This is a genomic window from Burkholderia semiarida (assembly GCF_029268935.1).
Taxonomy (GTDB): domain Bacteria; phylum Pseudomonadota; class Gammaproteobacteria; order Burkholderiales; family Burkholderiaceae; genus Burkholderia; species Burkholderia semiarida.
The window spans coordinates 1645259-1871295 of record NZ_JAHLCL010000007.1; the positions used below are offsets into that span (position 1 = coordinate 1645259).

At 67.8% G+C, this 226037-nt stretch carries 209 protein-coding genes, 1 tRNA gene, 1 other RNA gene, 4 pseudogenes and 1 riboswitch (1 of these 216 cut by a window edge); of the genes and pseudogenes, 105 read left to right on the plus strand and 110 right to left on the minus strand.

Features of this window, described 5'->3' with window-relative positions:
* The 6 genes from KPB06_RS20600 to KPB06_RS20625 form a co-directional block, all read right to left on the minus strand.
* A protein-coding gene (locus KPB06_RS20600) for an anti-sigma factor family protein (protein ID WP_275906272.1) crosses the window boundary here: on the minus strand, nt 1–612 show its 5' portion. Its footprint begins 171 nt before the window's first position; the window shows 612 of its 783 coding nt (coding positions 1–612); its start codon is at nt 610–612; the stop codon falls past the left edge of the window.
* Nucleotides 609–1124, minus strand: coding sequence for a sigma-70 family RNA polymerase sigma factor (locus KPB06_RS20605; protein ID WP_059574216.1), 516 nt, complete (start codon nt 1122–1124; stop codon nt 609–611). The genes KPB06_RS20600 and KPB06_RS20605 overlap by 4 nt, the downstream gene beginning before the upstream one ends.
* A 27-nt stretch (nt 1125–1151) precedes the next feature.
* A complete protein-coding gene (locus KPB06_RS20610; protein ID WP_275906273.1) occupies nt 1152–1511 on the minus strand; it encodes a COG4315 family predicted lipoprotein in 360 nt (119 codons plus the stop codon).
* 328 nt (nt 1512–1839) lie between these two features.
* On the minus strand, nt 1840–4089 hold the full coding sequence (locus KPB06_RS20615) for a beta strand repeat-containing protein (protein ID WP_275906274.1): 2250 nt from the start codon (nt 4087–4089) through the stop codon (nt 1840–1842).
* A 509-nt stretch (nt 4090–4598) separates the two neighbouring features.
* Nucleotides 4599–5843, minus strand: a complete 1245-nt coding sequence (locus KPB06_RS20620; protein WP_275920507.1) for an NAD(P)/FAD-dependent oxidoreductase — start codon at nt 5841–5843, stop codon at nt 4599–4601.
* Between the two features lie 67 nt (nt 5844–5910).
* Nucleotides 5911–6690 (minus strand): ABC transporter substrate-binding protein, encoded by a 780-nt coding sequence (locus KPB06_RS20625; protein ID WP_275906276.1) that lies wholly within the window; start codon nt 6688–6690, stop codon nt 5911–5913.
* Between the two features lie 377 nt (nt 6691–7067).
* Here KPB06_RS20625 and KPB06_RS20630 point away from each other — a divergent pair, with 377 nt between their 5' ends.
* The 5 genes from KPB06_RS20630 (at nt 7068) to KPB06_RS20650 (ending at nt 12420) form a co-directional block, all read left to right on the plus strand.
* A complete protein-coding gene (locus KPB06_RS20630; protein WP_275906277.1) occupies nt 7068–8030 on the plus strand; it encodes an ornithine cyclodeaminase family protein in 963 nt (320 codons plus the stop codon).
* On the plus strand, nt 8027–8818 hold the full coding sequence (locus KPB06_RS20635) for a helix-turn-helix transcriptional regulator (RefSeq protein WP_275906278.1): 792 nt from the start codon (nt 8027–8029) through the stop codon (nt 8816–8818). Before KPB06_RS20630 ends, KPB06_RS20635 begins: the two co-directional genes overlap by 4 nt.
* Before the next feature lie 204 nt (nt 8819–9022).
* On the plus strand, nt 9023–9754 hold the full coding sequence (locus tag KPB06_RS20640) for a DsbA family oxidoreductase (protein WP_275906279.1): 732 nt from the start codon (nt 9023–9025) through the stop codon (nt 9752–9754).
* A 135-nt stretch (nt 9755–9889) separates the two neighbouring features.
* Nucleotides 9890–11329 carry a DHA2 family efflux MFS transporter permease subunit gene (locus KPB06_RS20645; protein ID WP_275906280.1) on the plus strand — a complete coding sequence of 480 codons (1440 nt, stop codon included), beginning with the start codon at nt 9890–9892 and terminating at the stop codon, nt 11327–11329.
* 302 nt (nt 11330–11631) lie between these two features.
* Entirely contained in the window at nt 11632–12420 is a 789-nt protein-coding gene (locus KPB06_RS20650; protein WP_059574336.1) for a sulfite exporter TauE/SafE family protein, read from the plus strand.
* A 287-nt stretch (nt 12421–12707) separates the two neighbouring features.
* On the opposite strand, the gene KPB06_RS20655 is transcribed toward KPB06_RS20650, so the two are convergent.
* The gene (locus tag KPB06_RS20655; RefSeq protein ID WP_060312791.1) at nt 12708–14795 is read right to left on the minus strand and encodes a D-(-)-3-hydroxybutyrate oligomer hydrolase; all 2088 of its coding nucleotides are present in this window, start codon (nt 14793–14795) and stop codon (nt 12708–12710) included.
* Nucleotides 14796–14933: 138 nt separating this feature from the next.
* Complete coding sequence (locus KPB06_RS20660; RefSeq protein WP_059574226.1) at nt 14934–15299, minus strand: BON domain-containing protein; 366 nt, start codon at nt 15297–15299, stop codon at nt 14934–14936.
* Nucleotides 15300–15731: 432 nt separating this feature from the next.
* Here KPB06_RS20660 and KPB06_RS20665 point away from each other — a divergent pair, with 432 nt between their 5' ends.
* From KPB06_RS20665 to KPB06_RS20675, 3 genes are all read left to right on the plus strand, one after another.
* Nucleotides 15732–17174 carry a TAXI family TRAP transporter solute-binding subunit gene (locus tag KPB06_RS20665; RefSeq protein WP_275906281.1) on the plus strand — a complete coding sequence of 481 codons (1443 nt, stop codon included), beginning with the start codon at nt 15732–15734 and terminating at the stop codon, nt 17172–17174.
* A gap of 94 nt (nt 17175–17268) precedes the next feature.
* Nucleotides 17269–17907, plus strand: a complete 639-nt coding sequence (locus tag KPB06_RS20670; RefSeq protein WP_059574337.1) for a 2-hydroxychromene-2-carboxylate isomerase — start codon at nt 17269–17271, stop codon at nt 17905–17907.
* Between the two features lie 108 nt (nt 17908–18015).
* Nucleotides 18016–18963 (plus strand): LysR family transcriptional regulator, encoded by a 948-nt coding sequence (locus KPB06_RS20675; protein ID WP_275906282.1) that lies wholly within the window; start codon nt 18016–18018, stop codon nt 18961–18963.
* 44 nt (nt 18964–19007) lie between these two features.
* Here KPB06_RS20675 and KPB06_RS20680 read toward each other — a convergent pair whose 3' ends face one another.
* The 4 genes from KPB06_RS20680 to xdhA all read right to left on the minus strand — a co-directional run bounded on the left by KPB06_RS20680 (nt 19008) and on the right by xdhA (nt 24260).
* The gene (locus KPB06_RS20680; RefSeq protein ID WP_226290029.1) at nt 19008–19409 is read right to left on the minus strand and encodes a polyketide cyclase; all 402 of its coding nucleotides are present in this window, start codon (nt 19407–19409) and stop codon (nt 19008–19010) included.
* A 123-nt stretch (nt 19410–19532) separates the two neighbouring features.
* A complete protein-coding gene (gene xdhC / locus KPB06_RS20685; protein ID WP_099316105.1) occupies nt 19533–20192 on the minus strand; it encodes a xanthine dehydrogenase accessory protein XdhC in 660 nt (219 codons plus the stop codon).
* 84 nt (nt 20193–20276) lie between these two features.
* Nucleotides 20277–22640, minus strand: coding sequence for a xanthine dehydrogenase molybdopterin binding subunit (gene xdhB / locus KPB06_RS20690; protein WP_275906283.1), 2364 nt, complete (start codon nt 22638–22640; stop codon nt 20277–20279).
* Between the two features lie 18 nt (nt 22641–22658).
* Nucleotides 22659–24260: a xanthine dehydrogenase small subunit gene (xdhA, locus tag KPB06_RS20695; RefSeq protein WP_059574232.1), complete on the minus strand. Its 1602-nt coding sequence runs from the start codon at nt 24258–24260 to the stop codon at nt 22659–22661.
* Nucleotides 24261–24592: 332 nt separating this feature from the next.
* Here xdhA and KPB06_RS20700 point away from each other — a divergent pair, with 332 nt between their 5' ends.
* The gene (locus KPB06_RS20700; RefSeq protein ID WP_099316102.1) at nt 24593–25807 is read left to right on the plus strand and encodes an MFS transporter; all 1215 of its coding nucleotides are present in this window, start codon (nt 24593–24595) and stop codon (nt 25805–25807) included.
* Here the strand turns inward: KPB06_RS20700 and KPB06_RS20705 are convergent.
* The 3 genes from KPB06_RS20705 to KPB06_RS20715 form a co-directional block, all read right to left on the minus strand.
* Entirely contained in the window at nt 25696–26433 is a 738-nt protein-coding gene (locus KPB06_RS20705) for an RES family NAD+ phosphorylase (RefSeq protein ID WP_275906284.1), read from the minus strand. The genes KPB06_RS20700 and KPB06_RS20705 overlap by 112 nt on opposite strands.
* A 9-nt stretch (nt 26434–26442) precedes the next feature.
* Nucleotides 26443–27093, minus strand: coding sequence for a hypothetical protein (locus KPB06_RS20710; protein ID WP_089464960.1), 651 nt, complete (start codon nt 27091–27093; stop codon nt 26443–26445).
* A 125-nt stretch (nt 27094–27218) separates the two neighbouring features.
* Nucleotides 27219–28109 carry a DMT family transporter gene (locus tag KPB06_RS20715; RefSeq protein WP_060312770.1) on the minus strand — a complete coding sequence of 297 codons (891 nt, stop codon included), beginning with the start codon at nt 28107–28109 and terminating at the stop codon, nt 27219–27221.
* A 134-nt stretch (nt 28110–28243) separates the two neighbouring features.
* Here KPB06_RS20715 and KPB06_RS20720 point away from each other — a divergent pair, with 134 nt between their 5' ends.
* Nucleotides 28244–29179, plus strand: coding sequence for an AraC family transcriptional regulator (locus tag KPB06_RS20720; protein WP_060965628.1), 936 nt, complete (start codon nt 28244–28246; stop codon nt 29177–29179).
* 27 nt (nt 29180–29206) lie between these two features.
* Here KPB06_RS20720 and KPB06_RS20725 read toward each other — a convergent pair whose 3' ends face one another.
* Nucleotides 29207–30418 carry a pyridoxal-phosphate-dependent aminotransferase family protein gene (locus KPB06_RS20725; protein WP_059574237.1) on the minus strand — a complete coding sequence of 404 codons (1212 nt, stop codon included), beginning with the start codon at nt 30416–30418 and terminating at the stop codon, nt 29207–29209.
* Between the two features lie 774 nt (nt 30419–31192).
* Here KPB06_RS20725 and KPB06_RS20730 point away from each other — a divergent pair.
* The 5 genes from KPB06_RS20730 (at nt 31193) to KPB06_RS20750 (ending at nt 36774) form a co-directional block, all read left to right on the plus strand.
* Nucleotides 31193–32176 (plus strand): LysR family transcriptional regulator, encoded by a 984-nt coding sequence (locus KPB06_RS20730; RefSeq protein WP_104012405.1) that lies wholly within the window; start codon nt 31193–31195, stop codon nt 32174–32176.
* Nucleotides 32177–32206: 30 nt separating this feature from the next.
* Nucleotides 32207–33205, plus strand: coding sequence for a 2-hydroxyacid dehydrogenase (locus KPB06_RS20735; protein WP_104012406.1), 999 nt, complete (start codon nt 32207–32209; stop codon nt 33203–33205).
* 183 nt (nt 33206–33388) lie between these two features.
* On the plus strand, nt 33389–34126 hold the full coding sequence (bluB, locus tag KPB06_RS20740) for a 5,6-dimethylbenzimidazole synthase (protein WP_275906285.1): 738 nt from the start codon (nt 33389–33391) through the stop codon (nt 34124–34126).
* A 224-nt stretch (nt 34127–34350) separates the two neighbouring features.
* On the plus strand, nt 34351–35520 hold the full coding sequence (locus KPB06_RS20745) for an MFS transporter (RefSeq protein ID WP_275906286.1): 1170 nt from the start codon (nt 34351–34353) through the stop codon (nt 35518–35520).
* Nucleotides 35521–35613: 93 nt separating this feature from the next.
* Complete coding sequence (locus tag KPB06_RS20750) at nt 35614–36774, plus strand: MFS transporter (RefSeq protein ID WP_099316098.1); 1161 nt, start codon at nt 35614–35616, stop codon at nt 36772–36774.
* A gap of 208 nt (nt 36775–36982) precedes the next feature.
* Here KPB06_RS20750 and fahA read toward each other — a convergent pair whose 3' ends face one another.
* The 5 genes from fahA to KPB06_RS20775 are packed head-to-tail and all read right to left on the minus strand — an operon-like array spanning nt 36983 to nt 42939.
* On the minus strand, nt 36983–38314 hold the full coding sequence (fahA, locus tag KPB06_RS20755) for a fumarylacetoacetase (protein WP_099316097.1): 1332 nt from the start codon (nt 38312–38314) through the stop codon (nt 36983–36985).
* Nucleotides 38311–39645 (minus strand): homogentisate 1,2-dioxygenase, encoded by a 1335-nt coding sequence (hmgA, locus tag KPB06_RS20760; RefSeq protein ID WP_059574244.1) that lies wholly within the window; start codon nt 39643–39645, stop codon nt 38311–38313. The genes fahA and hmgA overlap by 4 nt, the downstream gene beginning before the upstream one ends.
* Before the next feature lie 15 nt (nt 39646–39660).
* Nucleotides 39661–41022: an MFS transporter gene (locus KPB06_RS20765; protein ID WP_099316096.1), complete on the minus strand. Its 1362-nt coding sequence runs from the start codon at nt 41020–41022 to the stop codon at nt 39661–39663.
* Nucleotides 41019–41249, minus strand: a complete 231-nt coding sequence (locus tag KPB06_RS20770) for a DUF2783 domain-containing protein (RefSeq protein ID WP_059574246.1) — start codon at nt 41247–41249, stop codon at nt 41019–41021. The genes KPB06_RS20765 and KPB06_RS20770 overlap by 4 nt, the downstream gene beginning before the upstream one ends.
* Before the next feature lie 28 nt (nt 41250–41277).
* Entirely contained in the window at nt 41278–42939 is a 1662-nt protein-coding gene (locus tag KPB06_RS20775) for an FAD-dependent oxidoreductase (protein WP_275906287.1), read from the minus strand.
* Nucleotides 42940–43293: 354 nt separating this feature from the next.
* On the opposite strand from KPB06_RS20775, the gene KPB06_RS20780 reads away from it, so the two are divergent.
* Nucleotides 43294–44097: an EAL domain-containing protein gene (locus tag KPB06_RS20780; protein ID WP_059574247.1), complete on the plus strand. Its 804-nt coding sequence runs from the start codon at nt 43294–43296 to the stop codon at nt 44095–44097.
* A gap of 218 nt (nt 44098–44315) precedes the next feature.
* Here KPB06_RS20780 and KPB06_RS20785 read toward each other — a convergent pair whose 3' ends face one another.
* Nucleotides 44316–44726, minus strand: a complete 411-nt coding sequence (locus tag KPB06_RS20785) for a GFA family protein (RefSeq protein WP_059574248.1) — start codon at nt 44724–44726, stop codon at nt 44316–44318.
* A 152-nt stretch (nt 44727–44878) separates the two neighbouring features.
* On the minus strand, nt 44879–45670 hold the full coding sequence (locus KPB06_RS20790) for an IclR family transcriptional regulator (protein WP_099316095.1): 792 nt from the start codon (nt 45668–45670) through the stop codon (nt 44879–44881).
* Between the two features lie 113 nt (nt 45671–45783).
* Between KPB06_RS20790 and KPB06_RS20795 the strand changes: the two genes are divergently transcribed.
* Nucleotides 45784–46971, plus strand: a complete 1188-nt coding sequence (locus KPB06_RS20795; RefSeq protein ID WP_060011435.1) for an acyl-CoA dehydrogenase — start codon at nt 45784–45786, stop codon at nt 46969–46971.
* 137 nt (nt 46972–47108) lie between these two features.
* Here KPB06_RS20795 and KPB06_RS20800 read toward each other — a convergent pair whose 3' ends face one another.
* Nucleotides 47109–47747, minus strand: coding sequence for a peroxiredoxin (locus KPB06_RS20800; protein WP_006476788.1), 639 nt, complete (start codon nt 47745–47747; stop codon nt 47109–47111).
* Between the two features lie 317 nt (nt 47748–48064).
* Between KPB06_RS20800 and KPB06_RS20805 the strand changes: the two genes are divergently transcribed.
* The 3 genes from KPB06_RS20805 to KPB06_RS20815 all read left to right on the plus strand — a co-directional run bounded on the left by KPB06_RS20805 (nt 48065) and on the right by KPB06_RS20815 (nt 49366).
* A complete protein-coding gene (locus tag KPB06_RS20805; RefSeq protein ID WP_006494044.1) occupies nt 48065–48367 on the plus strand; it encodes an ElaB/YgaM/YqjD family protein in 303 nt (100 codons plus the stop codon).
* 122 nt (nt 48368–48489) lie between these two features.
* Entirely contained in the window at nt 48490–48879 is a 390-nt protein-coding gene (locus KPB06_RS20810) for a phage holin family protein (RefSeq protein WP_059574251.1), read from the plus strand.
* Between the two features lie 43 nt (nt 48880–48922).
* The gene (locus tag KPB06_RS20815) at nt 48923–49366 is read left to right on the plus strand and encodes a DUF3318 domain-containing protein (RefSeq protein WP_059574252.1); all 444 of its coding nucleotides are present in this window, start codon (nt 48923–48925) and stop codon (nt 49364–49366) included.
* Between the two features lie 67 nt (nt 49367–49433).
* On the opposite strand, the gene KPB06_RS20820 is transcribed toward KPB06_RS20815, so the two are convergent.
* The 7 genes from KPB06_RS20820 to glyA all read right to left on the minus strand — a co-directional run bounded on the left by KPB06_RS20820 (nt 49434) and on the right by glyA (nt 54231).
* Nucleotides 49434–49880 (minus strand): type IV pilin protein, encoded by a 447-nt coding sequence (locus KPB06_RS20820; RefSeq protein ID WP_059574253.1) that lies wholly within the window; start codon nt 49878–49880, stop codon nt 49434–49436.
* The gene (locus KPB06_RS20825; protein ID WP_179231713.1) at nt 49877–50404 is read right to left on the minus strand and encodes a hypothetical protein; all 528 of its coding nucleotides are present in this window, start codon (nt 50402–50404) and stop codon (nt 49877–49879) included. Before KPB06_RS20825 ends, KPB06_RS20820 begins: the two co-directional genes overlap by 4 nt.
* 143 nt (nt 50405–50547) lie before the next feature.
* The gene (locus tag KPB06_RS20830) at nt 50548–51381 is read right to left on the minus strand and encodes a type IV pilus assembly protein (protein ID WP_059574254.1); all 834 of its coding nucleotides are present in this window, start codon (nt 51379–51381) and stop codon (nt 50548–50550) included.
* Nucleotides 51371–51784 (minus strand): type IV pilus modification PilV family protein, encoded by a 414-nt coding sequence (locus tag KPB06_RS20835; RefSeq protein ID WP_059574340.1) that lies wholly within the window; start codon nt 51782–51784, stop codon nt 51371–51373. The genes KPB06_RS20830 and KPB06_RS20835 overlap by 11 nt, the downstream gene beginning before the upstream one ends.
* A complete protein-coding gene (locus tag KPB06_RS20840) occupies nt 51781–52344 on the minus strand; it encodes a GspH/FimT family pseudopilin (protein WP_059574255.1) in 564 nt (187 codons plus the stop codon). Before KPB06_RS20840 ends, KPB06_RS20835 begins: the two co-directional genes overlap by 4 nt.
* Before the next feature lie 153 nt (nt 52345–52497).
* Entirely contained in the window at nt 52498–52977 is a 480-nt protein-coding gene (gene nrdR, locus KPB06_RS20845) for a transcriptional regulator NrdR (protein ID WP_050011738.1), read from the minus strand.
* A 6-nt stretch (nt 52978–52983) separates the two neighbouring features.
* Nucleotides 52984–54231, minus strand: coding sequence for a serine hydroxymethyltransferase (glyA, locus tag KPB06_RS20850; RefSeq protein WP_059574256.1), 1248 nt, complete (start codon nt 54229–54231; stop codon nt 52984–52986).
* Nucleotides 54232–54368: 137 nt separating this feature from the next.
* A riboswitch (ZMP/ZTP riboswitch) is annotated at nt 54369–54469 on the minus strand.
* A gap of 180 nt (nt 54470–54649) precedes the next feature.
* On the opposite strand from glyA, the gene KPB06_RS20855 reads away from it, so the two are divergent.
* The 9 genes from KPB06_RS20855 (at nt 54650) to KPB06_RS20895 (ending at nt 61227) form a co-directional block, all read left to right on the plus strand.
* Nucleotides 54650–55396: an SDR family NAD(P)-dependent oxidoreductase gene (locus KPB06_RS20855; RefSeq protein ID WP_059574257.1), complete on the plus strand. Its 747-nt coding sequence runs from the start codon at nt 54650–54652 to the stop codon at nt 55394–55396.
* Nucleotides 55397–55517: 121 nt separating this feature from the next.
* The gene (gene ybgC, locus KPB06_RS20860; protein ID WP_059574258.1) at nt 55518–56003 is read left to right on the plus strand and encodes a tol-pal system-associated acyl-CoA thioesterase; all 486 of its coding nucleotides are present in this window, start codon (nt 55518–55520) and stop codon (nt 56001–56003) included.
* Between the two features lie 144 nt (nt 56004–56147).
* The gene (tolQ, locus tag KPB06_RS20865) at nt 56148–56825 is read left to right on the plus strand and encodes a protein TolQ (protein ID WP_059574259.1); all 678 of its coding nucleotides are present in this window, start codon (nt 56148–56150) and stop codon (nt 56823–56825) included.
* Between the two features lie 10 nt (nt 56826–56835).
* Nucleotides 56836–57285 carry a protein TolR gene (tolR, locus tag KPB06_RS20870; protein WP_006484943.1) on the plus strand — a complete coding sequence of 150 codons (450 nt, stop codon included), beginning with the start codon at nt 56836–56838 and terminating at the stop codon, nt 57283–57285.
* Nucleotides 57282–58337 (plus strand): cell envelope integrity protein TolA, encoded by a 1056-nt coding sequence (gene tolA / locus KPB06_RS20875; protein ID WP_059574260.1) that lies wholly within the window; start codon nt 57282–57284, stop codon nt 58335–58337. The genes tolR and tolA overlap by 4 nt, the downstream gene beginning before the upstream one ends.
* A 109-nt stretch (nt 58338–58446) precedes the next feature.
* On the plus strand, nt 58447–59742 hold the full coding sequence (tolB, locus tag KPB06_RS20880; protein WP_059574261.1) for a Tol-Pal system beta propeller repeat protein TolB: 1296 nt from the start codon (nt 58447–58449) through the stop codon (nt 59740–59742).
* A 17-nt stretch (nt 59743–59759) separates the two neighbouring features.
* Nucleotides 59760–60272, plus strand: coding sequence for a peptidoglycan-associated lipoprotein Pal (gene pal / locus KPB06_RS20885; RefSeq protein WP_006484980.1), 513 nt, complete (start codon nt 59760–59762; stop codon nt 60270–60272).
* A gap of 19 nt (nt 60273–60291) precedes the next feature.
* The gene (gene ybgF, locus KPB06_RS20890) at nt 60292–61041 is read left to right on the plus strand and encodes a tol-pal system protein YbgF (protein ID WP_006484965.1); all 750 of its coding nucleotides are present in this window, start codon (nt 60292–60294) and stop codon (nt 61039–61041) included.
* Between the two features lie 109 nt (nt 61042–61150).
* A tRNA-Lys gene (locus tag KPB06_RS20895) sits at nt 61151–61227 on the plus strand.
* Between the two features lie 128 nt (nt 61228–61355).
* On the opposite strand, the gene KPB06_RS20900 is transcribed toward KPB06_RS20895, so the two are convergent.
* The 8 genes and pseudogenes from KPB06_RS20900 to KPB06_RS20935 all read right to left on the minus strand — a co-directional run.
* Nucleotides 61356–62303 (minus strand): fatty acid desaturase family protein, encoded by a 948-nt coding sequence (locus tag KPB06_RS20900; protein WP_196485200.1) that lies wholly within the window; start codon nt 62301–62303, stop codon nt 61356–61358.
* Nucleotides 62300–62917, minus strand: a complete 618-nt coding sequence (locus KPB06_RS20905) for a phosphatase PAP2 family protein (RefSeq protein WP_059574342.1) — start codon at nt 62915–62917, stop codon at nt 62300–62302. Before KPB06_RS20905 ends, KPB06_RS20900 begins: the two co-directional genes overlap by 4 nt.
* The gene (locus tag KPB06_RS20910; RefSeq protein ID WP_059574263.1) at nt 62914–64071 is read right to left on the minus strand and encodes a glycosyltransferase family protein; all 1158 of its coding nucleotides are present in this window, start codon (nt 64069–64071) and stop codon (nt 62914–62916) included. The genes KPB06_RS20905 and KPB06_RS20910 overlap by 4 nt, the downstream gene beginning before the upstream one ends.
* Entirely contained in the window at nt 64068–64817 is a 750-nt protein-coding gene (locus KPB06_RS20915) for a hypothetical protein (RefSeq protein ID WP_059574264.1), read from the minus strand. The genes KPB06_RS20910 and KPB06_RS20915 overlap by 4 nt, the downstream gene beginning before the upstream one ends.
* Nucleotides 64814–65830 carry a hypothetical protein gene (locus tag KPB06_RS20920; protein WP_059574265.1) on the minus strand — a complete coding sequence of 339 codons (1017 nt, stop codon included), beginning with the start codon at nt 65828–65830 and terminating at the stop codon, nt 64814–64816. The genes KPB06_RS20915 and KPB06_RS20920 overlap by 4 nt, the downstream gene beginning before the upstream one ends.
* A 70-nt stretch (nt 65831–65900) precedes the next feature.
* Nucleotides 65901–66965 (minus strand): glycosyltransferase family 2 protein, encoded by a 1065-nt coding sequence (locus KPB06_RS20925; RefSeq protein ID WP_059574343.1) that lies wholly within the window; start codon nt 66963–66965, stop codon nt 65901–65903.
* Between the two features lie 140 nt (nt 66966–67105).
* Nucleotides 67106–67549 (minus strand): inner membrane protein YiaA, encoded by a 444-nt coding sequence (gene yiaA, locus KPB06_RS20930; protein ID WP_059574344.1) that lies wholly within the window; start codon nt 67547–67549, stop codon nt 67106–67108.
* Nucleotides 67550–67738: 189 nt separating this feature from the next.
* A pseudogene (locus tag KPB06_RS20935) lies at nt 67739–67962 on the minus strand (cupin domain-containing protein); the annotation flags it as partial.
* Nucleotides 67963–68092: 130 nt separating this feature from the next.
* On the opposite strand from KPB06_RS20935, the gene KPB06_RS20940 reads away from it, so the two are divergent.
* Both KPB06_RS20940 and KPB06_RS20945 read left to right on the plus strand, forming a co-directional pair.
* The gene (locus KPB06_RS20940; RefSeq protein WP_059574266.1) at nt 68093–68422 is read left to right on the plus strand and encodes a carboxymuconolactone decarboxylase family protein; all 330 of its coding nucleotides are present in this window, start codon (nt 68093–68095) and stop codon (nt 68420–68422) included.
* A gap of 201 nt (nt 68423–68623) precedes the next feature.
* Nucleotides 68624–69457, plus strand: a complete 834-nt coding sequence (locus tag KPB06_RS20945) for a class II glutamine amidotransferase (RefSeq protein WP_059574267.1) — start codon at nt 68624–68626, stop codon at nt 69455–69457.
* Nucleotides 69458–69565: 108 nt separating this feature from the next.
* Here the strand turns inward: KPB06_RS20945 and KPB06_RS20950 are convergent, their stop codons facing one another.
* On the minus strand, nt 69566–69790 hold the full coding sequence (locus KPB06_RS20950) for a hypothetical protein (RefSeq protein WP_155634603.1): 225 nt from the start codon (nt 69788–69790) through the stop codon (nt 69566–69568).
* Between the two features lie 268 nt (nt 69791–70058).
* Here KPB06_RS20950 and cysC point away from each other — a divergent pair, with 268 nt between their 5' ends.
* From cysC to KPB06_RS20965, 3 genes and pseudogenes are all read left to right on the plus strand, one after another.
* Nucleotides 70059–70589, plus strand: a complete 531-nt coding sequence (gene cysC / locus KPB06_RS20955) for an adenylyl-sulfate kinase (RefSeq protein ID WP_059574268.1) — start codon at nt 70059–70061, stop codon at nt 70587–70589.
* Between the two features lie 85 nt (nt 70590–70674).
* Nucleotides 70675–70830 (plus strand): annotated as a pseudogene (locus tag KPB06_RS20960) (mannose-1-phosphate guanylyltransferase/mannose-6-phosphate isomerase); the annotation flags it as partial.
* Between the two features lie 200 nt (nt 70831–71030).
* Nucleotides 71031–71843: a mechanosensitive ion channel family protein gene (locus tag KPB06_RS20965; protein WP_059574269.1), complete on the plus strand. Its 813-nt coding sequence runs from the start codon at nt 71031–71033 to the stop codon at nt 71841–71843.
* Between the two features lie 89 nt (nt 71844–71932).
* Here the strand turns inward: KPB06_RS20965 and KPB06_RS20970 are convergent, their stop codons facing one another.
* On the minus strand, nt 71933–72616 hold the full coding sequence (locus KPB06_RS20970) for a DedA family protein (protein ID WP_059574270.1): 684 nt from the start codon (nt 72614–72616) through the stop codon (nt 71933–71935).
* Between the two features lie 183 nt (nt 72617–72799).
* On the opposite strand from KPB06_RS20970, the gene mutL reads away from it, so the two are divergent.
* Together mutL and miaA are read left to right on the plus strand one after the other, a co-directional pair.
* Nucleotides 72800–74785 (plus strand): DNA mismatch repair endonuclease MutL, encoded by a 1986-nt coding sequence (mutL, locus tag KPB06_RS20975; RefSeq protein WP_059574271.1) that lies wholly within the window; start codon nt 72800–72802, stop codon nt 74783–74785.
* The gene (gene miaA / locus KPB06_RS20980) at nt 74782–75756 is read left to right on the plus strand and encodes a tRNA (adenosine(37)-N6)-dimethylallyltransferase MiaA (protein WP_059574272.1); all 975 of its coding nucleotides are present in this window, start codon (nt 74782–74784) and stop codon (nt 75754–75756) included. Before mutL ends, miaA begins: the two co-directional genes overlap by 4 nt.
* Before the next feature lie 4 nt (nt 75757–75760).
* Here the strand turns inward: miaA and tetR are convergent, their stop codons facing one another.
* Entirely contained in the window at nt 75761–76393 is a 633-nt protein-coding gene (tetR, locus tag KPB06_RS20985) for a tetracycline resistance transcriptional repressor TetR (protein WP_059574273.1), read from the minus strand.
* 56 nt (nt 76394–76449) lie between these two features.
* Here tetR and tet point away from each other — a divergent pair, with 56 nt between their 5' ends.
* Nucleotides 76450–77649 carry a Tet(A)/Tet(B)/Tet(C) family tetracycline efflux MFS transporter gene (gene tet / locus KPB06_RS20990; protein WP_059574274.1) on the plus strand — a complete coding sequence of 400 codons (1200 nt, stop codon included), beginning with the start codon at nt 76450–76452 and terminating at the stop codon, nt 77647–77649.
* Nucleotides 77650–77753: 104 nt separating this feature from the next.
* Here tet and purM read toward each other — a convergent pair whose 3' ends face one another.
* Nucleotides 77754–78809 (minus strand): phosphoribosylformylglycinamidine cyclo-ligase, encoded by a 1056-nt coding sequence (gene purM / locus KPB06_RS20995; protein WP_059574275.1) that lies wholly within the window; start codon nt 78807–78809, stop codon nt 77754–77756.
* A gap of 253 nt (nt 78810–79062) precedes the next feature.
* Between purM and hda the strand changes: the two genes are divergently transcribed.
* From hda to KPB06_RS21045, 10 genes are all read left to right on the plus strand, one after another.
* Nucleotides 79063–79797: a DnaA regulatory inactivator Hda gene (hda, locus tag KPB06_RS21000; RefSeq protein WP_059574276.1), complete on the plus strand. Its 735-nt coding sequence runs from the start codon at nt 79063–79065 to the stop codon at nt 79795–79797.
* An 11-nt stretch (nt 79798–79808) separates the two neighbouring features.
* Entirely contained in the window at nt 79809–80486 is a 678-nt protein-coding gene (locus KPB06_RS21005) for a histidinol-phosphatase (RefSeq protein WP_059574277.1), read from the plus strand.
* Nucleotides 80487–80491: 5 nt separating this feature from the next.
* Entirely contained in the window at nt 80492–82033 is a 1542-nt protein-coding gene (gene pcnB / locus KPB06_RS21010) for a polynucleotide adenylyltransferase PcnB (RefSeq protein ID WP_059574278.1), read from the plus strand.
* Nucleotides 82034–82068: 35 nt separating this feature from the next.
* On the plus strand, nt 82069–82611 hold the full coding sequence (gene folK / locus KPB06_RS21015; RefSeq protein ID WP_060312718.1) for a 2-amino-4-hydroxy-6-hydroxymethyldihydropteridine diphosphokinase: 543 nt from the start codon (nt 82069–82071) through the stop codon (nt 82609–82611).
* Nucleotides 82608–83294, plus strand: coding sequence for a deoxynucleoside kinase (locus KPB06_RS21020; protein ID WP_059642128.1), 687 nt, complete (start codon nt 82608–82610; stop codon nt 83292–83294). The genes folK and KPB06_RS21020 overlap by 4 nt, the downstream gene beginning before the upstream one ends.
* A 43-nt stretch (nt 83295–83337) precedes the next feature.
* Nucleotides 83338–84153 (plus strand): 3-methyl-2-oxobutanoate hydroxymethyltransferase, encoded by an 816-nt coding sequence (panB, locus tag KPB06_RS21025; RefSeq protein WP_059574281.1) that lies wholly within the window; start codon nt 83338–83340, stop codon nt 84151–84153.
* Nucleotides 84154–84311: 158 nt separating this feature from the next.
* The gene (locus KPB06_RS21030) at nt 84312–84692 is read left to right on the plus strand and encodes a BPSL0067 family protein (RefSeq protein ID WP_059642133.1); all 381 of its coding nucleotides are present in this window, start codon (nt 84312–84314) and stop codon (nt 84690–84692) included.
* Nucleotides 84689–85135, plus strand: a complete 447-nt coding sequence (locus KPB06_RS21035) for an STY0301 family protein (RefSeq protein ID WP_155754840.1) — start codon at nt 84689–84691, stop codon at nt 85133–85135. Before KPB06_RS21030 ends, KPB06_RS21035 begins: the two co-directional genes overlap by 4 nt.
* A 23-nt stretch (nt 85136–85158) precedes the next feature.
* Entirely contained in the window at nt 85159–85332 is a 174-nt protein-coding gene (locus tag KPB06_RS21040; protein WP_275906288.1) for a BPSL0067 family protein, read from the plus strand.
* Complete coding sequence (locus KPB06_RS21045) at nt 85329–85778, plus strand: STY0301 family protein (RefSeq protein WP_275906289.1); 450 nt, start codon at nt 85329–85331, stop codon at nt 85776–85778. The genes KPB06_RS21040 and KPB06_RS21045 overlap by 4 nt, the downstream gene beginning before the upstream one ends.
* A gap of 5 nt (nt 85779–85783) precedes the next feature.
* On the opposite strand, the gene KPB06_RS21050 is transcribed toward KPB06_RS21045, so the two are convergent.
* From KPB06_RS21050 to grpE, 5 genes are all read right to left on the minus strand, one after another.
* On the minus strand, nt 85784–87766 hold the full coding sequence (locus tag KPB06_RS21050; protein ID WP_275906290.1) for a bifunctional anthranilate synthase component I family protein/class IV aminotransferase: 1983 nt from the start codon (nt 87764–87766) through the stop codon (nt 85784–85786).
* A 5-nt stretch (nt 87767–87771) separates the two neighbouring features.
* Complete coding sequence (dnaJ, locus tag KPB06_RS21055; protein ID WP_006476837.1) at nt 87772–88908, minus strand: molecular chaperone DnaJ; 1137 nt, start codon at nt 88906–88908, stop codon at nt 87772–87774.
* Between the two features lie 267 nt (nt 88909–89175).
* Nucleotides 89176–91128 (minus strand): molecular chaperone DnaK, encoded by a 1953-nt coding sequence (gene dnaK, locus KPB06_RS21060; RefSeq protein ID WP_059574284.1) that lies wholly within the window; start codon nt 91126–91128, stop codon nt 89176–89178.
* 148 nt (nt 91129–91276) lie between these two features.
* The gene (locus KPB06_RS21065; RefSeq protein WP_275920508.1) at nt 91277–91747 is read right to left on the minus strand and encodes a thioredoxin family protein; all 471 of its coding nucleotides are present in this window, start codon (nt 91745–91747) and stop codon (nt 91277–91279) included.
* 10 nt (nt 91748–91757) lie between these two features.
* Nucleotides 91758–92303, minus strand: a complete 546-nt coding sequence (grpE, locus tag KPB06_RS21070) for a nucleotide exchange factor GrpE (protein ID WP_059574286.1) — start codon at nt 92301–92303, stop codon at nt 91758–91760.
* A 353-nt stretch (nt 92304–92656) separates the two neighbouring features.
* Here grpE and KPB06_RS21075 point away from each other — a divergent pair, with 353 nt between their 5' ends.
* The gene (locus KPB06_RS21075) at nt 92657–92818 is read left to right on the plus strand and encodes a hypothetical protein (RefSeq protein ID WP_006476841.1); all 162 of its coding nucleotides are present in this window, start codon (nt 92657–92659) and stop codon (nt 92816–92818) included.
* Here KPB06_RS21075 and KPB06_RS21080 read toward each other — a convergent pair.
* From KPB06_RS21080 to hrcA, 3 genes and pseudogenes are all read right to left on the minus strand, one after another.
* Nucleotides 92790–93197 carry an RNA-binding S4 domain-containing protein gene (locus KPB06_RS21080; protein ID WP_275906291.1) on the minus strand — a complete coding sequence of 136 codons (408 nt, stop codon included), beginning with the start codon at nt 93195–93197 and terminating at the stop codon, nt 92790–92792. The two genes, KPB06_RS21075 and KPB06_RS21080, sit on opposite strands and share 29 nt — an antisense overlap.
* 84 nt (nt 93198–93281) lie before the next feature.
* The gene (gene hemH / locus KPB06_RS21085; protein WP_060312709.1) at nt 93282–94346 is read right to left on the minus strand and encodes a ferrochelatase; all 1065 of its coding nucleotides are present in this window, start codon (nt 94344–94346) and stop codon (nt 93282–93284) included.
* 141 nt (nt 94347–94487) lie between these two features.
* Nucleotides 94488–95507: pseudogene (gene hrcA / locus KPB06_RS21090) on the minus strand (heat-inducible transcriptional repressor HrcA); the annotation flags it as partial.
* Nucleotides 95508–95818: 311 nt separating this feature from the next.
* Between hrcA and KPB06_RS21095 the strand changes: the two are divergent.
* Both KPB06_RS21095 and recN read left to right on the plus strand, forming a co-directional pair.
* On the plus strand, nt 95819–96721 hold the full coding sequence (locus tag KPB06_RS21095; protein ID WP_006492558.1) for an NAD kinase: 903 nt from the start codon (nt 95819–95821) through the stop codon (nt 96719–96721).
* Between the two features lie 19 nt (nt 96722–96740).
* Nucleotides 96741–98390: a DNA repair protein RecN gene (recN, locus tag KPB06_RS21100; protein ID WP_059574289.1), complete on the plus strand. Its 1650-nt coding sequence runs from the start codon at nt 96741–96743 to the stop codon at nt 98388–98390.
* Nucleotides 98391–98517: 127 nt separating this feature from the next.
* On the opposite strand, the gene glnE is transcribed toward recN, so the two are convergent.
* On the minus strand, nt 98518–101322 hold the full coding sequence (gene glnE, locus KPB06_RS21105) for a bifunctional [glutamate--ammonia ligase]-adenylyl-L-tyrosine phosphorylase/[glutamate--ammonia-ligase] adenylyltransferase (RefSeq protein WP_089464558.1): 2805 nt from the start codon (nt 101320–101322) through the stop codon (nt 98518–98520).
* A 233-nt stretch (nt 101323–101555) separates the two neighbouring features.
* Here glnE and KPB06_RS21110 point away from each other — a divergent pair, with 233 nt between their 5' ends.
* From KPB06_RS21110 to KPB06_RS21135, 6 genes and pseudogenes are all read left to right on the plus strand, one after another.
* A complete protein-coding gene (locus KPB06_RS21110) occupies nt 101556–105755 on the plus strand; it encodes a YhdP family protein (protein WP_099316087.1) in 4200 nt (1399 codons plus the stop codon).
* A 60-nt stretch (nt 105756–105815) separates the two neighbouring features.
* Nucleotides 105816–106643 carry a carbon-nitrogen hydrolase family protein gene (locus KPB06_RS21115; RefSeq protein WP_099316086.1) on the plus strand — a complete coding sequence of 276 codons (828 nt, stop codon included), beginning with the start codon at nt 105816–105818 and terminating at the stop codon, nt 106641–106643.
* 86 nt (nt 106644–106729) lie between these two features.
* Nucleotides 106730–108186 (plus strand): annotated as a pseudogene (gene tldD / locus KPB06_RS21120) (metalloprotease TldD).
* 395 nt (nt 108187–108581) lie between these two features.
* Nucleotides 108582–109655: a 3-deoxy-7-phosphoheptulonate synthase AroG gene (gene aroG, locus KPB06_RS21125; RefSeq protein WP_059574294.1), complete on the plus strand. Its 1074-nt coding sequence runs from the start codon at nt 108582–108584 to the stop codon at nt 109653–109655.
* Between the two features lie 124 nt (nt 109656–109779).
* A complete protein-coding gene (locus KPB06_RS21130; protein WP_059574295.1) occupies nt 109780–110049 on the plus strand; it encodes a type II toxin-antitoxin system Phd/YefM family antitoxin in 270 nt (89 codons plus the stop codon).
* Complete coding sequence (locus tag KPB06_RS21135) at nt 110046–110435, plus strand: type II toxin-antitoxin system VapC family toxin (RefSeq protein ID WP_059574296.1); 390 nt, start codon at nt 110046–110048, stop codon at nt 110433–110435. The genes KPB06_RS21130 and KPB06_RS21135 overlap by 4 nt, the downstream gene beginning before the upstream one ends.
* A 90-nt stretch (nt 110436–110525) precedes the next feature.
* On the opposite strand, the gene hmpA is transcribed toward KPB06_RS21135, so the two are convergent.
* A complete protein-coding gene (hmpA, locus tag KPB06_RS21140) occupies nt 110526–111734 on the minus strand; it encodes an NO-inducible flavohemoprotein (RefSeq protein WP_059574297.1) in 1209 nt (402 codons plus the stop codon).
* Nucleotides 111735–111829: 95 nt separating this feature from the next.
* Nucleotides 111830–112381, minus strand: a complete 552-nt coding sequence (locus KPB06_RS21145; RefSeq protein ID WP_059574298.1) for a cob(I)yrinic acid a,c-diamide adenosyltransferase — start codon at nt 112379–112381, stop codon at nt 111830–111832.
* Nucleotides 112382–112517: 136 nt separating this feature from the next.
* Here KPB06_RS21145 and KPB06_RS21150 point away from each other — a divergent pair, with 136 nt between their 5' ends.
* The 6 genes from KPB06_RS21150 to proC all read left to right on the plus strand — a co-directional run bounded on the left by KPB06_RS21150 (nt 112518) and on the right by proC (nt 119660).
* Entirely contained in the window at nt 112518–113927 is a 1410-nt protein-coding gene (locus KPB06_RS21150) for an FAD-binding oxidoreductase (protein WP_059574299.1), read from the plus strand.
* Nucleotides 113928–113965: 38 nt separating this feature from the next.
* Nucleotides 113966–115459 (plus strand): FAD-linked oxidase C-terminal domain-containing protein, encoded by a 1494-nt coding sequence (locus KPB06_RS21155; protein WP_059574300.1) that lies wholly within the window; start codon nt 113966–113968, stop codon nt 115457–115459.
* A gap of 183 nt (nt 115460–115642) precedes the next feature.
* On the plus strand, nt 115643–116731 hold the full coding sequence (glcE, locus tag KPB06_RS21160) for a glycolate oxidase subunit GlcE (protein ID WP_059574301.1): 1089 nt from the start codon (nt 115643–115645) through the stop codon (nt 116729–116731).
* Nucleotides 116732–116738: 7 nt separating this feature from the next.
* Nucleotides 116739–117965, plus strand: coding sequence for a glycolate oxidase subunit GlcF (gene glcF, locus KPB06_RS21165; RefSeq protein ID WP_059574302.1), 1227 nt, complete (start codon nt 116739–116741; stop codon nt 117963–117965).
* Nucleotides 117966–118095: 130 nt separating this feature from the next.
* Nucleotides 118096–118794, plus strand: coding sequence for a YggS family pyridoxal phosphate-dependent enzyme (locus KPB06_RS21170; RefSeq protein WP_059574303.1), 699 nt, complete (start codon nt 118096–118098; stop codon nt 118792–118794).
* Between the two features lie 53 nt (nt 118795–118847).
* Nucleotides 118848–119660 (plus strand): pyrroline-5-carboxylate reductase, encoded by an 813-nt coding sequence (gene proC, locus KPB06_RS21175; RefSeq protein WP_059574304.1) that lies wholly within the window; start codon nt 118848–118850, stop codon nt 119658–119660.
* Between the two features lie 104 nt (nt 119661–119764).
* Here proC and ubiA read toward each other — a convergent pair whose 3' ends face one another.
* The 6 genes from ubiA to recG all read right to left on the minus strand — a co-directional run bounded on the left by ubiA (nt 119765) and on the right by recG (nt 127938).
* Nucleotides 119765–120628 (minus strand): 4-hydroxybenzoate octaprenyltransferase, encoded by an 864-nt coding sequence (gene ubiA, locus KPB06_RS21180; RefSeq protein WP_059574305.1) that lies wholly within the window; start codon nt 120626–120628, stop codon nt 119765–119767.
* 207 nt (nt 120629–120835) lie between these two features.
* Complete coding sequence (dpsA, locus tag KPB06_RS21185; RefSeq protein ID WP_059574306.1) at nt 120836–121324, minus strand: non-specific DNA-binding protein DpsA; 489 nt, start codon at nt 121322–121324, stop codon at nt 120836–120838.
* Nucleotides 121325–121444: 120 nt separating this feature from the next.
* On the minus strand, nt 121445–121615 hold the full coding sequence (locus KPB06_RS21190) for a hypothetical protein (protein ID WP_185716491.1): 171 nt from the start codon (nt 121613–121615) through the stop codon (nt 121445–121447).
* 110 nt (nt 121616–121725) lie between these two features.
* Nucleotides 121726–123912, minus strand: coding sequence for a catalase/peroxidase HPI (katG, locus tag KPB06_RS21195; RefSeq protein WP_275906292.1), 2187 nt, complete (start codon nt 123910–123912; stop codon nt 121726–121728).
* A gap of 624 nt (nt 123913–124536) precedes the next feature.
* Nucleotides 124537–125496: a LysR substrate-binding domain-containing protein gene (locus KPB06_RS21200; protein ID WP_006754461.1), complete on the minus strand. Its 960-nt coding sequence runs from the start codon at nt 125494–125496 to the stop codon at nt 124537–124539.
* 126 nt (nt 125497–125622) lie between these two features.
* Entirely contained in the window at nt 125623–127938 is a 2316-nt protein-coding gene (gene recG, locus KPB06_RS21205; protein WP_275906293.1) for an ATP-dependent DNA helicase RecG, read from the minus strand.
* A 167-nt stretch (nt 127939–128105) separates the two neighbouring features.
* Here recG and queA point away from each other — a divergent pair, with 167 nt between their 5' ends.
* Entirely contained in the window at nt 128106–129173 is a 1068-nt protein-coding gene (gene queA, locus KPB06_RS21210; RefSeq protein ID WP_059581187.1) for a tRNA preQ1(34) S-adenosylmethionine ribosyltransferase-isomerase QueA, read from the plus strand.
* Nucleotides 129174–129370: 197 nt separating this feature from the next.
* Entirely contained in the window at nt 129371–130570 is a 1200-nt protein-coding gene (gene tgt / locus KPB06_RS21215; protein ID WP_059581185.1) for a tRNA guanosine(34) transglycosylase Tgt, read from the plus strand.
* 292 nt (nt 130571–130862) lie between these two features.
* Here the strand turns inward: tgt and KPB06_RS21220 are convergent, their stop codons facing one another.
* Nucleotides 130863–131201, minus strand: coding sequence for a hypothetical protein (locus KPB06_RS21220; RefSeq protein WP_124658309.1), 339 nt, complete (start codon nt 131199–131201; stop codon nt 130863–130865).
* Nucleotides 131191–131751, minus strand: a complete 561-nt coding sequence (locus KPB06_RS21225; protein WP_275906294.1) for a hypothetical protein — start codon at nt 131749–131751, stop codon at nt 131191–131193. The genes KPB06_RS21220 and KPB06_RS21225 overlap by 11 nt, the downstream gene beginning before the upstream one ends.
* A 593-nt stretch (nt 131752–132344) precedes the next feature.
* On the opposite strand from KPB06_RS21225, the gene yajC reads away from it, so the two are divergent.
* From yajC to secF, 3 genes are all read left to right on the plus strand, one after another.
* Complete coding sequence (gene yajC / locus KPB06_RS21230; protein WP_006476868.1) at nt 132345–132668, plus strand: preprotein translocase subunit YajC; 324 nt, start codon at nt 132345–132347, stop codon at nt 132666–132668.
* A 106-nt stretch (nt 132669–132774) separates the two neighbouring features.
* Entirely contained in the window at nt 132775–134793 is a 2019-nt protein-coding gene (gene secD / locus KPB06_RS21235; RefSeq protein WP_059581177.1) for a protein translocase subunit SecD, read from the plus strand.
* Between the two features lie 18 nt (nt 134794–134811).
* Complete coding sequence (gene secF / locus KPB06_RS21240) at nt 134812–135762, plus strand: protein translocase subunit SecF (protein ID WP_059581175.1); 951 nt, start codon at nt 134812–134814, stop codon at nt 135760–135762.
* Nucleotides 135763–135927: 165 nt separating this feature from the next.
* Here the strand turns inward: secF and KPB06_RS21245 are convergent, their stop codons facing one another.
* Nucleotides 135928–136233, minus strand: a complete 306-nt coding sequence (locus KPB06_RS21245; protein WP_089464549.1) for a hypothetical protein — start codon at nt 136231–136233, stop codon at nt 135928–135930.
* Between the two features lie 2 nt (nt 136234–136235).
* Here KPB06_RS21245 and KPB06_RS21250 point away from each other — a divergent pair, with 2 nt between their 5' ends.
* A complete protein-coding gene (locus tag KPB06_RS21250; RefSeq protein ID WP_059581171.1) occupies nt 136236–136478 on the plus strand; it encodes a hypothetical protein in 243 nt (80 codons plus the stop codon).
* 14 nt (nt 136479–136492) lie between these two features.
* On the opposite strand, the gene KPB06_RS21255 is transcribed toward KPB06_RS21250, so the two are convergent.
* The 7 genes from KPB06_RS21255 to KPB06_RS21285 all read right to left on the minus strand — a co-directional run bounded on the left by KPB06_RS21255 (nt 136493) and on the right by KPB06_RS21285 (nt 141558).
* Nucleotides 136493–136924 carry a hypothetical protein gene (locus KPB06_RS21255; protein WP_226094209.1) on the minus strand — a complete coding sequence of 144 codons (432 nt, stop codon included), beginning with the start codon at nt 136922–136924 and terminating at the stop codon, nt 136493–136495.
* Between the two features lie 5 nt (nt 136925–136929).
* Complete coding sequence (locus tag KPB06_RS21260; RefSeq protein WP_059581169.1) at nt 136930–137364, minus strand: lysozyme inhibitor LprI family protein; 435 nt, start codon at nt 137362–137364, stop codon at nt 136930–136932.
* Nucleotides 137352–138092 carry a LysM peptidoglycan-binding domain-containing protein gene (locus tag KPB06_RS21265; protein WP_104012429.1) on the minus strand — a complete coding sequence of 247 codons (741 nt, stop codon included), beginning with the start codon at nt 138090–138092 and terminating at the stop codon, nt 137352–137354. Before KPB06_RS21265 ends, KPB06_RS21260 begins: the two co-directional genes overlap by 13 nt.
* A gap of 211 nt (nt 138093–138303) precedes the next feature.
* Nucleotides 138304–139581, minus strand: coding sequence for an MFS transporter (locus KPB06_RS21270; RefSeq protein ID WP_275906295.1), 1278 nt, complete (start codon nt 139579–139581; stop codon nt 138304–138306).
* Nucleotides 139582–139781: 200 nt separating this feature from the next.
* Nucleotides 139782–140363, minus strand: coding sequence for a YceI family protein (locus tag KPB06_RS21275; RefSeq protein WP_034187441.1), 582 nt, complete (start codon nt 140361–140363; stop codon nt 139782–139784).
* 65 nt (nt 140364–140428) lie between these two features.
* A complete protein-coding gene (locus tag KPB06_RS21280) occupies nt 140429–140989 on the minus strand; it encodes a YceI family protein (protein WP_006482463.1) in 561 nt (186 codons plus the stop codon).
* A gap of 8 nt (nt 140990–140997) precedes the next feature.
* Nucleotides 140998–141558, minus strand: a complete 561-nt coding sequence (locus KPB06_RS21285; RefSeq protein ID WP_104012430.1) for a cytochrome b — start codon at nt 141556–141558, stop codon at nt 140998–141000.
* 258 nt (nt 141559–141816) lie between these two features.
* Between KPB06_RS21285 and KPB06_RS21290 the strand changes: the two genes are divergently transcribed.
* The 9 genes from KPB06_RS21290 to KPB06_RS21330 all read left to right on the plus strand — a co-directional run bounded on the left by KPB06_RS21290 (nt 141817) and on the right by KPB06_RS21330 (nt 151791).
* Nucleotides 141817–142482 (plus strand): paraquat-inducible protein A, encoded by a 666-nt coding sequence (locus KPB06_RS21290; RefSeq protein ID WP_059581157.1) that lies wholly within the window; start codon nt 141817–141819, stop codon nt 142480–142482.
* Nucleotides 142479–143114 carry a paraquat-inducible protein A gene (locus KPB06_RS21295; RefSeq protein WP_006476876.1) on the plus strand — a complete coding sequence of 212 codons (636 nt, stop codon included), beginning with the start codon at nt 142479–142481 and terminating at the stop codon, nt 143112–143114. The genes KPB06_RS21290 and KPB06_RS21295 overlap by 4 nt, the downstream gene beginning before the upstream one ends.
* Nucleotides 143107–144726 (plus strand): PqiB family protein, encoded by a 1620-nt coding sequence (locus KPB06_RS21300; protein WP_275906296.1) that lies wholly within the window; start codon nt 143107–143109, stop codon nt 144724–144726. Before KPB06_RS21295 ends, KPB06_RS21300 begins: the two co-directional genes overlap by 8 nt.
* Nucleotides 144723–145445, plus strand: coding sequence for a PqiC family protein (locus tag KPB06_RS21305; RefSeq protein WP_275906297.1), 723 nt, complete (start codon nt 144723–144725; stop codon nt 145443–145445). The genes KPB06_RS21300 and KPB06_RS21305 overlap by 4 nt, the downstream gene beginning before the upstream one ends.
* Nucleotides 145446–145925: 480 nt before the next feature.
* Nucleotides 145926–148040, plus strand: a complete 2115-nt coding sequence (locus tag KPB06_RS21310; RefSeq protein WP_059638158.1) for a site-specific recombinase — start codon at nt 145926–145928, stop codon at nt 148038–148040.
* A 157-nt stretch (nt 148041–148197) separates the two neighbouring features.
* Complete coding sequence (locus KPB06_RS21315) at nt 148198–149499, plus strand: THUMP domain-containing class I SAM-dependent RNA methyltransferase (RefSeq protein WP_059581144.1); 1302 nt, start codon at nt 148198–148200, stop codon at nt 149497–149499.
* A 314-nt stretch (nt 149500–149813) separates the two neighbouring features.
* Entirely contained in the window at nt 149814–150218 is a 405-nt protein-coding gene (locus tag KPB06_RS21320; protein ID WP_104012433.1) for a VOC family protein, read from the plus strand.
* A gap of 73 nt (nt 150219–150291) precedes the next feature.
* On the plus strand, nt 150292–150978 hold the full coding sequence (locus tag KPB06_RS21325; RefSeq protein WP_059581139.1) for a helix-turn-helix transcriptional regulator: 687 nt from the start codon (nt 150292–150294) through the stop codon (nt 150976–150978).
* Nucleotides 150979–151383: 405 nt separating this feature from the next.
* Nucleotides 151384–151791 (plus strand): T6SS amidase immunity protein Tai4 family protein, encoded by a 408-nt coding sequence (locus KPB06_RS21330; protein ID WP_275906298.1) that lies wholly within the window; start codon nt 151384–151386, stop codon nt 151789–151791.
* Between the two features lie 103 nt (nt 151792–151894).
* On the opposite strand, the gene KPB06_RS21335 is transcribed toward KPB06_RS21330, so the two are convergent.
* From KPB06_RS21335 to KPB06_RS21345, 3 genes are read right to left on the minus strand one after another with little or no spacing between them, the layout of a single operon-like run.
* The gene (locus tag KPB06_RS21335) at nt 151895–153349 is read right to left on the minus strand and encodes an NAD(P)(+) transhydrogenase (Re/Si-specific) subunit beta (protein WP_059581136.1); all 1455 of its coding nucleotides are present in this window, start codon (nt 153347–153349) and stop codon (nt 151895–151897) included.
* Nucleotides 153346–153672: an NAD(P) transhydrogenase subunit alpha part 2 gene (locus KPB06_RS21340; protein ID WP_006476884.1), complete on the minus strand. Its 327-nt coding sequence runs from the start codon at nt 153670–153672 to the stop codon at nt 153346–153348. Before KPB06_RS21340 ends, KPB06_RS21335 begins: the two co-directional genes overlap by 4 nt.
* 11 nt (nt 153673–153683) lie before the next feature.
* Nucleotides 153684–154823 (minus strand): Re/Si-specific NAD(P)(+) transhydrogenase subunit alpha, encoded by a 1140-nt coding sequence (locus tag KPB06_RS21345; protein WP_059581130.1) that lies wholly within the window; start codon nt 154821–154823, stop codon nt 153684–153686.
* A 282-nt stretch (nt 154824–155105) separates the two neighbouring features.
* On the opposite strand from KPB06_RS21345, the gene KPB06_RS21350 reads away from it, so the two are divergent.
* From KPB06_RS21350 to KPB06_RS21360, 3 genes are all read left to right on the plus strand, one after another.
* Nucleotides 155106–155615, plus strand: coding sequence for an NUDIX hydrolase (locus KPB06_RS21350; RefSeq protein WP_059501004.1), 510 nt, complete (start codon nt 155106–155108; stop codon nt 155613–155615).
* Nucleotides 155612–156817 carry a tRNA 2-thiouridine(34) synthase MnmA gene (gene mnmA / locus KPB06_RS21355; protein ID WP_059581128.1) on the plus strand — a complete coding sequence of 402 codons (1206 nt, stop codon included), beginning with the start codon at nt 155612–155614 and terminating at the stop codon, nt 156815–156817. The genes KPB06_RS21350 and mnmA overlap by 4 nt, the downstream gene beginning before the upstream one ends.
* A gap of 120 nt (nt 156818–156937) precedes the next feature.
* The gene (locus KPB06_RS21360) at nt 156938–158557 is read left to right on the plus strand and encodes an FMN-binding glutamate synthase family protein (protein ID WP_059581124.1); all 1620 of its coding nucleotides are present in this window, start codon (nt 156938–156940) and stop codon (nt 158555–158557) included.
* 116 nt (nt 158558–158673) lie between these two features.
* On the opposite strand, the gene KPB06_RS21365 is transcribed toward KPB06_RS21360, so the two are convergent.
* Nucleotides 158674–159285 (minus strand): glutathione S-transferase family protein, encoded by a 612-nt coding sequence (locus KPB06_RS21365; RefSeq protein WP_059581211.1) that lies wholly within the window; start codon nt 159283–159285, stop codon nt 158674–158676.
* A gap of 188 nt (nt 159286–159473) precedes the next feature.
* Between KPB06_RS21365 and KPB06_RS21370 the strand changes: the two genes are divergently transcribed.
* The 10 genes from KPB06_RS21370 to KPB06_RS21415 all read left to right on the plus strand — a co-directional run bounded on the left by KPB06_RS21370 (nt 159474) and on the right by KPB06_RS21415 (nt 170028).
* The gene (locus KPB06_RS21370; protein ID WP_059581122.1) at nt 159474–160859 is read left to right on the plus strand and encodes an aminopeptidase P N-terminal domain-containing protein; all 1386 of its coding nucleotides are present in this window, start codon (nt 159474–159476) and stop codon (nt 160857–160859) included.
* Between the two features lie 37 nt (nt 160860–160896).
* On the plus strand, nt 160897–162084 hold the full coding sequence (locus KPB06_RS21375) for a UbiH/UbiF/VisC/COQ6 family ubiquinone biosynthesis hydroxylase (protein WP_059581120.1): 1188 nt from the start codon (nt 160897–160899) through the stop codon (nt 162082–162084).
* A 137-nt stretch (nt 162085–162221) separates the two neighbouring features.
* A complete protein-coding gene (dusB, locus tag KPB06_RS21380) occupies nt 162222–163289 on the plus strand; it encodes a tRNA dihydrouridine synthase DusB (protein WP_059581116.1) in 1068 nt (355 codons plus the stop codon).
* Nucleotides 163286–163519, plus strand: a complete 234-nt coding sequence (locus KPB06_RS21385) for a Fis family transcriptional regulator (RefSeq protein WP_006476892.1) — start codon at nt 163286–163288, stop codon at nt 163517–163519. The genes dusB and KPB06_RS21385 overlap by 4 nt, the downstream gene beginning before the upstream one ends.
* 44 nt (nt 163520–163563) lie before the next feature.
* A complete protein-coding gene (purH, locus tag KPB06_RS21390) occupies nt 163564–165129 on the plus strand; it encodes a bifunctional phosphoribosylaminoimidazolecarboxamide formyltransferase/IMP cyclohydrolase (protein ID WP_059581113.1) in 1566 nt (521 codons plus the stop codon).
* 156 nt (nt 165130–165285) lie between these two features.
* On the plus strand, nt 165286–165828 hold the full coding sequence (ruvC, locus tag KPB06_RS21395) for a crossover junction endodeoxyribonuclease RuvC (protein ID WP_104012434.1): 543 nt from the start codon (nt 165286–165288) through the stop codon (nt 165826–165828).
* Nucleotides 165829–166011: 183 nt separating this feature from the next.
* Nucleotides 166012–166593: a Holliday junction branch migration protein RuvA gene (gene ruvA, locus KPB06_RS21400; protein ID WP_031402135.1), complete on the plus strand. Its 582-nt coding sequence runs from the start codon at nt 166012–166014 to the stop codon at nt 166591–166593.
* Between the two features lie 108 nt (nt 166594–166701).
* Nucleotides 166702–167772, plus strand: a complete 1071-nt coding sequence (ruvB, locus tag KPB06_RS21405; RefSeq protein ID WP_059581103.1) for a Holliday junction branch migration DNA helicase RuvB — start codon at nt 166702–166704, stop codon at nt 167770–167772.
* Nucleotides 167773–167796: 24 nt separating this feature from the next.
* Complete coding sequence (locus KPB06_RS21410; protein WP_104012435.1) at nt 167797–168750, plus strand: oxygenase MpaB family protein; 954 nt, start codon at nt 167797–167799, stop codon at nt 168748–168750.
* A 144-nt stretch (nt 168751–168894) separates the two neighbouring features.
* The gene (locus tag KPB06_RS21415; RefSeq protein ID WP_407641351.1) at nt 168895–170028 is read left to right on the plus strand and encodes a ParB/Srx family N-terminal domain-containing protein; all 1134 of its coding nucleotides are present in this window, start codon (nt 168895–168897) and stop codon (nt 170026–170028) included.
* Between the two features lie 61 nt (nt 170029–170089).
* Here the strand turns inward: KPB06_RS21415 and KPB06_RS21420 are convergent, their stop codons facing one another.
* The 3 genes from KPB06_RS21420 to tyrS are packed head-to-tail and all read right to left on the minus strand — an operon-like array spanning nt 170090 to nt 172475.
* On the minus strand, nt 170090–170755 hold the full coding sequence (locus KPB06_RS21420) for a histidine phosphatase family protein (protein WP_104012436.1): 666 nt from the start codon (nt 170753–170755) through the stop codon (nt 170090–170092).
* Nucleotides 170756–170778: 23 nt separating this feature from the next.
* A complete protein-coding gene (gene dtd, locus KPB06_RS21425) occupies nt 170779–171237 on the minus strand; it encodes a D-aminoacyl-tRNA deacylase (protein ID WP_006483442.1) in 459 nt (152 codons plus the stop codon).
* Nucleotides 171234–172475: a tyrosine--tRNA ligase gene (gene tyrS / locus KPB06_RS21430; RefSeq protein ID WP_059581097.1), complete on the minus strand. Its 1242-nt coding sequence runs from the start codon at nt 172473–172475 to the stop codon at nt 171234–171236. The genes dtd and tyrS overlap by 4 nt, the downstream gene beginning before the upstream one ends.
* A 142-nt stretch (nt 172476–172617) precedes the next feature.
* On the opposite strand from tyrS, the gene KPB06_RS21435 reads away from it, so the two are divergent.
* Entirely contained in the window at nt 172618–173766 is a 1149-nt protein-coding gene (locus KPB06_RS21435; RefSeq protein WP_089464541.1) for an anhydro-N-acetylmuramic acid kinase, read from the plus strand.
* A gap of 107 nt (nt 173767–173873) precedes the next feature.
* On the opposite strand, the gene erpA is transcribed toward KPB06_RS21435, so the two are convergent.
* From erpA to rplM, 3 genes are all read right to left on the minus strand, one after another.
* Nucleotides 173874–174245: an iron-sulfur cluster insertion protein ErpA gene (gene erpA, locus KPB06_RS21440; RefSeq protein WP_034187117.1), complete on the minus strand. Its 372-nt coding sequence runs from the start codon at nt 174243–174245 to the stop codon at nt 173874–173876.
* Between the two features lie 229 nt (nt 174246–174474).
* Nucleotides 174475–174867: a 30S ribosomal protein S9 gene (gene rpsI, locus KPB06_RS21445; RefSeq protein WP_011883283.1), complete on the minus strand. Its 393-nt coding sequence runs from the start codon at nt 174865–174867 to the stop codon at nt 174475–174477.
* 11 nt (nt 174868–174878) lie between these two features.
* Nucleotides 174879–175307, minus strand: coding sequence for a 50S ribosomal protein L13 (rplM, locus tag KPB06_RS21450; protein WP_009687896.1), 429 nt, complete (start codon nt 175305–175307; stop codon nt 174879–174881).
* 311 nt (nt 175308–175618) lie between these two features.
* On the opposite strand from rplM, the gene KPB06_RS21455 reads away from it, so the two are divergent.
* Complete coding sequence (locus KPB06_RS21455; RefSeq protein WP_059581090.1) at nt 175619–175924, plus strand: DUF1090 family protein; 306 nt, start codon at nt 175619–175621, stop codon at nt 175922–175924.
* Between the two features lie 410 nt (nt 175925–176334).
* The gene (locus KPB06_RS21460; protein ID WP_012492957.1) at nt 176335–176799 is read left to right on the plus strand and encodes an OsmC family protein; all 465 of its coding nucleotides are present in this window, start codon (nt 176335–176337) and stop codon (nt 176797–176799) included.
* Nucleotides 176800–176865: 66 nt separating this feature from the next.
* On the opposite strand, the gene rnpB is transcribed toward KPB06_RS21460, so the two are convergent.
* The 3 genes from rnpB to pyrC form a co-directional block, all read right to left on the minus strand.
* Nucleotides 176866–177277: RNase P RNA component class A (gene rnpB, locus KPB06_RS21465), an RNA gene on the minus strand.
* 12 nt (nt 177278–177289) lie between these two features.
* The gene (locus KPB06_RS21470) at nt 177290–178180 is read right to left on the minus strand and encodes a DUF3025 domain-containing protein (RefSeq protein ID WP_059581087.1); all 891 of its coding nucleotides are present in this window, start codon (nt 178178–178180) and stop codon (nt 177290–177292) included.
* Nucleotides 178177–179241 carry a dihydroorotase gene (gene pyrC, locus KPB06_RS21475; protein WP_059581085.1) on the minus strand — a complete coding sequence of 355 codons (1065 nt, stop codon included), beginning with the start codon at nt 179239–179241 and terminating at the stop codon, nt 178177–178179. The genes KPB06_RS21470 and pyrC overlap by 4 nt, the downstream gene beginning before the upstream one ends.
* A gap of 204 nt (nt 179242–179445) precedes the next feature.
* On the opposite strand from pyrC, the gene KPB06_RS21480 reads away from it, so the two are divergent.
* Both KPB06_RS21480 and KPB06_RS21485 read left to right on the plus strand, forming a co-directional pair.
* Nucleotides 179446–180360: a class II glutamine amidotransferase gene (locus KPB06_RS21480; protein ID WP_180278186.1), complete on the plus strand. Its 915-nt coding sequence runs from the start codon at nt 179446–179448 to the stop codon at nt 180358–180360.
* Between the two features lie 616 nt (nt 180361–180976).
* Nucleotides 180977–186208, plus strand: coding sequence for an autotransporter outer membrane beta-barrel domain-containing protein (locus KPB06_RS21485; protein WP_275906299.1), 5232 nt, complete (start codon nt 180977–180979; stop codon nt 186206–186208).
* 82 nt (nt 186209–186290) lie between these two features.
* Here the strand turns inward: KPB06_RS21485 and KPB06_RS21490 are convergent, their stop codons facing one another.
* The 6 genes from KPB06_RS21490 to KPB06_RS21515 all read right to left on the minus strand — a co-directional run bounded on the left by KPB06_RS21490 (nt 186291) and on the right by KPB06_RS21515 (nt 192212).
* Nucleotides 186291–187016, minus strand: a complete 726-nt coding sequence (locus KPB06_RS21490; protein WP_059581077.1) for an amino acid ABC transporter ATP-binding protein — start codon at nt 187014–187016, stop codon at nt 186291–186293.
* A complete protein-coding gene (gltK, locus tag KPB06_RS21495) occupies nt 187013–187690 on the minus strand; it encodes a glutamate/aspartate ABC transporter permease GltK (protein ID WP_059581074.1) in 678 nt (225 codons plus the stop codon). The genes KPB06_RS21490 and gltK overlap by 4 nt, the downstream gene beginning before the upstream one ends.
* On the minus strand, nt 187690–188430 hold the full coding sequence (locus tag KPB06_RS21500; protein WP_275906300.1) for an amino acid ABC transporter permease: 741 nt from the start codon (nt 188428–188430) through the stop codon (nt 187690–187692). Before KPB06_RS21500 ends, gltK begins: the two co-directional genes overlap by 1 nt.
* Before the next feature lie 84 nt (nt 188431–188514).
* On the minus strand, nt 188515–189408 hold the full coding sequence (locus KPB06_RS21505; protein ID WP_275906301.1) for a glutamate/aspartate ABC transporter substrate-binding protein: 894 nt from the start codon (nt 189406–189408) through the stop codon (nt 188515–188517).
* Nucleotides 189409–189669: 261 nt separating this feature from the next.
* A complete protein-coding gene (locus tag KPB06_RS21510; RefSeq protein ID WP_059581070.1) occupies nt 189670–190956 on the minus strand; it encodes a Glu/Leu/Phe/Val family dehydrogenase in 1287 nt (428 codons plus the stop codon).
* 290 nt (nt 190957–191246) lie between these two features.
* Entirely contained in the window at nt 191247–192212 is a 966-nt protein-coding gene (locus KPB06_RS21515) for a LysR substrate-binding domain-containing protein (protein WP_059581067.1), read from the minus strand.
* Nucleotides 192213–192466: 254 nt separating this feature from the next.
* On the opposite strand from KPB06_RS21515, the gene purB reads away from it, so the two are divergent.
* Nucleotides 192467–193855, plus strand: coding sequence for an adenylosuccinate lyase (gene purB, locus KPB06_RS21520; protein ID WP_089464535.1), 1389 nt, complete (start codon nt 192467–192469; stop codon nt 193853–193855).
* A gap of 76 nt (nt 193856–193931) precedes the next feature.
* Here the strand turns inward: purB and KPB06_RS21525 are convergent, their stop codons facing one another.
* Nucleotides 193932–195353 carry an NAD(P)/FAD-dependent oxidoreductase gene (locus KPB06_RS21525; RefSeq protein ID WP_060965572.1) on the minus strand — a complete coding sequence of 474 codons (1422 nt, stop codon included), beginning with the start codon at nt 195351–195353 and terminating at the stop codon, nt 193932–193934.
* A 284-nt stretch (nt 195354–195637) separates the two neighbouring features.
* On the opposite strand from KPB06_RS21525, the gene KPB06_RS21530 reads away from it, so the two are divergent.
* Entirely contained in the window at nt 195638–196285 is a 648-nt protein-coding gene (locus tag KPB06_RS21530) for a TetR/AcrR family transcriptional regulator (RefSeq protein ID WP_059581060.1), read from the plus strand.
* 76 nt (nt 196286–196361) lie between these two features.
* Here KPB06_RS21530 and KPB06_RS21535 read toward each other — a convergent pair whose 3' ends face one another.
* From KPB06_RS21535 to edd, 4 genes are all read right to left on the minus strand, one after another.
* Nucleotides 196362–196865, minus strand: a complete 504-nt coding sequence (locus KPB06_RS21535; protein ID WP_050013821.1) for a gluconokinase — start codon at nt 196863–196865, stop codon at nt 196362–196364.
* A gap of 13 nt (nt 196866–196878) precedes the next feature.
* Entirely contained in the window at nt 196879–198240 is a 1362-nt protein-coding gene (locus KPB06_RS21540; protein ID WP_059581055.1) for a GntP family permease, read from the minus strand.
* A gap of 214 nt (nt 198241–198454) precedes the next feature.
* Nucleotides 198455–199081 (minus strand): bifunctional 4-hydroxy-2-oxoglutarate aldolase/2-dehydro-3-deoxy-phosphogluconate aldolase, encoded by a 627-nt coding sequence (gene eda, locus KPB06_RS21545; RefSeq protein WP_059581053.1) that lies wholly within the window; start codon nt 199079–199081, stop codon nt 198455–198457.
* Nucleotides 199082–199100: 19 nt separating this feature from the next.
* Complete coding sequence (gene edd / locus KPB06_RS21550) at nt 199101–200957, minus strand: phosphogluconate dehydratase (RefSeq protein WP_059638116.1); 1857 nt, start codon at nt 200955–200957, stop codon at nt 199101–199103.
* Nucleotides 200958–201251: 294 nt separating this feature from the next.
* Here edd and KPB06_RS21555 point away from each other — a divergent pair, with 294 nt between their 5' ends.
* Nucleotides 201252–202100 carry a MurR/RpiR family transcriptional regulator gene (locus KPB06_RS21555; RefSeq protein WP_059581048.1) on the plus strand — a complete coding sequence of 283 codons (849 nt, stop codon included), beginning with the start codon at nt 201252–201254 and terminating at the stop codon, nt 202098–202100.
* A gap of 88 nt (nt 202101–202188) precedes the next feature.
* On the opposite strand, the gene KPB06_RS21560 is transcribed toward KPB06_RS21555, so the two are convergent.
* The 9 genes from KPB06_RS21560 to KPB06_RS21600 all read right to left on the minus strand — a co-directional run bounded on the left by KPB06_RS21560 (nt 202189) and on the right by KPB06_RS21600 (nt 211381).
* A complete protein-coding gene (locus KPB06_RS21560; protein WP_089464534.1) occupies nt 202189–202611 on the minus strand; it encodes a CopD family protein in 423 nt (140 codons plus the stop codon).
* A gap of 23 nt (nt 202612–202634) precedes the next feature.
* On the minus strand, nt 202635–203906 hold the full coding sequence (locus KPB06_RS21565) for a glutamate-5-semialdehyde dehydrogenase (RefSeq protein WP_059581045.1): 1272 nt from the start codon (nt 203904–203906) through the stop codon (nt 202635–202637).
* Between the two features lie 166 nt (nt 203907–204072).
* Nucleotides 204073–205167 carry a DNA polymerase III subunit delta gene (gene holA, locus KPB06_RS21570; RefSeq protein ID WP_059581043.1) on the minus strand — a complete coding sequence of 365 codons (1095 nt, stop codon included), beginning with the start codon at nt 205165–205167 and terminating at the stop codon, nt 204073–204075.
* A gap of 18 nt (nt 205168–205185) precedes the next feature.
* Nucleotides 205186–205737 (minus strand): LPS-assembly lipoprotein LptE, encoded by a 552-nt coding sequence (locus tag KPB06_RS21575; protein ID WP_006483412.1) that lies wholly within the window; start codon nt 205735–205737, stop codon nt 205186–205188.
* Nucleotides 205738–205775: 38 nt separating this feature from the next.
* Nucleotides 205776–208370, minus strand: a complete 2595-nt coding sequence (leuS, locus tag KPB06_RS21580) for a leucine--tRNA ligase (RefSeq protein WP_059581040.1) — start codon at nt 208368–208370, stop codon at nt 205776–205778.
* Nucleotides 208371–208552: 182 nt separating this feature from the next.
* The gene (locus KPB06_RS21585; RefSeq protein ID WP_059581037.1) at nt 208553–209008 is read right to left on the minus strand and encodes an ExbD/TolR family protein; all 456 of its coding nucleotides are present in this window, start codon (nt 209006–209008) and stop codon (nt 208553–208555) included.
* Between the two features lie 24 nt (nt 209009–209032).
* Nucleotides 209033–209701, minus strand: a complete 669-nt coding sequence (locus tag KPB06_RS21590) for a MotA/TolQ/ExbB proton channel family protein (RefSeq protein WP_059581034.1) — start codon at nt 209699–209701, stop codon at nt 209033–209035.
* A gap of 19 nt (nt 209702–209720) precedes the next feature.
* Complete coding sequence (dapB, locus tag KPB06_RS21595; protein ID WP_059581032.1) at nt 209721–210518, minus strand: 4-hydroxy-tetrahydrodipicolinate reductase; 798 nt, start codon at nt 210516–210518, stop codon at nt 209721–209723.
* Nucleotides 210519–210583: 65 nt separating this feature from the next.
* Nucleotides 210584–211381, minus strand: a complete 798-nt coding sequence (locus KPB06_RS21600) for an outer membrane protein assembly factor BamE (protein WP_059581029.1) — start codon at nt 211379–211381, stop codon at nt 210584–210586.
* A gap of 141 nt (nt 211382–211522) precedes the next feature.
* Between KPB06_RS21600 and fur the strand changes: the two genes are divergently transcribed.
* Nucleotides 211523–211951, plus strand: a complete 429-nt coding sequence (gene fur / locus KPB06_RS21605; protein WP_006400349.1) for a ferric iron uptake transcriptional regulator — start codon at nt 211523–211525, stop codon at nt 211949–211951.
* 93 nt (nt 211952–212044) lie between these two features.
* Here fur and KPB06_RS21610 read toward each other — a convergent pair whose 3' ends face one another.
* The 3 genes from KPB06_RS21610 to KPB06_RS21620 form a co-directional block, all read right to left on the minus strand.
* Complete coding sequence (locus KPB06_RS21610; protein WP_059581027.1) at nt 212045–212578, minus strand: ureidoglycolate lyase; 534 nt, start codon at nt 212576–212578, stop codon at nt 212045–212047.
* 14 nt (nt 212579–212592) lie between these two features.
* On the minus strand, nt 212593–213600 hold the full coding sequence (alc, locus tag KPB06_RS21615) for an allantoicase (protein ID WP_059581025.1): 1008 nt from the start codon (nt 213598–213600) through the stop codon (nt 212593–212595).
* Nucleotides 213601–213730: 130 nt separating this feature from the next.
* Nucleotides 213731–215050: a C4-dicarboxylate transporter DctA gene (locus KPB06_RS21620; protein WP_059581022.1), complete on the minus strand. Its 1320-nt coding sequence runs from the start codon at nt 215048–215050 to the stop codon at nt 213731–213733.
* A gap of 210 nt (nt 215051–215260) precedes the next feature.
* Here KPB06_RS21620 and KPB06_RS21625 point away from each other — a divergent pair, with 210 nt between their 5' ends.
* Complete coding sequence (locus KPB06_RS21625) at nt 215261–215983, plus strand: FadR/GntR family transcriptional regulator (protein WP_179231710.1); 723 nt, start codon at nt 215261–215263, stop codon at nt 215981–215983.
* Nucleotides 215984–216223: 240 nt separating this feature from the next.
* Here KPB06_RS21625 and KPB06_RS21630 read toward each other — a convergent pair whose 3' ends face one another.
* Entirely contained in the window at nt 216224–217282 is a 1059-nt protein-coding gene (locus tag KPB06_RS21630) for an L-idonate 5-dehydrogenase (protein WP_059581017.1), read from the minus strand.
* A gap of 15 nt (nt 217283–217297) precedes the next feature.
* Nucleotides 217298–218071 (minus strand): SDR family NAD(P)-dependent oxidoreductase, encoded by a 774-nt coding sequence (locus KPB06_RS21635; protein WP_059581203.1) that lies wholly within the window; start codon nt 218069–218071, stop codon nt 217298–217300.
* A 152-nt stretch (nt 218072–218223) separates the two neighbouring features.
* Here KPB06_RS21635 and KPB06_RS21640 point away from each other — a divergent pair, with 152 nt between their 5' ends.
* Both KPB06_RS21640 and KPB06_RS21645 read left to right on the plus strand, forming a co-directional pair.
* The gene (locus tag KPB06_RS21640; RefSeq protein ID WP_059608822.1) at nt 218224–219090 is read left to right on the plus strand and encodes a LysR family transcriptional regulator; all 867 of its coding nucleotides are present in this window, start codon (nt 218224–218226) and stop codon (nt 219088–219090) included.
* Between the two features lie 181 nt (nt 219091–219271).
* The gene (locus tag KPB06_RS21645; RefSeq protein WP_143328687.1) at nt 219272–219961 is read left to right on the plus strand and encodes a hypothetical protein; all 690 of its coding nucleotides are present in this window, start codon (nt 219272–219274) and stop codon (nt 219959–219961) included.
* 245 nt (nt 219962–220206) lie between these two features.
* On the opposite strand, the gene gap is transcribed toward KPB06_RS21645, so the two are convergent.
* Together gap and tkt are read right to left on the minus strand one after the other, a co-directional pair.
* Nucleotides 220207–221217 carry a type I glyceraldehyde-3-phosphate dehydrogenase gene (gene gap / locus KPB06_RS21650; protein ID WP_059581011.1) on the minus strand — a complete coding sequence of 337 codons (1011 nt, stop codon included), beginning with the start codon at nt 221215–221217 and terminating at the stop codon, nt 220207–220209.
* An 87-nt stretch (nt 221218–221304) separates the two neighbouring features.
* A complete protein-coding gene (gene tkt, locus KPB06_RS21655) occupies nt 221305–223377 on the minus strand; it encodes a transketolase (protein WP_059581007.1) in 2073 nt (690 codons plus the stop codon).
* 217 nt (nt 223378–223594) lie between these two features.
* Here tkt and speE point away from each other — a divergent pair, with 217 nt between their 5' ends.
* The 3 genes from speE to KPB06_RS21670 all read left to right on the plus strand — a co-directional run bounded on the left by speE (nt 223595) and on the right by KPB06_RS21670 (nt 225742).
* Nucleotides 223595–224452 (plus strand): polyamine aminopropyltransferase, encoded by an 858-nt coding sequence (speE, locus tag KPB06_RS21660; RefSeq protein WP_059581005.1) that lies wholly within the window; start codon nt 223595–223597, stop codon nt 224450–224452.
* An 88-nt stretch (nt 224453–224540) separates the two neighbouring features.
* Nucleotides 224541–224957, plus strand: a complete 417-nt coding sequence (locus KPB06_RS21665) for a VOC family protein (RefSeq protein ID WP_059581002.1) — start codon at nt 224541–224543, stop codon at nt 224955–224957.
* 17 nt (nt 224958–224974) lie between these two features.
* Entirely contained in the window at nt 224975–225742 is a 768-nt protein-coding gene (locus KPB06_RS21670) for a 16S rRNA (uracil(1498)-N(3))-methyltransferase (protein ID WP_059581201.1), read from the plus strand.
* Nucleotides 225743–226037: the final 295 nt, after the last annotated feature.

Below are 226037 nucleotides of genomic sequence, written 5' to 3' on the forward strand. Positions count from 1 at the left end.
CGCATCGTAGGCGGTCATGTACAGCGTCACGCGCGCGCCGTCCGCGCGCTGGTACATCAGCTGTGCGGCCGGCCCCGCGTCGCCGGGCAGCAACCGGCCGCCCAGCAGCGCGTAACCATATTCGTCGAGCGACGGTGCGCGCACCGGCCGGCCGATGCGCGCCGACAGCCATGCGGCGAAACGCGCGGGATCGGCCGCACCGACTTCCACCGGATGCTCGCGGTCGGCCGCGTACACCGCATACGCGACATCGGCGCGCGCGGCGAACGCCGGCTCGCGGCCGAACGCCGCCCAGCCCGCATGCAGCGCGACACCGATCAGCAGCCCGGCCGCCAGCCCCGCGCACGCGTGCACGGCGGCGCGCCAGCGCGACGCGCGGCGCTGCACGAACAATGCGGGCGCGGCGCCCGGCAACGGAAACAACGCCTTCAGCGCATCGCGCTGGGCACGGTAATGCGCGAATCGTTCGGCTTCCTGCGGATCGGACTGCAGGCGCTCGAGCATCTCGCGCCGCTCGTGCCCGGACAGTTCGCCATCCAGCAACGCGGACAGCAGTTGCGCCGACGCGTCGTCGTCCTGCCGGTTCGAAGGCTTGCGCGGATCGTCCATCATGGCTTCCCGATCACCCGTAACGTGGCCGTACCGTGCGCCGCCGGCGCGTCGGTCAGCAACGCGCGCATCTGCGCGCGCGCCCGCGCGAGCCGCGACATCACCGTGCCCACCGGCACGCCGAGCACTTGCGCGGCATCGCGATAGCTGAGCTCCTCGAGCGCGACCAGCAGCAGCACCTCGCGCTGCTCGACCGGCAGCCGATACAGCGCGCGCTGCACGTCGCGCAGCTCCAGCCCGCCGACTTCGCCAGCGGGCGCCGCCATCGTCTGCCACGGCGCCGTCGCGTCGTCCACGGCGATCTCGTGCCGCGCGCGCAACTGGTCGATGAAGCGGTGCCGCAGCAGCGTCAGCAGCCACGCGCGCAGGTTGCCGCCGTCGCGCGGCGGCCGGTTCAGCGCACGCTCGAGCGTGTCCTGCACGAGATCGTCGGCCCACGCGCGCTCGCCCGTCAGCGCACGCGCATAGCGCGTGAGATGCGGAAGCCACACCAGCAGGTCCGATTCATAGCTCATCGGGGCGCCTCGCGCGTCGGCGCGCGGTCACGGCCGCGCGACGTGCCACATACCGCCGATCCCGTCGCCGCCGGCGTCGCCAGCCTCGCGGTCCATCTTCCAGCGATACAGCGGACGGCCGCGGTACGCCCATTGCTTAGTGCCGTCGTCGCGGGCGACGACGCTCAGCGCACCCGACGGCTTGTCGTATGCGTCGGCGAGCGCGGGCGGCCAGTTGGCCGCGCACGCGCCGTCGCACATGCTCTTGCCCGGCGCATCGCGGTCGAACACGTACAGCGTCATGTGCGCTTCGTCGACCAGTTTCCCGTCGCCGGCCTGGGGCGGTTCTGCGGCCGCCGGCCGCACGATCGCCGCCGTCAGCGCGGCAGCGAAGAGCATCCGTTTCATTCCCGTTCTCCTTGGCGTCGTGTCGCGACACGATGCGGCCAGACGGGACGATCGGCTTCGTCGCGATCATTATCCCGCCGGCCGGCGGTGCCGGAACTCGGTATGTAAACGGACGGCGACGGCCTGTTATTCCATGCGGCGCCGCGACCGGCAGCCGCGATCGTTCATGTGACGAAAGAACGCGGGAAGCCCGAAATGACAACGCGGCATGACATCGCTGTCATGCCGCGTTGGGCGGCCGGTACTGCATCGCCGGTATTGCACGGCCCGTATTGCGCGACCGTCTCGCCCGACGGCCGATGCGGCGCCGTCGGGCGGTTTCGGCCGGTTACCTCGGCAATGCGCCGGTCAACGACTGGAGCAGCGTCGTCACCGGTGCGAGCGGGTTGTTCGGCGAGCTGTTGCCCGAATGCGGCGTCACCGACAGACTCGGCGCGGAACCGAGCGCCGTACCCACCGACGTGCCGACCGCATTGACCACCGTCGCGGTCGAATTGGCCCCCACCGTCAGCAGCGAACCGACCGCGCCGGCTGTGCCGCCGGCCGCGTTCGCGCCCGAGCCGAGCAGGCTGCCGCCTGCCGCTGCCGTCGAACCGGCCGCGCCCGACAGCGCGCCGGCCGCCTGGCCGAGCGCCGCCGGACCGGACGCGAGTGCGCCCGTCACCGAACCGAGCGCACCGGTCAGGGCGCCCGCCGGGTTGCCGCCGCCCGTCAGGCCGCTCACGAGGCTCGTGATCGGCGCGATCGGGTTGTTGCCGGCAGCGCCGGACAGCGTGCCGACCACCTGGTTCACGACGCCTTGCACCGGCGCCAGCGGGTTGGCGCCGCCGAGGTTGCCGAGCGCGCCCGTCACCGAATTCAGCGCGCCCGTCAGTGCGCCGGCCGGATTGCCGCTGCCGAGCGCGCCCACGACCTGGTTCACGACACCCTGGACCGGCGCCAGCGGGTTCGTGCCGCCCAGCGCGCCGAGCGCGCCCGCTGCCGAGCCGACCGCGTTGCCGAGTGCGCCGGTGGCCGTCCCGACCGCGTTGCTCAGCGTGCCGGCCGGATTGCTGCCGCCGAGCGTGCCGACGACCTGGCTCACGACGCCTTGCACCGGAGCCAGCGGGTTCGCGCCGCCGAGGCTGCCGAGCGCGCCCGTCACCGAGCCGAGTGCGCCGGTCAGCGCGCCGGCCGGATTGCCGCCCGGCAATGCGTTCTGCAGACCGTTGACGAGGTTCGTGATCGGCGTGATCGGGCTGCCGCCGCCTGCGCCCGACAGCGTGCCGACGACCTGGTTCACGACGCCCTGCACCGGCGCCAGCGGGTTCGCACCGCTGAGCGCGCCCGTCACGGAGTTCAGCGCGTTCGTCAGCGCACCGGCAGGATCGCCGCTGCCGAGCGTGCCGGCGAGTTGCGTGACGGCGCCTTGCACCGGCGCGAGCGGGCTCCCTGCGCCGCCGACGTTGCCGAGCGTGCCGGTGATCGTGTTGACCGCGTTGCTCAATGCGCCGGCCGGGTTGCCGCTGCCTAGCGTGCCGGTGACCTGGTTCACGACGTTCTGGATCGGGGTGATCGGGTTCGCGCCGCCGCCGAGGTTGCCCAGTGTGCCGGTTACGGTGCCGAGGGCGCCGGTCAGCGCGCCGGCGGGATTGCCGCCGCCGATGCCGCCCAGTGCACCGGTTACCGTACCCAGGGCGCCGGTCAACGCGCCTGCAGGATTGCCGCCGCCAACGCCGCCCAGTGCGCCCGTCACCGTGCCCAGGGCACCGGTCAACGCGCCTGCAGGGTTGCCGCCGCCAACGCCGCCCAGTGCGCCCGTCACCGTGCCCAGGGCACCGGTCAACGCGCCGGCCGGATTGCCGCCGCCAACTCCGCCCAGTGCGCTCGTCACCGTGCCCAGGGCACCGGTCAATGCGCCGGCCGGGTTGCCGCCGCCAGCGCCGCCCAGTGCGCCCGTCACCGTGCCCAGGGCACCGGTCAACGCGCCGGCCGGGTTACCGCCACCGAGCGCGCCCGTTACCTGATTCACCACGCCCTGCACCGGCGCCAGCGGATTCGCGCCACCGCCGACACCGCCCAGCGCACCCGTTGCCGTGCCGAGCGCGTTGCTCAGCGTGCCGGTTGCCGTGTTCAGCGCGCCGGTCAGTGCGCCGGCCGGGTTGCCGCCACCGATGCCGCCGAGTGCGCCCGTCACCGTACCCACGGCACCGCTCAGCGCGCCTGCCGGGTTACCGCCACCGAGCGCGCCCGTCACCTGATTCACCACGCCCTGCACCGGCGCCAGCGGATTCGTGCCGCCGCCGACATTACCCAGTGCCCCCGTCACCGCCCCCACGGCGCCCGACAGCACTTGCCCCGGCTCGCCGAGCGACGTCTGGATCGCGCCCGACCCACCCGCCGTCACGGTGACCGAACCCAGCGGCGACGTCCCCGTCGCGCCCAACCCGACCGACACGCTGTTCGTCGGCCGATTGACGATCACTTGCGGGATCGGCAGCGCATCGAGCGCCGCGGCCATCGCGGACCCCGAAGCCAGCACCCCGAACACCGTCGCGACCGACAGCGCCACACCCGTCAATTTAAAATTCTGTCCCATCGTTATTTTCCCCATCTCGGTTGGCACTACGTTGACAAAGCATGGGGACGGATTGCACGAAGCGTGCCAATACAAAAACCGGATCGATTCGTCTGCTTATTGACCGGCAATAACGCTTTTTTAATTGATTTCTGACGAATTCACGCGTCGCGACGCCACAATAGTCTGATGAAAAGCGCGATCGGAGCGAGGATGTAACGTAACGTTTGCGAGCCTCGCGGTGACGTGTACCGGTACATTCCGCCAACGCCGGAACACGCGCCGGCAATGCAGCCCTATACCGTTACGACGGGCCGCCCATTACGCATTTCGGCAATATGAAAATGCATTGACCAATCACGAATTTGCTCATTTTCTTTTGTCGCGAAATTTTCTTTCTTGTCGATTACGCAGATCATTTCCAATTGCGCGGATTTCGACGAGCCGGACAGCAGAACGAAAAACTGTGAAGCAAGCGCACGGCCGCCGGCGCGTGCCGGCGACCGAAACCGCATCCGCGCGCCGCAGGTTCAGCCGAAGCGGGCGGGCCGATACGGATGAGGATCGATATAGGTCGGCGCGCCCGTCATCATCTCGGCGAGCAGGCGGCCGGTCGCGGGCCCCAGCGTGAGCCCGTGATGGCAATGGCCGAACGCGAACCACAAATGACGGTGGCGCGGCGCCGGCCCGATCACCGGACGCATGTCGGGCGTGCATGGCCGCATCCCGAGCCACGGTTGCGGATCGAGCCGCTCGCCGATGCCGAACGCGTCGCGCGCCAGCGGTTCGGCGCGCGCGAGTTGCACGCCGGTCGGCCGCGCATCGCGCGGCGCGATCTCGACGCCTGTGGTGAGCCGCAGGCGGCCACCCTCCATCGGCGCGACGACGAAACCGGCCTCGGTATCGCACACGGGCACGTTCAGCGGCGTGCGCGTCGGCCGGTAATGCATGTGATAGCCGCGCTTCGCGCGCAGCGGAATCCGGTAGCCGAGCGGCGCGAACACATGATCGGACCACGGCCCGAGCGCGACCACGGCCGAGCGTGCCGAGATCGGCCCGTGTTCGGACCGGACCTGCCAGCCGCCATCCATCTGCACGAGCGTCGTCGCGTCGCCGCGCACGAACGTGCCGCCGTCGCGCTCGAACAGCCGCGCATACGCCTTGGTCAGCCCGCCCGGGCTCGATACGGTCTTCGGGTCCTGCCAGTGGAACGCGCCGCAGAATGCATCGCCGATGCCGGGCTCGCGCGCCCGCAGCGCATGCGCATCGAGCACGGTCATCCGCAGCCCGTGCTCGGCCGCCACGCGCTGCTGCGCGCGCGCTTGCTCGTCGAACAGCGCGGGCGAACGGAACGCCTCGATCCACCCGCCGTCGTGCACGAGCGGCTGCGCGTCGGTACGCGCGAGGAGCGCATCGTGCTCGACGACGCTCGCCGCGACAAGCGGCAGCAGGTCGCGCGCGGCGGCCGCGAGCCGCCGCGGCGACGATTCGCGCCAGAAGCGCGCGAGCCAGCCCGCGTACGCCGGCAGCGCGCGGTAGTCCCAATAGAGATCGACCGAGCGGTTGCGCGCATAGCGCAGCAGCGTGCCGAGCTGGCGCGGAAACGCATACGGCACGACCGACGAGCGCTCGATCAGCCCCGCATTGCCGTGGCTGGTTTCCTCGCCGGGCGCGCGCCGGTCGACGAGCGCGACGCGCAGCCCGCGATCCTGCAGATGCAGCGCCGACGACACGCCGACGATGCCGGCCCCCAGAACGATGACGTCGAAATCCATGGTTCCCCGCACTGCGTCGAGATGGGATGCGCCGTGTGCCGACCACGCGGCCGGCGCGCGGCGGCGCTTACTTCGCGATGATGTCGCGCTTGAAGTACTTCTGCGACAGCGCGCTCAGCGTGCCGTCCTTCTTCAGCGCATCGAGCGCGCCGACGATCTTCGCCTGCAGCGCCTTGTCGTTCTTGCGCATCCCGAAGCCCGTGCCTTCGCCGAGCGTCGCCGGATCCTTCAGCGGCTCGCCGACGATCTGGTAGTCGCGGCCGGCCGGCTTGTCGAGGAACCCGTCCTGCGCGGTCTGCGCTTCCTGCACGGCCGCGTCGAGACGCCCCGCGACGAGATCGGCGTAGATCTGGTCCTGCTCCTGGTAGGACACGACGGCCACGCCCGCATTGGCCCAGTGCGCCTTCAGGAAATCCTCCTGCGACGAGCCCTGCAGCACGCCGACGTGCTTGCCGCGCAGGCTCGCGACGTCGGGCTTCAGCGGCGCACCGCGCTTCGCGACCATCACGATCGGCACCACGTAGATCGCCGGCGTGAAATCGATGCTTTGCTTGCGCTTCGCGGTGATGTTCATCGCCGAGTTGATCGCGTCGAACTTGCGCGCCTGCAGCGCCGGGATCAGCCCGTCGAACGCATTCTCGACCCACACGCACTTCATGTTCAGCTTCGCGCACACCGCGTTGCCGACGTCGACGTCGAAGCCCTGCAACTGACCGGCCGGCGTCTTGCTCTCGAACGGCGGATAGGCGGCTTCGATCCCGAAGCGCAACGTGGTTTGTTCCGCATGGGCCGCGACGGCCGCGCACGCGAGCGCCGCAGCGGCGCAGAGGGAAAGCTTCCAGTTCATGACGGTCTTCCGTTCCGGATTGAGGCGATGAAGATCGGTCGCCCGACGCCCTCGGTGGGCGCCGGTCGGCATTCGAGTGCAGGCCGACGCCGCATGGCGACGTGGCGGGTCCTGCATGCGAAATATAGACTCAAAGTCTACTATGGACTATAGGGGATACGAGGATGCGGCTTTGGTCCTCCATATCGAAATTTCTTTCTGCCGCCAGAAACACCATTGATTTCATGGAATTTTTCGTGACGCCGACTCCGACACAGCATCTCGAAAATAAAAACTCTCACGACTTTGTTTGTCTATATTAGACTTTTCGTCCATAACAAACTCCCCAGAACATCGTCTTTCGAGACTTTCTGTCCAGCCCGAACCGGAGATGCCCCATGACGCAAACCGTCCCCACCCTGCCGCTGACCGTCGACGAAGCCGCAGTGCGCGCGGCGCTGCCGTCGCTCGACGTGCTCGGCACGCTGCGCCGGATGTTCGCGTCGCTGGCCGCGGCGCGCGCGGTGCAGCCGCCGCAGACGCTCACGCTGTTTCCCGACCGGGCCGGCGACTTCATCACGTATCTCGGCGCGCTCGCCGACGAGCAGGTGTTCGGCGCGAAGCTGTCGCCGTATGTCGTGACAGGCGGCAAACCTGTCGTCACCGCATGGACCGCGCTGATGTCGATGCAGACCGGCCAGCCGCTGATGTGGTGCGACGCGGGGCTGCTGACCGTCGAACGCACGGCCGGCACGACGGCGCTCGCGGTCGACTGTCTCGCGCCGCGCGACGCGCGTCATCTGGCGATCGTCGGCGCGGGTGCGGTCGGCCTCGCGCACCTGCGGCACACGGCGGCGCTGCGCGACTGGGACACGATCCGCGTGTACTCGCCCGCGCTGGCCGGCGACGCGGCGCTGCAGGCGCGCCTGACCGCGCTCGACGCGCGCGCACGCGCGGCGGCGAGCGTCGAGGCCTGCGTGCGCGACGCGGACGTGGTGATGCTGTGCACGTCGTCGGGCACGCCCGTGCTCGGCGACGGCATGCTCACGCGTCCCGCGCTCGTCACGTCGATCAGCACGAACGTCGCGCGCGCGCACGAAATCCCGCCCGCGTGGCTGCCTGACATGGACGTCTACTGCGACTACCGGCACACGACGCCCGCAAGCGCGGGCGAGATGCAGATCGCCGCGGCCGAGCACGGCTGGGATGCCGGCCGGATCGTCGGCGACCTGCCCGCGCTCGTCGCCGGCACCTGCGCGGCGCCGTCGCGCACGCGTCACGCGCTGTTCCGCTCGATCGGCCTGGGCCTCGAGGACATCGCGATCGCGCACGCGCTGTACACGCATCTGACGCACGCATGAGCGGCACGCGCGCACGGGGCCGATACAATGGCACCGCCGCGGCGGCCGCGCGCGGGCGCACGGGCATGCCGGCCGGCGGTGGCCCGGCCCGCCGGCCCGACACGCTGCCCCGCTCCCGCCCACCCGAGATCGCGACACCGATGCGCAAGAAGAAATCTCCCGTCAAAGACCTGCTGCTCACCCGCTATGCGCCGATCGCCGACGGTATCGCCGCGCTGTTCTTCCCGTACGCGGAAGTCGTGATCCACGACCTGCACGACCAGACCGTGCTGTATCTCGCGAACAACCTGTCGAAGCGCGAGGTCGGCGACGATTCCGCGCTCGAGGAAATCGATCATTCGGCGCGCGAACGCGTGATCGGCCCGTACGAGAAGCTGAACTGGGACGGCCGGCGGATGCGCTGCGTGAGCAACGTGCTGTTCGACGACGAAGGCCGGCCGGCCGGGATGATGTGCATCAACTTCAACATCGCGGTGTTCGACGAGGTGCGCGCGACGCTCGACCTGTTCATCAAGGGCGCGGGCGTCGTCGCGCAGCCCGACGAACTGTTCCGCGACGACTGGCAGGAGCGCATCAACACGTTCCTGCACGGCTGGTTGCGCGAGCGGCAGGTCGGGCTGAACGGGCTCACGCGCGAGCACCGGCGCGAGCTCGTCGAGGCGCTGTACGCGGAAGGCGCGTTCCGCGGCAAGAGCGCGGCGAACTACGTCGCGAACGTGCTCGGGATGGGGCGCGCGACGGTCTACAAGCATCTGAAGCACCTGAAGGAAACGCAGGGCGACGCCTGAGCGGGATGCGGCGGGCGCGATGACGCGCAGGCTTCGCGCCATCGGCACCGGGCGTCCGGTTCCGCGTCCAAGCCTCGCGATGCGCGGGTGCAGCCCGGGCTCCGCGCGGGCCCGCCTCCGAAGCGCGGAAGCGCGGAAGCGCGGAAGCGCGGAAGCATAAAATGATATAGTCGCAGTTACATTTTTTGCCGCCCCGAACCGCCCATGACGACCGCTCCCGCCCTGACTGCCCGCCCGACCCTGACCGTCGAAATCTGGTCCGATCTGATCTGCCCGTGGTGCTGGATCGGCAAGCGCCGCTTCGACGAGGCGCTGGCCGCGTTCCCGCACGCCGACCGCGTCGACGTCGTGCCGCGCGCGTACCGGCTGATGCCCGGCCAGCCCGTCGAGCCGGTCGAGGCGATGCTGGCAGGCAAATACCGGATGGCGCCCGCGCAGGTCGACCAGATGCTGCGCCAGGTGACCGATGCGGCCGCGAGCGTCGGGCTGCGCTACGACCTGCCGGGCACGCTCGTCGGCGACACGCTCGACGGCCACCGGCTCGTGAAGCTCGCGCAGGCGTCGGGCCGCGCGCACGCGCTGACCGAGCGGCTCTATCGCGCGTATTTCTGCGAGCACGGCTCGCTGTTCGATCATGCCGCGCTGACCGAATTCGCGGTCGAAGCCGGGCTCGAGCGCCCGGCCGTCGAAGCGGTGCTGCGCAGCGACGCCTACCGCGACGAAGTCGAGGCCGACATCGCGCGCGCCGAACAGATCGGCGGGCGCGGCGTGCCGCTGTTCGTGTTCGGCGGCCGCTACGCGGTGTCCGGCGCGCAGCCGGCCGACGCGTTCGCGCAGGCGCTCGACCAGGCATGGCGCGACGGCGTCGTCGAACTCGGCGGCAGCGACGCGGCCGCCTGCGGCCCCGACGGCTGCGAACTGCCGGCCCGGTCGTAACGCGCAACCCGCGGCACGCGCGCCGCGCCGCGCGCCACTACGCTTCGCTGCTGCCACAAACCGGCAGGAAGCCCGCGCCGATGACGTCTACAATGCCTCCTTTCAAATAACTATCAGAGAGAAGGCTGAGCGCCCATGACCCACGGTATCCACGGCGAGAAGCGCTGGTATGCGCTGATCGTGCTCTGCCTCGGCGTGCTGATGATCGTGCTCGACAGCACGATCGTGAACGTTGCGCTGCCGTCGATCAGCACCGACCTCCACTTCACCGAAACGGCCCTCGTGTGGGTCGTCAACGCGTACCTGCTGACGTTCGGCGGCTGCCTGCTGCTCGGCGGCCGGCTCGGCGACCTGTACGGCCAGCGGCGCATGTTCCTCGCGGGCCTCGTCGTGTTCACGCTCGCGTCGCTCGCCTGCGGCCTCGCGCAATCGCAGGCGATGCTGATCGCCGCGCGCGCGGTGCAGGGGCTCGGCGGCGCGGTCGTGTCGGCCGTCTCGCTGTCGCTGATCATGAATCTCTTCACCGAGCCCGGCGAGCGCGCACGTGCGATGGGCGTCTACGGCTTCGTGTGCGCGGGCGGCGGCAGCATCGGCGTGCTGCTCGGCGGGCTGCTGACGAGCTCGCTGTCGTGGCACTGGATCTTCCTCGTCAACCTGCCGATCGGCGCCGCGGTCTATGCGATGTGCGTCGCGCTGCTGCCGCGCACGCGTGCGCCGGCCGGCACGGCCCGGCTCGACGTCGCCGGCGCGATCACGGTGACCGCGTCGCTGATGCTGGCCGTCTACGGGATCGTCGGCGGCAACGAGGCCGGCTGGCTATCGACGCAGACCGTCGCGCTGATCGGCGCTGCCGTCGTGCTGCTCGCGCTGTTCATCGCGATCGAGTCGCGCGCCGCGCATCCGCTGATGCCGCTCACGCTGTTCGCCGCGCGCAACGTCGCGCTCGCGAACGCGATCGCCGTGCTGTGGGCGGCCGCGATGTTCGCGTGGTTCTTCCTGTCCGCGCTGTACATGCAGCGCGTGCTCGGCTACGGGCCGCTGCAGGTCGGCCTCGCGTTCCTGCCGGCGAACCTGATCATGGCCGCGTTCTCGCTCGGGCTGTCGGCGCGCATCGTGATGCGCTTCGGGATCCGCGGCCCGATCGCCGCCGGCCTGCTGATCGCGGCATGCGGCCTCGCGCTGTTCTCGCGCGCGCCGGTCGACGGCGGATTCGTGTGGCACGTGCTGCCCGGCATGGCGCTGCTCGGCATCGGCGCGGGCGTCGCGTTCAATCCGGTGCTGCTCGCCGCGATGAACGACGTCGATCCGGCCGATTCCGGGCTCGCGTCGGGCATCGTCAACACCGCGTTCATGATGGGCGGCGCGCTCGGGCTCGCGGTCCTCGCGAGTCTCGCGGAGGCCCTCACCGGCGCACTGGCGGCGGCGCAAGCGGCGCCGCTCGACGCGCTGAACGGCGGCTACCATGCGGCCTTCGCGTTCGGCGCGGCGTTTGCGGCCGTGGCCGCGCTGACCGGCTTCGCGCTGCGCATCCGGCCGCCGCGCGCGGTCGAAGGCGCCGGGCCCGCGATGCACTGACCGTCGACGAACGGGCCGGGAACCGGCATCGGATCGGGGCGCGCATCGTCGCGCCTTTTTCGTGCGTGCCGGCCACGCGGCGTACGCGCCCGGTTCACCGCCGCTTTCGGGCCAGATCGTCGTCGGCCGCGCCCGCCCGAACGCGCGTTTCACGTTCCGCCGGCCGCCTGCCGGGTGGGCCTTCGTGGCCGATTTTTAACGCAGTCGTCCATTGACGCGTCACTTTTGCGACAATGGCGGACTTTGACGCGCGCGCCACGGCCGCGCGCCGCCGCCGAACGCCGCATAACCGCCTGCTTCCGATGTCGCTTCCCCATATCGATCTGCTGTACTCGCTGTCCGGCCTGTTCGTCGGCATTCTCGTCGGCCTGACGGGTGTCGGCGGCGGTTCGTTGATGACGCCGATTCTCGTGCTGCTGTTCGGCGTCCACCCTGCGACGGCGGTCGGCACCGACCTGCTGTACGCGGCCGCGACCAAGGCCACCGGCACGCTCGTCCACGGCCTGAAAGGCTCGGTCGACTGGCGCATCACGGGCCGGCTCGCGGCGGGCAGCGTGCCGGCCGCGGCGCTCACGCTGTGGTGGCTGCACACGCACGGGATGAACACGCCGGGTACCGCGCGGATGATCCAGCTCGTGCTCGGCGTGGCGCTGCTGCTGACGTCGCTCGCGCTGATCTTCCGCCCTCAGCTCACCGCATTCGCCGCGCGCAACCCGCTCGCGCCGAGCCCCGCGCGCACGCTGTGGTCGACCGTGCTGACGGGCGCCGTGCTCGGCGTGCTCGTGTCGATGACGTCGGTCGGCGCCGGCGCGATCGGCGTGACCGTGCTCCTGCTGCTGTATCCGCTGCTCGCGACGACCCGCATCGTCGGTTCCGACATCGCGCACGCGGTGCCGCTCACGCTCGTCGCGGGGATGGGCCACTGGCTGCTCGGCTCGGTCGACTGGTCGATGCTGCTGTCGCTGCTGCTCGGTTCGCTGCCCGGCATCGTGATCGGCAGCCTGCTGTCGGCACGCGCGCCCGAGCGGCTGCTGCGCAACCTGCTCGCGTCGACCCTGGTCGCGGTCGGCGTGCGGCTCGTGCTCGCGTAGGCGGGCACCGCTCCTGACGAACAACGCCGTCCCGGTGCTGCGTGCGCACCTGCAGCTTCAGCACGCGTTGCAGCGCAGTACGGTTCGCGAGGATGCCGTCGTAGAAGTTGGCGAGCTCGCCCTTCAGCGCGGTCCGTGACGCGTCGTTCAGGCAGATCATGTGGCCCGACGGGTCGTTCTCGATCGTCAGGTTCTGCGCGTTGAACGCGGTGCGACCGATTCCAGACGACGCGCAGAAAAAAGCCGGACGGCTGTCCGGCTTGCACGAGGCGGCGCGTCGGCCGCGGTCAGAGCGGCACGTCGATCGTGCCCACGCCGGTCGTGATCGCGTTCGCGCCCGGCGCGGTCGAGATCGGCGGCAGGTTCGCGCTCGACAGCGCGGGCGCGGCGCCCGGCGTGCCGCCGCGCGGTACCGTGCGCACCACCTGCGACGGCGGCAGCGGCGCGCCGTTCTTCAGATGCTTCCACATCAGGTTCAGCGCCTGCACGTTGTAGTAGTGAACCGGCACGAAACGCGTATCGAAGCCCGGAACCGACAGGAATGCGTCGAAGTGCTGGCCGTTCGTCACTTCGTAGAACACCAGCCGGCTGCGCCCGGCTTCGCTGATCCCGTTCTGCGCGACGTACGCGCGCGACGCGTGGTTCACCGGCACGAGCGCGTCACCGCGGCCCTGCACGATGATCGCCGGCTTGCCGTGCAGGTTCGCGTTCACGCGCACCGCGTCGACGTTCGCGGGCATCCCGAGCATTCCGTTCGTCCATAGCTGGCGCAGGCACAGCGCGCCCGCGAAGCTCGCATCGGGCGTCGCGAGCCGGTGGTCGACGCCCGCGCCGTCGTTGAACACGAGATTGATGCCGGCCGTCGGCGGCACGCCGTTGCCGGCGCCGAACACGGCCGGCATCGGCGATGCGGCGGGCGCCGCGACCGCGCCCGTCGCGTTCGTCGTCGCGAAGCTGAAGTTGCACAGGTTGTCGGTGACGCGCGAGCGCGTGTATGCGTTCGCATAGGTGACCGCGATCGCGGGAATCGCCTGCGAATCCCACATCGACGCCTGCAGCAGGTCGGAATCGGCCAGATAGCCGGCCGCGTGGAGCTGCGCGAGCGCGTCGGCCGCCTGGCTCTGCGTGTCGGCGCCCGACACGAGCCCGGCCGCGGCGAGCGTCGCGCAGCGCTGCGTGCGGATCGACTGCGTGGTCGCGGCCGGCAGCGCGCTCAGGTACGGCGCGCCGGCGAGCGACGCCGATGCGGCCGCGCACGGCTCCAGCAGGTTCGCGAGCGTCGCGTAATCGGCCAGCGGCCGGCCGAACGACGGCACCGGCTGGCCGCCCGCGCGGACCACCGCGTTCGGCGCCATCCGCACGTTGATCTGCGGCTCGCCGACCACGACCGCGGTGATCCAGCCGCGGTTGTCCTGCTCGGCCGCCGCGAGCGACGCGCCGCCGCCGTTGCTGACCGACGCGGCGATCGTCGTGATGTCGCCCGCGCGATAGCGCACGCCGCGACGCGAGCCGTCGATCAGCGGCCCGAACTGCTCGTTGAGCGCCCAGTACGCGAATTCGACCGACTGCAGCGTCACGCGCCCCCAGTCCTGCTCGGGATTCTGTTGCGAATGCGCGTGCTTGAACGCATAGCGGTTCGGGAAGCGGTTGTTGAACGCGGCGAGATCGCCGCTCGTCACGTTCGCGGTGAACAGGCTCGCGGTGCCGGCCAGCACCGCGTTGGCGAGCGTGCCGTCGATCAGCGTGACGGTGTCGGAGCCGAGCTCGTGCGCGCCGTTGCCGCCGCCCTTGTCGTTGTAGGCCACCGCGCAGCCGCGCTTGAGCGCCCACTCGCCGGCCGCGGAAATCGCGCCGTACACGCCGCGCGAGCCGGATGACGTCGCGGTGACGATGCACGGCTGCGCGGGATCGAAGCGGGCGGGCACCTGCACGAGCAGCGTGACGTTTTTGGTGCCGCTGCCGTCGTCGGCATACGCAAGGTATTCGGTGCCGGGAATCTTGCCTTCGCCGAGCGTATCGTTGCCGTCGAGGTCGACGTTCGGCCCCCAGAAGCGGCCGTAGCCGCCGTTCGCGCTCATGTCGACGAGCGCGCGGTAGTTCGACCAGATGGCGAGGCGCCGCAATTCGGCGCTCGTCGGCCGCGCCGGATTCGCGAAGCCGGGCGCGCTCGCCGCGGCGAGCCCCGTCTTGCCGAGGCCGGCCGTCAGCAGGTCGTCGCTCGCGCCGTCGTAGGCCGTCGTGCGCACGCTGCCGGACACGAAGCCGGGCAACCGGTTGCGCTCGGCCGACTCGTCGCCGTTGCAGGCGCCGAGCATCGCGACCGCGGCCAGCGCCGCTCCCCACACCACCCGCCTGCCCCACCCGAGCTTCGTCATCGCCGCCCCCTCGATATCGTTATCGGTCCGCCGCCGCGCCGCGCGCGGCTTTCGGCCCTCTGAAGCGCAAACGGGCCCCGGCATGCCGGGGCCCGCTGGAAACGGGCGCACGCGGCGCTCGCGCGCCGCCGCCCGGCGTTACTGCTGCTGAACCGTCAGCTTGTTCGAGACCGACGTCACACCCTTCACGCTCTTGGCTGCCTCTTCCGCCTTGTCGATCTGTGCCTGGTCGGGCACCGTGCCCTCCAGCGAGATCGCGCCGCCCTTCGAACGCACGACGATGTTCGCCACGTCGATGCCGCCCGCCTTCGTAATGGCCTTGCGCACCGCGTAGCCGAGCTTGCGGTTCGCCTTCTTCGCGGTTTTCGCGGCGGCCTTCGGCGCGCTCGCTGCGGCCGCCGGCGCTTCCGTCGCCGCTGCGTCGCTCGACTGCGCATACACGCTGCCCGACAGACAGGCCGCCACGGCGGCGACACCCAACGCTCTCAACACGATCGACTTCATGCTATCTCCTTATCACTTCGGAACGGCCGTGCACAGTACGGCCGGATACCCCCAAAAACAGCCGGCCCGCGCGCGAACGGGCGGGACAGCCGGTGTTTTCCACGGCGATACGAGAGAGGCGGCACGGGCCGGCGGCCGGCGCACGCGAAAAGCGGGCCAGCCGGGCCGGACAGCCGCCGGCCGGACGCGCCCGGTCTCATGACGTGCCGGGTCGCGCGCGATTCGGGCGCGGCTGCGTCGCACAATGTAATCCAGCGCCCGCCGAAGCGCAAAGCTTTTGACGCGACGGCCGCCGCCGCTGTCGCCGGACAGCCGCGCGAGCCCACCCGACTCGCGCATGCGCGGCGAAACCGGGTACCATCGCCGCGAGCATCCGTGTCGTCCGGTGACGACCGTCACCGATGCGTCACGCCAGCGTCATCCACCCACCCCATGAAGCCTGCCAGCCCTCGCCCGCCGCGCCGCATCCTCGCCCGCTTCGTCGCCGTCTCGTGGCGCGACCTCGCGCTGTCGATCGGCCCCACCGTGCTGCTCGCCGGCGCGGCCGTCTGGCTCGCGGTCAAGCTGATCCAGCCGGCGCCGCCGTCCACGCTCGTGATCTCGGCCGGGCCGCCCGGCAGCACGTACTGGAACGCCGCGCAGAAATACAAGACGATCCTCGCGAAAAACGGCGTCACGCTCGACGTCCAATCGTCCGAAGGTTCCGCGCAGAACCTCGCGCGGCTGTCGAACCCGAACGCGCCGGTCGACGTCGGTTTCGTGCAGAGCGGCATCGGCCCGAAGGAGCGCGACGAGCATCTCGTGTCGCTCGGCAGCATCGGCTACGTGCCGCTCGCGATCATGTACCGCGGCCCGGTCGTCGCGCGGCTGTCCGACTTCAAGGGCAAGCGGCTCGCGCTCGGCGCGGAAGGCAGCGGCGCGCGAGAGTTGAGCCTCGCGCTGCTGAAGATGAACGGCATCGTGCCGGGCGGCTCGACCGAGCTGCTGCCGACCGCCGGCGAGGACGCCGCGACTGCGCTGCTCGACGGCAAGATCGACGCGGCCTTCCTGTCCGGCGACTCGACGCAGATCCCGGTGATGGCGAAGCTGTTCCGTGCGCCGGGCGTGCACGTGTATTCGTTCACGCAGGCCGAGGCGTATGCGCGGCGGTTTCCGTACCTGACGGCGATCACGCTGCCGATGGGCGTCTACGATCTCGGCCGCAACCTGCCGCCCACCGACATCCACACCGTCGCGCCGACGATCGAACTCGTCGCGCGCGACTCGCTGCACCCCGCGCTGTCCGACCTGCTGATCGAGGCCGCGCGCGAAGTGCACGGGCACGCGACGATCCTGCAGCACGCAGGCGAATTCCCGTCGTCCGTCACGCGCGGCTTCCCGCTGTCCGACGACGCCGCCCGCTACTACAAGTCGGGCAAGAGCTTCCTGTACCGGCGGCTGCCGTTCTGGGTCGCGAGCCTCGTCGACCGGCTGCTGGTGGTGGTCGTGCCGCTGATCGTCGTGCTGATTCCCGGGCTGCGGCTCGTACCGTCGCTGTACGGCTGGCGCGTGCGCTCGCGCATCTACCGCTGGTACGGCGCGCTGATCGCGCTCGAGCGCCGCGCGCTCGGCGAACACACGGCCGAGGAGCGCGTCCAGCTGCTCGACGAGCTCGACGACATCGAGGAAGCCGTGAACCGGATGAAGATGCCGCTCGCGTACGCCGGGCAGTTCTACGTGCTGCGCGAGCACATCGGCTTCGTGCGCGAACGGCTCACCGCGCAGGAGCCGGACACGCCGGCGGGCCCGCCCGCCGCCGGCAGCCCGCCGGCACGCACGACAAGCGCGCCGCAGCCGGCGGGCGACGCCCCCCGGGCGACTCCCGGTTCCGCATGAGCGGACGATCCGCGATCATTGCTGCATGCGCGCGCCGCCGCGTAACATGGAGGCCGCCGTCAGGCGCCGCACGCCCCACCTTCTGGAGAACGACATGACAACCGGCCTCGATACCGCCCAACCCGCCTGGTTCTTCGACTTCGTGTCGCCGTTCTCGTACCTGCTGCTCGAGCAGCACGACAAATGGCCGGACGTGCCGTTCGACCCCGTGGCCGTGTCGCTCGCCGACCTGCAGCGCCACTGGGGCCAGCGTCCGAGCGCCGACGTGCCGGCCAAGCGCGTGTTCACGTACCGTCACGCGCTGTTTCGCGCGGAACAGCTCGGCATCCGCTTCAAGATGCCGCCCGCACACCCGTTCGATTCGGACAAGGTGCTGCGCCTCGCGATCGCGCTGCGCGCCGATATCGCGACGGTGCTGGAAATGTTCCGCTTCATCTGGCGCGAAGGCAACGATCCGTCGACGCCGGAAGGCTTCGCGGCGCTGTGCGAACGCGTCGGCGTCGGCCACGGCGACGAGCTGATCGAATTCGAGGAAACCGCCGCGCAACTGACCCGCAACACGGCCGACGCGATCGCGCTCGGCGTGTTCGGCGTGCCGACCTTCTGGATGAACCAGCAACTGTTCTGGGGCGAGGACGCGCTGCCGATGGTCCTGTACTGCGCGCGCACGCCGAACTGGCTCGAATCGGGCGAGGTCAAGCGGATCAGCACGCTGCCGAAGGGCCGCGCGTGATGGCGTGCGTGATGGCCGGTATCACGCACGGCAACGCGCGGCTGCGGTAAGGTAACGGGCTGTTTTCATATGAAAACGGCCCTTTGGCGTCCCCCGCATCCCCCACCAATGGAAGACGACGACCGTACCGCCTCGCTCGACATCTGGCTCGTGCGCGTGTTGCGCACGCTGCTGCTCGAGCGCAGCGTCACGCAGGCCGCGCTGCGGCTGAACCAGACCCAGCCCGCGATCAGCACCGCGCTGCGCAAGCTGCGCGAGACGCTGAACGATCCGATCCTCGTGCGCGGCAAATCCGGCATGGTGCCGACCGAATACGGCGCGTCGCTGCTCGAAGCCGCGTCGCGCGCGCTGCGCGAGGTCGATTTCATCGCGACGCCGCACGGCGAGTTCGATCCGTCGTCCGCGCGGCGCACGTTCCGCGTCGCCGCGCCCGACTACCTGAACGATTTCTTCATGCCGACGCTGATCGAGCGCTTTCGCGACGCGGCGCCGCATGCCCGTCTGGAAATCGATTCGCTGAACCCCGCGCTCGACCACGCGGCCGCGCTCGAGTCGGGCGCGCTCGATCTCGTGATCGGCAACTGGCCGAAGCCCGACCCGCAGTTCGCGCGCCAGGACCTGTTCTCCGACACGATCGTGTGCCTGATGCGCGACGCGCATCCGCTCGCCCGCGAGCCGCTCACGCGCGAAGCGTATGCGGCGGCCGCCCACGTCGCGCCCACCCCGTACACCGGCGACAAGCGCAATGCGATCGAGATCGGCCTGGCACGCGCGCGCCTCGCGCGGCGCGTCGTGACGACGCTGCCGTACTTCGGGATCGTGCCGCAGGTGCTGCTGCAGTCGGACCTGATCTTCACGACGACGCGCCGCTTCGCGACGCACTATGCGCAACTGCTGCCGCTCGTCGTCGTCGCGCCGCCCGTGCCGTTCCCGCGCATCAAGAGCTACCTGCTCACGCACCCGCAGCCCGACCGGCCGACCGACATCGCGTGGCTGTGCGCGCTGATGCAGAGCGTGTCCGACGAGCTGACGGTCGCCCGCACGCGCAAGCGCTGACGCGCGGCCGAAGCGCAGCGCGACGGGTCAGGCAGTGCGGCCGCTCAAGCCGTGCAGAAGGTTTCCTGCAGATGGGTCCAGCGTACGGCGCCCGCCGCGTCGCGCGCGAACACGGCGGTCGCGCGGCGCGCGGGCAACTCGCCCGCCGCCGCGTGCTGCGCTTCGCGATAGGTGAGCACCGCGTGCGACGCGTCCGCCGCGAGCACGCGGATCTCCGACAGCGCGATGCGCAGCCCCGGCTTCGCGCCGGCCAGCTTCGCGAACAGCGCGCGCATGCCGTCGTGGTCGACCATGCGGCCGTCGGTCAGGATCATCGTGAAGTCGGCGGAAAACGCGGCGAGCAGCGCATCGAGCGCCGCCGGCGCGGTATCGACGCCGGACAGCCAGCGCTCGATGGCGACGAGGCTCGCATCGAGCGCGTCGAGATAGACGGAATGATCGGACATGGGCGCGTGCACGGTAAAGTGAGCGCGGCCCGCTGCCGCGCGTTGCCGTGCAGTGTAGGCAAAAACGCGCGGCCGTGCGCCGACCGCGCGGCATGACCGTTTTACCGCTGTTTTACCGCTGTCTTACCGCGCGCAGGACACCTCGCCGCGTGCGCGCCCGGCCGCGGCTGCCTTCGCATCGGCCACCGGCATCCCCGAACGCACCTGCAGCAACTCCGCGCAGACGGCCACCGCGATCGCGCCCGGCGCCTTGTCGACGATGCCGGCGACGCCGATCGGGCACACCATCTCGACGAGCCGCGCCGGATCGACGCCGCGCGCGGCGAGCCGGCGCTCGAACCTCACGCGCTTGGTGCGCGAGCCGATCATCCCGAAGTATGCGTAGTCGCGCCGCCGCATGATCCGCGCGGCGAGCGAGAAGTCGAGCGCGTGGTTGTGCGTCATCACGAGGAAATACGCGCCGGGCGGCGCCGCGTCGACGACGGCCTCCGGCGTGTCGGTCGGCTCCGGCTGCACGTTGGGCGGACATTCGTCCGGGAACAGCTCGTCGCGCGTGTCGACCCACTGCACGACGCACGGCAATGCGCCGAGCAGCGTGACGAGCGCATGGCCGACGTGGCCCGCGCCGAACAGCACGACGTGCATCGGCGGCGGCGCACCGGTCGCGCGGTTGCGCTGGCCGGTGCCCGGCGCGAACGGCTGCAACGGCGAAGGCGCGCTGCCGCACGCGCCTTCGCACCCCGCGTCGGACGCGGCACGCGGCGAACGAGCGGGGCCGTTCACGCCGGCCTCCGACGGGTCGCCCCAACGAGGCCGATCGCCCCGTCGGAGCCGACGCACGAAGCGAGCGGGCAGAGGCCGTTCACGTCAGCCTGCCCGCGCGGCGTTCGCCGCCCGCACCGCCTGCACCGCGCGCAGGATCGACTCGCCGGTGGCCGGCGCGTCGAGCGGCGGGTTCACGCGATAGTCGCCGACCGCGGCAATCGCATCGCGCACCGCGAAGAACACCGAGAACGGCAGCAGCAGCGGCGGCTCGCCGACGGCCTTCGAGCGGTGGATGCTGTCCTCGACGTTGCGGTTCTGGAACAGCCGCACGTTGAACTCGGGCGGCGTGTCGTTCACGGTCGGGATCTTGTAGGTGGACGGCGCGTGCGTCATCAGCTTGCCGCCCTTGTTCCACCACAGCTCCTCGGTCGTCAGCCAGCCCATCCCCTGGATGAACGCGCCTTCGACCTGGCCGATGTCGAGCGCCGGGTTCAGCGACGCGCCCACGTCGTGCAGCGCATCGACGCGCAGCGTGCGCATCTCGCCCGTCAGCGTGTCGATCACGACTTCCGACACCGCCGCGCCGTACGAGTAGTAGTAGAACGGCCGGCCCTGCAGCTTCGATTGATCCCAGTGCAGCTTCGGCGTCGCGTAGAAGCCGTCGGACCACAGCTGCACGCGCGCGAGGTATGCCTTCGCGACCACTTCGCCGAACGGCACGCCATGGCCGCCGACCCACACGACGTCGTTGCCGAACGTCACGTCGGCCGCCTCGACCTTGCCGTCGCCGAACTGCTTCGCCGCGAATGCCGCGAGCCGCTCGCGCAACTGGCGCGCCGCGTCCTGCGCGGCCTTGCCGTTCAGGTCCGAGCCCGTCGACGCGGCCGTCGCGGACGTGTTCGCGACCTTGCTCGTGTCGGTCGCCGTCACGCGGACCCGGCCGAAGCGGATGCCGAGCTCGTGCGCGACCACCTGCGCGACCTTCGTGTTGAGCCCCTGCCCCATCTCCGTGCCGCCGTGGTTCACGAGCACCGAGCCGTCGGTGTAGATGTGCACGAGCGCGCCGGCCTGGTTGAAGTGCGTGACGTTGAACGCGATGCCGAACTTCACCGGCGTGAGCGCGATGCCTTTCTTCAGCACCGTGTTGCGTGCGTTGAATGCACGCACGCCCGCGCGCCGCGCGCGGTAGTCGCTCGTCGCCTCGAGTTCGCCGAGCAGCTCCTGCAGCACGTTGTCCTCGATCGTCTGCCCGTACGGCGTCACGTTGCGTTCGGTCTTGCCGTACAGGTTCGCGTAGCGCACGTCGAGCGGATCGCGGCCCAGCGAACGCGCGATGTCGTCGAGGATGTATTCGATCGCGAACGCGCCCTGCGGGCCGCCGAAGCCGCGGAACGCGGTGTTCGACTGCGTGTTGGTCCTGCCGCAGTAGCCGGCGATGTCGACGTCGCCGAGCCAGTACGCGTTGTCGAAATGGCACACGGCGCGCGTCATCACCGGGCCGGACAGGTCGGCCGAGAAGCCGCAGCGCGACGTCATGTCGAGCGCGACGCCGTCGATGCGGCCGGCGTCGTCGTAGCCGACGTCGAAGCGGTAATGGAAGTCGTGCCGCTTGCCGGTGATCATCATGTCGTCGTCGCGGTCCGGACGCAGCTTCACCGGGCACAGCAGCTTCCATGCGGCGAGCGCCGCGCAGCATGCGAACAGGCCCGACTGCGATTCCTTGCCGCCGAACCCGCCGCCCATCCGGCGGCATTCGACCAGCACGTTGTGCGACGCGACGCCGAGCACGTGCGCGACGAGGTGCTGCATCTCGCTCGGGTGCTGCGTCGAGCAGTACACGTGCATGCCGTCGTCGTCCTTCGGCACCGCGTATGCGATCTGTCCTTCGAGGTAGAACTGCTCCTGCCCGCCGAGCAGCATCTCGCCCGACTCGCGGTGCGGCGCCGCGGCGAGCCGCGCGGCCGCGTCGCCGCGCGCAAGCTTCAGCGGCGGGATCACGTAGGATTGGGCCGCGCGCGCTTCCTGCGCGGTCAGGATCGCGGGCAGCTCCTCGTACTCGACCTGCGCGCGGCGCGCGGCAAGCCGCGCGGTTTCATGCGACGTCGCGACGACGATGAACATCGGCTGGCCGACGAACTGCACGACGCCCTTCGCGAGCACCGGATCGTCGTGGATGATCGGGCCGCAATCGTTGACGCCCGGGATGTCGTCGGCCGTGAATACCGCGACCACGCCCGGCGTCGCACGCACCGCGTCGAAGTTCATCGACACGATCTTCGCGTGCGGCTTCGCCGACAACCCGAGCGCCGCGTGCAGCGTGCCCGCGACGACCGGAATGTCGTCGGTGTAGGTGGCGCGCCCGCTCACGTGCAGGTGGGCCGATTCGTGGGCGCGCGAGACGTGCACCTGCGCGGCGTCGGCCTGCGGGTCGAGGGTGCTCAGGAACGGTTCTGCTTGCTGGTTCATGTTCGGTGTTCTCCGTCGTCAGACGCGCGCCGCGTCGTCGGCCACTTCGGCGCCTACTTCGGCGGCCACTTCGCGCACGTTCAGCGCCTGCGGCGGCAGCGGGTCGTGCGCACGCGTCTCCAGCCAGAAGCGATAGATCAGGTTCTTCGCGGTATCGAGGCGATACGCGCTCGTCGCGCGCATGTCGGACAGCGGCTGGTAATCGCGCTCGAGCGCCTGCATCGCCGCCTGCGCGGTGGCTTCGTGCCACTGCGCGCCGTCGAGCACGGCTTCCGTGTGGGTCGCGCGCTTCGGCGTCGCGGCCATCCCGCCGAACGCGATGCGCGGCTCGCGGATCGTGTCGCCGTCCGCGATGAACGCGAACGCCGCGCACACGGCCGAGATGTCCGAGTCGAAGCGCTTCGACAGCTTGTACGTGCGGAACCGCAGCTTGTCGCGCGCGCCGGTGCGGGTCGGCACTTTCAGGCCGACGACGAATTCGTGCGGCGCCATGTCCTTCTGCTGGTAGCCCGTGTAGAGCGCCTCGAGCGGCAGCTCGCGCACCGTGTCGCCGCCGCGCAGCACGACGCGCGCGCCGAGCGCGATCAGGCCCGGCATCGAATCGCCGATCGGCGAGCCGTTCGCGACGTTGCCGCCCATCGTGCCCGCGTTGCGGATCGGCAGCGACGCGAAGCGCTTCCACATCTCGGTCAGCTCCGGATACGTGCCGGCCAGCGCCGCATAGGCCTTCTCGACCGTCACGCCCGCGCCGATCCCGATCCAGTCGTCGCCGTGAACGATCTGCTGCAGCTCGGCGATCTGGCCGACGTAGATCAGGTCGTCGAGGCGGCGCATCTGCTTGGTCACCCACAGGCCGATGTCGGTGCTGCCGGCGAGAATGCGCGCATCGGGACGCTCGGCCTTCAGCGCGGCCAGCGCGTCGAGCGTGCGCGGCGCCGCGAAGCGCGCACCGTCGATCGTCGTGTAGTCGAACGTGTCGTCGCGCTTCAGCGACGCAAGCGTGCGGGCAAGCGCGGCCGTGTCGACGGGCGCGGCGGGCGCCGGTGCACCTTCGCCGGTCGCACCTTCGCCGGTCGCACCTTCGCCGGCCGCGTCGAACATCCGCACGGCCGCATCGACGATCGGGCGATACCCGGTGCAGCGGCACAGGTTGCCGGTCAGCGCATCGGCGATCTCGGTGCGCGTCGGCACGTCCTTCGCCTTCGCGCATGCACTGCCGCAGCCTTCGTGGCCATGCTTCTCGTACAGCGCCCACATCGACATCACGAAGCCCGGCGTGCAGAACCCGCATTGCGAACCGTGGCAATCGACCATCGCCTGCTGCACCGGGTGCAGCGTGCCGTCCGGCCGGCGCAGGTCCTCGACCGTGAGCAGCGCCTTGCCGTCGAGCGTCGGCAGGAACTGGATGCATGCGTTGACGGCCTTGAACTCGACCGCGCCGGCGTCGGTCAGCTCGCCGACGACGACCGTGCACGCGCCGCAGTCGCCTTCCGCGCAGCCTTCCTTGGTACCGGTGCAATGCGCATCCTCGCGCAGATATTGCAGCACGGTGCGGGTCACGTCCGCGCCGCTGACTTCGCGGATCGCGTGACGATGGTAGAAGCGAATCGGCTCACTCATGTCTCGGCGTTTCTTCAAATTGGGGGCAAGGCGGCCTGCGCGGAGCGCTCGACCGACGTTTTTCCGACAGTTTGCACGCTATCACCGTCAAATTCCGCAACCCATAGCCCATCACGCATGCGGCTCATATAACTGCCGCGATATGCGCGCACGGGCGGCCGATGCCCTTGCCGCGCGGGGCCCTTCGCCCGCTCCCGGCCGCCGACCATCGCCCTCTTCCTGAATAGGGGCGCAGTTAACTAAACGGTACCTGCGGGAAAACCGGTTCCATGGGAAAATCCCGATTCCCTTTCCTGCCGTTTTCCGTTCGTTTCGCCATTCGTTCCGACCCCATGCCATCCGATTCCGCCACACCGCCGCGCAGCGGGTTCGCGCTCACGCTGCAAATCGTGTCCGTCGTCTGCTTCACGTTCATCTGCTATCTGACCATCGGCCTGCCGCTCGCGGTGCTGCCGGGCTTCGTCCACGACGAGCTCGGCTTTTCCGCGATCGTCGCGGGCGGCGCGATCAGCGTCCAGTACTTCGCGACGCTCGCGTCGCGGCCGCTCGCCGGGCGCCTCGCCGATACGCTCGGGCCGAAGCAGACGGTGCTGCGCGGGCTGGTCGGCTGCGGCGTGTCGGGCGTGCTGCTGCTCGTCGCGCTGCTGCTCGCGCACTGGCCGGTCGCGAGCCTCGTGCTGCTGGTCGCGAGCCGGCTCGTGCTCGGCGTCGGCGAAAGCCTGTGCGGCACCGGCGCGATCCTGTGGGGCATCGGGCGGGTCGGCGTCGCGCACAACGCGAAGGTGATCTCGTGGAACGGCATCGCGACCTACGGCGCGCTCGCGCTCGGCGCGCCGGTGGGCGTCGCGATCGCGCATACGCTGAATCCGGCGCTGATCGGCGTGATCGTGATCGCGCTCGCCGCACTCGGCTTCTACCTCGCCCGCCTGATCGCGCCGGTGCCGCTCGTGCACGGCGAACGGATGTCGTATGCGAGCGTGTTCACGCGCGTGCTGCCGCACGGCCTCGGCCTCGCGCTCGGCTCGGCCGGCTTCGGCTCGATCGCGACCTTCGTCACGCTGTACTACGCCGCGCGCCACTGGCCGAACGCCGCGCTGTCGCTGACCGTGTTCGGCACGCTGTTCATCGGCGCGCGCCTGCTGTTCGCGAACACGATCAAGACGTACGGCGGCTTCCGCGTCGCGATCGTGTCGTTTGCGTTCGAATGCGCGGGCCTCGTGCTGCTGTGGCTCGCGCCGGTGCCGCACGTCGCGCTGGTCGGCGCGGCGCTGACGGGCTTCGGCTTCGCGCTGATCTTCCCGGCGCTCGGCGTCGAGGCCGTCGCGCTCGTGCCGGCCGCGAGCCGCGGCGCGGCGCTGTCCGCGTATTCGGTGTTCCTCGACCTGTCGCTCGGCATCACCGGCCCGCTCGCCGGCTATGTCGCGGGCGCGTTCGGCTATCCGCAGGTGTTCCTGTTCGCGGCGGTGGCCGCCGCGGCAGGCGTCGCGCTGTCGATGATGCTGTACCAGCGGCAGGCGCGGGTGGCGGGGAGCGGTGCGGCGGCGTGAGCGTGTCGTGCGCGATGCGGTTCAACGCGGCTCAACGCAGCAACACGTTGAAGTCCCGCAATACGTGAACCGCGTGGGGATGGCGCCGAAACGGAACGGCGTTCTTGAGCGAGAGTTTTGGGTGCGGCACGATCGAAGAGCACGAGTGCCTCCGACGTATTGAGATGCCGGGACATGTATAGAAAGCCGTCGACCCGGCGGTGATGTCGGTGGACGGCAAGCGACCATTGCTGCGGAATGTCGTACGGCGCGATGGTCGACAACGCACCATCGCCGCCCAGGTTGTTTAACGGCAACCCATGCAGGACGGCCACGGTCAGCGGCGCGCCATCGAACGACAGGACATGGCGGTCAAGTTCGGTCGTCACGAGCGGAAAGCCGCCCAGCACGAGATCGGCGACTTCGTCATGCAGCACCGTTTCGGCGAACGCGCAATGCAGATCGAAATCGAAGTAGCTGGTGCCGTACCGCCGCCCCTTGCGCGGATCGTCGAAGCGGCTGCCGCCCGACTTGCCGAAATACGGCTCGCCCGTCGCGAATCGCGAGATGCGCACGAGCGCCGGCGGCGCCACCTCGCGCGTCACCAGTGTCGCGCTCGCGAAATGTTCCCCCGGCGCCGTCAGCAAACGGGCCGCCTAGCGCTCGGCGAACGCCGTGGCGGCGCGCTCGACTTCGTCCACCTTCCCGCGCGACAGCGCGACGAGCGGCGTAACGTTGCCCAGCGACGCCTTCGGCGTCGTGAAGAACTGCCATTTGCTCCATCCCGGCAAATCGCCCAGACATTGCGTCACCCTGCCCAACGTCTTCCGATCGATATCTCCCGTCAGGTAGAAGGCCGGATAGTACTGTGCGGCGCCGACATCGACCGTGAAGATTCGACCGGACGCCACGGCCTTGCTGAGCGCCTGCCGCGTCATGCCGAGGCCGGCCCATGTCTGCGCGGCAGGCAGCAGCTTGCCGTCGGCGACCAGCATGCGCCGTTCCGCCTGCACCTGCCGCTCCAGATCGGCGGCGACGCCCGCCGCCCGCTTCTTCCCGCCGGTCGGCTTCCTGTCGCGCGTCGCGGCAGCGGCGATGCCGAACGTGATCGTGCCGGCGAGATCGATGACCTGCGCGATGCCGGCCTTGAACAGGTGCCCCAATTGCTCGTCGGACAAGCTGAGCAGCGCCCGCGCGCGATCGGGGCCGAGCATGGTCGCGGCGCCGACAGCGCTGCGCAGCGCTTCCTCCGCCTCGACATCAAGAACGACGGCCGTCCCTTCCAGCGTATGCGCCCGCGCAATCATCATCACCTCCCGTCACGACCGGAATGATCGAGCGTAGCCCCGAATCGAAACCAAGTCAACCGTGTCAACCAAGTCGACCGTTCGCCGGTTTCCGTGAACGCGGGTTCACGCAGCGGCGAACTTCATCAGGCCGTCCGCAGAAACAACCGCCGCGTGAGGTCGAACGCGACGAGATTGCCGGCCACCACGAGCAGCAGCCCGATCACCGCGAGCAGCGACCACTGGTAGCCCTCGAACACCGTCGACACGGCCAGCGCGACGATCGGGAACAGCACCGTGCAGTACGCGGCCCGCTCCGGCCCGATGCGGCCGACGAGCGTGAGGTATGCGGTGAAGCCGATCACCGAGCCCGGCACGGCCAGGTACACGAGGGCGCCGAGATAGCGCGGGCTCATGTCGAGCGTGAACGGCATTCCGGCCGCGGCGCTGCCGACGGTCAGGATCGCCGCGCCGATCAGCATCGCCCAGCCGTTGGTCGCGAGCGGGTGCAGCCCCATCGACTGCATCCGGCTCGACAGCAGGTTGCCCGCCGAGAAGCACATCGTGCCGGCGAACGCGATCGCGAGCCCCGCCCAGGTCGCGTGGTCGTCGAGATGGCCGGCCATCTGCTGCCAGAACAGGCACGCGATGCCGGTCAGCCCGAGCAGGGCGCCGGCGATCGCCGACGGCCGCAGCGGGCGGCCCATGAACAGCCGGCCGTTGATCGAGTTCAGCAGCGGCGCGGTCGAGAAGATCACCGCGACGAGCCCGCTCGGCACGACCTGCTCCGCGTAGTAGAAGCACAGGAAATTCAGGCAGAACAGCGCGAAGCCTTGCGCGACGAGAAAGCGCCACGCTTCGCGCGGCGGCCGCACCGGGCGGCGCATCACGCGCAGCAGCGCGAACAGCACGGCGGCCGCGAGCCAGAAGCGCCACGCGATCGACACGGGCGGCGGCACCGAGCCGAGCTGCCATTTGATCGCGATCCAGGTGGTGCCCCAGATCAGCACGGTGACGAAATAAAGCGACAGGTTCATGGCGGCAATCCGGACATTCGGGTGAATCGGGATCCCGACTATGCCGCCGCACGACGCGTGCCAATTGTCCGGAATTGCGGTCTTTTTCGGCGCGCCGCACGCGGCGCCGCGCGCCCGCTTATACTCGGCGCATCATGAGTCTCTCCCTCTGCGCCCCGCCCATCGACCGCGCCGCCGCCCTGGCCGGCGGCGATCTGCCGTTCGGCCTGCAGTCGGTGTGCCGCACGCTCGCCGACGCGAACGCGACGCTCGAGCGCTTCGCGTGGCTCGGCGACCATCTCGCGATCGCCGAATGGACGCGAATCACCGACGAAAGCGAGACGGTCTACGAGCAGCCCGGCCACCACACGCTGTCGTGCTACCTCGACGGCGGCTACCGGACCGAGCGCCAGCGCGTGCCGCGCTACGGCGCGCCGAGCCTGCTGTGTGCGTTGCCGGGCGATCACGAATCACGCTGGTGGGTGCGCGGCGAAATGCATTTCATCCACTTGTATTTCCTGCCCGAGCACTTCACGCAGCGCGCGATCCGCGAGCTCGATCGCGAGCCGCGCGAGCTGAAGCTCGCCGATCGCACCTATTTCGAGGATGCGCGCGTCGCCGCGCTGCTGCGCTCGCTCGCGCTGGACGGCTGGGACGATGCCGACGAGCGGCTGCGCGTGAACGAGACCGCGCACGAAGTACTGAGCCTGCTGCTGCGCGGGCAGAGCACGATGCGCACCGACACGTCGTTCCGCGGCGGGCTCGCGCCGGCCGTGCGCCGCCGCGTGCGCGACTACATCGACACGTACCTGACGCAGCCGCTGACGCTCGGCGAACTCGCGGAGGTCGCCGCGCTGTCCGAATATCACTTCTCGCGGATGTTCCGGCTGTCGTTCGGCCGCGCGCCGCACGCGTGGGTGGCCGAGCAACGGCTCGCCCGGGCCCGCGAGCTGCTGCGCACGACCGCGCTGCCGCTCGCGCAGATCGCGGCCGACTGCGGCTACGCAAATGCCGGCCACTTCAGCCATCGCTTTCGCGACGCGCACGGCACGACGCCGAATACGTACCGGCGCGCGATGCAGCGCCGCTGAGCGCGGCCCCGTGCCGCGCCTCCCGGCTTACGCGCCGCGCCGCGACAGTTCCTGTTCGAGCGCCGCGACGCCGGCCGGCAGGTCGACCGGCACCTTCAGGTCGACCATCGTGCGGCCGAACGCATGCAGCGTGCGGAACAGGTTGTGTTCGCGGCACTGCTCGCCCATCTGGCCGATCCGCACGATCGGCAACCCGAACGAACCCGAGATCTCGACCTGGTACTGCTTCGAGATATGGCCGCACACCATCCCGGGCGTGAGCCCTTCCGGCGTCTCGATCCCGACCACCGAATTGAGCCGGCAGTCCTTCGGCGCATACAGCTTGAGCCCCATCGATTCGACGCCCGCCTGCAGCGCCAGCGAGCAGCGCAGGTGGCGCGCGAAGCGGCTCTCGAGCGTCTCCGCGCACACGAGCCGCAGCGCCTCGTGCAGCGCGAGCACGCCCGACACGGGCGCCGTGTAGTGATAGCCGGCGTTGTGCCAGAAGTTCTCCGCGAGCGCCATGTCGAGGCACCAGTGCGCATTCGGCTCGGGACGGTGCTTCATGCGTTCCCACGCGGCGTCGGAGAACGCGATCAGCGACACGCCCGGAATCGACGACAGCCCTTTCTGGCCGCCGGTGATCACCGCGTCGATGCCCCACGCGTCCATCTCGAGCGGCATCGTCGACAGCGTGCATACCGCATCGACGACGACCAGCGCGCCGGCCGCCTTCGCGAGCGCGGCGATGTCGCGCAGGTCGCGATTCCACACGGTGTTCGACGTCTCGCCCTGCACGATCGTGACGATCTCAGGCCGCTCGCGCGCGATCGCGTCGGCGATCTCGTCGAGGCTCGCGACCGCGCGGTCGGCCACTTCGAGCGTCGCGACGTCGGCGCCGACGCGCGTGGCCATCTCGGCCATCCGCGCGCTGAAGAACCCGTTGCGGATCGACAGCACGCGCGTGCCGCGCCACGCGAGGTTCGAGATCGCCATTTCCATCGCGGCCGAGCCGGGGCCCGCGACGCCGAGCACCCATTTCGTGCGGGTCTGGAACACGTAGCGCGCCATCTCCTTCACCTGCTCGATGATCTTCGCCATCGTCGCGCCGAGGTGATTGATCACGATCGTGTTCGCCTTGGCGACGGCGGCCGGGATCGGGACCGGGCCGGCCCCCATCATCAGCAGCGGTTCTTCGGGCAGGATCGCGTCGAGCGGCACGACGACGGGACAGGGAATCGGCGAATGATCGATGGACATGGCTGGAAAAAGTGAGGAAAGGAAGTGCGCGAACGCCCGCGGGACGGCGCCCGTTGCACGCGCCCGTTGCACGCGCAGCGAACTGAACGATCATTCCGTGTTCCGCCGCCTTGCGCAAGAGGCACCCCCGTTCGGACAGCACGACGGTGGCCCGGTCGCCGGACCGGGCCAGCCGGCCGCGCACCACGCGCGCGACGGCCGTCCGGATTGAAAAAGGGCGTGCGAGCCGGTCGTGAAACGGTTCCATTCGCGTTCCGCGGGCGCGATTTTCTCCGCCAATATCGAGACTATTCGTCGAAACTGACAGTTCAGCCGCCCCATTGGCGGACCGTACGAATACACCGGTTACCTGATACAAATCGCGGAGCGAATTCGATACACAAAATCCGAACGTGGAAAAAACATCCATTACGGTTGCATGTATTGGGGAACGACTCCGAAAGGCGCTGCTACGGCGTGCTCACATTTCACACAACCCGTTGATTGAATGGGAAATATTCTCCAAACCGACGAATCCACCAATACCGCACTGGTTTTACCCCGTACGCCCTTGCTGCACCGCAGCGTTAAACCATTACTCGCGATTTCGATTTTACGCAACCCGCCCGTTTTCGCAGGTTGACGGATATCGGTTCTTTATTGAACAATCGTCTGCGGAATCGAAATTCCATTTTCGATACGAGGGAGCGCTAGGGGCCGCGCGATGCGCTTTCGGCGTTGCGCGGCGATAAATCACAACCAAAATCAATCAACCGGGCCAGAAATACGCAAGCCATGAACCAGATTCAGACCATGCGTGTATTCGTCTGCGTCGCCGAGCAGCAAAGCTTCCGGCGCGCGGCGCACCATCTCGGCGTGTCCAATGCGCTCGTCACGCGTTCCATCGCGATGCTCGAGGGCCACCTGAACACCCGGCTGATCCATCGCACCACGCGCAACCTGTCGCTCACCGAGGCCGGCGTGCGCTACCTCGACGGTTGCCGCGCGCTGCTCGAGGAATTCGACCACCTCGAATCGTCCGTCGCGCATGCCGTGCGCGAACCGGCCGGCACGCTGCGCGTCGTCGCGTCGGGGCTGCTGTCGCCGCTCGCGCTGACGCCGCTCGTCAGCAGCTTCCGGCACCGCTATCCCGAACTCCGGGTGCAGCTGACCGTCGCCGAAGGGCCGCTCGACGTGCTCGATTCGGGCTACGACGTCGGCATCGTCACGGGCACCCGGCTCGACGGCAACCCGGCGCTGATCGGCCACACCCTTGCGCCGAACCCGTTCGTCGCGTGCGCGGCGCCCGCCTATCTCGACCGCCGCGGCGAGCCGCGCGTGCCCGACGACCTGCCGGGCCACGACTGGGTCACGCTCGCGCCGCACCAGCACGCGCCGACGTGGCAACTGGTCGGTCACGACGGCGTCGTCCATTCGGTCACGGTACGCCCGGCCTGCACGGTCAACCAGCTCGCGCTCGTCCAGGCGGCGGCGGTGGCCGGCGCCGGCATCGCGGTGCTGCCCGAGCCGTGCGTCGCCGACGCGCTCAACCACGGCACGCTCGTGCGGCTGATGGCCGGCTACCGGATCGACGATCCCGACGCGCAGTTGTCGCTCGTCTATCCGAACCGCCAGTACGTGCCGGCCCGCACGCGCAGCTTCGTCGAGCACGCGCTCGAGCACTTCGGCGCGCCGTCCGGCCGCGAGCGGACCGACTACGGCTTCCTGCGGCCGGTGCGCGGCCCCGACCGCTCCGACATCGTCACGGGCCTGCAGTAAACTGCGCGCGTCAGCCCTCGGAGGTGCAGCGTGCGCGTGATCCTGTTCAGCAGCCGGCAGTACGACGACGATTCGTTTACCGCCGCCAACCGGCAGTTCGGCTATCGGCTGCACTTCCAGCCGTCGCACCTCGACGCGGAAACCGCGATCCTCGCGCACGGCTATGACGTCGTCTGCCCGTTCGTCAACGACACCGTCGACGCGGCCGTGCTCGAACGGCTCGCCGACGGCGGCACGCGGCTGATCGCGCTGCGCTCGGCGGGCTTCAACCATGTCGACCTGGCCGCCGCCGAACGGTTCGGCGTCACGGTCGTGCGCGTGCCCGCGTATTCGCCGCACGCGGTCGCCGAGCACGCGGTCGCGCTGATCCTCGCGCTCAACCGCCGCCTGCCGCGCGCCGTCGCCCGCACCCGCGAAGGCGACTTCTCGCTGAACGGGCTGCTCGGCTTCGACCTGCACGGCAAGACCGTCGGCGTGATCGGCACCGGCATCATCGGCAGCGTGTTCGCGAAGATCATGATGGGCTTCGGGATGCATGTGCTCGCGCACTCGGTGCCGCCGTACAACGACGAACTGATCGCGTTCGGCGCGCGCTACGTCGAGCTCGACGAGTTGCTGCATCGCGCCGACGTCGTCAGCCTGCATTGCCCGCTGCTGCCGTCGACCCACCACCTGATCAACGAACGGACGCTCGCGCGGATGAAGCATGGCGCGATGCTGATCAACACCGGGCGCGGCGGGCTCGTCGATGCGCAGGCGCTGGTCGACGCGCTCAAGAGCGGCCAGCTCGGTCATCTCGGGCTCGACGTGTACGAGGAGGAAAGCGGGCTCTTCTTCGAGGATCACTCCGACCTGCCGCTGCAGGACGACGTGCTCGCGCGCCTGCTGACGTTCCCGAACGTGATCGTCACGTCGCACCAGGCGTTCTTCACGCGCGAGGCGCTGGCCGAGATCGCGCACACGACGCTGCTGAACATCGAGGCGTGGCATGCGGGCGCGCCGCGGAACGTCGTGACGGCAAACCGCTGAGAAACCACGAAAAACGGCACGTTTGACGGCCGGCAGCGCATTCGCAATCGTTTGCTTGTGCAGGTTGCCGCACACTGCACTCGCCATCACCCACAATTACGCGCATTGTTTCAGGTGACGTAACGATTCCCGCGCGCGCCGTCTGCTATCGTTGCGTCGACGTCATCCCTGCCTTTGCCGCTCATGCGTTTCGACGATTCCGACATCGCCGCCGTCTACCGTGCCATCTTCGAACGGCGCGACATGCGCCATTTCACGCCGGCGCCCGTCGATCCGGCCGTGCTCGCGCGCCTGCTGCGCGCGGCGCACCACGCACCGAGCGTCGGCTTCATGCAGCCGTGGCGCTTCATCCGCATCACCGATCCCGCATTGCGCACGTCGGTCCACGCACTGGTCGAGGCCGAGCGCCGCGCGACCGCCGACGCGCTCGGCGAACGCCAGGACGAATTCATGCGGCTGAAGGTCGAAGGCGTGCGCGAATGCGGCGAGTTGCTGGTCGTCGCGCTCGCCGACGGCCGCGAGCGCCACGTGTTCGGCCGCCGCACGCTGCCGGAGATGGACCTGGCGTCCGCCGCGTGCGCGATCCAGAACATGTGGCTCGCGGCGCGCGCGGAAGGGCTCGGGATGGGCTGGGTGTCGTTGTTCGACGTCGATGCGCTGCGCACGCTGCTGCGGATGCCCGACGGCGCGAAGCCGATCGCCGTGTTGTGCATCGGGCACGTCGATGCGTTCTATGCGAAGCCGATGCTGGAACAAGAACGCTGGGCCGCGCGGATGCCGATCGAAGCCTGCCTGTTCGAGAACGGCTGGGACGATCCGGCGGCGACCGACGGGGCCCGATCGGCTGCGTCGTCAATAGAGACTGAAATGAAAGAAACGTCGGCCACGATGCCCAATGGATCGTCCGAGCACATCGCCTGATCCAAGGTTCGGCAACCGCCATCGCCTCGCGACCGAATCGCCGAAAATCCCACAGTATGAACTTCCCGCTTGCCGCCCCGTCGCACGCCGGCAACACCCGTTTTGACCCCAAACATAAGGGTTTTCACTGAAGTAGAATCGCGGCTGACGTTCGCCTCACCGACCGCCCGCCCCGCGTCTCCCGCGCTTGGGCTCGAGCGGCCTCTTTTCCCGAGCCTACCGCGATGCCCCTGCCTCTTTTCGCCCTTGCCGTCGCCGCATTTGGAATCGGTACCACCGAATTCGTGATCATGGGCCTGCTGCCCAATGTCGCGCGCGATCTCGGCGTGTCGATCCCGGCCGCCGGGATGCTCGTGTCCGGCTACGCGCTCGGCGTGACGATCGGCGCGCCGATCCTCGCGATCGTCACCGCGAAGATGCCGCGCAAGCGCGCGCTGATGGGCCTGATCGGCCTGTTCATCGCCGGCAACCTGTTTTGTGCGATCGCGCCCGGCTATGCGGTGCTGATGGCCGCGCGCGTCGTCACCGCGTTCTGCCACGGTGCATTCTTCGGCATCGGCTCGGTGGTCGCGAGCAACCTCGTCGCGCCGAACCGCCGCGCGCAGGCGATCGCGCTGATGTTCACCGGCCTCACGCTCGCGAACGTGCTCGGCGTGCCGCTCGGCACCGCGCTCGGCCAGGCGTTCGGCTGGCGCGCGACGTTCTGGGCCGTCACCGGCATCGGCATCGCCGCGGCCGCCGCGCTCGCGGTGTGTCTGCCGAAGCACCTCGCGATGCCCGACACCAGCATCACGCGCGAATTCAGCGTGCTGAAGCATCCGCAGGTGCTGATGGTGCTCGGCATCAGCGTGCTCGCGTCCGCGAGCCTGTTCAGCGTGTTCACGTACATCACGCCGATCCTCGAGGACGTGACGGGCTTCTCGCCGCGTCAGGTCACGTACGTGCTGCTGCTGTTCGGCCTCGGCCTGACGGCGGGCGGCACGCTCGGCGGCAAGCTTGCCGACTGGCGCCGGATGCCGTCGCTGATCGCGACACTCGCGCTGATCGGCATCGTCCTCGCGCTGTTCGCGGGCACGATGCATCTGCCGTTCGCCGCGCTCGCGACGATTTTCGTGTGGGGCATCCTCGCGTTCGCGATCGTGCCGCCGCTGCAGATCATGATCGTCGATCGCGCGAGCGACGCGCCGAACCTCGCGTCGACGCTGAACCAGGGCGCGTTCAACCTCGGCAACGCGACCGGCGCGTGGCTCGGCGGGATGGCGATCGGCTCGGGCGTATCGCTCGTGAACCTGCCGTGGGTCGGCGTCGCGATGGCCGTCGCGGCGCTCGCGCTCACGCTGTGGTCGGCGTCGCTCGAACGCCGGCCCGTAGTCGTGCCGACCGAGTACGTATGACGCAACCCTGCGGTAATCGTTGCGTGCGCAACGCCATTCAAACGTGACGGCCTTCATGGACCTTTGAAGGGCCGCGGTGTAGCATCCCGGCCGATGAAAGCCATTCTCAATCGCGATTTCCTCGCGCTGATCCTGAGCGTCGCGGTCGTCGGCCTCGGCACCGGCGCCACGCTTCCCCTCACCGCGCTCGCGCTGACCGAAGCCGGACACGGCACCAACGTCGTCGGCATGCTGACGGCCGCGCAGGCCCTCGGCGGCCTCGCGATCGTGCCGTTCGTCACCGCGCTCGCGCGGCACATCGGTGCGCGCCGCGCGATCGTCGTGTCGGTCGTGCTGCTCGCGGCCGCCACCGCGCTGATGCAGTTCACGTCGAACCTGATCCTGTGGGGCGTGCTGCGCGTGCTGTGCGGCGCCGCGCTGATGCTGCTGTTCACGATCGGCGAAGCATGGGTCAACCAGCTCGCCGACGATTCGACACGCGGCCGCGTGGTCGCGATCTATGCGACCAATTTCACGCTGTTCCAGATGGCCGGCCCCGTGCTGGTCAGCCAGATCGCCGGCGCGACGCGCATTCGCTTCGCGCTGTGCGGCGCGCTGTTCCTGCTCGCGCTGCCGACGCTCGCGACGATCCGCCGCGCGCCGCTCGCCGGCGACGACGCGCATCACGAAGCGCACGGCCGCTGGCTCGACGTGCTGCCGCGCATGCCCGCGCTGATCATCGGCACCGGCTTCTTCGCGCTGTTCGACACGCTCGCGTTGTCGCTGCTGCCGCTCTACGCGATGGATCACGGCGTCGCGAGCGCGACCGCCGTGCTGCTCGCGTCGATCATGCTGTTCGGCGATACCGCGATGCAGTTCCCGATCGGCTGGCTCGCGGACAAGCTCGGCCGCGAACGCGTACACCTCGGCGCGGGCTGGATCGTGCTGGGCGGCCTGCCGCTGCTGCCGTTCGTCATCGCCAATCCGTGGCTGTGCTGGCCGCTGCTGTTCGTGCTCGGCGCGGCGGCCGGCAGCATCTATACGCTGTCGCTCGTCGCGTGCGGCGAACGTTTCCGCGGCGCCGCGCTCGTCACCGCGAGCTCGCTCGTGTCGGCGTCGTGGAGCGCCGCGAGCTTTGGCGGGCCGCTGGTTGCCGGCGCGTTGATGGAGCAGTTGGGCAGCCATGCGCTGGTCGGCGTGCTGGTCGCCTGTGTCGCCGCGTTCGTCGCGGCCGCGTTGTGGGAACGACGCGCCGCGGTGCAACGCGCGATCTGATGCAGATTGGCGTTGGCGTTGGCGTTGGCGTTGGCGTTGGCGTTGGCGTTGGCGTTGGCGCGCAGCATCATGCACCGGTACGCATCGGCCCGCTCGCGCCCACTCTCCGGTAAACGGAAACGGCCCGCGCAATGCGGGCCGCCCTGTCCTTCCAGACTACGCGTGATCTACACGTGACCTGCGCGTGACGTTCCGTCGCCGCGATCCGTCACGCGCTCCGCGCCGGCAAGATCTTGCCCGCACACGTGCCGAAGCCGACGCGATAGCCGTCGCCCTGGCACCAGCCGGCGAGCGTCAGCTCGTCGCCGTCCTCGATGAACGTACGGCTGCCGCCGCCGTTCAGCGCGAGCGGCTCCTTGCCGTTCCACGTCAGTTCGAGCAGGCTGCCGAACGAGTCCTTCGTCGGTCCGCTGATCGTGCCCGAACCCATCAGGTCGCCCACGCGCGTGTTGCAGCCCGCGACCGTGTGATGCGCGAGCTGCTGCGCCATCGTCCAGTACATGTGCTTGAAGTTCGTGCGGCAGATCGACGTGGCCTCGGCCGCACCTTCGGCGCGCAGCGTCACTTCCAGCGCGATGTCGAACGCATGCTTGCCCGCATGCCGCAGATACGCGAGCGGCGGCGGCGACTGCTCGGGCTGCGCGACGCGAAACGGTTCGAGCGCGTCGAGCGTGACGATCCACGGCGAGATCGTCGTCGCGAAGCCCTTCGAATTGAATGGCCCCAGCGGCACGTACTCCCACTGCTGGATATCGCGTGCGCTCCAGTCGTTCAGCAGCACCATCCCGAAGATATGCGCTTCCGCGTCCTCGCATGCGATCGGCTCGCCGAGCGCGTTGCCGCGGCCGACGATGAAGCCCGTTTCCAGTTCGATATCGAGCTTGCGGCACGCGCCGAACACCGGACGCTCCTGGTCGGGCAGCTTCAGCTGCCCGTTCGGGCGCCGCACCGGCGTGCCGCTCACGACCACCGACGACGCGCGGCCGTTGTAGCCGATCGGCATCTCCGACCAGTTCGGCAGCAGCGCATTCTTCGGATCGCGAAACATCGAGCCGACGTTGGTCGCGTGCTCCTTCGACGAATAGAAATCGGTGTAGCCGGGAATCTCGACCGGCAGATGCAGCGTCGCGTCGCGCTGCGGCACCAGCACCTTCGCGCGCAGCGCCGCGTCGTCGCGCAGCCGTGCGTTGTCGCGCGAGAACAGGTCGGACAGTTGCACGCGCACGCTGCGCCATGCATCGCGGCCAAGCGCGATGAAATCATTCAGCGTCGGCTGCTCGAACGCGCGATCGCGCATCTCGACAAAATCCTCGGGGCTCGACAGCGGCAACGTCAGCAGCCCGGCTCGCTTCAGTTCGGCCAGGTCGACGATCTGGTCGCCAAGCGCGACGCCCGCGCGGCGCGCCGTCTGCTTCGCATCGCTGAAGATTCCGAACGGCAGGTTCTGGATCGGGAAATCGCAGGCGGGATCGTTCGCGGTATCGACCCAGCTCCTGCGAGCCGGGTCGAGCGTCGCGCGCCAGTCTTGGGTATCGCTCACTTTTGCTCCGGATTGAAGTGTTTCTTGATGCCTTGCCAGCATTCGAAGTAATCGGCCTGCAGCTGTGCGGTATCGAGCGCGTAGCGCGTCGGCCGGATCAGCGTGCGGGTTTCGAACATGAACGCCATCGTCGCGTCGACCTTGTGCGGCTTCGTCGTGTCGCTCGCGGACGCCTTCTCGAACGTGTCCGCGTCGGGCCCGTGGCCCGACATGCAGTTGTGCAGGCTCGCGCCGCCCGGCACGAAGCCTTCGGCCTTCGCGTCGTACGCGCCGTGCACGAGCCCCATGAACTCGCTCGCGACGTTGCGGTGGAACCACGGCGGGCGGAACGTATCCTCGGCCGCGAGCCAGCGCGGCGGGAAGATCACGAAGTCGATCGTATCGACGCCCGGCGTGTCGCTCTGCGCCTGCAGCACGAGGAAGATCGACGGATCGGGATGGTCGAAGCTGATCGAGCCGATCGTGTTGAACAGGCGCAGATCGTATTTGTACGGCGCGTAGTTGCCGTGCCACGCGACGACGTCGAGCGGCGAATGGCCGATGTCCGCGCGCCACAGGCGCCCGTTCAGTTTCGCGATCAGCTCGAACGCGCCTTCGCGGTCTTCGTACGCGGCCTGCGGCGTCAGGAAGTCGCGCGGGTTCGCGAGCCCGTTCGAGCCGATCGGGCCGAGATCCGGCAGGCGCAGCAGCGCGCCGAAGTTTTCGCAGATGTAGCCGCGCGCGTCGCCGTCCGGCAGCGCGACCGAAAAACGCACGCCGCGCGGGATCACCGCGATCTCGAACGGCTCGACGTCGAGCCGGCCCAATTCCGTCGCGATGAACAGGCGCCCCTGCTGCGGCACGATCAGCAGTTCACCGTCCGCGCTGTAGAAGAAGCGGTCCTGCATCGACCGGTTCGCCGCATACAGATGGATCGCGCAGCCGTTCATCGCGGCGGCCGAACCGTTGCCGGCCATCGTCACGAGGCCGTCGACGAAATCGGTCGGCTCGACCGGCATCGGCAGCGGATCCCAGCGCAACTGGTTCGGCGGCGTCGGCGGCACGTCGGCCGAATCGCCGAACTCCGACACGAGCCGCTGCGCGCCCGCATACGGCTCGAACGGCCGGTGCACGGCGGCGGGGCGAATCCGGTACAGCCACGAGCGGCGGTTGTGGCCGCGCGGTGCGGTAAACGCGGTGCCCGACAACTGCTCCGCGTACAGCCCGTACGGCGCGCGCTGCGGCGAGTTGCGGCCGTGCGGCAGCGCGCCGGGCAGCGCCTCGGTCGCGAACTCGTTCGCGAAACCGCTGAGGTAGCCGGCGGTCGCCGGTGTCGACAGGTCAAGCGTCATCGTTTCCTTTCTCCATCAATTCAGGGCGGCGTTCGGCGCCTGCGCGCCGTTGCGCCGCGACACACCGGCCAGCCCGAGGACGAATAGCGCCGAGCACAGCACGGGCACCGCGGCCGCGTGGAACAGCGCGCCGTTCGACCAGTTGAGCGCAATCAGTTGCCCGCCGACGAGCGGCCCGAGCACCGAGCCGATCCGGCCGATGCCGAGGCTCCAGCCGATGCCCGTCGAGCGCAGCGACGTCGGGTAATACTGGCCCGCGAGCGCGTTCACGGCCGGCTGTCCGCCGACCACGCAGAACCCGCCCGCGAACACGACGACCAGCAGCCACGGCAGCGCATGCGCGACCGAGCCGATCAGTCCCACCGACACGGCCGCGCACGCGAAGCACGCGAACAGCACGCGCACGAAGCCGTAACGTTCGATGAACCAGCCGAGCGACAGCGTGCCGATCACGCCGCCCGTCTGCAGCACCGTGCCGACGATCACCGCCGTGCCCGGCGAATAACCGGCATCGCGCATCACGGTCGGCAGCCAGTTCGACAGGAAGTACAGGTCGATCAGGTTCATGAAGCTGATCGACCACAGCAGCAGCGTGACCGGCAGGCGGCCATGGCGGAACAGCTCGGCGACCGGCGCGCCGCTCGCCGCGCGTTCGCGCACGACGAGCCGCGTGTTCGCATCGATGCCGGCGGCCGGCGCGAAGCGCGCGAGCCAGTCGCGCGCCTGCGCGACACGCCCTTTCAGCACCAGGAACTGCAGCGACTCCGGCAGCCGCGCGACCATCGCGATCGTCAGCACGAGCGGCACCGCGCCGCCGACGAAGAACACCGAGCGCCAGCCGAGCGCCGGAATCAGCGCCGCGCTGATGAAGCCGCCGAGCGCCGCGCCGAGCGTGAAGCCGCACGACACGATCATCATCCGCTTCACGCGATGCGCGGCCGGGCTGAATTCGCCGACCAGCGCCATCGCGTTCGGCATGATGCAGCCGAGGCCGAGGCCCGTGACGAAGCGCAGCGCCATCAGCACGGGGATCGAGCTCGCGAACGGCGTCGCGAGCATCGTCACCGAGAAGAACAGCGTCGAGCCGATCAGCACCGGACGCCGGCCGATCCGGTCGGCCAGCACCGACAGCCCGAGCGCGCCGAGCAGCATCCCGAACAGGCTCGCGCTGAACACCGGCCCGAGCGCCTGCTTCGGCACGCCCCATTCGGCGATCACGCTCGGCGCGACGTAGCCCATCGCCTGCGCATCGAAACCGTCGATCACGAGGCACAGCCCGCACAGCGCGAGCAGCATCCAGTGAAAACCCGGGCGATGGGTCTCGTCGATCACGCGCTCGACTTCGAGCACGCGCGTATCGGCCGGCGCCCCGCTCATCGCGGCACCTCGGCGGACGGATGCACGGGCGGCGTCACGCCCTGGCGCGCGAGCGCCATCGCTTCGCGCAGTACGTCGGCGTCGCCGACCTGGTTCGCGAGCAGCAGGATCAGCTTCGCGTTGACGAGCTGGCTGTCGGCGTCCGACAGGTCGCGATGCATGTCGATCAGCGCTTCGTAGAACGCGTCCGGATCGGCCAGGCGCGGGCGGGTATCGAGTGAGGGCATGACGGTGTCTCCGGTGTCTTTATCGTAGTCAGCGTGCGCAGGTCGCGCGCGCCAGTGCGTCGGCGATCGCCTGACGGTCGAGCGTGCGCGTGCGTGCGCACACGTGCTGGTCGGGACGCAGCAGGTAGAACGTGCCGGGCTGCGCGTCGTAGCGCTGCGCCGCGAGGCCGTCGACGTCCTCCACGACGTCGACGCCGGCTGCCGGCCGCGCGTGCCCGGCCGGCACGACGAGCACCGGCCGCACCGTCGGCGCGAGACCACTGACGGCCTGCGCGAGCGCTGCCGCGTCGCCCGGCAATCCGAACAGCACGCCGGTGAAGCCGCCACGCAGATGCTGCAGCAGCCAGCCCGACGCACCATGCGCACGTACCGACGCATCGGCCGCCGCCGCGCCTGGGCGCATCGCGCATGCGAATGCGTCGCCGCCGCGGTCCGGCGTGTTCAGCGGCGAATCGGCCAGCACGGCCGGTACCGACAGGCGCCCGCTGTTCACCAGCCTGCGCGCGAATTCGCAGTCGCGCGCGAGCTTCAGCGTCGCATCGCGGAACACGCGCGACACCGCGCTCTTCGGCGTGATGAAATCGGTCGAGCGCGTCGAGTGGCGGATGTTCTCGTCCGCCGCGAACTCGCGCTCGCTCGCGTAGGTGTCGAGCAGGCGGTCGTGCGCGTGGCCGTCGAGCACCAGCTTCAGCTTCCACGCGAGATTGTCCGCGTCCTGCACGCCGCTGTTCGCGCCGCGCGCGCCGAACGGCGACACGCCGTGCGCGGAATCGCCGGCGAACAGCACGCGGCCGTGCCGGAACGTGTCCATCCGCTGGCAGCGGAACGTATAGACGCTCACCCACTCGAGCTCGAACTCGACGTCCGGCCCGAGCAGTGCGCGCACGCGCGGGATCACGCGCTCCGGCTGCTTCTCGGCGACGGGATCGGCATCCCAGCCGAGCTGGAAGTCGATGCGCCACACGTTGTCGGGCTGGCGGTGCAGCAGCACCGACTGGTTGCGATGAAACGGCGGATCGAACCAGAACCAGCGCTCGGTCGGAAACTCCGCCTTCATCTTCACGTCGGCGATCAGGAAGCGATCCTTGAACGTACGGCCGCGGCTCTCCAGGCCCATCATCGTGCGCATCGAGCTGCGCGAGCCGTCGGCCGCGATCACGTACTGCGCGTGCAGCGTCGCGACGCCGTCCGGCGTCTCGACCGTCAGCACCGCGTGTTCGGCCGACTGCGCGACGCCCGTCACCTTGTGCTTCCAGCGGATGTCGATGTTCGGCAGCTCGAACGCGCGATCGGCCAGATAGCCTTCGACGTAGTACTGCTGCAGGTTGATGAACGCGGGGCGCGCATGCCCTTCCTCGGGCAGCAGGTCGAACGCGTACAGTTGCTCGTCCTGCAGGAACACCTTGCCGACGTGCCAACTCACGCCCTTGTCGACGAAGCGCTCGCCGCAGCCGAGCCGGTCGAAGATCTCGAGCGTGCGCTTCGCGAAGCAGATCGCGCGCGAGCCCGTCGACAGCGTGTCGTCGTCGTCGAGCAGCACGATCGGCACGCCCTGCTGCGCGAGGTCGATCGCGGCCGCGAGGCCCACGGGCCCCGCGCCGACGACGATCACCGGGTGGACGGCCGCGTCGTGCGCGCGGGCGCGGTACTCGAACTTCAGCGTCTGGTAATCGATGCTCATGGTCGCCATCCGCTCCTCAATCCCGCCGCGCGCGCACCGCCGCGCCCGTCGTCGCGTCCGTCTCCTGCCGGCGCGTGTGCCCGCCTGTCCTGTCAACCGCCACGTCTCGCTCCTTGCTTCCTGTTGATTCGTGAACGGCGCCGTTTCGCGGCGCCTGCCTGCCGCATTTCTTGATCGGCGACAAATCTTTGGATTTACGAATAGTAAAACCAATTACGAATAGTGAAAACAACGTAAACCCTAATCGTTCGCTCGGAGACGGGATAACCATATGAGCGAAACGCCGAGCCGAGCGCGGCGCGCGCTGCTAATATCAAGACAACGAGGCGGCCCTATCGGCCGCCATTTTTCCTTTTCACGCCGATGATTCCGCCTACCATCCCCGAGCTGGTCGCCCGTGCCGGGCAACTGCCGTATCTGCGGGAACACCTCGCGCTTGCCGAAGGCGGCACCGCGTGCGCGAATCTGCCCGAGCGCACGCTCGCCAGTGCGTACGAGCCGATCTACGACGTGACGATGCCCGGCGCGCCGCAATCGACGTCGTTCGCCGACGCGATCGAGCGCTACGGCGACGAGCTCGGCTTCCAGGCCGTCACGCTGGTCACGGGCGCGCAGCACGATCCGGTCGACGCGGCCGTCGACGACCAGACGCTCGTCGCGATCGACCGCCTGTCGCGCGCGCTGCACGCGATCAATTTCTTCGGTGCGCAGCGTCACGGTCTGCTGTTCCTGCGCGTGCACGAGCGGCTGCTCAAGAGCGTGAAATACGACCACGGCAAGCATTTCTCGTCGGTGCTGCAGCGCTTCGGGCTGCCGCCCGAGCGGATCGTGATCGAGCTGCCGGCGGTCGCGGTCGCCCACAAGACGTTCCTCGGCTACCTGACGCGCAGCTACCAGCATCACGGCTTCAAGGTCGCGGACAAGCTGCCCGACCCGGGCCGCATCCTCGCGGTCGAATCGGACATGGCGCGCCCCGACTACATCAAGATGGATGCGGGCATCGCGCTGCGCGACGGGATGGTCAAGGCGCTCGTCGCCTATGCGCAGCGCGTGCGGATTCCGCTGATCTTCGACGGTGTGGTCGACGAGACGCAGTGCGAGCTGCTGCGCCAGCACGACGTGCGGTTCATGCAGGGGCCGGTGTTCGCGAAAGTCGTGACGGCCTGAGCGGCGCGGCGGAAGGTGCGCGCCGCGCGCGGGACGTGGCACGCTGGATGACGGCGTGTCGTGCCGCTTCGGGAGTCGGGTTGCAGGTTTCAGGTTTCAGGTTTCCGCACCCGGCGTCGCTCGACGCCGGCCGGTTTCTTGTTCTTTACGCGGAAAGGTCGGACCTGCTTGCGCGCGAGATCCACACCGGCGCGTCGGCGTGAACCAGCCGCCTATTCTTATTCTCTTCCACCGTCGTCGTACTTCGGCAGATCGTCGTCGATCTCGATGCCCGGGAAACGATCTCCGTACCAGACATGCCACGCCGGACGCAGCCGCGACGGCTCGTCGAGCGTCGCGTAATTGATCTCGACCGTCCGCGGCGCCACGGAGCGCCGGTATTCGAGCTGCGCGCCGCAGCGGCCGCAGAAACGCCGCTCGCCCCACGCGCTCGACGCATAGACGGTCGGTTCGCCCTGCAGGTATTCGAATGCGTCGATCGGCACCGATGCCGATGCGACGACCGCCGCGCCCGTCGTACGCTGGCAGAGCCGGCAGTGGCAGAAGCCGGCATCGGCCGGCAGGCCGGCGATCCGGTAGCGAATCGCGCCGCATGCGCATCCGCCTTCCATCGTTTCGGGGTGCGGCATCGCGAACCTCGTGATCGTCAGGACACAGGCGAACGATGATGAGCGCGGTTCGCCCGTCGCACAATACGCAACCGCGCCGCCCCTTCCGCTTCCGCCCCCGCGACCAACGAACCCGTTGCCGGGCGACGGCGACCTGCGCGCGCGCTCGTTGCTCAGACCGTCTGCCCGAGCCGTTGCGCGAGCGCCTTCAGCTTCGGCCCGACTTGCGTGCGGAACACGCCCTCGTCCATCGACGATGCGGGGCCGCTGCAGCTCAGGATCAACCAGCGCCCCTCGCGCGGCTCGCGAAACGGCACGGCTGCCGCATTCACGTCCGTGTGCCACGCGCGGAACGAATAGCAGCAACCGCTCGCCGAGAACTCGGCCACCGCGTGCTGCGCGGCGGCGACGAGCGCATCGGCATCGGCCGCGCCGCCGGCCGCGCGGTGCAGCTCGGCATAGAGCGCGCCGCGCACGTCCTCCGGCTGCACGGCCAGGTACGCGCGCCCCATCGAGCTCGTCAGCATCGACAGCCGCGAACCGGGCGCGAGCCCGAGCGTCAGCGCGGTCTCGCTGCGGATCGTCTCCAGATAGATCATGTCGAGCCCGTCGCGGCAGCCGAGCGATACGGCCGCGCCAATCTCGCGCGCGAGCGCCTGCATGTGCGGCCGCGCGAGATCGATCGTCCCCGAGCCCGACAGCAACGCGTAGCCGAGCGACAGCACGCCGGCGTCCAGCGCATACTTGCCGAGCGTCTCGTCGTAGCGCAGATAGCCGAGCACGGTCAGCGTATAGGCGAGCCGGTTCACCGTCGCCTTCGGCAGGCCGGTGCGTTCCGCGAAATCGCGATTGCCTAGCATCGTCTCGCCGGGCCGAAAGGCGCGCAGCAGGTCGAGCCCGCGTGCGAGCGCGACGACGAACTTGCGCTCGTCGATCGTGGTGTCGTCGGTGGTTGAAAGCGTCATCCGGTGCTACACTGAGTTCAATTTGCAAAACATTGTTCCGCACAGCGGAACCATAGTCAAGCGAACTTTGGCATGGGGCCGGCTGGAAGACCGGACCAACAGGAGATGAGACGATGAGTGCTGCAACTTTTCATTGGGACGATCCGCTGCTGCTCGACCAGCAACTGACCGAGGACGAGCGGATGGTGCGCGACGCCGCGCAGGCCTACGCACAGGACAAGCTCGCGCCGCGCGTCACCGAAGCGTTCCGCCACGAACGCACCGACGCGGCCATCTTTCGCGAGATGGGCGAACTCGGCCTGCTCGGCCCGACGATTCCCGAGGAATATGGCGGCCCCGGCCTCAACTACGTGAGCTACGGGCTGATCGCGCGCGAAGTCGAGCGCGTCGATTCGGGCTACCGGTCGATGATGTCCGTGCAGTCGTCGCTCGTGATGGTGCCGATCTTCGAATTCGGCTCCGACGCGCAGAAGCGGAAATACCTGCCGAAGCTCGCGACCGGCGAATGGATCGGCTGCTTCGGGCTGACCGAGCCGAACCACGGCTCCGACCCGGGCAGCATGGTCACGCGTGCGAAGAAGGTGCCGGGCGGCTACGCGCTGTCCGGCGCGAAGATGTGGATCACCAACTCGCCGATCGCCGACGTGTTCGTCGTGTGGGCGAAACTGGAAGAAAACGGCAAGGACGCGATCCGCGGCTTCATCCTCGAGAAGGGCTGGAAGGGCCTGTCGGCGCCGGCGATCCACGGCAAGGTCGGGCTGCGCGCGTCGATCACCGGCGAGATCGTGCTCGACGAGGTGTTCGTGCCCGAAGAGAACCTGATGCCGAACGTGAGCGGCCTGCGCGGCCCGTTCACCTGCCTGAACTCGGCGCGCTACGGGATCGCGTGGGGCGCGCTCGGCGCCGCCGAGTCGTGCTGGCACACCGCACGCCAGTACGTGCTCGACCGCCAGCAGTTCGGCCGGCCGCTCGCCGCGAACCAGTTGATCCAGAAGAAGCTCGCCGACATGCAGACCGAAATCACGCTCGGCCTGCAAGGCGTGCTGCGCCTCGGCCGGATGAAGGACGAAGGCACGGCCGCCGTCGAGATCACGTCGATCATGAAGCGCAACTCGTGCGGCAAGGCGCTCGACATCGCGCGGCTCGCACGCGACATGCTCGGCGGCAACGGCATCTCCGACGAATTCGGCGTCGCGCGCCATCTCGTGAACCTCGAAGTGGTCAACACGTACGAAGGCACGCACGACATCCACGCGCTGATCCTCGGCCGCGCGCAGACGGGCATCCAGGCGTTCTTCTAATGATTCGGCCATGACGCACGCGGCGGCGGCGATGCCGCGCCCGCGAGCGCCGCCACGTAAAAGGCCCGCCCGGCATCGCTGCCGGACGGGCCTTTGTCATCGCAGCCGCGGGCGGGGGGGGGGGGCTGCGTCGATGCTTACTTGTTCGGCTGCGGCGTCAGGCGCAGATACGGACGCACCGCGTTGAAGCCCTTCGGGAAGCGCTTTTTCAGTTCTTCCGGATCCTGCAGCGACGGCACGATCACGACGTCGTCGCCGTCCTTCCAGTTGCCGGGCGTCGCGACCTTGTAATTGTCGGTCAACTGCAGCGAATCGATCACGCGCAGCACTTCGTCGAAATTGCGCCCCGTGCTGGCCGGATAGGTGATCGTGAGCCGCACCTTCTTGTTCGGGTCGATCACGAACAGCGAACGCACCGTCAGCGTTTCGTTCGCATTCGGGTGAATCATGTCGTACAGCTGCGACACCTTGCGGTCCGCGTCGGCGATGATCGGGAAGCCCACGACCGTCGACTGCGTCTCGTTGATGTCGTTGATCCAGCCCTTGTGCGATTCGACGCCGTCGACCGACAGCGCGATCACCTTCACGTTGCGTTTCTCGAATTCGCCCTTCAGCTTCGAGGTCAGCCCGAGTTCGGTCGTGCACACCGGCGTGTAGTCGGCCGGGTGCGAGAACAGGACACCCCAGCTGTTGCCGAGCCACTCGTGAAACTTGATGGTGCCCAGGCTCGATTCCTGCTCGAAATCCGGTGCGATGTCGCCAAGACGCAGACTCATGATGTTCCCTCCTCGAACGATGCTGGTTGAAACCGCGCGCCGGACAGCGCGGGGCAGTCCATCAGCTTACGGGAAGCAATGGGCCGTGCGAACGATTATTCCGTTTGATATTCATACTTTTTTGTCATTTTTACCCGGCGTCGTGGGAGAACGGACGGCAGCGGGGAAACTTTTCAATCCCTTTGCCGCTCTGTTCATCATTACAAGTCGTTTACCATGCAGTCTTGCGCTGCCGCCGTGCGTCTTCCCGGCTCGCCAGCAGGCACGGGTTTCGCTACGATGTGAACCTGCAGCATGACAGCACGAAGGGAGTTGCAATGTCGGAAATCAACAAGGAGAAACTGATGTCGGATATCAAAACCGTTCTCTCGGACGCCGAAGACCTGCTCAAGCAAGCTGCGAGCAGCACGGGCGACCGTGCGGCCGAGCTGCGCGAGAAAGCCATGTCGCGCCTGAAGCAGGCCAAGGAAAAGGCAGCCGACGTCCAGGTCGTGGTGGTCGAGAAAGGCAAGAAGGCCGCGCGCGCGACCGACGACTACGTGCACGAGCATCCGTGGACGTCGATCGGCGTGGCTGCCGGCGTTGGCGTGCTGATCGGCCTGCTGATCAACCGCAAGTAACGCGCTTTGCGCCGTTTCGTCCCGCGGGCCGCATGATGACGCGGCGCGCGGGCGTCGAAGCCGGCCGGCCTGCGCCGGCGGCTTTGTCCTAGCTGCTCACTGTACGCGCAAGCACCGCATCCATGACGACAGACACCCCCTCGCAGCCGTCCGGTCAAGGACCGCTGCGCCGCCTCGTCGGTTCGGCCATCGGCCTCCTGCAAACGCGCCTCGAACTGGTGGGCATCGAGCTTGCCGAGGAGAAGGAGCGCCTGATGGGCGTGCTGTTCCTCGGCCTCGCCGCGATGATGCTCGCGACAATGGCACTCATCAGCCTGACCGTGCTGATCGCGATCGCGTTCTGGGATACCTACCGCTGGCAGTCGCTCGCCGCGATCACCGCGCTGTATGCCGTTGGCGGCATCGTATGCGGGCTGAAGGCGCGCTCGGGCCTGCGGGGCGCGCCAACCGTGTTCGAGGCGACGCTCGCCGAACTCGAGAAAGACCGCGACCTGTTCCGCGGCAAGCCGTGAACGCCCTCGCGCTCATCCCTTCCACCTACTTCGCCGACGCGCCATGAGCCAGAACATCACGGGCAATCCATCCCGCTCCCATTCGTCGCGATCGAACTGGAGCGCGTCGCAGCACCGCGCGCTGCGCAAGGAACTGCTGATCCTGCGATCCGAAGTCGAGCGGCTCGAACTCGCGGAAGCCGCCGCCGAAATGCGCCAGGCCGTCACGCGCTTCAGCTGGCTCAAGGTGTTCATCCCCGGGCTGTCGACCGGCAAGTTCGGCCAGTCGGCCAGGAACCTGAACGCAAGCCTCGGCCACCTCGTCAACCAGTATCCGATGCTGAGTTCGCTCGCGTCGCTCGTGCTCGCGAAACCCGTTCGCTCGCTGCTGCGCGCAAGCGCGGGCCCCGCGTTGAAGTGGGGCACGCTCGGCTTCGCCGCATGGGAGGTCTACCGGATCTGGAAGCAGTCCCGCGACGAGCGCGGGCTCGACGCACGCGACGACTGACCGCGGGCCTCCTGCGCGCACGGCCATGCGCGGCCGCGCGCGTTCGTTGCGCGCGTTCGTTGCGAACTCAGCGCACGCCCCAGCAGGCAGCGCCTGGTTCGTCGGCGCCCCCACTTCCCGCATTGCCTTTCGTCCCGTCCGAGCGCAGCGTGAACATGCCGCATGCATCGTCGCGCATCGGCCCCGTGTCGAGCGGCGTCGCTACCAGTTCATAGCTCACCGGCGACTCGTCGCCGTCCGGCCGCCCGAGCGTCAATCGATACACGGCCGGCCCGTCCGGCGGCGCCTGCGCGAGCGCGTCCGGCAATGCCGCCGGCGGTGCACCGTCGAGCGTTTCGAGATACTGGGCCGCACGGTACAGCGCGGACACCGCCGACGCGCGGTGAACCCGCACGACATGCTCGCGATACGACGGGATACCCCACCCGGCCAGCACCGCGACGATCGCGAGCACGATCATCAGTTCGATCAGCGTGAACCCCGCCGCTCGAACCCTGAACAGGCGGCCGTTCATCGAAGCACCGCCGCGACACGACGCCAGCGCAGCACGACGATATGGCCGTCCCGCATCGCAACCTGGTGCTGCAACCATACGGCACTCGACGCGTGCGCGCCGACACCGCGCGCGGTCACAAGATAAGCGCGGTCGCGTGCCTGCCCTGCCGGACGCCGCCACGCCTCGATCAGGCATCGCGGCGGCTGCTCGGCCATCGGCCATTCGGCGAATGGCGTGAACGCTTCGGCAGCCGCCAGCGGCGGCATGCGTCGCCATGCGTCGGGCTCCGCATGCGATTCGCTTTCGTACACATACGGCGCCGAGCCGCGCAGCAATCGCGCGGTACACGCGGCAAGCGCGGCATCGGCCGCGTGGAATGCAATCAGCCGATCGGACAATGCGCGTGTGCGGCGCGACTCCGTCAGCGCGGCGTCGAACCATGTACCGGTCAGTGCCGCGACCGCTGCGCCGATGGCGATCACCGCAGGCAACGCAAGGCCCGCATCGCGCCGCCACGCACGGCGACCGGGCCAGAAACGCATGTTCGGCTCGCGCGGAGTCGCCGCTGGAACGCGAGCACGTACGGCGTGCTGCCGATCGCCGCCGCTCGCGACGCCGCGCTCGTGCGCGTGGCCAGCCTCGCCGCGTCGCGAGATGCCATCCCGCGCGTATCGCGATGCTCCGCTCATCGCGCCACCTCGCTTGCTCGAATGGCATCATGCGACGCAGCGTCGGCGGCGAGCGCGACGTTGCGCAACGCGACGATGCGATCGAGCGTCAAACGGGCGCGGCCGTCCGACGCCACGGCAACGCGGCCGTGGCAGTCGACCTGACGCGCCGGTTCGCGTATCGGCTCGCCGCGCGCCCTGACGCAGACATGCACGGCCACGACCTCGCGCCAGTCGTCGGCACGCATCGCGTCGGCGTCGACGAACCGCATGGCGCCGCGACGCAAATAACGGATGCGCAACTGATCGATCCCCGCCACGACGGGCTGCGGCGTGCCCGGACGGCCGCTTCCTTCGCAATACAGTTCGGGCTCGCCCGTCGACGGGCTGACATGCGCATCGAAGCGATTCTCCACCGGCGCCGGCTCGCCCGGCTCGCCGACACCCTGCCCGAGGCAATCCGACGCCTGGCCGCTCACCGTCGTCCACGTGGACACGGCATCGCCGACATACCGGACCAGCAACGCGTCCGACGCCGAACGCGCGGGCTCGCAGCGCACCTGTGCGCCGCTACCGCGCACGCGTGCCGTCGAACAGCCGAACACCGGCGGCAACGGCGATGCCGCTTCGGCATCGAGCGGCCGGAAACCCGCCATCTGGATCTGCTGACCGATCAGCATCAGCGCGGCCGCCGCCGCGTCGCGCATCCTGAACCCGTCTTCCGCGCGACGCTGCGCAATGCGCTGCGCGTGGTACAGCGCACCGGCCGCCGCGAGCACGAGCAGCCCGACGGTCATCGCAATCAGCACTTCGAGCAGCGTATGGCCACACGTACGGCGATCAGCGCTCATCGCGTGCCCTCTCCCGAAACGGTATCCGGACACACGATCGCGGCTGCGCTGACGACGCCCCTGCCGCATCGCAGCGCGGCGACGCGCCCCCGTTGCCGCGCCGCCAGCCGACGACCGCGTAGCGGACGCCGCCCGGCCCGCCGTCGAGCGTCATCGCGCCACCGGGCAACGACGTCGCCGCCGACGCCGCGAGGCCGTCGTCGACCGCCGCCGCGGCATGCAGACGCTCGATACGTGCATCGGCCAGCCACAGCGCGCGCTCGCGCCAGATCGTCGCGCGCTGCGTACGCGCCATCGCGAGCTGGCTGCCGGCGACCGCCAACATCACGGTGGCGAGCAGCGCGATGGCGAGCGTCGCCTCGAGCAACGACGTACCGCGCATGGCATGGCGCATGGCGATCATGCCGCGTCGCAGCGGCCGGCGACCATCCGCGCGCGGCCGCCGGCCGCGATGCGCACGCAACGCGATGCGCGCGCGTCGTCGGCATCGGACACGCCGCGCCTCGGACGCAACTCGAAACGCCGGATCCCGCCGATCGACTGGCCGGCCGGCGGTGCGAACGCGAGCTCATGCGCGGCGCCCACGACGGCCACTTCCGCATCGCGCGGATAGCGTCGCAGCACACGCGAGTACCCGTCGACCTGCCCGCTGACGATCCAGTCGCACGACCATTCGGCCGGATCGCACCGCTCTCCGGCACGCAGGCAGGCGCCGTCGCGCCCGGCGCGGCACAGCGTGACGCGCGTACCGAGGCGCGTTGCCTCGGTACGCGCAAACGACAGCGCACCGAGCAGCGCGCGCGAGCGGGCATCCACGCGTTCACGCATGCGCCACTGGTCGAACGTGGGCACCGCATAGAGCGCCAGCCCCGCCGCCAGCGACAGGGCGACCATCAGCTCGACGAGCGTGAATCCGCCCGATCGTTGCACCACATTCTTCAAGGATTGAGCGCCCGGTTCCATCGCAATCGTCCTCCGCCACGGTGATGCGACGACTGTAGCGGCGCGTGCGGACGCACGCCATTGGCCGAACGGCCGACTGGCGACATGCGATCGCGACCGACACAATCGGCGCGAATCGAACCAACGGAGCAGACGATGAACGAACGCAGCGCGTCAGCGCTTACGCGGGGTCTTGGCGGGAGAGGCGCGACGGAACTCTTCGATCACGTCGGCAAATTCGGAGACATCCTCGAACTGGCGATACACCGATGCGAAGCGCACATAGGCAATCGTATCGAGGCCGCGCAACTCGTTCATCACGAGCTCGCCCAGCTTCTCGCTACGCACTTCACGCTCGCCAGTCGCGAGCAGTTGATATTCGATGCGGGCGACCGCCGCATCGATCGCGTCGGCGGCAACCGGCCGCTTGCGCAGCGCGAGTTGCATGCTGGCGACGATCTTGCGACGGTCGAATTCCGTGCGGCTGCCGTCCTTCTTCACGACGAACGGCAGCGACAACTCGACCCGCTCGTACGTCGTGAAGCGCTTGTCGCAAGCCGAGCAGCGACGGCGCCGCCGAATCGCGGCGCCATCTTCGGACACGCGCGAGTCGACGACCTGCGTGTCGTCATGCCGGCAGAACGGGCAGCGCATCGGCGATCAGCGATAGACCGGGAAACGCTTGGTCAGCTCGGCGACCTGCGCGCGCACGCGCTCGATCGTCGCCGCATCTTCCGGGTTCTCCAGCACGTCGGCGATCAGGTTGCCGACCTGCTCGGCTTCCGCCGGCCCGAAGCCGCGCGTCGTCATCGCCGGCGAGCCGAGACGGATGCCGCTCGTCACGAACGGCTTTTCCGGGTCGTTCGGGATCGCGTTCTTGTTCACCGTGATGTGCGCCGCGCCGAGTGCCGCTTCCGCTGCCTTGCCGGTGATGTTCTTGGCGCGCAGGTCGACCAGCATCACGTGGCTTTCCGTGCGGCCCGACACGATCCGCAGCCCGCGCTTGACCAGCGTTTCGGCCAGCACGCGTGCGTTCTCGACCACCTTCTGCTGATATGCCTTGAACTCCGGCGACAGCGCTTCCTTGAACGCCACGGCCTTCGCCGCGATCACGTGCATCAGCGGGCCGCCCTGGATACCCGGGAAGATCGCCGAGTTGATCGGCTTCTCGTACTCGGCCTTCATCAGGATCACGCCGCCGCGCGGGCCGCGCAGGCTCTTGTGCGTCGTGGTCGTGACGAAATCCGCGTGCGGCACCGGGTTCGGGTACACGCCCGCCGCGATCAGGCCCGCGTAGTGGGCCATGTCGACCATCAGGTACGCACCGACCGACTTCGCGATCTTCGCCAGACGCTCGAAATCGATCTTCAGCGCGAACGCCGACGCACCCGCGACGATCAGCTTCGGCTTGTGTTCGTTCGCCAGCTTCTCGGCCGCGTCGTAGTCGATGTCTTCGTTTTCGTTCAGGCCGTAGCTCACCACGTTGAACCACTTGCCCGACATGTTCACCGGCGAGCCGTGCGTCAGGTGGCCGCCATGCGCGAGGCTCATGCCCATGATCGTGTCGCCCGGCTTGAGCATCGCGAAGAACACGCCCTGGTTCGCCTGCGAACCCGAGTTAGGCTGCACGTTCGCGGCTTCCGCGCCGAACAGCTGCTTCACACGGTCGATCGCCAGCTGCTCGACCACGTCGACGTACTCGCAACCGCCGTAGTAGCGCTTGCCCGGGTACCCTTCCGCGTACTTGTTCGTGAGCTGCGAGCCCTGCGCGGCCATCACGGCCGGGCTCGTGTAGTTTTCCGACGCGATCAGCTCGATGTGATCTTCCTGGCGGCGGTTTTCCTGCTCGATCGCCGCGAAGATTTCGGGATCGACGTTCGCGATGGTGCTTTGGGCTCTGTCAAACATACGGTTTCCGTTAAGTGTGTACAGGTTGACCGGAGTGGCCGAGTACGGTGCGCTGCTGGCGAGACCAGCTCGACGTGGCGGAAGAATCCGTATGACGCGAGGCAGGACAGCCACCGGCGATGCACGCGACGGCGCACAACGGCTGCCCAGGCGAACGGCAAAAACGGCGCCCCGCGCTTCACGGTGGGATGCTCCACCTTGAACCCGAAGGGTTCTATCGCCAGTCACGCAGGGGTGATGAGCGCATTAGTGTATTGGATGCGTCATGAATAGGCAACCGCGCGGCAGGGCGCCCGAATCAATTGGGGCCGGACTCTACGCGCCCGTGCCGACACGCTTTGCCGCCTTGCCGCGGTGCGGCATTCTCAGTAGGCTTGCGGGATTCCACCCGCTATTCCGTTACCGACCAGGAGCAGCAATGATCGTGTTCGTCACAGGCGCGTCCGCCGGCTTCGGCGCCGCCATCTCCCGTGCCTTCGTCAAGGGCGGCCATCGCGTCGTCGCGACCGCACGCCGCAAGGACCGTCTCGACGCGCTCGCCGCCGAACTCGGCGACGCCCTGCTGCCGCTCGAGCTCGACGTGCGCGACCGCGCGGCCGTCGAGGCCGTGCCGGCCGCCCTCCCCGCCGAATTCGCGGCGCTCGACGTACTCGTCAACAATGCCGGCCTCGCACTCGGTGTCGAGCCGGCCCAGAAGGCGAGCCTCGACGAGTGGCAGACCATGATCGACACGAATTGCTCGGGCCTCGTGACCGTCACGCACGCATTGCTGCCCGGCATGATCGCGCGCGGTCGCGGCCATATCTTCAACCTGGGCTCGGTGGCCGGCACCTATCCGTATCCGGGCGGGAACGTGTACGGCGCGACCAAGGCGTTCGTCAGACAATTCAGCCTGAACCTGCGCACCGACCTGATCGGCACGCCGTTGCGCGTCACCGACATCGAGCCGGGCCTGTGCGGCGGCACGGAGTTCTCGAACGTCCGCTTCCGCGGCGACGATGCAAAGGCGGCGAACGTCTACCAGAACGTCCAGCCGCTCACCGCCGAGGACATCGCCGACACGATCTACTGGATTGCGACGCGCCCCGCTCACGTCAACATCAACACGATCGAAATGATGCCGGTCGCGCAAGCCCCGGCCGGCCTCACGGTCCATCGCGGCTGACACGTCGCCCGCAGCCGCGGGCCGGCCTCCGGCCGGCCCGCGGTGTGCCATGACGGTGTGCCACGACGCACTACATTCCGTTACGAATCGGTTACGAATCCGGTCTTTGCCTTCCGGTAGAATGCGCGCCATGACTCAGCCCACCCGCTCCCCGGAAGCGCCGTCCGGCTTTACCTGGCCGGTGCGCGTGTACTACGAGGATACCGACGCAGGCGGCATCGTCTTCTATGCCAACTACCTGAAGTTCTTCGAACGCGCCCGAACCGAGTGGCTCCGCGCCTGCGGCGTCGACCAGCGTCGGCTCGCCGACGATACCGGTGCGATCTTCATCGTGCGCAACACGTCGCTCGACTACCGCGCGCCGGCGCGACTCGACGACACGTTGACGATCACGAGCCGGCCTGGACGCATCGGCCGCGCGTCGGTGGAATTCACGCAGGAAGCCTGGTGTGGCGACACGCTGCTCGTGGTCGGGCACATCCGCCTCGGCTGCGTCGACCGTCACGGCATCCGGCCCGCGGCCATCCCGCCGGCCGTGCTCGACGCGCTGCAACGCGGGCCCGTCATCGACGCCGGGCAGACTGGTTTGTCAACGAAGCTCGCATGAGCGCCGTTTAGACACAGCCTATGAACTTGCCGTTCTGATTCGATACTAAGCAAGGTTCGGCGTCAGGCATGGCCGGCGCGCCGCGCCGCACGCACGCCGGACGCCCTTGCCGGGCACCCCCGAAGGGACGTTACTCAAACCTCTATGAATACTGTTCAAGACCTGTCGATCATTTCCCTCGTCCTCAACGCGAGCGTGCTGGCCCAGGCCGTGATGGGGCTGCTGCTGCTGCTGTCGCTGATGTCGTGGACCTTCATCTTCCGCAAATGGTTTGCCATCCGCCGCGCGCGCGCGCAGACCGAACGCTTCGAAAAGGACTTCTGGTCGGGCGGCGACCTGCAGGCGCTGTATCAGAGCGCAGCCAACAACCGCCATACGATCGGCGCACTCGAGCGGATCTTCGAATCGGGGATGCGCGAATTCCTGAAGGGAAAGGAAAAGCGCCTGAGCGACCCGGGCCTCGTGCTCGACGGTGCGCGCCGCGCGATGCGCGCGTCGTTCCAGCGTGAAATGGACGTGCTCGAGGCGAACCTCGCGTTCCTCGCGTCGGTCGGCTCGGTCAGCCCGTACATCGGTCTGTTCGGCACGGTCTGGGGGATCATGAACTCGTTCCGCGGCCTCGCGAACGTGCAGCAGGCCACGCTCGCGAACGTCGCGCCGGGCATCGCCGAGGCGCTCGTCGCCACCGCGATCGGCCTGTTCGCCGCAATTCCGGCGGTGGTCGCGTACAACCGCTACGCGCACGACATCGATCGCCTCGCGATCCGCTTCGAGACCTTCATCGAAGAGTTCTCGAACATCCTGCAGCGTCAGGCCCAGTAAGGAGCACGCCATGGCAGGAAGCCCCATCCGATCCAGCATGCGCGGCGGCCGCTCGCGCCGCGCAATGGCCGACATCAACGTCGTGCCGTACATCGACGTGATGCTGGTGCTGCTCGTGATCTTCATGGTCACCGCACCGCTCGTCGCCCCGTCGATCATCAACCTGCCCACCGTCGGCAATGCCGCGCCGCAAGAGCAGACGCCGCCCGTCGTCGTCAACATCAAGGCCGACCGCACGATGAGCGTCAAGTACAAGGGCGACTCGGGCGCGACCCAGGAAGACACGATGACGAAGGCCGAGCTCGACAGCTTCATCTCGGCCCGGCAGGCCGATCACCCTGACCAGCCGGTCGTGATCGCAGCCGACAAGACCGTGCAGTACGATGCCGTCATGACCGTGATGTCCGATCTGAAGGCGCGCGGCGTCAAGCGCGTCGGCCTCCTCGTCAAATCGCAATGAACCGGCAGCAATCCACGCGCAGATCCGCGTACCCGCTCCAGCCTCCCCGCGAGCGCGGGACGTGGCGCGCGTTCGCGCTCGCCGCGCTGATGCACGTGCTGCTCGCGCTGTTCCTCTATCACGGCGTGCAGTGGCAGAACAGCACGCCGGCCGGCGCCGAGGCCGAGCTGTGGACCGAAGTGCCCGACGTCCCCGCGCCGCGGCCGGTGGTCACGCCCGCGCCGCCCGCGAAGGTCGCGCCGCCCCCTGCCCCGGTGCGCGACGAACAGGCCGACATCGCGCTGCAGCAGAAGAAGCGTCAGCAGGAAGCAGCCGCGCGCGAAGCGCAACTCGAGCAGCAGCGCCGCGCCCAGCAACTGAAGGCCCAGCAGGAAGAGGAAGCCCGGCGTGCGCAGCTCGCCGCGCAGCAGGCCGCCGCCCTCGCCGCCCAGAAGGCCGCGGAACGCGACAAACAGAAGCAGGCCGAGAAGCTCAGGCAACAGCAGCTCGCCGAGCAGCAGAAACTCGAACAACAGAAGCTCCAGCAGCAAAAGCAGGCGCAACTCGAAGCACAGCAGGCGGCGAAGGCGAAGGCCGACGCGGCCGCGAAGGCCAAGGCGGAAGCCCAGGCCAAGGCGAAGGCCGAAGCCGCGGCGCGCGCGAAGGCCAATGCGGCGGCGAACGCGAAGCTCGACCGCGAGCGCAGCGCGCGACTCGCGCAACTACAAGGCCTGTCCGGCGCCGGCGAAGGCGGCGGCGACGGCCTGGCGAAAAGCGGCACCGGCACGGGCTCCGGCGGCAATGCCGCGACGCCCGGCTATGCCGACAAGGTGCGCCGCCGCGTCAAGCCGAACATCGTTTGGGGCGGCGAGCGGGCAGGCCTGACCACCGTCGTCAAGATTCGGTGCACGCCGTCCGGTGACGTATTGAGCGCATCGGTCTCCCGCTCGAGCGGGAATTCGGGGTGGGATCAAGCCGTGGTGAATGCGATCCACGCGTCGGTCCCGTTGCCGCCCGATTCTAACGGCCGTACCCCGTCCGACATTACGATTACCTTCAAGGCGGCGGAGTGAAACGAAATGCGCTTACACTCCGGGCGTCGCTGTCGGATGGGAACGAATCGGGTATTTTTACTGTCTCTGCGGTTGCGCAGCGATCCAAGCCATACGGGAAGCAAGAAGCATGAGTTTGATGACAAAGCTAGGTTTCAGGGCACTCGTGGCCTCGTGTCTGATTACGGCGGGCAGCGCCGCTAACGCCCAGGTCAACGTGCTGATCACCGGTGTCGGGTCGACCCAGTTCCCCATCGCCACCGCGAATTTCACGAACGAGGCGAACCTGCCGCAGCAGGTCACGTCGATCGTGCGAGCCGACCTCGCCCGCAGCGGCAAGTTCACCAACATCGACGCAGGCAGCACGCCCGTGCCCGAGACCGCCTCGGTCGATCTCGGCGCATGGAAGGCAAAGGGCGCGAACGCGTTCGTCGCCGGCAGCGTGAACCGCGACGCGAACGGCCAGTACAAGGTCAACTTCATCCTGTACGACACCGTGAAGCAGCAAAGCCTTGGCGGCCTGTCGCTGACGGCCACCGACACCACGCTGCGCACGGCCGGCCACAAGATCGCCGACTACATCTACCAGAAGCTGCTCGGCGTGCGCGGCGTGTTCGCCACGCGCCTGTCGTACGTGATCAAGACCGGTAATCGCTACCAGCTGCAGATTTCGGATTCGGACGGCCAGAACGCGCGCATCGCGCTGTCGAGCACCGAACCGATCATCTCGCCGGCGTGGTCGCCGAGCGGCACGAAGGTCGCGTACGTATCGTTCGAGCGCAAGAAGCCGATCGTCTACATCCACGACCTGCCGACCGGCCGCCGCTACATGGTGTCCGACCAGAAGGGCAACAACAGCGCGCCGGCGTGGTCGCCGGACAGCAACACGCTCGCCGTCGCGCTGTCGCTGACGGGCAATACGCAAATCTATACGGTCAACGCGAACGGGGGCGGCCTGCGCCGTCTCACGCAGAGCAGTTCGATCGATACCGAGCCGTTCTACTCGCCGGACGGCCGCTGGATCTACTTCACGAGCGATCGGGGCGGTGCGCCGCAGATCTACCGGATGCCCGCCCAGGGTGAAAGCGCCGGTGCCGCGCAGCGCGTGACCTTCACCGGCAGCTACAACACGAGCCCGCGCGTGAGCCCGGACGGCAAGCTGCTCGCTTACATCTCCCGCACGGGTGGGGGCTTCAAGCTGTACGTTCAGGATCTGCAGACTGGCGCGGCGAACGCCATCACGAATACCAATCGCGACGAATCGCCGAGCTTCGCGGCAAACGGCCAGTACCTTCTGTACGCTACCCAGTCGGGTGGCCGCAACGTTCTGGCCGCCGTGCCTTCCGACGGCAGCGCGCCGCCGCAGATCCTGTCCGTCCAGGGCGGCTCCGTTCGCGAGCCGTCGTGGGGGCCCTTCATGCAATGACCACAAGGAGAGTAACCATGATGTCGAATAAAGCTCGTCTGGCCCTGGCCGTGATGATGATCAGCGCGCTCGCCGCGTGCAAGTCGGGTGTGAAGCTCGACGACAAGGCAAACAACGCGGGCGCAGTCAGCACGCAGCCGAGCGCCGACAACGTCGCGCAAGTGAACGTCGACCCGCTGAACGATCCGAACAGCCCGCTCGCGAAGCGCAGCATCTACTTCGACTTCGACAGCTATTCGGTGAAGGACGAGTACCAGCCGCTGATGCAGCAGCACGCGCAGTACCTGAAGAGCCACCCGCAGCGTCACGTGCTGATCCAGGGCAACACCGACGAACGCGGCACGAGCGAGTACAACCTCGCGCTGGGCCAGAAGCGTGCGGAAGCCGTCCGCCGTGCGATGGCCCTGCTCGGCGTGAACGACTCGCAAATGGAAGCCGTGAGCCTCGGCAAGGAAAAGCCGCAGGCAACGGGTCACGACGAAGCATCGTGGGCGCAGAACCGTCGCGCCGACCTCGTCTACCAACAGTAAGTAACGGAAGAATCGCCGTATGACGCACCGTTCAACCTGGCTGCGCGTTGCCGCAGCATTCTGCGTCGCGGGCGCGGCGTGGTCGGCCGCGCCGGCGCACGCCGGCATGTTCGACGACAACGAGGCGCGCCGCGCCGTGCTCGATCTGCGCAGCAAGAGCGACAACCTGTCGAGCCAGTTGTCGGCCGCTCAGCGTACGATCCTCGATCAATCCGGCCGTATCGACCAGCTGAACCAGCAGGTCGCGACGCTGCGCGGCGAGAACGAGGATCTGACGAACCGGCTGACGACGCTCGAGCGGCAGCAGAAGGAGTACTACCAGGATCTCGACACGCGGCTCAAGAAGTTCGAGCCACAGCAGGCGACGATCGATGGTGTCGAAGGCACCGTGCAGCCGGGTGAAACGGATGCGCTCAGCGCGGCGCAGCAGCAGTTCCGCAACGGCAACTTCAAGGCGGCGGCGGCTTCGTTCCGCGCGTTCATCGCGAAGTATCCGCAGAGCCCCTATCAGCCGACCGCGCAGTACTGGTACGGCAACGCGCAATACGCGCTGCGCGACTACCGTGGTTCGACCGCGACGTGGCAAGGGATCGTCAGCAAGTTCCCGCAGCACCCGCGCGCGGCCGACGCCCTCGTGGCGATCGGCACGAACCAGCTCGAACAAGGCCAGAAGGCGGCCGCGAAGAAGACGTTCGAGCAGGTCGTGTCGCAGTACGCCGGCTCGAACGCGGCGCAGACGGCGCAGGGCAAGCTCGAAACGATCAAATAATTATCGTGGCGCGTTGTTGACAGCCCTGCAACCCGTCGCTATAATCTTTTGCTCTTTAGGTCGTTGCCCCAGGTTATTGAAGCAACGAACCGACAGGTTTCAAGAACGTGGGGTGGTAACTCAGTTGGTTAGAGTATCTGACTTTTAATCAGAGAGTCGAGGGTTCGAGTCCCTCCCACCCTACCAACTATCTTCGATAGTGCAAAAAAGCCTCCCTCGCGGAGGCTTTTTTGCGTCTGTCGCCTGGCCGTTCGAGCCTGAATGCTCGACGATGCTCGTCCACACTCAATCGCGCGCGACCTGATCCCGGCCGATCACCGCACGCTCACGTCGCGCAGCACCGCACCATATCCCGCATACAGATTGCCGTCGGGCAGCAACCGCAACTGCGCGAGTTGCCGATGCACGACCGGCAGGTTATGGAACGGCATCCGCGTGAACAGATGATGTTCGATATGGAAATGAATCGCATGCGGGCCGAACAGGAACGTCTGCCACGAACGCCGGACGATCGTGCGTGCGTTGCGGCTCTGGTCCGCGCCGGCCGGCAGCCCCGCATGCTCGAAGATCGCGCGCACCTGCCCGGCGAACGGCAACAGCGTGACGGACGGCACGATCCACAACGCGACGTACAGCAGCGGATGTCCGGCCAGCGCGAGCGCGCCGAACAGCGCGCCGTTGCCGACCAGCATCGACGCGATCTCCCACGCCGCATACGCCCGCGATTTTTCGACCTTCGGCAACGCATGCGCGAACGCGCCGCGCGCGAGCTTCACGACGCTCGTCACGTAGCCGATCCCGCATGCGTACGCGAGCAGGCGGACGATCAGCCGCGAGCGCGTCACCGGATAGTCGTGCACGCCGAACAGCAGCGCGACGGGGTCGTCCGCCTGCATCGGCGCGCGATGGTGCTTCAGATGGCCGGCCCGATACGTGCGCAGCGACAGCCATAGCGGGCCGGCCGCGAGCAGTTGCCCGAGCACGTCGTTGACGTGCCGGTTGCGCGCGAGCAGCCCGTGCGCCCCTTCGTGCATCATGACCGCGAGCGCGAGCTGGCTGCGCGCGATCACGATCGCCGCGCACGCGTAGGCAAGCGGATGCGCAAACGCGATCGCCGCGGCGAACGCGGCGGCGATCATCAGCCAGTCACCCGCCAGCGCCACGCCGACACGCGCCGTGCTTACGCGAAACAGCACTGGATCGGGCACGAACCGCGCGAGCCCGGCGTTCGATCCGACGCGGTGAACGTGCGTCTCCGTCACGCAAGCCTCCTGCGCAGCGAACGCCGCTCCACCCATCGCGCGCTGACCGCCGCGAGCACGACCCCACCCAGCACGTCGGCGACCGTATGCTGCTTGAGCGTCAGCGTCGACGCGCAGATCAGCAGCCCGATCGCCGTCGCGACGATCCGGCGCCGGTCCGCCAGCATCCGGCACGCCAGACACGTCACCGCGACATGCAGGCTCGGGAAGCCGTTGGCCGCAAGATCGAGCTGCCACATGCGCGCAAGACGCCGACGCACGAACGCATTGCCGATCTCCGCGATGTCGGGCCGCGGCACGGCTTCCGGAAACAGCAGGAAGCAGATCACACCGAGCACGAACGCGATCAGCACGGCCTCCCTGAACGCGGCGAATGCGGACGGCCGCGCATACGCGGCGAGCGCAACCACGAACGGAAAGAACGCGACATAGACGAACCACGACCACGCGATGAATGGAATCCGCGCATCGATCGCCGTGGCCAGCACGTAGCGCGGCGTGACGCCGCGCTCAAGCAGAAAGAAGATCGCGAGACCCGCGACCATGCCGAATGTCGCGGCCAGCATCTGACGGACATCGGGCCGGCGATCGTCATGCAGCATTCGCGTATTCATCGCGGCGTCGGCGCCTCGCATCGGGTTTGCGCATCGGCCGCTCGCGCATGCGGACACAGCGTGAGGAGGTGCGATGTCCACGCGTCGACACGCGCACGCGCATGCTCGCGGCCCGCGAGCGTCCCCGCCGGCGTACCGGGATCGCGCATCAGCGCGATCGACGCCTGCGCTACCTCGCGCCGGAATGCCGCCGCATCGCCACGCCATGTGACGACACGGTGCACGAGCCGCAGCCGTGCCGCGCGCGCGGCGTTGCTCGCCTGTTCGGGTTGATCGGTCTGTACGAGCAGGATCGGGCGGCGATACACATGCGCGATCGACAGCGCGGCCATGCCGGGCGCCGACACGATCAGCGGCGCATGCGCGGCGCGCGTCGGCCAGCCGGCGTCGACGCCGGTCCAGCCGTCGTGCCCGGCGTAGCCCTCGCCCACCCGGTGTGCGGCGAGCCCCGCGTCGCGCATGCCGGCCGACAGCGCATCGGCGAGCGCGACGTCGCGAAAGTGCGGATTCAGATAAACAGCCGCGGCAGCGGATTCCGGCGCCGGCAGGTCGGCGACGATCGGCACCGGCGTCGGCAGCCGGCGATGCCGGTGTGAGCGCTGCACATCGTCGGCGAAGCCGTACGCGAAATCGTGCTCGATGCGGCCCAGCGCCGAATCGATCTGCCAGTCGACGATTCGCGCGAACGCACGCGCCAGCACGCGCGGCAGCCGCGCATCGAAATTCGCGGTCAACGCGCGGCGCAGGCTGCCGCCATACACGTGGACGACGCGACGCCGCCAGCCCGGCACCGCGCCCATGAACAGCAGCGCCGGATGAAACGAGTCATTGATCACGAGATCCGCATCGCGCACGATCGCGCGCAGCCGCGCGATGTCGCGCAACATGCGGGTCGGCCTGAACACGTAGTGCGCGACATTGCGATCGGTCGCGTCGCGCAGCATGTTCTGCCGCTCGTCGAACTGCACCGCGTAGTGCCGCGACAGCACGTCCGCGTCGATGCCGAACGCGGCGAGAAACGCCCGCCCGGCGTCGGACGTCGTCAGCACGTCGACCTGCGCGCCGGCCGCGCGCAACGCATGCACGAGCAGTTGCGCACGCATCAGATGGCCGCGTGCGTCGGCCGTCGCGAGATAGACGATGCGCGGCATCATGCGCGCGGACGAAGCGACTGGATCCAGCCGGCTGCAACCATCGCCAGCGCGCCCGTCACGCCGAAACCGGCTTCGATCGCGCGGATCTCGTCCAGCAACGCGGCGAGCGACGCGGCCTCCGACGGCTCGACGAGGCGACGCAGCGTATCGGCGCAAAGCCGCACGTGCCGCGTCTCGTCGGCGAGCACGCGCGACAGCAGCGGATACAGCGGATGCGCGTCGCCGATCGTCGCGCAGTGGCGCGCGAGCACGCGCATCGCCATCTGTTCCGCGCACAGGCCGGTCGCATACGCGGGCACGAGTACGCCTTGCGCGAAATGCGGCGCGTAGCGCTGCGCGAGCCGGCGCCATCGCACGATCTTGCGCCGGCTCAGCCAGTCGGGTGCATGCGGCCCGGTCGACGTGTCGACGCCGCGCTCGCGCAGCGCATCGGCAAACGCGGCCGCGTGGCGGCGCTCGTCCGCGAGATGCTGGTCGATGCGCGGCGCGAGCCAGCCCGGCGGCTGTCCGGTCCAGTCCTCGTGCAACGCGCACTCGGTCGCTTCTTCGCCGATCAGGTACATGCGCAGCATCCAGCGCTCGCCATGCGTGCTGCGATGCAGCTGCCGGATCGCCGCCCGCTTGATGCGATCGACGAGATACGCACGCACCCGCGCCGGGCCACGCGGCACCGGCGTATCGAGACAATCGAAGCGCTCGCCGTACGCGGCCCGCGACGACGCGGGCAATTCGTTTGCCGCGGTCATGCCGGCTCGCTGCGTGCCGATGAAGATTTCGTCGCGGCAGCGGCTGAAGCAGCCGGATCGCGACGCCAGCCGAGGATCAGGCCGACGAAGCTTTCCTGCAGGAACGCATGCGCGGAGGCCGCCGCGCCCGCGAACGCTTCCTCGCGGCCATTCACGCGCAGATAGCCGTTGCCGTCGCGCGCGCCGAACTCGATGCGGTCGTTCTTCCGAAAGCCGCGTTCGCGCACGTCCTTCACGAGTGCGCTGCCGTCGAGGCCGAACAGGAACAGCTCGCGCTGCGCGACCCACACCGGAATGTGATTGCTCAGCGCATCGAAGCGGATCGACCACGTGCCGGACGCGAGCGCGCGATCGACGTCGGCATCGCCCGGTGCGTTCGACGTGAAGCTCGCGCGCGCGACCGCCTTCGTCAGGCCGCCGACACCGAGCGCGATCGTGATGTCGTCCGCGGACGGCTGCTTCGGATCGGTCGCACTCACCTTCACGAGATGACGCGCCAGCCGCGATGCGAGCGTCGGATGCGCGAACAGCGCAAGCGTTTCGTCCGGTGTGAGCACGTCGCGCTCGCGATCGCCCTCCTTCACGCGCACGCGATACGGATCGATCCGCACGTCGGTGAACTTGCCGCGCACGGGCACATGGACGTACACGTCACGATCCCATTTCCGGCCGTCGCGACGCAGCAGAACGTGCACGCTCAACGGCACACGCCGCCCGTCGGCATCGACGCCCGTGCCTTGCAGCAGCACGTCGCCGAGCACGTCCTTCGTGCGGCGGCTCGCCTCGCTCGAGAAAACGATCGTGTGCGCATCGGTATCGATGCTCGCGTGAACGTCGGGCGCATCGAGCGCGACGCGATTGCAGTCCGACGCGGCGGCATTCGTGAACGGGCAGCCGCTTTGCGACGTGAAGTGAAAAATCCCGCGCCCCGCCCGATCGACCGGTGCGGCATCGGCGCCGACGCTGGCGGCAAACAGGGCGAGACAGGCAACGCGGGTGGCGAGTGAGGGCATGGTCGTCGTCGGAAGGGAATCAGGATATCGAAGTGTCGTGGCCGCGCCGCGAGGCGTGGCGCCATTTCAATCAATGACGGTGATAAGACAGTGCGTCGAGATCGCGCCGGGCCGATGCGCGTCCCGTGAGCCCGAAACCGCGCGCGAGCGCGCCGAGCGTATCGACGGCGGATGCGGCGATCGTGACGCCGACGGCCGCCAGATAGCGAACCGCGCCCAGTCGCGGCAACTGCTGGCGATCGAGCGCGCGCAGGCTGTAGCCGAGCCGCATCGCCATCACGCAGAACGGGCCGAGCGGGCCGCTGCGGCCGAGCCACTGCCATTGACGCGGCAGGTACGCGTTCACGAGATGCGGCGTCAGCCCGACGCTGTCCTCGCCGCGCATCCAGCGCAGCTTCAGCGATTCGCGACGTGTGTCCGGCAGCCGATGCTCGGTATGCGCGGCCGGTGCGAATTCGACGGCCACGCCAGCCGCCTGCATCCGCAGCCCCATCACCTGGCAATGCGCGCGATAGACGCCGTCAAGCGGCTCGTAACGGAATTGCGCGAACACGTCGCGTCGGAACGCGACGTTGTTGGCGTAGAAATTGCGCGTCGCGCCATCGCGTAGCGGGCTCGGGAAATACATGAAATCGATCGACGTCAGCGCGATGCCGAGCACGTTGGGCGCGTAGCTGGTCCGCCCCGCCACCGCGACGGGCGCGTCGCCCGCGTCGCGTGCGAACGGTGCAAGCAGATGTTCGAGCCAGTCGTCGGCCGGCCGGCAGTCGGCATCGCCGAATACGACGATGTCGCAGCGATCGGCATCGACGCGATCGAAGCCGTCGTTCTTTGCATCGTAGTAGCCGGTGCTCGCACCGATCTCGACGAAGTCGATCGGGCGGCCGGCCAGCGCGGCGATTTCCGCGCACGCGTCGGCGGGCAGGCCGTCGTGCGTGATGATCCATTGCGCAAGGGCGGCCGGCGGCACGGTCTGTTTCGACAGCGCCGCCACGAGGCGTTTCAGGCTGTCGACGGCCTGCGCGAGGCCCGCGCCGCCGCGCAGGTTGTTCGTCTCCAGCACAAGCGCGGCGTGCGCGGCCACGGAACGGGCGGCCAAGCGCGCCCGCGCAGCGGTATCAGTGAAGTTCGGCATCCGGAATATCTCCATCGTCATGCGTGACGGCATGGACGAAACGAAAAGACAGCGGGGCCGCGGCGCGCCGGCGAATGCGGGCGCAGCGAGCGTCGTCGCGCAACGGGCGGCCTCGGCGGGCGCGCCCGCTGCGCCTGCCGTCACTCGTGGATCGACGGTGCGGAATCGGCGTCGGTATAGCGCGGCTTCGCGTTCTGCAAGTCGCGCGTGTTCTTCTGCACGGCCACCGAGCCGAACAGCGCGAGCACGAACGACATCGCGTAGAAGCCCTTCTCGCTCAGTTGCAGCGTCGCGTTGAAAAGGCCGACGATCAGCAGCGCGATCGACAGCAGCAGCGCGATCCAGCTGAGGCCGTAGTAGATGCCGGTGACGGGAATGCCTTCCGCGCGGTCGCGCACGCTCTTCTGCAGCGAGATCGCCGCATAGAGGCCGAACACCAGCACGGTGAAGTAGTAACCCTTCTCGTTGAGCTGCATGCCGGCGTTCCAGAGCCCGATCAGGAATGCCGCGAAACCGGCGAGCAGCGCGGCCCACGACGCGGCCACGAATGCGAACGACGGTTGCTGGATGGTGGTCTGGTTCATTGCTTTGCCCTCTCTTTCTTGTTGTTCGAAATCGTTGTCGTTGAACTGCGTTTTGCGCATGGTAGCAGCTTTGGCGCGCGGCATCGCGGCCGCGGCGCCGAGCGATTCGACCGTCCACGATTGCGCCGGCGGCTGCAGCACGGCCTGGCCCGGCGGGCCGAGCCGCGCACCGGCACGCGAGCATGAATACGTCGTACGCGCCGGGAAACAGCACGAAATCGCCGTCAGAGCGTTGCAGCGTGCGTGCGTCGGCGGCACGCAGCCGGCAGGTTCCGGCCGGCGCCAGATGGAACGCCGCCTCGCCGGGCGGCAGCGGGCCGTGCGGCATCGCGAACGGGGCCGTCGAGCAAGCAGTGCATGTCGAGCTCGACATGGCTGCGCCCCGGCGACAACAGCCGACCCCATGCATCCACGAAACGACTGCGCTGAAAATCCACACTCCCGCCTATCGAAACCCTCATCGAGAGCGATCAGAATAGCCTTGCATCGCCCGAGATCGCGGCAGCCGCCGCGCTCGTCACTCTTCTCGAAAAAGGACGCATCATGCTGAACTGGAACGAATACCGGAAGGAGCTCTCGACGCGTATCGGCGACATCGCCAAGCTGTCGCCCGACACGCTGGCCGGCTACCAGGCGCTGTCCGGCGCCGGGGCCAAAACCGGCCATCTCGACGCGAAAACGCGCGAGCTGATCGCGCTCGCGGTGGCCGTCACGACGCGCTGCGACGGCTGCATCGCCGTGCACACGGCCGAAGCGGCCAAGCATGGCGCGACCCGGGAGGAAGTGGCGGAAGCGCTCGGCGTCGCGATTGCGTTGAATGCCGGCGCGGCGCTCGTCTATTCGGCGCGTGTGATGGACGCGCTCGGCGACTGAGCCGACGCGGTGCGGCACTGCCGTCGTGCCGCACCGCAGCGTCGAACGGCTGCGTTGCGTCACGCCGGCAGTGCGGCCGCACGGTGGTCCATCGCGCGTATGCGGCCGCCATGTATGACGATTGCCGGTGACGCGCCTCGATGCGGCAACGCCGCTCAGTCGGCTACCATGCGCGAACGATACATCGTGAAGGAGCGCTCCATGTGCCGCTGGCTCGCCTATACGGGTAATCCGATCCATCTGGAAACCGTGTTGTTCCGCGCGAAGCATTCGCTGATCGACCAGAGCCTGCATTCGGAGCTGGGCGCCACGACCACCAACGGCGACGGCTTCGGCATCGGCTGGTACGGGCATCCCGACGAACTCCCGTTCCGCTATCGCTCCGTGCATCCCGCATGGAACGATCGCAACCTGCGCGAAGCCGCGCGTGCGATCCGCTCGCGGATGTTCATCGCGCACATTCGCGCGGCGACCGACACGCCCGTGCAGGAAACCAACTGCCATCCGTTCCGTCACGGCCGCTGGCTGTTCGCGCACAACGGGCTGATCCGCGACTTCCACAAGTTGCGCCGCGACCTGACGATGAAGGTCGATCCCGCGCTGTTCCCGACGCTCGAAGGCTCGACCGACTCCGAGCTGATGTTCCGCCTCGCGCTCACGTACGGTCTCGAGCAGGCGCCGCTGCCGGCGCTCGAACGGATGGTCGGCGTGGTCGAGGAAACCGCCGCGCGGCATCGCGTCACCGACCCGCTGAACATGACGATCTGCACGACCGACGGCGAACGGATCGTCGCGGTGCGCTATTCGAGCGAACGGCAATCGCGCTCGCTATTCCACAGCACGTCGTTCAAGCATCTGCACGAGCTGTATCCACATAACCCGCGCATCGCCGAAGCCGGCGACGACGCGTTCATGGTCGTGTCGGAACCGCTCGTCGACCTGCGCGGCGCGTGGGAGGAAGTGCCGGAGGGGATGGCGATCGTCGCGCACGGCGCCGACGTGCAGCAGCGGCCGTTCGGGCCGCGGCACAAGTGACATGCCGCAGTTCTGACGAATCGAGCGCGTCCAGGTGGCGAGTACTTCGGTGCGATACGGCCGTTTCGCCGATCCGGTTGCGCCGGGCCGACGCCCGGTACTGCCAGATCAATCGAAAGCGATACGAATCATCGCGCGACGAATACGATCGGGCAAACGCCTCGGATAATTCCCCAATTCGATAATGAGCGACGGAGTCGCATGGCGAAAGCGGATGCTGCGCACTAGCACAGTTTTCGCTGAATAAAAAAATCGATGCCCTTGCGATTCATCCCGACCGGGAACCACGGCAATAATCGACACACGGTCGAGAACCCTGTCGGCGACACGCATTCATTTCGAATTATTACGGCGGATCGGCAATCATTACCGTGCGGGCGATGCTCGCACGCCGTCACGCCGACTGAAGGCGAACGTTTATTCCTGATTAAAATATTCAAGTTACCAATTTTGAAAAGCACCGCTACAATTCGCCGACGAATGAATCCGCTTCACAATTAAAGTACGAGGCCGTTACCGGCACATCGAATCCGAGATGGCTCAAGATCTCCCCCGTTCTCCCCCTGTCACGCTCACGCGCGATCCATCCGTGCTTTCCAGCATGAAGCAGGACCATGCCTTCGTGGTATGGCTCACCGGTATCTCCGGCGCCGGCAAATCGACCCTCTCGAACCTGCTGAAGCAGCAACTCGATGCGCGCGGTCTGCGGACTTTTCTGCTGGACGGCGATCGGCTTCGCGAAGGATTGAATCAGGACCTCGGATTCAGCGACGCAGACCGCCACGAGAACATTCGTCGGACAGCCGAGGTCGCGCGCCTGATGGTGGATGCCGGGCTCGTCGTCATCGTTGCCCAGATCTCGCCGTTTCGCGAGGCACGCGCCAAAGCGCGCGCACGTTTTCCGCAGGGCATGTTCTTCGAAGTCTTCGTCGACATCGCGCTGGACGTGGCGGAAGCGCGCGACCCCAAAGGGCTCTACGCGCGGGCAAGGCAAGGGACCCTTCGGCAGTTCACCGGCATCGAATCGATCTACGAGCAGCCGGTATCGCCCGACGTGCATGTGCGCACGGGCGAGGCAGGTCCGCTGGAATGCGTGCACGCGATCATGCGGAAATTGCCGTTGAACGGCTGATGCCCATCGTCGAACGTCGTCCGCCGCCCGTCGTGCATCGCCCTCACCGCGAGCACCGTGCCATCGTCGGCCACCGCGGCGCGATCTGACTGAAAACCAGCCGACCGACATCCCGCTCGGCACGACGCACCGTCCGGCGAACCCCGGCAAGATTCCGCTCGAACCGATCGAAGTGCAGTCGGGCACGCATCTCGGCGAGGACGACACCGCCCGCCTCGACGGCACCTACGGCCGCGCGGCGCGACAAGCGACTCGACGCCCGCCGCGCGCCGCGCGCCACGACAGGCCGTCCTCAAACGGGCCGCACGCATCCACGTCCCGCCCGTTTTTCACTACGTCAAGCAATGTCAGCCCGGTTGCCGGCCGCTCGCCGGTCAGGTTATAAAAGCGCACCCATTCCGGTGCATGCGCCGCCCTTTTACCCTTGACTTCGGAGAACGCATGATCGATCTCGCCACCGCCCAGCAATTCCTGATGACCCGTGGCCTCGACTTCGGCCTCAACCTCCTCGCCGCGATCGTCTTATGGTTCGTCGGCCGCTGGGCCATCCGCATCGGCACGCGCCTGCTCGGCAAGGTCGTGCGCCGCAGCGGCAAGGTCGACCCGACACTCACCGACTACCTGACCTCCGTCGTCGGCGTGTTGCTGACGATCCTGCTGATCCTCGCGATCCTGCAGATCTTCGGCGTACAGACGACCTCGTTCGCCGCGCTGCTCGCCGGCCTCGGCCTCGCGATCGGCACGGCCTGGGGCGGCCTGCTCGCGCATTTCGCCGCCGGCGTGTTCATGCAGGTGCTGCGCCCGTTCAAGATCGGCGACGTGATCAGCGCGGGCGGCGTCACGGGCACGGTGAAGGAGCTCGGCCTGTTCGGCACGACGATCATCACCGCCGACAACATCGTGACGATCGTCGGCAACAACAAGATCTTCTCGGACAACATCGCGAACTACAGCGCGACGCCGCACCGCCGCGTCGACCTGACCGCGAAGATCGCGAACAGCGTCGATGCGGCCGATGCGATCAACCGCCTGAAGACGCAGATCCAGCTGGTGCCGAACGTGCTGAAAGTGCCGGCACCGGATGTCGGCGTGCTGCAGTTCACGCCGGAAGGCCCGCTGCTGTTCGTGCGCCCGTCGACTCAACCGGAGAACTACTGGCAGGTGTACTGCGACACCAACCGCGTGATCCTCGAGACGTTCCGCGAAGCGGGCTATCCGACGCCCGAAACGCCGGTCTCGCAACGCAACGCGTGACGGCAGCAGCCGAACCGCACGGCGAACCGCGCGGACGAAAAAAAGCGTGGCCGCCGCCACGCTTTTTTATTGCGTCGAAGCGCGTCGCGTCAGCGCCCGCCCGCCTTCGGCGCCCCGTTCGAGCGCCGCCCGCGCACGAGCTTCCACACCGCGCCGAGCGCGACCGGCACGATCGCCGCGCCGATCCCGACCAGCACGATCACGTTCAGGTACTGACGGACGAACGGGATGTTGCCGAAGAAATAGCCGAGCAGCACGAGCAGCAGCACCCACACCAGCGCGCCGATCACGTTGAACAACTGAAAGCGCGCGACGCTCATCGACGACGCGCCCGCGACGAACGGCGCGAACGTGCGCACGACCGGAATGAAGCGCGCGAGCACGATCGTCTTGCCGCCGTGCTTGTCGTAGAACGAGTGGGTCTTCTGCAGCGCGGCGCGATCGAGGAAGCGCTCGAGCACCGGGATATGCGTATTGAACACCTTCGGGCCGACCCAGCGGCCGATCAGGTAGTTCACGGTGTTGCCGGTAATCGCCGCGACGAGCAGCAGCACGATCAGCAGGCCGACGTTCATTTCACCCGTCGCCGCGAACGCGCCGCCGATGAACAGCAACGAATCGCCGGGCAGGAACGGGAAGACGACGAGCCCCGTCTCGCAGAACACGATCAGGAACAGGACGAGATAGACCCACGCGCCGTACTGCCGAATGAAATCGCCGAGGAAAGCGTCGATATGCAGGACAAGGTTGACGAAATGAAGCAGCGTATCCAAATGCGATTCCTCGAAGGCGATGGGGCCGGAACGGCCGGGACAGGCCAGAGATGGCCGACGCGCCTGCCGGCCAGGGCGGCGCGTGCAACGGGGTGATGATACCGAAACTCCCTTAAGGGTCCGTGAAAAAACGTAACGGCCGCTCGCGCCGGCACACGTTCGCCGCCTCGCTATAATTCGGCCATGTCCGATATCACCGAAACGGCCGCGGGCGCCGCGCCCACCCCCGCCGCGCGCCCGCTGCGCGCGATCCAGCCCCTGCCCGACCAGCTGATCAGCCAGATCGCCGCCGGCGAGGTCGTCGAACGCCCGGCGTCGGTCGTCAAGGAGCTGCTCGAGAACGCGATGGACGCCGGCGCGACGACGCTGCGCATCGTGCTGGAGGAAGGCGGCGTCAAGCGCATCTCGATCACCGACGACGGCTGCGGCATTCCGCCGGACGAACTGGCGCTCGCGTTGATGCGTCACGCGACCAGCAAGATCCGCTCGCTCGAGGAGCTCGAGGCGGTCGCGACGCTGGGTTTTCGCGGCGAAGCGCTCGCATCGATCGCATCGGTCGCCGAGATGTCGATCACGAGCCGCACGGCCGATGCCGCGCACGCGATGAAGATCGATGCGCAGACGGGCGTGCTGTCGCCCGCCGCCGGCTCGATCGGCACGACGATCGAGGTGCGCGAGCTGTACTTCAACACGCCCGCGCGGCGCAAGTTCCTGAAGAGCGAGCAGACCGAATTCGGCCACTGCCTCGAAATGATCCGCCGCGCGGCGCTCGCGCGGCCGGACGTCGCGATCTCGGTGCTGCACAACGGCAAGGCCGTCGAGCACTGGAATGCGACCGAGCCCGCGCAGCGCGTCGCGAAGATCCTCGGCGACGGCTTCGCGACCGCGCACCTGCCGCTCGACGAGCGGGCGGGCCCGCTCGCCGTGTACGGTTGCGCCGGCCTGCCGACCGCGAGCCGCGGGCGCGCCGACCAGCAGTATTTCTTCGTGAACGGCCGTTTCGTGCGCGACAAGCTGCTGACGCACGCGGTGCGGGCGGCCTACGAGGACGTGCTGCACGGCGACCGCTACCCGTCGTACGTGCTGTTCCTCGACCTGCCGCCCGAAGCCGTCGACGTGAACGTGCATCCGTCGAAGATCGAGGTGCGGTTCCGCGATTCGCGCTCGATCCACCAGTACGTGTTCCATGCGGTGCAGCGTGCGCTTGCCCGCCATGCGGGCGCGTCGCCGGAAACCACCGCGGGCGGCCATGCCGCGCAACTCTCCCCGGCGCCACGCGGGCCGGCGTCGTTCGTCGACACGCCGCTCGGCCAAAGCCAGGGCCACGCGGCAGGCGGCAGCGGCTTCTCGTCGCCGTCGTCTTCATCGTCGGCGGGCAATACCTGGATGCGCCAGGCGCGGATGACGCAGGGCACGCTGCCCGTCGCGCAGCCGCTCGCGCTCTACGATGCGCTGTTCGGCCGCAAGGACATTGGCGCGGGCACGCCGGACGGCACGACGCTCGTCGCCCGCGATACGGCCGACGCGCCGGTCGCGCCGCTGCCGGGCTTCGCCGCGGCGCCGCTCGCCGCCGGCGCGCACGACGAGCAGCCGCTCGGCTTCGCGCTCGGCCAGATCCACGGCATCTACGTGCTCGCGCAGAATGCGTACGGCCTCGTGATCGTCGACATGCACGCGGCGCACGAGCGAATCCTGTACGAGCAGTTCAAGAACGCGCTCGCCGATCGCTCGGTCGCCGTGCAGTCGCTGTTGCTGCCGATCTCGATGACGGCCACGCCGGTCGAAATCGGCACGGTCGAGGAAGAGCGCGACACGCTCGAATCGCTCGGCTTCGACCTCGCGGTGCTGTCGCCGACGACGCTCGCGATCCGGGCGGTGCCGGCGCTGCTGAAGGATGCCGACCTGCAATCGCTCGCGCGCGCGGTGCTCGCCGACCTGCACGCGTTCGGCGGCTCGCGTGTGCTCACCGAGCGCCAGCACGAGCTGCTCGGCACGCTCGCGTGCCATCACGCGGTGCGCGCGAACCGGCGCCTGACGCTCGACGAGATGAATGCGCTGCTGCGCCAGATGGAGGCGACCGAGCGCGCGGACCAGTGCAATCACGGCCGGCCGACCTGGTACCAGCTCACGCTGAACGACCTCGACCGTCTCTTCATGCGCGGGCAATGAGCGCTTCCTCGCAGCCCACTCCGACAACGATCGCCTGCCTGCTCGGCCCCACCGCCTCGGGCAAGACCGCCGCGGCGCTGGCGCTCGCCGCGCGCCGCCCGATCGAGATCGTCAGCGTCGATTCGGCGCTCGTCTACCGCGACATGGATATCGGCACCGCGAAACCGTCGCGCGACGAGCGCGCGAGCGTGCCGCATCACCTGATCGACATCATCGACCCGGCCGATGCGTATTCGGCCGCGGAATTCCGCACGGACACGCTGCGGCTGATCGGCGAGATCGTCGCGCGCGGCCGCACGCCGTTGCTTGCCGGCGGCACGATGCTGTACTACAAGGCGTTGACGCAAGGGCTCAACGACCTGCCCGGTGCCGACCCGGAGATCCGCGCGACACTCGACGCCGACGCCGCGCGCTACGGCTGGCCCGCGCTGCACGCGCGGCTCGCGCAGGTCGATCCCGACACGGCCGCGCGGCTCGCGCCGAACGATTCGCAGCGGATCCAGCGGGCGCTCGAAGTCTTCATGCTGAGCGGGCAGCCGATGTCGGCGCTGCTCGCCGCGCCGCGCCGCACGGATGATGCGGCCGCCGCGTACCGCTTCGTGCCGGTCGCGCTCGAGCCGTCGGATCGCGCGGTGCTGCACGCACGGATCGCGCAGCGCTTCGACGCGATGCTCGATGCGGGTTTCATCGACGAAGTCGAGCGGCTGCGGCGCCGCGACGATCTCCATCCCGATCTGCCGTCGATGCGTTGCGTCGGCTATCGGCAGGCGTGGGAATTCCTCGACGGCGATACCGACTACCGGACGATGCGCGACAAGGGCATCTTCGCGACACGTCAGCTGTGCAAGCGCCAGATCACGTGGCTGCGCGCGATGCCGGAACGGATCGTCGTCGACTGCATCGCGCCGGATTCGACGGCTCGCGCGCTCGACGCGCTCGAACGCGTGCTCGACGGCCGCACGCCGCGCTGACCGCTCAATCCGCCCGACGCGCCGCCAGGCGCGCGCGGGCGCCGTCGACGATCCATGCGATGCCGCGCTCGAACGCTTCGTCGCCGCCGCGCTCGCGCAGCACGGCCCAGCCTTTCGCGAACAACGGATAGTCGGCCGCGTCCGGCAGCGACGCATCGGCGTCCGCGTCCGGCGCCGCCTGCTCTTCCAGCACCCATCCGACCACGAAGCGGCCGATCGCGACCATCACGTCGACCGCTTCGTCCGGCGTGAACCCCGCGTCGCCGAGCAGCGCGATCTTGCGTTCGATCGAGCTGAAATGCAGCGCGCGCGGCCGCGTGCCGGCGTGCAGGCGCGCCCCGTCGCGATAAGCCAGCAGCGCACGGCGGAAACTGCGCGCATTCTCCGCCAGCCACGCATCCCACACTTCGCCCGGCTTCGGCAGCGACGCGCCGTGGCGCTCGAGCATGATCGCCTCGGCCATCGCGTCGAGCAGCTCGGCCTTGTTCCTGAAATGCCAGTACAGCGTCGGCGACTGCACGCCGAGCCGTTCGGCGAGCCGCCGCGTCGACAGCGCGTCGATGCCCACTTCGTTCAGCAGTTCGAGCGCCGCGCGCAATACCGTGTCGCGCGTCAGCCGCGCGCCTGTGTCCTTCATCTCTATCACCGATAGGGAAACTGTGGAATAATCCTCACTCTATCATCGATAGAGTGATGCCCTTGAATCCGTCCCTGATTGCCATTCTTGCCACGGTCCTGCTCGACGCGATCGGCGTCGGGATCGTGATGCCGATCCTGCCGGGCCTGCTGCGCGCGCTCGCCGGCGCGGGCAGTACCGACACCCACTACGGCATCCTGCTCGCGCTGTACGCGTTCGCGCAGTTCCTGTGCGCGCCGCTGCTCGGCGCGCTGAGCGACCGTCTCGGCCGCCGCCCGGTGCTGCTCGCGTCGCTCGCGGGCGCCGCGCTCGACTATCTGCTGATGGCGCTCGCGCCGACGCTCGCGTGGCTTTACGTCGGGCGGCTGATCGCCGGCATCACCGGCGCGAACGTCGCGGTCGCGACCGCGTACGTGACCGACGTGACGGCCGAACCCGACCGTGCGCGGCGCTTCGGCCAGCTCGGCGCGATGATGGGCATCGGCTTCATCGCCGGCCCGCTGATCGGCGGGCTGCTCGGCGCGCTGCACCTGCGTGCGCCGTTCGTCGCGGCCGCGTTGTTCAACGCGCTGAATCTCGTGCTCGTGTGGCGTGCATTGCCGGAATCGCGGCCGCGCGCGGCCCTGGAAGGCCGGACGGCCGGCACGCTCAACCCCTTCGCGAGCCTGCGCCGGCTGAGCGGCGCGCCCGCGCTCGCGCCGCTGGTCGCCATCTACGTGATCGTGGCACTCGTGTCGCAGGCGCCCGCGACGCTGTGGATCCTGTACGGCCAGGAGCATTTCGGCTGGTCGACGCCGGTCGCCGGACTGTCGCTCGCCGGCTACGGCGCATGCCACGCGCTCGCGCAGGCGTTCGCGATCGGGCCGCTGATCGCGCGGCTCGGCGAGCGGCGCGCGCTCGCACTGGGGCTGGCAGGCGATGCGCTCGGGCTTGTGGTCATCGCGTTCGCCACGGCCTCATGGGTGCCGTTTGCACTGCTGCCGCTGTTCGCGGCCGGCGGCATGACGCTGCCAGCGTTGCAGGCGATGCTCGCGCGGCAGGTGGACGATACGCGCCAGGGCGAACTGCAAGGCACGCTGGCGAGCGTGGCGAGCCTGATCGGCGTCGCGGGGCCGCTGGTCGTTACCGCAACCTACGCGGCGACGCGCGCGACGTGGCCGGGGCTCGTGTGGGCTGGCGCCGCGCTGCTGTACCTGCTCGTGCCGCCGCTGCTGGCCGGCGCGCGCCCGGCGAATGCGCCGCGAGCGTCCGCTTGAGCGTCGGCGGGCGCCGGCCATACTGAGCGCTCGAGCGGCCGAAAAAAAAGCCGCCCGGATCCATCCCGGGCGGCTTTCCTTGCTGCATCTGCTGCGGCAATGCGTCAGACCACGACCGTCTGCGCCTCGCCTTCGCGGGTCGCACGCACGGTGCCGATCTTCCACACCTGTTCGCCGGCGGCGGTCAGGTCGGCAATCGCTGCGTCGGCATCGGCCGCCGAGACGATCACGGCCATGCCGATCCCGCAGTTGAACACGCGGTGCATTTCCGCATCGGCGACGCCGCCGTGCTCCTGCAGCCACTTGAACAGCGGCGGCAGCGGCCATGCCTTCTGGTCGAGCTCCGCGGTGAGGCCTTCGCGCAGCACGCGCGGAATATTCTCGACGAGGCCGCCGCCGGTGATGTGCGCCATGCCCTTCACCGTCAGCTTCTGCATCAGCGCGAGCAGCGGCTTCACGTAGATGCGCGTCGGCGCCATCAGCGCGTCGGCGAGCGAGCGGCCGTGGAAATCGGCGGACAGATCCGGGTTCGCGCGCTCGATGATCTTGCGCACGAGCGAGAAGCCGTTCGAGTGAATGCCGCTCGATGCGAGGCCGAGCACGACGTCGCCTTCGGCGATCGTGCTGCCGTCGATGATCTTGCTCTTCTCGACCGCGCCGACCGCGAAGCCGGCCAGGTCGTATTCGCCGTCCGGGTACATGCCCGGCATTTCGGCCGTTTCACCGCCGATCAGCGCGCAGCCCGACAGTTCGCAGCCCTGCGCGATGCCCTTGACGACGGTGGCGGCCGTGTCGACGTCCAGCTTGCCGCACGCGAAGTAGTCGAGGAAGAACAGCGGCTCGGCGCCCTGCACGAGGATGTCGTTCACGCTCATCGCGACGAGGTCCTGGCCGACGGTGTCGTGCTTGTTCAGATGAAAGGCCAGCTTGAGCTTGGTGCCCACGCCGTCGGTGCCCGACACGAGCACGGGCTCCTTGTACTTCTTCGGCACTTCGAACAGCGCGCCGAACCCGCCGATGCCGCCGAGCACGCCGTCGCGCAGGGTTTTCTTCGCAAAAGGCTTGATCTTGTCGATGAGCGCGTCGCCGGCGTCGATGTCGACACCTGCGTCGCGATAGGACAGACCCTGAGCGTCGGGAGCGGATTTCGGAGGATTCATGGGGGAATGCGAGAAGGTCGGTAAAATGCGATTTTACCCGAAGCCGGCCCGTTGGCCGGAATTCCCAGCACCGAATCGTCAGGGATTGCATCTTGGTCAACACGTCCCCGTTTTCATCGCCGGGCGAAGCGCGCCGAAGCCCGCGCCGCGCCGCCGTGCGTACGGTCGCGCGTGAAGCCGGCCGAGGCGCCTTCCCGCGCGCGCGCCCGGCGTACGGCACGCGTTTTTTCAACCGATCCGCACTGTGACTGCTGTGTCCCGTCAACTGACGCTCGATCTCGGCACGCCGCCGCCCGCCACGTTCGACAACTTCATCATGAGCGAGGAGAACGACGAGCTCGTCACGCGCCTGCAGAAGCTCGATCTCGCGCTCGCGGCCGGCCCCGTGCCGGACCGGTCGTTCTATATCTGGGGCGAGCCCGGCAGCGGCCGCACCCACCTGCTGCAGGCGCTCGTGAGCGATGCGTCGTACGGCTATGCGCGCTACCTGAGCCCGCAGAGCCCGCTCGGCGCGTTCACGTTCGACCCGCGCATCGGCATCTACGCGATCGACGACTGCGACCGGATGAGCGACACGCAGCAGGTCGCGCTGTTCAACCTGTTCAACGAAGTGCGCGCGCACCCGTCGAGCGCGTTCGTCGCGGCGGGCCCGGCGGCGCCGCTCGCGCTCGACGTGCGCGAGGATCTGCGCACGCGCCTCGGCTGGGGGCTCGTGTTCCACCTGTCGCCGCCGTCCGACGCCGGCAAGATCGCCGTGCTCAAGCTCGCGGCGAAGGAGCGCGGGATCGCGCTCACCGACGACATCGCCGCGTACCTGCTGACCCATTTCCGCCGCGACATGCCGAGCCTGATGGCCTTGCTCGACGCGCTCGACCGCTTCTCGCTCGAGCAGAAACGCGCGGTCACGCTGCCGCTGCTGCGCCGGATGCTCGCGCGTCCCGGCGACGACATCACACCACCGGGCACGGGCCCGAACCGCTTCGAGTAAAATGCGCTTCCATGACTAATCTGGCACTCTTTGACCTCGATCACACGCTGATCCCCACCGATAGCGACCACGAATGGGGTCGCTTCATGGTGAAGCTCGGCATCGTCGACGCGGAAAGCTTCTCGCGTCAGAACGACCAGTTCTTCGCCGACTACAAGGCCGGCAAGCTCGACATCCACGCGTACCTGTGCGCGATGCTCACGCCGCTCGCGAAGTATTCGCGCGCGCAGCTGGCCGAATGGCACGAGCAGTACATGCACGAGGTGATCCGCCCCGCGATGACGCCCGCCGCGCTCGAACTCGTGCGCAAGCACGTCGATGCCGGCGACCTGTGCTGCGTCGTGACGGCCACCAACGAATTCATCACGCGTCCGATCGCGACCGCGTTCGGCGTCGACACGCTGATCGCGTGCGAGGTCGAAACGACCGACGGGCATCCCGACTCACCGTACACGGGCCGGCCGACCGGCACGCCGAGCTATCGCGAAGGCAAGATCGTGCGCACCGAAGCATGGCTCGCATCGCTCGGCAAGCAGTGGGACGACTTCGAACATAGCTACTTCTACAGCGACTCGCACAACGACATCCCGCTGCTCGAGAAAGTCACCGACCCGATCGCGACCAACCCTGACGACACGCTGCGCGCGCATGCAAGCAACCGCGGCTGGCGTATCCTCGATCTCTTCTGAACGTCGTGATCAAAAAATTCATCCGCAAGCTGCTCGGCCAGGACGAAACCGAGCAAACGCCTCCCGCCGCGGCCCCGGCCGACGAAGCGGCCCCAGCCGCCCCGCGCGCCCCGAAGGGCGCTCGCGGCAGCGCGAAGAAACCGCGCAGCAACCATGAGCCGACCGTCGTGCCGGCCAGCGTGCACGGCATCAACCCGGCGCTGATCTCGAAGAACGCGGTGCGCGTGACCGACACGCTGCAGCAGGCGGGCTTTCGTGCATTCATCGTCGGCGGTGCGGTGCGCGACCTGCTGCTCGGCATCGCGCCGAAGGACTTCGACGTCGCGACCGACGCGACGCCGACCGAGGTGCAGCGCCTGTTCCGCCGCGCGCGCCTGATCGGCCGCCGCTTCCAGATCGTGCACGTGCAGTTCGGCCAGGAACTGATCGAGGTGTCGACGTTCCGCGCGCTGGTCGACGCGCCGCCCGAGGCGGCCGCGGCCACGGCCGAGCCGCCGAGGCGCCTGAAGCGCGACGAACTCGATCGCCGCACGCACGCGGTCGACGCGAGCGGCCGCGTACTGCGCGACAACGTGTGGGGCGAGCAGCACGAGGACGCCGCGCGCCGCGACTTCACGATCAACGCGATGTACTACGACCCGTCGACGCAGACGGTGCTCGACTACCACGACGGGATGGCCGACGTACGCGCCCGCCTGTTGCGGATGATCGGCGATCCGGCCACGCGCTTCCGCGAGGATCCGGTGCGGATGCTGCGCGTCGTGCGCTTCGCGGCGAAGCTCGATTTCGAGATCGAGCCGCATACGCGCGAGCCGATCCACGCGCTCGCCGACCTGATCAACAACGTGCCGGCCGCACGCCTGTTCGACGAAATGCTGAAGCTGCTGCTGTCGGGCCACGCACTCGCGTGCCTGAAGAAGCTGCGCAAGGAAGGCCTGCATCACGGGCTGCTGCCGCTGCTCGACGTCGTGCTCGAACAGCCGCAGGGCGAGAAGTTCATCACGCTCGCGCTGAACAACACCGACGCGCGCGTGCGCGCCGGCAAGCCGGTGTCGCCGGGCTTCCTGTTCGCGACGCTGCTGTGGCACGACATGCGCCAGCGCTTCGAGCAATACACGGCCGAGGGCGAAATCCCGGTGCCGGCGCTGCATCGCGCGATGGACGACGTGCTCGACATGCAGACCGAGAAACTCGCGATCCACAAGCGCTACTCGGCCGACATGCGCGAGATCTGGGGCCTGCAACTGCGCCTCGAGAAACGCTCGGGCCGCAGCGCGATGCGGCTGCTGGAACACCAAAGGTTTAGAGCGGGGTATGATTTCCTCCTGTTACGCTGCGAATCCGGCGAGCTCGATGCGGAAGTCGGACAGTGGTGGACGGATTTCATCGAAGGCGACGCGGCCGCTCGCGAGGCATTGCTCACGCAGGGCGGCTCGAAGGAAAAATCGCCCCGCAAGCGGCGCCGCCGCGGCGGTGCGCGAAACCGCAAGCCGGGTGAAGGTGCCGCCGAGCAGGCGCCGGATACCGCGGGCGGGTCCGACGACTGACGCGCCCGCCGGCGAACGACGTAGGAAGTGATGCCATGACGGTTGCATATATCGGACTGGGGGCGAATCTCGGCGATGCGCGCCAGACCTTGAAGGACGCGGTGGTGTGCCTCGCGCAGCAGCGCACCATCTCGATCCTCGGCAAATCGAGCCTGTATCGCACGGCGCCGTTCGAAGCGGGCGGCGACGACTACTACAACTGCGTCGTCAAGCTCGACACGACGCTGTCGGCCCGTGAGCTGCTCGCGCTTTGCCAGAAGATCGAACATCACTTCGGCCGCGAGCGTCCGTATCGCAATGCGCCGCGCACGCTCGACCTCGACATCCTGTTGTTCGGCGCCGATTCGATCGACGAACCCGACCTGATCGTCCCCCACCCGCGCCTTACCGACCGCGCGTTCGCACTCGTGCCGCTCGTCGAGATCGAGCCGGCGCTCGACATCCCCGCGCGCGGCCGTGCCGACGCCTTTCTCGCCGCCGTCGCCGATCAGCGCGTCGAAAAGGTGCAGACCTGCCAGTGCCCGATGCAGAAAGCGCTCGCGGCCGGCGCAGACGCCGACAAGACCCGCTGCCGATGAACTCGACTCCGCTGACCGTCACCGCGCCCGACCTGCGCGCCCCGCACCGCTATCTCGTGATCGAAGGCCCGATCGGCGTCGGCAAGACGACGCTCGCGCGCCTGCTCGGCGAGCGCTGGTCGATGCAGGCGCTGCTCGAGCGCCCGCAGGACAACCCGTTCCTCGAACGCTTCTACCGCGACACCGCGCGCTACGCGCTGCCCGTCCAGTTGTCGTTCGCGCTGCAGCGCGCGCAGCAGGCGCGCGAGCTGATCGGCGCGCTCGACACCGGCCGCCCGGTCATCGCCGATTTCATGCCGCAGAAGAACGACATCTTCGCGCGGCTGAACCTGCCGGAAGACGAATGGCAACTGTATCGCTCGGTCGCCACGCACGTCGACGTGCCGCAGGCGCCGTCGCCCGACCTCGTCGTCTATCTGCAGGCCAGCCCCGAAGTGCTGTTCTCGCGCATCCAGAAGCGCGGGCTGCCGATGGAGCTGCAGATCAGCGATGCGTACCTGCGCTCGCTCGTCGACGCGTACAACGAATTCTTCTACCACTACGACCGCACGCCGGTGCTGACGGTCGCGGCCGAGCACCTGAACCCGCTGGATTCCCCCGAAGACCTTGCCCTGCTGGTCGAGCGCATCGAGACGATGCGCGGCCGCAAGGAATTCTTCGTCAAGGGCGAGACGACGCGCTGACGCGTCATCGCCCGTCGTTCTTCCCCACCGACCCGGATTTCCCATGACCTATCTCCAGGAATCGAGCCGGCCTGCCGTGACCGTACCCAAGCTGCAGGCAATGCGCGACGCCGGCGAGAAGATCGCGATGCTGACCTGCTACGACGCGAGCTTTTCCGCGCTGCTGGATCGCGCCGGCACCGACGTGCTGCTGATCGGCGATTCGCTCGGCAACGTGCTGCAGGGCCACACGACCACGCTACCCGTGTCGCTCGACGACATCGCGTACCACACCGCCTGTGTCGCGCGGGCTCAACCGCGCGCGCTGGTCGTCGCCGATCTGCCGTTCGGCACGTACGGAACGCCGGCCGACGCGTTCGCGAACGCGGTCAAGCTGATGCGCGCGGGCGCGCAGATGGTGAAGCTCGAAGGCGGCGAATGGCTCGCCGATACGATCCGCTTCCTCGTCGAACGCTCGGTGCCCGTGTGCGCGCACCTCGGCCTCACGCCGCAATCGGTGCATGCGTTCGGCGGCTTCAAGGTCCAGGGCAAGACGGAAGCCGGCGCCGCGCAACTGCTGCGCGACGCGCGCGCGATCGAGGATGCCGGCGCGCAGCTCGTCGTGCTCGAAGCCGTGCCGACGCTCGTCGCGGCCGAAGTCACGCACATGCTGAAGATTCCGACGATCGGCATCGGCGCGGGCGTCGACTGCTCGGGGCAAGTGCTCGTGCTGCACGACATGCTCGGCGTGTTCCCCGGCAAGCGGCCGCGTTTCGTGAAGGATTTCATGCAGGGGCAGCCGAACATTCAGGCGGCCGTCGAAGCGTACGTGCGCGCCGTGAAGGACGGCACGTTCCCGGGCCCGGAGCATTCGTTCTGATTTCGGACGAGATGGCGGCTCGATGCGAAGGCAAAGGCCGCCACCTGCTCGACGACACCCGTCGTTCGATTTGGCAGCACTGCATTTTCAAACACGTCCTATATCCGTAGGCCTTCGTTGCGGAGACCATTGCGCTTCCATCATTCCACGGAGGCGAAATGTCCCACGTATACGAACGCGCAGCCGAATTGGCCGGCGAACCACTACAAGGCGATGGTGAGTGCGTTGCGCTCGTGAAGGTCCATACCAAAGTGGGCGCGACCTCGGGCTGGCGACCGGAAAAGACGGTAAAGGGCGATTCGACCATTCGTCCGGGCACGGTCATCGCGACCTTCGAAAGCGAACAATATCGGAACAGGTCGTACGGCAACCATGCGGCGTTTTATCTGAGTCAGGATTCGAAAGGCATCTACGTCATCGAACAATGGCGCAGTCTGTCGAAAATCCGGAAACGGCACATCCGGTTCCAGGGCAAGGACAGAAACGGTCGCTATATCGATCCGAGCAACAACGCCGATGCGTTCTCGGTGGTGCGATGACGATGGCACTCGCCTGTTTTCCAGCCAATGCGGCGCTCGCCGCGTTGCTGACAGCTAGTTGCATCTCGTCGGCGTACGCCACTTCGGCGCCTGTTCAGTGTCCGGCCCGCCTGGCGGTTTCACAGACGGTCACAGGTCCCGCACCCGACGGCTGGCGCCCTTACGACTCACAGAAGGCACATCCGCTGATCGGTGTGTCGTTTTGGTCCGGGCCGCCCGATCAACTCGCCATGCTCGCCCCATCGAGCGGCGTCAAACGGCGCGATATGCTCGTCAACACGTGGCCACTCGCGGCAGCCGAAACCGATTACTGGGTGAGTTGCGAGTATTTCGACACGGCCGCGATCATTGCCCGTCCGCTGGGCACTGCCGCGCGAACCTGCACGGTCCGCTACGACGCGAAGCGGACGCCGCCAAGGATGATCGACTGGCACTGCGGGTGAGGGTGCAGCGGAAGGCGAAGACAATGTCGACGCCCGCTCGAGAACATCTATCGCGCGTCGTACACATCGCAATTCCATACGCGTCCCATATTCGCACGGCAATCAAGAGACGATGTATTGCATTCAAGGGCAAGGACCAAACTGGCCGTTACATCGATCCAAGCAACAATGCCGATGCATTTTCGGTGGTGAAATGATGACGTTCATCCGGCAAACGCCGTACCGGCTGCTCACCATTACCGCGTTCGCATTCAGTTCGCTCACTGCCTTACCGGTGTCCGCTGCCACGTCAGATTGCCCCGCACGCCTTGCCGTCACCCAGCAGCTCGACGGTCAACCACCCGATGGCTGGAAAAACTTCGACACGCAACGCACCTATCCGCTTGCCGGTGTCACCTTCTGGTCGGGGCCGCCGGACCGGATAATGTCATTGCTGCCCAATCGCTCGCGCACCGAGCCCAAAAGCGATGTGTATACCTGGTCGCTGGCCGAAGCCCGTGAAGACTACTGGGTCTCGTGTGACTACGGCAATACGAGCGTCGTGATCGCACGGCCACTCGGCAAACATGCGCAAACTTGCGTTGCGCGCTATAAACGAGGGCACGCCATCGTACAAACCTGGCAATGTACGCCACGAAAGTAATCCGTTCAGGCCGATGCGCAGTCGCGAATCAGCCGCGCCGTCATCGGCCCGCGCAACGCATTGCAGATCATCAACGCGTCTGCGTTCAGCACATCGTCGAGCGTCAGCGCGCGCTCCGTTGCGTTTAGCGCCGGATCGTCCAGCAGCACGCCGCGCATCACGCCCGGCAGCACGCCGCTCGCGAGCGGCGGCGTCACCCATTGCCCGTCGAGCTTCACGAACAGGTTCGAGCGCCCGCCTTCCGTCACCTCGCCGCGCTCGTTGACGAACAGCATGTCGAATCCGCCGAGTGCTTCGGCCGCCTGCCACGCGCGGTCGTATTCGGCACGGCGCGTGGTCTTGTGCAGCAGCAGCGCGTCGCTCGCGCAGGTCGGCGCAAAGCCGTGCTCGGACGCGAGCATCAAGCTAACCGGCCCGGTGGGCAGCGCCTTCAGCGGTGCGGCCGTGATGTCGACCGCGCCGTCCTTCGCGAGCGCGAGCTTCATCCGGTATGGACTGTCACCGTCGAGCGCCGCGCAGCGTGCATCGATCTCGCGATGCAGCGTGTCGGCGTCGAAGCGGAAGCCGAACGCATCGGCACTGCGCTGCAGCCGCGCGAGATGGCGCTCCAGATGCCGGATGCCGCCCGCGCGCGTCGCGGCGGTCGTTTCGAACAACTGGAAGCCGGGGTCGGCATCGGTCAGGAATCGCGCTTTCAATTCGCACTCCGCATATTCGTCGGCCGCGACACTGTCGAGCACGATGCCCGCGCCGACGCCCATCGTGCCGCGCCGCCGGCCGGCCGCGGCGATGCCCGTGCCGTCCGCGTCATTATCGACGCCAGCCGCATCGAGCGTCAGCGTCCGGATCGCGACCGACAGGCAGAAATCGCCGCAGGACGCCGCACGGCCCGGCGACGCACCGGCGCCGTCAACCTGTCGCGCGGCGCCGTGGCTCGCCGACGGAACGTCTTTCGCGGCGTCCTCCACGGCGCCGTCCCGCGGCGCATCGAGCCACCCGATCGCGCCCGTATAGAGCCCGCGCGGCGTCGACTCGATCGCGTCGATCAATTCCATCGTCTTGTACTTCGGCGCACCGGTGATCGACCCGCACGGAAACAGCGCGCGCAGCATCTGCGCGAACGTCGTGCCGTCGCGCCAGCCGGCTTCGACCGTCGACGTCATCTGCCACACCGACGCATACGGCTCGACGGAGAACAGCGCCGGCACCTTGACGCTGCCCGTGCGTGCGATCCTCGACACGTCGTTGCGCAGCAGGTCGACGATCATCACGTTTTCCGCGCGGTTCTTCGGATCGCTCGCGAGGAACGCGGCGGCCGCCGCATCGTCGCGCGGATCGGCCGAACGCGGCGCGGTGCCCTTCATCGGCCGCGCGCGCAGCACGTCGCCCTGCTTCTCGACGAACAGCTCGGGCGAGCACGATACGACCCACGCGCCGCCGGGCAGCGCGATCAGCGCGCCGTACCGCACGGGCTGGCGCGCGCGCAGCCGCCGGTACAGCGCGAGCGGCGTGCCGAACACGTCGAAATTCAGCCGGTACGTGTAGTTGACCTGATACGAATCGCCTGCGCGCAGCGCGTCCTGCACCGCGCCGATCGCCGCGTCGAACGCGTCGCGCGACACGCTCTTCGCGACGTGCGCGACACCGGCGATCGACGGCGGGCCGCCGCCATCCTGCTGTGCGAGCCACGCGTCGACTTCGTCGCGCGACAACCGCTCGCAGCGCGCATACAGCAAAAAGCGCAGCGGGGCATCGCCCGGCTGCGCCTTTTGCAGGTTGCGTCCGAATTCGTAATCGCCGACGACGACCGCATGCAGCCCGTCGCGCAGATCCCGCGCGAGCGCCGCATCGATGGCGTCGAGCTGCGCCGGGTCCGTGCACACGCGTTCGCGCACGAAGCCCGAATACAAACGACTCGACCGCGCGGACGCGGTCGAGTCGCAATCGTCCAAGAGCGCGAACGACGCGCTCTCGTTGCCTTCAGTCATGCCCGTTACTCGAAGAAGCTCTTCACCCGGTCGAACCAGCTCTTGCTCTGCGGGCTGTGACGCGCGCCGCCTTCGGCCAGCGACTTCTCGAACTGCTTGAGCAGGTCGCGCTGCTGGTCGGTCAGCTTCACGGGCGTCTCGACCTGCACGTGCACGTACAGATCGCCCGCGATGCTCGAACGCAGCCCCTTGATGCCCTTGCCGCGCAGGCGGAACGTCTTGCCCGACTGCGTGCCTTCCGGCACCGGGAACGACGCACGGCCGGCCAGCGTCGGCACCTCGATCTCGCCGCCGAGTGCGGCAGTCGTGAACGGAATCGGCATCTGGCAGTGGAGATCGTCGCCGTCGCGCTCGAACACCGAGTGCGGCTTGATGTGGATCTCGACGTACAGGTCGCCCGGCGGCCCGCCGTTGATGCCCGGTTCGCCGTTGCCGGCCGAGCGGATCCGCATCCCGTCGTCGATCCCGGCCGGAATCTTCACTTCGAGCGTCTTGGTTTCCTTCACCTTGCCCGACCCGTGGCAATGCGCGCACGGCTCGGGGATGTAGGTGCCGGTGCCATGACACTTCGGGCAGGTCTGCTGGATGCTGAAGAAGCCCTGCGACATGCGCACCGTGCCCTGGCCGTGACAGGTCGGGCAGGTTTCCGGCTTCGTGCCGGGCTTCGCACCCGAACCGTGGCACACTTCGCACGACACCCAGCTCGGCACGCGGATCTGCGTGTCGTAGCCGTGCGCGGCCTGCTCGAGCGTGATTTCCATGCTGTAGCGCAGGTCGGCGCCGCGATACACCTGCGGGCCGCCGCGGCCGCCGCGCGCGGCGCCGCCCGCGGCCTGGCCGAAGATGTCGCCGAAGATGTCGCCGAACGCATCCGCGAAGCCGCCGAAGCCCTGCGCGCCCGCACCGCCCATGTTCGGATCGACGCCCGCGTGGCCGTACTGGTCGTACGCGGCCCGCTTCTGGCCATCCGACAGCATTTCATAGGCTTCCTTCGCCTCCTTGAAATGCTCTTCCGCATCCTTGCTGTCCGGATTGCGGTCAGGGTGATACTTCATCGCAAGCTTGCGATATGCCTTCTTGATTTCGTCGTCGCTCGCATTCTTCGCGACGCCCAGAACCTCGTAGTAATCCCGTTTCGCCATATCGATTCACTGTGCCGCCACGCATCGCGCACGCGGCGGCTCCTTTCGCCCGCAGTAAAGTCTCTCGACTCGTCTGGCGCTGCACCGTCCGCGGACGGCTCGCGCAGCACCCGCCAAAAAACAAATGTGCCCGGAGGGCCGCAAGGCCCGCCAGGCGTGGAGTCGATCCGGCCATCCGGAAGGAAAGACAGACCGCTTTTCAGCCGCTGGTCAGTCGCGCCGCGCGCGTTTTTGCGCGCGCGGCATGCGGTGCCATTGCAACCTGGCTTAGTCCTTCTTCACTTCCTTGAACTCGGCGTCGACGACGTCGTCGGCAGCCTGTTGCGCACCGCCCGCGTGGGCCGCGCCTTCCGCCGCACCGGCCGCGCCGGCCGCACCTGCCTGCTGGGCCTGCATGTCGGCGTACATCTTCTCGCCGAGCTTCTGCGAGACCTTGCCGAGCTCCTCGACCTTCGCGTCGATCGCGGCCTTGTCGGCCGACGTGTCCTTCAGCACGTCCTCGAGCGACTTCAGCGCCGCTTCGATCGCTTCCTTCTCGCCCGCGTCCAGCTTGTCGCCGTACTCGGTCAGCGCCTTCTTCGTGCTGTGAACCAGCGCGTCGCCCTGGTTGCGCGAGTCGGCCAGCTCGCGCAGCTTGTGGTCTTCCGCTGCGTTCGCTTCCGCGTCCTTGATCATCTGATCGATTTCAGCCTCGGACAGGCCCGAGTTCGCCTTGATCGTGATCTTGTTTTCCTTGCCGGTCGCCTTGTCCTTCGCGCCGACGTGCAGGATGCCGTTCGCGTCGATGTCGAAGGTCACTTCGATCTGCGGCACGCCGCGCGGGGCCGGCGGAATGCCTTCGAGGTTGAACTCGCCGAGCAGCTTGTTGCCCGCCGCCATTTCGCGTTCGCCCTGGAACACCTTGATCGTCACGGCCGACTGGTTGTCGTCCGCCGTCGAATACACCTGGGCGTGCTTCGTCGGGATCGTCGTGTTCTTGTTGATCATCTTCGTCATCACGCCGCCGAGCGTCTCGATACCGAGCGATAGCGGGGTCACGTCGAGCAGCAGCACGTCCTTGCGGTCGCCCGACAGCACCTGGCCCTGGATCGCCGCGCCAACCGCGACGGCTTCGTCCGGGTTCACGTCACGGCGCGGGTCCTTGCCGAAGAACTCCTTCACCTTCTCCTGCACCTTCGGCATGCGGGTCTGGCCGCCGACCAGGATCACGTCGTCGATGTCCGACACCTTGACGCCTGCGTCCTTGATCGCGATTCGGCACGGTTCGATCGTGCGCTCGACGAGGTCTTCCACCAGCGCTTCCAGCTTCGCGCGGGTGATCTTCAGGTTCAAGTGCTTCGGGCCCGACGCGTCCGCCGTGATGTACGGCAGGTTGATTTCGGTCTGCTGGCTCGACGACAGCTCGATCTTCGCCTTTTCGGCGGCTTCCTTCAGGCGCTGCAGCGCGAGCACGTCCTTCGACAGGTCGACGCCCTGCTCCTTCTTGAACTCGCCGATGATGTAATCGATGATGCGCTGGTCGAAGTCTTCGCCGCCGAGGAACGTGTCGCCGTTGGTCGACAGCACTTCGAACTGCATTTCGCCGTCGACGTCCGCGATCTCGATGATCGACACGTCGAACGTGCCGCCGCCGAGGTCATACACGGCGATCTTGCGGTCGCCCTTCTCGGCCTTGTCGAGGCCGAACGCGAGCGCGGCCGCGGTCGGCTCGTTGATGATCCGCTTGACTTCGAGGCCCGCGATGCGGCCGGCGTCCTTGGTCGCCTGGCGCTGGCTGTCGTTGAAGTATGCCGGCACCGTGATCACGGCTTCCGTGACCGGCTCGCCGAGGTAGTCTTCGGCCGTCTTCTTCATCTTGCGCAGCACTTCGGCCGACACCTGCGGCGGCGCGAGCTTTTCGCCGTGCGCTTCGACCCATGCGTCGCCGTTGTCGGCCTTGATGATCGCATACGGCATCAGGCCGATGTCCTTCTGGACTTCCTTCTCTTCGAAGCGGCGGCCGATCAGGCGCTTCACCGCGAACAGCGTGTTCTTCGGGTTGGTCACCGACTGGCGCTTGGCCGGCGCGCCGACGAGCACTTCGTTGTCGTCCATGTACGCGATGATCGACGGCGTGGTGCGAGCGCCTTCCGAGTTCTCGATGACCTTGACCTGGTTGCCTTCCATGATGGCGACGCACGAGTTCGTGGTGCCGAGGTCAATACCGATGATCTTTCCCATTTTTTCCTAATCTCCAGAAATGCTTGTTTGCTGCGCGAAACGCCGCGTTTTGGGGCGGTTTCGCACGCCAGAATTCAACTCTGTTCCCGAAATGCGTCCGCCCGATCCGTTTTCAAGACCCGGCGAGCGATGCGGATATTAAATTTTTTCAATCGCCGCCGGCCAGCGGATCGTGCGGGCCGGTGCCCTCGCGGGACGGCGCACCGGCCGCCGCGGCACCGGCCGCCGCGGCACCGGCCGCCGCGCCGATCTTCGCGCGTGCCGCCGCAACCGCTGCCTGGAACTGCGCGAGACCATGCCAGCCCGTCGCGCGGCCCAACCGCTTGCCGCGGTGGAAGAAGAACCACGTCGGCACGCCGTGCAGCCCGAAGCGGCGCCCCAGCTGATGGTGCTCGTACACGTTGCAATGGAACCACTTCAGGCCCAGCGCGCGGATCGCGTCGGGCTGGGCGAGCATCGCCTTCTTCGCGATCTCGCAGTTGAAGCAGTCGACGCCCCAGAAGAACACCACGGCCAGCGCGTCGCCCGCGCCATCGACGGCCGCGTCGAACGTGCCGGCGTCGAGCGCCTGCATGTCGAACGCGTCGAACGCGGCCGGATCGACGCCGGCGGGCACCATGTCGGCCGCCTTACTTCGGCTGCGCGACGGTGACGAGCGCCGGGCGCAGCACGCGGTCGGCGATCATGTAGCCCTTTTGCAGCACCGTGACGACGGTGTTCGGCTCCTGCTCGGCCGGCACCATCGAAATGGCCTGGTGCTGGTGCGGATCGAACTTCTCGCCGACCGGATTGATCGCGACGACGCGGCCCTTCTCGAGCGCGCTCGTCAACTGGCGCAGCGTGAGCTCGACGCCCTCGCGCACCTTCGCGATGTCGCCGGAGGTATCGTTGACGGCCGCTTCCAGGCTGTCCAGCACGGGCAGCAGGTGCTCCGCGAAGCTCTCGATCGCGAACTTGTGCGCCTTCGACACGTCGTCCTGCGCGCGGCGGCGCACGTTCTCGGTTTCGGCCTTCGCCCGCAGGAAGCTTTCCTGGAGCTCGGCGACCTTGGCTTGAGCCTCCGCGAGCGCCGCGTCGGCGGCTTCGGCGGCGGGTGCGGCGCCTTGCTCCGCCTGCTTCTCGCTGCCGATGTCTTCGGCCGATTGGGTAGCCGGGTTCTCTTGCGTGTTTTCCATGTCGCTGAAAGTCGATTAGAGGTTGAAGCCAAATCGGCAACCGCCGGACGTATACCCGGCGGCACCGCACATTACTGGTGCAAATAAGGGCGAAAACTACGGTTTCAAGAGGGTTATTCGCCGGCATTCTCCAATGCCGCGAAACAACCGCGCGTCTGCGGGTGCAAGCGTCGCATCGTCCGCCGCCTCGGGCGAAACGGCCTGTAACAACGCTTACCCGGCAAGTACTAGCTGCACACAGGCCGGCTGCACTACACTCCACTCAAGCGTCGGAAAAGCGTGTTTACCCTAGCTGACCGCCGCGTGACCTTCCACCTGGCGCCGTTTTCACCCTTGTTCTCGAGGGGAGTACCGTGAAACTGACCTTTGCGATATCGGTGGTCGCGCTGGTACTCATTGCCGGCACCACCACCATCTGCCTGTCGGGGGCCGTCACCGACCGCACGACCGAATACGGAAGCGCGCGGGCGACGTTCGACCAGATGTTCAGCTCCCACCAGAAAATCTGTCGATGATGCGCCGGTCGCGCTTCGTCGGCCGGCCGTGCAATTCGGCCGCCGGCTCGCGATACGTCCGGCGCCGCTCGAGTTCGGCGAGCCGCGCGGCTCGCCCCGCAGCCGTTTCCTCGTAGAGCGTCTGCGCGACGCTCGCGGGCCCGCGCACGTCGCAAACGCCCAGCACGGCAATGTGCCAGACGACGCCGTCGATCGCAATCTCGACCTCGTCGCCCACCCGTACGTCCTTCGCCGGCTTCACCGCCGCGCCGCCGATCTTCACGTGGCCCTTGTCGACCGCATCGGTCGCGAGCGAGCGCGTCTTGAAGAATCGGGCTGCCCACAGCCATTTGTCGATGCGCAGCTTCGCGCCCGGCTCCGTGGAAATCCTGTAGTTCATGCAAGCCTCCGCCGGGCCGCCGTGTGAAGGCTGACCGCCGCCCCGGGGAACGGCGAACAACGCGCGCGTGGGAATCGTTTCATCTCAATTGACCGGTTCGGGCTGCGCGGCCTTGACGGGCCAGCCCTGCAGATTTTCCGCGACGATCTCGCCGAGCGCGCCGATCCATGCGGAGGCACCGTTCAGGCACGGAATGCGGTGAAAGGTCTTGCCGCCGCCGGCGAGAAACTCGTCGCGCACTTCCATGCCGATTTCCTCGATCGTCTCGAGGCAATCGGCCGTGAAGCCGGGGCAGAACACGTCGGCCCGCCGCACGCCGGCCTCGCCGAATTCGCGCAGGGTCGGCGCGGTATACGGCTGGAGCCATTCGGCCTTGCCGAAGCGCGACTGGAACGTGACGCGGCATTCGGTGGCCGACAGCCCGAGCGCGGCCATCAGCAACGCGCCCGTCTGCTGGCACTGGTCGTGATAGGGATCGCCGAGGTCGAGCGTGCGCTTCGGCACGCCGTGGAAACTCAGCACGAGCTTGTCGCCGGCCGCGAAATCGGGCCGGCCGTGCTGCGCCCAGTACTGGCGCACCTGCTCGGCCAGCGCGTGGATATAGGCCGGATGATCGGCGTAGTGCCGCACCGTGCGCACTTCCGGCTGATTGCGCATGCGCGCGAGCGCGCCGAACGCGGCATCGAACGCGGTGGCGGTGGTCGACGCCGAGTATTGCGGATACATCGGCATCAGCAGCACGCGCTCGACGCCCGCCCGCTTGAACTGCGCGAGCGCGTGCGAAATGTTCGGACTGCCGTAGCGCATCGCGTAGTCGACCATCACGTGATAGCCGTTCGACGCGAGCAGGTGCCGCACGCTGTCGGTCTGGCGCTCGGTGTAGACACGCAGCGGCGAGCCCTCGGGCATCCAGACGGCCGCGTATTTCTTCGCGGACGCGCGGCCGCGCAGCGGCAGGATCAGCGTGCGCAGCAGCACCTGCCAGACGGCCTGCGGAATTTCGACGACCCGCGGATCCGACAGGAATTCGGCCAGGTAGCGCCGCACCGCGCGCGGGGTGGGCGCGTCGGGCGTGCCGAGATTGATCAGCAGCACACCGATGCGATGGGCAGCCGCGACACTCGATGGCGGCTCAAGATCGAAACGCATGGGCAGGAACGTGCTCGGGGCACGCAGTCGGACGGCCCTCAATTATAGCGGGCCGCAGCGCTCGGGTCGGCTGGCCGTTCGGCCGACTGGCGGCGCGCGCGACGCCGCGGCACGATGGCGGGACGGCGTCGGGGGCGGCTGCTACTGCTGGCTCAGCGTGAGCGACAGCAGGCGCGCGGTGATGTCGACGATCGGTATCACGCGGTTGTACGCCATGCGGGTCGGGCCGATCACGCCGAGCGTGCCGACGATCTTGCCGTTCACCTCGTAAGGCGCGGTCACGACGCTCATTTCCTCGATCGGCACGAGCGTCGATTCGCCGCCGATGAAGATCTGCACGCCCTGGGCGTGGCTCGACACGTCGAGCAGTTGCAGGAGGCCCGTCTTTTGGTCGAATACGTCGAACAGCTTGCGCAGCCGCGCCATGTCGGACGACAGGTCCGCCACCTCGAGCAGGTTGCGCTCGCCGGAAATCAGCACGGTGTCCTCGGTGTCGGGCACCTCGGTGCTGGCCGTCACGGCCGCGTGCATCAGCGTCGTCATGTCGCCGCGCAACTGGTCGATCTCGTCGCGCAGGCGGCGGCGAACCTCGTCGAACGACAGGCCGGCGAAATGCGCGTTGATGTAGTTGGACGCCTCGGTCAGCTGCGACGGCGAATAGTCGCGCGGCGTCGCGAGCATGCGGTTCTGCACGTCGCCCTCGGGCGTGACGATGATCAGCAGGATGCGCTTGTCGGACAGGCGCATGAATTCGATCTGCTTGAACACGTGGCTGCGACGCGGCGTCAGCACGACGCCCGCGAACTGCGACAGGTTCGACAGCACGCTCGCGGCGGCCGCCACCACCCGCTGCTGCGGCTCGCCGGCCTGCAGCGTGTTCTGCACCTGACGCGCGACGGCCTCCGCGTCGATCGGCGCCTCGACCGTCAGCATCGTGTCGACGAACAGCCGGTAGCCGCGCGGCGTCGGCACGCGGCCGGCCGACGTGTGCGGGCTCGACACGAGGCCGAGCTCCTCCAGGTCGGACATCACGTTGCGGATCGTCGCCGGGCTCAGCTCGAGCCCGGAGTAACGGGACAACGTGCGCGATCCGACTGGCTGACCGTCGGCGATATACCGTTCGATCAGGGTTTTCAGGAGGGTTCGTGCGCGAGGATCTAGTGTCCTGTTCCGTTGTTAACTGGTCTATCTTCGCGTAGCATGTTGACGTCAACGGAACGGGAGACGTCAGCATGGCGATGGGACGACTGCAAACCGTTCGTCTGGACCGCGTCAGCCGATTCCATCCTCGAAAAGCTGCATCGACTTTGCTCGCGAATCAGCGGAACAGGACACTAGCATGGTGGAAAATTTTAGCGCAACCGCGCAAGCACGGCGAGTGGCGTCGGCCACCATTGCGCGGGCCGGCCCGATCCGGCCCCGTCGGCGCACGGGCGGTTCTTTTCGTCAACGAGCTATGGTGTAATGCCGGCATGAAAACCGGTAATCAGTTCAACACTGTCGCGCTCGTCGGCCGGAGCAACACGCCCGGCATCGCCGAGCCGCTCGCCACGCTGGCGGACAGCATTGCCACGCTCGGCTTCGAGGTCGTGTTCGAAGGCGATACCGCGCGGGAAATCGGCATCGCCGGCTACCCGGCGCTCACTCCGGCCGAAATCGGGGCACGAGCGGACGTGGCAATCGTGCTCGGCGGCGACGGCACGATGCTCGGCATCGGCCGCCAGCTTGCGCCGTACCGGACACCGCTGATCGGGATCAACCACGGGCGGCTCGGCTTCATCACCGACATCGCGGCCTCCGACATGCAGGCGCTCGTGCCCGTGATGCTGGCCGGCAAGTTCGAGCGCGAGGAGCGCTCGCTGCTCGAGGCGCGGATCGTACGCGACGGCGAACCGATCTACCACGCGCTCGCGTTCAACGACGTCGTCGTGAACCGCAGCGGCTTCTCCGGGATGGTCGAGTTGCGTGCGTCGGTCGACGGCCGCTACATGTACAACCAGCGCTCCGACGGCCTGATCGTCGCGACGCCCACCGGCTCGACCGCGTATGCGCTGTCGTCGGCCGGCCCGATCCTCCATCCGCAGCTGGCCGGCATCGTGCTCGTGCCGATCGCGCCGCACGCGCTGTCGAACCGGCCGATCGTGCTGCCCGACGATTCGAAGATCGCGATCCAGATCGTCGGCGGCCGCGACGTCAACGTGAACTTCGACATGCAGTCGTTCACGTCGCTCGAGCTGAACGACACGATCGAGGTGCGCCGCTCGAAGCACACGGTGCCGTTCCTGCACCCGATCGGCTACAGCTACTACACGACGCTGCGCAAGAAGCTGCACTGGAACGAACACGCATCGAACGAAGACGACAAGGCGTCCTGACGCCGCTCCGCCCGACACCATGCTCCGCCACCTCTCGATCCGCGACTTCGTCATCGTCGCCGCGCTCGATCTCGAATTCGACAGCGGCTTTTCCGTCTTTTCAGGCGAAACCGGGGCCGGCAAGTCGATCCTGATCGACGCCCTCGCCCTCGCGCTCGGCGAACGCGCCGACGCGAGCGTCGTGCGCACCGGCTGCGGCCGCGCCGACATCACGGCCGAGTTCACGCCGCACGACCGTGTCGCGCGCTGGCTCGACGACCACGCGTTCGACGCCGAGGACACCGTGATGCTGCGCCGCGTGATCGACGCGAACGGCCGGTCGCGTGCGTTCATCAACGGCACCAGCGCGACGCTCGCCCAACTGCGCGAACTCGGCGAGATGCTCGTCGACATCCACGGCCAGCACGCGCACCAGTTGCTGATGCGGCCCGACGCGCAGCGCGAGCTGTTCGACACGCACGCGGGGCTCGTCGCCGATGCCGCGAACGTCGCGCGCGCGTGGCGCGTGTGGCGCGACGCGACGCAGGCGATCGACGCCGCGAAGGCGCACGAGCGCGAATTGCAGCTCGAGCGCGAAAAGCTCGCGTGGCAGCTCGCCGAACTCGACAAGCTCGCGCCGCAAGCCGGCGAATGGGACGAAGTCAGCAACGAACACAAGCGCCTGTCGCATTCGGCGAACCTGATCGAAGGCGTGCGCGGCGCGCTCAACGCGCTGTCCGAGTCCGACGACGCGATGCTCGCGCAGCTCGGCGCGATCGTGTCGAAGCTGCGCAGCCTGGCCGACTACGACACCGCGCTCGGCGATGCGCTGGCATCGCTGGAGCCAGCCGAGATCCAGTTGCAGGAAGCCGTGTATTCGCTGTCGCACTATGCCCAGCGCGTCGATCTCGACCCGGAGCGGCTCGCGCAGGTCGAAACGCGGCTCGACGCGCTGCACTCGACCGCCCGCAAGTTCCGGCTGCCGCCCGACACGCTGCACGAGGAGCATGCGGCGCGCCGCGCACAACTCGCCGCGCTCGACGCCGCCGCCGATCTCGGCGCGCTCGAAGCCGCGCAGGCCAAGGCGCGGGAAGCCTATCTCGCCGATGCGAAACGCCTGTCGAAGGCGCGCGCGCAGGCCGCGAAGGCGCTCGGCACGGCCGTCACGGCCGGCATGCAGGAACTGTCGATGGCAGGCGGCAGCTTCGAAGTCGCGCTCGTGCCGCTCGCCGACGGCGGCCCGCACGGGCTGGAACAGGTCGAATTCCGCGTGGCCGGGCACCCGGGCGTGCCGCTGCGCCCGCTCGCGAAGGTCGCGTCGGGCGGCGAGCTCGCGCGGATCAGCCTCGCGCTCGCGGTCATCGCCAGCGCCGCGAGCCCGACGCCGACGCTGATCTTCGACGAAGTCGATACGGGAATCGGCGGCGGCGTCGCCGAAGTGGTCGGCCGCCTGCTGCACCAGCTCGGGCGCGACCGCCAGGTGCTGTGCGTGACCCACCTGCCGCAGGTCGCCGCGCGCGGTGACCATCATTTCCAGGTGGCGAAGGGCGCCGACGAGCGCGGCGGCACGGTATCGACCGTTGTCGCGCTCGACCGCGCCAGCCGTATCGAGGAAGTCGCGCGGATGCTCGGCGGGCTCGAAATCACGGCAACGACGCGCAAGCACGCGAAGGAAATGCTGGCGGCCTGACGCCGGCAGCACGTTGGTCCGAATGCGGGAAGACCGGCGCATGCGCCGGTCTTTTGTTACGGCAGGCCAGCCGGTCGATCGCGGCCGGCCCGCGCCGCCGATCGTACGCCCGATTCGAACGGGCAACTCACACGCCCGTTTCGACCGCCCCGAACACGCGCGCCCACAGCGCCGTCACGGCCGCCCGCTCGTCGGCCACCAGGGCCGGATCGACGCGCGCCTTCTCCATCCCGTCGAGCCGCAGCTTGTGCTGCAGCTTGCGGTACTTGCGATACGCCGCGCCGACGCGCTCGGCCTCGTCCGCGCCCATCAGCCCGAAGCGCGCGACCTCGCGCAGCAGCGCGATATTGCCGGTATTGCGGATCAGCTCGGCGTCGCTCGACGCGTGCAGCAGCACCCAGTACTGGACGATGAACTCGATGTCGACCATCCCGCCGCGATCGTGCTTCAGGTCGAACAGCCCGGTCTGGTTCGGGTGGCCGGCAAACACCTTCCCGCGCATGTCGACGATCTCCTTCGCGAGGATCGCCCCGTCGCGCGGCGTCGTCAGCACCTGCTGGCGGATCGCCTCGAAAGCCGCGCCGATCCGCGCGTCGCCCGCGCTGTAGCGGGCGCGCGTCAGCGCCTGGTGCTCCCACACCCACGCGGTGTTCGCGGCGTCGCCCTCGCGCAGTTGATAGCGGCGGAATGCGTCGAGATCGGTGACGAGCAACCCGGCCTCGCCGTTCGGCCGCAGCCGCAGATCGATGTCGAACAGCGCGCCCGCGCCGGTCGCCGTCGTGAGCCACGTGATCAGGCGCCGCGTGAAGGTCGTGTAGACGTCCGCCGAACGCTCGTCCGGATCGTCGTACAGGAAGATCAGGTCGAGATCGGACGCATAGCCGAGCTCCTTGCCGCCCAGCTTGCCGTACGCGATCACCGCGAACATCGGCACGTCGCGATGGCGCTTCGCGAGCTGCGACCAGACGACTTCGATCGTCACGTCGAGCACCGCGTCGGCCAGCTCGGACAGCCGGTCGCTCACGTGCTCGACCGACAGTTGCCCGGCCAGGTCGATCAGCAGGATCCGGAACACCTCCGCGTGCTGCGCATGGCGCAGCAGGTCCATCTGCTGCTCGGGGCCGTCGGCCGCGGCGAGCCGCGCGCGCAGCGCCTCCTTGAACGCGGGCCAGTCGAACGGGCTCGCGATCGCCTCGTCGTCGAGCAGCTCGTCGAGCAGCTGCGGGTGGCGGATCAGGTAGCCGCCGCCCCAGCGCGTCGCGCCGAGCACCGACAGCACGCGGTCGAGCGCGGCCGGGTATTCGGTCAGCAGCGCGAGATAGACGCCGCGCCGGCTGACCGTCTCCAGCAGGTCGAACAGGCGCACGATCGTCTCGTCGCGGCGCGCGGCGTCGATCGTCGGCGCGGCGTCGAGCGCGCGCTGCGCGACGCTGTCGAAGCGCTGCCGGCTCTTTTCCGGCAGCCCGGTATAGCGCGACGATTGCCAGATCGCGCGCAGCCGCGCGAGCACGGCGGCCGGATCGGCGAAGCCCAGGCCGTCGAGGCGAGCGACCAGCGCGTCGTCCTCGCCGTCGTCGGCCAGCGCGCCGCTCCAGATCCACGCGGCGGCCGTGTCGTCGCCGGCCGTGCAAGGGCCGCCGCCCTTCACCTTGTCCGCGAAGATCTGGTCGAACTGCGCCTCGACGAAGTTCCGGTGCTCGTCCAGCACCGTCATCAGCGCCGCGTAGTCGGCAAACCCGAGCGACGCGGCCAGCGCCGCGCGCTCGTCGGGCTCGACCGGCATCGCGTGCGTCTGCGCGTCGTTGCGGTATTGCAGCCGGTGCTCGAGCGTGCGCAGGAAACGGTAGGCGTCGGTCAGGCGCGCGCATACGTCGTCGCCGATCAGCCCGCGCGCCTGCGCATGCCGCAGCACCGCGAGCGTCGGCCGCACGCGGAACTCCGCATCCTGGCCGCCGCGGATCAACTGGAACACCTGCGCGCTGAACTCGATCTCGCGGATCCCGCCGCGCCCGAGCTTGATGTCGTCGGCCTTGTCGGGCCGCATCGACGCCCGCCGCGCGGCTTCGTGCCGGATCTGCTGGTGCAGCGAACGGATCGCGCCGATCACGCCGAAATCGAGATAGCGACGGTACACGAACGGCTTGACGATCGACTCGAGCTGCGCCGCGAGCCGCCGCGCCGCGTCGCTGTCGCCTTCCGACACGAGCCGCCCCTTGATCCACGCATAGCGCTCCCACTCGCGCCCCTGCACGTAGAAATATTCCTCGAGCATGCCGATGCTGCAGACGAGCGGCCCCGAATCGCCGTTCGGGCGCAGCCGCATGTCGACGCGAAACACGTAGCCGTCGGCCGTGACCTCGGACAGCACGCCGATCAGGCGCCGGCCGAGCCGCGTGAAGTATTCCTGCGTGGACAGCGGCGAACGCGTACCGCCCGTCGTCTCGCCGTCGTCCTCGTAGACGAAGATCAGGTCGATGTCCGACGACACGTTCAGCTCGCGGCCGCCGAGCTTGCCCATCCCGACCACGCCGAGCACGACGCGCTGGCCGTCGGCGCCGCGCGGCTCGCCGTACAGCGCCTCGAGTTCGGCCGACAGCAGCGCGAGCGAACGCTGCACGGCCACTTCGGCCAGATCGGTCATCGCGCCCGTCACTTCGGCGACGTCCGCCAGCCCGCGCAGGTCGCGCTCCGCGACCGCGCCGAACGCCTCGGCCCGCAGTTGCCGCAGCGCGCGCTTCAGTTGCTCCTCGTCCGGCGCGGACGTGCCGGCCGGCGTCGCGAGCAGCTCGGTGAGGCGCGCGTCGAGCCGCGCGCGGCCGAGCGGCGCGGCCGCCCACGCGGCGATCTGCGCGGCCAGCGCGGGCCGGGCGGCCGCCGCGCGGGCAAGGTATCGGGAATAGGACGTGCTGAGCAGGGCGGAAGCGTCGGTCATCGAGAAGCGGGCCTGGCGGAAAGACCGGCGGGCAGCGGGCCGGCACGTGCGCGCCCCGCTGCCGACCGGCCCGAATGGACTCGGCGCGGCCGCGCCGGACGCGCGTGCGCCCGTCGCGACGCCGCGCGCCGGAAAGCCCGTGCCGTACGGCCCCCAACGGCCGCCGACACGAACCCGTGTGATACATTTCAACGTCAGTCTGCAAAACTACCATATCGCCGCCCGTCCGCCGCATGTCCGACCGTCAGGAATCCGCCGTAGCTGCGCCCGAAGCGGGACCTCCGAAGCACGATCACCCGGTCCTGCGTCGCGTGTTCAGGGTGACGCTGGCAGTCGGGATCGGCACCTACTTCGTCGCGTCCGGCGCGTTCCTCGGGCTGCGCTACGTGCTGCTGCCGCGCATCGACGAATACCGCCCGCGCATCGAGCGCGCCGTGTCCGACAAGCTCCACGCGCAGCTTTCGATCGGCAAGCTTTCCCCGAACTGGTCCGGCATGCAGCCGGGCGTCGAGCTCACGAACCTGACGATCCGCGGCCGCGACGGCAAGGTCGCGCTGTCGGTGCCGCACGCGACGGCCGCGCTGTCGTGGATGTCGCTGCTGCGGCTGTCGCCCGCGCTGTCGAGCCTGATCGTCGACCAGCCCGACCTCGTCGTCGCGCGCGCGGCCGACGGCTCGCTGAGCGTCGCGGGCGTCGGCGTGGCCACCACCCACGGCGGCAACGACACGTTCGGCACGTGGCTGCTGAAACAGGAGGCGATCGTGCTACGCGGCGGCACGCTGCGCTGGCGCGACGCGCAGCACGATGCACCGGAGCTCGTGCTGTCGGGCATCCGGCTCGCGGTGCTCAACGACGGCCGCGTGCACAAGGCCGCGCTGCAGGCGCCCGCGAACGGCACGCTGCTGCTCGGCCCGCTCGATTTCCGCGCGCGCTTCAAGCACAAGCCGCTCGCGCCGATCGGCAAGCCGTCGAACTGGACCGGCGACGCGTACCTGTCGACCGGCCCGGTCGACCTGCAGACGCTCGCGCGCTACCTCGACATGCCGCTCACGATCCACGCGGGCCGGATCGACAACGCAATCTGGGCGACCTTCGGCGACGGCCACCTGCGCTCGGCGGGCGGCGATCTGCAAGGCGCCGACGTCGCGCTGCGCGTGCGCCCGACGCAGCCGCGGCTCGACGTGCCGACGGTCCGCTTCGGCTGGGACATGGCGCTCGATGCGGGCCAGGACTACACGCTGCACCTGACGCGCTTCAATGCGGAGCTCGGCCAGCCGCCGCTGCCGGACGGCACGCCGCTCGCCCGCTCGCTCGCGCTGTCGACGCTGACGGCACGCTACCGCGTGCCGACCGCGACCCAGGGACAACTGCTCAGCGTGGTCGGCGACCGCGTCGATCTCGGCATCCTCAGCGAATTCATCCGCGGGCTGCCGCTGCCGGCGCGCCTGCGCAACGAGCTGATCAAGATCGACCCGCGCGGGATGGTGTCGAACTATCACATCGAGGTCGAGCGCGCGAAACCCGCGCACGCCGATCTCGCCGACGAGGAGCGGCGCATGGGCGCCGCGCCGATCGTCCGCTACCGCTTCCTCGGCGATCTGCAAGGCATCAGCTTCGCGGCGCAGGAGCCGCCGCCCGGGCTCTCGCCGCGCGGCCACCCGCGCGCCGGCTGGCCGGGCGTCGAGAACCTGTGGGGCCGCGTCGATGCGAACGAGACCGGCGGCTCCGCGCATATCGACACGGTCAACGCGGCGGTCACCGTGCCCGGCGAATTCGACGAGCCGCGCCTGACGTTCGACCGGCTGCGCGGCAACGCCAAATGGACGATCACGCCCGCGCCCGGCGACAAGCACGCGCGCGTCGACGTGTCGCTGCCCGATCTGCTCGTGTCGAACCCCGATGCCGAAATCGCGGTGTCCGGCTCGTACACGAACCCCGGCCACGGCCGCGGCTCGCTCGACCTGCGCGCCGATTTCGCGCGCGCGTCGGTCGCGCGCATTCCGCGCTACCTGCCGACCGGGATGTCCGAGCACCTGCGCGACTATCTCGGCCATGCGCTGCAGGACGGCAAGGTGACCAAGGGCGCGTCGATCGTCGCACGCGGCCCGCTCGAGAAATTCCCGTTCGAACACGAGCCGGACGCCGGCGTGTTCCACATCGTCGCGCCGTTCACCGGCGGCCGCTTCGAGCCGACGCCGTACCCGCCGCGCAAGCTCGCGAACGGCACGCCGAGCGTCTGGCCGGCGCTCGACGGGATCGACGGCGTGTTCGAACTCGCGCAGAACAAGCTGCGTTTCGACATCGAGCGCGCGCGCTACAAGCGCGTCACGCTGACGAAGGTCGCGGGCCGCATCGACGATCTCGGCAATCCGTCGCACTCGCCGCTGATCATCGACGGCCATGCGCAGGGCCCGCTAGCCGACCTGATCGACTACGCGGACAACAGCTCGCTCGGCACGATGAGCGGCCACATCGGCCAGCGGATCGATGCGCAGGGGCCCGCGTCGCTCGCGCTCAAGATCACGATTCCGCAGCACGTCCCCCATCCGCACACGCACGTCGAAGGCGCGCTCGCGTTCGGCGGAAACACGCTGTCGACGAGCGGCGTGCCGCCGCTGTCGGCCCTGCGCGGCAGCGTCCGCTTCACCGAGGCCGGCGCGTCGCTGCACGGCCTGTCGGGGCGCTTCCTCGGCGGCCCGGTGCGCGCGAACGGCACATTCCGGTCGCATGGCCCGTACGCGGTGGACGTCGACGGCCGGCTCGCGCTCGACGCCGCGCGCGGCCTGAACCTGCACGGCGCGGCCGCCGCGCTGCTCGAACACGTGGTCGGCGACGCACCGTACCAGGTCGCCGTGCGTGGCGCGCCGGGCCGCCTGCCCGACGTCAGCGCGCAATCCGACCTGACGGGCGTCGCGCTGAACTTCCCGGCGCCGTTCGCGAAACCGGCCGGCACGCCGATGCCGTTCCGCTTCACGCTCCAGCCGGCGCCGCAGGCGGACGGCAAACGCCTCGAACACGCCGACCTGACGCTCGGCCCGGTGTCCGCGACCTACCTGCTCGACGCGACGCGCGGCCAGCCGCTGCGCGCGGTGCGCGGCGCGATGGGCATCCACCGGATGCCCGACATGCCGCAGGACGGCGTGAGCGCGGCCGTCGACGTCGCCGAGCTGGACGCCGACGCGTGGCTCGCGCTCGCCCACACGCTGCGGCCCGACACGCCGCGCGCACCGGCGCCGCCGGCCGCGCCGCGCGTCGATTTCGCGAGCTTCGCGCCGAAGCGCTTCGCGTTCCATTTCGGCACGCTGAAGCTGCTCAAGCGCAACTGGGAGAACGTGATCGTCGGCGCGTCGCACGTCGACGACCTGTGGCAGGCGAACATCGCGTCGAACCAGGTGTCGGGCTACCTGTCGTGGGCGCCGGGCGGCGGCCACAACGGCGCGGGCGTGCTCAACGCGCGGCTCGCGAAGCTCGTCGTGCCGCAGAGTGCGCAGCACGATCTCGTCGGCCGCGCGATGAACCTGCCGACGCCGACCGACCGCCCGATGCCGTCGATCGACCTGATCGTCGACCAGGTCGTCGCGCGCGATCACGACATCGGCCGGCTCGTCGTGAACGCGCGCAACATCGACGAAGACGGCACGCCCGTGTGGCAGCTCGACAAGCTGGAACTGTCGAACCCGGCCGCGAAGCTCACGGCCACCGGCAACTGGCGCACGTCGCGCCGCGCGCTCGCCCGTGGCGCCGACGAAAACGACGCGCCGCGCCGCACCGTGTTCGACTTCAAGCTCGACATCGACAACGCCGGCGCGCTGCTCGACCGCGTCGGCCTGCCGCGCACGCTCGCGGACGGTCACGGCTCGGTCACGGGGAAGGTCGGCTGGCGCGGCGGCCCGACCGCGCTGGACTTCCCGTCGCTCGGCGGCCAGGTCGCGGTCGACCTCGAACACGGGAAGATCCTGAAGGTCGACCCGGGCGCGGCGAAACTGCTCGGCGTGCTGAGCCTGCAGAGCCTCGCGCGCTTCCTGACGCTGAACTTCCGCGACGTGGTCGGCAAGGGGCTGCCGTTCGACAAGATCACCGGCACCGGCCGGATTTCGAACGGGATCGCGCGCACCGACGACTTCTCGATGATGACGGGCCCCGCGAACGTCACCGTGCGCGGCGCGGTCGATCTCGGGGCCGAGACGCAGGACCTGCATGCGCACGTCGCGCCGAAGATCAGCGCGGGCGCGGCCGCGATCGGGGCAGCCATCATCAACCCGCTGCTCGGCGTCGGCGTGCTGGCCGCGAACTACGCGCTGTCCGAAACGCTGTCGCACGCGTTCGCGCTCGACTACGCGATCACCGGCTCGTGGGCGCACCCGCACATCGAGCGGGTGCGGAGCGATCAGGGTAAGATGAATCACGGTCCGGCCGATGCATCGAGCCATTGAGCGCATATCGCGCCGCAGGGTGCCGGGCCGCACCCCATTTATGACGCAAGCGATTCCGCGATGACCGACCACGCCCGTTCCGCCACGCCCTTCCAGGTCGCCGCGCTGCAGATGGTGAGCGCGCCGGACGTCACCCGCAATCTCGCCGAAGCGCGGCGCCTGATCGCGGAGGCCGCCGGCGAAGGCGCGCAGCTCGTGCTGCTGCCCGAGTATTTCTGCTTCATGGGCCACCGCGACACCGACAAGCTCGCGCTCGCCGAACCGTACCGGGACGGCCCGATCCAGCAATTCCTCGCCGACGCCGCGCGCGACCACGGCATCTGGGTGATCGGCGGCACGCTGCCGCTGAAGGCGCCGCAGCCCGACCGCGTGCTGAACACGACGCTCGTGTTCGATCCGTCCGGCAACGAGGCCGCGCGCTACGACAAGATCCACCTGTTCAACTTCGAGAAAGGCGACGAATCGTTCGACGAGGCGCGCACGATCCGCGCGGGCGACACGGTCGTCGCGTTCGACGCGCCGTTCGGGCGGGTCGGCCTGTCGGTCTGTTACGATCTGCGCTTTCCGGAGCTGTATCGCCGCATGGGCGACTGCGCGCTGATGGTCGCGCCGTCGGCGTTTACGTATACGACGGGCCGCGCGCACTGGGAAACGCTGCTGCGCGCGCGGGCCGTCGAGAATCAGTGCTACGTGCTCGCGGCCGCGCAGGGCGGCAAGCACGAGAACGGCCGGCGCACGTGGGGCCACAGCATGCTGATCGACCCGTGGGGCGAGATCGTCGCGGTGCGCGACGAGGGTGCGAGCGTCGTGCTCGGCACGCTCGATCCGCAACGCATCGCCGACGTACGCCAGAGCCTGCCCGCGTGGCGGCACCGCGTGCTGACCTGAATCCGCCGCACCGCTTGAAACGCCGCGCGGCCCACCCATCTGCCCGGCAGCACCCGACAACTTTTTTGAGAACTCCCGATATCCGCATGAACATCATCGAACCCGGCATCCGCAACCTCGCGCTGGCGAAGGACATCCTGCTCACGCCGTACGGCCTCGACGAAAGCCTGCTCACGCGCACGATCGCCGACATCTTCACGCATCGCGTCGATTACGCGGACCTGTATTTCCAGGCGACCCGCAGCGAGGCATGGAGCCTCGAGGAAGGCATCGTCAAATCGGGCAGCTTCAGCATCGACCAGGGCGTCGGCGTACGCGCGGTCGCGGGCGACCGCACCGCGTTCGCGTACTCGGACGACCTGTCGCCCGAAGCGATCGCGCAAGCCGCTGCCGCCACCAAGGCGATCGCGGCGGCCGGCGGCGGCCGACAGAAGATCAAGGCAGCCACGTCGCTGACGGGCATCTCGGGCCGCGACCTGTACCTGCCGTCCGACCCGCTCGCGTCGCTCGACGCGACGGCCAAGGTCAAGCTGCTCGAACGCATCGAACAGATGGCGCGCGGGCGCGACCCGCGCGTCACGCAGGTGATGGCCGGCCTCGCCGGCGAATACGACGTCGTGCTCGTCGCGCGCAGCGACGGCGCGCTCGCGGCCGACATCCGCCCGCTCGTGCGCGTGTCGGTCACGGTGATCGCCGAACAGAACGGCCGCCGCGAGATCGGCTCGGGCGGCGGCGGCGGCCGCTTCGACTACGGCTACTTCACCGACGAAGTCCTGTCGCGCTACGTCGACGACGCCGTGCACGCGGCGCTCGTCAACCTCGACGCCCGCCCCGCGCCGGCCGGCGCGATGACGGTCGTGCTCGGCCCGGGCTGGCCGGGCGTGCTGCTGCACGAGGCGATCGGCCACGGACTCGAAGGCGACTTCAACCGGAAGGGCTCGTCCGCGTTCGCGGGCCGGATCGGCGAGCAGGTCGCCGCGAAGGGTGTGACGGTGGTCGACGACGGCACGCTGCCGAACCGCCGCGGCTCGCTGAACATCGACGACGAAGGCAACCCAACGCAGTGCACGACGCTGATCGAGGACGGCATCCTGAAGGGCTATATCCAGGACACGCTGAACGCGCGCCTGATGAAGATGCCGGTCACGGGCAACGCGCGGCGCGAGTCGTACGCGGCGCTGCCGATGCCGCGCATGACGAACTCAACGGCGACAAGGATCCGCAGGAAATCATCGCGTCGGTGAAGAACGGCCTGTACGCGGTGAACTTCGGCGGCGGCCAGGTCGACATCACGAACGGCAAGTTCGTGTTCTCGGCATCCGAGGCGTACATGATCGAGAACGGCAAGGTCACCTACCCGGTGAAGGGCGCGACGCTGATCGGCAGCGGCCCGGAGTCGCTGAAGTACGTGAGCATGATCGGCAACGACATGTCGCTCGACACGGGCGTCGGCGTATGCGGCAAGGAAGGCCAGAGCGTGCCGGTCGGCGTCGGCCAGCCGACCCTGCGGATCGACAAGATGACGGTCGGCGGTACGGCATAACTGCATCGCGGCGCAGACAATCCGCGCATTTCGATGAAAATGCGCGGATTGTCCGCATTTTTGAGCACCCCCGGTTGCCAGCCGCGCGCTGACCGGGTATAAATTCCGAATCAACTTTTTTGACGAGCCGAATTTCCGTCATGTCCGCCAAGTTTTACTTTTACTTTTTTTGGTATCTCAGACCGCTGGCGGATCGAGAGGGTTGATGGCGCGTGAAGCGCAACCGAAATTCCCGAAAAAACCGCCGGCGAACCCGGCGGTTTTTTTTCGCCCTTCGCCAGCCGGTCGCCGCCGCAGCGGCCCGCAGCCCCGACCGGCACCACTGAATTGCCTGAATTGATGAATCTGCCGCACGCGCACTGACCGAACGGCGCCCGGAACCAAGGAGAAACAGCATGCCCCCGCACAACACCGACGACGTCCGCATTCGCGAACTCAAGGAACTGACGCCGCCCGCCCACCTGATCCGCGAATTCGCGTGCTCCGAAGCCGCGTCCGAGCTGATCTACCACGCGCGCCAGTCGATGCACCGCATCCTGCACGGGATGGACGACCGGCTGATCGTCGTGATCGGGCCGTGCTCGATCCATGACACGAAGGCGGCGATCGAATACGCGGGCCGGCTCGTGAAGGAGCGCGAGCGCTTCAAGGGCGAACTGGAAATCGTGATGCGCGTGTACTTCGAGAAGCCGCGCACGACGGTCGGCTGGAAGGGGCTCATCAACGATCCGCATCTGGACAACAGCTTCAAGATCAACGAAGGGCTGCGTACCGCGCGCGAGCTGCTGCTGCAGATCAACGAAATGGGGCTGCCGGCCGCGACCGAATACCTCGACATGATCAGCCCGCAGTACATCGCCGACCTGATCTCGTGGGGCGCGATCGGCGCGCGCACGACCGAGTCGCAGGTGCACCGCGAGCTGGCATCGGGGCTGTCGTGCCCGGTCGGCTTCAAGAACGGCACCGACGGCAACGTGAAGATCGCGGTCGACGCGATCAAGGCCGCGTCGCAGCCGCACCATTTCCTGTCGGTGACGAAGGGCGGCCATTCGGCGATCGTGTCGACGGCCGGCAACGAGGACTGCCACGTGATCCTGCGCGGCGGCAAGGCGCCGAACTACGACGCGGACAGCGTGAACGCCGCGTGCGCGGACATCGGCAAGGCCGGCCTCGCCGCGCGCCTGATGATCGACGCAAGCCACGCGAACAGCTCGAAGAAGCACGAGAACCAGATCCCCGTGTGCGCGGACATCGGCCGCCAGATCGCGGCCGGCGACGAGCGCATCGTCGGCGTGATGATCGAGTCGCACCTCGTCGAGGGCCGCCAGGACCTGAAGGAAGGCTGCGCGCTGACCTACGGCCAGAGCATCACCGACGCGTGCATCGCGTGGGACGACAGCGTGAAGGTGCTCGAAGGCCTCGCGGAATCGGTGAAGGCGCGGCGCGTCGCGCGCGGCAGCGGGAACTGAAGAAACGCCGCCAGGTTGATCGTATGGCCCCGCCTGGCGCCGAATTGGCCATACGGCCGGCCTGCGGTCGGCGTGTTGCTCTGCTAGACTAGCTAACATCATCTAGCTAACCAGAGGATCGATCATGTCGACCGTCAACATGCACGATGCCAAGTCGCGGCTTTCCAGCCTCGTGGAAGCGCTTGAATCGGGGCGCGAAGCCGAAGTCGTGATCGCCCGCAATGGTCATCCGGTCGCCCGGATCGTTCCGTACACCGCGCCGAAGCGGATCGGCGCAGCCCGTCAGTTGCTTGCCGGACTGAACATTCCGACAAGCGTCGAGGCATTCAATGCCGGCGATGAATCGATCGCCGCCGACTTCGATGCCAGCTCGGACCAAGGGCTTGCACCGTGAAGCTGCTGCTCGATACGCACATCGCGCTCTGGGCGGCCGAAGGCGCACCGCAACTTTCGGCAGCCGCGGCCGCATTGATCGAACATCCCCAAAACACGCTGTACGTCAGCGCCGCGTCGATTTGGGAAATCGCGATCAAGTACCGCAAAGGCAATCTGCCCGTCCATCCGAGAGATGCGCGTTCGGCATTTCGGCTGGCAGGTTTTGCGGAGTTGCCGATCAGCAGCGATCACGCCGAGGCAGTCGCCGCGTTGCCGGATTTCCCGGACCATGCCGATCCGTTCGACCGCGTGATGGTCGCGCAGGCACTCCATGAAGGCATGCCGCTCGTCAGTGCCGATCCGAAGATGTGGCGCTACCACGCAACGCTGATGTTGCGCGCCTGAAGTCGCCCCAAGGCGCCGCAAGTAAAAAGCCCGGCTCGCGCCGGGCTTCGTCATTGCATCGTTGCATTGGCCGAAACCGGCCGCCGGACCTCACTCGAGCGCGCCCGACCCGAAGATTTCCGTGTTCACGCGTTCCGGCGCGACGCCGAGGGCGACCAGCGCGTCGCGTTGCGCCTTCATGAACGCGATCGGGCCGCAGATGTAGTAATCGGCATCCGGCACCAGCGCGTACTGCTTCACACGCTCCTGCGTGAGGCGGCCTTCGAGGTCGTGATCGACACCCGCGCGATCGTTCGGGCCGACCAGCTCGTACAGCACCGTGCGCTTGACGTTCGCATGCTCGCGCACCGCGTCGTTCAACCAGTCGCGGAATGCGTGCACCGCGCCCGAACGGCATGCGTGGATGAAGCGCACGTCGCGCTTGCTGCCTTCGGCGATCAGCGTCGACGCCATCGACATCATCGGCGTGATGCCGACGCCGCCGGAGATCAGCACGACCGGCGTATCGGCCTCGCGCTTCAGCGAGAAGTCCCCCATCGGCGCGGTCGCCTCGACGATCGCGCCCTCTTCCACGCCGTCGTGCATCAGCGTCGACACCTTGCCGGCCGGGATCGCTTCCGGCTTGCCGGCCTCGCGCTTCACCGAGATGCGCAGCCACTTGCCATGCGGCGCGTCGGACAAGCTGTACTGACGCGGCTGGTCGACGCCGAGATCGCCGACGAAGCGCTTCACCGTGATGTACTGGCCCGGCTCGAACGTCGGCGCTTCGCCGCCGTCGGCGGGCGTCAGGTAGAACGACGTGATCTCGTCGCTTTCACGCACCTTGCGCGCGACCTTGAACGGGCGGAAGCCGCTCCACGCGGCATTCGCGTACAGGTCGGCCTCGGCGCCGATCAGGATCTGCGCGAGCTGGCCGTACGCGACGCGCCACGCTTCGAGCGTGCCGGCATCGACCGCGTCGCCGAGCACTTCGACGATCGCCGCGAGCAGGTTCTCGCCGACGATCGGGTAATGCTCGGGACGGATGTTCAGGCTCGCGTGCTTGTGCGAGATGCGCGACACTGCGCCGCCCAGCGCACCCAGATTGTCGATGTTCGCCGCATACGCATAGACGGCCTTCGCGAGCGTCTCGGGCTGGCTGCCGGTCTTCTGGTGCGTCTGGTTGAACAGGTTCTTCAGTTCCGGATGACGCGCGAACATGCGCTGGTAGAAGTGCTTCGTGATCGTCGCGCCGTGCTCGGCGAGGACGGGGGCGGTGGCCTTCACACGGGCCATCTGGTCGGCGGTGAGGTGGGTCATGTTCGTTCTCCGTTAAACATGCACATACGATACTTGTTTAAAAACGAACACCCCTCGGGCAAATTGTCGCAGCGCGCAACAAGCGTGACGGTTGGCTAGCGGACGCGCCCGCGCTCCCACAGCACGTCGGCGCCACCGTCGACGCGGTTCAGCACGCGCGCCAGCACGAACAGCAGGTCGGACAGCCGGTTCACGTACCGCCGCGGCGCATCATTGAGCGTGTCGCCGCGCCCGAGGGCGACGATCGAGCGCTCCGCGCGGCGGCACACGGTTCGGCAGACGTGCGCGAGCGACGCCGCGCGCGAGCCGGCCGGCAGGATGAATTCCTTCAGCGGCGGCAGCGTCGCGTTGTAGTCGGCGAGCCACTGGTCGAGGCGCGCGAGATGCGTATCGTCGAGCACTGCGTGGCCGGGGATGCACAGCTCGCCACCGAGATCGAACAGGTCGTGCTGGATCGTGACGAGGGCGGTGCGCACGTCGTCCGGCAGCGCCTCGGCCAGCAGCACGCCGAGATTTGAGTTCAGTTCGTCGACGTCGCCGATCGCGGCGATCCGCGCGTCGTCCTTGCCGATGCGCCGTCCGTCGCCGAGGCCGGTGGTGCCGTCGTCGCCCGTGCGCGTCGCGATCTTGCTCAAGCGGTTGCCCATGCGAATGTCCTCTCGTGCGCGGCCGCCACGCGGCCCGGTTGGCTGGAACGCGATTATCGCAGCCCGCGGCGCGAGGCGCAGCGGACGTTACGGCGTAGAATGAGCCGACAGTACGACAAGCAGTCAGGAGACATTCGTGAATCACCCTGCCCCGCCGGCCGCCACGCGCCGCCCGCTGCCCCCCGCCATGCTCGATGCGCTGCGCGCCGCCTTCGGCGAGCGCGTGTCGACCGCCGACGCGGTCCGCGCCCATCACGGCCGCGACGAATCCCCGTTCGACCCGCAACTGCCCGACGCCGTCGTGTTCGCGCGCAGCACCGACGACGTGCGCGAAGTCGTGTCGCTGTGCTCGCTCTACGGCGTGCCGCTGATCCCGTACGGCGCCGGCTCGTCGCTCGAAGGCCACCTGCTCGCGGTACGCGGCGGCGTGTCGCTCGACCTGTCGGAAATGAACCGTGTGCTGTCGATCAACGCCGAAGACCTGACCGTGACGGTCGAGCCGGGCATCACGCGCAAGGCGCTCAACGACGCGCTGCGCGACACCGGCCTGTTCTTCCCGATCGATCCGGGCGCCGACGCCAGCATCGGCGGGATGACCGCGACCCGCGCCTCCGGCACCAACGCCGTGCGCTACGGCACGATGCGCGAGAACGTGCTCGGCCTCACCGCGGTGCTCGCGGACGGCCGCGTGGTGAAAACCGGCTCGCGCGCGCGCAAGTCGTCGGCCGGCTACGACCTCACGCGTCTGTTCGTCGGGTCCGAAGGCACGCTCGGCGTGATCACCGAGATCACGCTGCGCCTGCACCCGCTGCCCGAGGCCGTGTCGGCCGCGATCTGCACGTTCCCGACCATGGGTGACGCGGTGCGCACAGTGATCGAGACGATCCAGATCGGCGTGCCGATCGCGCGCGTCGAATTCGTCGATGCACTCGCGGTGCGCTCGATCAACCGTCACTCGAACCTGACGCTCGCCGAAGCGCCGACGCTGTTCTTCGAATTCCACGGCACCGAGGCCGGCGTGAAGGAACAGGCCGAACTCGTGCAGGCGCTCGCCGGCCAGAACGCCGGCCAGGGCTTCGAATGGGCGACGCGCCCCGAGGATCGCACGCGGCTCTGGTCCGCGCGCCACAACGCGTATTTCGCGATGCTTCAGCTGAAGCCCGGCTGCCGCGCGGTGACGACCGACGTATGCGTGCCGATCTCGCAGCTCGCCGCGTGCGTCGAGGAAACCGAGGTCGACCTGCGTGCGTCGTCGCTGCCCTGCCCGATCGTCGGCCACGTCGGCGACGGCAATTTCCACGTCGCGATCCTGATCGATCCCGACAAGCCCGAGGAGCTCGCCGAAGCCGAACACATCAACGACCGGATCGTCGAGCGTGCGCTGCGCCTGGGCGGCACCTGCACCGGCGAGCACGGCGTCGGGCTGCACAAGATGCGCTTCCTGCCGAAGGAGCACGGCGACAACGCGATCGACACGATGCGCGCGATCAAGCTCGCGCTCGATCCGCGCAATCTGATGAATCCGGGCAAGATTTTCACGTGCTGACACGGCGGCGCGACGTCGCGCCCCACGCAGGAGACCCCATGAACGCTCCCGTCGAACTGTCGAGCGCCGCCCGCGCGCAGCGCCAGCGCGAAATCGTGCAGGCGCTGATGGCCGTGCTGCCGACCCACTGCCTGCTGTACCGCGACGAGGATACGGCGCCGTACGAATGCGACGGCCTGTCCGCCTACCGCCGGCTGCCGCTCGCGGTCGCGCTGCCGGAGACGGAGTCGCAGGTGCAGCGGATCGTGCAGATCTGCCGCCGCATGGAAGTGCCGATCGTGCCGCGCGGCGCCGGCACGAGCCTGTCGGGCGGCGCGCTGCCGATCGCGCTCGGCGTCGTGCTGTCGCTCGCGCGCTTCACGCGTATCGTCGAAGTCGACCCGTACGCGCGCACGGCGATCGTGCAGCCGGGCGTGCGCAATCTCGCGATCTCGGAAGCGGCCGCGCCGTACGGCCTGTATTACGCGCCCGATCCGTCGTCGCAGATCGCCTGCACGATCGGCGGCAATGTCGCGGAAAATTCCGGCGGCGTCCATTGCCTGAAATACGGGCTGACCGTGCACAACGTGATGCGCGTGCGCGCGGTGACGATCGACGGCGAGATCGTCGAATTCGGTTCGCTCGCGCTCGACATGCCGGGCCTCGACCTGCTCGCGGTGATGATCGGCAGCGAAGGGATGTTCGCGATCGTCACCGAGGTGACGGTGCGGCTGATCCCGAAGCCGCAGACCGCGCAGCTCGTGATGGCGAGCTTCGACGACGTGGTGAAAGGCGGCGAGGCAGTGGCTGCGATCATCGCGTCGGGCATCATCCCGGCCGGGCTCGAGATGATGGACAAGCCGGCCACGCAGGCCGTCGAGGCGTTCACGCACGCGGGCTACGACCTCGACGCGAAGGCGATCCTGCTGTGCGAATCGGACGGCACGCCGGAAGAAGTCGCCGAGGAAATCGTGCGGATGACGGCCGTGCTGCGCGAGCACGGCGCGACGCGCATCCAGGTGTCGCGCAACGAACACGAGCGGCTGCGCTTCTGGTCCGGCCGCAAGAACGCGTTCCCGGCCGCCGGCCGCATTTCCCCCGATTACTACTGCATGGACGGCACCGTGCCGCGCCGCGCGATCGGCCCGCTGCTCGCGCGCATCGAGCAGCTCGAGACGCGCTACGGGCTGCGCTGCATCAACGTGTTCCATGCCGGCGACGGCAACATGCATCCGCTGATCCTGTACAACGCGAACGATCCGGACGAACTGCACCGCGCCGAGCAGTTCGGCGCGGAAATCCTCGAATGCTGCGTGGAATTCGGCGGCAGCGTGACGGGCGAGCACGGTGTCGGCATCGAAAAACTCAATTCGATGTGCGTGCAGTTCTCGCCGCAGGAGCGCGACGCGTTCTTCGCGGTCAAGCGCGCGTTCGATCCGGCCGGGCTGCTGAACCCGGACAAGGGCATCCCCACCCGCGCGCGCTGCGCCGAATATGGCCGCCAGCACGTGCGCGGCGGGCTGCTGCCACACCCCGACCTGCCGCGCTTCTGAGCGGCGTGCGGGCCGCGGCGCGCATCGGCGGCCGCGGTACGGGGCTCTGCCGTACCCGCTCGGCGCGTTCGCGCGCCGGCGCCGGCGTGCCGCAACCGCGATGGGGCTTAGGGATAGTCGCGATGTGCAATCGCGCCACCCCGGTACAATCGACCGGACAACGAGACGAGAAAGCAACGGAACATGGAAGAGGACGACATCGTCGCCGGATGGGCCGAGCGCATCCGCGCCGCCAGTGCCGACGGCCGGCCGCTGCGGATTCGCGGCGGCGGCACCAAGGACTGGTACGGCCAGGCGCTCGAGGGCGAAATACTCGACACGCGTGCGTTTCAGGGCATCGTGTCGTACGACCCGGCCGAACTCGTCGTCACGGTCCGCGCCGGCACGCCGCTCGCGCAGCTTGAAACCGTCCTCGCCGAGTGCGGCCAGATGCTGCCGTTCGAGCCGCCGCATTTCGGCCGCGCGGCCACCGTCGGCGGCTGCGTCGCGGCCGGGCTCGCGGGCCCGCGCCGCGCCACCTGCGGCGCCCCGCGCGATTTCGTGCTCGGCGTCACGCTGATGAACGGCCGCGGCGACATGCTGCGCTTCGGCGGGCAGGTCGTGAAGAACGTCGCCGGCTACGACGTGTCGCGGCTGATGGCCGGCGCGCTCGGCACGCTCGGGCTGATGCTCGACCTGTCGATCAAGGTGCTGCCGATGCCCGTCGCCGAAGTCACGCTGAAGTTCGAGATGACCGCGACCGACGCGGTGCGCAAGCTCAACGAATGGGGCGGCCATCCGCTGCCCGTGAGCGCGAGCGCGTGGCGCAACGGCACGCTCGTGCTGCGCCTGTCGGGCGCGGAAGCCGCGGTGAAATCCGCGAAAACGCTGCTCGGCGGCGAGGTCGTCGACGCGGTCGAGGCCGAGCGCTTCTGGTCCGGCGTGCGTGAGCACACCGATCCGTTCTTCAACGGCATCCCGCCCGGCTATGCGCTGTGGCGCCTGTCGCTGCCGTCGATCACCGAACCGATGCACCTGCCCGGCACCCAGTTGATGGAATGGGGCGGCGCGCAGCGCTGGTGGATCACCGACGCCGACGCGCAAACCGTGCGCATGAGCGCGAAGCAGGCCGGCGGCCATGCGACGCTGTTCCGCGCGGGCGACACCTACGACCGCAGCGCGGGCGTGTTCACGCCGCTGCCCGCGCCGATGATGAAGATCCACCGCGGGCTGAAGAGCGCGTTCGATCCCGCGCGCATCTTCAATCGCGGCCGGCTTTACCCTGAACTCTGAGGGCTGGATGCAAACGAACCTCGCCGATTTCATCCGCAACACGCCCGACGGCGACGAGGCCGACGCGATCCTGCGCAAGTGCGTGCACTGCGGGTTCTGCACCGCGACCTGCCCGACCTATCAACTGCTCGGTGACGAACTCGACGGCCCGCGCGGCCGCATCTACCTGATCAAGCAGATGGTCGAGGGCGCGGCCGTCACGCGCAGCACGCAACAGCATCTCGACCGCTGCCTCACGTGCCGCAGTTGCGAGACGACCTGCCCGTCCGGCGTTCAGTACGGCCGGCTCGTCGAGATCGGGCGCAAGCACGTCGAGGCGCAGGTGCAGCGCCCCGCGCAGCAGCGACTGATGCGCCGCGTGCTCGCGAGCGTCGTGCCGAACGCGGCGCTGTTCTCGCCGGTGATGCGGCTCGGCCAGCACGTGCGGCCGCTGCTGCCGAAGCGGCTGCGCGACAAGGTGCCGCCGCGCACGCGGCTGCTCGAATGGCCGCACCGCACGCATACGCGCAAGATGCTGATGCTCGGCGGCTGCGTGCAGCCGTCGATGCTGCCGAACATCAACATCGCGACCGCACGCGTGCTCGACGCGCTCGGCATCGAGACGGTCGTCGCGCCCGACGCGGGCTGCTGCGGCGCGATTCGCCTGCACCTGAACTATCACGACGAGGCGCTCGACGATGCGCGCCGCAACATCGACGCGTGGTGGCCGCACGTCGAACAGGGCGTCGAGGCGATCGTGATGAACGCGTCGGGCTGCGGCGCGACGGTGCTCGAATACGCGCACCTGCTGCGCGACGATCCGGCCTACGCGGAGAAGGCCCGGCGCATCGTGTCGCTGACCCGCGACATCTCCGACGTGCTGCTCGCGTTCGAGGCCGAGCTCGCGACGATCGCGCGGCGCCGCGCGATCCATACGGTCGCCTATCACCCACCGTGCACGCTGCAACACGGCCAGCAGTCGCGCGGCAAGGTCGAGCGCCTGCTGGAGACGCTAGGCATCGACGTGCGGCTGCCGGCCGACAGCTACCTGTGCTGCGGCTCGGCCGGCACCTACTCGCTGACGCAGCCGACGCTGTCGTACCGGTTGCGCAAGCAGAAGCTGCTGAAGCTGCAAGCGCTCGAGCCGCAGATGATCGTGTCCGGGAACATCGGCTGCATCGCGCATCTGCAAAGCGGCACGCAGGTGCCGGTCGCCCACTGGGTCCAGCTCGTCGAGCATCTGCTGTACGGTTAGGGCCTGTTCACGCGCGCGACGTGCCGGCGCGCGCCTTCCGTATAATGAGCGGATCGATGCGCGGCGCGTCGCCGCGCATCGGCTTCATACCCGCTTCCGTGCTGCCTCCGTGCCCGCTTTCGTGCCCGTCATGTCCGATCTCGCCGCCCGTCTCGACTCCGTTCACCGCCGCATCGCCGACGCCGCCCGCGCGGCCGGCCGCGACCCCGCCACCGTCTCGCTGCTCGCCGTGTCGAAGACGTTTCCGGCCGACGACGTGCGCGCCGCGCATGCGGCCGGGCAACGCGCGTTCGGCGAAAACTACGTGCAGGAGTCGATCGACAAGATCGACGCGCTCGCCGACCTGCGCGCGAGCCTCGAATGGCATTTCATCGGGCCGCTGCAATCGAACAAGACGCGCCCCGTCGCCGAGCGCTTCGACTGGGTCCATTCGGTCGACCGGCTGAAGATCGCCCAGCGCCTGTCGGAACAGCGCCCCGCCCACCTGCCGCCGCTCAACGTGTGCGTGCAGGTGAACATCAGCGGCGAGGCGTCGAAAAGCGGCGTCGCGCCGGCCGACGTGGCGGAGGTCGCGCGGGCGGTCGCCGCGCTGCCGTCGCTGCGGCTGCGCGGGCTGATGGCGATTCCCGAACCGGCCGGCGACACCGACGCGCAACGCGCGCCGCATCGCGCGCTGCGTGCGCTGTTCGACGCGTTGCGCGCCGACGGCCTGCCGCTCGACACGCTGTCGATGGGCATGTCCGCCGATCTCGAGGCGGCCGTGCTCGAAGGCGCGACGATCGTGCGCGTCGGCACCGCGATCTTCGGCGCGCGCGATTACGCGCACTGAACGCCGCGCCCTTTTCCGCCTTTCCGTTCATTCACTCGCTCATTCCCGACATCATGAAAATCGCATTCATCGGCGGCGGCAACATGGCCGCGGCCCTGATCGGCGGCCTGATCAAGCGCGGCGTCGCCGCGGACGGCCTGTATGCCATCGACGTCAACGAAGAAGTCCGGGCACGCGCGGCGCAGCAATTCGGCGTGCGCACCGGCGCGGCGATCGACGCGGCGCTCGCCGATTACGACGCGATCGTGCTCGCGGTGAAGCCGCAGGTGCTGCACGACGTCGCACAGGCGCTCGCGCCGCACCTGAAATCGCAACTCGTGATCAGCATCGCGGCCGGCATCCGCGGCACGGATCTCGCCCGCTGGCTCGGCGGCTACGCGCGCGTCGTGCGCACGATGCCGAACACGCCCGCGCTGGTCGGCATGGGCGTCACGGGCCTGGCCGCGCTGCCGGGCGTCGACGCCGCGGGCCGCGAACTCGCGTCGAGCGTGCTCGGCGCGGTCGGCGAGATCGTATGGTTCGACGACGAATCGCAGCTCGACGCGGTCACCGCGATTTCGGGCAGCGGCCCCGCGTACGTGTTCTATTTCATCGAAGCGCTGCAGGAAGCCGCGCGCCGCCTCGGCATGAACGACGAGCAGGGCCGTGCGCTCGCGGTCGCGACGTTCACCGGCGCCGCGCAACTCGCCGCGCAGTCGGGCGAACCGGCGAGCGTGCTGCGCGAACGCGTGACGTCGAAAGGCGGCACGACGGCCGCCGCGCTCGCGGCGTTCGACGCGCAGGGCGTGAAGGAAGCGATCGTGCGCGGCGCGCTCGCGGCCGAAGCGCGCGCGAAGGAAATGGGCGACGAGCTCGGCCGCGCGTAAGCGCGACGGCGGCGCCGGTTTTGCCGGCGCTGGACGTAAAAAAAGCGGCCCGACGGTCGCTTTTTTACGTCCAGCATTGCGTGCAAAGACACGCGCAGCGCCGTTCAATGACCGGCCAGCAGGTACTGCACGGCAATGCCCGCGAACAACACGCCGCCGAGCCAGTTGTTGTGGCGGAACGCCGCGAAGCACGGCATCCGTTCGCGATCCTTGATCAGCGTGTAGTGATACAGCGCGCAGCCGACCGCCGCCGCCCAACCCACCCAGTACGCAAGGCCGAAGCCGAGCGTCGCGCCGATCCACACGTAGATGCCGAGCGTCACCGCGTAACACAGCATGACTGCCGCGACGTCGAAGCGGCCGAACGTCAGCGCCGACGTGCGGATGCCGATCTTGATGTCGTCGTCGCGGTCGACCATCGCATATTCGGTGTCGTACGCGACCGACCAGAAGATGTTCGCGACCAGCATCACCCACGCAAGCACCGGCACCGTGTCCTGCACGGCCGCGAACGCCATCGGGATGCCGAAGCCGAACGCGATGCCCAGATACGCCTGCGGAATCGCGAAGAAGCGTTTCATGAACGGATAGGAACCGGCGACGAACAGCGCGACGACCGACAGTTCCTTCGTCAGCGTATTGAGCGGCAGGATCAGCAGGAACGCGATGAACGACAGCCCGACCGCGATCGCGACGGCTTCCCACGCCCGGATCTTGCCCGACGTCAGCGGCCGGTCGGCCGTGCGCTTCACGTGGCGGTCGAAATCGCGGTCGGCGTAGTCGTTCATCGCGCAGCCGGCCGAGCGCATCAGCAGCGTGCCGAGCACGAAGATTACGAGCAGCGGCCAGCGCGGGTGGCCGTCCGATGCGATCCACAGCGCGTTGAGCGTCGGCCACAGCAGCAGCAGGCTGCCGATCGGCTTGTCCATCCGGACGAGCCGCAGATACAGGGGAAAGCGGGCAAGCATGGTGAAGCACCGGGAAGGGAATCCCGGCATTTTAGAGCCGAGCGGGGCTCCGCGTCATGTCGGCGCGACCCGCGGCCAGCGGCCGAGGCGGGCCGGCTGGCCGCCGAGGCCCGCCGCGCGTGGCCACACGGTCGCACGCATCGATCAGGGGACAGATTCGAGACCGGCCGGCATCGGGCCGGCCTGAAGTCCGCGGCAGCGCGAAGCTTACGCGAGCAGCGACCGCAGCATCCATGCGGTCTTTTCATGCGTCTGCAGACGCTGGGTCAGCAGGTCGGCGGTCGGCTCGTCGCTCGCCGCGTCGGCGATCGGGAAGATCTCGCGCGCGGTGCGCACGACCGCCTCGTGCCCTTCGACGAGCTGGCGGATCATGTCCTCGGCGGCCGGCACGCCCTTCGCTTCGGGCACCGACGACAGTTTCGCGAAATCGGCGAACGTGCCGGGCGCGACGACGCCCAGCGTGCGAATGCGCTCGGCAACGGAATCGACCGCGAGCCACAGTTCGTTGTACTGCTCCTCGAACATCAGGTGCAGCGTGTTGAACATCGGTCCGGTCACGTTCCAGTGGAAATTGTGGGTCTTCAGGTACAGCGTAAACGTATCGGCAAGCAGGCGCGACAGGCCGTCCGCGATGTTCTTGCGGTCCTTGTCGCTGATACCGATGTTGATTTGCGTGGCGTTGCCTTTCTTGGCCATCTTCGAGACTCCTCATTCGAAATGTTGAACCGGCGAAAATGCGTCGAGCAAGCCGCATGCCGCGTCGCGCGGCATCCGTTCGCGACTCGCCAGTTTAACGTCGCGAAGGCGTCGCCGCACTCAACCGCCGGCGATCGACATGAACGGCCCGAGCACGTGCAGCGCCTGCGAGACCAGTTCCGCCGCCCCGCCGACGACGATCGCGAAGCCAACGGTGTAACGCGCCAGCTCGACCGGCGATCGCAGAATGGGCGACGCCGCGGCGCGCACGTTGAGCATCATCTGGGTCATGATCGTCACTCCTTCGACAAGACATCGTTCAGAGAAGAAACGGCCGGTCGTTCGACCGGCCGCTTCACGTTACTGCGTGACTGCATCACCGCATCAGGATGCGGCCGGGTTCACGCGAGATCGAAGCGGTCGAGGTTCATCACCTTGTTCCAGGCGGCGACGAAGTCGCGCACGAACTTCTCCTTCGCATCCGCGCTGCCGTACACCTCGGCCAGCGCGCGCAACTGCGAGTGCGAGCCGAAGATCAGGTCGACGCGCGTGCCCGTCCACTTGACCGCGCCCGTCGCACGGTCGCGCCCCTCGAACACGTCGTTCGCGCCCGACACCGGCTTCCACTCCGTACCCATGTCGAGCAGGTTCGTGAAGAAGTCGTTCGTCAGCGTGCCCGGACGGTCGGTGAACACGCCGTGCTTCGAGTCGCCGACGTTCGCGCCGAGCACGCGCAGGCCGCCGACGAGTACCGTCATCTCCGGCGCCGTCAACGTCAGCAACTGCGCCTTGTCGACCAGCAGCGCCTCGGCCGGCGTCTTGTACGCGTGCTTCAGGTAGTTGCGGAACCCGTCCGCCACCGGCTCGAGCACGGCCATCGCGTCGACGTCGGTTTCTTCCTGCGACGCATCCATCCGGCCCGGCGCGAACGGCACCGTGATCGCGACACCCGCGTTCTTCGCCGCCTGCTCGACGCCGGCCGCGCCGGCCAGCACGATCAGGTCGGCCAGCGACACCTTCTTGCCGCCCGTCTGCGCATCGTTGAACGCCTTCCGCACGCCTTCGAGCGTTTCGAGCACCGCCGCGAGCGCCGCCGGCTGGTTCACTTCCCAGTCCTTCTGCGGCGCGAGACGAATGCGCGCGCCGTTCGCGCCGCCGCGCTTGTCCGAGCCGCGGAACGTCGCCGCCGACGCCCATGCGGTCGACACGAGCTGCGACACCGACAGGCCGGTGGCCAGCACCTTCGCCTTGAGCGCGGCGACGTCGGCGGCGTCGATCAGCGGGTGATCGACGGCCGGGATCGGGTCCTGCCACAGCAGGTGTTCCGCCGGCACGTCCGGGCCGAGATAGCGCGAGCGCGGGCCCATGTCGCGGTGCGTGAGCTTGAACCATGCGCGTGCGAACGCGTCGGCGAACTCGGCCGGGTTCTCGTAGAAGCGGCGCGAGATCTTTTCGTAGGCCGGGTCGAAACGCAGCGACAGGTCGGTCGTCAGCATCGTCGGGCGATGCTTCTTCGACGCGTCGTACGCATCGGGAATCACTTCGTCGGCATCCTTCGCGACCCACTGGTGCGCGCCGGCCGGGCTCTTCGTGAGCTCCCATTCGTAGCTGAACAGGTGCTTGAAGAAATCGTTGCTCCACTGCGTCGGCGTCGACGTCCACGTGACTTCGAGGCCGCTCGTGATCGTGTCCTTGCCCTTGCCCGTGCCGAACGTGCTCTTCCAGCCGAGGCCCTGCTGCTCGATGCCCGCGGCTTCCGGCTCGGGGCCGACGTTCGAGGCCGGGCCGGCGCCGTGCGTCTTGCCGAACGTGTGGCCGCCCGCGATCAGCGCGACCGTTTCCTCGTCGTTCATCGCCATGCGCGCGAACGTCTCGCGGATGTCGTGCGCGGCGGCCACCGGGTCGGGGTTGCCGTCCGGGCCTTCCGGGTTCACGTAGATGAGGCCCATCTGCACCGCGGCGAGCGGGCTTTCGAGCTCGCGCTTGCCGGTGTAGCGGCTGTTCGGGCCGCCGCTCAGTTCCAGCCAGATCTTTTCCGAGCCCCAGTAGACGTCGTCCGGCTCCCACGTGTCGACGCGGCCGCCGGCATAGCCGAAGGTCTTGAAGCCCATCGATTCGAGCGCGACGTTGCCGGTCAGGATCAGCAGGTCGGCCCACGAGATGTTGCGGCCGTACTTCTGCTTGATCGGCCACAGCAGGCGGCGGGCCTTGTCGAGGCTGACGTTGTCCGGCCAGCTATTGAGCGGCGCGAAGCGCTGCTGCCCGCCGCCGGCGCCGCCGCGGCCGTCGGCCGTGCGGTAGGTGCCGGCGCTGTGCCACGCCATGCGCACGAACAGGCCGCCGTAGTGGCCGAAGTCGGCCGGCCACCAGTCCTGCGAGGTCGTCATCAGCGCGTGCAGGTCCTGCTTCACCGCGGCGAGATCCAGCTTCTTGAACGCTTCTGCGTAGTCGAAATCCGGGTCCATCGGATCGGACAGCGCCGAATGCCGATGCAGCACGTTCAGGTTCAGCTGATTCGGCCACCAGTCCTTGTTCGTCGTGCCGCTGCCTGCGGTGTGGTTGAACGGGCACTTCGATTCGTTCGACATGCTTTTTCTCCTTTACTTGCTCGTAGGCCCCCACGTGCCGGGCGCGGTTCGTGGAGCATTGCGGGGGGTAAGAAACAGAACGGGCGGATTCTCCTGTCGCGCTACCGGACGTCGTGCGCGGCCTTCCGCACGCGTTCCCGCTGTCGCGCGCCGCAGGCGGGGCGCTCGGGGAAGCGGCCGCCGGCTGCCGTCGTGCCAGTGAGGCGGGTGTTTTTTCCGGTATCGGACATGCGATGCTCCGTCATGGCTTGACCGCAGGTGAATCGGGGGAACACAGGACCGGCGCGGGGCGGCACTCATCCGCCATACACACGATCCGCCAGGTACGCGAATGCAATCGGACGCAGGCTGCGGACCGCCGCCCTGGCGCGATGCACGATTGTCCCGCGCGACGGGACGTTCCACTGCGCGTGCTGCAATACCGACCGCATGATGACATCCTCCTTTGACGCTTGCATTCAACGTGCATCCCGCACGTCGGCTCGATGCCGATCCATGGTGAGGATTCTATATAAATCTATCAATTATTTGAATTTAATAAATTTTATCTATTTGATAGGGAAAAATAAACGGGGTCGCACGACCCCGTTCATCACGCTGCCACACACGCATGCACAACGCGCGTCAGTTCATCGTGGCCGGCATGTCGAGCTTCGCGACACCCGGCAGCTCGCACGCGGCAATCGCGTCGCTGATCGCGTCGATCGCCGGCATCCGCGTGAAGCTCTTGCGCCATACGAGCACGACGCGGCGGTCGGGCACCGGTTCGTTGAACGGCACGTACGACAACAGCTCGGCATCCGGGCCGTTCGCGCGCGGGCCGATCTCGGCGACCGACATCCGCGGCAGCACGGTGATGCCGACGCCGCTCGCGACCATGTGGCGGATCGTCTCGAGCGACGAGCCCTCGAAGGTCTTCTGGATGCCGTCGGCCGTCTGCGAGAAGCGCATCAGCTCCGGACACACGCCGAGTACGTGATCGCGGAAGCAGTGGCCGTTGCCGAGCAGCAGCATGGTTTCCTGCTTCAGGTCCTCGGCGTCGATTTCGTCGCGCTTCTCCCACGGATGGCCGGCCGGTAGCGCGACGACGAATGGCTCGTCGTACAGCGGCCGCACCATCAGGCCGGTTTCGGGGAACGGCAGCGCCATGATCGCGGCGTCGATCTCGCCCTGCTTCAGCAGTTCGAGCAGCTTCAGCGTGTAGTTCTCCTGCAGCATCAGGGGCATCTGCGGCACCCGCTGGATCATCTGCTTGACGAGCGTCGGCAGCAGGTACGGCCCGATCGTGTAGATCACGCCGAGGCGGAACGGGCCGACGAGCGGGTCCTTGCCCTGCTTCGCGATCTCCTTGATCGCGAAAGTCTGCTCGAGTACGCGCTGCGCCTGGGTGACGATCTGGTCGCCGATCGGCGTCACGCTCACTTCGCTCGCGCCGCGCTCGAAAATCTGCACGTTGAGCTCGTCTTCGAGCTTCTTGATCGCCACCGATAGCGTCGGCTGGCTCACGAAGCACGCTTCGGCCGCACGGCCGAAATGCCGCTCGCGCGCGACTGCGACGATGTATTTCAATTCAGTCAGCGTCATTGTGGGTCAATCAGAGATATACAGGCGATAGGTTTAATTTATACACCTGTTGGCACCGGTTCGCCAAGTTTCTCTGCATCGCGATGCGTCGATCGGTGGCGTTCGATGCGGCCCCGAGCCGGTGGATCAGGCCTTCAGGTACTGCTCGCGCGCGCCGAGCCAGCGCGCCAGATGCTGCGTGACGACCTCAGGATACGCGGCAATCAGCCGCGCCGCGGCCTCGCGGGCCGGCTCGATCAGCCAGCCGTCGGTCTCGAGGTTCGCGAAGCGCAGCATCGCCGCGCCCGACTGGCGCGCGCCGAGGAATTCGCCGGGCCCGCGGATTTCGAGGTCGCGCCGCGCGATCTCGAAGCCGTCGGTCGTCTCGCGCATCGTCTTCAGCCGCTCGCGACCGGCGATCGACAGCGGCCCGGTGTACAGCAGCACGCACACCGACGCCGCGGTGCCGCGCCCGACACGGCCGCGCAACTGGTGCAGCTGCGCCAGGCCGAAGCGCTCCGCGTGCTCGATCACCATCAACGACGCGTTCGGCACGTCGACGCCGACCTCGATCACGGTCGTCGCGACCAGCAGCTGCACTTCGTTGCGCGTGAACGCGTCCATCACGGCCGCCTTGTCGGCCGGCGACAGCCGGCCATGCACGAGGCCGACCTTCAGTTCGGGGAGCGCGGCGGCGAGCGTCTCGTAGGTTTCGACGGCCGTCTGCAGCTGCAGCGTCTCGCTCTCCTCGATCAGCGGGCACACCCAGTACACCTGGCGCCCGGTCAGCGCGGCCTCGCGCACGCGGGCGATCACCTCGTCGCGCCGCGCGTCGCCGACGAGGCGCGTGAGCACGGGTGTGCGGCCGGGCGGCAACTCGTCGATCGTCGACACCTCGAGGTCCGCGTAGTACGTCATCGCGAGCGTGCGCGGGATCGGCGTGGCCGACATCATCAACTGGTGCGGCTGAAAGTCGCGCGCGCCGTTGGCCGCGTTCGCCGCCTTCGCGCGCAGCGCGAGACGCTGCTCGACGCCGAAACGGTGCTGCTCGTCGACGATCACGAGGCCGAGCCGCGCGAATTCGACCGTATCCTGGATGATCGCGTGCGTGCCGATCACGAGCTGCGCGGTGCCGAGCGCGGCCGCCTCGATCGCCGCGCGTTTCTCCTTCGCCTTCAGGCTGCCCGCGAGCCACGCGACCTTCACGCCGAGCGGCTCCAGCCACGCGCGCAGCTTGCGCGCGTGCTGCTCCGCGAGGATTTCGGTGGGCGCCATCAGCGCGGCCTGGTAGCCGGCGTCGATCGCCTGCGTGGCGGCCAGCGCGGCGACGACCGTCTTGCCGCTGCCGACGTCGCCCTGCAGCAGGCGTTGCATCGGGTGCGCGAGCGTGAGGTCGTGCGCGATTTCGTCGACGACGCGCGCCTGCGCGCCGGTCAGCGTGAACGGCAGCGCCGCGTAGAAACGCGTCGTCAGCGCATCGGCATCGGCCGCGCCGCGGCGCGGCATCGCGGGCGCGGCGCGCGTGCGGCGCTCCTCGTGCGCCCGCTTGAGCGACAGTTGCTGCGCGAGCAACTCCTCGAACTTGATGCGCGTCCACGCCGGATGCGAGCCGTCCATCAGCGCGGCTTCGTCGGAATCGACGCGCGGATGGTGCAGGATGCGCACCGCCTGCTCGAGCGTCGGCACGTCGAGCGGCTTCAGGTAATCGCGCTGGATCTCGGGCGGCAGCAGTTCGGGCAGCGGCGTGCGCTCGACCGCGTTCTCGATCGCCTTGCGCAAGTACGCCTGCGATACGCCGGCCGTGCTCGGGTAGACGGGCGTGAGCACCTGCGGCAGCGGCGCGTCGGCTTCGACGACGCGCACGGTCGGATGCACCATCTCCATCCCGAAAAAACCGCCGCGCACGTCGCCGCGCACGCGCAGCCGCTGGCCGACGGCCATCTGCTTGACCTGCGACCCGTAGAAATTCAGGAAGCGCAGCACGAGCTGCTCGCCGTCGTCGTCCTGGATCTTCACGACCAGCTGGCGGCGCGGCCGGTAGGCGACCTCGTTGTCGAACACGACGCCTTCGGTCTGCGCGATGCCGCCCGGCAACAGCTCGCCGATCGGCGTGAGCGTGGTTTCGTCCTCGTAGCGCATCGGCAGATGCAGCACGAGATCGATCGAACGCGTGAGGCCGAGCTTCGCGAGCTTGTCGGCGGTTTTCACCGGCTTGTCGGCGGCCGGCTTCTTCTTGCGCTTCGAGCCGGCCGCGCCTGCTTCGTCGCTCGCGGCGGCGGCGCCGTCGGCCTCGGGCGCGGCCGCCGCAGGCTGCGCGAGCCGGCCGTCGGCGCCGCGCTTCGGGCCGGCGCGGCGCGCGCCGGGGCCCGCTGCGGGCGGCGCTAACGAGCCGGCATCGTCCGCGTCGAACGGATCGGCGGAATCGGCGACGGCAGCGGGGGAACGGCGTGGTGACACGGGCATCGGATCGTCTGGGTGCTTCGCAAGGCAAGTACAATAGCGGCTTTCACGTCGTCCGAACGAACGACGCCGGCCAGGCCGCGCATCCCGTCATCATAGCGGCTCGCGCGCCCCGATTACGCGTTTCCGCCCTGCCGGCGACGCCCGCCGGCCGCTTCGAACCAGCCCGCATGTTCACGCTTTCCGATTTCGATTTCAATCTGCCGCCCGAGCTGATTGCACAAACCGCGCTGCCCGACCGCACCGCGAGCCGCCTGCTCGAGGTGGACGGCACCGTCGAGCCCGCCCGCCTCGTCGACCGCCATTTCACCGAGTTGCCGGCGTGCATCGCGCCCGGCGACCTGCTCGTGTTCAACGATACCAAGGTGCTGAAGGCGCGTTTCTTCGGCCAGAAGGCCAGCGGCGGCAGGATCGAGGTGCTGATCGAGCGCGTGACGGGCACGCACACGGCGCTCGCGCAGATCCGCGCGAGCAAGTCGCCGGGCGCCGGCACGACGCTGCGTCTGGCCGATGCGTTCGACGTGACGGTCGGCGAGCGCGTCGAGCCGTTCTTCACGCTGCACTTTCCCGCGCCGTGCCTCGACCTGATCGAGCAATACGGCCGCCTGCCGCTGCCGCCGTATATCGAGCACGATCCCGACGCGACCGACGAAACGCGCTACCAGACGGTCTACGCGAGCAACCCGGGCGCGGTCGCTGCTCCTACGGCCGGCCTGCATTTCGACCAGCCCCTGCTGGAGAAGCTCGACGCGATGGGCGTCGAGCGCGCGACGCTCACGCTGCACGTCGGCGCCGGCACGTTCCAGCCGGTGCGCGTCGAGAACATCGCCGAGCACAAGATGCACAGCGAGTGGTACGACCTGCCGCAGTCGCTCGTCGACAAGATCGCCGCGACGCGTGCGCGCGGCGGCAACGTGATCGCGGTCGGCACGACGTCGATGCGCGCGCTCGAAGCCGCGGCGCGCTCGGCCGACGAAGCCGGCCGCGCGCTCGCGGCGACGCAGGCCGAGACCGACATCTTCATCACGCCCGGCTATCGTTTCCGCGTGGTCGACCGGCTCGTCACGAATTTCCATCTGCCGAAATCGACGCTGCTGATGCTGGTGTCCGCGTTCGCGGGCGTCGAGACGATCCGCGCCGCGTACCGGCACGCGATCGAAGAACGCTACCGGTTCTTCAGCTACGGCGACGCGATGCTGCTCACGCGGCGCGACACGCCGGAGGCGCCGGGCGCGTAAGCGCGGCGTGCGCGATCACGCACCGGCCTGCGATCGCCAGCAGCCGGTGCGTGCCGCGCGGTCGCGCCGCGCGCTGTTACCCCGTTTTCCCGCCGTACGCGCTACGATGGCGCGCACCCGCTTTCCCCGCCGCCGGCTGCCCGGCGGCGTTTCCAACATGCGCCGAACTGTTCTTCGGTGGCAAGGAGAATGACGCGATGACCGAAGGTTCATCCCACGATACGCACGCTCATCCGAGCGCCCCCGTGCAGGACCGCCCCGCCAACGGGCTCGAATTCGAACTGCTGACGACCGACGGCCACGCGCGCCGCGGCCGCGTGAAGCTCAACCACGGCACGGTCGAGACGCCGATCTTCATGCCGGTCGGCACGTACGGCACCGTGAAGGCGATCCAGCCGCGCGAGCTGCACGAGATCAAGGCCCAGATCATCCTGGGCAACACGTTCCACCTGTGGCTGCGCCCGGGCCTCGACACGATCGACGCGCACGGCGGCCTGCACGGCTTCATGGGCTGGAACAAGCCGATCCTGACCGACTCCGGCGGCTTCCAGGTGTTCTCGCTCGGCGACCTGCGCAAGATCACCGAGGACGGCGTCACGTTCGCGTCGCCGATCAACGGCGACAAGCTGTTCCTGTCGCCGGAAGTGTCGATGCAGATCCAGAAGGTGCTGAACTCGGACATCGTGATGCAGTTCGACGAATGCACGCCGTACGCGACCAACGGTGTGCCGACGACGCACAAGGAAGCGGCCGACTCGATGCGCATGTCGCTGCGCTGGGCGAAGCGCTCGCTCGACGAATTCAACCGGCTCGGCAACCCTAACGCGCTGTTCGGGATCGTCCAGGGCGGGATGTTCGAGGATCTGCGCGACGAATCGCTCGCGGGCCTCTCGGAACTCGGCTTCCACGGCCTCGCGATCGGCGGGCTGTCGGTGGGCGAGCCGAAGGAAGACATGATGCGCGTGCTGCGGCACGTGGGCCCGAAGCTGCCGGCCAGCAAGCCGCACTACCTGATGGGCGTCGGCACGCCGGAGGATCTGGTCGACGGCGTCGCGAACGGCATCGACATGTTCGACTGCGTGATGCCGACCCGCAACGCGCGCAACGGCTGGCTGTTCACGCGCTTCGGCGACGTGAAGATCCGCAACGCGACGCACAAGAACTCGCTGAAGCCGCTCGATTCGACCTGCACCTGCTACACGTGCCAGAACTTCTCGCGCGGCTACCTGCATCACCTGCACCGGGTCGGCGAAATCCTCGGCGCGCAGCTCAACACGATCCACAACCTGCACTATTACCTGCAACTGATGAGCGAGATCCGCGACGCGATCGAAACGCATACGTTCGACGCATTCCGGCAGCGCTTCGCGGAGGATCGGGCGAGAGGGGTCGACTGACGGTAAATTCGCACACGGCGCGCGCGATCTTCCATCACCATCGAGTTGCGCTTATGCCGAAAAGCCGGCCTGCCGCGTGCCGGGCACGCTCCCGTGTCACGCGGCCGGCCGAAGCCATGCCTCGAACGCCGCTCGATAGCAATCCGTGCCCCCGACATTCGGCCGGCCGATGAGTCGATGCGCACCCTTCTGCAGCACGCCGGAGTCGAGATCCGCTTGTCGCCCTGACAAGTCAGTCCGCACCGCAACATGAAAAGCGCGCACAAGCGTCTCGTTCGCCATACATCCTTTTTTATAAGCTGATCCACTTCAGGAACTTCCCCCAGAGCCCTTGCTTGTCCCGCGGGTCTTCATCCTTTCGTCCCGACGAGATGTAGTCGAAAATAAAATCCGAGACACCCTCTATGGTTAGCGGAAAATCGTCCTCGATGAACACCGGGATATTAAAATGCTTGAACGTCATCGTTATGAACATCGTAATATCATCGTGATCAATTTTGAAATCGCCGAGAATATCCGTATCTTTTGATATCTCGCTCCGCTCAACAAACCCAATCTCCCTGACAAAAATATCAATCACCGTCTCGATGATCTCCTTTTTAGACGGCACCGGTCGAGCTTCAGCTTCCATATCTCGCGTCATACGCACACTTGCCAATAACCACTGCGTCGATCACCCCCAGAGCAATAGCACCATACCCGGAAGCGCGTCCAACAACTCCGAATACACGAATCGTACCCAGAGTTTTCCGGGCAAGTCCCGCCGCCATGGAGCCGGAAGGCAATACCAATCTCGGGAAAAATTTGAGACCCACACTACTGACAATATTCGTGTATTTACTGGCCCTTGGATGCACCATGTGTCCAAGAAGTTTTTTATGGATCGGCATTCCAGCCACACCCGTCAAAACAGCCGAGCCTGTTAGACCATAATGATCTTTCGCACACTCCCACAGATCCACCCCGAGGGACGCTTCCGGTTCAGGCAATTCAGACGACGGGGAAAATGACAATACCTCGTAGCCAACATGATTTTCGGCTGGTGCAACAACAATCGCGCCGACATTACCGGGATGCCGACTCAAATCGACGAACAAGCGAGACAGATCGGGGCGAAATCCATTGATTCGTTCACGATTTATTTCGTCGATGCCCTGAATCACGGCGGAACGAAGCGACATCTGCACCTCTACTGTCAATTATCCTGACATCACCGTAACCGAAATTCCATCTCGAAAATAGCGAGATCCCATTACGCGCCGATCCAGCCCGGTGGCGAGGGGCGAATCGCTCGCGGGCCTGTCGGAATGCCCGCCGCTACCCGTTGCCGGTCTGCTCGCGGTGAGGGCTGATCGAGTACGTCTCGAACGACATCGGCCTGTCCGACTGCACGATGCCGCCCGCCACGCGACACACCGGCATTCGCCGCGGCGAGTCGATGCAAGCCGTAGTACCGTCCGCGCAGCACGGCTCGCGCCCTGCGGTTCGTCGCCGCAATCGACCAAACGGTCGAGACCCATATGCTTGACGCGTTCCACATAACGTCGGCCGGCCGACCAGGTGGCCAGCAAGAATAGGACTAGTACTAAAAACGCGCCGACATCTATCAGTCCAGATCGCCAAACATTACAATTACCTTCCATATCAGTCGCAACGTCGCCGGCTCGCACTTTAAGCACTTGATCTCAAAGCGCATGTGTCGCTCCGTTGCGGCATGGGGCCGGTGGTAGAATGACCGGCTTATTTTTCGATCTTCCCCTACGGAGAGACCAACGTGCCGTTCATTTCCAATGCCTTCGCGCAAGGTGCCGGTGGCGCCGAATCGAGCCTGATGAGCTTCCTGCCGCTCATCCTGATGTTCGCGGTGCTGTACTTCATCATGATCCGTCCGCAGATGAAGCGCCAGAAGGAACACCGCAACATGCTCGCGGCCATGGCGAAGGGCGACGAAGTCGTCACGAGCGGCGGCCTCGTCGGCAAGGTGACGAAGGTCACCGAAGGCTACATCGGCGTCGAAATCGCCGAAGGCACCGAAATCACCGTGCAGAAGGCTGCCGTCACGACCATTCTGCCGAAGGGCACGATCAAGTCGCTGTAAGGCCTTCACCGAGCGTCCGGCTCCCCGCGCCGTGCCCGCCTGAGAGAGCGGGCCGCCGCGGCGCCGGACGCGACGCTTTCACGCCAACCACCCGTTCGGCCCCCTCATGAATCGTTATCCACTCTGGAAATATGTCGTGATGGTCGTGGCGCTCGCCATCGGCCTTCTGTACACATTGCCCAACTTCTTCGGCGAAGCGCCGGCGGTGCAGGTGTCGAGCGGCAAGGCCACGGTCAAGCTCGACTCGACCACGCTGACCCAGGTCGAATCGGCGCTCGCGTCCGCGCAGATCAAGCCGGACGACATCACCTTCGAGAACACGGCGACCAGCGCGAACATCCGCGTGCGCCTGAAGGACACCGATACGCAGCTGCGCGTCAAGGACCTGCTGCAGAAATCGCTGAACACCGACCCGAACGATCCGCAGTACGTCGTCGCGCTGAACCTGCAGAGCGCGTCGCCGCGCTGGCTGACCGCGCTGCACGCGCTGCCGATGTATCTCGGCCTCGACCTGCGCGGCGGTGTGCACTTCCTGCTCCAGGTCGACATGACGGGCGCGCTCACGAAGAAACTCGACTCCGACGCGTCCGACGCACGCGCGCTGCTGCGCGACAAGAACATCCGCGACGGCGGCGTGAGCCGCGTCGAGCAGTCCGTGGTCGTCAACTTCAGCGATGCGCAGACGGCGGAAGATGCCCGCAAGGTGCTCGCCGCGTCGATCACCGAGCTGCAATGGGCGACCCAGCCCGGCGGCGGCGGCACGCAGGTGGTCGGCACCTTCACGCCGGCCGTGCAGAAATCCGTCGAGGACGCCGCGCTCAAGCAGAACCTGACGACGCTGCACAACCGCGTCAACGAACTCGGCGTGTCCGAGCCGATCCTGCAACAGCAGGGCAGCGACCGCATCGTCGTCGAGCTGCCGGGCGTGCAGGACACCGCGAAGGCGAAGGACATCATCGGCCGCACCGCGACGCTCGAGGCGCGTCTTGCCGATCCGATCAACACGCACCCGAACCCGAACGACCCCGTGCCGCCGGGCGAGGAGCTGTTCACGCAGGGCAACCAGGCGCCCGTGCTGCTGAAGAAGGACGTGATCTTCACCGGCGACCGCATCATCGACGCATCGGCCGGCTTCGACGAACACCAGCGTCCGTCGGTCAACATCCGCCTCGATTCGGCGGGCGGCCGCGCGGTGCGCACGGTGTCGCGCGAGAACATCGGCAAGCCGATGGCGATGGTGCTGTTCGAGAAGGGCAAGGGCGAAGTGCTGACGGTCGCGACGATCCAGTCCGAACTCGGCGACCGCTTCCAGATCACGGGCCAGCCGACGCCGCAGGCCGCGGCCGATCTCGCGCTGCTGCTGCGCGCCGGTTCGCTCGCCGCGCCGATGGACATCATCGAGGAACGCACGATCGGCCCGAGCCTCGGCGCCGACAACATCAAGATGGGCATCCACTCGGTGATCTGGGGCTTCTGCGCGATTGCCGTGTTCATGATCGCGTACTACATGCTGTTCGGCGTGGTATCGGTGATCGGCCTGTCGGTGAACCTGCTGCTGCTCGTCGCCGTGCTGTCGCTGATGCAGGCGACGCTGACGCTGCCCGGTATCGCGGCAATCGCGCTCGCGCTCGGCATGGCGATCGACTCGAACGTGCTGATCAACGAGCGCGTGCGCGAAGAACTGCGCGCCGGCCAGCCGCCGCAGCTCGCGATCCAGGCCGGCTACGCGCACGCGTGGGCGACGATTCTCGATTCGAACGTCACGACGCTGATCGCCGGCCTCGCGCTGCTCGCGTTCGGCTCGGGCCCGGTTCGCGCGTTCGCGATCGTGCACTGCCTCGGCATCCTGACGTCGATGTTCTCCGCGGTGTTCTTCTCGCGCGGGATCGTCAACCTCTGGTACGGCGGCCGCAAGAAGCTGAAGTCGCTCGCGATCGGCCAGGTGTGGAAGCCGGAAGGCGCGGCCGCCGCGTCGTTCACCGACGCGGACGAATCGACCGACACCGCGCGCGCCGCGAAGCTCGCCGCCCCGGCGAAGGGCAATGCGCCGCGCGCCGGCAAGCCGCAGTTGCGCAACCGCGCGCAGCAAGGCGTGTCGCCGAAGAAACCGGGCTCGACCCAATAAGGCCCCGGAGACGAAGCCATGGAATTTTTCCGCATCCGTAAAGACATTCCGTTCATGCGGCACGCGCTGGTGTTCAACGTGATCTCGCTGGTCACGTTCCTCGCCGCCGTGTTCTTTCTGTTCCACCGCGGGCTGCACCTGTCCGTCGAATTCACCGGCGGTACGGTGATCGAGGTGCAGTACCAGCAGGCCGCGGAGCTCGAACCCGTGCGCGCGACGCTCGGCAAGCTCGGCTATGCCGACGCGCAGGTGCAGAACTTCGGCACGTCGCGCAACGTGCTGATCCGCCTGCAGTTGAAGGAAGGCCTCACGTCCGCGCAGCAGAGCGACCAGGTGATGGGCGCGCTGAAGGCGCAGAGCCCGGACGTCACGCTGCAGCGCGTCGAGTTCGTCGGTCCGCAGGTCGGCCGCGAGCTCGCGACCGACGGTCTGCTCGCGCTCGCGTGCGTCGTGATCGGCATCGTGATCTACCTGTCGTTCCGCTTCGAATGGAAGTACGCGGTGGCCGGCATCATCGCCAACCTGCACGACGTCGTGATCATTCTCGGCTTCTTCGCGTACTTCCAGTGGGAGTTCTCGCTGGCGGTGCTCGCGGCGATCCTCGCGGTGCTCGGCTACTCGGTCAACGAGTCGGTCGTCATCTTCGACCGGATCCGCGAGACGTTCCGCCGCGAACGCAAGATGAGCGTGCAGGAAGTGATCAACCACGCGATCACGACCACGATGTCGCGTACGATCATCACGCACACGTCGACGGAAATGATGGTGCTGTCGATGTTCTTCTTCGGCGGCCCGACGCTGCACTACTTCGCGCTCGCGCTGACGGTCGGCATCATGTTCGGCATCTACTCGTCGGTGTTCGTCGCGGGCTCGCTCGCGATGTGGCTCGGCATCAAGCGCGAAGACCTGATCAAGGAAAAGAAGACCGCGCACGATCCGGACGATCCGAACGCGGGCGCGCAGGTTTGAGCGCTGCGCGGTTTCGGCGGATATACGAAGGCCGGTCCTGTTGGACCGGCCTTTTTTCATGTGGGCGTCGCCGCCCTCTTCTCGCGACGCGACGGCACGGGCGGCGGGCTACGGTATCGTGCCGGCATGGCTCGTGCCGTCGCGTCGCGATGGGGACATGGCCCGCTATTTCAACGGTAAGTCAGACACCGCGTCGCGTAGTTGCGCGGCGCGTCTGTTGTTGAGTTCTGCAACACAGGCCAGACGCTGCATCTCAAGTGCATTGCCTATAGCACCTCCGCCCAATGAGGAGACGCCAATCACTCCGTTCGAGCATTCGCCGCGCAGTTCGCGCTCACTCTGAACCCAGGTATCCGGCGCGGCTATGGAGATGATTGGAAAAGTAATAGCCGCGACTAATAATACGATTTTTCGCATATTCGCCCTGTCCTGCATTGCATCGCCTTCAATGCGCAGTTGGCTTTGCCGCATAAGTGAAACCACCACCCGGCGCGCCCGATGCGAACCGGCTCGTGCCCGTCCCGTTCCCGCACGCGAAGGTCGCTCGGTCGACGAGCGCGGCGCTGCCGCCGCGTGAAATCGGCACGACCGTCGACTCGCAACTCCGGCAAGCGCTCGATGCGCTGGTAGGGCGCGCGATTGCGAAGGTTGATGCGAAACCATGGTCGATGCCGGCGAAGCCGGTCTGCGAATCGGAAGGTAATCCGTCTACATGATTCCGGCTTCCAACTCAATCTGGCCCGGTCATCGAGCACGACAATATTTGCCTTTCTGGTAACGGTGAATTACTCCATTCCGGTAAATCTCTTTTCCGAAACCCTTCCAAAGATTGGTAGCCGCTCACGTTCCAGTTGTAGCCGCTTGCTCGCTCAACTTCTACGACAGAGTAACGGCATCGACTACTGCGATTCTTCAAACGAAAGACTATTCGCTCCTGGTCGCCATCGAATTTCTTCTCCAGAATTTCGTAGGGGGACGACTTGCAGATGCTGTAGCTTGAATTCCACTCGATCGTCTTAGCGCGTACATAGAGTGCACCCGAACAGGCTCTGCCGGTTCCCTGGAAGTTGCCTGTAAAAGCGTTGTCGGCAGCGACTGTCGCACTCCAGACACCGCCAGGAGAGGTGGACGCCGCCAAGACCATGAGCACGCGCCAATTCATGCGCGCTACTTCAGTGGCAAGTCAGACACCGCGTCGCGTAGTTGCGCGGCGCGCCTGTTATTGAGTTCTGCAACACAGGCTAGCCTCCTCATCTCAAGCGCATTGCCAATGGCGCCCCCGCCCAATGCCGAGGCGAATGCGCATTGCGCTTCACGGTATTTCACGAAAGCTTTCTTCGACGCGGCCAGCCTTGTCGTGGCCAGACTGATGAACTTGGAGTCCTCATCCCACTTGGCAAACGCATTACGCACCTTTTCTTCGGCACGCCTCAGCTCGACCTCACTGTCCTCCTGCTTCCGCTGCAAACACTCTCTTACGCCAGTCACTCCATTCGAGCATTCGCCGCGCAGTTCGCGCTCGCTCTGAACCGAAGTATGCGAGGCAGCTATCGAAACGAGCGGAAAGGCAACAGCTGCAACTAAAAATACTATTCTGCGCATATCGCCCCCGTCCTTTTCTGCATCGCCTTCAATGCATAGTCGAGTTTTGCCGCGTAATTGAAATCGCCTCCTCCGTTATAGCGTTGTGCTATCAACGTTGTGGAGATCTGTCGCCAGCTTGTGATGACGCGTTGCACAGACGCTTTCTGATACTTCAACGTCTGCCCAGGTCGTAGAACGGCAGCGGTCGGATTGAACTTTCTCAGCGTATCTACTGTGCTTGCTTGCGCCTTTGCAATCTTGTCGAGGTTATCGCCTGGCTTAACGATGACCTCATAGATTTTGACATCGACGTTCGACACGCTGCGGTACTCATAATGAGCCGTTTTCATCAGCAAGTAACCGATCCCCGCACGAATGTTATGTGCCGGCATGCTTCGGACCGACCCCATCGTCAGTTGTCCCTTCCAGGCCGGTGGCAGAATCAAGTCGCCACCCTCGTTTCCCGACAGCAAGGATGACAGCCCTGGATCGCCAGGAACGCCGATGCGCATCGGCCTGATGTTCCATTCCGAGTTAGCCGGACCGGATTCGACCCATAACATTGCCTTGACAAGCTGCCAATCCAACGGCCTATACCCAGCTATCCCGGAAAGATGACGGTTGTACTCATCAACTGCCATCCGGATTTCGCAATCCCAGGAATCCCATTTGGCATCTCCGGCCGCCTTGTCAATGCCGTCCTGCCATTTCTCGAAACCTGTCTTCGCTGGTGCTTGAATCGCCATATCAGTCCTTTCCGGTCAATTGCCGGGTGGTGTGCGAGATATCCCGCAAGACTCTACAAAGCACGGGACAAAATCGCCATAAGACGTGACTGAATTTTGTAAGGCTCATTCCGAGCCAGGGGCAATCGCTGAAACATCACCAGCCGAAAAAGGCGGCGCATGGCGGCATGGTTGGCAGCACATAAAAACCACCGCCCGCCTCACCCAAGCCTCACCGGAACCCGAACCGCCGCCGCAGCACCACCAGCGCCACGAGGCTCAGCACGGCCGCGAACATCAGGTAGAAACTCGGCGCGGTCTTCATCCCGGTCGTCTTGATCAGCCACGCGATGATGAACGGCCCGAAGCCGCCGAAGATCGTCACCGCGACGTTGTACGCGAGCGACATCCCGGTCGTGCGCGTCTGCACCGGAAACACCTCGGACAACAGCCCCGGCAGCGCCGCGAAATAGCCGGTCATCAGGAACGCGAGCAGCACCTGCAGCGCGATCAGCGTGCCGAAACCCGGATGCGCGACCAGATACGCGAACGCCGGATAGATCAGCAGGAGAATGCCGACGGCCGGCGCGATCATCACGCGCACGCGGCCATAGCGATCCGACCAGTGGCCGACGAGCGGCGCGAACGCCATCTGGATCACGCCGACGACGAGAATCGCGGCAAAAGCGGCCGACGGCGCGAGGCCGAGCTGCTTCACGCCGTAGGTCGGCATGAACAGCACGAGATAGGTCGCGACGGTGCCGAGCACGACCACGCCCATCGCGGCGACGAGCCGCGCCTTGTGCGACGCGAACGTATCGCGCAGCGGGCTCGCGGTGCTTTCGGCCGCGAGGAATTCGGGCGTCTCGTCGACCTTCGCGCGGATGTAGTACGCGACCGGCCCGAGCAGCAGCCCGAAGAAGAACGGCACGCGCCAACCCCACGCAGCCATCTGGTCCGCGGTGAGCTGCGCGTTCAGCACGGTGCCGAAGCCGGCCGCGAGCAGCGTCGTGAGCCCCTGGCTCGCGACCTGCCAGCTCGCGAAGAAACCGCGCCGCCCGGGCACATGCTCGGCGAGGAACGCGGTCGCGCTGCCGAACTCGCCGCCCGCCGAGAAGCCCTGCATCAGCCGCGCGGCGACGAGGATCAGCGGCGCCGCGACGCCGATCGTCTGGTAAGTCGGCAACACCGCGATCACGAGCGTACCGGCCATCATCAGCAGGATCGACAGCGTGAGCGCGGCCTTGCGGCCCGCGCGATCGGCGTATGCGCCGAGCACGATCGCGCCGAGCGGCCGCATGAAGAACGACACGCCGAACGTGCCGAGCGTGAGCAGCAGCGACACGGTGTCGTTGCCGGCCGGGAAGAACAGCTTCGAGATCGTCACCGCGAAAAAGCCGTAGACGACGAGATCGAACCACTCGAGTGCGTTGCCGATCGACGCGGCGACCACCGCGCGCCAGACGCGCGGCGACGAAGCCATGGAGCTGGACTGCGTGACGGCATGCATCGGCGATCTCCTTGTCGTTGTACGTTCTGTTCGATGTTCGAGGCGGCCGACGTCGCGCCGTCGGCCTGCCCGGCGCCACATGGCCACATGCGACGTTCGGGCGATTATAGGCGCGCAAAAAAACCGCCGCGCCCCGGTAACGGGAGCGCGGCGGTTTGCCCGCGGGGGGCCGGCGCGATGGCCGGCCGCGTCGGGGAGTATTACTGCTGCTTGACCGCTTCGGCCGTGATCAGCAGCTTCGTCTTCATCTTGAAGCCGTACTGCTTGCCGTAGTCGAGGCCGAAATCGTCGCGGCTGAATTCGCCGACCGCGTCGACGCCGCACACTTCACGCTTGAGCATCGGGTGCGGCATGCACTTGAACGAATCGATCTTCAGCGTGAGCGGCTTCGTGACGCCATGCAGCGTCAGGTTGCCGACCACCGACACCGGCTTGTCGCCGTCGAACTTGATCGTGCCCTTGTAGTTCGCCTGCGGGAACTTCGCCACGTCGAAGAACTCGGCCGTCTGCAGGTGCTCGTCGAGCTTCGCGCTGCCCGTGTGGATCGACGCGATGTCGGTCGTCACGTCGACCGTGCCGGTCTTCGCCGCGCGATCGAGCGTCACGGTGCCGCTCGACTTGTCGAACTTGCCGCGCCAGACCGACAGGCCGCCGAAATGGTCGGCCTCGAAGCTCGGGTACGTGTGGCTCGGGTCGAACTGGTAGGTCGCGCTTTCGGCGAAGGCCGAGAACGACAGCGAAGCGGCCAGCGCGCCGGCGGCGATGATCAGATGCTTTTTCAAACTTTTTCTCCTGGAAACGGCGCCGCGCCCTCGCGCGGCATTCAGTTGAGGCGGCAACCTGCCGCTTACTTCGTGGCGACGAGATGGAACTTGATCTGTACTTCGTCCGCGACGATCGACGTGTCCTTCCACTCGCCGGTGCCGACGTTGAAGGCCGAACGCTTGATCGGCAGCACGCCGTCGAACGTCTGCGTCGCGCCGTTTTGCGCGACCGTGACAGGCACCGTGACAGTCTCGGCCTTGCCCTTGATCGTCAGCTTGCCGGTCACGTTGTACTTGTTGCCGCCGGCCGGCGCGATCGCCGACGACACGAAGGTCGCCTGCGGATAGGTCTTCGCGTCGAACCAGTCCTTGCCGGCGACCTGGTCGTTGTACATCTTGTCGCCGAGGTCGAAGCTCGCGACGTCGATCGTCATTTGCGCGCTGCCCTGCGCGGCTTTGGCCGGGTCGAACTTCACCTGCGCGGAAAACTTCTTGAACGCGCCTTCGGTCGGCACGTTCATCTGCTTCGACACGGCGGACACCTTGCTCTTCGCGAGATCGACGTCGGCATGCGCCGCGCCCGACGCGACAAGCGCCGCCGCGGCGAACGCGGTCAGCATGGAGCGGGAGAAAGACACTTTCATGGGATCCTTCATTTGGCAAAGGGAAGCATGCGCGACAGCAGGCCGTCGCGGTCCAACAACTGGTGCTTGAGCGCCGCGAGCACGTGCAGCGAAACGAGCGCAAGCAGAATGTAATTCAAAGTCACGTGCAGCGTCTTGAAGGTTTCCTTGAGCGCCGGATCGGGGTCGATCAGGCGCGGCAGCGGCACGATGCCGAGATAGACGACCGGGATGTTCGACGCCGAGCTGTACAGGTAGCCCGTCGCCGGGATCACGATCATCAGCACGTACAGCAGCATGTGCACGCCGTGCGACGCCGCGCGCTGCCACGCCGGCGTGTCGCCCGGCAGCGGCGGCGGCACGTGGGTCGCACGCCACAGCACGCGCAAGACGGCCAGCGCGAACACCGTCACGCCGATCCACTTGTGCCACGAGAAGTACTTCAGCTTGGTCGGCGTGAAGCCGGGGATGTCCGTCATCACCCAGCCGAGCGCGAAGCCGCAGACGATCAGCAGTGCGATCAGCCAGTGCAGCGCGATCGCGGTATGCGCGTAGCGTGCCGGCACGGCCGGCGGGGATTTCGATGCCATCGTGGGTTCCTCAGTTCAGCGAACGGCAGCGCCGGTAAATTCGTCCGACGCATGTCAAGGGCGCCATGCTACCGCAACCTTTTGACGCGCGCGGACTCTGAGGACAGGCGCGCCAGCCGGCTGACGGCTTCCCGTCATGTTACCGATCGGTCACGCAGCACACGATCCTTGACCCATCGAAAAAGCCCTTTTGGTAAGATTGGCGCGGGTTCCGGCCCCGTCGACGCGTCCCCGAGCCGCCGCAACACCGCCTTTTCCATGCAACGATACGACCTGATTGCCTGCCACGAATGCGACGCACTGTTGCATAAACCGCGTCTTCACGGTCGCGAGATCGCGCGCTGTCCGCGCTGCGACGCGCTGCTCTATCGCAACAGCACCACGCAGATCGAGCGCATCACCGCGCTCGCGGTCGCGGCACTCGTCACCTTCATCATCGCGCAGGCGTTCCCGATCCTGGAAATGGACCTGAACGGCACGCGCGTGCAGACGACGCTGATCGGCGCGATCGACACGCTGTGGCATCAGGACATGGCGGCCGTCGGCGTGATGGTGTTCTGCTCGACCGTGCTGTTCCCGCTCGTCGAGATGGCCGCGCTGCTTTACGTGCTGCTGCCGATCCGCCGCGGCGTCGTGCCGCCGGGCCTGAACCTCGTGCTGCGCACGATCCAGCTCGTGCGGCCGTGGGGGATGATCGAGGTGTTCATGCTCGGCATCGTAGTCACGATCGTGAAGATGGTGAGCCTCGCGCGCGTCGTGCCCGATGCGGCGCTGTTCGCGTTCGGCGCGCTCACGCTGATGACCGCCGTCGTGCTGATGTTCGACCCGCGTACGGTATGGGACATCGCCGACGACCTGCGCGCCGGCCGCGCGCCCGGGCGGCCCGACGCCGCCGCGCCGCTGCCGGACGCGCCCCGCCGATGACGAGCCCCACGCCGACCGCCGCCCGCGAGGGTTATGCCAGCTGCCACGCATGCGGGCTCGTGCAGACGATCGACCAGCCGCACGCACATTGCGCGCGCTGCGGCAGCGCGCTTCACGTGCGCACGCCGAACAGCATCATGCGCACGTGGGCGCTGCTGCTCGCGGCCGCGATCCTGTACATTCCGGCGAACCTGCTGCCGATCATGCGCACGTCGTCGATCGTCGGGTCGCAGCAGGACACGATCATGAGCGGCGTCATCTATTTCTGGACGTCCGGCGACTGGCCGCTCGCCGTCGTCGTGTTCGTCGCCAGCATTCTGGTGCCGATGCTCAAGCTCGGCGTGCTGACGATCCTCGTGACGAGTGCGCAGCGCCGCGCCGCCTGGCGGCCGCTGCAGCGCACGCGCCTGTACCGGATCGTCGAGCGCATCGGCCGCTGGTCGATGCTCGACATCTTCGTCGTGACGCTGACCGTCGCGCTCGTCCATTTCCGTTCGCTCGCCGTCATCACGGCCGGCCCCGGCGCGCTCGCGTTCGGCTCGGTCGTGATCCTGACGATGCTCGCGTCGATGCAGTTCGATCCCCGCCTGATCTGGGATCCAGTCGAAACCTCAGGGAATCACCATGAATAATCCACAAGGCCCGCAGCACGACGCGCCCCGGCCGCCCGATCCGGCGATCTCGACAAAAAGCGGCTGGCTGCCGTCGCTCGTCTGGCTCGTGCCGCTGATCGCCGCGCTGATCGGCATCGGCCTCGTGATCAAGTCCGTGCGCGAGCGCGGCCCGGAAATCACGATCAGCTTCCACAGCGCCGAAGGGCTCGAGCCGGGCAAGACCCAGGTCAAGTACAAGGACGTCGAGATCGGCATGGTCAAGACGATCAAGCTGTCGAAGGACCTGTCGCGCGTGCTGGTCCAGGTGCAGCTCAAGAAGGAAGCCGAGGACTTCGCGGTCAAGGGCTCGCGCTTCTGGATCGTGCGGCCGCGCGTCGGCGCGACCGGCGTGTCGGGGCTCGGCACGCTGCTGTCCGGCGCATACATCGGCGTCGACGCCGGCCACGGCCAGGACACGCTGACCGACTTCACGGGCCTCGAGACGCCGCCCGCCGTCACGGGCGACCAGAAAGGCACGCAGTACGTGCTGCGCGGCGATTCGCTCGGCTCGGTCGACATCGGCTCGCCGGTCTACTACCGCCGCGTGCAGGTCGGCCAGGTGGTCGGCTTCTCGCTCGACAAGGACGGCACGGGCGTCACGTTCAACGTGTTCGTCAATGCGCCGTACGACCAGTACATCGGGATGAACACGCGGTGGTGGCAGGCGAGCGGCGTCGACTTGCGGCTCGATTCGAGCGGCCTGAAGCTGAACACGCAGTCGCTCGCGACGGTGATCCTCGGCGGCATCGCGTTCCAGACGCCGCCGAACCAGGGCACCGGCACGACCGCGCCGAACAACACGACGTTCCGTCTCGGCTCCGACGAAGGCGACGCAATGCGCGACCCGGACGGCCAGCCGCTGCAGGTCGTGATGAACTTCAACCAGTCGCTGCGCGGGCTCGCCGTCGGCGCGCCGGTCGACTTCCGCGGCATCGTGCTCGGCGAGGTGACGAACATCGGCATCGACTTCGATCCGAAGACGAAGAACTTCCTGATGCCGGTGACGATGAACGTGTATCCGGAACGCCTCGGCCGCCGCTTCCGCGAGACGATCGAGAGCAAGGGCGAACCGGCGCGCCGCGAGATCGTCGAGCGGCTCGTCCAGCACGGGCTGCGCGGCCAGCTGCGCACCGGCAACCTGCTGACGAGCCAGCTGTACGTCGCGCTCGACTTCTTCCCGAAGGCGCCGGCCGCGAAGATCGACACGGCCCACCAGCCGCTCGAGCTGCCGACCGTGCCGAATACGCTCGACGAGTTGCAACTGCAGGTCGCCGACATCGCGAAGAAGCTCGACAAGGTGCCGTTCGACCAGATCGGCGCGAACCTGAACAGCGCGCTCGCGAACGCCGACAAGCTGTTCAAGCAGCTCGACACGCAGGTCGCGCCGCAAGCGCGCGACACGCTGTCGGCCGCGAAGCAGACCTTCTCGACCGCCGAGGCGACGCTGCAGCAGGATTCGCCGCTGCAGTCCGACGTGCGCGGCGCGCTGAAGGAGCTCACGCGCACGCTGCAATCGCTGAACGCGCTCGCCGATTATCTCGAGCGTCACCCCGAATCGCTGCTCAAGGGCAAGCCAGGAGATCAACCATGACGACGACACGCGTGAACGGTTTCGCGAGCGGCGCGGCGGCAGTCTTCGCCGCACTCGCGCTCGCCGCGTGCAGCTCGCCGCCCGCGCGGTTCTACACGCTCAGCCCGGCCGACGCCGCGGCGCCGCTGCGCACCGCGCCGGCCAACCCGGCGTTCCTGATCGAGGTGCCGTCGGTCGGCGTGCCCGAGCAGGTCGCGAAGAACCAGCTGGTCGTGCAGAAGAACGCCGCGCAGGTCGACGTGCTCGAGCAGGAACGCTGGGCGTCGCCGCCCGCCGACGAGATCCGCCGCGCGCTGTCGGACGATCTCGCCGCGCAGCTCGGCACGATCGACGTCGCGAATTCCGCCTATCCGGCCGGCGTGCCCGTGTACCGGATCAGCGTGAACGTGCAGCGCTTCGAGTCGTGGCCGGGCAAGCGCGCCGCGCTCGACGCCGTGTGGAGCGTGCGCTCGCTCGCCACGCAGGCCGTGATGACCTGCCGCACGAGCGTCGCGGAGCCGGTCGCCGGCGGCTACGACGCGCTCGTCGCCGGCCACCGGCGCGCGCTCGACGTGATTGCGACGCAGGCCGCGGCCGGCGTGCGCGCGATGGCCGCCCGCGGCGCCGCGGCGGCCGCGCCGGCTGCCGGCGGCAAGACGGCCGCCGCGCCGGTCGTGCCGTGCCCGGCCAACCCGACGCCCGGCGGCGACGCCGGCGCGACGGGCAATTCGGGCGCATAAGCGAACGCAGGCGGCACGGGCGCGAACGTTCGACACGGCGCGGCGTTCGCGTGCGCGGTGTCGAACGGCGCGGCGCGTCCGGTCGAACGCGCCGGACGCCGGCAGCACGCCGCCGCAGCCCGCCTCGCGCCTGCGTCCCATCGGCCGAAACGGCCGTTGACATTCTTTGTCAAAGCCCCCGGAACCCGCGCCATGCAACGCGGTCGGCTTGCGTTTTCCGGCCCGATTGACGATCCTACGCACTTTCGGGCTCGCGTCGCTCGTCGCGCGCATCGGCCAGCGGCGCCGGGCCGCGTTTGGCCCAACCGTCGTACCGCCCGGCGCCCGCACGCGAACCGCGTGCACCGCGGCGGGGCAGCCGCATCACGGGCCGCCGCGCCGCATCCGGCGCCGGCGCGTCTCACCCGTTCTCCCGGCGCCGCGCCGTTTTCCCGGCCGGCATCCCGAACCCGCCCGTCCCGGGCTTTCGCTATTCCGTTTATGTTTCGTTCCCTGACGACCCTGATCAAGAAGTGGCGCGCGTCGCGCAATGCCGGTCACCAGCTCGATGCGCTGCTCGCGCACGCCGACGCCGACGCGTCGTACGCCGAGCGCAGCGAATGGCTGATCGAGCTCGCGCACTGGCTGCGCCGCAACGGCACGGTGCAGGACGCGCCGGCCGCGCGCGACGCCGACACGCGCGCGTATCCGGCCCATGCGCGGCTGCGCTACCTGTTCCATGTGCTCGATCGCAACCCCGCGTGGAAAGCGCACGCCGCGCGCATCCTGCGAGGCATCCTGCGCGAGTGCGACGGTATCTCGCTGCTGTGCGACGCAGGCATGCCCGTGCATTCGGGCTTCTTCGGCGCGCTGTTCGAGCGGATCGACTCGTCGCTGATCCCGCCCGCGCCGAACCGCCGCGAGCTGTCGGCACTGTTCACGCTGATGTTCCCGGCGCCCGAGGACGCGAAATGGATCGACGCGCTGCCCGACGACCTGCTCGCGCGCCTCGCCGAGCTGCTGTCGTTCGACGTCACCGACGAAGAGCGCCACGAGCCCGGCTCGTTCTCGCGCGACTTGCTGGCCGCGCTGCACAACCTGACCTGCCAGATCAGCTCGACCGGCCTGTCGCAGACGGTGCGCAGCCGGCTGTCCGACGACGATGCGCGCAAGCCGCTCGAATCGCAGCCGTTCTACCGCCTCACGCGCGCGATGCTCGCGGTCGAGACCGCGCATGCGGCCGTCGAGGACGGCGGCGACCCGAGCAAGCTGCTGCACGAGGTGAACTACCTGCGCGTGCTCCTCGACGAATGCCGGATCGCCGTCGACGACGTGTTCGCGCACCTGTACCGCAACGGCGTGTCGGTCGACATCGTGTTCCAGGTCGAGCGGATGCGCATGCGCATCCTGCGCGCGGAAACGCTGCTCAACGCGTGGATGGCGCGCGACGACCTGCACGGAATGGCGCACCTGACGGCGGAGCTCGTCGACGCGAACCAGAACAGCCAGAGCGTCGCGCACCTCGTGCGCAGCAACTTCTCGCTGTTCGCGCGCAAGCTCGTCGAGACCAACGCGGACACCGGCGAACACTACATCTCGCGCGGCCGCGCCGAGTACCTGAAGATGCTGCGGATGGCCGCGGGCGGCGGCCTCGTCACCGTCGCGACGGTGTGCGTGAAGTTCGCGATCACGGGCGCGCACCTGCAGTCGATGCTCGAAGGGCTGCTCGCCGGCATCAACTACGCGGCCAGCTTCATGCTGATGCACTTCCTGCACTTCACGCTCGCGACCAAGCAGCCCGCGATGACCGCGCCGACGCTCGCGCGCGAGCTCGACGACACCGGCCACGACGAAGGCGTGAAGGCGTTCGTCGCGTCGGTGATCGCGCTGATCCGCACGCAGGCGGCCGCGATTTCCGGCAACGTGCTCGTCGTGCTGCCCGTGTGCCTGCTCGTGCAGCTGTTCGCGGCCAACGTGCTGCACACGAACGTGATTTCGCCGGAGAAGGCGCACGCGACGCTGCATTCGTTCTCGCTGCTGGGCCCGACGCCGTTCTACGCGGCGCTGACGGGCGTGCTGCTGTGGGCGTCGAGCCTGCTCGCGGGCTGGGCCGACAACTGGTTCGTGCTGCACCGGGTCGGCGACGCGCTCACGTACAACCGCCGGCTGCGCCTCACGCTCGGCGCGGCCGGCGCCGCGAAGCTCGCGCACTTCTGCCGGTCGAACGTCGCCGGCGTGGTCGCGAACGTCGGTCTCGGCCTGATGCTCGGCCTCGTTCCGGCGATCGTCACCGTGTTCATGTTCCCGTTCGAGGTGCGGCACGTGACGCTGTCGGCCGGCTCGATCGGGGTCGCGCTCGGCGTACTGGGCAAGGGTGCGCTCGGCACGCCCGAGCTGTGGTGGGCCGCCGCCGGCGTGCTCAGCATGGCGATCCTCAACGTGCTCGTGAGCTTCGCGCTCGCGTTCACGATGGCCGTGCGCTCGCGCAGCCTGCGCCCGACCAAGGTGCGCGCGCTCGTCGCGGCGATCGTCCGCACGGTGCTGTCGAATCCGCTGGCGCTGTTCTGGCCGGCCGGCAACCCGAGCACGCGCGTCGGCCAGCCGGGCGCGCACTGACCGGCGGCGAGGCGGCGGCGCCCGGCCGCGCCCCCGCCTCGCCGCCCCTCCCGGCGCGCGCGAACGGCGGTTGCGCCGGGGCCGCCGCGCCGAAACGCCGGCCCCGGTCGCCCGCGCCGCGTACAATAGTGGACTTTTGCACGTCCTCACCCGCCTTATGTCCTCGCCCACCCTGTTCGAATTCTTCGCCCCCTGCCCGCGCGGCCTCGAAGCGGCGCTTGCCGCCGAGCTGGCCGAAATCGCCGGCCGCCACCTGAACGGCGCGCCGTTCACCGCGGGCGCGCAGGTGCCGGGCGGCGTCCATTTCAGCGGCGGCTGGGCCGCCGGCATGGCCGCCAACCTCCATTCGCGGATCGCGAGCCGGATCCTGCTGAAGATCGCGCACGGCCCGTACCGCAACGAACAGGACGTCTACGCGCTCGCGCTCGAGCAGCCGTGGGAACGCTGGTTCGCGTCGACGCAGACGCTGCGCATCGACATCACCGCGATCAAGTCGCCGCTGAAAAGCCTCGAATTCACGACACTGCGCGTGAAGGACGCGATCTGCGACCGGATGCGCGAGAAAACCGGCTCGCGCCCGAGCATCGACACCGGTGCGCCGGACGTGCGCGTGTTCGCGTTCCTCACCGCGGGCGAATGCACGCTGTACCTCGACACGTCGGGCGAGCCGCTCTTCAAGCGCGGCTGGCGCCTCGACAAGGGCGCGGCGCCGCTGCGCGAGAACCTCGCGGCCGGCATCCTGCGGCTGACGGGCTGGAAGCCCGGCACCGCGCTGTACGACCCGATGTGCGGCAGCGGCACGTTCCTCGCGGAAGCCGCGCAGATCGCGCTCGGCGTGGCGCCGGGCGTCGAGCGCCGGTTCGGCTTCGAAAAGCTCAAGCAGTACGACATCACCGCGTGGCAGGGGCTGAAGGTGCCGGCGCTCGACGCGAAGCGCGCGGCGCGGGCCCAGCGCGGCGAAGCGCTCGGCGTGTACGGCAGCGACATCTCCGGCGACATGCTCGAGAAGGCACGCGCGAACCTCGAGCGCGCGGGCGTGCCGTCGGTGTGGCTCAAGCAGGTCGACGCGCGCGGGATGACGCCGCCGTGCGACGGGCCGGGCATCCTTCTCGCGAACCCGCCGTACGGCGAGCGGATCGAAGTGCGCGGCCGCAGCGCGCGCGGCGAGGTGCGCGAGACCGGCCGCAACCGCGGCAACGACGACGCGTTCCGCCGCACGCACACCGACGCGCCGGACAGCGAGTTCTTCAACGCGCTCGGCGATGCGCTGAAGCAGCGCTTCACGGGCTGGCAGGCGTTCCTGCTGACGTCCGACCGTTCGCTGCCGGGCCAGTTGCGGCTGCGCGAATCGGCCAAGACGCCGCTGTTCAACGGCGCGCTCGAATGCCGGCTGTTCCGCTTCGACCTGATCGCAGGCAGCGTGAAGGCGCGCCCGGCCGCGCAGGAAGGCGACGCCTGACCCTGACGCGCCGAACTCGCGCGAACGTCGCGGCGGCCGCTGCCGCCTGCTGACACTCCGATGACGCCCGGCATCCGCCGGGCGTTTTGTTTTGCGCGGCACCGATGCAAGCGGGGCCGCGCCCGCTCCGCCCGCCCGGCCCCGTACGCGCCGCCGCCCGGGCGCACGCCGCCGATGCGGTCGACGGGGCCCTTTTGTCAGCACCGCCATCACTACTGACAGCACGCTGTCAGGAGCCCCCGCTCACACTGCAATCCCGGCGCAATGCAAGGCTGGTTTCCGTCCAGAACAACCCGAACAACAAGGAGCTCGTCATGACGTCCGCAACTGCAACCGCAACTCTGGAACGCGCGATCGCGTGGTTCGACATTCCGTCCCTCGATTTCGACCGTGCGATCCGCTTCTACGAAACCGTGCTGCAAACCACGTTGCAGCGCGAGGTCATCGGCGGCGTGCCGATGGCGATGTTCGATCACGAAGCGTCGAGCACGGGCGGCAGCATCGTGTTCGATCCGCAGCAGATCAAGCCGAGCGCGAACGGCGTGCTCGTCTACCTGAACGCCGGCGAATCGGTCGTCGCCGCGCTCGAACGCGCGAAGCGCGCGGGCGGCGTCGTGCAGGGCTCGGTCGTCGAGCTGCCGAACAACTACGGCTACGTCGGCTACCTGATCGACACGGAAGGCAACCGCGTCGGCCTGCACGCGCCGAAATGCCACTGAGCGCAGCGGTCAGCGGACCGGCGCGGCGCTATCATCGCGAAGTCCCCGTAGCCAGAGGAATCGAGGTGCCGTCATGACCCGCCGTGCCGACCGTCTGTTCCAGATCGCCGAGCTGTTGCGCGGGCGTCGTCTCACGACCGCGCAGCAACTGGCCGACTGGCTGTCGGTGTCGCCGCGCACGGTCTATCGCGACGTGCGCGACCTGCAACTGTCAGGGGTGCCGATCGAAGGCGAAGCCGGCATCGGTTACCGGCTGAACCGCAACGCGAGCCTGCCGCCGCTCACGTTCACGGCCGAGGAGCTGGCGGCGCTCGCCACCGGCGCGCGGATGCTCGAAACCTGGGGCGGTGCGCGCTTCGCGAGCGGCGCGCGCTCGGCGCTCGCGAAAATCGCGTCGGCGATGCCGGCCGACAAGCGCACGGCGCTCGACCGGCTGCCCGTGTTCGCGCCGTCGTTCCACATCGACGAGACGTTTTGCGCGAAGGTCGACGCGATCCACCAGGCGATCGACACGCGCCACATCGTCAGCTTCGCCTATCGCGACCGGCTCGGCGCGCATTCGCAGCGCCGCGTATGGCCGCTCGGGCTCGTCTACTGGGGCGGGCGCTGGACGATCGGCGCGTGGTGCGAGCTGCGCGGCGATTTCCGCACCTTCGACATCGCGCGGATGGGCGACATCACCGTGCACGAGCAGTTTCCGGACATGGAAGGCCGTCGGATCGCCGACTACATGCGGATCGCGGAAGCGCCGATGAAGTGACGCATCGGGCCGCCGCGGGATGGAAAACGGCGCCGGGAAAATCGGCGCCGTCACTTTCGAATCTCTCTCGTTTTCATTCGAATTTCCGTACCGACCGCTTCTTGGAACGTAGCGGTCGGACGGAACCGTTCGTCGCACAATCAACGAAACCGGCGAGATTTTCCATACACGTCCCATTTTCTGAATCGTCAGCACTGCGCACAATCGAGCTTGCTTGTCGATTTTTTCACGGCACGATCCGCCCATGATCCTGAGGATTTGAGGAATCGGCTCGCGCCTCTCAGTCAATTCCGATTGGATTAACAACATGTCGAGACCGCCATTCTCCAGTGGATGGCACGCCTTCATGAGAGTCAAAGTTTCAGTCGATGAAGTCGGGACACGGATTCCGGAAACCGCATCGATATGGGTATTGCGCTGAAAGACCCGCGGCTCGCGCTCGCGATGGCTCTCGCAATCGGCTCCGTCACGGCGGCACCCCAAGCCACGGTCGCGGCCCCTGATGCTCGCCATGCTGTCGAACGGCATTCGCAAAAAACGTTGCTGAAGAACTGGGCACTCAGCGTTTGCCTGGCCGGGATCGCGCACGATACCCGCGATCGTGACGAAGCCAATGCCACCGCAAGCGCCTATCTGGAATTCGGCGATCAGCCAATCGAGGCCTACGACGCGCTCCGCGCGCTCACGCAACGGTATGTCGAACGACAATACAGCGGATCGATTCCAGCGTCGTTTAATACGATGAAGTGCATCGACCTCTTCCACAGTCGGGAACTCGACGCGTTTTCCGATCGGCTGACAAAAGCGCGCTAGCGCGGCGGGGGCCAATACGTGCGCCCCCTGCATTGCACATGTCATGGCATGCGCGCGACCGCATTCGCTCCGTCATGAACGCAGCCGGCGCGCCGCCTTGTCGTCACTCGACGGCCTTCACCATGTCCTCGATGACCTTCTTCGCATCGCCGAACACCATCATCGTCTTGTCCATGTAGAACAGGTCGTTGTCGAGGCCCGCATAGCCGGCCGCCATCGAGCGCTTGTTGACGATCACCGTGCGCGCCTTGTACGCCTCGATGATCGGCATCCCCGCGATCGGCGATTTCGGATCGTTCTTCGCGGCCGGGTTCACGACGTCGTTCGCGCCGAGCACGAGCACCACGTCCACCTGGCCGAATTCGCCGTTGATGTCCTCCATCTCGTGCACGATCTCGTACGGCACTTCCGCTTCCGCGAGCAGCACGTTCATGTGCCCCGGCATCCGCCCGGCGACCGGGTGGATCGCATACTTCACGTCGATGCCCTTCTCGACCAGCTTGTCGGTCAGCTCCTTCAGCGCGTGCTGCGCACGGGCGACGGCGAGCCCGTAACCCGGCACGATCACGACCGATTCCGCGTTGCCGAGCATGAACGCCGCGTCGTCGGCCGAACCCGACTTCACCGGCCGCTGCTCCTGCGCGCCACCCGCGCCGCCGGCCGCCGCTTCCCCGCCGAACCCGCCGAGGATCACGTTGAAGAACGAGCGGTTCATCGCATGGCACATGATGTACGACAGGATCGCGCCCGACGAGCCGACCAGCGAACCGGCGATGATCAGCATCGCGTTGTTCAGCGAGAAGCCGATGCCGGCCGCGGCCCAGCCCGAGTACGAGTTCAGCATCGACACGACCACCGGCATGTCCGCGCCGCCGATCGGGATGATGATCAGCACGCCGAGCACGAACGCGATCGCCGTCATGATGATGAACGGCAGCCACGCCTGCGTGATGAAGAACAGGATGCCGAAGCCGAGCATCGCGATCGCGAGCATCAGGTTGATCAGGTGCTGGCCCGCGTACACGACCGGCGCGCCCTGGAACAGCCGGAACTTGTACTTGCCCGACAGCTTGCCGAACGCGATCACCGAACCGGAGAACGTGATCGCGCCGACGAACGTGCCGATGAACAGCTCGACGCGGTTGCCGTACGGGATGAAGCTCGACGACACCGCGTCCTGCGGCACGAGCCCGAACGCTTCCGGCTCCGACACCACCGCATACGCGATGCACACGGCCGCGAGACCGATCAGCGAGTGCATCGCCGCGACGAGTTCCGGCATCTTCGTCATCTCGACGCGCGCGGCGACGAATGCCCCGACGCCGCCGCCGACGATCAGCGCGCCGAGCACGAGCGCGAGGCCGAGCGGCAGGTTCGCGCCGAGCCACGCGGCCTGCTTGACGATCAGCGCGATCGTCGTGAGGATCGCGATGGCCATCCCGACCATCCCGAACAGGTTGCCGCGCCGCGCGCTCTTCGGGTTCGACAGGCCCTTCAGCGCCTGGATGAAGCACACCGACGCGACGAGGTACAGCAGCGTAACGACGTTCATGCTCATCGCGCGCCCTCCTTGCCGCCCTCGACACGCTTGGGCTCCTTCTTGCGGAACATCTCGAGCATGCGCCTCGTCACGAGGAAGCCGCCGAACACGTTGACGGCCGCGAGCGCGACCGCGAGCGTGCCGAAGAACTTGCCGGTCGCGCCGACGGTGAGCGCCGCCGCGAGCATCGCGCCGACGATCACGATCGCCGAGATCGCGTTGGTCACGGCCATCAGCGGCGTATGCAGCGCCGGCGTGACGTTCCAGACGACGTGGTAGCCGACGTACACCGCCAGCACGAAGATGATCACGTTGATCACCGTGTGATTGATGACTTCCATGGTCTCCTCCGTTATTTGCGCGTGACTTCACCGTCGCGGCACAGCAGCGTCGCGGCGACGATGTCGTCGGTCAGGTCGATGTTCAGCGTGCCTTCCTTCGTGACGATCAGCTTCATGAAATCGAGCAGGTTGCGCGCGTACAGCGCCGACGCGTCCGACGCGACCATCGACGCGAGGTTCGTGTAGCCGGCGATCGTCACGCCGTTGTGCACGATCACCTGGTCGGCGACGGTCAGCGGGCAGTTGCCGCCCTTGCGGCCGTCGAATTCCGGGCCGCGGCCGGCCGCGAGATCGACGAGCACCGCGCCGGGCTTCATCGACTGCACGGTCTCCACCGAGATCAACGTCGGCGCCGGGCGCCCCGGAATCAGCGCGGTGGTGATCACGATGTCGGCCTGCTTCGCGCGCTCGTGCACGAGCGCGGCCTGGCGGCCGAGCCACGACGGCGGCATCGGGCGCGCATAGCCGCCGACACCCTGCGCGGCTTCGCGCTCTTCGTCGGTTTCGAACGGGACGTCGAGGAATTTCGCGCCGAGCGACTCGATCTGCTCCTTCACGGCCGGCCGCACGTCGGACGCCTCGATCACGGCGCCGAGCCGCTTCGCGGTCGCGATCGCCTGCAGGCCCGCGACGCCCGCGCCGAGAATCAGCACGCGCGCCGCCTTCACGGTACCCGCGGCGGTCATCAGCATCGGCATGAAGCGCGGATACAGCGACGCGGCCACCAGCACGGCCTTGTAGCCGGCGATGTTCGCCTGCGACGACAGCACGTCGAGACTCTGCGCGCGCGTCGTGCGCGGCGCGGCCTCGAGCGCGAAACCGGTCACGCCGGCCGCGGCGAGCTTCGCCGCCTGCTCGCCATTGAACGGCTCGAGCATGCCGACCAGCACGGTGCCACGCTTGAGCGACGGCAGTTCGGCGTCGGTGGGCGCCTGGACCTTCAGCACGAGGTCGGCGTCGAAAGCGGCCGACTGGTCGGTCAATTCGGCGCCGGCGGCCGCATAGGCTTCGTCGGGATAGCTGGCCGCGGTGCCGGCCCCTTTCGCGATACTGACCCGATGGCCGGCCGCCGCGTATTTCTTCACGGTTTCCGGCGTCGCGGCCACACGCGCCTCGTTGGCCCGCGTTTCAGCAGGCACTCCAATATGCATCGTCAGTTCCTCCAGTCATTGTCAGTATTTCTTTTCTTGCGATCTTTTTACTGCGCAACGAGCCGGACAGGCTGACTTACCGGCTCACGAGCAACGGCGTTCACGCTGCACTTTAACCGAAAGCGATGGCCCCGCCAGCACTTTCCGCACGATCGTGCTCGAATGCGACGTCGGTTTGATCCGCGCCGCCATGTCCCGCCGGGGCCGACGAATCCGAAAGGGTCGGATTCGTCTAACGGAACGGCCGGCAGCCTTCGGGCGCAACCGGTAAAATGCCGAACCATGAAACCCGAAATCTGGACCCCGCATGTGACGGTCGCCGCGCTCGTCGAGCGCGCCGGCCGCTTTCTCGTGATCGAGGAAGAAACCTCGACGGGCCTGCGCATCAACCAGCCGGCCGGTCACCTCGAAGCCGGCGAAACGCTGGCCGACGCGGTGATCCGCGAAACGCTGGAGGAAACCGCGCACCCGTTCACGCCCGACGCACTCGTCGGCGTCTATCTCGCGCACTACGACCGCCCCGGCAGCGCCGGCGCGACCTACCTGCGCTTCACGTTCTGCGGCACGGCCGGCGAACCGGTCGCGGGCCACGTGCTCGACGACGGCATCGTCCGCACGCTGTGGATGACGGCCGACGAGCTGCGCGCCTGCAGCGAGCGCCATCGTTCGCCCGCGGTGATGCGCTGCGTCGACGACTATCTCGCCGGGCGGCGCATTCCGCTCGATTTCGTACACACGCACTCGGTCGCCCCGCGCCCCGAGGCATTCGAACGTCAGGCGGTCGGCAAATGAGCAAGCGCCGTGTAGTGGTGGGCATGTCGGGCGGCGTCGATTCGTCGGTGACCGCGTGGCTGCTGAAGGAACAGGGCTACGACGTGGTCGGCCTGTTCATGAAGAACTGGGAAGACGACGACGACGGCGAGTACTGCTCGACGCGCCAGGACTGGATCGACGTCGTGTCGGTGGCCGACCTGATCGGCATCGACGTCGAAGCCGTCAACTTCGCGGCGGAATACAAGGATCGCGTGTTCGCCGAATTCCTGCGCGAATACTCGGCCGGCCGCACGCCGAACCCCGACGTGCTGTGCAACGCCGAGATCAAGTTCAAGGCGTTCCTCGACCACGCGATGTCGCTCGACGCGGAAATGATCGCGACCGGCCACTATGCGCGCGTGCGCGAACGCGACGGGCGTTTCGAACTGCTGAAGGCGTTCGATCACACGAAGGACCAGTCGTACTTCCTGCACCGGCTGAACCAGGCGCAGCTGTCGAAGACGATGTTCCCGCTCGGCGAGATCCCGAAGACGAAGGTGCGCGAGATCGCCGCGCAGATCGGGTTGCCGAATGCGAAGAAGAAGGATTCGACCGGCATCTGCTTCATCGGCGAGCGGCCGTTCCGCGATTTCCTGAACCGTTATCTTCCGACGAAGCCCGGCCCGATGAAGACGCCCGACGGCAAGGTGGTCGGCGAGCACATCGGCCTCGCGTTCTACACGTTCGGCCAGCGCAAGGGCATCGGGCTCGGCGGCAGCAAGAGCGGCAGCGGCGAGCCGTGGTTCGTCGCCGCGAAGGACATCGCGTCGAACACGCTGTACGTCGTGCAGGGCCACGATCATCCGTGGCTGCTGTCGCGCGAACTCGTCGCCGGCAACGTGAGCTGGGTCGCCGGCGAGCCGCCGGCGGACGGCTTCGCGTGCGGCGCGAAGACGCGCTACCGGCAGGCCGATGCGGCGTGCGTATTCGGTCGAGCCGCGACAGGTCGGGCCGCGCTAGGCCGGGCCGCGATCGACGCCGCGGCAGCCGGCCCGGCAGGCGAGGCGCGCTTCTCGCTCGCGTTCGACGATGCGCAGTGGGCCGTCACGCCCGGCCAGTCGGCCGTGCTGTACGACGGCGAGATCTGTCTGGGCGGCGGCATCATCGAATCCGCGGCGACCGGCCAGCCCGGTCAGGCTGCGGCGGCGGCCCACGCGCCGGCGCTCGCCGAAGCACGCTGACACCCATTCGGTTTAGACTTGCGGCACGCCGCGCCCGGCGGAACACGATTCCGTCGTGGCCGGCGCGCCGCCTTCGCAGCGTACGCATGGCGGTATCTCAAGATTCTTACGGAGTCCCCCATGCTTTCCAGACGCTACCTCGCGATGTGGTGCGCCGTCCTGCTGCTCGTCGCCGCGGCCGCACTCGCGTCGGTCCACCTCCTTTCCTGGCTGTGGATCGTCATCCCCATCGCCCTCGTCGCACTCGGCCTGTACGACCTGAACCAGGATCGCCACGCGATCCTGCGGAACTACCCGCTGTGGGGCCACTTCCGCTTCCTGTTCGAATTCATCCGGCCTGAAATCCGCCAGTACTTCGTCGAGGACGACACCGACGAAAAACCGTTCTCGCGCGCGCAGCGCAGCCTCGTCTACCAGCGCGCGAAGAACGTCGCCGACAACCGCCCGTACGGCACCGAACTGAACGTGAAGGCCGTCGCGCACGAATGGATCAGCCATTCGCTCGCGCCGACGAAGCTGCCGAACCACGATTTCCGTATCCGCGTCGGCGCGAATCGCGCGCAGCCGTACGACATTTCGATCTTCAACATCTCGGCGATGAGCTTCGGCTCGCTGTCCGCGAACGCGATCCGCTCGCTGAACCTCGGCGCGAAGAAAGGCGGGTTCGCGCACGACACCGGCGAAGGCTCGCTGTCGAAGTACCACCGCGAGAACGGCGGCGACATCATCTGGGAAATCGCGTCCGGCTACTTCGGCTGCCGCAACGACGACGGCACCTTCAACCCGGACAAGTTCGCGAAGCAGGCCGCCGATCCGCAGGTCAAGATGATCGAGGTGAAGCTGTCGCAAGGCGCGAAGCCCGGCCACGGCGGCGTGCTGCCGGCCGCGAAGATCACGCCGGAAATCGCGGAGACGCGCGGCGTGCCGATGGGCAAGGACTGCATCTCGCCCGCGACGCACTCGGAATTCTCGACGCCGCGCGGGCTGCTCGAATTCGTCGAACGGCTGCGCACGCTGTCCGGCGGCAAGCCGACCGGCTTCAAGCTGTGCATCGGCCATCCGTGGGAATTCTTCGGGATCGCGAAAGCGATGCTCGAGACGGGCATCGTGCCCGACTTCATCGTCGTCGACGGCGCGGAAGGCGGCACGGGCGCGGCGCCGCTCGAATTCACCGACCACGTGGGCGTGCCGCTGCAGGAAGGACTGCTGCTCGTGCACAACACGCTCGTCGGGATCGGCGTGCGCGACCGCGTGAAGATCGGCGCGAGCGGCAAGATCATCACCGCGTTCGACATCGCGCGCACGCTCGCGATCGGCGCGGACTGGGTGAACTCGGCGCGCGGCTTCATGTTCGCGGTCGGCTGCATCCAGGCGCAGCACTGCCATACCGACCGCTGCCCGACCGGCGTCGCGACGCAGGACCCGGTGCGCCAGCGGGCGCTCGTCGTGCCCGACAAGGCCGAGCGCGTGTACAACTTCCACCGCAATACGCTGCATGCGCTGCAGGAACTCGTGCAGGCGGCCGGCCTCGCGCATCCGTCCGAGCTGCGCGCGCACCACATCGTGCAGCGGGTCGCGCCGCACGAAGTGCGGCTGATGTCGCAACTGCTGAAATACCTGAAACCCGGTGCGCTGCTCGACGGCCAGACCTGCGGCTTCTCGCTGTACGACAAGTGGTGGCCGATCGCGCGCAGCGATTCGTTCACGCTCGGCGAAGCCGTGTACGCGTCGATCGAGTAAAGCGCACGGCCACCCCGTTGCGACGGTGGCCGGCCCGCGCCGCAAAAGCAAAAGCGCCCCGCGGGGCGCTCTTGCTTTTCTTTCGTCTGGCGAATGCGTGAAGGCCGGGCCGCGGCTCAGTTCTGCGGCAGCGTATCGGCGAATGACGGTCGCTGTTGCAGCTTCACGAAGTGCTTGTCGAGGTTCGGGTGGCGATCGCGCCAGTTGAGCTCGGGCATCCGGAAGTCGAGATAGCCGAGCGCGCAGCCGAGTGCGATGTCGGCGAGCGTGTAATGATTGCCGACGCACCACGTCTTGCCGCCGAGACCCTGCGACATCGCGACGAGCGCGTCGTCGATCTTGCGTTGTTGGCGCGCGATCCAGCTCGCGCTGCGCTGCGCTTCGTCGCGCATCGTGTGTTCGAGACGGATCGCGACGGCCGCGTCGAGCACGCCGTCGCCCAGTGCCTCCCAGCAGCGCACTTCGACGCGCTCGCGGCCCGACGGCGGAATCAGCTTGCCGACCGGCGACAGCGTATCGACGTATTCGCAGATCACGCGGGAATCGAACACCGCGGCGCCATCCTCCATCACGAGGCACGGGACCTTGCCGAGCGGATTCGACGCGTGAATGTTCGTATCCGGCGCCCACACGTTCTCGAGCTCCAGCTTGTAGTCGATCTTCTTTTCGGCAAGCACGATCCGCGCCTTTCGGACGTACGGGCTGCTGAGCGAACCGATTAATTTCATCATCTGCCTTTTTAAGGGAACCGCCGCGAGTATACGTTGTCGCCGATCATAACCGGCCCGCGCGGCCGGGTAGAAAATCGGCCGTCCGGCCTGTGGATGGTTTGCAACAGCCGCCACGCGCGGCCCGGCCGGCGCGGCTTCCGGCCCCACACTCACGCACCGCGGCGCGCGGCGCTACAATCGCACGAATGAACGCGCCCCTCGATACCGCCATCGCCGTCGACGTCTACCGCCAGCGCCGTGAACGCGTGCTTGCCGCACTGCGTGCCGCGGGCGGCGGCGTCGCCATCGTCCCCACCGCGCCGGAAATGCTGCGCAACCGCGACACGGCCTACCCGTACCGGTTCGACAGCTACTTCCATTACCTGACGGGTTTCACCGAGCCGGATGCCGTGCTCGTGCTGAACGCGGCCGCGCCGCACGGCGCGCCGGAATCGATCCTGTTCTGTCGCGCCAGGAACGTCGACCGCGAAATCTGGGAAGGCTTTCACTACGGGCCCGACGCCGCGCGCGACGCGTTCGGCTTCGATGCCGCATTCGCGGTCGACGTGATCGACACCGAGATGCCGCGCCTGCTCGCCGATGCAGGCACCGTGCACTACCGGTTCGGCGCATCGGCCGAGTTCGAGCGCCGGCTCGCCGGCTGGATCGACGCGGTGCGCGCGCAGGCACGCACGGGCGTCGCCGCGCCGGACGCGCTGCTCGACCTCACGCCGCTGCTCGACGACATGCGGCTCGTGAAGGACGAACACGAACTCGCGATCATGATGCGCGCCGCGCACATCTCCGCGCTCGCGCACCGCCGCGCGATGCAGGCGTGCCGCCCCGGCATCCGCGAATACGAACTCGAGGCCGAGCTGCTGTACCTGTTCCGCAAGCACGGCGCGCAGGCGCCCGCGTACGGGTCGATCGTCGCGGCCGGCGCGAATGCGTGCGTGCTGCACTACCCGGCCGGCAACGCGGCCGCGCGGGACGGTGACCTGATCCTGATCGACGCCGCCTGCGAACTCGACGGCTATGCATCGGACATCACGCGCACGTTCCCGGCCAACGGCCGCTTCTCGCCCGCGCAGCGCACGCTGTACGACATCGTGCTCGCCGCGCAGCAGGCCGCGATCGACGCGACGCGCGCGGGCGTGCCGTTCGAGGCGCCGCACGATGCGGCCGTACGCGTGCTCGCGCAGGGGCTGCTCGATACCGGCATCATCCCGAAAACGCGCTTCTCGAACGTCGACGACGTGATCGCCGAGCGCGCATACACGCGCTTCTACATGCACCGCACCGGCCACTGGCTCGGGATGGACGTGCACGACTGCGGCGACTATCGCGAGCGGCTCGCCGCGCGCGACGCGAACGGCGCGCTGCCGTGGCGCACGCTGAAGCCGGGCATGACGCTCACCGTCGAGCCCGGCCTGTACGTGCGCGCGGCCGACGACGTGCCGCCCGAGTACTGGAACATCGGCATCCGCATCGAGGACGACGCGATCGTGCGCGAGCACGGCTGCGAGCTGATCACGCGCGGCGTGCCGGTCGCGGCCGACGAGATCGAGGCGCTGATGCGCGCGGACGCATGACCGGCCGCCGACCGTTACCTCCGTTTCACGAATCAAGATGACGACCGCTTCCTCGCCGGCCACGCCGGATTACGACCTCGCCATCGTCGGCGCGGGCCCCGTCGGACTCGCGCTCGCCGGCTGGCTCGCACGCCGCAGCGCGACCCAGCATGCGTCGATCGCGCTGATCGACGCGCGCGAACCTGCCGCGAGCGCGAACGACCCGCGCGCGATCGCCGTATCGTACGGCAGCCGCGTGCTGCTCGACACGCTCGCGTGGCCGGCCGACGCCACGCCGATCGAACATATCCACGTGTCGCAACGCGGCCATTTCGGCCGCACGCTGATCGACCGCGACGAACACGCGCTCGCCGCGCTCGGCTACGTCGTGCGTTACGGCTCGATCGTGCAGGCGCTCGCGGGCGCCGTGCGCGGCACGCGCGTCGACTGGCTCACGTCGACCACCGCACGCACGCCGCAGCAGGACGCCGACGGCGTCACGCTGACGCTCGACGGCCCTCAGGGCGAACGCACGCTGCGCGCGCGCATCGTCATCAATGCCGAAGGCGGGCTGTTTCATGAACGGCACGCCGATACGGGCAAGCATCGCCGCGATTACGGGCAGACCGCGATCGTGGGGACGGTCACGGTATCGGCACCGCGCCCGAACGTCGCGTGGGAGCGCTTCACGCACGAAGGCCCGCTCGCGCTGCTGCCGCTCGGCGGGCCGCGTCAGGCCGAGTATTCGCTCGTATGGTGCTGCACGCCCGACGAGGCCGCACGCCGCGCGGCGCTGCCCGACGACGCGTTCCTGCGCGAGCTCGGCGCCGCATTCGGCGAGCGGATGGGCCGGTTCGTCGCGATCGCGGGGCGGGCGTCGTTCCCGCTCGGGCTGAGCGCGGCGCAAACGCTCGTGAGCGGCCGCATCGCGATCGTCGGCAACGCCGCGCAAACGCTGCATCCGGTCGCGGGCCAGGGGCTCAACCTCGGGCTGCGCGATGCGCATACGCTCGTCGACGCACTCTCCGCGCAAGGCTTCGAAGCGACCGCGCTCGCGACCTTCAACGCGCGCCGCGCGCTCGACCGGCGCCTCACGATCGGCGCGACCGACACGCTGGCGCGCCTGTTTACGATCGACTCGGGCCCGCTTCCGCTGCTGCGCGGCGCGGCGCTCACCGCGCTCGAATTCGTGCCGCCGCTCAAGAAGGCGATCGCTCGCCAGATGATGTTCGGCCAGCGCAACTGACGCGCGGCGCACCGTACGGCCCCTCCGGGCACACCAGGCAAACCGGGTCAAATCGGCGGGGCATGGGAATACGGTAAAATGCCCGTTTTCCGCCTTCCCTTCCCCTGCCCGCGCGTGTCGCGGGCGGCGCCATTGCGATGCCCGTTATCGGCCCTCACGTATTGCGTAACAACCTGTTCGTCGCCCCGATGGCCGGGGTGACGGATCGTCCGTTCCGCCAGCTGTGCAAGCGGCTGGGGGCCGGTTACGCGGTGTCCGAGATGGTCGCGTCCAACGCGCAGCTGTGGAAGAGCGCGAAGACGATGCGGCGCGCGAACCACGAAGGCGAGGTCGAGCCGATCGCGGTTCAGATCGCCGGCGCCGATCCGGCGATGATGGCCGAAGCGGCCCGCTACAACGTCGACAACGGCGCGCAGATCATCGACATCAACATGGGCTGCCCGGCGAAGAAGGTCTGCAACGTCGCAGCCGGCTCCGCGCTGCTGCAGAACGAGCCGCTCGTGCAGCGGATCGTCGAGGCCGTCGTCGCGGCGGTCGGCACCGGGCCCGATGCGGTGCCCGTCACGCTGAAGATCCGCACCGGCTGGGACCGCGAGCACAAGAACGCGATCACGGTCGCGCGCCTGGCCGAAGCGGCCGGCATCTCGATGCTCACCGTGCATGGCCGCACGCGCGCCGACCTGTACCGCGGCGACGCCGAGTACGACACCATCGCGGCCGTGAAGGCGGCCGTGCGGATTCCGGTCGTCGCGAACGGCGACATCACGTCGCCCGCCAAGGCGAAGGCCGTGCTCGACGCAACCGGCGCCGACGCGCTGATGATCGGTCGCGCCGCGCAAGGCCGGCCGTGGCTGTTCCGCGAAATCGATCATTTCCTGCAAACCGGCGAGCTGCTGCCCCCGCCGCGGATCGACGAGATCCAGCACGTGATGAACGAACACCTGGAAGACCACTACGCTTTCTATGGCGAATTCACCGGCGTCCGTACTGCGCGCAAGCACATCGGCTGGTACACTCGCGGCCTTTCCGGTGCCAACGGGTTCCGGCACCGAATGAACACGCTCGATTCCACCCGCGAGCAGCTCGCCGCCGTCAATGCATTCTTCGAGGCGCAAAAAGCGCTGTCGGACCACCTCGTCTACGTCGATGACGAAGCGGAAAACGGCCGGGGCGAGCCGGACGACCATAACCAGTTAGCAGCATGAGCAAGCACAACATCGAACAATGTGTCCGCGAGAGCCTGGACGTGTATTTCCGGGATCTAGACGGCTCCAATCCGCACGACGTCTATGAAATGGTGATGTCCTGCGTCGAAAAGCCGATGCTCGAGGTCGTGCTCGTACAGGCCGGCGGCAACCAGTCGCTCGCCGCCGAGTACCTCGGCATCAATCGCAATACGCTGCGCAAGAAGCTGCAGCAGCACGGCCTGCTGTAGGCGGCCGTCCCGTCCCCGTTTCCCTGGCTATTGGTGGTTCCATCATGATCAAGCAAGCGCTCATTTCCGTTTCCGACAAGACCGGCATCGTCGACTTCGCGAAGTCGCTGTCCGACCTCGGCGTCAAGCTGCTGTCGACGGGCGGCACCGCGAAACTCCTCGCCGACGCCGGCCTGCCCGTGACCGAAGTGGCCGATTACACGGGCTTCCCGGAAATGCTCGATGGGCGCGTGAAGACGCTGCACCCGAAGGTGCACGGCGGCATCCTCGCCCGCCGCGACCTGCCCGAGCACATGCAGGCGCTGGAGCAGCACGGCATCCCGACGATCGACCTGCTCGTCGTGAACCTGTATCCGTTCGTCGCGACGATCGCGAAGGACGACTGCACGCTCGCCGACGCGATCGAGAACATCGACATCGGCGGCCCGACGATGCTGCGCTCGGCCGCGAAGAACCACCGCGACGTGACGGTCGTGGTCGACCCGGCCGACTACGCGGTCGTGCTCGATGAAATGAAGGCGAACGGCAACACCGTCGGCTACCCGACCAACTTCCGTCTCGCGACGAAGGTGTTCGCGCACACCGCGCAATACGACGGCGCGATCACGAACTACCTGACCAGCCTGACCGACGAGCTGAAGCACGCATCGCGCAGCACGTACCCGGCCACGCTGAACCTGGCGTTCGACAAGGTGCAGGACCTGCGCTACGGCGAGAACCCGCACCAGAGCGCGGCGTTCTACCGCGACCTCGCGGCGCCGGCCGGCGCGCTGGCGAACTACCGCCAGCTGCAGGGCAAGGAACTGTCGTACAACAACATCGCGGATTCGGACGCGGCGTGGGAATGCGTGAAGACGTTCGACGCGCCGGCCTGCGTGATCATCAAGCATGCGAATCCGTGCGGCGTCGCGGTTGGCAACGACTCGGCCGACGCGTATGCGAAGGCATTCCAGACCGACCCGACCTCCGCATTCGGCGGCATCATCGCGTTCAACCGCGAAGTCGACGAAGCGGCCGCGCAAGCGGTCGCGAAGCAGTTCGTCGAAGTGCTGATCGCGCCGTCGTTCTCCGACGCCGCGAAGCAGGTGTTCGCCGCGAAGCAGAACGTGCGCCTGCTCGAAATCGCACTGGGCGACGGCCACAACGCATTCGACCTGAAGCGCGTGGGCGGCGGCCTGCTCGTGCAGTCGCTCGATTCGAAGAACGTGCAGCCGCACGAGCTGCGCGTCGTCACGAAGCGCCACCCGACGCCGAAGGAAATGGACGACCTGCTGTTCGCATGGCGCGTCGCGAAGTACGTGAAGTCGAACGCGATCGTGTTCTGCGGCAACGGCATGACGCTCGGCGTCGGCGCCGGCCAGATGAGCCGCGTCGATTCCGCCCGTATCGCGAGCATCAAGGCGCAGAACGCGGGGCTGACGCTCGCCGGCTCGGCCGTCGCGTCGGATGCGTTCTTCCCGTTCCGCGACGGCCTCGACGTGGTCGTGGCGGCCGGCGCGACCTGCGTGATCCAGCCGGGCGGCTCGATGCGCGACGACGAAGTGATCGCGGCAGCCGACGAGCACAACATCGCGATGATCCTGACGGGCGTGCGCCACTTCCGTCACTGATCGCCGCATGCGGCCCCCGCGCGGCCGCTGCACCGGAACCCGGCGGCATCACCTCCGCCGGGTTTTTTATTGCGCGGCGCCTTCGCGCGCGACCGCGCGACCGGCTTGCCGCCCCATTCGTTGTAGTATCGCTGCATCACGCCACTCTCCTCACTCATGCGAATTCTCGGCATCGACCCCGGTCTGCGCGTCACCGGCTTCGGCGTCATCGACGTCAGCGGCCATCGGCTCGCCTATGTCACGAGCGGCGTGATCCGCACGCCGACGGCCGACCTGGCCACCCGGCTCGGCACGATCTTCCAGGGCATCTCGACGATCGTGCGCGAACACGCGCCCGACCAGGCCGCGATCGAAAAGGTGTTCGTCAACGTGAACCCGCAGTCGACGCTGCTGCTCGGCCAGGCACGTGGCGCCGCGATCTGCGGGCTCGTCGCGGGCGGGCTGCCGGTCGCCGAATACACGGCGCTGCAGCTCAAGCAGGCCGTGGTCGGCTACGGCCGCGCGACCAAGACGCAGATGCAGGACATGGTCACGCGGCTGCTCAACCTGTCCGGCCAGCCGGGCTCGGACGCCGCCGACGCGCTCGGCATGGCGATCTGCCACGCGCACGGCGGCAACACGCTCAGCACGCTGGGCGGGCTCGCGCCGGCGCTCGCGCAGAAAGGGCTGCGCGTGCGGCGCGGCAGGCTGATCGGCTGACGCTGCCGCGCACCGCGGCCGCGCGCGTCGGCTCGACTGCGCGGGCTGCGTTGGCCGCCTCGGTCGTTTCACCCACGCCCGACATGCCCGCGACACGCGCCGCTTCGGCCTGACGGCCGCGCCCATCGGCATCGCGCCGCGCGTGCGCTACACTCGCGCTTTCTTCCTCGCATCCCGTCCTCCATGATCGGTCGCATCGCCGGCATCCTGCTCGAAAAGAACCCGCCTCATCTGCTCGTCGACTGCAACGGCGTCGGCTATGAAATCGACGTGCCGATGAGCACCTTCTACAACCTGCCGCAAACGGGCGAACGCATCGTGCTGCTCACGCAGCAGATCGTCCGCGAAGACGCGCACCTGCTGTACGGCTTCCTGACGCCGCAGGAACGCACGACCTTCCGCGAGTTGCTGAAGATCACCGGCATCGGCGCGCGCATGGCGCTCGCCGTGCTGTCCGGCATGAGCGTGCAGGAGCTCGCCCAGGCCGTGACGATGCAGGACGCCGCACGCCTCACGCGCCTGCCCGGCATCGGCAAGAAGACGGCCGAGCGCCTGCTGCTCGAGCTGAAGGGCAAGCTCGGCGCCGACCTCGGCGCGCTCGCCGGCGCGGCTTCGCCGTCCGACCACGCGACCGACATCCTCAACGCGCTGCTGGCGCTCGGCTACTCCGAGAAGGAGGGCCTTGCCGCGATCAAGAACGTGCCGGCCGGCACCGGCGTGTCCGAAGGCATCAAGCTCGCGCTGAAGGCGTTGTCGAAGGCGTAACACGCGGTCGATCCGGCCGTCGAAGCCAGTGTCGCGCCGCCGCGCGGCGCGCGCCAGTCGGCCGTTCGGCCAGGTGGCCCGGGCTCCGTCGCGCGGTACAATGGCCGCATGATTGAAACCGACAAACTCGCCACCGAGCAGCGGATCATCGCCGCCACGCCCGCCTCGTCGCACGAGGAGGTGTTCGAACGGGCGCTGCGGCCGCGCCAGCTCGACGACTACGTCGGCCAGGAAAAGGTCCGCGGCCAGCTCGAGATCTTCATCGAAGCCGCGAAGCGCCGCTCCGAGCCGCTCGACCACGTGCTGCTGTTCGGGCCGCCGGGTCTCGGCAAGACGACGCTCGCCCACATCATCGCGCGCGAGATGGGCGTGAACCTGCGCCAGACGTCGGGGCCCGTGCTCGAGCGCGCGGGCGATCTCGCCGCGTTGCTGACGAACCTCGAGGCGAACGACGTGCTGTTCATCGACGAAATCCACCGGCTGTCGCCGGTCGTCGAGGAAATCCTGTATCCGGCGCTCGAGGATTACCAGATCGACATCATGATCGGCGAAGGCCCGGCCGCGCGCAGCGTGAAGCTCGACCTGCAGCCGTTCACGCTGGTCGGCGCGACCACTCGCGCGGGGATGCTGACCAACCCGCTGCGCGATCGTTTCGGGATCGTCGCGCGCCTCGAGTTCTACGACGCCGATCAACTGTCGCGCATCGTGCGGCGCTCGGCGTCGCTGCTCAATGCGCAGATCGATCCGAACGGCGCGCTGGAAATCGCGAAGCGCTCGCGCGGCACGCCGCGGATCGCGAACCGGCTCCTGCGCCGCGTGCGCGACTTCGCGGAAGTGAAGGCCGACGGCCAGATCACCGCGGCCGTCGCCGATGCCGCACTTGCGATGCTCGACGTCGATCCGGTCGGCTTCGACCTGATGGACCGCAAGCTGCTCGAAGCGATCCTGTACAAGTTCGACGGCGGCCCGGTCGGCATCGACAATCTCGCGGCGGCAATCGGCGAGGAGCGCGACACGATCGAGGACGTGCTCGAACCGTACCTGATCCAGCAGGGCTTCCTGCAGCGCACGCCGCGCGGGCGCGTCGCGACGCTGCTCACGTATCGCCACTTCGGGCTGTCGGTGCCCGAGGCCCGCCGCACCGAACGCGACGAGTGGGATACTCCGGACGGGAAGTAGTCCGTCGCCCGAGTCGCACCCGCCATGACGACGCCGCCCAGCCACCACCCCACCGCACCCGCGCCGGGCCCGCGCTGGGCCGAGCCGATCCGCAAGCGGCTCGTGGCCGGCATCACGCACCTGACGGTGGGTGGCGGCGGCCCGTCGATCGATCTCTCTTCACCGCCCGGCGACCCCGGGCTGTTCGGCCCCGACGCCGTCTGCTGGCGCGTGCATGCCGATTTCACGTCGATGATGACAGGCGGCATCGCCGCGCTGCTGCTGCAGGCGCTCCACCCGCTCGCGCTCGCGGGCGTCTGGGATCATTCGTCGTTCCGCACCGATATCCTCGGCCGTCTGCGGCGCACCGCCACGTTCATCACGGGGACGACGTTCGGCAGCCGCGCGGACGCGCTCGCGCTGATCGAGCGCGTGAAGGCGATCCACGCGCACATCTCGGGCAACGCGCCGGACGGCCGGCCGTACCGCGCCGACGATCCCGCGCTGCTGACCTGGGTGCATGTCGCGGAAGTGTCGAGCTTCCTCGCCGCGCATCTGCGTTACGTGAATCCGGAGCTGCCGGGCGAACTGCAGGACCGCTATTACGCGGAGACGGCGCTGATCGCCGAGCTGCTGGGCGCCCAAGCGGTGCCGCGTTCGCGCGCCGAGGTGGCGGCCTATCTCGCGCGCATGCTGCCCGAACTCGAAGCCGGGCCGCGCACGTTCGACGTGATGTCCATCCTGCTGAATGTGCCGGTCGCGAAGCCGGCGCTGCGGCCTGCCGCGTCGCTGGTGATGCATGCCGGAATCGACCTGCTGCCGCCGTGGGCGCAGCGCATGCTCGGCGTGTCGGCGTTCGCGCCGGTGCGGCGCGCGCTGGTCCGGCCCGGCATACGCGCGGTCGCGCCCGTGCTGCGCTGGGCGCTCGTCAACGGCGCGTCGAAGCGTGCGCGCCGCCGCGCGACGGCCGCCCCGTCCGACGGCGCCCCGCCTGGCTGACGATCCGTTTCTTCGGATCATTTCAATTTACCGTCAAATACCTGTGGCAAGCTGACACGCTCGCACCCGCGCACGGTCGCACGTCGGGCTCGTCACGCACGCCCGTGGCCCGCGCGGAGTTCCGCCTACCCGCTACGACACCCGATGCCCGTGATGCCACGCCTGCCGATCCGTTTCGCCCTTGCCGCCAGCCTGTCCGGCGTCCTCGCCCTCGCCGCGTGCGGAGGCGACGATGTCGCCGCCGTCGCACGCACGGACGCGCAACTGCCGTCCGGCAGCACGACGACGTCGGCTCCCACGCCGCCCGCAACCGCCACGCCGCAACCGGGCAAATGGAAAGCCGCCCGCGCCGGCGATCTGCTCGACGTGACGCTAGGCGATCTCCATCCGACGCAGGGTGCGATCGGCTACGACCAGATCTACTACAAGCTCGGCCGCTACGAACTGCAGCCCGACAAGAAGTTCGACGACTTCTGCGCGGACGAGGGCCTCGGCGGCATCGCATCGGGCGGTTACACGACCCGATCGTCGCTGCGCGATCCGGCCAGCTACACGTGCGCGACGACCGACGCGACCGCCCGCGACCGCTCGGTGCTGAACCCCGTCGTGATCGGCCCGAACGGCGATACGCTGTACCTGACCGACGGCCACCACGGCCTGTCGACTTACTACGAGACGCCCGACGGCGGCCCGGCGCTGCACGTGCACGTCGTCGTCAAGGACAACCTCGGCGACTACTCGGGCGACGCGTTCTGGCAGCAGATGCAAAGCCGCGGCTATCTGCGCCTGAAGGACGGCGAAGGCAAGCCGATCGCGACCGCGCAACTGCCGAGCGGCCTCGGCCTGACGCGCGGGATGACGAACGACCGCTACCGGTCGCTCGTCTATTTCACGCGCGACATCGGCTATAGCAAACCCGCGCAAGCAACCGACTACCTCGAGTTGTACTGGGCCGACTGGCTGCGTACGCAGCCGGGCACGTTCGCGCTGGCGAGCTACGACCTGACGCGCGGCGGCACGACCGATCCCGATCCGGCGAAGGCCGACACGGGCTACCTGAATGCGGTCTGGAATGCGTCTGCGCGGATGGTCGCGGCCACGGACCCGGTGATCGACGGCAAGACGGGCGCCGAGCTCGGGCGCGCCGATGCGATCAACGGCGGGAAGAAATACAGCAAGGGGGAATTCGACAAGCTGCGCCAGCCGATCACGGCCGACAAGCCCGGCAAGATCGCGTACGCGCTCGACTACAAGACGCGTCACGGGCTGCCGCAGTAAGGGTCACGCCGGAAGAAAGCACGACCCCGGGAGCCGGCCAGGCCGGACGCGATTGGCGTGCTCAGAGCACCTTGCGGTACCCGTCGTCATCGTCGCTCGCGGCTTCGAGATGCGACACGTCGGCCCACCGCACGACCTGCGCGCGACCATCGACGTAATCGACGACGTTGATGCTGGTGTTGAGCAGTTGATAGTTGCGCGGCGCCGACAGCTCGATCCCGTTCGCGAAGCGATACACGCAATCGAGCACGCCACCGTGCGCGACGCACGCGATCCGGCCGCCCGGATGCGCGGCGACGATCGGTTCGAGCGCATGCAGCACGCGGTGATAGAACTCACGCTGCGACTCGCCGCCCTCCGGCGCGAAACCTGGATCGCGCGTCTGCCACACCGCATACGCGTCCGGAAACAGCGCCTCGATCTCGGTACTGTCGTGCCCCTGGAACGCGCCGTACGAGCGTTCGCGCAACCCTTCGCGCAGCAGCAGCGGCAGCCCGAGCGCATCGGCGAACGGTTGGGCGGTCTGTTGCGCGCGCATCAGGTCGCTCGAATACACCGCATCGATCCGGGCGCCGTCGCGCGCCTCCCGTCCGAGCCGCGCCGCCAGCCGCTGCGCCTGCGCGAGGCCCGTGTCGGCCAGCGGGATGTCGATATGCCCCTGGATGCGTTTGATGCGGTTCCAGGCCGTCTCGCCATGGCGGATGAAAAGAATCTGCGTGGTGGCCATCGCGGCGCGCCTCCGGGAAAGAATCAGGGCCGCACTTGCAGCCAGAACGTCACGGGGCCGTCGTTGACGAGCGACACCTGCATGTCGGCGCCGAACTCGCCCGTCTCAACGACGGGATGGCGCGCCCGCGCGGCCGCGACGAAATAGTCGAACAGCCGCGCGCCTTCGTCGGGCGGCGCGGCCGGCGTGAAGCTCGGACGCAGCCCGCTGTTGGTATCGGCCGCCAGCGTGAACTGCGACACGAGCAGCAGCCCGCCCGCGCGGCCTTCGCCGTCGATGTTCGACACCGGCAGGTTCATCTTGCCGGCTGCGTCGCTGAACACGCGGTAGCCGAGCAGCTTCGCGAGCAGCTTGTCGGCCGCGGCCTCGGTATCGCCGCGCTCCGCGCAGACCAGCGCGAGCAGGCCCGCGCCGATCTCGCCCGTCGTGCGGCCGCCGACGCGGACGTCGGCGCGCGTCACGCGCTGGATCAGCGCGATCATGCGGTCAGCGTGACGCGTGCGAAGCGGCGCTTGCCAACCTGCACGACGAACTCGCCGGCCTCGACCTTCAGGCCCTTGTCCGACACGGTCGCGCCGTCGATCTTCACGCCGCCCTGCTCGATGTTGCGCAGCGCTTCGCTCGTCGACGGCACGAGGCCGGCCTGCTTCAGCAACTGGCCGATCGCCAGCGGCGCGCCGGCCAGCGTGACCGACGGAATGTCGTCCGGCACGCCGCCCTTCGCGCGGTGGTTGAAGTCTTCCAGCGCACGCTCGGCGTCGGCTTGCGAGTGGAACCGCGCGACGATTTCCTGCGCGAGCAGCACCTTGAAATCGCGCGGGTTGCGGCCGCCTTCGGCCTCGCGCTTGAAGCCGGCGATCTCGTCGAGGCTGCGGAACGACAGCAGCTCGAAGTAACGCCACATCAGCGTGTCCGAGATGCTCATCAGCTTGCCGAACATGTCGGTCGGCTTCTCGCTGATGCCGACGTAGTTGCCCTTCGACTTCGACATCTTCTCGACGCCGTCGAGGCCTTCGAGCAGCGGCATCGTCAAAATGCACTGCTGTTCCTGGCCGTACTGCTTCTGCAGTTCGCGGCCGACCAGCAGGTTGAACTTCTGGTCGGTGCCGCCGAGCTCGAGATCGGCGTTCAGCGCGACCGAATCGTAGCCCTGCATCAGCGGGTACAGGAATTCGTGGATCGAGATCGGCACGCCGCCCTGGAAGCGCTTCGTGAAATCCTCGCGTTCGAGGATCCGCGCGACCGTGTAGCGCGACGCGAGCTTGATCATCCCGTCCGCGCCGAGCGGCATCGACCATTCGCTGTTGTAGCGGATCTCGGTCTTGTCGCGATCGAGCACGAGCGCGGCCTGCTCGAAGTAGGTCTTCGCGTTCGATTCGATCTGCTCGCGCGTGAGCGGCGGGCGCGTCGCGTTGCGGCCCGACGGATCGCCGATCAGCGACGTGAAATCGCCGATCAGGAAGATCACCGTGTGACCGAGGTCCTGCAGCTGCCGCATCTTGTTCAGCACGACCGTATGGCCGATGTGGATGTCCGGTGCGGTCGGGTCGAGGCCGAGCTTGATGCGCAGCGGCGTGCCGGTGGCGGCGCTGCGCGCGAGCTTCTGCGCGAACTCTTCCTCGATCAGCAGCTCGTCGACGCCGCGCTTCGTGACGGCGAGCGCATGCCGGACTTCGTCGGTGATCGGGAAAACGGGCTTGGAACTGGGTTCGGTGCTCATCGGTGCCAGGAAGAATGTCGCAAAAACAGGGATTTTCCCATAACTTGCGCGCGCATCGCTTAACGACGCGTCGCGTTGCGCGGATAATCGGGCGCAAGGCGCGCGGCACCGGCCCGCGCCGCACGATTCAGGAGAATCCAACGTGCCGCAACGACAGCCGCAGCATGCCGATCCGGCAGACGGCATCTACTTCGGGCTGATGTCGGGAACCAGCATGGACGGCGTCGACGGTGTCGCCGTGCGTTTCGAGGCCGGCCGCGCGCCGGTCGTGCTCGCCGAAGCGTTCGTCGGCTTCGCGCAATCGCTGCGCGACGCACTGTTCGCGCTGCAGCAGCCGGGCGACAACGAGATCGACCGCGAATCGCTCGCGGCGAATGCGCTCGTCGCGCGCTATGCGGTGTGCTGCCATGAATTGCAGCGCACGGCCGGGCTGTCGCGCGACGAGATCCGCGCGATCGGCGTGCACGGCCAGACGGTGCGCCACCGCCCCGAGCGCGGCTACACGCGCCAGCTCAACAATCCGGCGCTGCTGGCCGAGCTGACCCAGGTCGACGTGATCGCCGATTTCCGCAGCCGCGATGTGGCGGCCGGCGGCCACGGCGCGCCGCTCGCGCCGGCCTTCCACGCGACGGTGTTCGGCGCGCCGGGCGAAACGCGGGTCGTGTGCAATCTCGGCGGGATCAGCAACATCACGATCCTGCCCGGCGCGGGCGGCGACGTGCGCGGCTTCGACTGCGGCCCCGCGAATGCGCTGATCGACGCATGGGCGACCCGCCATCTGGGCAAGCCGTACGACGACGGCGGAAAGTTCGCCGCACGCGGCGCCATCCACGCGGCGCTGCTCGATGCGCTGCTCGACGAACCGTATTTCACCGCGCCGCCGCCGAAGAGCACCGGGCGCGACCTGTTCAATCCCGCGTGGCTCGATGCGAAGCTCGCCGCGTTCCCGCAGGTGGCGCCGGAGGACGTACAGGCCACGCTCACCGCGCTCACCGCCGTCTCGGTGGCGCGCGAAATCGCGCAGCACGCACCGGGCTGCAAGGCCGTTTTCGTCTGCGGCGGCGGCGCACGCAATCCGGTGCTGCTCGACGCGCTTCGGCACGCGCTAGGCGAGGCCGGCGTGCCGGCCACCGTCGATACGACGGCCGCGCTCGGCGTGCCGCCGCAGCAGGTCGAAGCGCTCGCGTTCGCGTGGCTTGCGTACCGCTTCACCGCGCGCCAGCCCGGCAATCTCGCGACGGTCACCGGCGCGGCCGCCAACCGCGTGCTCGGCGCGCTCTATCCGCGCTGATGCGGTACCCGGCCTGTCGCGGGCGCTGCAGGACGAGCACGCATTAAAAAACGGGGCATGAAGCCCCGTTTTTCATTCCGGCGAACCGGCGCGGATCTGTCGTGCGCTCAGACCGAGAACGACGAACCGCACCCGCAGGTGGTGGTCGCGTTCGGGTTCTTGATCACGAACTGGGCACCGTTGAGGTCGTCCTTGTAGTCGATCTCGGCGCCGACCAGGTACTGGTAGCTCATCGAGTCGATCAGGAGCTGGACGCCGTTCTTGTCCATCACGGTGTCGTCCTCGTTGACTTCCTCGTCGAACGTGAAGCCATACTGGAAGCCCGAGCAGCCGCCACCCTGCACGAACACGCGCAGCTTCAGGTCGGGATTGCCCTCTTCGTCGATCAATTGCTTGACCTTGTCGGCCGCGGCGTCGGTGAAGACGAACGGCAGCGGCATATCGGTCGTCGTTGCTGCGGATTCGGTAACAGCGTTCATTCGAACTCTCCAAAAAGCTTTAGCCGCTATTGTAGGGCCGATCAGAAGATCGTGCTGATGTCCATGAAATCAATAGGTTCTTGTCGATTTCGTCAAGCGTGCCCACGCGCGCGGCCGCCACGGCGGCCCGGGCGCGGGTAAACCAGCGGGCATAAAAAAACCGCCAGCGTGAAAGCTGGCGGTTTTTCCGGCGGACGCCGCCCGGAAGCGGCGAGGCCATGAAGCGGAATTAACGCTTCGAGAACTGCTTCGCGCGGCGTGCCTTGCGCAGACCGACCTTCTTACGCTCGACTTCACGTGCATCGCGCGTGACGAAGCCTGCGTTCGACAGCGACGGCTTCAGCGTCGCATCGTAGTCGATCAGTGCACGGGTGATGCCGTGGCGCACTGCGCCTGCCTGACCCGTTTCGCCGCCGCCGTTGACGTTGACCTTGATGTCGAACGTCTGGCCGTGGTTCGTGAGTTCCAGCGGCTGGCGCACGATCATCAGCGACGTTTCGCGCGAGAAGTAGTCAGCGATGGGCTTGCCGTTGACGATGATGTCGCCCTTGCCAGCCTTGATGAAGACACGTGCGACTGCGCTCTTGCGGCGGCCCGTGCCGTAGTTCCAGTTACCGATCATGTGGGCTCCCCTTAGATCTCGAGCGCCTTCGGCTGTTGAGCCGAATGCGGATGCGTCGCTTCTGCGTAGACCTTCAGCTTCTTGATCATCGCGTAGCCGAGCGGGCCCTTCGGCAGCATGCCCTTGACCGCCTTCTCGAGCGCGCGGCCCGGGAAGCGTTCCTGCATCTTGCCGAACGTCGTTTCATAGATACCGCCCGGGTAGCCCGAGTGACGGTAGTACTTCTTGTCCAGCGTCTTGTTGCCCGTGACCTTCAACTTGCTCGCGTTGATGATGATGATGAAATCACCAGTGTCGACGTGCGGGGTGAACTCAGGCTTGTGCTTGCCGCGCAGACGGCGTGCCACTTCGCTGGCAACACGGCCGAGAACCTTATCCGTCGCGTCAATCACGTACCATTCGCGCGTCACCTCATGGGCTTTTGCGGAAAACGTCTTCATGATCGATCCAAAAAAAATGCTTTGCCCGATGTGTTCTTCCTGCTTGTCTGTGTGCGCTTCGAGGCGCGGTGCAGGCTCTCCCTGTTCTTTTTCCGTGGGCATGAATGCGGAAAAGCCCTGAATTATAAAGGAAATACGGCTGCGTGGTCAAAGAGAATCCACGCCCCGTGTTCGCGGCGGCCGAAATGGGCCAAAATTCGATCGTGCCCCGACAAGCCAGGCGAACCGAGCGCCTGAGGCGGCACCCATCGACGCGCGGCACATGACCTTGCCGCGCCAGACCGGCCGAACCCGAAAAACAACAAACCAGCATGATGAAACAACGACTCACGCCCTTCCTCGCGGCCGCCCTGGTGGCCGCGGCGGCGCCCGCCGTCGCCGCCGGCTCCGGCTGCGAAGCCAAGCTCGAGGCGCTCGATGCACGCATCGCCGAAGCCCGAACCGCCCATGCCGAAGACCGCATCGCGCGCCTGCGCGCGGTGCGCGAACGCGTGCGCCACTTCTGCGCACGCGGCCACGGCGACGCATCGGCTGCCCATGCGCCGGCGACCGATGCCGGCTCGCGCGGCACGCCGCCCGACGCGACGTCGCAGCCGGCCGCGCGACAGCCGGCGTGACGATCGCGGCGCACACAAACCGTGCGCCGACGTTTGCATGGGACGAAAAAAAGCCCGAACGGCTGGTTCGGGCTTAATCCACCTTAGGAGGAGGGTGGAGGAGACATTCGGAGGTTGCCGCAGCGCGACAACCAATGGATCTCATTATACGAATGCCCCGCCGACTTCGCAAGAAAATTTGCATTGCGAAATAGGATCTCACGATACGAGATATCGACCGACGCGTTCATAAAAACAAATTCCTGTTGCAAATCAAAGGCATAAATACGTCAGACATGATTCAAAATCGCCCGCACCTAGAGCAAAACCCCTAAATCCGACAGGGAAATCGCCACGCGTCGCTCCGCTCGCGAGGCACGGGCATTGCACGTCGTGCAGCGCATCAGCCGACCGTTGCGCCACGGGCTACAATGCCGGATCGAATCCGAATCAGGCAACGCTGGAGTGCAAGCATGGAATGCAAAGTAAGCTGGATGGGTCAGGACGGCATGGCGTTTTCCGCCGAGACCGGCAGCGGCCATCTCGTCACGATGGACGGCGCGCCCGAAGGTGGCGGCCACAACCTCGCGCCGCGTCCGATGGAAATGGTGCTGCTCGGCACCGGCGGCTGCACGGCCTATGACGTCGTGCTGATCCTGAAGAAGAGCCGCCAGGAAGTGACCGGCTGCTCGGTCACGCTGAAGGCCGAGCGCGCGAGCGAGGATCCGAAGGTGTTCACGAAGGTGCATTTCCACTTCACGGTCACGGGCCGCAACCTGAACCCGGCCACGGTCGAGCGCGCGATCAACCTGTCGCACGACAAGTACTGCTCGGCGTCGATCATGATCGCGAAGACGGCCGAACTCACGCATTCGTTCGACATCGTCGCCGCCTGAGCACAGGGCGCGCGCATGAAAAAAGGGCCGGCGCCCCGTGGGAGCGCCGGCCCTTTCGCATTCGAACGGCAAAGCAGGCCGATAAGCCGGATTCTGTGCACGCTGCGCACCGGAGCGCGCAACGCGTGGCAGTCATTCCTCTAGGCGCGCCATTGCTGACGCGCTCAAGCTTCCTACCCGCAGACGAGACGGGGGCCCCGTCCTGCATCCGAAGATGCGCGCCTGCCTACTTGGAATTGCTCCGGGTGGAGGTTACCGTGCCGGCGAACGTCGCCGTCGCCGCGGTGCGCTCTTACCGCACCGTTTCACCCTTACCTGATCCCGGCTTGCGCCGGGCCATCGGCGGTTTGCTTTCTGTTGCCCTGTTCCGCGTGTCGCCACGGATGGCCGTTAGCCATCACCCTGCCCTGTGGAGTCCGGACTTTCCTCGCCCCCGCGCGCCCGAAGACGTCGAGGCCGCGACTGCCTAGCCTGCTTTGCGACGCGCATTTTAGCACTGCGCGCCGCCGTCGGCAGCGCGCGAGCGGCGGCCGCGGCGAAACACGGCCGGATCGTCGTAGAACGCAGGGTCGGCGTTCGCCGCGCACCAGCCCGGCACGCCGAGCACCGGCAGCGGCGCGAAATCGCGGGGCGTCAGCGCGTGCGTCGCGAGTTCGGCGGCGATTCGCGCGTCGACGTGCGCGATCCGTTGCGCGTCGGGCCATGAAAAATAGTGGGCGCTCACTTCGATGATCCATGCATGCGCGGTGCAGGACTTGTAAGGCGCGACGAGCTGTTCGAGCAGCGCGTGGCCGACGAGCCGCGCCTCGCAGCGCGTGCCCCACGCATCGCGCGCGGCCACCAGCAGCCGCGCCCAGTCGAAGCCGCGCAGCGCATCGGCGAGCGTGCGCTCGGCGGTGACGAACAGCGCGCCATTCTCGTCGAACAGCGTGAGTGCATCGCGCAACGTGCCGCGTACGGGGCCGACGCCGCCCGCCGCGTCGATCGCGGCGGCCTGGCGTGCGTTCAGCGCGGCCTTGGTGCGCGGGTACGCGAACCAGACGAGCGCGTTGAAGAAGTCGTGAAGATTGTGGCGGGTCGGCACGCCGCCGGTGCCCGCGATATGGGTCTCGTACGCGACGCCGGGCGGCAGCCCGGCCTGCGGCACGAAGCGCAGCGGCCTGCCGCGACCGGTGACGCGATCGCCGCCTCGCGACACGCCGGCCAACGCGCCGTTCAACGCATCGAGCAGCGCGGCCTCGCCCGCACGGGCGGCCGCCTGCCACACGCGTCCGGGCTCCGCGTATGGCGCGAGCCACGGCGCGGACCAGTCGATCCGCGCGAAATCCGCCGCCGGGCGCCCGGCCGCGGGGCCGGATCCGCGCGGCGGCGCGCCGCTCACACGAGCTTCCAGCCGATCGTCTCGCCGCCGCGCAGCGGCACGACCGGCGTGTCGCCCGCGAAGATCTCGCGCGGCAGCTCCCATGCCTCGCGGCGCAGCGTGACCGTCTCCGCGCTGCGCGGCAGCCCGTAGAAATCGGCGCCGAAGAAGCTCGCGAAGCCTTCCAGCTTGTCGAGCGCGCCGGCCGTGTCGAACGCTTCCGCGTACAGTTCGAGCGCGTGCAGCGCCGTATAGCAGCCCGCGCAGCCGCACGCGGTTTCCTTCGCGCCGCGCGCGTGCGGCGCGCTGTCGGTGCCGAGGAAGAAGCGCGGGTTGCCCGACGTCGCGGCCTCGACCAGCGCCACGCGATGCGTCTCGCGCTTCAGCACCGGCAGGCAGTAGTAATGCGGGCGAATCCCGCCGACGAACAGCGCGTTGCGGTTGTACAGCAGGTGATGCGCGGTGATCGTCGCGCCGAGCAGGCCGGGCGCCGCGTCGGCATCGCGCACGTAATCGGCCGCGTCCTTCGTCGTGATGTGCTCGAACACGACCTTCAGGCCCGGGAAATCGCGGCGCAGCGGCGTCATCACGCGGTCGATGAACACCTTCTCGCGGTCGAACAGGTCGATCGACGCATCGGTCACCTCGCCGTGCACGAGCAGCGGCATGCCGGCTTCCTGCATCGCCTCGAGCGTCTTCGCGCATTTCGCGAGATCGGTGACGCCGTGGTCGGAATTCGTCGTGGCGCCTGCCGGGTACAGCTTCACGCCGTGCACGAAGCCGCTTTCGCGCGCGCGGCGGATTTCGTCGGGCGGCGTGTTGTCGGTCAGGTACAGCGTCATCAGCGGTTCGAACGTCATCCCGGCCGGCAGCGCGGCGAGGATGCGCTCGCGATAGGCCTGCGCCTGCGCGGTGGTCGTGACGGGCGGCTTCAGGTTCGGCATGACGATGGCGCGGCCGAACTGGCGGGCGGTGTGCGGCAGCACGGCGGCGAGCATGTCGCCGTCTCGCAGGTGCAGGTGCCAGTCGTCGGGACGGGCGAGCGAAAGCGTCGCCGGGGAAGAAGCGTTCGAGGCAGTCATAGGAGGCGTCGTGAGGAACGGGCTTGCCATCGGCGGGGCCGGAACGCGCGTGCGCGGGCCGACTGACGGCAAACCGCAACACGGGGCCTTTGGCCAGCGGAATCCGCTTTTTACCGCTCAGGGCTCGGTGATATGCTAGAAGCCGCATTGTACCGGGGTTCGCCCGGTTCGTTACCCCCGCTTCAGCCTGCCGCCCCACGTAAAATGTGCCAACTCCTTGGAATGAACTGCGCCGCGCCGACGGACGTCACATTCTCCTTCACAGGTTTCGCGGCCCGGGGCGGGCTCACCGATCACCATGCCGACGGCTGGGGCATCGCGTTCTTCGAGGACAAGGCCTGTCGCCTCTTCATCGATCACCAGGCATCGGCCACGTCGCCGATCGCCGAAATGGTGAAACGCTACCCGATCAAGTCCAAGAACACGATCGCGCACATCCGCAAGGCGACGCAAGGGCACATCCTGCTCGAGAACAGCCATCCGTTCATGCGCGAGCTGTGGGGCCGGCACTGGATCTTCGCGCATAACGGAGACCTGCAGGACTACGCGCCGGACATGGACGGCAGCGTCTATCATCCGGTCGGCACGACCGACAGCGAACAGGCGTTCTGCGTGCTGATGCAGGGGTTGCGCGAGGCCTTTCCCGGCGCGCAGCCGCCGCTGCCCGAGCTGTTCGAGCGGCTCGGCGAACTGACGCGCGGCATCACCGATCACGGCGTGTTCAACTTCCTGATGTCGAACGGCCAGGCGCTCTTCGCGCACTGCTCGACGCGGCTGCACTACCTCGTGCGGCGCTGGCCGTTCTCGACCGCGCATCTCGTCGACGAAGACCTGTCGATCGATTTCGCGAAATACACGACGCCCGAGGATCGCGTCGCGGTGATCGCGACGCAGCCGCTCACCGACAACGAGGTCTGGACCGCATTCGAGCCGGGCGAGCTGATCATGTTCCAGTGCGGCGACGTCGCCGCGCGGATGCGGATTCCGGTGCCCGAGCGCGTGCTCGAGAAGCTGCGCAACCCGTCGCTCGACGCGTCGGCATCGGCGCCGCGCACGGCGGTTCGCGAAGCGCTCGCCACCGCGGCCGACGGCGACTCCGACGACGCGATCGATTTCTGAAACCCGGCGCGGTACCGGCCGCGCCTGCTTTCTGCTCGTTTCCTGCCTGCTGCGCGGAGTTCATGCCGCGCAACCGGCCACGCCCGCCATCGGCGCAAATCGCCCGCTCCAGCCAATACGGTTTCATTTCGGCCGCCGACCGGCGCAATCGCCCGATGCCGCACGACATTCGCTTGATTTTATTAATTGACGAGCGAAAGTAAAATAGCAGAGGGAATCAAATAAACAACCCTCAATTAAAACAGGATCCCGCACCGGCATTTTAGCGTATCGCCCCTGCGGGAACCGTGCGCTATCCCACCTACTCCTGCAACCCTTCCGGATTTTCACGCACCGGCCCAACCGCCGCCCCTACCACGGCTTTCGGTTCGATTAACCACACAAATCAAAAATACCACGCATTACGGTTCGCATCATTACAGTTTCCGGCTTATCGATAATCGACGGCCACTCGAATCAGTAGACTCCGCCCATCCTCGGTGTCAACGAAACACGATTGGCGCGACACGCAGCCATAGCCGCCGCACGCCCCCTTCGGATCATTTCTCCACCGCGGAATGCGAATTCGCCGAATGGCGGCGAATACCACGTCAAAAAGAAGAAAGAGGGGTATGTCGTGAATCACTCATTTCGATCGATATGGAGCGAAGCCGCCGGCTGCTGGGTCGCGGTGGCGGAAACGACTCGCGCGCGCGGCAAGCGCTCGGGCGCCGAATCGGGCACGGGCCGTCGCGCAGCGGCACTCGGCGCGTTGCTGGCCGCGCTGTCGGTCGGCGCCGCGCATGCATCGACGTGCGGCGGCGGTACGGCCATCGCGAACGGCGGCACCTGCGCGCTCGACGGTTTCAGCCCGACCGTCAACGACAACCTGGCCGGCTCCGCCACCGTGTCCGGCGGCGATACCGTCGGCGTGTCGGGCGCATGGAGCGCCGCCGCCGGCGACCCGGGCTACGCGCTCACGCCGATCGGGAGCACGACCCTCGTGTCGGGCAACCCGAACCAGCCGCTGCTGTCGCTCGGCGGCAAGACGCACAGCGTCAGCACGCCCGACTCGATCACCCGCACCCACACGTCGGTCGCGACCTACGATTCGTCCGCGTTCTCCGCGTCGACGGCCGGCGCGACCGAGGTGCCCGTCTACCACGACGTGAACGGCGATCAGTATGTGAACACGCGCATCGGCACCGTCGCCGCCACCGGCGGTACGCTCAACGTGTCGATCGGCAATGCGGCGAATGCCCCCGATGCGCCGGGCAACGCGATCTCGATGGCCGCGAAGGCGACCGACCTTACCGTCGCGGACGGCACGGGTGCCGCGGCAAGCACCATCAACTGGAATTCGCGCAACCAGATCCGGTTCACCACCGGCGACTACCTGGCGGACGGCGGCGCGGTCGGCACCCGCCAGCTCGACGTGCCGGCCTACGCGGGCACCTTCACCGCATTCGACGGCAGCACGTGGCAGGTGACCGACGCCGCGTCGCTCGCCGCGTACAACGATTTTCTCGTGCGCTCGGTGCAAAGCGGCGCGCTCGGCTCGCAGGCCGCCTACGACAGCGCGTTCGGCCAGGCCGTCACGTTCTCGCAGCAAGCCTTCCAGTATCGGAACGACGTGTCCGCGGGCGACAAGAACACGCTGCCGATCGATTTCCTGTCGGTGATGCACGGCACGGGCGCGAACGCGACGCTGCAGATCGGCAAGGACGGCCAGATCGACTTTCGCGGCACCAACACGATCGTGTCGAGCTCGGCCGTCCTCGCGGAAAACGGCGCGCACTTCATCAACGACGGCCGCCTGTCGGGCGACTTCACGCTGGTGCGCCTGCTGAGCGGCGGCAGCGGCGTCAACAACGGCGTGATTTCGTCCGGGTACGCGTCCGGCGACGACTTCGACACGAGCGGCAGCGCGCCGCCGAACAACTTCAACTACAACGCGTACACCGAAGGCGCCGGCGTGTTCGCGAACGGCGCGGGCACGTCGTTCGTCAACAACGGCGTGATGAACGTCGGCGCGTGGACGCTGGACGGCAACCGGCCCGACCTGCAGAACTACGCGGTCGCCGTGACGGACGGCGCAACGGCGTCGAACGCCGGCACGATCAATGTCGGCGTCAATGCGACGACGCTCGACAGCCAGGTGATCGGCGGCCTCGTCGCCGGCGGCCGCTTCACGAACGAAGCCGGCGGCACGATCTATCTCGGCCGCTCGGCGCAGTACGCGCCCGGCCAGACGGCAAATGACGTCGCGCTCGCCGCGCACGCGTACGGCATCCTGCTCGGCGCATCGGGCACCGCGAGCAATCTCGGCACGATCGTGATCGGCACACAGACGCAGAACGGCGCCGCGCTGGCGAGCATCGGCTCGAGCTCCGGCACGCTGACCAACGCGGGCGCGATCGTCGTCAACGGCGCCGCGCCCGGCACGCCGCTCGCCAACGTCGGCATGCTCGCCGTCGACACCGCCGCGACCGTGACCAACACGGGCACGATCACGCTGAATGGCGTGAACGGCATCGGCATCATGGTCGTCGGGACCGGCGCGAACGCGACGGCCGCGACGTCGACCGGCACGATCGACGTCGCCGGCGGCCTCGATCCCGCGTCGGGCACGCGCAACTACGGCGTCTGGGCCGAAGGGCCGCGCGCCACGGCCACGCTCGACGGAGCGCTCGACCTGACGGGCACCGGCGCGATCGGCGTGCATGCGCGTTCGGGCGCGACGATCAACGTCGGCGCCGACGCGGTGCCGGCCTTCATGTCGGGCACGAACCAGATCGGCTTCTATGCGTACGGCGCGGGCTCGAAGATCAACGTCGCCGCGCAGCATCTGGGCGTCGACACCGACGATTCGACGCTGTTCCGCGTCGCGGGCGGCGCGACCTACACCGGCGCATCGACGGCCGGCACGCTGACGACCGACGTCAACGGCCAGCGGGCGCGCGGCGTACTCGCGACCGACGCCGGCACCACGCTGTCGACCGGCAGCGCGGTCTACAACGTCAACGGCGCGAACGGCATCGCGATCGCGGTCGAAGGCGGCGCGAAGGGCTCGATCGACGCCGGTGCGACGATCAACCTGAACGCGGCCGGCGCGACCGCGGGCGTGGTGGACGGGCAGGCGCACGACCTCGCCGGCGCGAATGCCGGCGCGCCGGTCGCGACGACGCTGACCAACCACGCCGCCGTCACGTCGTCGACCGCCGGCGTGACCGGTTTCATCGCGCAGAACCTCGGCACGCTCGAGAATCGCGGCACGATATTGCTGACCGGCGCCGGCTCGACGGGCGTCGTGGCCGGCACGCTCGGCACGGTGAACAATGCGTCGACGATCCGCGTCGCCAACGGCACCGGCGCGCTCGTGCAAGGCGCGTCGGCCACGCTCGCCAACGCAGGCTCGATCGAGGCCGACGACGGCGTCGCGGGCGTGCGCCTGACGGGGGCCGGCGCATCGGTCGCGCTGTCCGGCGCCGGCACCGTCACCGCGAACGGCAGCGCCGACGGCGTGCTGATCGACTCGACCGTCACCGGCGGCGGCATCGCGGCCGGCGCGACGTCGATCGCGGTCGGCGGATCGGGCAGCGGGATCCGCAACCTCGGTGCGAATGCAACGATCGCGCTGTCCGGCACGCAGGTCGCCACGACCGGCAACGGCGCCACCGGCCTCACGTCGACCGGCTCCGGCGCGCGCATCGCGACCGATGCGGCCACGGTCGTCCGCACGACCGGCGCCGACGCGCGCGGCCTGTCCGTGACAGGCGCCGATTCCACGCTCGCAGCCAACGGGACGACCGTCGCGACGACCGGCGCGAACGCCCATGCGATCGTCATGGACGGCGGCGCGACGGCCCTGCTGTCGGGTGCGAAAGTCGCCGCGTCGGGCAATGCGGCCGACGCCATCGTCGCGCAAAACGGCGGCCGCATCGCCGATACGGGTTCGTCGCTCGCCAGCGCGGCCGGCAACGGCGCAACCGCGAACAGCGGCGGCGTGCTCGCGTTGACCGGCACGACGCTCACGGGCGCGACGGCCGGCGTACTGACGTCGGACACGCTCGCGAACGGCGCGACCAGCTCGGTGCTCGTCGACGGCGGCAGCGTGACGTCCGCCACCGGGCCGGCCTTCGCCGCGCACGGCGGCACGGCCGACATCGCGGTGCGCAACGGCACGGTCGTGACGGCCGGCAACGGCACGCTGCTGAACCTCGCGAACGGCAGCAACGTGACGTTCGACGCATCGGCGGTGAACCTCGCGGGCGACATCGTCTCCGACGCGTCGAGCACCGGCAACGTGTTCCTCGCGAACGGCACGACGCTGACCGGGAAGATCGACCCGGTCGCGCTGACCGTCGACGGCACGAGCACGTGGCGCATGACGGGCAGCTCGGTGCTGAGCAGCCTGAACAACGCGGGCCTCGTCGCGTTCGCCGCGCCGACCGGCTCGCCGACGCTGACGGGCAGCTACAAGACGCTGACGACCGGCGGCTACGTCGGCAACGGCGGCACGATCGCGCTGAACACGTATCTCGGCGCCGACGCGTCGCCGACCGACCGTCTGATCGTGAACGGCGGCACGGCGAGCGGCACGACCGGCCTGAAGATCGCCAACACGGCCGGCACCGGCGCGCAGACGACCGGCGACGGGATTCCCGTGGTCGTCACGGCCAACGGCGGCACGACCGCCGCGTCCGCGTTCCATCTCGCCGGCCCGGTACAGGCCGGCGCGTACGAATACCGGCTCTATCGCGGCGGGCAAGGCGATGCGAACGGCTGGTACCTGCGTTCGCAGCTCGACCCGACCGACCCCGGCGACCCGATCCACCCGTCGGGCGGCGGCGACGGCGGCACCAACGGAAACGGGAATGGCAACGGCGGCGCGCTCGCGTATCGTCCGGGCGTCTCCGGCTACGCGATGACGCCGCTGCTGAACGCCGACTACGGCTTTTCGACGCTCGGCAGGCTGCACGAGCGCGTCGGCGACATCTACAACGTCGAGAAGCAGGCGCCGGGCAATCGCGACGGCGTGTGGGGGCGCATCGGCGGCCAGAGCCTGGATGCGAACGCGGGCCGTTTCTCCGCCGACGAGCGCACGTTCTTCGCGCAGTTCGGCAAGGACTGGACCCTCGACCAGGCGCCGGACGGCGCCGGCAGCACGCATGCGGGCGTGACGGCCAGCATCGGCGTGTCGAACGCGAGCTTCAGCGACATGGCGCGCGCCGGCTCGCCCACCCTGTCGACGTCGACGGGCTCGGTCGAGATGCACGCGCAGAGCGTCGGCGGCTACTGGACGCGCTACCTGTCCGACGGCACCTACTTCGACAGCGTCGGCCAGGTCACGCACTACGGCAACCGCTATCGTGACAGCTACGGCAACGAAGCGTCGCAGAACGGCTTCGGCGTCGCGCTGTCGCAGGAAGTCGGCAAACCGTTCGCGATCGGTACGCTGCCGGTCGCGGTCGAGCCGCAGGCGCAGCTGATGGTTCAGTACCTGAAGCTGAACGGGTTCAACGACAACGTGTCGGCCGTATCGGGCACGACGTCGAATGCGCTGCGCGGCCGCGTCGGCGTGCGCATCTTCCGGCCGAACCTCCCGTCGGACGCGGGCGGCGGCGCCGCGACGCCGTACTTCACGGCCGACGTGCTGCACGACTTCCTGTCGCCGGGGCAGACCGTCGTCGGCGGCACGCCGTTCGCGACGCATCTCGGGCGCACCTGGTACGAGCTGGGCGTCGGCGTGACCGCCGGCTTCGGCAAGTCGGGCGAGCTGTACGCGAATGCGAAGATCGCGCGCAACATCGGCGGCGATTACCGGCGCGGGATCGTCGGGCAGGTCGGCTACCGGTACAGCTGGTAACGCCCGGCGGCGGACGAAAAAAAACCGCCCGGCTACGTGCCGGGCGGTTTTCGCATGGGTGCGCGCGAAAACGCGCGAACGCTCAGTGCAGGATCTTCGCGAGGAAGTCCTTCGCGCGTTCCGATTTCGGATTCGAGAAGAAATCGTCCTTGCGGTCGTCCTCGACGATCGCGCCCTTGTCCATGAAGATCACGCGATGCGCGACCTTCTTCGCGAAGCCCATCTCGTGCGTGACGACCATCATCGTCATCCCTTCCTGCGCGAGTTCGACCATCACGTCGAGCACTTCGTTGATCATTTCCGGATCGAGCGCGGACGTCGGCTCGTCGAACAGCATCGCGATCGGGTCCATCGACAGCGCGCGCGCGATCGCGACACGCTGCTGCTGGCCGCCCGACAACTGGCCCGGAAACTTGTGCGCATGCGCCTTCAGGCCGACGCGATCGAGCAGCTTCATGCCCTTCTCCGCCGCTTCGTCCTTGCCGCGGCCGAGCACCTTGATCTGCGCGAGCGTCAGGTTCTCGGTGATCGACAGATGCGGGAACAGCTCGAAATGCTGGAACACCATCCCGACCTTCGAGCGCAGCTTCGACAGGTTCGTCTTCTTGTCGCCGACCGACTGGCCGTTCACGAGGATCTCGCCCTGCTGGAACGGCTCCAGGCCGTTCACGGTCTTGATCAGCGTCGACTTGCCGGAGCCCGACGGGCCGCACACGACGACCACTTCGCCTTTCTTGACCTCGGTCGTGCATTCGGTAAGGACCTGAAACTGGCCGTACCACTTCGAAACGTTCTTGATGGAAATCATCTTGTGACCTTTTTCTGGAGACCCTTGACGAGAGCAGACGCCAACGAGCAAATCACGAAATAGCATGCGCCGGCGAACAGGACCATCTCGACGGTCGTGCCGTCGCGATCGCCGATGTTGGCGGCCGTGCGGAAGAAGTCCGCGAGACTGATCACGTACACGAGCGACGTATCCTGGAACAGGACGATCGCCTGCGTGAGCAGCAGCGGCACCATCGCGCGGAACGCCTGCGGCAGGATCACGAGGCGCATCGCCTGCGCGTAGTTCATGCCGAGCGCGAACGCGGCATTCACCTGCCCGCGCGGCACCGCCTGGATGCCGGCGCGGATGATCTCGGAATAATACGCGGCTTCGAACAACGAGAACGCGACCATCGCCGACGCGAGGCGGATGTCGATCGTCGGCGACAGCCCGAGCACGCCCTGCAGCACCTGCGGCACGATCAGGAAGAACCACAGCAGCACCATCACGAGCGGGATCGAGCGGAACACCGTCACGTACGCTTTCGCGAACCACGCGAGCGGCTTCACGCCGGACAGCCGCAGCAGCGCCAGCAGCGTGCCCCAGACGATCCCGACCACGATCGCGATCAGCGTGATCTTGAACGTGACGATCGCGCCCGACCACAGCGTCGGCAGCGCGCCGGGAATACTACTCCAGTCGAACTGATGCATCACTTGCCTCCGATATAGCCGGGCAGCCGCGTACGGCCTTCGATCCAGCGCATGAACGCCATCACGACGAGGTTGATCAGCACGTACGCGAGCGTGACCGCGATGAACGACTCGTAGGTCTGCGCGGTGTAGTCGACGAGCTGGCGCGCCTGCGCGGACAGATCGAGCAGGCCGATCGTCGACGCGACGGCGGAGTTCTTGAAGATGTTCAGGAATTCCGACGTGAGCGGCGGCACGATGATCCGGTACGCCACGGGCAGCAGCACGTAGCGATACGTCTGCCATTGCGTGAAGCCCATCGCGAGGCCGGCCGCGCGCTGGCCCTTCGGCAGCGCGTTGATGCCCGAGCGCACCTGTTCGCATACGCGGGCACCCGTAAACAGGCCGAGACAGACGATCGACGCGGTAAAGAACTGCGTGCCGGGCGGCAACTGCTTGATCCACGTGCCGATCGACGCGGGCAGCAACTCGGGTATCACGAGATACCAGACGAAGAACTGCACGATCAGCGGGATGTTCCGGAAGATCGACACGTACACGGTGCCGATCGCGGCGAGCCATTGGTTCGGCACGGTGCGCAGCACGCCGAACAGCGATCCGACGATCAGCGCGATGACCCAGGCGACGAGCGACACCTCGATCGTCACCCAGAAGCCGGACAGCAGCCAGCCGAAATAGGTCGTCGGCTCGCCGGTCGACACGGGGCTCAGAAAGATGCCCCAGTTCCAGTGGTAAGACATGGGCAAGACTCCAGCAAAAAGAAACGGAAGAAGCATGGCCTCTTCCGTTTCAGTAGCGTCATTTCTGCGTCAACGGCCGCGTGGTCAGTCGAGCGCCTTGTCGTTCGGGTTCGCGTACAGCTTCTTCATCGAATCGGACAGCGGGAAGTTCAGGTTCAGCCCCTTCGGCGGGATCGGGTTCTCGAACCACTTCGCGTAGATCTTCGCGGCTTCGCCCGACTTCTCGACTTGCGAGATCGCGTCGTCGACGACCTTCTTGAAGTCGGCGTCGCCCTTGCGCATCATGCAGCCGTAAGCCTCTTCCGATTGCGGCGTGCCGACGATCACCCACTCGCCCGGCTGCTTCGCCTTCGCGCGCTCGCCCGCGAGCAGCGCGTCATCCATCATGAACGCGATCGCGCGGCCCGATTCCAGCGTGTTGAACGAATCGCCGTGATCCTTCGCGCTGATGATGTTCATGCCGAGCTGCTTGTCGTTGTTCATCTTGCGCAGCAGGCGCTCCGACGTCGTGCCGGCCGTCGTCACGACCGTCTTGCCCTTCAGGTCGGCGAAATCCTTGACGCCCGAATCCTTCTTCGTCATCAGGCGCGTGCCGATCACGAAGATCGTGTCGGAGAATGCGGCCTGCTGCTGGCGCTCGAGGTTGTTGGTCGTCGAGCCGCACTCGATGTCGACCGTGCCGTTCTGCACGAGCGGAATGCGGTTCTGCGACGTGACGGGGATGTTCTTCACCTGCAGGTTCGGCAGGTTCAGCTTCTTCTTCACCGCGTCCACGATCTTCATCTGGAATTCGCGCGAATAGCCGACCACCTGCTGGTTCTGATCGTAATAGGAGAACGGAATCGACGATTCGCGGTGGCCCAGCGCGATCACGCCGGTGTCCTTGATCTTCTTCAGCGTGCCCGTCTCCTGAGCATGCGCGCCGCTTGCGAACGCGCAAAGCGCCGCGACCATCAGGACTGCCTTGTGGTATTTCATTTTGGTCATCTCCTTGGCTAAAACCCGCGCCAGTGTATCAAAGTAATATTTTTGAAAGTACTGGTTGTTAACCGCACTACGAATCGCCCTGCGAGAAGCCGTCCTCCCGGCTTCGGGCGCCCCGAATGCGCGCGCGGGCGATGCCGGATTCGGCATCGCCCGCGAGGGTTCATTTCCGCAATCGGGTGGATTGCATCATGAATCGATCATGGTCGTTGATCAGGGACGCCCGGTTAGGGACGCCCGGTCAGGGACGCCCGATCAGGGGTAGAGGCCGCGCATTTCGCGCGCCATCAGGATGCGCTTGCACGCGACGATGAACGCCGCCGTACGCACCGTCACCTTGTGCTCTTCCGCGACCGCCCACACGCCGGCGAACGCTTCGCGCATCACGCGCTCGAGGCGGTGGTTGATCTCGTCTTCCGTCCAGAAGAAGCTCGAGAAATCCTGCACCCACTCGAAGTACGACACCGTCACGCCGCCCGCATTCGCGATCACGTCGGGGATCACGAGCACGCCGTTCGCGCTCAGGATGTCGTCGGCCGCCGTCGTCGTCGGGCCGTTCGCGCCTTCGACGATGATCTTCGTGCGGATCTTCGCCGCGTTCTTCTCGGTGATCTGGTTTTCCAGCGCCGCCGGGATCAGGATGTCGGTCTCGACCGTCCAGAACTCGTCGTTCGGCATCGGCTCCGCGCCTTCGAAGCCCGCGACACCGCCCGTGCGGGCGACGTGGTCGAGCAGCTTGTTCGAATCGAGGCCGGCCGGCTGGTAGATCGTGCCCGTGTGATCCTGCACCGCGATCACCTTCGCGCCCGCTTCCTGGAACAGCTTCGCCGCGATGCCGCCGACGTTGCCGAAGCCCTGCACCGCGATGCGCGCGCCTTCGATCTCGAGGCCCTTCTTCTTCGCCGCTTCCGAGCCGACGACGAACACACCGCGGCCCGTCGCTTCCTTGCGGCCGAGCGAACCGCCAAGCGCGATCGGCTTGCCGGTCACGACGCCGGTCGACGTCTGGCCCTGGTTCATCGAGTACGTGTCCATCATCCACGCCATCACCTGTTCGTTGGTGTTGACGTCCGGCGCCGGAATGTCGGTGTTCGGGCCGATGATGATGCCGATTTCGCTGGTGTAGCGGCGCGTCACGCGCTCGAGCTCACCGCGCGACAGCTTGCGCGGGTCGACGCGGATACCGCCCTTCGCGCCGCCGTACGGCACGTTCACGGCCGCGTTCTTCACCGACATCCATGCCGACAGCGCCATCACTTCCGACAGCGTCACGTCCTGGTGGTAGCGCACGCCGCCCTTGCCCGGGCCGCGCGACACGTTGTGCTGCACGCGATAGCCCTCGAAGTGCGCGACGGTGCCGTTGTCGAGCTCGATGGGGCAGTCGACGACCAGGATGCGCTTCGGACGCTTCAGCGTTTCGAGCCAGCGCGACAGCGAACCGAGGTACGGCGCGACGCGATCGACCTGCTGAAGGTAGTTGCCCCACGGGCCGAGATCGTCGGCGTGCAGGTAGGACGGGATGGACTGCTGTTGCGAAGACATGGAAGCTCCAACGTTCAACGGATTGCGCCCATTGTCGAAAAAGCCGTTTTTTTTATCCAATGCCGTTTGTTTATTCGATTATGCGTTTCTTGCATGATCGCGATTTTCCGCAAATCCGCGGTCGATCTGCGCAAGAACGCCGGCGATCGGCCGGGCATCGCGTTCGGGGAAAACCGGATCGGCCAGGCACGGGCGGGGCTGCGGACGGCCGTCCGACAGGCGCCGCAAGGCCGCCGTCAGCCGGGCCGCCGGGCGGCCGGCCGGATTAACCGTCGGCGGTTAATCGTCGGTCAACCGGCGGTGTCGCCGGCAGTCTCGCGCAGTTCGTCGCGCACGACGTCCCACAGCGCACGCACGAGCTTCTGCCGCGGATCGTCGCCCTGCAGCGCGAGCTTGTCGCAGTACAGCCGGATCTCCATCGTCAGCGTGAACGGATGCGCGCCGCCGCGCGCCGACCGGTCGAGGCGGATCAGCCGGCCGCCCGCGACCGCATCGTCGGCCGCGCTGTGCGGCAGGAACGCGACGCCGTGGCCGGCGAGCGCCATCGCCTTCAGCCCTTCGGCCATGTCGGTTTCGTACACGCGATCGAGAAACAGCCGGGTGGGCGCGTTCGCGATGATGACTTCGGTCATCCGGCCGAGATACGCGTTCGGCGTATACGACAGGTACGGCACGCGCGCGTCGGCCGCGCCCGGCAGCGTATGGCGCGGCCGGCCCGCGCGGCCGGGCGCGGAAAACGGGCTGATCGGCTCGCTGCCGAGGACCAGCATGTCGTAGCGGGCCGGGTCGAGCGCGACCGGGTGACTCGGGTGGTGGTAGCCCATCACGAGGTCGCAGCCGCCCTCGACGAGCGACAGCACCGCGTCGTGCACGTTCAGCGCGCGCAGCCGCGTGTGGACCTGGCCCATCTTCGCCTCGATCCGCTCGAGCCAGCGCGGGAAATACGTGAGCGACAACGTGTGCGGCACCGCGAACTCGATCGTCGGCACCGGCGCGCCGACGTGGCCGCGCAGCAGCGTCCTTGCCTCGTGCGCCTGCGACAGCATCGTCAGCGCCTGCTCGTAGAAGATCTGCCCGGCCTGCGTGAGCCGCGTCGGATACACCGAACGATCGATCAGCTCGGTCGCGAGCCACGCCTCGAGCGCCTGGATGCGCCGCGAAAACGCCGGCTGCGACACGTGCCGCAGCTCGGCGGACCGGCTAAAGCTGCGCGTTTCCGCGAGCGAGACGAAGTCTTCGAGCCATTTCAGTTCCATGCAGGCGGGCGCGGCGGGCGGCGGTCGGGAAGAAGCCTGCATTCTACCGGCGGGCGGGCCCGGCCGGCGGCTTGGCGCGCGGCCCGGCGCGCCTGGGCAGGCGCGCGCCGGCACGCCATTCGCGCGCCGCCGAGCATCGCTCGACCGTGGCGCCCGCGACCGGACCGATTCGGTCGGGAGCGACGCGCGCCAATGGTAAAATGCCGGATTCTCCTCCCCTCGTTCGCCCCGGCCCCAAAAGGCCCTCCCCGATCATGTCCGACACTCGTCCCGATACGCTTTTCGCCCTCACCGCGCTCTCGCCCATCGACGGCCGCTACGCCAGCAAGACCGAGGCGCTGCGCGACTGGCTCTCCGAAGCCGCCTTCATGCGCCACCGCGTCACCGTCGAGGTGCACTGGCTGATCGCGCTGTCGCGCGCCGGCTTCGCGGAAGTCCCGCGCTTCTCGGAAGCCTCCGAGCAATTCCTGCTGCAGCTCGCCGAGCGCTTCACCGCGCACGACGCCGCGCGCATCAAGGAAATCGAGCGCGTGACGAACCACGACGTGAAGGCCGTCGAATACTGGCTGAAGGAATCGGTGAAGGGCCAGGCCGAACTCGAGAAGGCGAGCGAGTTCATCCACTTCGCGTGCACGTCCGAGGACATCAACAACACGTCGCACGGGATGATGCTCGCCGGCGCGCGCGAACACGTGATCCTGCCGGCGCTGCGCACGGTCCACCAGCGCCTCGTCGCGCTCGCGCACGCGCATGCCGACCAGCCGATGCTGTCGCGCACGCACGGCCAGCCGGCCAGCCCGACGACGCTCGGCAAGGAACTCGCGAACGTCGCCGCGCGCCTCGCCCGCGCGATCGCGCGCATCGAGAAGATCGAGATCCTCGGCAAGATGAACGGCGCGGTCGGCAACTTCAACGCGCACCTGTCCGCGTATCCGGAATTCGACTGGGAAGCGTTCTCGCGCGACGTGATCGAAAACCGCCTGAAGCTCACGTTCAACCCGTACACGATCCAGATCGAGCCGCACGACTACATGGCCGAGCTGTTCGACGCGGTCGCACGCGCGAACACGATCCTGCTCGACCTCGACCGCGACGTGTGGGGCTACATCTCGGTCGGCTACTTCAAGCAGAAGACGAAGGCCGGCGAGATCGGCTCGTCGACGATGCCGCACAAGGTCAACCCGATCGACTTCGAGAACTCGGAAGGCAACCTCGGCCTCGCGAACGCGACGCTGCGCCACCTCGCCGACAAGCTGCCGGTGTCGCGCTGGCAGCGCGACCTGACCGACTCGACGGTGCTGCGCAACATGGGCGTCGCGCTCGGCTACTCGCTGCTCGCGTACGACTCGCTGATCCGCGGCCTCGACAAGCTCGAAGTGAACCCGCAGCGCCTGAACGAAGATCTCGACAACTGCTGGGAAGTGCTTGCCGAGCCGGTGCAGACGGTGATGCGCCGCTACGGCATCGAGAACCCGTACGAGCAACTGAAGGAACTGACGCGCGGCAAGGGCATCACGCGCGAAGCGCTGCAGGAATTCGTCGGCACGCTCGCGATCCCGCAGGATGCGAAGGATCGCCTGCTGGCGATGACGCCGGCGTCGTACATCGGCAAGGCCGTCGAACTCGCGAAGCGGATCGCGTAAGCGCCGCGTCACCGGACGAAAAAAAGCCCGATGCGAAGCGATTCGCATCGGGCTTTTTGTTGCCTGCCGCAGCCGGTCAGAACGAAATCATCCGCCCCGGGTTCAGCGCGCTCATCACGCTCATCGCCGCCTTCGCGGCCGGGATCGCGATCGGCGACAGCTGCCGGCCGAGCGGAATCGCGCGATGGTCGATGCCCGTGAGCATCGAGAAATCGTCGTTGCGGCCGACGAAATCGTCGCAGATCGCCTTGCCGATCCGCACCGTCTGCGCGACGCCGTGCCCGCTCCAGCCTTGCACCATGTACATCGGCACGCGGCCGTCGGTCTTGCGGCTGTCGGTGGCGCCGTTCAGCGTGAAGTCGCTGACGCCGCTCCAGCAGTAGTCGAGCGCGAAGCGGCCGTCGTGCTGCGGAAACACCGTGTTCAGCCGCGTCAGCAAGTACGCGTTCACGTCCGACTGCGCCCAGCAGCTGCCGGTGCCCTGCCCGCCGAACAGCAGGCGATTGCCGCGCACCGGCCGGTAGTAGTCGATCTGGAACTGCGTGTCGTACACCGGCATGCCTGCCGGCATCAGCGTCGCGACGTCGACGTCGAGCGGCGCCGTCACGCTCACGTACGTGAAGAACGGCACCGTGGTCGCCGCGCCGTCGTCGAGCAGGCGGAACGTCGTGTTGTGCAGCGCGAGCACGACGCCGCGGCGCGCGGTGATCGTGCCGCCCGGCGTCGTCGCGACGACGCCCGCGGGCGTCTCGTCGAGCTCCAGCACCTCGGTGCCCTCGAACAGCGCGCCGCCGTTCAGCCGGAAGCCGTGCACGAGGCCGCGCACGAGCGCGAGCGGATGGATCTGCCCGCCGATCGCGTCGATCGCCGCGCCGTGATACAGCCCCGAGCGCACGTATTCGTCGTGCAGCTGATGGCGGCCGACGAGCGTCACGCCCGCATCGCCCAGATGGCGGCGCGCATCGGCGCCGTCGAGCAGCGCGCTCATGTGGCCGGGGTGAACCGCCGCGGTGACGTGGCCGCGCTTGCGGTCGAGATCGAGCGCGTAACGCGCGCCGATCCCGTCGATCAGGTCCATCGACTCGGCCGATGCGAAGCGCCACAGCCGCTTCGCATCGTCGTGCGACAGGTTCTCGATCATGTCGGCCGCTTCCCAGCGCGCGAGGCCGGGCGTCAATTGGCCGCCGTTGCGGCCCGACGCGGCCGAGCCGACGTGATGCTTGTCGACGAGGATCGTGTCGACGCCCGCTTCCGCGAGATGCAGCGCGGCCGATGCGCCGAGCAGCCCCGCGCCGATCACGAGCACGTCGCAGACGGCGTCTTGCGCGAGCGGCGCGCTGTTTTCATGGCGCGACAGCGACGCCTCGTACCAGTTCGCCGGGCGCTCGCCGTCGTAGCGGGCCGGATCGCACCAGTTCCAGTTGTCTTTCTCGATATTCAGTTGCGTTTGCTCGAAACGCGATTCGCCCTGGATCAGGGGCTTGTGATTGGAAGTCATGATTGCACTTGCATGGTCTTGGCCGCCTGTCGAAGCGCCCCGTTGCTTCGGGGCTTCGCGGGTGGGGCAGCCGGTTCCACTTGGGTGTCAACGAGATAAGGGCGCGATGGCCCGTGTTGACGGCAGACACGCTCGCGTCTGCCTGAATCCCGGACTGTGCGAAAGCACGTATTGAGAGGTGCCGGGACACCCAATTTCTACACCGCAGAAATAATTCTACAGTGTAGAATAAGCTTTCGTCAAGTTTACAGCCGGCGCGATGCCGCGCCTGCCAGCCTGCCTCGATGAAAGACACACCCACCCAGGGGCCGCGCGGCCTCGACAAGGACGCGATCGTCGCGGCCGCGCTCGCGCTGCTCGAAGACGTCGGCGAGGCCGCGTTCAGCGTGCGCAAGCTCGCGCAATCGGTCGGCTGCGACCCGATGAGCGTGCTGTATCACTTCAAGTCGAAGGACGGCCTGAGCCGCGCGATCGCGAATGCGCTGTCGCGCTCGCTCGTGCCGGTCGATCCGTCGCAGCCGTGGCGCGAACGGCTGCGCGACCTCGCGCGCCAGTACCGCGCGCTCGCGCTGCGCTACCCGGCCGCCTTCGCGCTGCTGCAGCGGCACATGAGCACGGGGCCGGCCGATCTCGCGCACATCGAGGCCGTGCATCGCGCGCTGACTGACGCCGGCATCCCGCGCGCGGCGCTGCCGTCGGTATGCGTCGGCTGGTACGCGGCCGTGATCGGCCTCGCCGCCGCCGAAGCGGGTGGCCTCACGCGCGCCGCGAACGACGTCGAGCTCGCGGAAATGCACGCGCTGTCCGACACCGCGCATCCGCTTGTCAAGTCGGCCGCCCCGCTCTATGCGCAGCTCGATCCGGCCGTCGTGCACGACACGATGCTCGACGTGCTGCTCGACGGCATCGCGCAACGCGCGCGCGCGGCCTGACATCGGCATACGCGCCGCCAACGAAAAAGGCGCCCGAATGAAGGCGCCTTTCCATGACGATGGCCGCGAACCGCGCTCAGTGCTGATGCGCGAGGCCGATCTTCAGCATGACCTGATCGACGATCTGTTCGGGCGTCAGCTCGATGCTGACCTCGATCGCTTCATCCGGGCCCGGCTCCTCGAGCGTATCGAGCTGGCTCTTCAGCAGCGACGGATCGAAGAAATGGCCGGTGCGGCTCTTCAGGCGCTCTTGCAACACCTCGAACGAACCCTTCAGATACACGAACCGCACGTCGGTGTCGGTGCCGCGCAGCACGTCGCGGTACGACCGTTTCAGCGACGAGCACGTGAACACGGCCGTCTCGCCGGCGTGCTGCTTTTCCTCGATGGCCGCGCGAATCGTGCGCAGCCACGGCCAGCGGTCTTCATCGGTCAGCGGAATGCCGTGGTGCATCTTTTCCTTGTTCGCCGCGCTGTGAAACGCGTCGCCGTCGGTATAGCTGCACGACAGGCGTTCCGCCAGCATTTCGCCGATTCGCGACTTGCCCGCGCCCGACACGCCCATTGCGATCAGAATCATTGACTACCCCTTGTTACAGAACCAGGCTCAGCAGCAGCGTAAAGCTCAGACCGAGCACCGAGATGATGGTTTCAAGCAGCGACCAGGTCTTGAACGTCTGCCCGACCGTCATCCCGAAATATTCCTTGATCAGCCAGAAGCCGCCGTCGTTCACGTGCGAGAAGATCAGCGAGCCCGAGCCCGTCGCGAGCACGAGCAGTTCCGGACGAACCGCCGCGCCCGACGCCGCCGCGATCGGCGCGACGATGCCGCAGGCCGTCGTCATCGCGACCGTCGCCGAGCCCGTGGCCAGACGCATCAGCGCCGCGACGAACCAGCCGAGCAGCAGCGGGGACAGGTGCGCGTGCTTCGCGGTCTCGACGATCTGCTGCGAGATCCCGCTGTCGCGCAGGACGCCGCCGAAGCCGCCGCCCGCGCCGACGATCAGCGTGATGCCGGCGATCGGCGCCAGGCACTCGCCGCAGAATTTCTGGATCTGGTCGCGGTTGAAGCCCTGCTTCGCGCCGAAGGTCCAGAAGCTCACGAGCACGGCGATCAGCAGCGCGACGTCCGAGTTGCCCGCAAAGCGCAGCAGGTTGTTCGGCAGCGACTTCGGCGTGAACACCAGGTCGGCCCAGCTGCCGACGAGCATCAGCACGACGGGCAGCAGGATCGTGAACAGCGTGATGCCGAAGCTCGGCAGTTCGCGCTTGCCGCCATCCGCGCGCGAATCGACGAATTGCGCGGCGAGCGGGTTGTTTTCCGGCAGCTTCACGAACTTCGAGATCACCAGCGCGAACAGCGGACCGGCGATGATCGCGGTCGGCACGCCGACGATCAGGCCGAACGCGATCGTCTTGCCGATATCGGCGCCGTATTGCTGGACGGCCAGCAGCGCGGCCGGGTGCGGCGGGATCAGCCCGTGCACGACCGACAGGCCGGCCACCATCGGCAGGCCGACGACGAGCAGCGACTTGCCGGTGCGCTTCGCGACGTTGAACGCGATCGGGATCAGCAGCACGAAGCCGACTTCGAAGAACACCGGCAGGCCGACGATGATCGCGACGAACATCATCGCCCAGTGGATGTTCTTTTCACCGAACCAGTCGATCAGCGTGGTCGCGATCCGTTCGGCGCCGCCCGATTCGGCCATCATCTTGCCGAGCATCGTGCCGAGGCCGACGACGATCGCGATGTGGCCGAGCGTGCCGCCGGTGCCCGTCTCGAACGACTTGACGATCTTGTCCATCGGCATGCCGACGACGAGGCCGAGGCCGAGCGAAACGATGATCAGCACCAGGAACGGGTAGATCTTGTAGCGCGCGATCATCAGGATCAGCGCGGCAATCGCGATCAGCGTGAATACGAGCAGCATGCTGCCTTGGACGGCCGCCATGTGGCACTCCTCCTAGAATTGTTCGAACCGGGCGCGTTGCGAGTATGCCCGGCTATGCAGGTCTCCGAAACACGGGGGTACCCCCCCGTCAGGACGCTGAATTTTACTTATCTTTGCGATCCGCGGATAGAACCGGTTCCATCAGCAAAAACCCTCGGTAAAACAAGCACTAACGCTTGTTTTCCGAGGGCTGAATCGTCGTTTGATACAAGTATTAGCGCGGCAACTGGCTCGCCGCTTGCGCGAGGCGCGTGACTTCGGCCCAGTCCTGCGCGGCGAGTGCGGCCTTCGGCGTGAGCCACGAGCCGCCGACGCACACGACGTTCGGCAGTTTCAGGAAGTTCGGCGCGGTGTCGACCGTGATGCCGCCCGTCGGGCAGAACTTCAACGCCGGGAACGGGCCGTGGAACGCCTGCAGCATCGGCACGCCGCCCGCCTGCTGCGCGGGGAAGAACTTCACGATGTCGTAGCCGAATTCGAGCGCCTGGATGATGTCGCTCGGCGTCATCACGCCCGGCAGCAGCGGCAGGCCCGCGTCGAGCGACGCGAGGTGCAGGTCCTTCGTCAGGCCCGGCGACACGCCGAACGTGGCGCCCGCGCGCTTCGCCTGCGCGCAGTGCTCGGGCTTCGTGATCGTGCCGACGCCGACGACGATGTCGTCCGCGAGCTGACTTGCGCGCTGGATCGCCTCCAGGCCGGCCGGCGTGCGCAGCGTGATCTCGAGCACCTTCACGCCACCCGCGTGCAATGCACGCGACACGTTTTCGCCCTGCTCGACCGAGTCGAATGCGAGCACCGGAATGACCGGGCCTAGCTTCACGATTTCAGCAATCGTCTTCATTGAATTGGCTCCTTGAAATTCATGCGGCGACGCCGACGGCCGTTTCGCCGACCAGCGTCCCGAAAACCGATGCGCCCTGCTCGGCCGGCGCCGCGGCCGCGCGGAACACGCCGAACAGTTCGCGCCCGAAGCCGACTTCGTTCTCGGCCTGATGCTGCGGCTGCGCGACCGGGCGCGCGAGCCATTCGGCGTCGTCGACCTCGATGTCGAGCACGCCGGCTTCCGCGTCGATCACGAGCATGTCGCCCGTCTTCACCTTGCCGATCGGGCCGGCCAGCAGCGCTTCCGGCGACACGTGGATCACGGCCGGCACCTTGCCCGACGCGCCCGACATGCGGCCGTCGGTCACCAGCGCGACGTGAAAGCCCTGATCCTGCAGCACGCCGAGCAGCGGCGTCAAACGGTGCAGCTCGGGCATGCCGTTCGCGCGCGCGCCCTGAAAGCGCACCACCGCGACGAAATCGCGCTTCAGCTCGCCGCGATCGAACGCTTCCTGCACGGCTTCCTGCGAGTCGAACACGATCGCGGGCGCCGTCACCTTGCGGTGCTCCGGCGCGACCGCCGAAATCTTGATCACGCCGCGGCCGAGCCGGCCCTGCATCAGGCGCAGGCCGCCGTCCGGCTGGAACGGGTCGCGAATGCCGCGCAGCACCTTCGTATCGTGGCTCTCGGCCGTACCGTCGACCCACGTCAGCTTGCCGTCGATCAGCTTCGGCTCCTTCGTGTAGTGCGACAGGCCCTTGCCCGCGACCGTCGTCACGTCCTCGTGCAGCAGCCCGCCTTCGAGCAGGTTGCGCACCAGGAACGCGACACCGCCCGCCGCGTGGAAATGGTTCACGTCGGCCTTGCCGTTCGGGTAGATCTTCGCGAGCAGCGGCACGACGGCCGACAGTTCGTCGAAATCGTTCCAGTCGATCAGGATGCCGGCCGCGCGCGCGATCGCGACCAGGTGCAGCGTGTGGTTGGTCGAGCCGCCCGTCGCGAGCAGCGCGACGATCCCGTTGACGATCGCCTTCTCGTCGATCACATGGCCGATCGGCGTGTACTGGCCGCGCTCGACGGTCAGGTCGAGCACGCGGCGCGCGGCCTCGGCCGTCAGCGCGTCGCGCAGCGGCGTGTGCGGATGGATGAACGCCGAGCCCGGCAGGTGCAGGCCCATCAGCTCCATCAGCATCTGGTTGCTGTTCGCGGTGCCGTAGAACGTGCAGGTGCCGTGGCCGTGATAGGCGGCCGATTCGGCTTCGAGCAGCGCGTCGCGGCCGACCTGGCCGGTCGCGAACTGCTGGCGGATCTTCGCCTTGTCGTCGTTGGACAGCCCGCTCGTCATCGGGCCGGCCGGCACGAAGATGGTCGGCAGGTGGCCGAACTGCAGCGCGCCGATCAAGAGGCCCGGCACGATCTTGTCGCAGATGCCGAGGCAGAGCGCCGCATCGAACATGTTGTGCGTGAGCGCGATCGCCGTGCCCATCGCGATCGCCTCGCGCGAGAACAGCGACAGCTCCATGCCCGGGTTGCCCTGCGTGACGCCGTCGCACATCGCCGGCACGCCGCCGGCGAACTGCGCGACGCCGCCGTTCTCGCGCGCGGCCGCCTTGATGATGTCGGGGAAATTCTTGTACGGCGCGTGCGCGGACAACATCTCGTTGTACGAGGACACGATACCGATGTTCGGTTCGCGAATCGCCTTGATCTGGAACTTGTCGTTGCCCTCGAGGCCTGCGAAGCCGTGTGCGAGGTTCGCGCACGACAGCGCGCCGCGGGCCGGGAACTTGCCTTGCGCACCGTCGATGCGCTGCAGATAGGCGGAACGGGTCGATTGGCTGCGGGCGATCACGCGTTCGGTGACCTTCGCCAGGGTGGGGTGCAGCGACGTCATGCTGGGCGCTCCTGTATGCCGGCCGACACCGGCGGTTGGAATCGTGGGGACGGTCGCGCTTCGTCGACCGAACGACGCAAGTCTAGTAGAAAAACTACATGCACGCAATGTAGATCGACGCGTGTGCAACCCTTATTCCCGCCACCAGCAAGGCTTTAATCAGTAAAAACCCTAATTCGGCTCGCCAGACCCGCATGGCAACGCTCGCAATTCCGCTAGTATTTTCATGTAGATTTTCTACAATTCGATTGCGATACACTCGCTCATCCGAACCCGATTTCCACGTGCCGTCCCATGCTGCCCCGCATTGAAGCGATCCGCGCCGAGTTGCGCCCGTCCGAGCGCAAGCTCGCCGACTACATTCTCGCCGCACCGCGCGAGGTGCTCGACCTCGCGATGACCGAGCTGTCGGCCCGCGCGGGCGTCAGCCAGCCGACGATCGCGCGCTTCTGCCAGGCGCTCGGCTGCAGCGGCTTTCGCGAATTCAAGATCCGGCTCGCGCAGAGCGTCGCGCCCGGCGTGTCGTCGGTGTATCGCGACGTCGAGCCCGATGAGCCGGCGCCCGGCATCATCGGCAAGGTGTTCGACCGCACGATCGGCGCGCTGATCGAGGTGCGCAACAGCCTGTCGGCGGGCAGCGTCGCCGACGCGATCGCGCTGCTGTCGAACGCGTCGCGCATCGAGTTCTACGGCGCCGGCGGCTCGGGCATCGCCGCGCAGGACATCCAGCACAAGTTCTTCCGGCTCGGCGTGCCGAGCGTCGCGTATTCGGATCCGCACACGTTCTCGATGTCGTCGGCGCTGCTCGGGCCGCACGACGTCGTCGTCGCGATCTCGAACACCGGCCGCACGCGCGATATCGTCGACGCCGCGCGCTCCGCGCTCGCGTGCGGCGCGAAAGTCGTCGCGATCACGCAGAGCCATTCGCCGCTCGCGAAGCTCGCGACGGTCAGCCTCGCGTCGAACGTCGCCGAGGAAACGGACGTGTTCTCGCCGATGACGTCGCGGATGTCGCATCTCGCGATCGGCGACATCCTCGCGGTCGGCGTCGCGCTGTCGCGCGGGCCGGCGCTGATGGAGCGCGTCGGCCGCGCGAAGGAAGCGATCACGCGGCGCCGGATTGACGATCCGGTGAAGGATTGAGCCGAAGCGGGACGCCGCGCGTAAACGAACAACGGCGCCCCGAGGGGCGCCGTTGCGCATCGATCGCCGGCCGCGCGTTGCGGCGAACTCAGAACGGCTTGATCACCACCAGCGCGACCGCCGCCAGCATGCCGAGCACCGGCAGCTCGTTGAACACGCGATACCACTTGTCGGTGCGGCGGTTCTCGCCGCGCTCGAACACCCGCAGCAGGTGCCCGCAATACGCGTGATAGACGATCAGCAGCAGCACCACCGTCACCTTCGCATGGATCCAGCCCTGCCCCTGCCCGATGCCGATCACGAGCCAGAGCCACAACCCGCAGGCCAGTGCCGGCACCGCGATCATCGTCATGAAGCGGAACAGCTTGCGCGCCATCAGCAGCAGGCGCCGCACCGCGGCCGGATCGGTCTCCATGGCCAGGTTCACGTAGATGCGCGGCAGGTAGAACAGCCCCGCGAACCACGCGGCGATCAGAACGATATGAAACGTCTTGACCCAGAGCATTGCCATCGGTTGTGCGCCTCGCGGTTGACTTACTGACGGCCTTCGCCGTGCCCGAGCACGACGTACTTCAGCGACGTCAGCCCTTCCAGGCCGACGGGGCCGCGTGCGTGCAGCTTGTCGTTCGAGATGCCGATTTCCGCGCCCAAGCCGAATTCGAAACCATCCGCGAAGCGCGTCGACGCGTTGACCATCACGCTCGCCGAATCGACTTCACGCAGGAAGCGCATCGCGCGGTCGTGATCCTCGGTGACGATCGCATCGGTGTGATGCGAGCCGTAATGGTTGATGTGCTCGATCGCGGCGTCGAGGCCGTCGACGACCTTGATCGCAAGCACCGGCGCGAGATATTCGGTGTGCCAGTCTTCTTCGGTCGCGTCGACGAGCGGGCCGACGCCCGCATCGGCGAGCACCGCGCGCGCGGCTGCATCGACGCGCAGTTCGACCTGCTTGTCGCGATACAGCTTGCCGAGCGGCGGCAGCAGCTGCGCGGCGATATCGCTCGCGACGAGCAGCGTCTCCATCGTGTTGCAGGTGCCGTAGCGGTGCGTCTTCGCGTTGTCGCAAACGGTCAGCGCCTTCGCGAGATCGGCGCGGTCGTCGACGTACACGTGGCAGATGCCGTCGAGATGCTTGATCATGGGCACGCGCGCCTCGTTGATCAGCCGTTCGATCAGACTCTTGCCGCCGCGCGGCACGATCACGTCGACGTATTCGGTCATCGTGATCAGCTTGCCGACCGCCGCGCGATCGGCCGTCGCGACGACCTGCACCGCATCCTGCGGGAGGCCTGCCGCCTCGAGCCCTTCGCCGATGAGCTTCGCGAGCGCCGCATTCGATTCGAGCGCTTCGGAACCGCCGCGCAGGATCGTCGCGTTGCCGGACTTCAGGCACAGCGCGGCCGCGTCGATCGTCACGTTCGGGCGCGACTCGTAGATGATGCCGATCACGCCGAGCGGCACGCGCATCTGGCCGACCTGGATCCCGCTCGGCCGGAACTTGAGGTTGCCGATCTCGCCGATCGGATCGGCCAGCGACGCGACCTGGCGCAGCCCTTCGACCATCGTGTTCAGCGCCTTGTCCGACAGCGTCAGGCGGTCGATGAACGCCGCATCGAGCCCCTTTTCGCGGGCGCGGGCGACGTCGCGCGCATTCGCGTCCTTCAGCGCCTGCGCGTCGCGTTCGATCGCCCGGGCCACGGCGTCGAGCGCCGCGTTCTTCGCGGCCGTGCTGGCGCGCGCCATCGCGCGGGAAGCGTGCCGGGCGCGACGGCCCAGGTCGGTCATGTACTGATCGATATCCATCGTGTGACTCGAGAAGCGAGCCGCGCGGAGCGGCATGAATTCGTGGGGAAGCGTGGGCGGCCATCCGTGCGCGGTGGCGGCCGCCAGACGGCGCCGTGCAGCGGCGCCCGGTCATCGAAACATTGTAAGCGGGTTGCGCAGCGCGCGCTGAAGGCCCGAACGGGACTTAGCGTCGCACGCGACCCGCGGTCGGCGGTCGCTCGCCGCGCTCGCCCGCGACCGTCATCGCAAGCTGGAACAGCCCGTCCCACGGGTCGGGCGGCGGTTCGTCCTGCGTGCGGCGGCCCGGCGCGACGGCCGTCAGCCCCTTGACCTGCCGGTCGAGCTTCGCGGCGAATGCGAGCGCCTTTTCGAGCACCGCTTCCGACACGCGGTTCAGCGCGGGCGCGATCAACCGCTCGCGCGGCCCCCACACGCGGTTCTCGCGCAGCAGCGTCGCGAGCGGCTTGCCGGCCGTCGTGCCGCGCTTGATCCGCAGCAGCGTGCGCAATTCCTCGACGACGGCCCACATCACGAGCACGATCGCCTCGCCCTCGCCCTTCAGGCCGTCGATCATCCGCGCGAGCCGCGCGGCATCGCCGGCGAGCATCGCCTCGTTCAGCTTGAACACGTCGTAGCGCGCGACGTTCAGCACCGCGTCGTGCACCTGCTCGAACGACAGCGCACCCTGCGGATACAGCAGCCCGAGCTTCTGGATTTCCTGGTGCGCGGCGAGCAGGTTGCCCTCGACGCGCTCCGCGATGAACTGCAGCGCGCGGCGCCCGTCGTCGCCGGATGCGACGCGCTGGCCCTGCATCGACAGGCGCTGCCCGATCCAGTTCGGCAGTTGCGCGCGATCGACCGGATCGATCTTCAGCGCGACGCCGCCGTTCTGCAGCGCGGTAAACCATGCGGATTTCTGCGTGGCCGCGTCGAGACGCGGCAACGTGACGAGCATCAGCGCGTCGGGGTTCGGCGTGGCCGCGAGCGTCTTCAGCGCGTCGGCGCCTTCCTTGCCGGGCTTGCCCGACGGAATGCGCAGCTCGATCAGCTGGCGCTCGCCGAACAGCGACATCGCCTGGGTCGCGCCGAGCAGCACGCTCCAGTCGAAGCCGCGTTCGACCGTATGCACCGAACGCTCGGTAAAGCCGGCCGCGCGCGCGGCCGCACGAATGCGGTCGCACGCTTCCTGCGCGAGCAGCGGCTCGTCGCCGTAGACGGTGTAGAGCCCGGCCAGCCCCTTCGCGAGGTGCGGCTCCAGCGCATCAAGTCGCAATTGCATCGCTGCGTGCGCCCGCGATCAGAGCGGCGGCGGCGGCAGCGGCGCGCGCGGCGCCACGCCCGGCACCACGTCCTCCGGCGCCGGCGTCAGCGAATGGACGATCGCGAGACGCCGCATCAACTGGTCGACTGCGTCGTTCTGCATGTCGCCGTACAGGATGTCGGCTTCCTGCGCCTTCGCGTTCGTGTACTGGTCGCTGTAGGTCATCGCGCGGTTCAGCGCGATCGCGCTCGGCGGGATCAGCACGGTGCCGTCCTTGCTCGTCAGCGTGTAGTTCAGCGTGTAGAACAGCGCGTATTCCTGCGCGGAGCCGTACTTGTTGAGCGTCAGCGTGTTCTGGCCACGCGACTCCCACATGCGCAGCACGGCGTCGGCATCGTCCGCCGACTTGACGATCTTCGTGTCGCTGCCGGCCTGGACGAGGCGCGTGAGCCGCGCCTCGACGGGCGCCGGCGCACCGGCCACGAACAGGTGCTTGAACGCGTAGTCCTGCTGGCCGCGCAACTGGAAGCCGCATGCCGACAGCGCGACCGCGCTGCCGACGAGCATCAAAAACGATCTGCGGATCACCTTCGCTCCTTCTGTGTGCACCCGACGGCCCGCGGCCGTCAGACGACGATGTTCACGAGGCGGCCCGGCACGACGACGATCTTCTTCGCCGGCTTGCCGTCGCTGAATTTCGCGAATGCCTCGTCGGCCACCGCCGCCGCTTCGATCGCGTCGCGGCTCGCGTCCTTCGCGACCTTCAGCGCGCCGCGCACCTTGCCGTTCACCTGCAGCACGAGTTCGATCTCGGCCTGCTCGAGCGCGGCCTCGTCGACCTTCGGCCACGGCGCATCGAGCAGCGGGCCGAATTCGTCCGCGTAGCCGAGCGCCTTCCACAGCTCGAACGTGATGTGCGGCACGACCGGGTACAGCACGCGCAGCAGCACGCCGTAGGTTTCGCGCAGCACGGCGGGCGCCGCGCCCTTCGCGCCGTCGATCGCGTTCAGCATCTTCATCGCGGCCGACACGACCGTGTTGTACTGCAGGCGCTGGTAGTCGAAATCGGCCTGCTTCAGCACGCTGTAGATCTCGCGGCGCAGCGCCTTGTCGGCTTCGCCCAGCGCGGCGGCATCGAAACCCGCGCGGGCCGCGAGCGCTTCGCGGTTGCCGAAGCCGAAGCTCCACACGCGGCGCAGGAAGCGGCTCGCGCCCTCGACGCCCGCGCCCGACCACTCGAGCTGCTGCTCCGGCGGCGCCGCGAACATCGTGAACAGGCGCGCGGTATCGGCGCCGTACTGGTCGATCAGCAGTTGCGGATCGACGCCGTTGTTCTTCGACTTCGACATCTTCTCGATGCCGCCGAGCACGACCGGCTGGCCGTCCGCATTCAGCGTCGCGCCGACCGGGCGGCCCTTGTCGTCGTGCGTGACCGTCACGTCGAGCGGGTTGTACCAGGTCTTCTTGCCGGCCGCGTCCTCGCGGTAGTACGTCTCGTTCAGCACCATCCCCTGCGTGAGCAGGTTCTTCGCCGGCTCGCCGAACTTCACGAGGCCGAGGTCGCGCATCACCTTGGTCCAGAAGCGCGAATACAGCAGGTGCAGGATCGCGTGCTCGATGCCGCCGATGTATTGATCCATCGGCATCCAGTAATCGGTGCGCGCGTCGACCATGGTCTCGGCGTCCGGCGCCGTGTAGCGCGAGAAGTACCACGACGAATCGACGAAGGTGTCCATCGTGTCGGTTTCGCGCTTCGCCGCCGCGCCGCACTTGGGACACGTGCAGTTCAGGAACGCTTCGGACTTCGCGAGCGGGTTGCCCGTGCCGTCCGGCACGAGGTCTTCCGGCAGCACGACCGGCAGGTCGGCCTCCGGCACCGGCACGTCGCCGCACGACGGGCAGTGGATGATCGGGATCGGCGTGCCCCAGTAGCGCTGGCGCGACACGCCCCAGTCGCGCAGGCGCCACGTGACCTGCTTGTCGCCGAAGCCGCCGGCCTTCAGGTCGGCCGCGACCGCGTCCACCGCTTCCGTGTAGCGCAGGCCGTCGTACTTGCCGCTGTTCACGCAGACCGCGGTTTCCTTGTCGCCGTACCACTCCTGCCATGCGTCGAGCGAGTACGTCTGCCCTTCGCTCGCGATCACCTGCTTGATCGGCAGATCGTATTTCTTCGCGAACGCGAAATCGCGCTCGTCGTGGCCCGGCACGCCCATCACCGCGCCTTCGCCATAGCTCATCAGCACGTAGTTGCCGATCCACACCTCGACCGGCTCACCGGTCAGCGGGTGCTTGACCGAGAAGCCGGTCGCGACGCCCTTCTTCTCCATCGTCGCGACGTCGGCCTCGGCGACGCCGCCGCGCTTGCATTCGTCGATGAACGCGAGCAGCTCCGGCTTGTCCTGCGCGAGGCGCGTGGCGAGCGGGTGCTCGGCCGCGATCGCGCAGAACGTGACCCCCATGATCGTGTCGGCGCGCGTCGTGAACACGCGCAGCAGCTTCTGCTCGCCGTCGAGTTCGTACGGGAAGCCGAAGTTCACGCCGAAGCTCTTGCCGATCCAGTTCTGCTGCATGATCTTCACGCGCTCGGGCCAGCCGAGGCCGTCGAGGTCGTTCAGCAGCTCATCCGCGTACTGCGTGATGCGCAGGTAGTACATCGGGATCTCGCGCTTCTCGACGAGCGCGCCGGAGCGCCAGCCGCGGCCGTCGATCACCTGCTCGTTCGCGAGCACGGTCTGGTCGACCGGATCCCAGTTCACGGTGCCCGTCTTCTTGTACGCGATGCCCTTCTCGAGCATCTTCAGGAACAGCCACTGGTTCCACTTGTAGTAGTCGGGCTTGCACGTCGCGATTTCGCGCGACCAGTCGATCGCGAGGCCCATCGACTGCATCTGGCCCTTCATGTAGTCGATGTTGTCGTAGGTCCACTTCGCGGGCGGCACGCCGTTCGCCATCGCGGCGTTCTCGGCCGGCATCCCGAACGCGTCCCAGCCCATCGGCATCAGCGTGTTGTAGCCGTTCATCCGCAGATAGCGGTACATCACGTCGTTGATCGTGTAGTTGCGCACGTGACCCATGTGCAGCTTGCCGGACGGGTACGGCAGCATCGACACGCAGTAGAACTTCGGCTTCTGCGAATCTTCCTTCGTCTTGTAGGCATCGGCTGCGCGCCAGTCGCCCTGGGCGGCGGCTTCGACGTCGGCGGGTACGTATCTCTCGTGCATGGTGTGGTTCGGGCTAGGCTTTAAGCGGCGCGACGGCTCGCGCGCAGGATTGGATCGAAATCGTGCGTGCCCGGCGCGGGAACGGGCTGAGCGGTTCCGGGCCGGGAAAAACGTCGATTATACCGCCCGTGCGGGCCCGCACGGCCGGTCTCTCGCGGGCCGGGGCCCGCAACGACGGCGTATCAGGGTTTCGCGCCGGCGGCGGGCGGCACGGCGCCGCCGGCCGGCGGCACGTCGGTCACGAAGCCGATCCGCGTGAGGCCCGCGGCCTGCGCGGCGCCCATCACCTGCGCGATCACGTCGTAGCGCGTCGCGCGCGACGCGCGCAGCCGCAACTCGGGCGGCGCGGCGCCCGCGGCGGCGGCCCGGAAGCGCGCGGGCAGCGCGTCGAGCGCCACGGGCGCGTCGTCCCAGTAAAGCTTGCCCGCGTCGTCGATCGACAGCGTGACGGATTGCGGCGTGTCGCGCGCGACGCTCGCCGCCACCTTCGGCAGGTCGAGCCGGATCGCGTGCGTCATCAGCGGCGCGGTGATGATGAAGATGACGAGCAGCACGAGCATCACGTCGATCAGCGGCGTCATGTTGATCTCCGCCATCGGCTCGGACGTCTTGTGGTGCTCGAGCCCGCCGAATGCCATGGTCGTTCCTCCGGGGCCGGCGCGTCAGGCGCCCTGCGCGCACACGAATACGTGCAGATCGCGCGCGAAGCCGTCGAGTTCCTCGGCAAGCTGCCGGACGAGCCGGCCGAGAATGTTGTACGCGAGCACCGCGGGAATCGCGACGACCAGCCCGAACGCGGTCATGATCAGCGCCTCGCCCACCGGGCCCGCGACGTTCTCGATCTGCGCCTGCCCGCTCGCGGCGATGCTGCCGAGCGCGTGGTAGATACCCCACACGGTGCCGAGCAGCCCGACGAACGGCGCGGTGCTGCCGATCGACGCGAGCAGCACCTGGCCGAATTCGAGGCGCCGCTGCGAGCGCAGCATCGCGTGCCGCAACGCGCGCAGCACGCGTTCGCCGCGCTCGACGCGCGCGGCCAGCGCGGCCGGGTCGTGGTCGTCGGCCGCGTCGCGCGCGGCTTCGGCGAGCGGCACGAACACGCGCTCGCGATCGGCGCCGGCCAGCGCGGCGATGCCCGCGTCGAGCGACGGCGCGCGCCAGAACGCGGCGAGCGCGCGCGGCCCCTGCCGCTTCGCGCGGACCAGCAGCCAGGCTTTCATGAAGAGGAAGCACCAGCTGGCGACGGACATCGCCAGCAGCACATAGGCGACGGCGTGCGTGATCGCATCGCCGCTTTCGAGGTAGTGGACAACGCCGGTGGGAATCGCCATCGGAGTTTCCTCGCGGGTGTCAGCGCAGGCCGAGCACGTCCTGCATGTCGAACAGGCCGGCGCCGCGCGCCGACAGGAAGCGCACCGCACGCAACGCGCCCTGCGCGTACGACACGCGGCTCGACGACTTGTGCGTGATCTCGATGCGCTCGCCGATCCCGGCGAACAGCACGGTGTGATCGCCGACGATATCGCCGCCGCGCACCGCCGCAAAGCCGATCGACGACGGATCGCGCTCGCCCGTCACGCCGTGGCGGCCGTACACCGCGCAGTCGTCGAGCGAGCGGCCGAGCGCGCCGGCGACGGCTTCGCCCATCATCAGCGCGGTGCCCGACGGTGCGTCGACCTTGTGGCGGTGATGCGCCTCGATGATCTCGATGTCGTAGCCGTGCGAGAAATGCTTCGCCGCGAATTCGAGCAGCTTCAGCGTGACGTTCACGCCGACGCTCATGTTCGCCGCGAACACGATGCCGATCTTGCCCGCGGCGGCCTGCAACTCGGCCTTCTGCTCGGCGGTGAAGCCGGTCGTGCCGATCACGAGCTTCACGTCGTGGCGCAGCGCGGCCTCGATGTGGGCCATCGTGCCTTCCGGACGCGTGAAATCGATCAGATAGTCGGCCTGCGCGAACACGGCGTCGAGATCGTCGGTCAGCTTGATCCCGGTGTCCTTGCCGAGAAACGCACCGGCGTCCTGGCCGAGGAACGGCGAACCGGCGCGGTCGAGCGCGCCGACGAGCTGCGCGTCGGCATCGTTGAGAACGGCTTCGATCAGCATCCGGCCCATTCGGCCCGATGCGCCGGCAATCGCAATCTTCATGGCTTTCTACACGACAGGTCTAAAGGCGGGCGGCGCATGCCGCCCCGTTTCCGCACGCCGGCCGCTTACTGCGCCGGTGCGGTGAGCGGCTGGTTCTGCAGGTTGTCCGAGCCTTGCGGGCCGACCGGCGGCGACGCCTCGTTCGACACGTTCGGCTGCGGCGGACGATGGAACTGGAACTGCGGCTGGATCGCCGGCGCGGCGCCCGGCGGCTGGCCGCCCGGCACCGGCGCGCCGCCCGAGGCCTGCGCGGCCGGCGTGAACCGGCGCGACGCCGCACCCTGCCCCGACACCTGGTTGGTCGCGCGGTTCGCCGCGCGCGCCGCCTGGGCGTTCGCATCCTGGTCGACCACCGCGCCCGGCGCCGGCTCGGTGGCCGGGCTCGCGGCGGCGGCAGCCTGCGCGGCGCTCGCGGCCGCAGCGGCTTCGGACGCCTTCTTCGCCGCGGCAGCGGCCTTCGCCTTCTTGCCGCCGCGGTCGCCGTCGATGTCGGCCAGCAGGTCGAGCTCGGACGGCAGGTTGTCGGCGCCGCTCCAGCTCGCGACGCGATCGCCCGAGAAGTTGATGACGAGGTCGCGCTGCTGGACGATCGACGTCGAGCCGCGCTTGAAGTAGAAGAGGTAATCCCAGCGATCCGCGTGGAACATGTCCGCCAGCAGCGGCGTGCCGAGCAGCGCGCGGACCTGCTCGCGCGTCATGCCGACCTGCAGCTGGGCGGCCTTCTCCTGCGACACGAAGTTGCCTTGCACGACGGTGATCCGATACGGCGTGATGCTCTGCGCGATGCGCTGCGTCACGCTGTCGTACGACGAACAACCCGCCAGCGCGACAACGGCGGCGGCAGCGATGATGGCACTCCGCATGCGACTCCTCTGAAAGTGCGAAAGCGATTCTGGGATCATTTCCTTCACCGTGCTGGCCCGCGTACAGGCCGCGCGTATATCTGGAACGGCGAAAAGCCGGTAACATTGAAGCCCTGCATTGTACTCTAGGGATGCCTAGCCATGACCAATCCGACGGATCTCAAGAATATCGGGCTAAAGGCCACCCTACCGCGCCTCAAGATTCTCGAGATCTTCCAGCAGAGCCCCGTACGCCACCTGACGGCCGAAGACGTCTACCGCAACCTGCTCAACGAACAGCTCGACATCGGGCTCGCCACCGTCTATCGCGTGCTCACGCAGTTCGAGCAGGCCGGCCTGCTGTCGCGCAGCAACTTCGAATCCGGCAAGGCGGTGTTCGAGCTGAACGAAGGCTCGCACCACGACCACCTCGTGTGCCTCGATTGCGGCCGCGTCGAGGAATTCTTCGACGCCGAGATCGAGAGCCGCCAGCAGGCGATCGCGAAGGAGCGCGGCTTCCGGCTCCAGGAGCACTCGCTCGCGATGTACGGTTCGTGCACGACCGAGAACTGCCCGCACCGCAAGCACTGAATCGCGCCACCCGCGCACGCGGCACGGCCCGGCCGGCATCTCGCCGCCCGGGCCGTGTGCTTTTTCGGCGCGCCTGCCGCGCGACCGGAATGCTTACGAAAGCCCTTCTACTCCCTCGCAGACCGGCTCGAACGCCAGCGTCCACGCGTGCTCCAGCGGGATCTCGTCGCAGTTCGGCTGCGGCCCGCCGCGATCGACGATCACGAAATCGCTGACCGCATCGAGCGCGAGCAGCGGATGATGCCAGACGCCCTTCGCATAATTGACGCCCTGCCAGCCCTCGGCCAGGAACGCGCGCATCGCATCGGGCCGGAACTCGCCGGCCGGCGCGACGACGATCGCATAACGCGACACCGCCGCGAGCGGGATGAACGCCTGGCTGCCGTGCGGATGGCGCTCCATCAGCGTGATCGCCACCGGCAGCGCGCGCGGCTGCGCGCGAAACACGCTGACGAGCGGCCGGCCGCCGTCCGCGCACACGTCGATCGTCGCGAGATCGTGAAAGCGCTCGGTCGTGCCGCCGTTGATCGGGAAATGCCGCGCGCCTTCGAGCGCGATCACGTCGCCGAACGGCGCGAACGCTTCGCGGGTCAGGCGCTCGACGCGCAGGATCGGAGTTCCGCTCATGCCGCCCCCCTCCCTCAAGCCGGCTCGCCCCACAGACGCAGGCGCGACACGCCGCCGTCCGGGAAGATGTTGAACCGCACGTGCGTGACGGGGCCGAGCGCCGCGAGCGCGTCGAACGTGTGCACGTGGTCCATCTGCAGCTTCTGCTCGCCGAGCAGTTCGGCCCAGAACATCGCCTGCGTGACGAGCGAATCGTCGGTGCCGCCCGTGACGTGCGCGGCCTGCAGCGAGCAGCGGTCGGGGAAATTGCCCTTGAAGAACGCCGTATCGACCTCGACGCGCCGGATGATGCCCGGCCGCGCGAGCGCGACGATCGCCCAGTCGTTGCCGGGCTCGCGGCGGCGCCGCGTTTCCCAGCCGTCGCCCATGTTCGCGCCGCGCCCCGGCATCAGCATCTGCGAGGCCGGGCCGAAGTGCTGGTTGTTCGCGGCCACGAGATAACCGCCGTTCTCGATCGCCGCGAGATCGACGAGCTCGCCGGCCGGCACGTGGCGCCAGTCGCGCTGCGGCTGGCCGTACACACGCAGCCGCGCAAGCCCGCCGTCCGGGTACAGGTTCACGCGCAGATGCGTGACCGGCCGCGCATCGTCGACGCTCACGTAATGGTGCGAATTGCCCTGCAGCGTCGTCGCGGGCACGATCGTGCGCCATTCGGCGTCGTCGGGCGGCGTGTCGCCGTCCACCGCGCAGGCCTCGATCGACGCGGCCGGCGGAAAGTTGCCGGTGAAGTGGCTCGTATCGAGGTCGACGCCGTAAATCACGCCCGGCCGCGCGAGGCGCACCACGCAGAAGTCATGGCCGGTCGTGCGCTTGCGGCGCGTTTCCCAGCCGTCCATCCACTTGCCGTGGTCGTCGTACTTGCCGGGAATGAACACGGCCGGCTCGGGATTGAGCATGCGCTCCTTGGGCGCGAAGAATTCGTCGCTGGCAAAGAGCGCCTGCGCGCCGAGGCGCGGGTCGGCGAGGTTCATGTAGCGCCGCGTGAAAGCCGGCGCGTTCGGATCGAGGATGGGGGCTGCCATGTCGTCTCCATTGTTTTGAGAAGCGCCGGCGCGTCGGCGCGCCGGCCGCGTGAAGGTCGGTCGCACGGGGTGGCCGGGGGGCCGGCCAAGGGCGCCCGGCCAGGGAACCCGCGCCGCGCGAGCGTCGGGGTCAGAGCGCGTGGGCCTGGTCGCCTGCGACGGGGGCGGCGCTGCCGGGCGCGTCGGCCACGTAGCGCAGTTCGCGATTCAGCACGCGCGTCGCGCGGGCGCGGTCGATGTCGTTCTCCCACACCGCGACCACCACCGTCGCGACGCAGTTGCCGATCAGGTTGGTCAGCGCGCGGGCGATGCCGACGAACCAGTCGACCGGCAGGATCAGCACGAGGCCGAGCACGGGAATCGCGGGAATCGCCGACAGCGTCGCCGCGAGGATCACGATGGCCGAGCCCGGGATGCCGTGCGCGCCCTTCGACGTGACGAGCGACACGAGCAGCACGACGATCAGGTCGTGCGTGGACAGCGGCGTGTTGGTGGCCTGCGCGATGAACAGCACGGCGAGCGTCAGGTAGATCGAGAAGCCGTCGAGGTTGAACGAATAGCCGGTCGGGATCACGAGGCCGACGGTCGAATCCTTGATGCCCATGTATTCGAGCTTGCTCATCACCTGCGGCAGCACCGCGTCGGACGACGCCGTGCCGAGCACGATCGACAGCTCCTCGCGCAGGTAGCGGATCAGCTTGAACACGGAGAAGCCCGCGAGCCGCATCACGACGCCGAGCACGACCGTGACGAACACGAAGCAACTCAGGTAGAACACCGCCACCAGATAGCCGAGCTGCTTGAGCGACGCGACGCCGTACTTGCCGGTCGTGAACGCGATCGCGCCGAGCACGCCGAGCGGTGCGAGCTTGATGATGAAGCCGATGATCCGGAAGAACACGTGCGACAGCTCCTCGATCAGCGAGTTGACGCGCTGCGCCTTGTCGCCGAGCAGCGACAGTGCCGAGCCGAACAGCACCGCGAACACGAGGATCTGCAGGATGTCGCCCTTCGCGAACGCGTCGATCGCGGTGTCGGGGATGATCTTCATCAGGTAGCCGGCCGTGTCCTTCAGGCTTTCGGCGTTCTTCGCGTACGTCGACAGCGACGCCGCGTCGAGCGAGCGCAGGTCGATGTTCATCCCGACGCCCGGGCGCGTGAACCACGCGAGCACGAGCCCGATGCCGAGCGCGAGCGTCGTCATCACCTCGAAGTAGACGACGGCCTTCAGGCCGACCCGGCCGACCTTCTTCAGGTCGCCTGCGTTGGCCATCCCGCTCACCACGACGCAGAACACGATCGGGCCGATCACCATCTTGATGAGCTTTAGGAAGCCGTCGCCGAGCGGACGCAGCGACTCGGCGAAGTGCGGGAAGAACGCGCCGAGCGCGACCCCCAGTATCAAGGCGACGACTACCCGGCCAAACAGCGAATTAAGGAATTTCGACACGGCGCTCTCCCGATCCAACGGTTGCAGTTTCGTCTGTTCATACTGGTAAGACCAGTGATGTTATGGTGGATAGTAGGAAGCCGATATAGTGGCGTCAAGGACGGACAAAATAGGGATTTCCCGCCCCCGCGCCCGTGCTTCCGGGGCCCGAAAGGAGGCGGATCGTGGCTTTCCCGTACGGCCGCGTGCACCGCCTGCGTGCGGATTACAATGCCGGTCAGACCGGCCATCGTTCACATCATGAGAAATGTTCCGCATACCGTGACCGACGCCGCCATCGCGACGATCCGCGACCGGATCGAGGCAGGCGTGTATCCGGTCGGCAGCCTGCTGCCGGCCCAGCGCCAGCTCTCCGAGGAGCTGGAGATCAGCCGCGCGTCGCTGCGCGAGGCGCTGTCGACGCTCGAGGCGCTCGGGATGCTGCGCATCCGCGCGGGCAAGGGCGTGTACGTCGAAAGCGCGCAGGCGTCGGCCGCGCATCCGTGGCAATTCGCCGAGCAGTCGTCGCCGCCCGACACCTACCAGATGCGCTATGCGCTCGAAGGCTTCGCCGCGCGGATGGCCGCGCACGTCGTCAGCGACGCAGACATCGCATGGTTCGAGGACAACCTCGCGGACCTGCACGTCGCGCTGACCGACAGCGCGCTCGACGAGGCATCGCGGCTCGACTTCGACTTCCACATGCGGATCATCCATCTGGCCGGCAACGCGGCGATCGAGTCGATCCTGCGCAGCAGCGCGGACATCATGAAGGAAAGCCAGCGCATGCCGTTCTACCGGCGCGAGCTGCTGCTGTCGACGTGGCACGAGCACCGCGCGATCGTCGACGCGCTGATCGCGCGCGACGCGGCCGCCGCCGGCACCGCGATCGAAACGCACATCGCGAACGCCGCACAGCGCGCGGGCGTCTTCTTCCCGACACCCGGCGCGTAATCCTTCCGCGCCGCCGCGCGGCCGTACCGGTCACCGCTCTGACCGATCGCGATGCGCCAGCATGCGGTCGATGAACGCGCGCGCCGCGACGCTGCGGCACGCGGCGGGTCACGCAGTGATGCGGCGGGCCGGCAATCCGGCAGTCCGTTTCCACCGCACGACAAAAAGGCACGCACCGCGCATCGCGGGCGTGCCTTTTTGCCAAGGGCGCTGCTGCCTTCGCGCGCTAACGCTGCCCCGTCACGCGGCCTCGTTCGCGAAATCGATCAGCACCTTCATCGCACGCTGGCGATCGCCGGCCAGTTCGAATGCGAGGTTCGCATCGCGCATCGGGAACACGCGCGTGACGGCCGGCCGCAGGTCGACGCGCCCCGCGTTGATCAGTTGCACCGCCAGCGCGAATTCCGCGTGAAAGCGGAACGAGCCGCAGATCGACAGCTCCTTCGCGACCACCACGTTCTGCGGCAGGCTCACGTCGCCGCCGAGCCCGAGCTGCACGACGACGCCGCGCGGCCGCATCACGTCCAGCCCGTCGCGCAGCGCGCGCGCATTGCCCGAACATTCGATCATCACGTCGAACGTGCCCTTGTCGGCGCCGTAGCGCTCGACCCAACCGGCATCGGCCGCCGCGTTGATCGTGCGGTCCGCGCCGAGCGCGCTCGCCACCGCGAGCGGCGCGTCGACGACATCGGTCGCGACGATCTCCGCGGCGCCGTGCACGCGCGCCGCCGCGACCGCCAGCACGCCGATCGGCCCGCAACCCGACACGAGCACGCGCTTGCCGATCAGCGGGCCCGCGCGCGACACCGCATGCAGGCCGACCGCGAACGGCTCGGCGAGCGCCGCGAGCGACAGCGGCACGTGATCGGCGACCTTCACGCACTGCACCGCGTCGCACACGAGCGCATTGCGGAACGCACCCTGCACGTGCGGCATCCGCATCGCGCTGCCGTAGAAGCGCATGTCGAGACACTGGTTCGGCAGCCCTTCGAGACAGTAGCGGCAGGCGCCGCACGGCCGGCTCGGGTTGACCGCGACGCGATCGCCGACTTTCACCGACGTCACGTCCGGAGCCACCTCCGCGACGGTGCCGGCGACCTCGTGGCCGAGCACCATCGGCTGCTGCAACCGGATCGCGCCGAAGCCGCCATGCCGGAAGTAATGCAGGTCGGAGCCGCAGATGCCACCCATCGCGACGTCGACGCGCACCTGGCCCGGGCCGATCTCGCCGGCGTCCTGCTCCTCGACCCGCAGGTCGTTCGGCCCGTGAATCACGACACACATGCAACGCATACGCATGACACGCTCTCCTCGTTAGACGGCGCTGGTCAGGCCGCCGTCGACGAACAACGTCTGGCCGTTCACGAAATCGGACGCGGCCGACGCGAGGAAGATCGCCGCGCCGCACAGCTCGTCGACCTGCCCCCAGCGGCCGGCCGGCGTGCGCTTGCACAGCCAGTCGGAAAACGCCGCGTCGTCGACCAGCGCGCGATTCAGCTCGGTTTCGAAATAGCCGGGCGCGAGGCCGTTCGCCTGGATGCCGTGGCGCGCCCAGTCGGCGCACATTCCTTTGGTCAGCATTCGCACCGCGCCCTTGGTCGCCGCATACGGCGCGATCGTCGGCCGCGCAAGCTCGCTCTGCACCGAGCAGATGTTGATGATCTTGCCGCGACCGCGCGCGATCATGTGCCGCGCGACCGCCTGCGCGACGTTGAACACGCCGTCGAGATTCACGCGCATCAGCGCATGCCAGTCGTCCGGGTCGAATGCGTCGAGCGGCGCACGGCGCTGGATGCCCGCGTTGTTCACGAGGATGTCGATCGCGCCGACGCGCGCCTCGAAGTCGTCGATCGCCGCGCGTACCTGCGCGTGCTCGGCCACGTCGAACACCGCATGGTCGGCCGCGAAGCCTTCGTCGCGGAACTGGCGCGCGAGCGTCGCCGCCTTCTCTTCATTGCGATCGTTGATGACGATCGCCGCGCCGGCTTCCGCGAGCCCGCGGGCGAGCGTCAGCCCGATCCCGCGGCCGGAACCGGTAATCAGCGCGCGGCGGCCGTCGAGGCGGAACCGGTCAAGCGCGTTAGCCATGGATGTCTCCTCGTGCCGGTCGAGCCGGCTGCCCATCGCGGCCGGTCTCGCATCGACGGTATCTTCGGCCGCCGGCCGGGTCCGCGCCAATGGTCTTTTTTGATCCGGTTATCATGAAAACTGATTACCGCCTTCTCGCACCCGCCGCCCCAATGGAACTCAAGCAATTGCGCGCCTTCGTCACGCTCGCGGAAGAGCTGCATTTCGGGCGCGCCGCGCAGCGCCTGTGCATCGTGCAGCCCGCGCTGAGCATGCAGATCAAGGCGCTCGAGGCGGAACTCGGCGCGCGCCTGTTCGAGCGCGACCGGCACAAGGTCGAATTGAGCGACACCGGGCGCGTGTTCCTGCCCGAAGCGCGGGCGACGCTGCAGCAGGCCGCGCGCGCGGAACAGATCGCGCGGCGGTCGAGCCGCGGCGAAATCGGCACGCTGCGGATCGCGTTCGTGTCGTCGGTCTTGCCGGCGCTGTTGCCGGCCGTGCTGCGCACGATGCGCGAGCGCTATCCGTTGATCGCGCTCGAGCTGAAGGACATGCCGACGCCCGACCAGATCGCCGCGCTGCGCGAGCGCCGGATCGATTTCGGGATGATCCGGCTGCCGGCCGCCTACGCGGGCATCGACACGCGCGTGGTGCTCGAGGAAGGCTTCGTCGTCGCGCTGCCGCTCGACCATCCGCTGGCCGCGCACGATGCGATTTCACCGGCCGCGCTGCGCGGCGAGCCCACGTTCGTGCTCGCGCGCCGCTACGCGCCCGGCTTTCACGACGAGATGCTGCTCGCATTGAGCCGCGCGGGCACGACGCTCGACATTGCGCAGGAGTTCGGGGAATTCACGACGATGCTCGCGCTCGTCGCGGCCGGGATGGGGATCGGGCTGATCCCGGCGGAAGCGGCCAGCGCGCTGCCGCCGAACGTGCTCGCGCGGCCGCTCGACCTGGCCGGCCACCGCAGCGGCATCGGGCTCGCGTGGACGGATCTCGACAGCCCGCTCAAGCGCGCGTTCGTCGATGCGATCGGGTAGGTGACGGCGGATTCTCGGCCAGAAAAAGAGCGTGCTCAAATTTCCGTAGATGTCGCGCACCGATGCACGTCAATCGTCCAAGTAAGCACAAGTGTCGCCTACGCACGAAAACGGCCACGGTGCATATGAACTTCATTCGGTATCGGTACGGCGATCTCACTCGAAAAAGCATAGGTCTAACATGGCAACCAACGAAAACATCAGAGAGCGAAATTTTTACTCAGGTTCCGAATCCGAGTTACCGTATTTAGTTAAACAGTACAGTACGTTCCAACTTCCTCATCCCCCTAGCATCCCTGGCTTAATCAACGGCGTGCTGGTTGCAGTCGAAATCGAGAATCGCCTCCGACATCTGGCCATGTTAGTTGACGCGGCAACCGATGCCTATCAAGCCAAGGAAATATTCAAATACTTTTTCACGGTCGAAGCGGTGCTCCTGTCCATGCGCCGAGTAATCGACGATCTTGTGATGTCGCTTTACTGCAGATCCCGATCAGAAGAAATAGCGAGAACTCGGCGCATTGAGGTCGACGGATATGGGATGCTATTTCGTTCCGGCAGGCCGACCGCGTTTGGCGCTGAAATTATCCGTGAGTACATTCGACCGAATGAAGAAATCGCCGAGATCCTCATAGAGTTATCGAATTCGTATAAGCACAGCTATCTACTGCCCGAAGCACGCGCATGGGGCGCCGACGTTCCGACAGTACTTGCTATCCATGCCCATCGAAACGACTATTCAAAGTCCATAACCATTCACAATCACAGCTTGGGGCAACTGGTAATTGGTTTCAATTCACTAATTCAACGAATCGTACAAAACTCGCGCAAGCATAACGTCTCGGAAAATGGAGACAAGGACGCTATCTAACGCTTAGCTGTCAACCGATGCCGATGATTATCGGCAGACCTACGCCCCGTTTCTGTCCGCCGGTCACCTTGGCGTCAAATGTTCGTTCTTCTAGGCGACCACCATCAATTTTTGACCGAACGCGGACGACCAGCCCCATGCTCTCCGAGAGGTTACGCCGGGCAATAAAAAACCCGGCCGGGAAACCCCGGGCCGGGTTCGTTCGCCACGCCGGCCGCCTTGCGGCGGCCGCGCGACGTGCACGATTACTTCGCGTTCGCGAATGCGACAGCCGTATCGAGCATGCGGTTCGAGAAACCCCACTCGTTGTCGTACCAGCTCGACACCTTCACGAGACGGCCCGACACCTTGGTCAGCGTCGCGTCGAACGTCGACGAAGCCGGGTTGTGGTTGAAGTCGATCGACACCAGCGGTGCGTCGTTGTAGCCGAGGATGCCCTTCAGCGCGCCTTCCGATGCTTCCTTCATGATCGCGTTGACTTCCTCGACCGTCGTGTCGCGCTTCGCGATGAACGACAGGTCGACGATCGACACATTGATCGTCGGGACGCGGATCGCGTAGCCGTCGAGCTTGCCGTTCAGTTCCGGCAGCACGAGGCCGACGGCCGATGCGGCACCCGTCTTCGTCGGGATCTGGCTGTGCGTGGCCGAACGCGCGCGGCGCAGGTCTTCGTGATAGACGTCCGTCAGCACCTGGTCGTTCGTGTACGCGTGGATCGTCGTCATCAGGCCGGTTTCGAGGCCGATCTTGTCGTTCAGCGGCTTGACGAGCGGCGCGAGGCAGTTCGTCGTGCACGATGCGTTCGAGATGACCGTGTGCTCGGCCTTCAGCACGTCGTGGTTCACGCCGTAGACGATCGTCGCGTCGACGTCCTTGCCGCCCGGCGCCGAGATGATTACCTTCTTCGCGCCGCCCTTCAGGTGCGCGCTCGCCTTTTCCTTCGTCGTGAAGAAGCCCGTGCATTCCATCACGACGTCGACACCCAGCTCGCCCCACGGCAGTTCGGCCGGGTTGCGGTTCGCGAGCACGCGGATCTTGTCGCCGTTCACGACGAGGTAGTCGCCGTCGACCGACACGTCGCCCGGGAACTTGCCGTGCGCGGTGTCGTACTGGGTCAGGTGCGCGTTGGTCTTCGCATCGCCCAGGTCGTTGATCGCGACGATCTCGAGATCGTGCTTCTTGCCGTTTTCATAGAACGCGCGCAGCGTGTTGCGGCCGATACGGCCGTAGCCGTTGATTGCGACGCGAATCGTCATGGTCTATCTCCTGATGGCTGAAAAAATTCGTTTCGTGCAGCTTCACGGTGCGACGCGCGCAACGGGTGGCGCGCGTCGCGTATGCTTTCAGGCCAGCACGGCCTTCACGGTCTCGACGACGTGCTCGACGGTGAAACCGAAGTACTTGAACAGCACGCCGGCCGGCGCCGATTCGCCGAACGTGTCGATCCCGACGACGCCGCCCTCGAGGCCGACGTACTTGTGCCAGAAGCTCGTCACGCCCGCTTCGATCGCGACGCGGCGCACGCCGTGCGGCAGCACGCGTTCGCGGTATTCGGCGTCCTGGCGATCGAACACGTTGGTCGACGGCATCGACACGACGCGGGCCGCGATGCCCTGTTGCGCGAGCGGCTCGACGGCCTTCATCGCGAGTTCGACTTCCGAGCCCGTCGCGATCAGGATGATCTTGCGCGCGACGATTTCCTCGTCCCAGTCCTTCAGCACGTAGCCGCCCTTCTCGATGTTCGCGATCTGCGCATCGGTACGCGGGTTGAACGCAAGGTTCTGACGGCTGAAGATCAGGCTCGACGGACGATCGGCGGCGACCGCGTGGGTCCACGCGACGGCCGTCTCGACCGTGTCGGCAGGACGCCACACGTCGTGGTTCGGGATCAGGCGCAGGCTCGACACGTGCTCGATCGACTGGTGCGTCGGGCCGTCTTCGCCGAGGCCGATCGAATCGTGCGTGAACACGAAGATCGACGGCACCTTCATCAGCGCGGCCACGCGCAGCGCGTTGCGGCTGTAGTCGGAGAACGTCAGGAACGTGCCGCCGAACGGCTTGTGGCCGCCGTGCAGCGCGAGGCCGTTGATCGCGGCGCTCATGCCGAATTCGCGCACGCCGTAGTTGATGTGGTTGCCGAGCAGCACGCCCGCGCCTTCCGGATTCGCGCGCACCGCCTTCGACGCCTTCCAGTTGGTCAGGTTCGAGCCGGTCAGATCGGCCGAGCCGCCGAGCAGCTCGGGCAGCGCGGCGGCGAGGCCTTCGATCGCCTGCTGCGACGCCTTGCGGGTCGCGACCGTCTCGGCGCGCTCGTTCGCGCCGGCGATGATCGCCGCGGCCTTCTCGGCCCAGTCGGCCGGCAGCTTGTTCGCCATCCGGCGCTCGAATTCGGCCGCTTCCGCCGGGAACTTCGCGCGATAGGCCGCGAACGTCGCGTCCCATTCGGACTCGGCCCGCTTGCCGGCTTCCTTCGCGTCCCAGGCCGCATAGACTTCCTGAGGAATCACGAACGGCTCCCACTTCCAGCCGAGCGCTTCGCGCGTCTTCGCGATTTCTTCCGCGCCGAGCGCCGCGCCGTGCACGTCGTGGCCGCCGGCCTTGGTCGCCGCGCCCTTGCCGATCACCGTCTTGCAGCAGATCAGCGTCGGCTTGTCCGACAACTTCGCCTTCGCGATGGCCGCGTCGACCGCGTCGACGTCGTGGCCGTTCACGTTCGGGATCACGTTCCAGCCGTACGCTTCGAAGCGCTTCGGCGTGTCGTCGTGGAACCAGTTCACGACGTCGCCGTCGATCGAGATGCCGTTGTCGTCGTACAGCGCGATCAGCTTGTTCAGCTTCAGCGTGCCCGCGAGCGAGCAGGCTTCGTGCGAGATGCCTTCCATCAGGCAGCCGTCGCCGAGGAACACGTACGTGTGGTGATCGACGATCTTCGCGCCGTCACGGTTGAACTCGTCGGCCATCAGCGCTTCGCCGAGCGCCATGCCGACCGCGTTCGCGAGACCCTGGCCGAGCGGGCCGGTGGTCGTCTCGACGCCCGGCGTGATCCCGTATTCCGGGTGGCCCGGCGTCTTCGAGTGCAGTTGGCGGAAGTTCTTCAGCTCTTCGATCGGCAGGTCGTAGCCGGTCAGGTGCAGCAGCGAGTACAGCAGCATCGAGCCATGGCCGTTCGACAGCACGAAACGGTCGCGGTCGGCCCAGTGCGGGTTCGCCGGATTGTGCTTCAGATGGCGCGACCAGAGCGCGACGCCGATTTCGGCCATGCCCATCGGCATGCCCGGGTGACCGGAGTTCGCTTGCTGGACGGCGTCCATCGCGAGCGCACGGATCGCGTTGGCCATCAAGGTGGTGGAGGCGGGAGACGAAGTCGTCATGTCGAGTCCGGAGAACGAGTCGAGGAAACGGGGGCACGGCGGCATCCGGAAGCTCGAGCGTCAATCGTTCCCGGCGCGCGGTGCGGCGCCTGACGGACGCGAAGCGGACGGAGCCAACGGACGGGGCTGCAAAGCTCGTCATTTTAACAGATGGGCCGGCATTTCCCTTGTCGGCGCGTCGTGTTCCGGCACGGTTTTCCGCCAAACCGCCCGCCTCCTATAATTCAGGCGTCGGAACTGCCCGCCTCCCGCGGCCCCACCCGTGAGCACGACCCTTCTCTTCCATCCCACGCCCAACGCCGCCTACGGCTTCCCGAACGCGCGCCGGCTCGCGCACGTGGCGTCGCCGCACCAGCGCATCGAAGTGTGGGAAACGCCGCAACTCGGCCGCCTGTTCACGCTGGACGGCCGGCCGATGACGTCGGTCGGCGACGAGTACGTGTATCACGAGTGCATGACGCACCCGGCCGCGCTCGCGCATCCGGCGCCGAAGAAAGCGCTCGTGCTCGGCGGCGGCGACGGCGGCGCGGCGCGCCAGTTGCTCAAGCACGCGTGCATCGAACGGATCGTGATCGCCGAGCTCGACCACGAGGTGGTCGGGATGGCGCGCCGCTATCTCGACGACGTGCACCAGGGCGCGCTCGACGACCCGCGCGTCGAGGTCGTGATCGGCGACGCCGCGCACTTCGTCGATTCGACGGTCGAACATTTCGATCTCGTGGTGTTCGACCTCACGCCGCCCGATTCGCCGGCGGCCGGCCTCTATACGCGTGCGTTCTACGCGCGGCTCAAGCGAATCCTCACGCGCTGCGGCGCGATCTCGATGCATCTCGGCTCGCCGGTGTTCCATGCCGCGCGCATCGCCGCGCTGCTCGACGATCTGCGCGCGAGCTTCGCGGTCGTCGACCCACTGTCGGCGCACGTGCCGCTGTACGGCTCGCAGTGGCTGATGGCGATCGCGAGCGACACGCTCGATGCGGCCGCGCTGTTCGCGCACGACGTGGACGAACGGCTCGCGGCCCGCCGCGTCGACGGCTTGCGCTACTACGATGCGCGGCTGCATGCGTCCCTCTTTGCCCTGCCCCGCGCGCTGCGCGATACACTGGGCGTTCGCCGCTGAACCTCGGCACGCCGCGCAACGTTCCGTCGTTCCAGCATGAGACCGGCGCAGGCGCCGCGGCGCCGATACCGTGCAACAGGAGATCTTCATGACCGATCCACGTCCGGCCAACGTGCCTTGGTTGACGCCCTACCTGACCGTGCGCAACGCGCGCGCGGCCATCGAGTTCTTCCAGGCCGCATTCGGCTTCACGGTACGCGACGTGCACGACGAGGACGGCGCGATCATGCACGTCGAGATGGCCTATCGCGGCCAGTTGATCGTGATGTTCGCGCCCGAGGGCGCGTTCGGCTCGCCCGCGCTCACGCCGAAGCGCGCGAACGCCACCGCGCCGCAATCGTTCTATCTGTATGTCGACGACGTCGACGCCACCTGGCAGCGCGCGCTCGACGCGGGCGCGAAATCGCTGAGCGCGCCGCAGGATCAGTTCTGGGGCGACCGGTTCGCGCAGATCGAGGATCTCGACGGCTACCGCTGGGCGCTCGGGTGCCGTCTCGACGCATGACCGAAACCGCCACACGCATGAATGAAGCCACCACCACCGCGGCCGTGCCGCGCTTTTTCGTCGACGCCGCGCCGCGCGCCGATGCCCCGCTCGCATTGCCGGCCGACGTCGCGCGCCACGTGCAGGTGCTGCGCCTGCAGCCCGGCGACGCGCTCGCGCTGTTCGACGGCACGGGCGGCCAGTACCGCGCGCGGCTCGTCGAGGTCGACAAGCGCGGCGCGCTCGTGCAGGTCGATACGTTCGAGCCCGCCGAGGCCGAGCCGCCGTATCGCGTGACGCTCGCGCAGGGCATCGCCGGCGGCGACAAGATGGACTGGGTGATCGAGAAAGCCGTCGAGCTCGGCGTCGCGGCGGTCGTGCCGCTGTCGACCGCGCGCGGCGTCGTGAAGCTCGCCGGCGAACGGGCGGACAAGCGCGTCGCGCACTGGCGCGGCGTCGTGCGCGCGTCGTGCGAACAGTGCGGACGCAACCGCGTGCCCGACGTCGCGCCGGTGGCCGGCTTCCACGCATGGCTCGACGCGCTGCCGGCCGCGCCGGCCGACGGCGAACTGCGGCTGCTGCTGTCGCCGCGCGCGAGCATCCCGTTCGCGTCGCTGCCCGACGCGCCGCCCGCGGGCGCCGTCACGCTGCTGATCGGCCCGGAGGGCGGGCTGTCGCCGGACGAGGAAAATGCGGCCCGCGCACGCGGGTTCACCGCGTTGTCGCTCGGGCCGCGCGTGCTGCGTACCGAGACGGCCGGCGCGGCCGTGCTCGCGGCGCTGGCGGCACGCTGGGGCGGGTGGTGATCGGCGACCGCGAGCGATTCGCTCCGGCTCGACTTCAACGCGCGGATCGTCTCAGGTTCATTCCGCGGCGATGAATTGCGTTGTCGTGTACGAGACGATCCGTGCAAGCGCATGCTCGTCGCCGGCATCGCTGCAATGACGTGAAGTACGCCCATCGGGCGTACGGCGCACTCGCCGATTCAGTCGCCAGATGCACAAAAACCCGCGCAATGGCGGGTTTTCGAGACGCTGCGCACCGGATTCCGGTGCCGGCGGCGAACAACGACCGGAAGCTGCGACAACGCGGCGTGCCGGC

What these genes read in the sequence shown, in the direction of transcription:
- KPB06_RS20605 (WP_059574216.1), bottom strand. Translation starts at nt 1,124, where the DNA reads ATGAGCTATGAATCGGACCTGCTGGTGTGGCTTCCGCATCTCACGCGC.
- KPB06_RS20610 (WP_275906273.1), bottom strand. Translation starts at nt 1,511, where the DNA reads ATGAAACGGATGCTCTTCGCTGCCGCGCTGACGGCGGCGATCGTGCGG.
- KPB06_RS20615 (WP_275906274.1), bottom strand. Translation starts at nt 4,089, where the DNA reads ATGGGACAGAATTTTAAATTGACGGGTGTGGCGCTGTCGGTCGCGACG.
- KPB06_RS20620 (WP_275920507.1), bottom strand. Translation starts at nt 5,843, where the DNA reads ATGGATTTCGACGTCATCGTTCTGGGGGCCGGCATCGTCGGCGTGTCG.
- KPB06_RS20625 (WP_275906276.1), bottom strand. Translation starts at nt 6,690, where the DNA reads ATGAACTGGAAGCTTTCCCTCTGCGCCGCTGCGGCGCTCGCGTGCGCG.
- KPB06_RS20630 (WP_275906277.1), top strand. Translation starts at nt 7,068, where the DNA reads ATGACGCAAACCGTCCCCACCCTGCCGCTGACCGTCGACGAAGCCGCA.
- KPB06_RS20635 (WP_275906278.1), top strand. Translation starts at nt 8,027, where the DNA reads ATGAGCGGCACGCGCGCACGGGGCCGATACAATGGCACCGCCGCGGCG.
- KPB06_RS20640 (WP_275906279.1), top strand. Translation starts at nt 9,023, where the DNA reads ATGACGACCGCTCCCGCCCTGACTGCCCGCCCGACCCTGACCGTCGAA.
- KPB06_RS20645 (WP_275906280.1), top strand. Translation starts at nt 9,890, where the DNA reads ATGACCCACGGTATCCACGGCGAGAAGCGCTGGTATGCGCTGATCGTG.
- KPB06_RS20650 (WP_059574336.1), top strand. Translation starts at nt 11,632, where the DNA reads ATGTCGCTTCCCCATATCGATCTGCTGTACTCGCTGTCCGGCCTGTTC.
- KPB06_RS20655 (WP_060312791.1), bottom strand. Translation starts at nt 14,795, where the DNA reads ATGACGAAGCTCGGGTGGGGCAGGCGGGTGGTGTGGGGAGCGGCGCTG.
- KPB06_RS20660 (WP_059574226.1), bottom strand. Translation starts at nt 15,299, where the DNA reads ATGAAGTCGATCGTGTTGAGAGCGTTGGGTGTCGCCGCCGTGGCGGCC.
- KPB06_RS20665 (WP_275906281.1), top strand. Translation starts at nt 15,732, where the DNA reads ATGAAGCCTGCCAGCCCTCGCCCGCCGCGCCGCATCCTCGCCCGCTTC.
- KPB06_RS20670 (WP_059574337.1), top strand. Translation starts at nt 17,269, where the DNA reads ATGACAACCGGCCTCGATACCGCCCAACCCGCCTGGTTCTTCGACTTC.
- KPB06_RS20675 (WP_275906282.1), top strand. Translation starts at nt 18,016, where the DNA reads ATGGAAGACGACGACCGTACCGCCTCGCTCGACATCTGGCTCGTGCGC.
- KPB06_RS20680 (WP_226290029.1), bottom strand. Translation starts at nt 19,409, where the DNA reads ATGTCCGATCATTCCGTCTATCTCGACGCGCTCGATGCGAGCCTCGTC.
- xdhB (WP_275906283.1), bottom strand. Translation starts at nt 22,640, where the DNA reads ATGAACCAGCAAGCAGAACCGTTCCTGAGCACCCTCGACCCGCAGGCC.
- xdhA (WP_059574232.1), bottom strand. Translation starts at nt 24,260, where the DNA reads ATGAGTGAGCCGATTCGCTTCTACCATCGTCACGCGATCCGCGAAGTC.
- KPB06_RS20700 (WP_099316102.1), top strand. Translation starts at nt 24,593, where the DNA reads ATGCCATCCGATTCCGCCACACCGCCGCGCAGCGGGTTCGCGCTCACG.
- KPB06_RS20710 (WP_089464960.1), bottom strand. Translation starts at nt 27,093, where the DNA reads ATGATTGCGCGGGCGCATACGCTGGAAGGGACGGCCGTCGTTCTTGAT.
- KPB06_RS20715 (WP_060312770.1), bottom strand. Translation starts at nt 28,109, where the DNA reads ATGAACCTGTCGCTTTATTTCGTCACCGTGCTGATCTGGGGCACCACC.
- KPB06_RS20720 (WP_060965628.1), top strand. Translation starts at nt 28,244, where the DNA reads ATGAGTCTCTCCCTCTGCGCCCCGCCCATCGACCGCGCCGCCGCCCTG.
- KPB06_RS20725 (WP_059574237.1), bottom strand. Translation starts at nt 30,418, where the DNA reads ATGTCCATCGATCATTCGCCGATTCCCTGTCCCGTCGTCGTGCCGCTC.
- KPB06_RS20730 (WP_104012405.1), top strand. Translation starts at nt 31,193, where the DNA reads ATGAACCAGATTCAGACCATGCGTGTATTCGTCTGCGTCGCCGAGCAG.
- bluB (WP_275906285.1), top strand. Translation starts at nt 33,389, where the DNA reads ATGCGTTTCGACGATTCCGACATCGCCGCCGTCTACCGTGCCATCTTC.
- KPB06_RS20745 (WP_275906286.1), top strand. Translation starts at nt 34,351, where the DNA reads ATGCCCCTGCCTCTTTTCGCCCTTGCCGTCGCCGCATTTGGAATCGGT.
- KPB06_RS20750 (WP_099316098.1), top strand. Translation starts at nt 35,614, where the DNA reads ATGAAAGCCATTCTCAATCGCGATTTCCTCGCGCTGATCCTGAGCGTC.
- hmgA (WP_059574244.1), bottom strand. Translation starts at nt 39,645, where the DNA reads ATGACGCTTGACCTGTCGACACCGGCGACCGCCGGCTACCTCAGCGGT.
- KPB06_RS20765 (WP_099316096.1), bottom strand. Translation starts at nt 41,022, where the DNA reads ATGAGCGGGGCGCCGGCCGATACGCGCGTGCTCGAAGTCGAGCGCGTG.
- KPB06_RS20770 (WP_059574246.1), bottom strand. Translation starts at nt 41,249, where the DNA reads ATGCCCTCACTCGATACCCGCCCGCGCCTGGCCGATCCGGACGCGTTC.
- KPB06_RS20775 (WP_275906287.1), bottom strand. Translation starts at nt 42,939, where the DNA reads ATGGCGACCATGAGCATCGATTACCAGACGCTGAAGTTCGAGTACCGC.
- KPB06_RS20780 (WP_059574247.1), top strand. Translation starts at nt 43,294, where the DNA reads ATGATTCCGCCTACCATCCCCGAGCTGGTCGCCCGTGCCGGGCAACTG.
- KPB06_RS20785 (WP_059574248.1), bottom strand. Translation starts at nt 44,726, where the DNA reads ATGCCGCACCCCGAAACGATGGAAGGCGGATGCGCATGCGGCGCGATT.
- KPB06_RS20790 (WP_099316095.1), bottom strand. Translation starts at nt 45,670, where the DNA reads ATGACGCTTTCAACCACCGACGACACCACGATCGACGAGCGCAAGTTC.
- KPB06_RS20795 (WP_060011435.1), top strand. Translation starts at nt 45,784, where the DNA reads ATGAGTGCTGCAACTTTTCATTGGGACGATCCGCTGCTGCTCGACCAG.
- KPB06_RS20800 (WP_006476788.1), bottom strand. Translation starts at nt 47,747, where the DNA reads ATGAGTCTGCGTCTTGGCGACATCGCACCGGATTTCGAGCAGGAATCG.
- KPB06_RS20805 (WP_006494044.1), top strand. Translation starts at nt 48,065, where the DNA reads ATGTCGGAAATCAACAAGGAGAAACTGATGTCGGATATCAAAACCGTT.
- KPB06_RS20810 (WP_059574251.1), top strand. Translation starts at nt 48,490, where the DNA reads ATGACGACAGACACCCCCTCGCAGCCGTCCGGTCAAGGACCGCTGCGC.
- KPB06_RS20815 (WP_059574252.1), top strand. Translation starts at nt 48,923, where the DNA reads ATGAGCCAGAACATCACGGGCAATCCATCCCGCTCCCATTCGTCGCGA.
- KPB06_RS20820 (WP_059574253.1), bottom strand. Translation starts at nt 49,880, where the DNA reads ATGAACGGCCGCCTGTTCAGGGTTCGAGCGGCGGGGTTCACGCTGATC.
- KPB06_RS20825 (WP_179231713.1), bottom strand. Translation starts at nt 50,404, where the DNA reads ATGCGTTTCTGGCCCGGTCGCCGTGCGTGGCGGCGCGATGCGGGCCTT.
- KPB06_RS20830 (WP_059574254.1), bottom strand. Translation starts at nt 51,381, where the DNA reads ATGAGCGCTGATCGCCGTACGTGTGGCCATACGCTGCTCGAAGTGCTG.
- KPB06_RS20835 (WP_059574340.1), bottom strand. Translation starts at nt 51,784, where the DNA reads ATGATCGCCATGCGCCATGCCATGCGCGGTACGTCGTTGCTCGAGGCG.
- KPB06_RS20840 (WP_059574255.1), bottom strand. Translation starts at nt 52,344, where the DNA reads ATGGAACCGGGCGCTCAATCCTTGAAGAATGTGGTGCAACGATCGGGC.
- nrdR (WP_050011738.1), bottom strand. Translation starts at nt 52,977, where the DNA reads ATGCGCTGCCCGTTCTGCCGGCATGACGACACGCAGGTCGTCGACTCG.
- glyA (WP_059574256.1), bottom strand. Translation starts at nt 54,231, where the DNA reads ATGTTTGACAGAGCCCAAAGCACCATCGCGAACGTCGATCCCGAAATC.
- KPB06_RS20855 (WP_059574257.1), top strand. Translation starts at nt 54,650, where the DNA reads ATGATCGTGTTCGTCACAGGCGCGTCCGCCGGCTTCGGCGCCGCCATC.
- ybgC (WP_059574258.1), top strand. Translation starts at nt 55,518, where the DNA reads ATGCGCGCCATGACTCAGCCCACCCGCTCCCCGGAAGCGCCGTCCGGC.
- tolQ (WP_059574259.1), top strand. Translation starts at nt 56,148, where the DNA reads ATGAATACTGTTCAAGACCTGTCGATCATTTCCCTCGTCCTCAACGCG.
- tolR (WP_006484943.1), top strand. Translation starts at nt 56,836, where the DNA reads ATGGCAGGAAGCCCCATCCGATCCAGCATGCGCGGCGGCCGCTCGCGC.
- tolA (WP_059574260.1), top strand. Translation starts at nt 57,282, where the DNA reads ATGAACCGGCAGCAATCCACGCGCAGATCCGCGTACCCGCTCCAGCCT.
- tolB (WP_059574261.1), top strand. Translation starts at nt 58,447, where the DNA reads ATGAGTTTGATGACAAAGCTAGGTTTCAGGGCACTCGTGGCCTCGTGT.
- pal (WP_006484980.1), top strand. Translation starts at nt 59,760, where the DNA reads ATGATGTCGAATAAAGCTCGTCTGGCCCTGGCCGTGATGATGATCAGC.
- ybgF (WP_006484965.1), top strand. Translation starts at nt 60,292, where the DNA reads ATGACGCACCGTTCAACCTGGCTGCGCGTTGCCGCAGCATTCTGCGTC.
- KPB06_RS20905 (WP_059574342.1), bottom strand. Translation starts at nt 62,917, where the DNA reads ATGAATACGCGAATGCTGCATGACGATCGCCGGCCCGATGTCCGTCAG.
- KPB06_RS20910 (WP_059574263.1), bottom strand. Translation starts at nt 64,071, where the DNA reads ATGATGCCGCGCATCGTCTATCTCGCGACGGCCGACGCACGCGGCCAT.
- KPB06_RS20915 (WP_059574264.1), bottom strand. Translation starts at nt 64,817, where the DNA reads ATGACCGCGGCAAACGAATTGCCCGCGTCGTCGCGGGCCGCGTACGGC.
- KPB06_RS20920 (WP_059574265.1), bottom strand. Translation starts at nt 65,830, where the DNA reads ATGCCCTCACTCGCCACCCGCGTTGCCTGTCTCGCCCTGTTTGCCGCC.
- KPB06_RS20925 (WP_059574343.1), bottom strand. Translation starts at nt 66,965, where the DNA reads ATGCCGAACTTCACTGATACCGCTGCGCGGGCGCGCTTGGCCGCCCGT.
- yiaA (WP_059574344.1), bottom strand. Translation starts at nt 67,549, where the DNA reads ATGAACCAGACCACCATCCAGCAACCGTCGTTCGCATTCGTGGCCGCG.
- KPB06_RS20940 (WP_059574266.1), top strand. Translation starts at nt 68,093, where the DNA reads ATGCTGAACTGGAACGAATACCGGAAGGAGCTCTCGACGCGTATCGGC.
- KPB06_RS20945 (WP_059574267.1), top strand. Translation starts at nt 68,624, where the DNA reads ATGTGCCGCTGGCTCGCCTATACGGGTAATCCGATCCATCTGGAAACC.
- KPB06_RS20950 (WP_155634603.1), bottom strand. Translation starts at nt 69,790, where the DNA reads ATGCGTGTCGCCGACAGGGTTCTCGACCGTGTGTCGATTATTGCCGTG.
- cysC (WP_059574268.1), top strand. Translation starts at nt 70,059, where the DNA reads ATGAAGCAGGACCATGCCTTCGTGGTATGGCTCACCGGTATCTCCGGC.
- KPB06_RS20965 (WP_059574269.1), top strand. Translation starts at nt 71,031, where the DNA reads ATGATCGATCTCGCCACCGCCCAGCAATTCCTGATGACCCGTGGCCTC.
- mutL (WP_059574271.1), top strand. Translation starts at nt 72,800, where the DNA reads ATGTCCGATATCACCGAAACGGCCGCGGGCGCCGCGCCCACCCCCGCC.
- miaA (WP_059574272.1), top strand. Translation starts at nt 74,782, where the DNA reads ATGAGCGCTTCCTCGCAGCCCACTCCGACAACGATCGCCTGCCTGCTC.
- tetR (WP_059574273.1), bottom strand. Translation starts at nt 76,393, where the DNA reads ATGAAGGACACAGGCGCGCGGCTGACGCGCGACACGGTATTGCGCGCG.
- tet (WP_059574274.1), top strand. Translation starts at nt 76,450, where the DNA reads ATGCCCTTGAATCCGTCCCTGATTGCCATTCTTGCCACGGTCCTGCTC.
- purM (WP_059574275.1), bottom strand. Translation starts at nt 78,809, where the DNA reads ATGAATCCTCCGAAATCCGCTCCCGACGCTCAGGGTCTGTCCTATCGC.
- KPB06_RS21005 (WP_059574277.1), top strand. Translation starts at nt 79,809, where the DNA reads ATGACTAATCTGGCACTCTTTGACCTCGATCACACGCTGATCCCCACC.
- folK (WP_060312718.1), top strand. Translation starts at nt 82,069, where the DNA reads ATGACGGTTGCATATATCGGACTGGGGGCGAATCTCGGCGATGCGCGC.
- KPB06_RS21020 (WP_059642128.1), top strand. Translation starts at nt 82,608, where the DNA reads ATGAACTCGACTCCGCTGACCGTCACCGCGCCCGACCTGCGCGCCCCG.
- panB (WP_059574281.1), top strand. Translation starts at nt 83,338, where the DNA reads ATGACCTATCTCCAGGAATCGAGCCGGCCTGCCGTGACCGTACCCAAG.
- KPB06_RS21030 (WP_059642133.1), top strand. Translation starts at nt 84,312, where the DNA reads ATGTCCCACGTATACGAACGCGCAGCCGAATTGGCCGGCGAACCACTA.
- KPB06_RS21035 (WP_155754840.1), top strand. Translation starts at nt 84,689, where the DNA reads ATGACGATGGCACTCGCCTGTTTTCCAGCCAATGCGGCGCTCGCCGCG.
- KPB06_RS21040 (WP_275906288.1), top strand. Translation starts at nt 85,159, where the DNA reads ATGTCGACGCCCGCTCGAGAACATCTATCGCGCGTCGTACACATCGCA.
- KPB06_RS21045 (WP_275906289.1), top strand. Translation starts at nt 85,329, where the DNA reads ATGATGACGTTCATCCGGCAAACGCCGTACCGGCTGCTCACCATTACC.
- KPB06_RS21050 (WP_275906290.1), bottom strand. Translation starts at nt 87,766, where the DNA reads ATGACTGAAGGCAACGAGAGCGCGTCGTTCGCGCTCTTGGACGATTGC.
- dnaJ (WP_006476837.1), bottom strand. Translation starts at nt 88,908, where the DNA reads ATGGCGAAACGGGATTACTACGAGGTTCTGGGCGTCGCGAAGAATGCG.
- dnaK (WP_059574284.1), bottom strand. Translation starts at nt 91,128, where the DNA reads ATGGGAAAGATCATCGGTATTGACCTCGGCACCACGAACTCGTGCGTC.
- KPB06_RS21065 (WP_275920508.1), bottom strand. Translation starts at nt 91,747, where the DNA reads ATGGTGCCCGCCGGCGTCGATCCGGCCGCGTTCGACGCGTTCGACATG.
- grpE (WP_059574286.1), bottom strand. Translation starts at nt 92,303, where the DNA reads ATGGAAAACACGCAAGAGAACCCGGCTACCCAATCGGCCGAAGACATC.
- KPB06_RS21080 (WP_275906291.1), bottom strand. Translation starts at nt 93,197, where the DNA reads ATGAACTACAGGATTTCCACGGAGCCGGGCGCGAAGCTGCGCATCGAC.
- hemH (WP_060312709.1), bottom strand. Translation starts at nt 94,346, where the DNA reads ATGCGTTTCGATCTTGAGCCGCCATCGAGTGTCGCGGCTGCCCATCGC.
- KPB06_RS21095 (WP_006492558.1), top strand. Translation starts at nt 95,819, where the DNA reads ATGAAAACCGGTAATCAGTTCAACACTGTCGCGCTCGTCGGCCGGAGC.
- recN (WP_059574289.1), top strand. Translation starts at nt 96,741, where the DNA reads ATGCTCCGCCACCTCTCGATCCGCGACTTCGTCATCGTCGCCGCGCTC.
- glnE (WP_089464558.1), bottom strand. Translation starts at nt 101,322, where the DNA reads ATGACCGACGCTTCCGCCCTGCTCAGCACGTCCTATTCCCGATACCTT.
- KPB06_RS21110 (WP_099316087.1), top strand. Translation starts at nt 101,556, where the DNA reads ATGTCCGACCGTCAGGAATCCGCCGTAGCTGCGCCCGAAGCGGGACCT.
- KPB06_RS21115 (WP_099316086.1), top strand. Translation starts at nt 105,816, where the DNA reads ATGACCGACCACGCCCGTTCCGCCACGCCCTTCCAGGTCGCCGCGCTG.
- aroG (WP_059574294.1), top strand. Translation starts at nt 108,582, where the DNA reads ATGCCCCCGCACAACACCGACGACGTCCGCATTCGCGAACTCAAGGAA.
- KPB06_RS21130 (WP_059574295.1), top strand. Translation starts at nt 109,780, where the DNA reads ATGTCGACCGTCAACATGCACGATGCCAAGTCGCGGCTTTCCAGCCTC.
- hmpA (WP_059574297.1), bottom strand. Translation starts at nt 111,734, where the DNA reads ATGACCCACCTCACCGCCGACCAGATGGCCCGTGTGAAGGCCACCGCC.
- KPB06_RS21145 (WP_059574298.1), bottom strand. Translation starts at nt 112,381, where the DNA reads ATGGGCAACCGCTTGAGCAAGATCGCGACGCGCACGGGCGACGACGGC.
- KPB06_RS21155 (WP_059574300.1), top strand. Translation starts at nt 113,966, where the DNA reads ATGAACGCTCCCGTCGAACTGTCGAGCGCCGCCCGCGCGCAGCGCCAG.
- glcE (WP_059574301.1), top strand. Translation starts at nt 115,643, where the DNA reads ATGGAAGAGGACGACATCGTCGCCGGATGGGCCGAGCGCATCCGCGCC.
- glcF (WP_059574302.1), top strand. Translation starts at nt 116,739, where the DNA reads ATGCAAACGAACCTCGCCGATTTCATCCGCAACACGCCCGACGGCGAC.
- KPB06_RS21170 (WP_059574303.1), top strand. Translation starts at nt 118,096, where the DNA reads ATGTCCGATCTCGCCGCCCGTCTCGACTCCGTTCACCGCCGCATCGCC.
- proC (WP_059574304.1), top strand. Translation starts at nt 118,848, where the DNA reads ATGAAAATCGCATTCATCGGCGGCGGCAACATGGCCGCGGCCCTGATC.
- ubiA (WP_059574305.1), bottom strand. Translation starts at nt 120,628, where the DNA reads ATGCTTGCCCGCTTTCCCCTGTATCTGCGGCTCGTCCGGATGGACAAG.
- dpsA (WP_059574306.1), bottom strand. Translation starts at nt 121,324, where the DNA reads ATGGCCAAGAAAGGCAACGCCACGCAAATCAACATCGGTATCAGCGAC.
- KPB06_RS21190 (WP_185716491.1), bottom strand. Translation starts at nt 121,615, where the DNA reads ATGACCCAGATGATGCTCAACGTGCGCGCCGCGGCGTCGCCCATTCTG.
- katG (WP_275906292.1), bottom strand. Translation starts at nt 123,912, where the DNA reads ATGTCGAACGAATCGAAGTGCCCGTTCAACCACACCGCAGGCAGCGGC.
- KPB06_RS21200 (WP_006754461.1), bottom strand. Translation starts at nt 125,496, where the DNA reads ATGACGCTGACTGAATTGAAATACATCGTCGCAGTCGCGCGCGAGCGG.
- recG (WP_275906293.1), bottom strand. Translation starts at nt 127,938, where the DNA reads ATGCCCGTGTCACCACGCCGTTCCCCCGCTGCCGTCGCCGATTCCGCC.
- queA (WP_059581187.1), top strand. Translation starts at nt 128,106, where the DNA reads ATGTTCACGCTTTCCGATTTCGATTTCAATCTGCCGCCCGAGCTGATT.
- tgt (WP_059581185.1), top strand. Translation starts at nt 129,371, where the DNA reads ATGACCGAAGGTTCATCCCACGATACGCACGCTCATCCGAGCGCCCCC.
- KPB06_RS21220 (WP_124658309.1), bottom strand. Translation starts at nt 131,201, where the DNA reads ATGGAAGCTGAAGCTCGACCGGTGCCGTCTAAAAAGGAGATCATCGAG.
- KPB06_RS21225 (WP_275906294.1), bottom strand. Translation starts at nt 131,751, where the DNA reads ATGTCGCTTCGTTCCGCCGTGATTCAGGGCATCGACGAAATAAATCGT.
- secD (WP_059581177.1), top strand. Translation starts at nt 132,775, where the DNA reads ATGAATCGTTATCCACTCTGGAAATATGTCGTGATGGTCGTGGCGCTC.
- secF (WP_059581175.1), top strand. Translation starts at nt 134,812, where the DNA reads ATGGAATTTTTCCGCATCCGTAAAGACATTCCGTTCATGCGGCACGCG.
- KPB06_RS21245 (WP_089464549.1), bottom strand. Translation starts at nt 136,233, where the DNA reads ATGCGGCAAAGCCAACTGCGCATTGAAGGCGATGCAATGCAGGACAGG.
- KPB06_RS21255 (WP_226094209.1), bottom strand. Translation starts at nt 136,924, where the DNA reads ATGAATTGGCGCGTGCTCATGGTCTTGGCGGCGTCCACCTCTCCTGGC.
- KPB06_RS21260 (WP_059581169.1), bottom strand. Translation starts at nt 137,364, where the DNA reads ATGCGCAGAATAGTATTTTTAGTTGCAGCTGTTGCCTTTCCGCTCGTT.
- KPB06_RS21265 (WP_104012429.1), bottom strand. Translation starts at nt 138,092, where the DNA reads ATGGCGATTCAAGCACCAGCGAAGACAGGTTTCGAGAAATGGCAGGAC.
- KPB06_RS21270 (WP_275906295.1), bottom strand. Translation starts at nt 139,581, where the DNA reads ATGCATGCCGTCACGCAGTCCAGCTCCATGGCTTCGTCGCCGCGCGTC.
- KPB06_RS21280 (WP_006482463.1), bottom strand. Translation starts at nt 140,989, where the DNA reads ATGAAAGTGTCTTTCTCCCGCTCCATGCTGACCGCGTTCGCCGCGGCG.
- KPB06_RS21285 (WP_104012430.1), bottom strand. Translation starts at nt 141,558, where the DNA reads ATGGCATCGAAATCCCCGCCGGCCGTGCCGGCACGCTACGCGCATACC.
- KPB06_RS21290 (WP_059581157.1), top strand. Translation starts at nt 141,817, where the DNA reads ATGCAACGATACGACCTGATTGCCTGCCACGAATGCGACGCACTGTTG.
- KPB06_RS21295 (WP_006476876.1), top strand. Translation starts at nt 142,479, where the DNA reads ATGACGAGCCCCACGCCGACCGCCGCCCGCGAGGGTTATGCCAGCTGC.
- KPB06_RS21300 (WP_275906296.1), top strand. Translation starts at nt 143,107, where the DNA reads ATGAATAATCCACAAGGCCCGCAGCACGACGCGCCCCGGCCGCCCGAT.
- KPB06_RS21305 (WP_275906297.1), top strand. Translation starts at nt 144,723, where the DNA reads ATGACGACGACACGCGTGAACGGTTTCGCGAGCGGCGCGGCGGCAGTC.
- KPB06_RS21310 (WP_059638158.1), top strand. Translation starts at nt 145,926, where the DNA reads ATGTTTCGTTCCCTGACGACCCTGATCAAGAAGTGGCGCGCGTCGCGC.
- KPB06_RS21315 (WP_059581144.1), top strand. Translation starts at nt 148,198, where the DNA reads ATGTCCTCGCCCACCCTGTTCGAATTCTTCGCCCCCTGCCCGCGCGGC.
- KPB06_RS21320 (WP_104012433.1), top strand. Translation starts at nt 149,814, where the DNA reads ATGACGTCCGCAACTGCAACCGCAACTCTGGAACGCGCGATCGCGTGG.
- KPB06_RS21325 (WP_059581139.1), top strand. Translation starts at nt 150,292, where the DNA reads ATGACCCGCCGTGCCGACCGTCTGTTCCAGATCGCCGAGCTGTTGCGC.
- KPB06_RS21330 (WP_275906298.1), top strand. Translation starts at nt 151,384, where the DNA reads ATGGGTATTGCGCTGAAAGACCCGCGGCTCGCGCTCGCGATGGCTCTC.
- KPB06_RS21335 (WP_059581136.1), bottom strand. Translation starts at nt 153,349, where the DNA reads ATGAGCATGAACGTCGTTACGCTGCTGTACCTCGTCGCGTCGGTGTGC.
- KPB06_RS21340 (WP_006476884.1), bottom strand. Translation starts at nt 153,672, where the DNA reads ATGGAAGTCATCAATCACACGGTGATCAACGTGATCATCTTCGTGCTG.
- KPB06_RS21345 (WP_059581130.1), bottom strand. Translation starts at nt 154,823, where the DNA reads ATGCATATTGGAGTGCCTGCTGAAACGCGGGCCAACGAGGCGCGTGTG.
- KPB06_RS21350 (WP_059501004.1), top strand. Translation starts at nt 155,106, where the DNA reads ATGAAACCCGAAATCTGGACCCCGCATGTGACGGTCGCCGCGCTCGTC.
- mnmA (WP_059581128.1), top strand. Translation starts at nt 155,612, where the DNA reads ATGAGCAAGCGCCGTGTAGTGGTGGGCATGTCGGGCGGCGTCGATTCG.
- KPB06_RS21360 (WP_059581124.1), top strand. Translation starts at nt 156,938, where the DNA reads ATGCTTTCCAGACGCTACCTCGCGATGTGGTGCGCCGTCCTGCTGCTC.
- KPB06_RS21365 (WP_059581211.1), bottom strand. Translation starts at nt 159,285, where the DNA reads ATGAAATTAATCGGTTCGCTCAGCAGCCCGTACGTCCGAAAGGCGCGG.
- KPB06_RS21370 (WP_059581122.1), top strand. Translation starts at nt 159,474, where the DNA reads ATGAACGCGCCCCTCGATACCGCCATCGCCGTCGACGTCTACCGCCAG.
- KPB06_RS21375 (WP_059581120.1), top strand. Translation starts at nt 160,897, where the DNA reads ATGACGACCGCTTCCTCGCCGGCCACGCCGGATTACGACCTCGCCATC.
- dusB (WP_059581116.1), top strand. Translation starts at nt 162,222, where the DNA reads ATGCCCGTTATCGGCCCTCACGTATTGCGTAACAACCTGTTCGTCGCC.
- KPB06_RS21385 (WP_006476892.1), top strand. Translation starts at nt 163,286, where the DNA reads ATGAGCAAGCACAACATCGAACAATGTGTCCGCGAGAGCCTGGACGTG.
- purH (WP_059581113.1), top strand. Translation starts at nt 163,564, where the DNA reads ATGATCAAGCAAGCGCTCATTTCCGTTTCCGACAAGACCGGCATCGTC.
- ruvC (WP_104012434.1), top strand. Translation starts at nt 165,286, where the DNA reads ATGCGAATTCTCGGCATCGACCCCGGTCTGCGCGTCACCGGCTTCGGC.
- ruvA (WP_031402135.1), top strand. Translation starts at nt 166,012, where the DNA reads ATGATCGGTCGCATCGCCGGCATCCTGCTCGAAAAGAACCCGCCTCAT.
- ruvB (WP_059581103.1), top strand. Translation starts at nt 166,702, where the DNA reads ATGATTGAAACCGACAAACTCGCCACCGAGCAGCGGATCATCGCCGCC.
- KPB06_RS21410 (WP_104012435.1), top strand. Translation starts at nt 167,797, where the DNA reads ATGACGACGCCGCCCAGCCACCACCCCACCGCACCCGCGCCGGGCCCG.
- KPB06_RS21415 (WP_407641351.1), top strand. Translation starts at nt 168,895, where the DNA reads ATGCCCGTGATGCCACGCCTGCCGATCCGTTTCGCCCTTGCCGCCAGC.
- KPB06_RS21420 (WP_104012436.1), bottom strand. Translation starts at nt 170,755, where the DNA reads ATGGCCACCACGCAGATTCTTTTCATCCGCCATGGCGAGACGGCCTGG.
- dtd (WP_006483442.1), bottom strand. Translation starts at nt 171,237, where the DNA reads ATGATCGCGCTGATCCAGCGCGTGACGCGCGCCGACGTCCGCGTCGGC.
- tyrS (WP_059581097.1), bottom strand. Translation starts at nt 172,475, where the DNA reads ATGAGCACCGAACCCAGTTCCAAGCCCGTTTTCCCGATCACCGACGAA.
- erpA (WP_034187117.1), bottom strand. Translation starts at nt 174,245, where the DNA reads ATGAACGCTGTTACCGAATCCGCAGCAACGACGACCGATATGCCGCTG.
- rpsI (WP_011883283.1), bottom strand. Translation starts at nt 174,867, where the DNA reads ATGATCGGTAACTGGAACTACGGCACGGGCCGCCGCAAGAGCGCAGTC.
- rplM (WP_009687896.1), bottom strand. Translation starts at nt 175,307, where the DNA reads ATGAAGACGTTTTCCGCAAAAGCCCATGAGGTGACGCGCGAATGGTAC.
- KPB06_RS21455 (WP_059581090.1), top strand. Translation starts at nt 175,619, where the DNA reads ATGATGAAACAACGACTCACGCCCTTCCTCGCGGCCGCCCTGGTGGCC.
- KPB06_RS21460 (WP_012492957.1), top strand. Translation starts at nt 176,335, where the DNA reads ATGCCGGATCGAATCCGAATCAGGCAACGCTGGAGTGCAAGCATGGAA.
- pyrC (WP_059581085.1), bottom strand. Translation starts at nt 179,241, where the DNA reads ATGACTGCCTCGAACGCTTCTTCCCCGGCGACGCTTTCGCTCGCCCGT.
- KPB06_RS21480 (WP_180278186.1), top strand. Translation starts at nt 179,446, where the DNA reads ATGTGCCAACTCCTTGGAATGAACTGCGCCGCGCCGACGGACGTCACA.
- KPB06_RS21490 (WP_059581077.1), bottom strand. Translation starts at nt 187,016, where the DNA reads ATGATTTCCATCAAGAACGTTTCGAAGTGGTACGGCCAGTTTCAGGTC.
- gltK (WP_059581074.1), bottom strand. Translation starts at nt 187,690, where the DNA reads ATGCATCAGTTCGACTGGAGTAGTATTCCCGGCGCGCTGCCGACGCTG.
- KPB06_RS21500 (WP_275906300.1), bottom strand. Translation starts at nt 188,430, where the DNA reads ATGTCTTACCACTGGAACTGGGGCATCTTTCTGAGCCCCGTGTCGACC.
- KPB06_RS21505 (WP_275906301.1), bottom strand. Translation starts at nt 189,408, where the DNA reads ATGAAATACCACAAGGCAGTCCTGATGGTCGCGGCGCTTTGCGCGTTC.
- KPB06_RS21510 (WP_059581070.1), bottom strand. Translation starts at nt 190,956, where the DNA reads ATGTCTTCGCAACAGCAGTCCATCCCGTCCTACCTGCACGCCGACGAT.
- KPB06_RS21515 (WP_059581067.1), bottom strand. Translation starts at nt 192,212, where the DNA reads ATGGAACTGAAATGGCTCGAAGACTTCGTCTCGCTCGCGGAAACGCGC.
- purB (WP_089464535.1), top strand. Translation starts at nt 192,467, where the DNA reads ATGTCCGACACTCGTCCCGATACGCTTTTCGCCCTCACCGCGCTCTCG.
- KPB06_RS21525 (WP_060965572.1), bottom strand. Translation starts at nt 195,353, where the DNA reads ATGACTTCCAATCACAAGCCCCTGATCCAGGGCGAATCGCGTTTCGAG.
- KPB06_RS21530 (WP_059581060.1), top strand. Translation starts at nt 195,638, where the DNA reads ATGAAAGACACACCCACCCAGGGGCCGCGCGGCCTCGACAAGGACGCG.
- KPB06_RS21535 (WP_050013821.1), bottom strand. Translation starts at nt 196,865, where the DNA reads ATGATTCTGATCGCAATGGGCGTGTCGGGCGCGGGCAAGTCGCGAATC.
- KPB06_RS21540 (WP_059581055.1), bottom strand. Translation starts at nt 198,240, where the DNA reads ATGGCGGCCGTCCAAGGCAGCATGCTGCTCGTATTCACGCTGATCGCG.
- eda (WP_059581053.1), bottom strand. Translation starts at nt 199,081, where the DNA reads ATGAAGACGATTGCTGAAATCGTGAAGCTAGGCCCGGTCATTCCGGTG.
- edd (WP_059638116.1), bottom strand. Translation starts at nt 200,957, where the DNA reads ATGACGTCGCTGCACCCCACCCTGGCGAAGGTCACCGAACGCGTGATC.
- KPB06_RS21555 (WP_059581048.1), top strand. Translation starts at nt 201,252, where the DNA reads ATGCTGCCCCGCATTGAAGCGATCCGCGCCGAGTTGCGCCCGTCCGAG.
- KPB06_RS21560 (WP_089464534.1), bottom strand. Translation starts at nt 202,611, where the DNA reads ATGGCAATGCTCTGGGTCAAGACGTTTCATATCGTTCTGATCGCCGCG.
- KPB06_RS21565 (WP_059581045.1), bottom strand. Translation starts at nt 203,906, where the DNA reads ATGGATATCGATCAGTACATGACCGACCTGGGCCGTCGCGCCCGGCAC.
- holA (WP_059581043.1), bottom strand. Translation starts at nt 205,167, where the DNA reads ATGCAATTGCGACTTGATGCGCTGGAGCCGCACCTCGCGAAGGGGCTG.
- leuS (WP_059581040.1), bottom strand. Translation starts at nt 208,370, where the DNA reads ATGCACGAGAGATACGTACCCGCCGACGTCGAAGCCGCCGCCCAGGGC.
- KPB06_RS21585 (WP_059581037.1), bottom strand. Translation starts at nt 209,008, where the DNA reads ATGGCATTCGGCGGGCTCGAGCACCACAAGACGTCCGAGCCGATGGCG.
- KPB06_RS21590 (WP_059581034.1), bottom strand. Translation starts at nt 209,701, where the DNA reads ATGGCGATTCCCACCGGCGTTGTCCACTACCTCGAAAGCGGCGATGCG.
- dapB (WP_059581032.1), bottom strand. Translation starts at nt 210,518, where the DNA reads ATGAAGATTGCGATTGCCGGCGCATCGGGCCGAATGGGCCGGATGCTG.
- KPB06_RS21600 (WP_059581029.1), bottom strand. Translation starts at nt 211,381, where the DNA reads ATGCGGAGTGCCATCATCGCTGCCGCCGCCGTTGTCGCGCTGGCGGGT.
- fur (WP_006400349.1), top strand. Translation starts at nt 211,523, where the DNA reads ATGACCAATCCGACGGATCTCAAGAATATCGGGCTAAAGGCCACCCTA.
- KPB06_RS21610 (WP_059581027.1), bottom strand. Translation starts at nt 212,578, where the DNA reads ATGAGCGGAACTCCGATCCTGCGCGTCGAGCGCCTGACCCGCGAAGCG.
- alc (WP_059581025.1), bottom strand. Translation starts at nt 213,600, where the DNA reads ATGGCAGCCCCCATCCTCGATCCGAACGCGCCGGCTTTCACGCGGCGC.
- KPB06_RS21625 (WP_179231710.1), top strand. Translation starts at nt 215,261, where the DNA reads ATGCCGGTCAGACCGGCCATCGTTCACATCATGAGAAATGTTCCGCAT.
- KPB06_RS21630 (WP_059581017.1), bottom strand. Translation starts at nt 217,282, where the DNA reads ATGCGTATGCGTTGCATGTGTGTCGTGATTCACGGGCCGAACGACCTG.
- KPB06_RS21635 (WP_059581203.1), bottom strand. Translation starts at nt 218,071, where the DNA reads ATGGCTAACGCGCTTGACCGGTTCCGCCTCGACGGCCGCCGCGCGCTG.
- KPB06_RS21640 (WP_059608822.1), top strand. Translation starts at nt 218,224, where the DNA reads ATGGAACTCAAGCAATTGCGCGCCTTCGTCACGCTCGCGGAAGAGCTG.
- KPB06_RS21645 (WP_143328687.1), top strand. Translation starts at nt 219,272, where the DNA reads ATGGCAACCAACGAAAACATCAGAGAGCGAAATTTTTACTCAGGTTCC.
- gap (WP_059581011.1), bottom strand. Translation starts at nt 221,217, where the DNA reads ATGACGATTCGCGTCGCAATCAACGGCTACGGCCGTATCGGCCGCAAC.
- tkt (WP_059581007.1), bottom strand. Translation starts at nt 223,377, where the DNA reads ATGCCGCCGTGCCCCCGTTTCCTCGACTCGTTCTCCGGACTCGACATG.
- KPB06_RS21665 (WP_059581002.1), top strand. Translation starts at nt 224,541, where the DNA reads ATGACCGATCCACGTCCGGCCAACGTGCCTTGGTTGACGCCCTACCTG.
- KPB06_RS21670 (WP_059581201.1), top strand. Translation starts at nt 224,975, where the DNA reads ATGAATGAAGCCACCACCACCGCGGCCGTGCCGCGCTTTTTCGTCGAC.